The organism is Streptomyces sp. NPDC031445 (assembly GCF_055581365.1).
Window position 1 is genome coordinate 1,298,271 of record NZ_JBVIJO010000001.1, and the last position, 200,604, is coordinate 1,498,874.

General features: G+C 74.6%; 147 protein-coding genes and 5 pseudogenes (1 of these 152 cut by a window edge). 80 read left to right on the top strand and 72 right to left on the bottom strand.

The genetic code is table 11. The annotated features are described in order from the left end of the window. Nucleotides 1-74: the final stretch of a molybdopterin-dependent oxidoreductase gene (locus ACZ5DC_RS05510; RefSeq protein WP_468649620.1), read on the top strand. Its footprint begins 1,192 nt before the window's first position; the window shows 74 of its 1,266 coding nt (coding positions 1,193-1,266); its start codon lies off the left edge, out of view; its stop codon occupies nucleotides 72-74. Nucleotides 75-387: 313 nt separating this feature from the next. On the opposite strand, the gene ACZ5DC_RS05515 is transcribed toward ACZ5DC_RS05510, so the two are convergent. From ACZ5DC_RS05515 to ACZ5DC_RS05525, 3 genes are read right to left on the bottom strand one after another with little or no spacing between them, the layout of a single operon-like run. Then, nucleotides 388-1,197: a class I SAM-dependent methyltransferase gene (locus tag ACZ5DC_RS05515; RefSeq protein WP_468649622.1), complete on the bottom strand. Its 810-nt coding sequence runs from the start codon at nucleotides 1,195-1,197 to the stop codon at nucleotides 388-390. Next, nucleotides 1,194-1,826: a TIGR04282 family arsenosugar biosynthesis glycosyltransferase gene (locus tag ACZ5DC_RS05520; protein ID WP_468649623.1), complete on the bottom strand. Its 633-nt coding sequence runs from the start codon at nucleotides 1,824-1,826 to the stop codon at nucleotides 1,194-1,196. Before ACZ5DC_RS05520 ends, ACZ5DC_RS05515 begins: the two co-directional genes overlap by 4 nt. After that, nucleotides 1,823-2,527, bottom strand: coding sequence for a glycosyltransferase family 2 protein (locus ACZ5DC_RS05525; RefSeq protein ID WP_468649625.1), 705 nt, complete (start codon nucleotides 2,525-2,527; stop codon nucleotides 1,823-1,825). The genes ACZ5DC_RS05520 and ACZ5DC_RS05525 overlap by 4 nt, the downstream gene beginning before the upstream one ends. Before the next feature lie 124 nt (nucleotides 2,528-2,651). Between ACZ5DC_RS05525 and ACZ5DC_RS05530 the strand changes: the two genes are divergently transcribed. Next, nucleotides 2,652-3,434, top strand: a complete 783-nt coding sequence (locus ACZ5DC_RS05530) for a response regulator transcription factor (protein ID WP_468649627.1) — start codon at nucleotides 2,652-2,654, stop codon at nucleotides 3,432-3,434. Nucleotide 3,435: 1 nt separating this feature from the next. Then, nucleotides 3,436-4,545: a sensor histidine kinase gene (locus ACZ5DC_RS05535; RefSeq protein WP_468649629.1), complete on the top strand. Its 1,110-nt coding sequence runs from the start codon at nucleotides 3,436-3,438 to the stop codon at nucleotides 4,543-4,545. 21 nt (nucleotides 4,546-4,566) lie between these two features. Here ACZ5DC_RS05535 and ACZ5DC_RS05540 read toward each other — a convergent pair whose 3' ends face one another. From ACZ5DC_RS05540 to ACZ5DC_RS05560, 5 genes are all read right to left on the bottom strand, one after another. Continuing rightward, complete coding sequence (locus ACZ5DC_RS05540; protein ID WP_468649631.1) at nucleotides 4,567-5,556, bottom strand: NAD-dependent epimerase/dehydratase family protein; 990 nt, start codon at nucleotides 5,554-5,556, stop codon at nucleotides 4,567-4,569. A gap of 98 nt (nucleotides 5,557-5,654) precedes the next feature. Further along, entirely contained in the window at nucleotides 5,655-7,052 is a 1,398-nt protein-coding gene (locus ACZ5DC_RS05545) for a GH1 family beta-glucosidase (protein WP_468649633.1), read from the bottom strand. Between the two features lie 32 nt (nucleotides 7,053-7,084). Continuing rightward, nucleotides 7,085-7,912 carry a carbohydrate ABC transporter permease gene (locus ACZ5DC_RS05550; RefSeq protein WP_356343181.1) on the bottom strand — a complete coding sequence of 276 codons (828 nt, stop codon included), beginning with the start codon at nucleotides 7,910-7,912 and terminating at the stop codon, nucleotides 7,085-7,087. Between the two features lie 5 nt (nucleotides 7,913-7,917). Further along, entirely contained in the window at nucleotides 7,918-8,871 is a 954-nt protein-coding gene (locus ACZ5DC_RS05555; protein WP_366748939.1) for a carbohydrate ABC transporter permease, read from the bottom strand. Nucleotides 8,872-8,882: 11 nt separating this feature from the next. Beyond that, the gene (locus ACZ5DC_RS05560) at nucleotides 8,883-10,157 is read right to left on the bottom strand and encodes an ABC transporter substrate-binding protein (RefSeq protein ID WP_468649636.1); all 1,275 of its coding nucleotides are present in this window, start codon (nucleotides 10,155-10,157) and stop codon (nucleotides 8,883-8,885) included. Between the two features lie 279 nt (nucleotides 10,158-10,436). On the opposite strand from ACZ5DC_RS05560, the gene yicI reads away from it, so the two are divergent. The 8 genes and pseudogenes from yicI to ACZ5DC_RS05600 all read left to right on the top strand — a co-directional run bounded on the left by yicI (nucleotide 10,437) and on the right by ACZ5DC_RS05600 (nucleotide 23,315). Next, complete coding sequence (gene yicI / locus ACZ5DC_RS05565; protein WP_468649638.1) at nucleotides 10,437-12,707, top strand: alpha-xylosidase; 2,271 nt, start codon at nucleotides 10,437-10,439, stop codon at nucleotides 12,705-12,707. An 81-nt stretch (nucleotides 12,708-12,788) separates the two neighbouring features. Then, nucleotides 12,789-13,606, top strand: a pseudogene (locus ACZ5DC_RS05570) (MMPL family transporter); the annotation flags it as partial. A 450-nt stretch (nucleotides 13,607-14,056) separates the two neighbouring features. Then, the gene (locus ACZ5DC_RS05575) at nucleotides 14,057-15,331 is read left to right on the top strand and encodes a hypothetical protein (protein WP_468649640.1); all 1,275 of its coding nucleotides are present in this window, start codon (nucleotides 14,057-14,059) and stop codon (nucleotides 15,329-15,331) included. A gap of 24 nt (nucleotides 15,332-15,355) precedes the next feature. Beyond that, nucleotides 15,356-16,789, top strand: a complete 1,434-nt coding sequence (locus ACZ5DC_RS05580; RefSeq protein WP_468649642.1) for a Dyp-type peroxidase — start codon at nucleotides 15,356-15,358, stop codon at nucleotides 16,787-16,789. Next, the gene (locus ACZ5DC_RS05585; RefSeq protein ID WP_468649644.1) at nucleotides 16,786-17,949 is read left to right on the top strand and encodes a catalase family protein; all 1,164 of its coding nucleotides are present in this window, start codon (nucleotides 16,786-16,788) and stop codon (nucleotides 17,947-17,949) included. Before ACZ5DC_RS05580 ends, ACZ5DC_RS05585 begins: the two co-directional genes overlap by 4 nt. A gap of 110 nt (nucleotides 17,950-18,059) precedes the next feature. Beyond that, the gene (locus ACZ5DC_RS05590; protein WP_468649646.1) at nucleotides 18,060-18,449 is read left to right on the top strand and encodes a hypothetical protein; all 390 of its coding nucleotides are present in this window, start codon (nucleotides 18,060-18,062) and stop codon (nucleotides 18,447-18,449) included. 55 nt (nucleotides 18,450-18,504) lie between these two features. Beyond that, nucleotides 18,505-20,319: a peroxidase family protein gene (locus ACZ5DC_RS05595; RefSeq protein WP_468649648.1), complete on the top strand. Its 1,815-nt coding sequence runs from the start codon at nucleotides 18,505-18,507 to the stop codon at nucleotides 20,317-20,319. Then, on the top strand, nucleotides 20,316-23,315 hold the full coding sequence (locus tag ACZ5DC_RS05600; RefSeq protein WP_468649650.1) for a hypothetical protein: 3,000 nt from the start codon (nucleotides 20,316-20,318) through the stop codon (nucleotides 23,313-23,315). The genes ACZ5DC_RS05595 and ACZ5DC_RS05600 overlap by 4 nt, the downstream gene beginning before the upstream one ends. Before the next feature lie 121 nt (nucleotides 23,316-23,436). Here the strand turns inward: ACZ5DC_RS05600 and ACZ5DC_RS05605 are convergent, their stop codons facing one another. The 6 genes from ACZ5DC_RS05605 to ACZ5DC_RS05630 form a co-directional block, all read right to left on the bottom strand. Next, nucleotides 23,437-24,651, bottom strand: a complete 1,215-nt coding sequence (locus ACZ5DC_RS05605) for an alkaline phosphatase (RefSeq protein WP_468649652.1) — start codon at nucleotides 24,649-24,651, stop codon at nucleotides 23,437-23,439. Between the two features lie 240 nt (nucleotides 24,652-24,891). Next, nucleotides 24,892-25,737 carry an alpha/beta hydrolase gene (locus ACZ5DC_RS05610; protein WP_468649654.1) on the bottom strand — a complete coding sequence of 282 codons (846 nt, stop codon included), beginning with the start codon at nucleotides 25,735-25,737 and terminating at the stop codon, nucleotides 24,892-24,894. A 279-nt stretch (nucleotides 25,738-26,016) separates the two neighbouring features. Then, on the bottom strand, nucleotides 26,017-26,358 hold the full coding sequence (locus ACZ5DC_RS05615) for a hypothetical protein (RefSeq protein ID WP_468649656.1): 342 nt from the start codon (nucleotides 26,356-26,358) through the stop codon (nucleotides 26,017-26,019). Beyond that, nucleotides 26,355-27,017: an RNA polymerase sigma factor gene (locus tag ACZ5DC_RS05620; protein ID WP_468649658.1), complete on the bottom strand. Its 663-nt coding sequence runs from the start codon at nucleotides 27,015-27,017 to the stop codon at nucleotides 26,355-26,357. Before ACZ5DC_RS05620 ends, ACZ5DC_RS05615 begins: the two co-directional genes overlap by 4 nt. Before the next feature lie 63 nt (nucleotides 27,018-27,080). Beyond that, nucleotides 27,081-27,554 (bottom strand): hypothetical protein, encoded by a 474-nt coding sequence (locus tag ACZ5DC_RS05625; protein ID WP_468649660.1) that lies wholly within the window; start codon nucleotides 27,552-27,554, stop codon nucleotides 27,081-27,083. 147 nt (nucleotides 27,555-27,701) lie between these two features. Further along, entirely contained in the window at nucleotides 27,702-28,397 is a 696-nt protein-coding gene (locus ACZ5DC_RS05630) for a type 1 glutamine amidotransferase domain-containing protein (RefSeq protein ID WP_468649662.1), read from the bottom strand. A gap of 140 nt (nucleotides 28,398-28,537) precedes the next feature. Between ACZ5DC_RS05630 and ACZ5DC_RS05635 the strand changes: the two genes are divergently transcribed. Further along, a complete protein-coding gene (locus tag ACZ5DC_RS05635; RefSeq protein WP_468649945.1) occupies nucleotides 28,538-29,590 on the top strand; it encodes a LysR family transcriptional regulator in 1,053 nt (350 codons plus the stop codon). 327 nt (nucleotides 29,591-29,917) lie between these two features. Here the strand turns inward: ACZ5DC_RS05635 and ACZ5DC_RS05640 are convergent, their stop codons facing one another. From ACZ5DC_RS05640 to ACZ5DC_RS05650, 3 genes are all read right to left on the bottom strand, one after another. Then, nucleotides 29,918-30,892 (bottom strand): D-cysteine desulfhydrase family protein, encoded by a 975-nt coding sequence (locus ACZ5DC_RS05640; protein ID WP_468649663.1) that lies wholly within the window; start codon nucleotides 30,890-30,892, stop codon nucleotides 29,918-29,920. Between the two features lie 121 nt (nucleotides 30,893-31,013). Then, nucleotides 31,014-32,366: a vWA domain-containing protein gene (locus ACZ5DC_RS05645; protein WP_468649665.1), complete on the bottom strand. Its 1,353-nt coding sequence runs from the start codon at nucleotides 32,364-32,366 to the stop codon at nucleotides 31,014-31,016. Beyond that, nucleotides 32,363-33,220 (bottom strand): AAA family ATPase, encoded by an 858-nt coding sequence (locus ACZ5DC_RS05650; RefSeq protein ID WP_468649667.1) that lies wholly within the window; start codon nucleotides 33,218-33,220, stop codon nucleotides 32,363-32,365. Before ACZ5DC_RS05650 ends, ACZ5DC_RS05645 begins: the two co-directional genes overlap by 4 nt. Before the next feature lie 136 nt (nucleotides 33,221-33,356). Here ACZ5DC_RS05650 and ACZ5DC_RS05655 point away from each other — a divergent pair, with 136 nt between their 5' ends. From ACZ5DC_RS05655 to ACZ5DC_RS05670, 4 genes are all read left to right on the top strand, one after another. Further along, a complete protein-coding gene (locus ACZ5DC_RS05655; protein WP_468649669.1) occupies nucleotides 33,357-33,929 on the top strand; it encodes a TetR/AcrR family transcriptional regulator in 573 nt (190 codons plus the stop codon). Nucleotides 33,930-34,193: 264 nt separating this feature from the next. Beyond that, entirely contained in the window at nucleotides 34,194-34,874 is a 681-nt protein-coding gene (locus tag ACZ5DC_RS05660) for an ABC transporter permease (protein WP_468649671.1), read from the top strand. Further along, nucleotides 34,871-35,542, top strand: coding sequence for an ABC transporter permease (locus ACZ5DC_RS05665; RefSeq protein WP_468649673.1), 672 nt, complete (start codon nucleotides 34,871-34,873; stop codon nucleotides 35,540-35,542). Before ACZ5DC_RS05660 ends, ACZ5DC_RS05665 begins: the two co-directional genes overlap by 4 nt. Then, a complete protein-coding gene (locus ACZ5DC_RS05670) occupies nucleotides 35,539-36,486 on the top strand; it encodes an ABC transporter substrate-binding protein (protein WP_468649675.1) in 948 nt (315 codons plus the stop codon). The genes ACZ5DC_RS05665 and ACZ5DC_RS05670 overlap by 4 nt, the downstream gene beginning before the upstream one ends. Nucleotides 36,487-36,492: 6 nt before the next feature. Here the strand turns inward: ACZ5DC_RS05670 and ACZ5DC_RS05675 are convergent, their stop codons facing one another. The 7 genes from ACZ5DC_RS05675 to rhaI form a co-directional block, all read right to left on the bottom strand. Continuing rightward, nucleotides 36,493-37,647: an ABC transporter ATP-binding protein gene (locus ACZ5DC_RS05675; protein ID WP_468649677.1), complete on the bottom strand. Its 1,155-nt coding sequence runs from the start codon at nucleotides 37,645-37,647 to the stop codon at nucleotides 36,493-36,495. A gap of 73 nt (nucleotides 37,648-37,720) precedes the next feature. Beyond that, entirely contained in the window at nucleotides 37,721-38,362 is a 642-nt protein-coding gene (locus tag ACZ5DC_RS05680) for a LutC/YkgG family protein (RefSeq protein ID WP_468649679.1), read from the bottom strand. Next, nucleotides 38,359-39,837 carry a LutB/LldF family L-lactate oxidation iron-sulfur protein gene (locus tag ACZ5DC_RS05685; RefSeq protein WP_468649681.1) on the bottom strand — a complete coding sequence of 493 codons (1,479 nt, stop codon included), beginning with the start codon at nucleotides 39,835-39,837 and terminating at the stop codon, nucleotides 38,359-38,361. The genes ACZ5DC_RS05680 and ACZ5DC_RS05685 overlap by 4 nt, the downstream gene beginning before the upstream one ends. Next, a complete protein-coding gene (locus ACZ5DC_RS05690; protein ID WP_468649683.1) occupies nucleotides 39,834-40,589 on the bottom strand; it encodes a (Fe-S)-binding protein in 756 nt (251 codons plus the stop codon). Before ACZ5DC_RS05690 ends, ACZ5DC_RS05685 begins: the two co-directional genes overlap by 4 nt. Before the next feature lie 72 nt (nucleotides 40,590-40,661). Continuing rightward, nucleotides 40,662-42,125, bottom strand: coding sequence for a rhamnulokinase (locus tag ACZ5DC_RS05695; protein WP_468649685.1), 1,464 nt, complete (start codon nucleotides 42,123-42,125; stop codon nucleotides 40,662-40,664). Beyond that, nucleotides 42,122-44,161 carry a bifunctional aldolase/short-chain dehydrogenase gene (locus ACZ5DC_RS05700; protein WP_468649686.1) on the bottom strand — a complete coding sequence of 680 codons (2,040 nt, stop codon included), beginning with the start codon at nucleotides 44,159-44,161 and terminating at the stop codon, nucleotides 42,122-42,124. The genes ACZ5DC_RS05695 and ACZ5DC_RS05700 overlap by 4 nt, the downstream gene beginning before the upstream one ends. A gap of 132 nt (nucleotides 44,162-44,293) precedes the next feature. After that, entirely contained in the window at nucleotides 44,294-45,454 is a 1,161-nt protein-coding gene (gene rhaI / locus ACZ5DC_RS05705; RefSeq protein WP_468649688.1) for an L-rhamnose isomerase, read from the bottom strand. Between the two features lie 305 nt (nucleotides 45,455-45,759). On the opposite strand from rhaI, the gene ACZ5DC_RS05710 reads away from it, so the two are divergent. From ACZ5DC_RS05710 to ACZ5DC_RS05755, 10 genes are all read left to right on the top strand, one after another. Next, nucleotides 45,760-47,277 (top strand): sugar ABC transporter ATP-binding protein, encoded by a 1,518-nt coding sequence (locus tag ACZ5DC_RS05710; RefSeq protein ID WP_468649690.1) that lies wholly within the window; start codon nucleotides 45,760-45,762, stop codon nucleotides 47,275-47,277. After that, a complete protein-coding gene (locus tag ACZ5DC_RS05715; RefSeq protein WP_468649692.1) occupies nucleotides 47,274-48,341 on the top strand; it encodes an ABC transporter permease in 1,068 nt (355 codons plus the stop codon). Before ACZ5DC_RS05710 ends, ACZ5DC_RS05715 begins: the two co-directional genes overlap by 4 nt. Next, entirely contained in the window at nucleotides 48,334-49,308 is a 975-nt protein-coding gene (locus ACZ5DC_RS05720; RefSeq protein ID WP_468649695.1) for an ABC transporter permease, read from the top strand. Before ACZ5DC_RS05715 ends, ACZ5DC_RS05720 begins: the two co-directional genes overlap by 8 nt. Before the next feature lie 123 nt (nucleotides 49,309-49,431). Then, the gene (rhaS, locus tag ACZ5DC_RS05725; RefSeq protein WP_468649697.1) at nucleotides 49,432-50,511 is read left to right on the top strand and encodes a rhamnose ABC transporter substrate-binding protein; all 1,080 of its coding nucleotides are present in this window, start codon (nucleotides 49,432-49,434) and stop codon (nucleotides 50,509-50,511) included. An 18-nt stretch (nucleotides 50,512-50,529) separates the two neighbouring features. Then, nucleotides 50,530-50,850 carry an L-rhamnose mutarotase gene (locus tag ACZ5DC_RS05730; protein WP_468649699.1) on the top strand — a complete coding sequence of 107 codons (321 nt, stop codon included), beginning with the start codon at nucleotides 50,530-50,532 and terminating at the stop codon, nucleotides 50,848-50,850. Nucleotides 50,851-50,866: 16 nt separating this feature from the next. Further along, complete coding sequence (locus ACZ5DC_RS05735; protein ID WP_468649701.1) at nucleotides 50,867-51,694, top strand: hypothetical protein; 828 nt, start codon at nucleotides 50,867-50,869, stop codon at nucleotides 51,692-51,694. Nucleotides 51,695-51,748: 54 nt separating this feature from the next. Then, nucleotides 51,749-52,786: a LacI family DNA-binding transcriptional regulator gene (locus ACZ5DC_RS05740; protein ID WP_366748903.1), complete on the top strand. Its 1,038-nt coding sequence runs from the start codon at nucleotides 51,749-51,751 to the stop codon at nucleotides 52,784-52,786. A 149-nt stretch (nucleotides 52,787-52,935) separates the two neighbouring features. Beyond that, nucleotides 52,936-54,237: an alpha/beta fold hydrolase gene (locus ACZ5DC_RS05745; protein ID WP_468649703.1), complete on the top strand. Its 1,302-nt coding sequence runs from the start codon at nucleotides 52,936-52,938 to the stop codon at nucleotides 54,235-54,237. Nucleotides 54,238-54,679: 442 nt separating this feature from the next. Beyond that, nucleotides 54,680-54,994: a hypothetical protein gene (locus ACZ5DC_RS05750; protein ID WP_468649705.1), complete on the top strand. Its 315-nt coding sequence runs from the start codon at nucleotides 54,680-54,682 to the stop codon at nucleotides 54,992-54,994. 92 nt (nucleotides 54,995-55,086) lie between these two features. Next, nucleotides 55,087-55,941, top strand: coding sequence for a pentapeptide repeat-containing protein (locus ACZ5DC_RS05755; protein ID WP_468649707.1), 855 nt, complete (start codon nucleotides 55,087-55,089; stop codon nucleotides 55,939-55,941). Here the strand turns inward: ACZ5DC_RS05755 and ACZ5DC_RS05760 are convergent. After that, the gene (locus ACZ5DC_RS05760; RefSeq protein ID WP_468649709.1) at nucleotides 55,903-57,516 is read right to left on the bottom strand and encodes a cytochrome P450; all 1,614 of its coding nucleotides are present in this window, start codon (nucleotides 57,514-57,516) and stop codon (nucleotides 55,903-55,905) included. The genes ACZ5DC_RS05755 and ACZ5DC_RS05760 overlap by 39 nt on opposite strands. A 120-nt stretch (nucleotides 57,517-57,636) precedes the next feature. Here ACZ5DC_RS05760 and ACZ5DC_RS05765 point away from each other — a divergent pair, with 120 nt between their 5' ends. Together ACZ5DC_RS05765 and ACZ5DC_RS05770 are read left to right on the top strand one after the other, a co-directional pair. After that, nucleotides 57,637-58,245 carry a TetR/AcrR family transcriptional regulator gene (locus ACZ5DC_RS05765; protein ID WP_468649711.1) on the top strand — a complete coding sequence of 203 codons (609 nt, stop codon included), beginning with the start codon at nucleotides 57,637-57,639 and terminating at the stop codon, nucleotides 58,243-58,245. A 115-nt stretch (nucleotides 58,246-58,360) separates the two neighbouring features. Then, nucleotides 58,361-59,086 carry a DUF2470 domain-containing protein gene (locus ACZ5DC_RS05770; RefSeq protein ID WP_468649713.1) on the top strand — a complete coding sequence of 242 codons (726 nt, stop codon included), beginning with the start codon at nucleotides 58,361-58,363 and terminating at the stop codon, nucleotides 59,084-59,086. On the opposite strand, the gene ACZ5DC_RS05775 is transcribed toward ACZ5DC_RS05770, so the two are convergent. The 4 genes from ACZ5DC_RS05775 to ACZ5DC_RS05790 all read right to left on the bottom strand — a co-directional run bounded on the left by ACZ5DC_RS05775 (nucleotide 59,054) and on the right by ACZ5DC_RS05790 (nucleotide 63,427). Then, nucleotides 59,054-60,181 carry a lactonase family protein gene (locus ACZ5DC_RS05775; RefSeq protein WP_468649947.1) on the bottom strand — a complete coding sequence of 376 codons (1,128 nt, stop codon included), beginning with the start codon at nucleotides 60,179-60,181 and terminating at the stop codon, nucleotides 59,054-59,056. The genes ACZ5DC_RS05770 and ACZ5DC_RS05775 overlap by 33 nt on opposite strands. Nucleotides 60,182-60,403: 222 nt before the next feature. Then, nucleotides 60,404-61,489 (bottom strand): hypothetical protein, encoded by a 1,086-nt coding sequence (locus ACZ5DC_RS05780; protein WP_468649715.1) that lies wholly within the window; start codon nucleotides 61,487-61,489, stop codon nucleotides 60,404-60,406. Between the two features lie 112 nt (nucleotides 61,490-61,601). Then, entirely contained in the window at nucleotides 61,602-62,852 is a 1,251-nt protein-coding gene (locus tag ACZ5DC_RS05785; protein ID WP_468649717.1) for an FUSC family protein, read from the bottom strand. Between the two features lie 80 nt (nucleotides 62,853-62,932). Then, nucleotides 62,933-63,427, bottom strand: a complete 495-nt coding sequence (locus ACZ5DC_RS05790) for an FBP domain-containing protein (RefSeq protein ID WP_468649719.1) — start codon at nucleotides 63,425-63,427, stop codon at nucleotides 62,933-62,935. 99 nt (nucleotides 63,428-63,526) lie between these two features. Between ACZ5DC_RS05790 and ACZ5DC_RS05795 the strand changes: the two genes are divergently transcribed. The 3 genes and pseudogenes from ACZ5DC_RS05795 (at nucleotide 63,527) to ACZ5DC_RS05805 (ending at nucleotide 66,336) form a co-directional block, all read left to right on the top strand. Beyond that, nucleotides 63,527-64,420, top strand: coding sequence for a DUF3626 domain-containing protein (locus tag ACZ5DC_RS05795; protein ID WP_468649721.1), 894 nt, complete (start codon nucleotides 63,527-63,529; stop codon nucleotides 64,418-64,420). Between the two features lie 51 nt (nucleotides 64,421-64,471). Further along, a pseudogene (locus ACZ5DC_RS05800) lies at nucleotides 64,472-64,687 on the top strand (hypothetical protein); the annotation flags it as partial. A gap of 359 nt (nucleotides 64,688-65,046) precedes the next feature. Continuing rightward, complete coding sequence (locus tag ACZ5DC_RS05805; protein ID WP_468649722.1) at nucleotides 65,047-66,336, top strand: ROK family protein; 1,290 nt, start codon at nucleotides 65,047-65,049, stop codon at nucleotides 66,334-66,336. 109 nt (nucleotides 66,337-66,445) lie between these two features. On the opposite strand, the gene ACZ5DC_RS05810 is transcribed toward ACZ5DC_RS05805, so the two are convergent. The 4 genes from ACZ5DC_RS05810 to ACZ5DC_RS05825 form a co-directional block, all read right to left on the bottom strand. Further along, a complete protein-coding gene (locus ACZ5DC_RS05810; RefSeq protein WP_468649724.1) occupies nucleotides 66,446-66,685 on the bottom strand; it encodes a hypothetical protein in 240 nt (79 codons plus the stop codon). Between the two features lie 45 nt (nucleotides 66,686-66,730). Continuing rightward, nucleotides 66,731-67,762, bottom strand: coding sequence for an SDR family oxidoreductase (locus ACZ5DC_RS05815; protein WP_468649726.1), 1,032 nt, complete (start codon nucleotides 67,760-67,762; stop codon nucleotides 66,731-66,733). Nucleotides 67,763-68,094: 332 nt separating this feature from the next. Next, the gene (locus tag ACZ5DC_RS05820; RefSeq protein WP_468649728.1) at nucleotides 68,095-68,751 is read right to left on the bottom strand and encodes an HAD family hydrolase; all 657 of its coding nucleotides are present in this window, start codon (nucleotides 68,749-68,751) and stop codon (nucleotides 68,095-68,097) included. A 55-nt stretch (nucleotides 68,752-68,806) separates the two neighbouring features. Continuing rightward, entirely contained in the window at nucleotides 68,807-69,874 is a 1,068-nt protein-coding gene (locus tag ACZ5DC_RS05825; RefSeq protein ID WP_468649730.1) for a PHP domain-containing protein, read from the bottom strand. Nucleotides 69,875-70,040: 166 nt separating this feature from the next. Between ACZ5DC_RS05825 and ACZ5DC_RS05830 the strand changes: the two genes are divergently transcribed. The 3 genes and pseudogenes from ACZ5DC_RS05830 to ACZ5DC_RS05840 all read left to right on the top strand — a co-directional run bounded on the left by ACZ5DC_RS05830 (nucleotide 70,041) and on the right by ACZ5DC_RS05840 (nucleotide 72,110). Continuing rightward, entirely contained in the window at nucleotides 70,041-70,844 is an 804-nt protein-coding gene (locus ACZ5DC_RS05830; RefSeq protein WP_468649732.1) for an SDR family oxidoreductase, read from the top strand. 33 nt (nucleotides 70,845-70,877) lie between these two features. Further along, a pseudogene (locus ACZ5DC_RS05835) lies at nucleotides 70,878-71,868 on the top strand (DNA topoisomerase IB). After that, complete coding sequence (locus tag ACZ5DC_RS05840; RefSeq protein WP_468649734.1) at nucleotides 71,865-72,110, top strand: hypothetical protein; 246 nt, start codon at nucleotides 71,865-71,867, stop codon at nucleotides 72,108-72,110. Before ACZ5DC_RS05835 ends, ACZ5DC_RS05840 begins: the two are co-directional and overlap by 4 nt. Before the next feature lie 18 nt (nucleotides 72,111-72,128). Here the strand turns inward: ACZ5DC_RS05840 and ACZ5DC_RS05845 are convergent, their stop codons facing one another. Both ACZ5DC_RS05845 and ACZ5DC_RS05850 read right to left on the bottom strand, forming a co-directional pair. Beyond that, complete coding sequence (locus ACZ5DC_RS05845) at nucleotides 72,129-73,361, bottom strand: ricin-type beta-trefoil lectin domain protein (protein WP_468649736.1); 1,233 nt, start codon at nucleotides 73,359-73,361, stop codon at nucleotides 72,129-72,131. Between the two features lie 134 nt (nucleotides 73,362-73,495). Next, nucleotides 73,496-74,164 carry a VanZ family protein gene (locus ACZ5DC_RS05850; protein WP_468649738.1) on the bottom strand — a complete coding sequence of 223 codons (669 nt, stop codon included), beginning with the start codon at nucleotides 74,162-74,164 and terminating at the stop codon, nucleotides 73,496-73,498. A 231-nt stretch (nucleotides 74,165-74,395) separates the two neighbouring features. On the opposite strand from ACZ5DC_RS05850, the gene ACZ5DC_RS05855 reads away from it, so the two are divergent. From ACZ5DC_RS05855 to ACZ5DC_RS05880, 6 genes are all read left to right on the top strand, one after another. Next, nucleotides 74,396-74,590 (top strand): hypothetical protein, encoded by a 195-nt coding sequence (locus tag ACZ5DC_RS05855; RefSeq protein ID WP_468649740.1) that lies wholly within the window; start codon nucleotides 74,396-74,398, stop codon nucleotides 74,588-74,590. Then, a complete protein-coding gene (locus ACZ5DC_RS05860) occupies nucleotides 74,587-75,039 on the top strand; it encodes a monovalent cation/H+ antiporter complex subunit F (protein WP_468649742.1) in 453 nt (150 codons plus the stop codon). Before ACZ5DC_RS05855 ends, ACZ5DC_RS05860 begins: the two co-directional genes overlap by 4 nt. 81 nt (nucleotides 75,040-75,120) lie before the next feature. Next, nucleotides 75,121-75,381 carry a Na(+)/H(+) antiporter subunit B gene (locus ACZ5DC_RS05865; protein ID WP_468649744.1) on the top strand — a complete coding sequence of 87 codons (261 nt, stop codon included), beginning with the start codon at nucleotides 75,121-75,123 and terminating at the stop codon, nucleotides 75,379-75,381. Continuing rightward, nucleotides 75,378-76,124: an MnhB domain-containing protein gene (locus ACZ5DC_RS05870; RefSeq protein ID WP_468649746.1), complete on the top strand. Its 747-nt coding sequence runs from the start codon at nucleotides 75,378-75,380 to the stop codon at nucleotides 76,122-76,124. Before ACZ5DC_RS05865 ends, ACZ5DC_RS05870 begins: the two co-directional genes overlap by 4 nt. Further along, nucleotides 76,124-76,471: a sodium:proton antiporter gene (locus ACZ5DC_RS05875; protein WP_366748878.1), complete on the top strand. Its 348-nt coding sequence runs from the start codon at nucleotides 76,124-76,126 to the stop codon at nucleotides 76,469-76,471. Before ACZ5DC_RS05870 ends, ACZ5DC_RS05875 begins: the two co-directional genes overlap by 1 nt. Continuing rightward, nucleotides 76,471-78,240, top strand: coding sequence for a complex I subunit 5 family protein (locus tag ACZ5DC_RS05880; protein WP_468649748.1), 1,770 nt, complete (start codon nucleotides 76,471-76,473; stop codon nucleotides 78,238-78,240). The genes ACZ5DC_RS05875 and ACZ5DC_RS05880 overlap by 1 nt, the downstream gene beginning before the upstream one ends. On the opposite strand, the gene ACZ5DC_RS05885 is transcribed toward ACZ5DC_RS05880, so the two are convergent. The 3 genes from ACZ5DC_RS05885 to ACZ5DC_RS05895 all read right to left on the bottom strand — a co-directional run bounded on the left by ACZ5DC_RS05885 (nucleotide 78,241) and on the right by ACZ5DC_RS05895 (nucleotide 80,538). After that, nucleotides 78,241-78,891, bottom strand: coding sequence for a DUF4230 domain-containing protein (locus ACZ5DC_RS05885; protein WP_468649750.1), 651 nt, complete (start codon nucleotides 78,889-78,891; stop codon nucleotides 78,241-78,243). Nucleotides 78,892-79,078: 187 nt separating this feature from the next. After that, nucleotides 79,079-79,459 carry an anti-sigma factor antagonist gene (locus tag ACZ5DC_RS05890; RefSeq protein WP_468649752.1) on the bottom strand — a complete coding sequence of 127 codons (381 nt, stop codon included), beginning with the start codon at nucleotides 79,457-79,459 and terminating at the stop codon, nucleotides 79,079-79,081. 128 nt (nucleotides 79,460-79,587) lie between these two features. Continuing rightward, entirely contained in the window at nucleotides 79,588-80,538 is a 951-nt protein-coding gene (locus ACZ5DC_RS05895; RefSeq protein WP_468649754.1) for an NADP-dependent oxidoreductase, read from the bottom strand. A gap of 71 nt (nucleotides 80,539-80,609) precedes the next feature. On the opposite strand from ACZ5DC_RS05895, the gene ACZ5DC_RS05900 reads away from it, so the two are divergent. The 4 genes from ACZ5DC_RS05900 to ACZ5DC_RS05915 all read left to right on the top strand — a co-directional run bounded on the left by ACZ5DC_RS05900 (nucleotide 80,610) and on the right by ACZ5DC_RS05915 (nucleotide 83,518). Continuing rightward, a complete protein-coding gene (locus ACZ5DC_RS05900; protein ID WP_468649756.1) occupies nucleotides 80,610-81,566 on the top strand; it encodes a GlxA family transcriptional regulator in 957 nt (318 codons plus the stop codon). Nucleotides 81,567-81,626: 60 nt separating this feature from the next. After that, nucleotides 81,627-82,481, top strand: a complete 855-nt coding sequence (locus ACZ5DC_RS05905) for a hypothetical protein (protein ID WP_468649758.1) — start codon at nucleotides 81,627-81,629, stop codon at nucleotides 82,479-82,481. 127 nt (nucleotides 82,482-82,608) lie between these two features. Further along, nucleotides 82,609-83,073 carry a pyridoxamine 5'-phosphate oxidase family protein gene (locus ACZ5DC_RS05910; protein WP_468649760.1) on the top strand — a complete coding sequence of 155 codons (465 nt, stop codon included), beginning with the start codon at nucleotides 82,609-82,611 and terminating at the stop codon, nucleotides 83,071-83,073. A 52-nt stretch (nucleotides 83,074-83,125) separates the two neighbouring features. Further along, nucleotides 83,126-83,518, top strand: coding sequence for a VOC family protein (locus ACZ5DC_RS05915; RefSeq protein WP_468649762.1), 393 nt, complete (start codon nucleotides 83,126-83,128; stop codon nucleotides 83,516-83,518). A gap of 108 nt (nucleotides 83,519-83,626) precedes the next feature. Here the strand turns inward: ACZ5DC_RS05915 and ACZ5DC_RS05920 are convergent, their stop codons facing one another. Both ACZ5DC_RS05920 and ACZ5DC_RS05925 read right to left on the bottom strand, forming a co-directional pair. Further along, the gene (locus ACZ5DC_RS05920; protein WP_366748870.1) at nucleotides 83,627-83,929 is read right to left on the bottom strand and encodes a DUF4235 domain-containing protein; all 303 of its coding nucleotides are present in this window, start codon (nucleotides 83,927-83,929) and stop codon (nucleotides 83,627-83,629) included. A 28-nt stretch (nucleotides 83,930-83,957) separates the two neighbouring features. Continuing rightward, nucleotides 83,958-84,974, bottom strand: coding sequence for a glutathione S-transferase family protein (locus ACZ5DC_RS05925; protein WP_468649764.1), 1,017 nt, complete (start codon nucleotides 84,972-84,974; stop codon nucleotides 83,958-83,960). A 965-nt stretch (nucleotides 84,975-85,939) separates the two neighbouring features. On the opposite strand from ACZ5DC_RS05925, the gene ACZ5DC_RS05930 reads away from it, so the two are divergent. After that, the gene (locus ACZ5DC_RS05930) at nucleotides 85,940-86,866 is read left to right on the top strand and encodes a cation diffusion facilitator family transporter (protein ID WP_468649949.1); all 927 of its coding nucleotides are present in this window, start codon (nucleotides 85,940-85,942) and stop codon (nucleotides 86,864-86,866) included. An 81-nt stretch (nucleotides 86,867-86,947) separates the two neighbouring features. On the opposite strand, the gene ACZ5DC_RS05935 is transcribed toward ACZ5DC_RS05930, so the two are convergent. Continuing rightward, a complete protein-coding gene (locus ACZ5DC_RS05935; RefSeq protein ID WP_468649766.1) occupies nucleotides 86,948-87,397 on the bottom strand; it encodes a nitroreductase family deazaflavin-dependent oxidoreductase in 450 nt (149 codons plus the stop codon). A 230-nt stretch (nucleotides 87,398-87,627) separates the two neighbouring features. Between ACZ5DC_RS05935 and ACZ5DC_RS05940 the strand changes: the two genes are divergently transcribed. The 3 genes from ACZ5DC_RS05940 (at nucleotide 87,628) to ACZ5DC_RS05950 (ending at nucleotide 89,729) form a co-directional block, all read left to right on the top strand. Then, nucleotides 87,628-88,086, top strand: a complete 459-nt coding sequence (locus ACZ5DC_RS05940) for a nuclear transport factor 2 family protein (protein ID WP_468649768.1) — start codon at nucleotides 87,628-87,630, stop codon at nucleotides 88,084-88,086. Between the two features lie 200 nt (nucleotides 88,087-88,286). Continuing rightward, nucleotides 88,287-89,516, top strand: coding sequence for a cytochrome P450 (locus ACZ5DC_RS05945; RefSeq protein WP_468649770.1), 1,230 nt, complete (start codon nucleotides 88,287-88,289; stop codon nucleotides 89,514-89,516). Nucleotides 89,517-89,528: 12 nt separating this feature from the next. After that, nucleotides 89,529-89,729, top strand: coding sequence for a ferredoxin (locus tag ACZ5DC_RS05950; protein WP_468649772.1), 201 nt, complete (start codon nucleotides 89,529-89,531; stop codon nucleotides 89,727-89,729). A 65-nt stretch (nucleotides 89,730-89,794) separates the two neighbouring features. Here the strand turns inward: ACZ5DC_RS05950 and ACZ5DC_RS05955 are convergent, their stop codons facing one another. Then, on the bottom strand, nucleotides 89,795-90,646 hold the full coding sequence (locus ACZ5DC_RS05955; protein ID WP_468649775.1) for an endo alpha-1,4 polygalactosaminidase: 852 nt from the start codon (nucleotides 90,644-90,646) through the stop codon (nucleotides 89,795-89,797). 139 nt (nucleotides 90,647-90,785) lie between these two features. Here ACZ5DC_RS05955 and ACZ5DC_RS05960 point away from each other — a divergent pair, with 139 nt between their 5' ends. Beyond that, entirely contained in the window at nucleotides 90,786-91,754 is a 969-nt protein-coding gene (locus ACZ5DC_RS05960; RefSeq protein ID WP_468649777.1) for an aldo/keto reductase, read from the top strand. A gap of 226 nt (nucleotides 91,755-91,980) precedes the next feature. Beyond that, a complete protein-coding gene (locus ACZ5DC_RS05965) occupies nucleotides 91,981-93,990 on the top strand; it encodes an RICIN domain-containing protein (protein WP_468649779.1) in 2,010 nt (669 codons plus the stop codon). 35 nt (nucleotides 93,991-94,025) lie between these two features. On the opposite strand, the gene ACZ5DC_RS05970 is transcribed toward ACZ5DC_RS05965, so the two are convergent. From ACZ5DC_RS05970 to ACZ5DC_RS05990, 5 genes are all read right to left on the bottom strand, one after another. Further along, nucleotides 94,026-94,511 (bottom strand): universal stress protein, encoded by a 486-nt coding sequence (locus ACZ5DC_RS05970; RefSeq protein ID WP_468649780.1) that lies wholly within the window; start codon nucleotides 94,509-94,511, stop codon nucleotides 94,026-94,028. Nucleotides 94,512-94,536: 25 nt separating this feature from the next. Next, nucleotides 94,537-95,790: an SLC13 family permease gene (locus ACZ5DC_RS05975; RefSeq protein ID WP_468649951.1), complete on the bottom strand. Its 1,254-nt coding sequence runs from the start codon at nucleotides 95,788-95,790 to the stop codon at nucleotides 94,537-94,539. A 63-nt stretch (nucleotides 95,791-95,853) separates the two neighbouring features. Beyond that, entirely contained in the window at nucleotides 95,854-97,095 is a 1,242-nt protein-coding gene (locus tag ACZ5DC_RS05980; protein WP_468649781.1) for a polysaccharide deacetylase family protein, read from the bottom strand. 219 nt (nucleotides 97,096-97,314) lie between these two features. Beyond that, a complete protein-coding gene (locus ACZ5DC_RS05985) occupies nucleotides 97,315-98,028 on the bottom strand; it encodes a DUF4232 domain-containing protein (protein ID WP_468649782.1) in 714 nt (237 codons plus the stop codon). 163 nt (nucleotides 98,029-98,191) lie between these two features. Further along, nucleotides 98,192-99,583, bottom strand: coding sequence for a serine/threonine-protein kinase (locus tag ACZ5DC_RS05990; RefSeq protein ID WP_468649783.1), 1,392 nt, complete (start codon nucleotides 99,581-99,583; stop codon nucleotides 98,192-98,194). A 47-nt stretch (nucleotides 99,584-99,630) separates the two neighbouring features. Here ACZ5DC_RS05990 and ACZ5DC_RS05995 point away from each other — a divergent pair, with 47 nt between their 5' ends. Beyond that, entirely contained in the window at nucleotides 99,631-100,179 is a 549-nt protein-coding gene (locus ACZ5DC_RS05995) for an RNA polymerase sigma factor (RefSeq protein WP_468649784.1), read from the top strand. Nucleotides 100,180-100,194: 15 nt separating this feature from the next. On the opposite strand, the gene ACZ5DC_RS06000 is transcribed toward ACZ5DC_RS05995, so the two are convergent. Continuing rightward, nucleotides 100,195-102,576 carry a SpoIIE family protein phosphatase gene (locus ACZ5DC_RS06000; protein WP_468649786.1) on the bottom strand — a complete coding sequence of 794 codons (2,382 nt, stop codon included), beginning with the start codon at nucleotides 102,574-102,576 and terminating at the stop codon, nucleotides 100,195-100,197. Nucleotides 102,577-102,852: 276 nt separating this feature from the next. Here ACZ5DC_RS06000 and ACZ5DC_RS06005 point away from each other — a divergent pair, with 276 nt between their 5' ends. Beyond that, complete coding sequence (locus tag ACZ5DC_RS06005) at nucleotides 102,853-105,948, top strand: glycoside hydrolase family 2 TIM barrel-domain containing protein (RefSeq protein ID WP_468649787.1); 3,096 nt, start codon at nucleotides 102,853-102,855, stop codon at nucleotides 105,946-105,948. A 266-nt stretch (nucleotides 105,949-106,214) separates the two neighbouring features. Here ACZ5DC_RS06005 and ACZ5DC_RS06010 read toward each other — a convergent pair whose 3' ends face one another. Next, nucleotides 106,215-106,937, bottom strand: a complete 723-nt coding sequence (locus tag ACZ5DC_RS06010) for a 2OG-Fe(II) oxygenase (RefSeq protein WP_468649789.1) — start codon at nucleotides 106,935-106,937, stop codon at nucleotides 106,215-106,217. Between the two features lie 11 nt (nucleotides 106,938-106,948). Beyond that, nucleotides 106,949-107,461 (bottom strand): methylated-DNA--[protein]-cysteine S-methyltransferase, encoded by a 513-nt coding sequence (locus ACZ5DC_RS06015; RefSeq protein ID WP_468649791.1) that lies wholly within the window; start codon nucleotides 107,459-107,461, stop codon nucleotides 106,949-106,951. Between the two features lie 180 nt (nucleotides 107,462-107,641). Here ACZ5DC_RS06015 and ACZ5DC_RS06020 point away from each other — a divergent pair, with 180 nt between their 5' ends. The 3 genes from ACZ5DC_RS06020 (at nucleotide 107,642) to ACZ5DC_RS06030 (ending at nucleotide 110,142) form a co-directional block, all read left to right on the top strand. Continuing rightward, nucleotides 107,642-107,881 carry a hypothetical protein gene (locus ACZ5DC_RS06020; protein WP_366748853.1) on the top strand — a complete coding sequence of 80 codons (240 nt, stop codon included), beginning with the start codon at nucleotides 107,642-107,644 and terminating at the stop codon, nucleotides 107,879-107,881. Between the two features lie 3 nt (nucleotides 107,882-107,884). After that, on the top strand, nucleotides 107,885-108,262 hold the full coding sequence (locus ACZ5DC_RS06025; protein WP_468649793.1) for a toxin Doc: 378 nt from the start codon (nucleotides 107,885-107,887) through the stop codon (nucleotides 108,260-108,262). 335 nt (nucleotides 108,263-108,597) lie between these two features. Continuing rightward, complete coding sequence (locus ACZ5DC_RS06030) at nucleotides 108,598-110,142, top strand: RICIN domain-containing protein (RefSeq protein ID WP_468649795.1); 1,545 nt, start codon at nucleotides 108,598-108,600, stop codon at nucleotides 110,140-110,142. Between the two features lie 468 nt (nucleotides 110,143-110,610). On the opposite strand, the gene ACZ5DC_RS06035 is transcribed toward ACZ5DC_RS06030, so the two are convergent. Beyond that, on the bottom strand, nucleotides 110,611-111,789 hold the full coding sequence (locus tag ACZ5DC_RS06035; protein WP_468649797.1) for a lactate 2-monooxygenase: 1,179 nt from the start codon (nucleotides 111,787-111,789) through the stop codon (nucleotides 110,611-110,613). Between the two features lie 82 nt (nucleotides 111,790-111,871). Beyond that, nucleotides 111,872-113,473, bottom strand: a complete 1,602-nt coding sequence (locus tag ACZ5DC_RS06040) for a purine-cytosine permease family protein (RefSeq protein ID WP_468649799.1) — start codon at nucleotides 113,471-113,473, stop codon at nucleotides 111,872-111,874. A 453-nt stretch (nucleotides 113,474-113,926) separates the two neighbouring features. Here ACZ5DC_RS06040 and ACZ5DC_RS06045 point away from each other — a divergent pair, with 453 nt between their 5' ends. Further along, on the top strand, nucleotides 113,927-114,361 hold the full coding sequence (locus ACZ5DC_RS06045) for a subtilase-type protease inhibitor (protein ID WP_468649801.1): 435 nt from the start codon (nucleotides 113,927-113,929) through the stop codon (nucleotides 114,359-114,361). Between the two features lie 209 nt (nucleotides 114,362-114,570). On the opposite strand, the gene ACZ5DC_RS06050 is transcribed toward ACZ5DC_RS06045, so the two are convergent. The 5 genes from ACZ5DC_RS06050 to ACZ5DC_RS06070 form a co-directional block, all read right to left on the bottom strand. Then, nucleotides 114,571-114,756, bottom strand: coding sequence for a CDGSH iron-sulfur domain-containing protein (locus ACZ5DC_RS06050; protein WP_468649953.1), 186 nt, complete (start codon nucleotides 114,754-114,756; stop codon nucleotides 114,571-114,573). Nucleotides 114,757-114,856: 100 nt separating this feature from the next. Beyond that, nucleotides 114,857-115,501, bottom strand: a complete 645-nt coding sequence (locus tag ACZ5DC_RS06055; RefSeq protein ID WP_468649955.1) for a HemK2/MTQ2 family protein methyltransferase — start codon at nucleotides 115,499-115,501, stop codon at nucleotides 114,857-114,859. A gap of 30 nt (nucleotides 115,502-115,531) precedes the next feature. Next, nucleotides 115,532-116,593 (bottom strand): iron-containing redox enzyme family protein, encoded by a 1,062-nt coding sequence (locus tag ACZ5DC_RS06060; protein ID WP_468649803.1) that lies wholly within the window; start codon nucleotides 116,591-116,593, stop codon nucleotides 115,532-115,534. A 112-nt stretch (nucleotides 116,594-116,705) separates the two neighbouring features. After that, nucleotides 116,706-116,882 carry a hypothetical protein gene (locus ACZ5DC_RS06065; protein WP_468649805.1) on the bottom strand — a complete coding sequence of 59 codons (177 nt, stop codon included), beginning with the start codon at nucleotides 116,880-116,882 and terminating at the stop codon, nucleotides 116,706-116,708. Between the two features lie 136 nt (nucleotides 116,883-117,018). Then, nucleotides 117,019-118,524 (bottom strand): MFS transporter, encoded by a 1,506-nt coding sequence (locus tag ACZ5DC_RS06070; protein ID WP_468649807.1) that lies wholly within the window; start codon nucleotides 118,522-118,524, stop codon nucleotides 117,019-117,021. 257 nt (nucleotides 118,525-118,781) lie between these two features. Between ACZ5DC_RS06070 and ACZ5DC_RS06075 the strand changes: the two genes are divergently transcribed. Genes ACZ5DC_RS06075 through ACZ5DC_RS06085 form a run of 3 tightly spaced genes read left to right on the top strand, consistent with a single transcriptional unit; the run spans nucleotide 118,782 to nucleotide 121,347 of the window. Then, nucleotides 118,782-119,621 carry an SDR family NAD(P)-dependent oxidoreductase gene (locus ACZ5DC_RS06075; protein ID WP_468649809.1) on the top strand — a complete coding sequence of 280 codons (840 nt, stop codon included), beginning with the start codon at nucleotides 118,782-118,784 and terminating at the stop codon, nucleotides 119,619-119,621. Nucleotides 119,622-119,627: 6 nt separating this feature from the next. Beyond that, a complete protein-coding gene (locus ACZ5DC_RS06080) occupies nucleotides 119,628-120,554 on the top strand; it encodes a DMT family transporter (RefSeq protein ID WP_468649811.1) in 927 nt (308 codons plus the stop codon). Nucleotides 120,555-120,561: 7 nt separating this feature from the next. Then, on the top strand, nucleotides 120,562-121,347 hold the full coding sequence (locus ACZ5DC_RS06085; RefSeq protein WP_468649813.1) for a polysaccharide deacetylase family protein: 786 nt from the start codon (nucleotides 120,562-120,564) through the stop codon (nucleotides 121,345-121,347). Nucleotides 121,348-121,467: 120 nt separating this feature from the next. Here ACZ5DC_RS06085 and ACZ5DC_RS06090 read toward each other — a convergent pair whose 3' ends face one another. Next, nucleotides 121,468-122,586, bottom strand: coding sequence for an MGDG synthase family glycosyltransferase (locus ACZ5DC_RS06090; protein ID WP_468649815.1), 1,119 nt, complete (start codon nucleotides 122,584-122,586; stop codon nucleotides 121,468-121,470). Between the two features lie 190 nt (nucleotides 122,587-122,776). Here ACZ5DC_RS06090 and ACZ5DC_RS06095 point away from each other — a divergent pair, with 190 nt between their 5' ends. Beyond that, nucleotides 122,777-123,604, top strand: coding sequence for a ribonuclease BN (locus tag ACZ5DC_RS06095; RefSeq protein ID WP_468649817.1), 828 nt, complete (start codon nucleotides 122,777-122,779; stop codon nucleotides 123,602-123,604). On the opposite strand, the gene ACZ5DC_RS06100 is transcribed toward ACZ5DC_RS06095, so the two are convergent. The 5 genes from ACZ5DC_RS06100 to ACZ5DC_RS06120 all read right to left on the bottom strand — a co-directional run bounded on the left by ACZ5DC_RS06100 (nucleotide 123,601) and on the right by ACZ5DC_RS06120 (nucleotide 130,649). Continuing rightward, nucleotides 123,601-126,417, bottom strand: a complete 2,817-nt coding sequence (locus tag ACZ5DC_RS06100) for an NHLP bacteriocin export ABC transporter permease/ATPase subunit (RefSeq protein ID WP_468649819.1) — start codon at nucleotides 126,415-126,417, stop codon at nucleotides 123,601-123,603. The genes ACZ5DC_RS06095 and ACZ5DC_RS06100 overlap by 4 nt on opposite strands. Nucleotide 126,418: 1 nt before the next feature. Further along, complete coding sequence (locus ACZ5DC_RS06105) at nucleotides 126,419-128,641, bottom strand: NHLP family bacteriocin export ABC transporter peptidase/permease/ATPase subunit (RefSeq protein WP_468649821.1); 2,223 nt, start codon at nucleotides 128,639-128,641, stop codon at nucleotides 126,419-126,421. Continuing rightward, nucleotides 128,638-129,444 (bottom strand): hypothetical protein, encoded by an 807-nt coding sequence (locus tag ACZ5DC_RS06110; RefSeq protein WP_468649823.1) that lies wholly within the window; start codon nucleotides 129,442-129,444, stop codon nucleotides 128,638-128,640. The genes ACZ5DC_RS06105 and ACZ5DC_RS06110 overlap by 4 nt, the downstream gene beginning before the upstream one ends. A gap of 102 nt (nucleotides 129,445-129,546) precedes the next feature. Next, nucleotides 129,547-129,765: a hypothetical protein gene (locus ACZ5DC_RS06115; RefSeq protein ID WP_014676668.1), complete on the bottom strand. Its 219-nt coding sequence runs from the start codon at nucleotides 129,763-129,765 to the stop codon at nucleotides 129,547-129,549. Nucleotides 129,766-130,235: 470 nt separating this feature from the next. After that, nucleotides 130,236-130,649 (bottom strand): PaaI family thioesterase, encoded by a 414-nt coding sequence (locus ACZ5DC_RS06120; RefSeq protein ID WP_468649825.1) that lies wholly within the window; start codon nucleotides 130,647-130,649, stop codon nucleotides 130,236-130,238. Nucleotides 130,650-130,852: 203 nt separating this feature from the next. Here ACZ5DC_RS06120 and ACZ5DC_RS06125 point away from each other — a divergent pair, with 203 nt between their 5' ends. Then, nucleotides 130,853-132,160 (top strand): S1 family peptidase, encoded by a 1,308-nt coding sequence (locus tag ACZ5DC_RS06125; protein ID WP_468649957.1) that lies wholly within the window; start codon nucleotides 130,853-130,855, stop codon nucleotides 132,158-132,160. A gap of 76 nt (nucleotides 132,161-132,236) precedes the next feature. Here ACZ5DC_RS06125 and ACZ5DC_RS06130 read toward each other — a convergent pair whose 3' ends face one another. Next, nucleotides 132,237-134,375 carry a SpoIIE family protein phosphatase gene (locus tag ACZ5DC_RS06130; RefSeq protein WP_468649827.1) on the bottom strand — a complete coding sequence of 713 codons (2,139 nt, stop codon included), beginning with the start codon at nucleotides 134,373-134,375 and terminating at the stop codon, nucleotides 132,237-132,239. A 1,400-nt stretch (nucleotides 134,376-135,775) separates the two neighbouring features. Here ACZ5DC_RS06130 and ACZ5DC_RS06135 point away from each other — a divergent pair. From ACZ5DC_RS06135 to ACZ5DC_RS06185, 11 genes and pseudogenes are all read left to right on the top strand, one after another. After that, entirely contained in the window at nucleotides 135,776-136,984 is a 1,209-nt protein-coding gene (locus ACZ5DC_RS06135) for a cytochrome P450 (RefSeq protein WP_468649829.1), read from the top strand. Between the two features lie 102 nt (nucleotides 136,985-137,086). After that, the gene (locus ACZ5DC_RS06140; protein WP_468649831.1) at nucleotides 137,087-138,439 is read left to right on the top strand and encodes a serine hydrolase domain-containing protein; all 1,353 of its coding nucleotides are present in this window, start codon (nucleotides 137,087-137,089) and stop codon (nucleotides 138,437-138,439) included. Nucleotides 138,440-138,832: 393 nt separating this feature from the next. Next, entirely contained in the window at nucleotides 138,833-157,501 is an 18,669-nt protein-coding gene (locus ACZ5DC_RS06145) for a non-ribosomal peptide synthetase (RefSeq protein ID WP_468649833.1), read from the top strand. Nucleotides 157,502-157,514: 13 nt separating this feature from the next. Then, on the top strand, nucleotides 157,515-177,437 hold the full coding sequence (locus tag ACZ5DC_RS06150; RefSeq protein WP_468649835.1) for a non-ribosomal peptide synthase/polyketide synthase: 19,923 nt from the start codon (nucleotides 157,515-157,517) through the stop codon (nucleotides 177,435-177,437). Continuing rightward, on the top strand, nucleotides 177,434-177,772 hold the full coding sequence (locus tag ACZ5DC_RS06155) for an MbtH family protein (RefSeq protein WP_468649837.1): 339 nt from the start codon (nucleotides 177,434-177,436) through the stop codon (nucleotides 177,770-177,772). The genes ACZ5DC_RS06150 and ACZ5DC_RS06155 overlap by 4 nt, the downstream gene beginning before the upstream one ends. A gap of 139 nt (nucleotides 177,773-177,911) precedes the next feature. Further along, nucleotides 177,912-178,487 (top strand): GNAT family N-acetyltransferase, encoded by a 576-nt coding sequence (locus ACZ5DC_RS06160; RefSeq protein WP_468649839.1) that lies wholly within the window; start codon nucleotides 177,912-177,914, stop codon nucleotides 178,485-178,487. 224 nt (nucleotides 178,488-178,711) lie between these two features. Next, a complete protein-coding gene (locus ACZ5DC_RS06165) occupies nucleotides 178,712-181,159 on the top strand; it encodes a SpoIIE family protein phosphatase (RefSeq protein WP_468649841.1) in 2,448 nt (815 codons plus the stop codon). 81 nt (nucleotides 181,160-181,240) lie between these two features. Beyond that, on the top strand, nucleotides 181,241-181,513 hold the full coding sequence (locus tag ACZ5DC_RS06170; protein ID WP_366748829.1) for a hypothetical protein: 273 nt from the start codon (nucleotides 181,241-181,243) through the stop codon (nucleotides 181,511-181,513). A gap of 248 nt (nucleotides 181,514-181,761) precedes the next feature. Then, a complete protein-coding gene (locus ACZ5DC_RS06175) occupies nucleotides 181,762-182,130 on the top strand; it encodes a DUF6479 family protein (protein ID WP_468649843.1) in 369 nt (122 codons plus the stop codon). A 125-nt stretch (nucleotides 182,131-182,255) separates the two neighbouring features. Continuing rightward, nucleotides 182,256-182,441 carry a hypothetical protein gene (locus tag ACZ5DC_RS06180; RefSeq protein ID WP_468649845.1) on the top strand — a complete coding sequence of 62 codons (186 nt, stop codon included), beginning with the start codon at nucleotides 182,256-182,258 and terminating at the stop codon, nucleotides 182,439-182,441. A 104-nt stretch (nucleotides 182,442-182,545) separates the two neighbouring features. Beyond that, nucleotides 182,546-182,846: pseudogene (locus tag ACZ5DC_RS06185) on the top strand (dTDP-glucose 4,6-dehydratase); the annotation flags it as partial. A gap of 39 nt (nucleotides 182,847-182,885) precedes the next feature. On the opposite strand, the gene ACZ5DC_RS06190 reads toward ACZ5DC_RS06185, so the two are convergent. Genes ACZ5DC_RS06190 through ACZ5DC_RS06200 form a run of 3 tightly spaced genes read right to left on the bottom strand, consistent with a single transcriptional unit; the run spans nucleotide 182,886 to nucleotide 185,306 of the window. Then, nucleotides 182,886-183,470: a hydrolase gene (locus tag ACZ5DC_RS06190; protein WP_366748826.1), complete on the bottom strand. Its 585-nt coding sequence runs from the start codon at nucleotides 183,468-183,470 to the stop codon at nucleotides 182,886-182,888. A gap of 7 nt (nucleotides 183,471-183,477) precedes the next feature. Beyond that, on the bottom strand, nucleotides 183,478-184,872 hold the full coding sequence (locus tag ACZ5DC_RS06195) for an MFS transporter (protein WP_468649848.1): 1,395 nt from the start codon (nucleotides 184,870-184,872) through the stop codon (nucleotides 183,478-183,480). Next, entirely contained in the window at nucleotides 184,869-185,306 is a 438-nt protein-coding gene (locus ACZ5DC_RS06200; protein ID WP_366762792.1) for a MarR family winged helix-turn-helix transcriptional regulator, read from the bottom strand. The genes ACZ5DC_RS06195 and ACZ5DC_RS06200 overlap by 4 nt, the downstream gene beginning before the upstream one ends. A gap of 145 nt (nucleotides 185,307-185,451) precedes the next feature. Here ACZ5DC_RS06200 and ACZ5DC_RS06205 point away from each other — a divergent pair, with 145 nt between their 5' ends. The 4 genes from ACZ5DC_RS06205 to ACZ5DC_RS06220 all read left to right on the top strand — a co-directional run bounded on the left by ACZ5DC_RS06205 (nucleotide 185,452) and on the right by ACZ5DC_RS06220 (nucleotide 190,917). Then, nucleotides 185,452-188,487, top strand: a complete 3,036-nt coding sequence (locus tag ACZ5DC_RS06205) for an FAD-binding and (Fe-S)-binding domain-containing protein (RefSeq protein WP_468649850.1) — start codon at nucleotides 185,452-185,454, stop codon at nucleotides 188,485-188,487. Between the two features lie 172 nt (nucleotides 188,488-188,659). Continuing rightward, nucleotides 188,660-189,670 carry an SDR family oxidoreductase gene (locus tag ACZ5DC_RS06210; protein ID WP_366748822.1) on the top strand — a complete coding sequence of 337 codons (1,011 nt, stop codon included), beginning with the start codon at nucleotides 188,660-188,662 and terminating at the stop codon, nucleotides 189,668-189,670. Between the two features lie 9 nt (nucleotides 189,671-189,679). Next, on the top strand, nucleotides 189,680-190,180 hold the full coding sequence (locus ACZ5DC_RS06215; protein ID WP_468649852.1) for a metallophosphoesterase family protein: 501 nt from the start codon (nucleotides 189,680-189,682) through the stop codon (nucleotides 190,178-190,180). A 140-nt stretch (nucleotides 190,181-190,320) separates the two neighbouring features. Continuing rightward, nucleotides 190,321-190,917: a GNAT family N-acetyltransferase gene (locus tag ACZ5DC_RS06220; RefSeq protein ID WP_468649854.1), complete on the top strand. Its 597-nt coding sequence runs from the start codon at nucleotides 190,321-190,323 to the stop codon at nucleotides 190,915-190,917. Nucleotides 190,918-191,371: 454 nt separating this feature from the next. On the opposite strand, the gene ACZ5DC_RS06225 is transcribed toward ACZ5DC_RS06220, so the two are convergent. Then, entirely contained in the window at nucleotides 191,372-192,478 is a 1,107-nt protein-coding gene (locus ACZ5DC_RS06225) for an XdhC family protein (RefSeq protein ID WP_366748819.1), read from the bottom strand. Nucleotides 192,479-192,660: 182 nt separating this feature from the next. On the opposite strand from ACZ5DC_RS06225, the pseudogene ACZ5DC_RS06230 reads away from it, so the two are divergent. Further along, nucleotides 192,661-194,714: pseudogene (locus ACZ5DC_RS06230) on the top strand (GTP-binding protein). Between the two features lie 31 nt (nucleotides 194,715-194,745). Beyond that, entirely contained in the window at nucleotides 194,746-194,928 is a 183-nt protein-coding gene (locus tag ACZ5DC_RS06235; RefSeq protein ID WP_468649857.1) for a hypothetical protein, read from the top strand. A gap of 36 nt (nucleotides 194,929-194,964) precedes the next feature. Here ACZ5DC_RS06235 and ACZ5DC_RS06240 read toward each other — a convergent pair whose 3' ends face one another. Further along, nucleotides 194,965-196,218: a YncE family protein gene (locus ACZ5DC_RS06240; RefSeq protein ID WP_468649859.1), complete on the bottom strand. Its 1,254-nt coding sequence runs from the start codon at nucleotides 196,216-196,218 to the stop codon at nucleotides 194,965-194,967. A gap of 140 nt (nucleotides 196,219-196,358) precedes the next feature. On the opposite strand from ACZ5DC_RS06240, the gene ACZ5DC_RS06245 reads away from it, so the two are divergent. Together ACZ5DC_RS06245 and ACZ5DC_RS06250 are read left to right on the top strand one after the other, a co-directional pair. After that, entirely contained in the window at nucleotides 196,359-197,021 is a 663-nt protein-coding gene (locus ACZ5DC_RS06245; protein WP_468649861.1) for a TetR/AcrR family transcriptional regulator, read from the top strand. 125 nt (nucleotides 197,022-197,146) lie between these two features. Continuing rightward, on the top strand, nucleotides 197,147-198,169 hold the full coding sequence (locus tag ACZ5DC_RS06250) for an alcohol dehydrogenase (RefSeq protein ID WP_468649863.1): 1,023 nt from the start codon (nucleotides 197,147-197,149) through the stop codon (nucleotides 198,167-198,169). An 18-nt stretch (nucleotides 198,170-198,187) separates the two neighbouring features. On the opposite strand, the gene ACZ5DC_RS06255 is transcribed toward ACZ5DC_RS06250, so the two are convergent. From ACZ5DC_RS06255 to ACZ5DC_RS06265, 3 genes are all read right to left on the bottom strand, one after another. After that, complete coding sequence (locus tag ACZ5DC_RS06255; protein ID WP_468649959.1) at nucleotides 198,188-199,417, bottom strand: glycosyltransferase; 1,230 nt, start codon at nucleotides 199,415-199,417, stop codon at nucleotides 198,188-198,190. Nucleotides 199,418-199,564: 147 nt separating this feature from the next. Next, nucleotides 199,565-199,903 carry a hypothetical protein gene (locus ACZ5DC_RS06260; protein ID WP_468649865.1) on the bottom strand — a complete coding sequence of 113 codons (339 nt, stop codon included), beginning with the start codon at nucleotides 199,901-199,903 and terminating at the stop codon, nucleotides 199,565-199,567. Continuing rightward, nucleotides 199,900-200,604, bottom strand: a 705-nt coding sequence (locus ACZ5DC_RS06265; RefSeq protein WP_468649867.1) for a cytochrome c oxidase subunit I, incomplete at its 5' end; no start/stop codon positions are given. The genes ACZ5DC_RS06265 and ACZ5DC_RS06260, both read right to left, overlap by 4 nt.

Consider the following 200,604-nt stretch of genomic DNA (forward strand, 5'->3'; position numbering starts at 1 on the left):
GGATCATCGTGCCCGCGGCGCCCGGGGTGCTGAACACCAAGTGGGTGGCCCGGCTGACCTTCGGAGAGCTGTGATGCGCCCGCGCCCGACCCTCGGCAGCCCCTTGCAGATCCTGCTGCTGGCCTGCTCGTTCGCGCTCGCCGGCTATGCCGGCGTACGGCTGTTCGCGGGCGACTGGCAGGCCGTCGCCGTATGGCTGGTCGGCGCGGCCCTGCTGCACGATCTCGTGCTGCTGCCGCTGTACGCGGTCGCGGACCGGGCGGTCGTCCGCGCCCTCGGCGCCACCGGGCGGCGGGAGGGGACCATGTACGTCCGGGTCCCGGCCGCGCTGTCCGGACTGCTGCTGCTCGTGTGGTTCCCGCTGATCACCGGCATGGTGGACCGGCCCTACCGGTCCGCCACCGGCCTGTCGGCCGACGGGTTCCTCGCCCGCTGGCTGCTGATCAGCGCGGTGCTGTTCGCCGGTTCGGCGCTGCTGCTCGCGCTGCGGGGACCGCGGCTGCGCAGGGCGGCGAAACGGCGCGGGCCGGAAGTCCACTGACCGACGGTCCGCCAGCCCGCCCGGCCCGCGTACCGCAGCAGGGCCGGCGTACCGAGCCGCGCCCACGGAAAGGCACCGTCGCCGCGGGCCCCCACGCCGCGGCCGTCCGTCTCCGGGCCGATGGCGCCCGTCTCCGCGCCGGTGCCGTCGACGAGGCGTACCTCGGACCGTTCGTCGACGTCCACCGCGGCCGTCTCGGCGATCAGCAGGCCGCCGGGCCGCAGCAGCCGGGCCACCCGGTCCAGCAGGGCGCGCGGGTCGCCCCCGATGCCGACGTTGCCGTCCATGAGCAGCACGGTGCCCCAGCGCCCCTCGCCGGGCAGCGGCTCGAACACCGAGCGCCGCAGCGCCTGGCCGCCGAGCCGCACGGTGTGGTGGACGGCGGCCTCGCTGACGTCGATGCCGAGGACGGTACGGCCCCGGGCGGCGAGCTCCGCCACCAGCCGCCCCGGTCCGCAGCCGATGTCGAGCACGGCGCCCTCGCACCGGTCCAGCACCGCCCGGTCGACCGGGTCCGCCCGCGCGCACCAGCGTTCGACCTCCAGCGGCAGCAGCCAGCCGTCGGTCCGGCGCAGGAACAGCGGGCCGCGCCCGGTGCGCAGGGCGGCGGCGTAGGGACCGGCCCCGCCCCAGGGGACGGCCGGCGGGGTGCTCATCGCCCGGCCCCGGGCCCGGCGGTGTGCGCGGTGCACCGGGCCAGCCGGGCGGCGAACCGGCCGTGCGGCGCCCGGGCGGCGACCGCCACCGCGTCGGCGGCCGTGTCCACGTCCCGCAGCCGGGGCAGTGCGCGCACCCGCAGCCCCGCGGCCACCAGCCGCCGCCGCTGGACGGCACCCGTCCACGGCGTCGACATGGGCACGCCCCGCAGCAGGGCCGGGTCGGGCTCGGCCAGTCCCAGCGCCCAGAAGCCGCCGTCCTCCGCGGGACCGAAGCACGCGTCGTACCCCGCGAAATCCACGGTGAGCAGCTCCGGAGTCACCTGCGGGGTGTCCATGCCGATGAGCAGGGCGGGACCGGCGCACCGCGCGAACGCGTCGGCCAGCCGCAGGTCGAGCCCGCCCGCGCACTGCGGTACGACGTCGAAGCCGGGCGGCAGCCAGGGGCCGGGGCTCCCGTCCAGCACCAGGACGCGCCGGGTCGCGGGGGCCGCCGCGACGGCCCGCAGGGTGTCGGCGAGCGCGGCCTCGGCGAGCGCCGCCGCCTCCGCCGGGCTGAACGGCGGGGTGAGCCGCGTCTTGACGCGCCCCGGCAGCGGTTCCTTGGCGATCACGAGCAGCGTGGTCACGGTGCGGTCCTCCCGCCGGCCGGCGGCTCGGCCAGGACGCGGCTCATGTCCCGCACCGCCTGCCAGGTGCCGCGCCAGGTGCCCGTGACCTTGGAGGCGCCGACGCGCGGCAGGTACGGCACGTCGTGCTCGGCGATCCGCCAGCCCGCGTCGGCCGCGCGCACCACCATCTGGAGCGGATAGCCGCTGCGCCGGTCGCTCAGGCCGAGCGCGAGCAGCGGCTCCCGGCGGGCGGCGCGCAGCGGGCCGAGGTCGTGCAGCCGCAGCCCGGTGCGGCGGCGCAGCAGCCGCGCGAGCGCGAAGTTGCCGGCCCGGGCGTGCGCGGGCCAGGCGCGCGGGGTCCGCGCCCGCCGCCGGCCCAGGACCAGGTCGGCCCGGCCGTCGAGGACGTCCCGGACGAAGGGCACGAGATGCCCGGGGTCGAAGGAGGCGTCGCAGTCGCAGAAGCAGACGACGTCGGCGGTGGCGGCGGTCAGCCCGGCGTGGCAGGCGGCGCCGAAACCGCGCCGCGACTCGTGCACGACGGTCGCGCCGAGGGCGCGCGCGATGTCCGCCGAGCCGTCGGTGGAGCCGTTGTCGACCACGAGGGCGCGCCAGCCCGCCGGGATCCTCGCGAGCACCCAGGGCAGGGCCTCCGCCTCGTCCAGGCAGGGCAGCACCACGTCCACGCTCGCCGCCGGTGAGGGTGATGAGGGGGTCACGCCGTTCACCCTACGAATGCGAACCGGGCATATCGGGCCGACGCTGCTTACGAAACGCGGACGTCCGGGCCGGGACCGGGCCAGGGGCGCGACGCCCGCCGCGGCCCGGTGCCAGGCTGGAGGCATGCAGCAGCCGCACCTGCCCGCCGGGCGCCCGGCCATGGACGGGACCGCACCCGGCCCCGCCGCACCGGACCCCGTGTCCGTCCCCGGCACCGCCCGGATCCTGGTCGTGGACGACGACGCGACCGTCGCCGAGATCGTCGCCGGATACCTCGGCCGCGCCGGCTACGTGGTCGACCGCGCCGCCGACGGCCCGGCCGCCCTCACCCGTGCCGCCGCGCACTGGCCGGACCTGGTGGTGCTGGACCTGATGCTGCCCGGCATGGACGGACTGGAGGTGTGCCGGCGGCTGCGCGCACGGGCCCCCGTCCCCGTCGTCATGCTCACCGCCCGCGGTGACGAGGACGACCGCGTCACGGGCCTGGAGGTCGGCGCCGACGACTACGTGACCAAGCCGTTCAGCCCCCGCGAACTGGTCCTCAGGGTCCGGTCGGTGCTCCGCCGCGCGCTGCCCGGCACGGGCGCAGGTCCGCTGGCCGCGGCCGGTGTCACCGTCGACCCGGCCGCCCGCCGCGCCACCCGGAACGGCAGCGAACTCGCGCTCACCCTGCGGGAGTTCGACCTCCTCGCCTTCTTCCTGCGGCACCCCGGCAGGGCCTACAGCCGGGAGGACCTGATGCGCGAGGTGTGGGGCTGGGACTTCGGCGACCTGTCCACGGTGACCGTCCACATCCGCCGGCTGCGCGGCAAGGTCGAGGACGACCCCGCCCGGCCGCGCCTGATCCAGACCGTGTGGGGCGTCGGCTACCGCTTCGAGCCGGGCGGCGCGGAAGGAGAGGGCTGACGTGCGCGACACCGTCCTCATCGCCCTGCTCGCCTTCGGCGGGGCCGCCGTCACGGGCCTGGCCGGGGCCGCCGCGCTGCGCATGCTGCGGCGCCGCTCGCTGACCGTGTCCCTCGCCGTGATCGCGGCGGTCGGCGTGGGCGGCGTGCTGGCCGGCACCCTCGCCGTCGCCCGGGCGATGTTCCTGTCCCCCCACGACCTGAGCGTGGTCACGATGGTCGTCGCCATGGCGGCGGTGGTCTCCCTGGCGACCGCGCTGGTACTGGGCCGCTGGGTCGTCGCCCGCAGCCATGAACTCGCCATGGCGGCACGCTCGTTCGGCGAGGCCGGCGACTTCGCCGCCCCCGAGGGCCCGGCCACCGCCGAACTGGCCGGACTGAGCCGCGAACTGGCGGCCACCAGCGCGAGACTCGCCGAGTCCCGGGAACGGGAGCGCCTGCTGGAGACCTCGCGCCGGGAACTCGTCGCCTGGATCTCCCACGACCTGCGCACCCCGCTCGCCGGTCTGCGCGCCATGTCGGAGGCCCTGGAGGACGGCGTCGCCGACGACCCCGGCCGCTATCTGAAGCAGATCCGCACCGAGGTCGAACGCCTCAACGACATGGTCGGCGACCTCTTCGAACTCTCCCGCATCCACGCCGGCACGCTCCCGCTGAGCCCGGCCCGGATCTCGCTGCACGACCTCGTCGGCGACGCCCTCGCGGGAGCCGACCCGCTCGCCCGCGCCCACGGCGTACGGCTGGTCGGCGACCGGGTGGAGCCGGTCCCGGTCGAGGTCGACGCCAAGGAGATGAGCCGCGTCCTGGGCAACCTGCTGGTCAACGCCATCCGCCGGACGCCCGCCGACGGCACCGTCGCCGTCGCAGCCGGGCGCTCGCCCGACGGTGTGGTGCTCTCCGTGACGGACGGCTGCGGCGGCATCCCGGAGGAGGATCTGCCCCGTGTGTTCGACACCGGCTGGCGCGGCACCCACGCCCGCACCCCGCCGGCCGGCGCGGGTCTGGGCCTCGCCATCGTGCGCGGCATCGTGGAGGCCCACCGGGGCCGGGCCACCGTACGGAACATCCCCGGCGGCTGCCGCTTCGAGGTCACGCTCCCGGCGGCCCCCTGAAGAGGGCCCCCTTCGGGCCCGTCACCGCGAGGCCGCGAACTCGCGCATGCCCTCCTCGAAGCCGACCTGCGGCTTCCAGCCCAGTTCGGCCCGCAGCCGGGAGGAGTCGGCGGTGATGTGCCGTACGTCGCCCAGCCGGTACTCGCCGGTGACGACCGGTGCGGGACCGCCGTGGGCGCCGGCCAGCGCGCGGGCCATCTCCCCGACGGTGTGCGGCTCGCCGCTGCCGGTGTTGTACGCGGTCAGCGCACCCGGCGCGGACCCCGCCTCCAGCGCCACCACGTTGGCCGCGGCCACGTCCCGCACATGCACGAAGTCCCGGCGCTGCCGCCCGTCCTCGAAGACGCGGGGCGCCTCGCCCCGGGCGAGCGCGGACCGGAAGAAGGAGGCGACGCCGGCGTACGGGGTGTCGCGGGGCATCCGGGGTCCGTACACGTTGTGGTAGCGCAGCGACACGGCCCAGCCGCCGGTCGACCGGGCCCAGGCGGCGGCCAGGTGCTCCTGCGCCAGCTTGGTCGTGGCGTACACGTTGCGCGGGTCGGCCGGCGCGTCCTCACCGACCAGCCCGGGCGTCAGCTCCGCGCCGCACACCGGGCAGCGCGGCTCGAACCGGCCCGCGTCCAGATCGGCGACGGCCCGCGGGCCCGGCCGTACGACCCCGTCGCGCGGGCACACGTACCGTCCCTCGCCGTACACGACCATCGACCCGGCCAGCACCAGGCGCCGTACCCCGGCCCCGGCCATGGCCGCGAGGAGTACGGCGGTGCCCAGGTCGTTGCGGGAGACGTACTCCGCGGCGTCCGCGAACCCCGTTCCGAGCCCGACCATCGCGGCCTGGTGGCAGACGGCGTCCACACCGGCCACGGCCCGCGCGACCGCCACCGGATCACGCACGTCGGCGGCCGGGTCCGTGCGCACGTCGAACACGACCGCCTCGTGCCCGCGCGCCGCGAGCGCCGCGCACACATGTGACCCGATGAACCCGGCGCCGCCGGTGACCAGTACCCGCATGCCCTCACGCTAGGCCCGCGCCCGCACCGGGCCGGGAGGCCGCGCCCGCACGTCACGACTCCGTAAGACGGGCGCGGCGCATCCGCCGGGAACCCGCGTCAGCCCCGCTGCGCGGCGATCATCGCCTTGTACCAGTGGTAGCTGTCCTTCGGCGTGCGTCGCTGGGTGTCGTAGTCGACCCGGACGATCCCGAAGCGCTTGTCGTAGCCGAGGGCCCACTCGAAGTTGTCCAGCAGCGACCAGACGTAGTAACCCCGGACGTCGACGCCGGCGTCCATCGCGGCGCGCAGCGCGGTGAGGTGGTCGCGCAGGTAGGCCACCCGGTCGGTGTCGTGCACCGCGCCGTCCGCGGAGAGCGTGTCGTCCTCCGCCGAGCCGTTCTCCGTGATGTGGACCGGCGGCAGCGCGTCCCCGTACCGCTCCTTGAGCTGGACCAGCAGGTCGGTGAAGGAGCCGGGGTCCACCGGCCAGCCCATCGCCGTGTGCCGCACGTCCGGCAGCCCGGCCTCCGTGTAGCGGTTGTCCGTGGCCACCCGCCGGGCCGGGTCGGCCTCGCGGTGCGGGGCGTCGGCGACCACGATGGGCCGGTAGTAGTTGACGCCGAGGAAGTCCAGCGGGCGCGAGATCAGTTCCAGGTCGCCGTCCCGCCGGAAGTCGGCCCCGGTGATCAGCTCGCCCCAGGTCTCCTCCTCGGTGGCCGGGTAGCGGCCCGCGAGGATCGGCTCGGTCCACACCAGGTTGTGCTGGGTGTCGGCGCGGACCACGGCCGCGCGGTCGGCGGGGGAGTCGCCGGCCGGCAGGCTGCGGTCGAGGTTGAGGGTGATGCCGACCTCGCGCACCCCGGCCGCCCGCAGCGCCCCGACCGCCAGGCCGTGGCCGACCAGCAGGTGGTGGGCGGCGGCCAGCGCGCCCCGGCCCTCCCGGGCGCCGGGCGCGTGCCGGCCCACGGAGTAGCCGAGGAAGGCGCTGCACCACGGCTCGTTGAGCGTGATCCAGCGCGGCACCCGGTCGCCCAGGTGCCCGGCCACGACGGCCGTGTACTCGGCGAACCGCTCCGCCGTCTCCCGCACCCGCCAGCCGCCCCGGTCCTCGAGGGCCTGCGGCAGGTCCCAGTGGTAGAGGGTGGCGGCCGGTTCGATGCCGGCGGCGAGCAGCTCGTCGACGAGCCGGGAGTAGAAGTCCAGCCCCTTCGGGTTCACCGGGCCGGTGCCGTCGGGCACGATCCGCGGCCAGGCGACGGAGAAGCGGTACGAGTCCACACCCAGGTCGCGCAGCAGCGCCACGTCCTCCCGGTAGCGGTGGTAGTGGTCGCAGGCCACGTCTCCGGTGTCGCCGTTGGCCGTCCGGCCCGGCGTGTGGCTGTAGGTGTCCCAGATCGACGGCCCGCGGCCGTCCTCCCGGGCCGCGCCCTCGATCTGGTACGAGGCGGTCGCGGCGCCGAAGACGAAGCCGGGCGGGAACCCGGGGAAGCCGGTGGCGTCGGGGGAGTCAGTCATGGAGGCCGTTTCCAGGGGTGCGCAGGGACGGGTCACTTGACGGAGCCGCCGGTGATGCCGGCGGCGATGTACTTCTGGGCGAGCACGAGCAGGATCGCCGCCGGCACCGCGGACAGCACGGAGGCGGCCATCACCGAGCCCCAGTCGCCGACGTGGGCCCCGATGTACTGGTAGATGCCCAGCGTGACCGGCTTGACGTCGTCGGTCGTGTTCAGCGTGAGCGCGAACATGAAGTCGCTCCACGAGAAGAGGAAGGCGAACAGCCCCGACGTGATCAGCGAGTTGCGGCTCATCGGCAGGACGACCCGCAGGAACGTCCGCACCGGCCCGGCACCGTCCATCTGCGCGGCCTCGATCACCTCGCCCGGGATCGACACCATGAAGGACCGCATCAGCACGATCGAGAACGGGATGCCGAGCGAGGCGTCCGCCAGCATCAGGCCGAAGTAGGAGTTGACCAGGCCGAGGTCGACGTACGAGTTGTAGAGCGCGTTGGCGATGACGATGCCCGGCACCATCTGGGTGATCAGCGTGCCGAAGACGATCGTCCGGGAGCCGCGCAGGCCGAACCGGGCCAGCCCGTAGGCCGCCGGGGCGGAGACCGCGAGGCAGATGACGACCGCACCGAGCGAGACGACCAGCGAGGTCAGCAGGTGACCGCCCTGGTCGTCCAGGGCCTTGGAGAAGCCGGACAGGTCCAGGCTGCCGGGCACCGGGTCGACCTGGAGCAGACCCGAGGCGGGCTGCAGGGCGGTGTTGAGCATCCAGTACAGCGGGAACAGCATCACGCACAGGATGAGCACACCGGCGATGGTGGAACCCCAGCGGCGCCCGGATGTCGTGGGCGTGCGAGCGGCCATGGACGTCACTTCCCCTCGGTGCGGTTGGCCCGCAGGTAGAACACCGCGAAGACCGCGGAGACAAGGATGAGTACGTTGCCGACGACCGCGCCCGCGCCGAAGTCCAGCCGTACGAAGGAGTTCTGGTAGGTCAGCGTGCCCAGGGTCTGGGTGGCGTCGGCCGGGCCGCCGTCGGTGAGCGCGAGGATCAGGTCGAGGATCTTCACCGTCGACATGAAGCCGAGCACGAGGACGACCGTGATCACCGGCTTGAGCTGCGGAAGGGTGATGGAGCGGAAGGTCCGCCAGGCCGAGGCGCCGTCCAGGGCGGCCGCCTCGTACAGCTCCTTGGGGATCTCCTGGAGACCGCCGTAGAGGATGACCATGTTGAACGGGATGCCGATCCAGATGTTGACCAGGATCACCGACAGCAGGGCCATGCCGGGGCTGGTCAGCCATGGGGTGTGACCGCCGAGGCCGAGCGTGTCCAGGAACGAGTTCAGGACGCCCGTGTCCTGGTCGAGGATGCGGCGCCACACGATGCCGGACACCACCATGGGCACCAGCCAGGGCAGCAGGATCAGCGACCGCAGGACACCGTTCAGCGGGAAGCGGCGGCTGAAGAACACCGCGAGCGCGAGCCCGATGCAGAACTGGCCGAGCAGCGACCCGGCGGTGAAGACCAGGGTGTGCCACAGCGCCTTGCCGAACAGCGGGTCCCGGAACACGTTCGACCAGTTGTCGGCGCCGTTGAAGGGCGCGTCGCCGGTGAAGAACGTCTTCGGCGTGAAGTGCTGGAAGCTCATCACGACGTTGCGGACCAGCGGGTAGCCGAAGAACAGCAGCATGAAGACGACCGCGGGGGCGACGAACCCCCACTGGGCCAGTCTGCGGCGGCGGCGCAGCCGGGCCGGGTCCGGCGCGGTGGCCGTCCGGGACGCCGTCCCGGGCGCCTGGGCGGTGACGATGGACGTGGTCATGGTGGCTTACCTCAGTTCCCGCTCGTGGCCCGCTGCTGGGCGCGCTTCAGGGCGGCCTCGCTGGACTGGCCGGTCAGGGCGGACTGGAAGGCGCTCTGGAGGGCGAGCGACACGCTCGGCCAGCCGGCGCCGAGCTTGGCGGTGCGGGACCGGGCGGCGGCGACCTGGTCGGCCAGCGCGTCCAGTTCGGGCACCCGCTTGCGCCACACGGCGGCGGCCTTGGCGTTGGCCGGGACCATCCAGCTGTTGAGCGCGTAGGTCAGCTGCTCCTTCTGACTGGCCAGACAGGCGACGATCCGGCCCGCCCGCTTCTCCCGCGCCTTGTCACCGGTGTCGGGCACGGTGAGCACGGCACCGCCGAGCGGGCCGACGGAGGCCGCGCCCGGCCGGGGGACCGGGATCTTCGCGATGCCCCAGTGCAGCGACTTCTTGGTGTCGAGCGTCTCGACCTGCCAGGGGCCGTTGATCATCATCGCCGCGTTGCCGGCCATGAACTGGTCGTTGACGTCCGCCTGTGTCCAGCTGACCGTCGACTTCGACAGCGAGCCGTCCGCCAGCAGGGTCTTCCAGTAGTCGAGCGCGCCGGCGACCTGCGGGCTGTCCAGCTTCGTCTCGTCGCCGCCGTTGGACCACATGAACGGCGTGAACTGGAAGACGCCGTCCTCCGCGCCGCCCGCGCTGAGCGCCAGTCCGTACCGCTTGCCGCCGGTGAGCTTCTTCGCGGCCTCGCGCAGCTCGTCCCAGGTGGTGGGGACCCGCACGCCGGCCCGGTCGAGGACGTCCTTGTTGTAGAACAGCGCCAGGGTGTTCACCGACCGGGCCGCGCCGTAGTACGTGCCCTTGTACGAGCCGAAGTTCACGATGCCCTGGGGGATGTCCCGGGTGCTCAGTCCGAGCGTCCTGAGGTCGACCAGGCCGCCCGCCTCGGCGAACGTCGGCATCTCGGAGGCGTCGAACTGGACGATGTCGGGCAGCGACTTCGAGGACGCCATGCGCAGTGCCTTCGTCATCACCTGCGCGGCCGGGACGCTCTGCTGCTCGATGGTGACGCCGAGCTGCTTGCCGCAGCGGCCCATCGCCTCGGCGTCCCAGCGGTGGTAGGTCTCGTCGGTCGACGAGTTCATCACGGTGAAGACGTCGCCGTCACGCTGCTGACCGCATCCGGTCAGGGCCGCCCCGGCGACCAGGACCGACACGGCGGTGAGTGGTGCCACGGCCCTGCGGGAGCGTCCCCGGCGCCGGGCGACCGGGGACCTCTCAGGAATGCGATTGAAGCGCTTCGACATGCTGCGGCCCTTGCTGTCGTGTGCCCGGCTTCGTCGCCGGGTCTTTTGTTTGGCCTGATGACTAATACGTCAATCCCGTGTGTCACGCTAGACCCCCACGCGTGTTCGTCCAGCTACGCAGCGTGGTCGCACTCGATTACCCGAGGGAGAAACTCCAGGTCACAGGGGTGATTGCGGCGCGCGGCACGCCCGATGACGATTTCTTCTGTGTACGATCAACCCGCCGGGCGACAGCCTCCGCCGTCCCCGCCGAACAGCCCCGCTCCCCCGAGGAAGACCATGAAGTTCACCAACGGGTTCTGGCGCATCCGCGACGGTGTGCAGGTCGCGTACGCCACCGAGGCGCGTGACGTGCGCGTCGAATCGAAGCGCTTCACCGCCTATGCCTCCGTGCAGAAGGTGACGCGCAGAGGGGACACGCTCAACGCGCCGCTCCTCACCGTCGACTGCTTCTCGCCCGCCGAGGGCGTCATCGGCGTGCGGGTCACCCACCACGCCGGCAAACGCCGTCCAGGACCGGACTTCGCCCTCGCGGCCGAGCCCGGCGGGGCGGGCGAGGTCCGCCGGGACGGCGCCGTCACCGAGCTGACCAGCGGCCCGCTGACCCTGCGCCTGGACCGGGCCGCCCCGTGGTCGCTGACCTTCCACGACGCGGACGGGCGGGAGCTGACCCGGGCGGGCCGCAAGGGCACCGCGTTCGCCACCACCGACGACGGCGCCCACCACGTCCTCACCCAGCTCGCACTCGGCGTCGGCGAGCAGATCTACGGCCTCGGCGAGCGCTTCACGCCGTTCGTCAAGAACGGCCAGGTGATCGACATCTGGCAGGCCGACGGCGGCACCAGCAGCGAGCAGGCCTACAAGAACATCCCCTTCTACCTCTCCTCACGCGGCTACGGCGTCTTCGTCAACCACCCCGGCGCGGTCTCCTTCGAGGTCGGCTCCGAGGCCGTCGGACAGGTGCAGTTCAGCGTCGAGGACCAGACGCTGGAGTACTACGTCGTCGCCGGCCCCACCCCCAAGGACGTCCTCACCCGCTACACCGCCCTCACCGGCCGCCCGGCGCTGCCGCCCGCCTGGTCCTTCGGCCTGTGGCTGACCACGTCCTTCACCACCGACTACGACGAGCAGACGGTGACGTCCTTCGTGGACGGCATGGCCGAGCGCGGCATCCCGCTGTCCGTCTTCCACTTCGACTGCTTCTGGATGCGCGAGTACCAGTGGTGCGACTTCGAGTGGGACCCCGAGGTCTTCCCCGACCCCGAGGGGATGCTCGCCCGGCTCAAGGCCAGGGGCCTGAAGATCAGCGCCTGGATCAACCCGTACATCGCGCAGAAGTCCCCGCTGTTCGAGGAGGCCGCCGCGCTCGGCCACCTGGTGCGCCGGCCGGACGGCGACGTGTGGCAGTGGGACCTGTGGCAGGCCGGCATGGGCCTGGTCGACTTCACCAGCCCCGACGCCCGCGCCTGGTTCCAGTCCAAGCTGAAGCCGCTGCTGGACCAGGGCGTGGACTGCTTCAAGACGGACTTCGGCGAGCGCGTCCCCACCGACGTCGTCTGGCACGACGGCTCCGACCCGGAGCGGATGCACAACTACTACACCCACCTGTACAACCGGACCGTGTTCGAACTCCTGGAGAAGGAGCGCGGACAGGGCGAGGCCGTGCTCTTCGCGCGCTCCGCGACGGCGGGCGGCCAGCAGTACCCCGTGCACTGGGGCGGCGACTGCTGGTCGTCCTTCGAGGCCATGTCCGAGTCGCTCCGGGGCGGCCTGTCGCTGTCGCTGAGCGGTTTCGGGTTCTGGAGCCACGACATCGGAGGTTTCGAGGGCACCCCCGACCCGGCGGTCTTCAAGCGCTGGCTGGCCTTCGGCCTGCTGTCCTCCCACAGCCGGCTGCACGGATCGTCGTCCTACCGGGTGCCGTGGGCGTTCGGTGAGGAGGCCGTCGACGTCGCCCGGCGGTTCACCCTGCTCAAGCACCGCCTCATGCCCTACCTGTACGGCGCCTCCGCCGAGGCCCACCGCACCGGTGTCCCCGTGATGCGGCCGATGGTCCTGGAGTTCCCGCACGAGCCGGCCTGCCGCCCGCTCGACCGCCAGTACATGCTGGGCGCCGACCTCCTGGTCGCCCCGGTGTTCAGCGAGGACGGCGAGGTGGAGGTCTACCTCCCCGAGGGCACCTGGACCCACCTCCTCAGCGGCGAGCGGGTCACCGGCCCGGTGTGGCGCACCGAACGGCACGGCTACGACAGCCTCCCGCTCTACGTCCGCGAGGGCGCCGTACTGCCGCTGGCCACCGACGACCAGCGCCCCGACGGCGACTGGCTCGACGACCTGGTCCTGCTGGTCCACCCGTCGGACGCGCAGACGTACACCCGCCAGGTGAGCGTCCCCGACCTGACGGGGGCGCCGGCCGCGGTGTTCCACGTCCGCCGCGACGGCGACCTGCTGCGCGTCACCGTGGACGGCACCGACCGCCCCTTCACCGTGCGCGTCGCCGGCGCGGCGAGCGCCACCGGCACGGGGGAGGTGACGGTCCCGCTGCGCTGAGCGGCGCGCCACGGGCACATCCACGGCGGCGGTGACGCGAGGCTGGAGCGGTACCCGATTCCGACCGGAAGTCACCGACTCGTGGCTACCCTCCTCTGCCGGCTGGGCCGTGCCGCCTCCGTCAGGGACAGCGGCACGTCCTTCATGCCGGGGATCGGGGTGCGGAAGGCGTTCGACCTGACGCGTTCGTGACCGAGGCCGGCCGGGGCGCGCAGGTCGCGAGTGCGGGGAGCGGGGACGCCACGACGGCGTACGCGACCGTCACCTGCACGGTGCCGGCCGGCGAGCTCACCGGCGCCGGGAGGACGGCCCTGCGGCACGCCGTCGACCGGGCACGCGACAGCGGCGTGACGGTCGAGGCAGGCGGCAGCGCGCCGGCCACCCGGCCGTCCGCGGGCGGAGCCTCCGGGACGATCGGCATGGCCGTCGCCGCCGTGGCGCTGGTGGCGCCCTTCGGCTCGCTGGCGGCCGCCGGCCTCCCGCTGCTCACGGCCGTCGCCGGGGGTGGGCGTCGGCATGGCCGCCGGCACGGCGCTGGCGCTCTCCAGCACGTTCGGCCTGTCGGAGACGTCCGGGACGCCGGCGTCCGTGCCCGGCCCCGCGGTCGGCATCGACTACGCGCTGTTCGCCGTCTCCCGCTGCCGCGAGGGGCGGGCCGAGGGGCACGCCCCGCAGGAGGCGGCGGGGCTCGCCGCCGGTACCGCGGGGTCGGCCGTCGTCTCCGCCGGCCTCACGGTCGCCACAGCCCTGGCCGGCCTGTCGGCGAGCGGTGCACGCTGCTGACGAGGACGGACCCGTGCGCCGCGGGCGCGGCCGTCACCGGCGTCCTGGTCGCCCTGACCCTCGTCCCGGTCCTCCTGGGGTTCTGGCAGCGCGCGGTCCCCTCCCGCCGGGCCCGCGGGGCGGCCGTGCCGGGCGCCGCCGCGTCAACCGCCCAGGTCCCCGGCGCGGATTGACCGGCCGTTACGAGAGGACGGGCCCGTCGTCCCGGTCGGTTCCAGGTTCTTCGCGAACCGTTCCGTCTTTTGTTGACCATTCAGCCAGGTGCCGGACCGGCCGTCGGGATGCCGGGGACGGACGGGTGGAAATAGGATGGGCGTAGCGACGGTGCACGGAATCGCGCGTCCACGGCAGTGGGCCGGAGGCGCACGATGAGCGACCCCGTCGACATCGACGCCGACCGGCCCTTCCGTCCCGTGGGGACCCGAGCTGCTCGCGCGAGCGCACCCGCACCGTCCCTTGCTGCCCGCGCGAGGTCTGCCGGGGACGACGCGAACTCCCCGGTTCCGGCCCGGCGTTCCGGGACGCGCGGACCCGAAGGTCCCGAGCGGAGGCGGAGGTGCTTGAAGATGCCGTATCAGACGGCGGTCACCGTCCGGGCCGCCCTGCCGCCGGACCGGGTCGCCGAGGTGCGGAACCTGCTGCACGAGGCCGGGCGGAAGACCACGGCCGGCGAGCTGTTCCCCTTCGCCGAGATACCGGGCGTGCACTTCGCGCGCGTCGTCCTCGTGCCCGGCGGACCCGGCGGCGCCACGGCGGACATGCCGCCCAGCGTCGTCTACATGAGCGAGGTGGACGGGCCCGCGGAGGCGCACCTCGCCGATCTCGTCCGCACGGCGCGCGACGGCCTGGACCGGGTGTTCGGGCACTGCGCCGGATATCCGGCAGGCGGCTTTCCGGACACCGCGCGGACCGAATGGCTGCGTGCCCACGCGGTGCCCTGCGCCGCGTTCTACGTCAACACCGTCGGCAGGGGGCGGCAGCAGATCGCACAGGAGGCCCTGCTGCGCGAGGTGATCGAGGACTTCCTCGACCGGAACGGGCCGGCTCTGGCCGGCAGGAGCCCCGTGGAGATCAGGGCCGCCGTCCAGGAGTACGTCGCAGGCCGCGAGGACCTCGCCTGGGCGCGCACCGGGCCCCCGCCGCCCCCGCTCGGGTGGCGGCTCCGCCGGGCCGCCCACCTGGTCGGGGTTCCGCTGGCCGCCCTGGCGCTGCTGCCGCCGCTCGTGGTCGCCCTGCCGGTCTGGGCCGTCCTGCTCAGGCGGCACGAACGCCGTGACGTCCCCGACCGCGCCCGTCCGGCCCACGACCGCATCCGCGAACTCGCGGGCTGCGAGGACTTCGTGGCGCAGAACCCGTTCACCGCCGTCGGCTCGGTCAAGGCCGGCCCGTTCCGGCGGCTCACGCTCACCGCCGTCCTGTTCGCCGTGGACTACGGCGTCCGCCACCTCTTCGACCGGGGGAACCTCGCCGGGGTCAAGACCATCCACTTCGCCCGCTGGCTGTTCACCGACGGGAAACGGCGGGTGATCTTCGCCAGCGACTACGACGGCAGCCTCGAAAGCTACATGGACGACTTCATCGACAAGGTGGCCTGGGGACTCAACGCCGTCTTCAGCAACGGCCGCGGCTATCCGCGCACGCGGTGGCTCGTGCTGGACGGCGCCAGGGACGAGCAGGCCTTCAAGGACTACCTGCGGTGCCACCAGGTGCCCACGCAGGTCTGGTACTCCGCGTACGACACCTCGACCGCGCACGACCTAGAGATCAACGCCCGCATCCGGTCGGGCCTCTTCGGGCAGCTCGGCCCCGCCGAGACGGAGGCCTGGCTGGCCCTGTTCTGAAGGGCTCGAAGGAAGGGTGACACCATGACGCCGCCGCTGGAACTCGACGACATCCAGGGCCTGGTCACCCGCGGCTACCGCACCCTGGCCTCGGCCTGCTTCCTGGTGCTCGCCACCGCCGGGCCGGCGGCCGGCGCCCGTGCCGCACTGGGGCGACTGGCGCCCCGCGTGCCGAACAGCCGCTCCGATCCGGCGGACACCGCCGTCCACGTGGCCCTCACCTCGGACGGCCTGCGGCGTCTGGGACTGGACACACCGGAACGGGACGGATTCCCGTACGAGTTCGTCGCAGGCATGACCGAACCCGACCGCAGCCGCTTCCTCGGGGACGTCGGGGAGAGCGCTCCCCGGCACTGGAGGTGGGGCGGCCCGGCCGGCCCGCCGGTGCACGTCCTGGTGATGCTCTACGCGCGCGACGGGCAGCGGCTGCGGCGACTGGAGGCCGAGATCCGCAGCGAGGTCCTGGTCCCCGGCGCGTTCACCGAGACCGTACGGCTGGGCACCGCCGAGCTGGCCGACCAGGAGCCCTTCGGCTTCCGCGACGGCATCTCCCAGCCCCTTGTCGAAGGTCTGCCCAAGGCCGCGGCGGCAGCGGGCGACGGGGACACGGACCCCGGACAGCAGATCGTCCGCGCCGGGGAGTTCCTCCTCGGCTACCCCAACGAGTACGGGCTGCTGACGGACCGCCCGCTGCTGCCGCCCCGCCGCGACCCCCTCGGCCTGCTGCCCCGCGCCCCCGAGGGCGGCGCGGATCTCGGGCGCAACGGCAGCTACCTCGTCTTCCGGCAGCTCCACCAGGACGTCGAGGCCTTCCGGGACTACCTCGAAGCGGAGACACGGCGTCCCGACGGCAGCAGCGACCCCGCCGCACAGGAGGCGCTCGCCGCGCGCATGGTGGGACGCTGGCCCGGCGGCGCCCCCCTGGTCCGGGCGCCCGACCACGACGACCCCGCACTGGCCACGGACAACGGCTTCGGCTACCACGCCACGGATCCGGCCGGTCTGCGCTGCCCGCTCGGCGCCCACATCCGCCGCGCCAACCCCCGCGACTCCCTCGACCCGCGCCCCGGTTCCGCCGACTCCGTCGCCGTCGGACGCCGCCACCGGCTGCTCCGCCGCGGCCGGCCCTACGGCCCCGACGGCACGGGGGACGGCCCGGACGCACGCGGACTGCACTTCCTCGCACTGAACGCCAACATCTCCCGCCAGTTCGAGTTCATCCAGCACACCTGGCTCGACAACCCGAACTTCAACGGACTCCACGACGGCCCCGACCCGATCGTCGCGCCGCGCCAGGAACGCCGCGCGACCTTCACCGAGCAGGGCAGGCCCTTCCGCACCCGCCACGTCGGCCTCCCGCAGTTCGTCACCGTGCGGGGCGGCGCCTACTTCTTCCTGCCGGGTCTGACGGCGCTGCACTACCTCTGCACGGCCGCACCCGGGGACGGCCGGCAGTGAACGCCGGGCAGCGCCTCAACGACGCGGTCCTCGGATGCGTCCTGCTGGAGCGGCGCGTCGACCCCTACGTGCGCCCGCTGTTCGACCGGACGCTGCTGCGGCCCCTCCAGGCCGCCGTGCAGTGGTGCGTCAACGTACGCCGCCGGGACGAACACCTGGGCCTCGCCGAAGAGCGGCCCGTGCCGAACGAGGAGGCCGTCGCCGAGGCCATCGCACAGCAGATGGCCCGCTTCGTCCGGCGCCAGTACCGGCCGGGTCAGGCCCAACGGGCCGGCAACACCAAGACCCACGGGGTCGTCCACGCGGACTTCACCGTCCGCGACGACCTGCCCGCACGGCTGCGGCACGGCGTGTTCCGCACCCCCGCCACCTACCGCTCCTGGGTCCGCTTCGCCGGTCCCGGCCCCCTCGCGCCGCCCGACATCAAGGACAACGGCGTCCTCAGCATCGGCGTCAAACTCCTCGGCGTCGACGGCGAGAAGCTGCTCGACGACGAGCGGTGGACCCAGGACTTCACCGGCATCAGCGCGCCGGCCTTCACCACGCCCGACGTCGTCGAGAACCTCCGGCTGCAACGGCACGTCTTCGCGGGCACCCCGGTCCTGTACTTCCTCGACCCCCGCCACCCGCACCTCTGCGACATGATCATGCAGGGGCTCTACGCGAGGACCCAGACCAGCCCGCTGGAGGCCCGCTACTGGAGCTGCGCACCGTACCTGCTCGGGGAGGGCCAGGCCATGCAGTACTCCCTCGTGCCCCGCGAGGCGACCCGCAGCCGGGTGCCCAGCCGCCCGCCCGACGACTACCTGCGGCAGGCCCTGGCCGCCGCACTGCGGGAACGCGACGTCTGCTTCGACTTCCTCGTCCAGGTGCAGACGGACGCCCACCGCATGCCCGTCGAGAACGCGTCCGTCGTGTGGCCCGAACGCCTCTCGCCGTTCGTGCCGGTGGCCACCTTGCGCCTGCACCGGCAGGAGTGCGATCCGGCCGACCAGTTCGCCCGCGCCGACCGGCTGTCCTTCAACCCCTGGCACGCCCTGCCCGAACACCGGCCGCTGGGCAACCAGAACCGGGCCCGCCGCACGGTCTACCTGCGGCTCGCGCGGCTCAGGCAGACCATGAACGGCACGCCGCACCAGGAGCCCCGAGAGGAGGAATGACGGGCCGGCGGCCACCCGCGGCCCCGACGCGCACATCAGGACCGCTTCCCCTATCGTGGGAGACGAGGGCGCGAACATCCCCCGGATGCACGCCTGGAAGGGACGCTGAGATGGACGTGCGGACCGCCGCGCGCCGTTCTCTGGCCGTCATCCGACTGGTGAACGGCGCCGCGGCGCTGCTGACCCCGCGACTGATGGCCCGCCGTCTGGGCGCGGACCCCCGGCAGCCCGCCCTGGTCTACGTGCTCCGCATGTTCGGGGTGCGCACCGTGGTCATCGGCGCCCAACTGCTCTGCCCCGCGGGCGCGCACGACCGCGACCGCCTGCTGCGGACCGGCACGCTCATCCACGCCGCCGACGCCCTCGCGGCCGCCTGCGCCGGACGCGAGGGCCTGCTGCCGCGCCGCACGGCCACCGCGGCCACGGCGATCTCGACGGTCAACGTCGCCCTGACCCTCGTCGCCCGGGGGTGGCCGTGCCGGCTGCCGGACGTCCGCTGACGCCGCAGCCGCCGCGCCGGGCCTCCCGGGACGGGACGCCGGAAGGAATCCCCTCATGAGCACAGCACCACAAGGCCGGGCCCCCTGGTTCGTGCGGCTGCACGACCGGCTGGCGGTCGCCGTCGACCAGAGGGTCGGCTGGCAGCGCCTGCCCAAACCCATGGGTCTGCTGACCCTCGTCGGCCTGCGGGACAACCTGCGCCGCAAGAACCTCTTCGACACCGGCTCCTACCCGTCGTACGACCTGCCGGACGTCGGCCCCCCGCACGCGCGGAACGCCACGGAGCGCACGGCCGACGGGACCTACAACGACCTGAGCGACCCCCGCATGGGCATGGCCCGTTCGCGCTTCGGCCGCAACGTGCCACCGGACCGGGCCTTTCCCGAACCCGAGCCACGCCTGCTCTCCCCGAGCCCCCGCGAGGTGAGCCGGGCCCTGCTGACCCGGAACGCGTTCGTCCCGGCCGAGTCCGTCAACGCCCTGGTCGCCGCCTGGCTCCAGTTCATGGTCAGGGACTGGGTCAGCCACGGGCAGGGCACCATGGACCGCCCCTGGCACATCGAGCTGACCGACGACGACCCGTGGCCCGCACCGCCGATGCTCATCCCGCGGACCATCCCCGACCCCACCCGCCCCGACGGGACCGACGCCCTGCCGCCGACCTTCCTCAACGAGAACTCCCCCTGGTGGGACGCGTCCCAGCTGTACGGGAACAACCTGGACGAACAGCGGTCGCTGCGCACCGGCCAGGGCGGCAGGCTGCGGGTCCCCGACGGGCCGCTGTTCCCGGACGACCCGGACAAGGACCCGGCGGCGATCCCCGGCTTCTGGGTCGGACTGGCCATGATGCACCTGGTCTTCCTGCTGGAGCACAACGCGATCTGCGGGGCGTTGCACGACGCCTACCCGACCTGGTCCGACGAGGAGCTCTTCCAGCGGGCACGGCTCGTCAACGCGGCCCTCATCGCCAAGATCCACACCGTGGAGTGGACACCCGCCGTCATCAGCCACCCGACGACCGTCACCGCCCTGCACGCCAACTGGTACGGCCTGCTGGGCCGGCGCCTGCACAGGCTGCTCGGCCGGGTCAGCGGCAGCGAGGTGCTCAGCGGCATCGTGGGCGGGCGCACGGACCACTTCGGCGTCCCGTACTCGCTCACCGAGGAGTTCGTCGCCGTCTACCGCATGCACCCCCTCATCCCGGACGACTGGAGCTTCCGTTCGGCCGCCGACGACTCGCTGCTGCAGGAGGCCGGCTTCCGCGAACTGACGGGGTGGCACGCGTACGAGATCCTCGGCAAGCACACCCTGAGCGACCTGCTCTACTCCTTCGGCACCTCGCACCCGGGCCTGGTGACCCTGCACAACTACCCGCGGGCCCTCCAGGAGTTCCAGCGGCCCGACGGCAAGCTCATGGACCTCGGGGCCGTCGACATCCTGCGTTCACGCGAGGTGGGGGTGCCGCGCTACAACGAGTTCCGCCGCCAGCTCCACCTCCGCCCCGCCGAGGACTTCGACACCCTCACGGACAACCCCGTCTGGGCGGAGGAGATGCGCCGCGTCTACGGCGGGGACATCGAGCGCGTCGACCTCTCGGTGGGCCTGTTCGCCGAGTCCCGCCCCCAGGGCTTCGCGTTCAGCGACACCGCCTTCCGCGTCTTCGTCCTGATGGCCTCCCGCCGCCTCAACAGCGACCGGTTCCTCACCAGGGACTACACACCGCAGGTGTACACCCAGGCCGGTCTGGACTGGATCGAGGACAACACCATGACCAGCGTGCTGCTCCGGCACTTCCCGGGGCTGCGGGCGTCGCTGCGGTCGGTGGACAACGCCTTCGCCCCGTGGACCGCGGCCGGGGGCCCGAGGTGAGTCACGAGGTGCGGCACGAGGTGGATGCCGACGCGACGCGCGGCCCGCAGGCCCCACCGGAGGACGAGGGCCCCGGCACGCTGTCGCGCGTGCGCGGCTGTGTCCTGGCCGCCGTGGCCGTCGCCGTCGTCGGCGCGGGGCTGTGGATCCGCCACCTCGCCCCCGCCGTCGACGACGTGGGGCTGCAACTGGCCGGCACAGCGCGTGCGGCGCGCACCCTCGTCGGCGGCCGGACGGCCGACTTCCGTACGGCGCTGACGGCCGACCTCGTCCTCACGGGGGCCTACACCGCCGGCACGGTGCTCGTGTTCTGGCTGAGCGGCCGCACCATAGCGGTGCGCATGCGACACCGCTGCCTGGTCGTGTACGGGATCGGCGCGGCCGTCGCGGCGTGCGTGTGCGCCGTGACCGAGAAACTGCTGCTTCTGCACGGGCTGAACGGCGCGGACCGGGCGTTCGCCTGGGCGGCGGGCTTCGCGACGGTCAAGTGGCTGCTGCTCGTCCTCACCGTACCGGTCGCCGCCGTCCTCGTCGTGATCGTCCTCAAACGGGCCGCGCTCCACGGCCGCGCCCGGCGCCGGTTCGACAGGGAGCGCGCACGCCGCCGGACATGCGTCTGCGGGAACGGGCACCTCGGCGCCGCGGCCCGCTCCGGCCCCGACGTCGTCCCGCCCTGGCCCGTGATGGTGTGGGGCCACACGCGCTGGCCGGAGACAGCGCGCGCGGGCTCCTCACGCTCCAGCGAGGCGCGTTCCAGGCAGACACGCTGGGAGAACGGCAGCCGGGTGCCGCCCGGCCGGGAACAGGGCGGCCTCGGCTTCTGCGTCTCGGGCGGCGGCATCCGCTCGGCCTGCGTCACCCTGGGCGCGCTGCAGGCCCTGCGCCCCCAGCTGCGCCGGGCCCGGTACCTGGTGTCGGTCTCCGGGGGCGGCTACACCGCGGGTGCCCTGCAACTGGCGCTGGCCGGGACGGACCGGGGCCGGGGCGACGACCGGTACCGGACCCGTACCCGCGACGTCTTCATGCCCGGCACGCCGGAGGAGGACCACACCCGCCGGCACTCCAAGTACGTCGCGGAGGGCACCGGCCAATGGCTGGCCGCCATCGGGGCCGTCCTGCGGGGCCTGCTGGCCTCCCTGGGGCTGCTCACCGCGACCCTGCTGGTCCTGGGGCTGGCACTGAGCTGGGGCTACCACCTCGTTCCGCTGGCGGACCCGGCCCGGCTCCCGGGCTTCCGGGCGCCCGCGCTGTGGGCCGTTCTGGCGCTCCTGTGCGGCGCGGCCGTGTTCTGGTTCCTGTGGCTGGTGTCCCTGTTCCTCGCCGTCCGGTCCCTGTCGGGCGTGCTGAAGAGCGCCTCCCTCACGTTCGTGTGGGCGGGCCTGCTGCTGGCCGTCGTGGTGGTGATCCTCCCGGCGCTGGAGTGGGCGACGGCGCGTCTGTGGACGCTCCACGCCCCGGGGACCGCGGTGAGCGGCGGAGTCGTGGCGCTGCTCACCTACCTGACCGTGCTGGCCGGCACGACCTGGCGGCGCGTCGAGTGCACCGAGCGCACCGTCCGGTCCGCCAGGCGCACACGGCTGGTGCGCGCCGTGCCCGTGGTCGGCAAGTACCTGATGGTGTGGGTGGTCCTCCTCGTGGTGGCAGTGGCCTCCCTGCTCGTCCTGGGCGGGGCGATCCACACCGGGCGGACCTGGCCCGTGGCGGTCCAGATCGGCCTCCCCGTCGTCCTGTGCGCGGTCGCGCTGAGCCTCGACCAGACGTGGACGAGCCTCCACCCCTTCTACCGGGCCCGGCTGGCCACCGCCTTCGCCGTCCGCCGCGAGACCGACGAGGACGGTGAACAGCTGGCGGTCCCCTACGACTTCGACGAGGCGACCCCGCTCGCCTGCTACGGCAGGCGGCACCCCGGCTTCCCCCAGGTCGTCTTCGCGGCGGCGGCCAACCTGTCCGGCGACGACCGCACACCGCCGGGACGGCACGCGGTGTCGTTCACCCTGTCGTACGACTACGTCGGCGGTCCGGACGTCGGGTACGCCCGGACGGACGTCCTGTGGAACCGCACCGGACCCGTCATCCGCAAGGACCTGACCGTCGAGTCGGCCGTCGCCGTCTCCGGTGCGGCCTTCGCCTCGGCCATGGGGCGTCAGGCACGCGCGTTCCAGACGCTGTTCGCGCTCTCCAACGCCCGGCTCGGCACCTGGCTCCCCAACCCCGGTGTGCTGGACTCCCTCTGGGACGAGCACGCGGACTGGGGGCTGCCCCCGGTGCCCGGCATCCGCCGCCTGCCGTACCTGCTGCGGGAAGTGTCCGGCCGCTACCCGCTGGACGACCGGATGCTGCTGGTCACGGACGGCGGGCACTACGAGAACCTCGGCCTGGTCGAGCTGCTCCGGCACGGCGTCGACACCGCCGTGTGCGTGGACGCCAGTGGGGGCTCCGGGGCCTTCGCCGCCGCTCTGGGCGAGGCGATGGCGCTGGCCAAGGAGGAGCTCGGGGTCGAGATCAGGATCGCGCGCGAGGAGTGGGAGAAGCTCGTTCCCGGCAGCGCGCCTCCCCTCACACCGTGGCCGCCCCAGCCGCCGCCCCAGCCGGGCCAGCCGGCCCCGGTGCCTCCGCCGAACCCCCTGGCCGCCCTGGACCTGCGGCTCTCGGCCGACGCGGTGGTCGTGGGCGAGATCGTCTATCCGCGGCCACGGGTGGACGAACACGGCCGGAAGCTGGGGACGAAGGGGGAGCTGATCGTCGCCCGGGCCACGCTGACCCCCGACATGCCCTACGCGCTCCTCGCATACGCCCAGGCCGACCACGCGTTTCCCCACGACGGCACGAGCGACCAGTGGTTCGACAGCCGGCGCTTCGACGCCTACCAGGCACTCGGCCACTGGATCGGTGAGCGGGTCGCGCGCCTGCTCCCGGCGGAGAGCTGCCCGCCCCCGGCCGGGTACCGGGGTGACGGAAGTCCGCGCGCCCGCCGGCCGGCGGGAACCGGTGCGTGAGGGTGTCCCGGCCGCGCTGTTCGGGACGGGCCCCGGATCGCCGTCCCGCCTGACGGCTCTCGGCCGGTCCGCACAGCCCTATACGTCGGCGGGACCGGCCCCCGGCGGACTTCCGCACCGGTCAGCGGCGGGGGGCCAGGACCTGGGACAGGACGTCGTGCACGTAGGTGTTGGCGTGCTTGCCCGTGAACCGGCTCGCGAGCGGGCCGGCGGCCGTCACGGGAACGTCGACACTGGTGTGGCCGGAAGTCGTCCAGTCGATGGTGAACGTCCGGTCACTGCCGTGGATCGTGAACGGGCCGTCCTCGGCGGAGACACCGGTGCCGGACTCGTCCGCCGCGTCGTTCTCCTCGACGGCGAGGCCGCCGGTCTCGTGGTCGCCGGTGACGACGAGGAGGGTGTCCGGGTGGGTCGCCTGGTAGGCGCGGGCGACGGCGACGGCCTTCTCCAGCTGCTGCATCGACTGAAGGACGCGCGTGCCGTTGTTGCTGTGCGCGAACTCGTCGACGCCCTCTTCCTCGACCATGAGGAAGAAGCCCTTCTTGTTCTTGTCCAGCGTCTTCAGTGCCTTGCTGGTCATCGTGGCGAGGTCGACGACCGGGGCGTAGACGTCGCCCTGGCCCTCGGGGCGCTGCTGGAACATCTCCTCGTTGCCGAACAGGCCGAGCAACTTGCCGCCGGTGGCCTTGTCCAGGTCCTTCGCGCTGGTGACGTACTTGTAGCCGGAGCGCTGGGCCTTGGCGATCAGGTTGCCCTTGGTGCCGCGGCTGCCCTCGCTGGTGTCCTCGGCGGGCTTGTCGGGGAAGGCGCCCGCGGTGCCGGCCGGCAGCCACCAGTCCTCGCCGCCGCCCAGGATCACGTCCGGCTTGCTGACGTCGAGGTACTGGCGGGCGATCTCGTCCTGCTTGCCGCGGTCGGCGGTGTTGGCGAAGAAGGCCGCGGGCGAGGCGTCGGTGACCTGTGCGGTGGTGACCAGGCCGGTGGCCTTGCCCGCCGCCTTGGCCTGGGCCCCGAGCGTGGGGAGCGGGTTGCCGTCGGTGTCGACGCTGATCGCGCCGTTGTACGTCTTCTGGCCCGTGGCCCATGCGGTGGCGGCCGCCGCGGAGTCGGTGACCACCGCCTTGGGGTCGTCCGGCGTGGTGGTCAGCTGACCCGACACCGGAAGACGATCCATCGTCAGCCGGCCCTGAAGCCCGGCGAGATGCAGTCGTGCCGCCTCACGCGCGGCGGCACCCATGCCGTCGCCGTTGATGAAGATGACGTTCTTGGCGGTGGGGGCCTTCGCCGCGCTCTGCGGAGCGCTGGCGGACGCGCCCGGCGTGGGGTTGAGCACCATGGTCGCCACCACGGCCGCGGACGCCGCCGCGACAGGCGCCGCCCAACGCAGACCACGCACGTTTCTGTTCACAAAACTCTCCCATGGGGATCGCAAAGTCCTTCCTTTGCAATCTAATGGGGAGATGACCGGCCACAGCCGAACCACAAGTGACGTCTGCGCCAACAGTCCGCGTCCGTGGACGGTGTACGAGACCGGCCTTGCCGCCCTGCCCGTAGTGGGGGGGCGCCGAGCGAGGGGTCAACCCGCGGAGTGGGCCGCCGAGGTGATGACCTTGGCCACCGCGTCCGGGTGTGAGATGAGGGTGAGGTGTGACCCGCCCTTGAAGACGGTCGTCCTCGCGTGGGCGCGACGAGCCATGCGCTGTTCCGACTGCGGGGTGATGATCCGGTCGCCTGTACTGATGAAGTACCAGGACGGGATCGTCTTCCAGGCTGCGTGCTTCGACGGCGTGTCGAACGCGGCCGTCGAGGCGGCCCGCTGCGTCGCCCACAGGTTCTCGGCCTGGTTGGCGGGCAGGTCACTGGCGAAGTCCTTGACGAAGACATTTTTCTTCAGGTACAGGTTCTTCGCCCCGGACGGCGCCTGAGGGTACGCCGCGGTGTCGAACAGCGTGCCGGGCGGCGCGTTCAGCGCCGACGTGGAACCGCTCAGGGATCCGTTGGTCTCACCGACGGCGGGCGCGGCGGCGTCCACGTACACCAGCGCCTTGACGTTCTTGACCTGCGCGGCGGCGTTGGTGATGACACTGCCCCCGTAGGAGTGGCCGACGAGGACCACCGGACCCCGCACCGTCTTGAGGAAGTCGGCGATCGTCTGTGAGTCGGTGGTCAGGTCCTGCAGGGGATTGGCGACGGCACGTACCTGGTACCCCTCACCGCGGAGGATCTTGACCTCGCCGTTCCAGCTGGAGGCGTCGGCCCAGGCGCCGTGAACCAGCACGACGGTGGGTCTGGCGGCGGCCGGGGACGCGGTCGCCGGCAGGCCCGCGGCGGAGGCGTGCGCCGGGAGGAGCGCGGAGACGGCGAGCGAGACGCCGGCCGCGGCGGCCGCGTAACGGAACGAGTGCGTTCGGTGCATACCCATACCCACAGTTCTTCAGCAGGGAGGTGACCACGGCACCGGATACGGGGGGAACGACGGCCGGCTGAGCGGTGTCATCCGAGCTCCGCGGGCACCTGCGGCCACGGGCCTGGCACTGCACGGCCCACACGCCCAATGTGCCACGCGCCGCACCGCCTCGCACTCGCAGCGGCAGACCGTGACGGCCGGTCTGCCGGAAGACCGGCGTGGACGGCGGCAGTGTCCCAACGCCCCCGCCCGCCCACCGCGTTGCGTACCGCGGCCGTGTCACCCCGGGCGTACTCACGGTTGCCGGGCGCTCGGGGACGGCTGGGGCGTGGACGGGCTCACCGGACTCGGGACGGGGGTCGGCGTGCCGGCCGGCGGATGCGGGGAGCGGGCCGGTTCGACCGGGCGGGCCGGTTCGCGGCGCACCGAGAGGAACACCAGCGCGACCACGGCGGCCAGGACCAGCATCCCCACCACCGCCCGGCGCACCGGCACCCGCCGGGACCGCACCGGCCCGGCCGGCGGGCGCAGGGGGCGCAGGTCGGCCGGCCCGACGCGCTGTGCCCGCGCGGCCAGTGCGGCCCGCAACCGCTCCTCCACCGGCGTCGCCGTGCCTCCCGTACCGGACTCGTTCATCGCAGCCCCTCCAGACGCCGGCCCAGGGCGTCCAGCGCCCTGCTGGCCGTGGACTTGACGGCGCCGCGCGACAGCCCGAGCGTCGCCGCGATCTGCGCCTCGGTCAGATGCGACCAGTAGCGCAGCACCAGAACCTCCCGCTGCCGCCGGGTCAGCGTGCCCAGCGCCGCCAGCACCTCCCGGTGGTCCTCGTGCAGCAGCACGTCCTCCTCGGGAGCGGGCGCGTGTCCCTCGGGGGCGGGGGTGTGCGCACGTGCGGTCCTGCGCCGCCGCAGCACCGAGCGGGCCGCGTTGACGACGCTGGTCCGCAGGTACGCCTCCGGGTCGTCCAGCCGCGCGAGCCGGTGCCCGTGCCGCCGGAACAGCGCGGTGAACGCGTCCTGTACGACGTCCTCGGCCGTGGGCAGGTCGTCCACCAGCAGCACCGCCAGGCGCACCAGGGACAGCCTGCGGTGGTGGTAGAGCTCCTCGATGCCAGGTGGCCGCCCGGCGTCCACGGCGGTCCGGGTGCCGGTACGGGGCCCGGTGCCGGGCGCGGCAGGTGCCGTACCCGTGCGGATGCGGGCGAGGACGCGGGCCCGCAGCGCTGCCGCCGGGCGCCGCCAGGACGCGGGCCGCTCCCAGGGCAGGGCCGTCGCCGGTGGTGTCGCTGTCGTCATGGATCTCCCGGGCCCGGGTGCGGGGGAGCCGCCGCGCGGCGGCTCCCCCGCACCGGCCCTGCCTCAGTGCTGCTGCGGAACCGGCGCCGGCGTGGCGTGGCGGTGGTGCGGTACGGGCGCCGGACGCGGGTGTTCCGGAGCGGGGGCCGGGTGCCGGGGCGCGGGAGCGGCGGTGGACGGCACCGGGCTCGGCGCGGCCGGTCCGGGAACGGAGGGCACCGGGGAAGGAGTGGCCGTGGCGGGCACCGGCGAAGGCGTGGCGGGTGCCGGTACGGGGCTCGCCGTGCGTACGGGGGAGGGGACGGGGGACGGGGTTCCCGTGCGCACCGGCGACGGCAGCGGGGACGGGGTGGCGGCACTCTGGGAGCGGGCCGTGGGGTGGGCGGCGCGGTTGCCGGCCGGGGCCGGGCCGTCGCCCTGGGCCGCCTGGGCGGTCAGGGTGCCGGCGACGGCCAGGGCGGCGCCCACGGCGGAGACCCCCAGGGCGGCGCGCAGCCGGTGGGTGCGGTTCGGGCGCGGTGCACGGTGTACGGACATGTGTTCCTTCGGTCGCTCGGGGTCGGACAACTGGACGAGGTGGAGGCCTCCACCCCGACAGACGTCCGACCCCGGGCGAGGTTGCGGGTGACCTCCGGCGAATTCTCCGCGACCTGTTTCCGCGACCTGTTTCCGCGACCTGGTCCCTCAGCCCAGCCGCTTCAGCAGCTCCTCGGCGACCAGGGCCGAGGAGGCCGGGTTCTGGCCGGTGATCAGGTCGCGGTCCACCACGACGTGCGGCGCCCACGGCTCACCCGCCCGCACCTCGACCCCCGCCTCGGTCAGCCGGTCCTGGAGCAGCCACCTGGCCTGTCCGGCGAGGCCGCCCTGGGTCTCCTCCTCGTTGGTGAAGGCCGCCGCGCGGTAGCCGGCGAAGGCGTTGCCGCCGTCGGAGCGGACCGCGGCGAGCAGGGCGGCCGGACCGTGGCAGACCACGGCCAGCGGCTTGCCCGAGTCCAGGGCCGCCACCAGCAGCCGGCCCGACTCGGCGTCCACGGCCAGGTCCTCCATGGGGCCGTGCCCGCCCGGGTAGAACACGGCGGCGAAGTCGGCGAGGTCCACCTCCGCGAGCTTCACCGGCGTCCGCAGCTCGGTCATCTCCTCCAGCCCGCGGGCGATCTCCTCGGCCCTCTCCTGACCGCCGTTGACCTCGGCGGCCAGGCTCGCCTGGTCCACCGGCGGCACCACACCGCCCGGCGTGGCGACGACGACCTCGTGACCGGCGGCCTTGACGGCCCGGTAGGGGACCACGGCCTCCTCGGCCCAGAATCCGGTCGGGTGCGCGGTGCCGTCGGCGAGCGTCCAGTGATCGGCGCCGGTCATCACGAACAGGATCTTCGACATGGGGTTCTTCCTCCAGAAGGCTTGCGTCCACGGGCGGCCCGGGGCCGCGGGTGCGGCGGGCCGGGCCCGCGAGAACGAACGTAGGCGAGACGACCCATAGGCATCCAATGAAGCACCCAATGGCTGACATCGGGTTTCCTATGGCAGCGGGGGAATGCCCGGCGGCCATACTCGGATCCGTGGAGACCGCTTCCCTCGCTTCCCTCGACCTGAACCTGCTGCGCACCTTCCTCGCGGTGTACCGCTCCGGCTCCTTCACCGGCGCCGCCCGGCTGCTCGGACTGTCACAGCCCACGGTGACGACACAGATGCGCGCGCTGGAACGGCAGACCGGCCGGGAGCTGTTCGAACGCCTGCCGCGCGGGGTCACGCCGACCCCGGTGGCCGACGAGCTGGCGGCCCGGATCGCCGCGCCCCTGGACGAGTTGGCCGCCGTCGCCGGGCCGACCCCGCCGGCCGGCACCCGCGCCGATCCCGTGCATCTGGCCGGCCCGGCGGAACTCCTGTGCACCCGGGTCCTGCCGGCCCTCGCTCCGCTGATCGCCGGGGGCGTACGGCTGCGGGTGGCGACCGGGCTGACTGATCCGCTGCTGGACGAACTGCGGGCCGGCCGCCACGATCTGGTGATCGCCACCACCCGCCCGCGCGGCCGCACGGTGCACGCCGTCCCGCTCACCGACGAGGAGTTCGTACTGGTCGCGGCCCCGGTCTGGGCGGAGCGGCTGACGGGACGCGGCCCTGCGCGGGAGACCGATGCCGAGGGGGTCACCGGGCCGGAGACCGAGGGACGCGGGCCCGCCGCGCGGAGTGCCGAAGGGTTCGCGGTCGCCGCGCCGGGCTCCTTCGACCCCGCCGTGCTGCACGACGTTCCGCTCGTCACCTATGCCGAGGACCTGCCGATCGCCCGCCGGTACTGGCGGCACGTCTTCGGCCGGCGTCTGTCGCGTACCGCCGCCGTGACCGTCCCCGATCTGCGCGGGGTGCTCGCGGCCGTGGCCGCCGGCGCCGGGTTCAGCGTGCTGCCCCGCTACCTGTGCCAGGACCTCCTGGCGTCCGGCGCGCTCGTCGCGCTGCTGGAACCGGAGGACCCGCCGATCAACACCGGCTTCCTCGTCCAGCGCCCCGGTGCCTCCGACAACCCCGACGTGGCCCGGGTCCGCGCCTTCCTGCTGCGGGCGGCGCGCAGTTGGTAGCCGGTGGGCCGCCGCGGCCGGTGTCCGCGTCCCGCCTCCGCCCGGATGGCGGTGCCGGGCCGCCGGGCCGACGACGGTGCCGTGGGGTACGGCCGCCGCCGCAGCGCCGGTGCCGCCCGAGGCCGCCGGGGACGGTGGCCGGCCGCGGTCAGCGGCCGGCAGGGAGGACACCGTCATGCACAACGGGTACGTGGTGCGGGGTCGGCTGCACCTCCGCATGGACGACGGCGGTGAGAGCGAGGTCGGAGGGTTGGCCGGGCGCCGGTTTTGTCCGCTCATCCCCTCGGCCCCGCCGGGCCGCCCCGGGAGCGGTCCGGCGGGGTCGCTCTACGCGTCGAAGGACCGCGCCTGCTCCTCCGCGAAGGCGAGCGTGTCCGCGTGGCCGAACAGGCCCGGGAGGCCGCCGGTGTGGACGAAGACCGTCCGCTCGCCCGGGCGTACGGTGCCGTCGCGCACCGCCGCGTGCAGGCCGGCCAGGGCGCGGCCGGTGTAGACGGGGTCGAGGACCAGGCCCTCGGTGCGGGCGGCGAGACGGAGGGCGTCCCGTACCGGGGCGGTGAGGACCGGGTAGCCGGCGCCCACCTGGTCCCGGCGGATCCGCAGGGTGCCCGGCGTGACCGCCTCCGCCGTGAGCGGCGCGGCGAACTCCGCGACCGCCGCGGCCGGGTCGGCCAGCGCGCCCACGTCGACGCCGAGTACCGACCCGCTCCCCAGGGCCGCGACCAGCCCGGCCATCGTGCCGCCCGAGCCGAGGGCCACGACCGCCGTGCGCAGGTCCGGCAGTTGCTCGCGCAGCTCGCTGCCGCAGCGTGCGTACCCCCTGGCCCCCAGCGTGCTGGAGCCGCCGAACGGGATCAGTGCCGGGCGGGCGCCGCCGGACCGCAGACGCGCGCAGACCTCGGCCGCCGCCGCGTCCAGCCCGGCCTGGTCCACGTCGCCGGCCCAGGCGAGCCGCGCCCCGAACAGGCCGTTCAGGGTGAGGTTCCCGGAGCGGGAGGCGCCCGGGGCGCCGCGCAGGACGAGGACGACGTCCAGGCCCAGCCGGGCGCCCGCGGCGGCGGTCAGCCGGGCGTGGTTGCTCTGCGGGGCACCGGTGGTGACGAGCGTGTCCGCGCCCTCGGCGAGGGCCGCGCCCACCGTCCACTCCAGCTTGCGGATCTTGTTGCCGCCGCCGCCCAGGCCGGTCAGGTCGTCCCGCTTCACCCACAGGTCCTCCGGTCCGAGCCCGAGCGCGGCGGCGAGCCGGGGCGCCGGTTCCAGAGGGGTCGGGAAGGTGCCCAGCGGTACAGGCGGGTGGGTCATGATGGTGTCCTTGAGTCGGTGTCGGTGTCGGGGCCAGTCGATCACGGACGGACGCCCGGCGTCGTGGCCGAGGCGAGTCCGTCGCCAGGAGCAGGTCGGCCGACCGTGGGCACGTCCGCCCTCACACCGGCAGCAGGCCCGCGATCAGCGCGCTGAGCTGGGCGGCCGTGCGGCACTCGTGCATCTCCACCAGCTCGGCGTAGGCGGGCGCGGCCGAGTCGCCGGTGCCCCAGCGGTCGCGCGGCTCGGGGTTGAGCCAGTAGACGCGCCGGGCCCGCCGGGCCAGCTCGCGCACGGCGGGGAGGTTCGGGTCGCTCATGTTCGTGCGGGCGTCACCGAGGACGAACACCGTCGTACGCGGCCCCACCGCACCGCCGTACCGCTCGGCGAAATCGCCCAGCGCCACACCGTAGTCGCTGCTGCCGTGCCAGCCGGTGAGCGTGGCCTCGGCGCGGATGCGGGCGCCGAGTCCGTCGGGGTCGGCGCGGCCGTGGTCGAGCAGACCGGTGACCTCGTCGAGCCGGTTGACGAACGCGAACACGCGCACCTTGCCGAACTGGTCGTGCAGCGCCTGCACCAGGAGCATGGTGAAGTCCGAGAACCCGGACACCGAGCCCGACACGTCGCACAGCAGCACCAGTTCGGGCCGGACCGGGCGGCGCCGCCGCAGCACCGGCCGCATCGGCACGCCCCCCGTGGACAGCGAGGAGCGCAGGGTGCGGCGCAGGTCGATCGTGCCGCGCGCGGCCCGGCGGCGGCGCGCGGCCAGCCGGGTGGCCAGCTTCCGCGCCAACGGCTGGACCGCGCGGCGGAGTTCGGTCAGCTGGTCCCGGTTCGCGATCAGGAAGTCGACCCGCTCGGCGGTCGGCCGCACAGCCCGCCGGGCGATCTCGTCCCGCCCCCGCCGCTCGGCCACCCGGCGCCGGGCCTCCGCCCCCACCAGCCGCCGGAACTCCTCGATGCGGCGCCGGATCTCGTCGTCCAGCAGCCGGTCCGCGAACCCGGTGCCGCCGCCGTCCCGGCCCCGGACGTCGGCCCGCACCCGGGCCAGCAGGGTCTGGGGGCGCAGCCGGTCCAGGGTCTGGTACGCCGACCAGCCGTCCGAGCCGGGTGAACTCCCGTACCCGCCCAGGCCGTCGACCGCCTCCGCCGCCAGCCGGGCCATCATCGCCCGGTCGTCGGCGGCCAGCGCCTCGGCCAGCCGGTCGCGCAGGGTGTCCCGGTCCCGGGGGGCGTCCTCGGGACCGCCGACTCCGCGCGGGAAGTAGAGGTCGAAGACCGAGTCGAACAGGGCCCGTTGGCCCGGTCCGTGCAGCAGCGTCGCCGCCAGCCCCTCGCGCAGGCGCTCCCGGTCCGCGAGGCCCAGCGCCTCCACCGCCCGGGCCGCGTCCACGGTCTCCCCGGTGCCGATCCGCACCCCGTGCGCGCGCAGCGCCGCGGCCAGGCCGGTGATCCGGCCGGCGACGGCGGTCACAGCGCCTCCAGGTCGAGCTTGGCCGCCGCCTTCTGGATGTCGTCCTGGTGCTTGAGGATCACCCCGAGGGTGTCCCGCACGACGGTCTCGTCCAGCGTCCCGGCGCCCAGCGCGAGCAGGGTGCGGGCCCAGTCGACGGTTTCCGCGACGGACGGCGCCTTGCGCAGGTCCATCGCGCGCAGCGCGCCGACGAGCCGGACCACCGACTCGGTCAGCGCCGCGCCGAGGCCCGGCACCTTCAGCCGTACGATCCGCCGCTCCAGCTCCTCATCGGGGAAGCCGATGTGCAGGAACAGGCAGCGCCGGCGCAGCGCCTCGGACAGCTCGCGGCCGGCGTTGGAGGTGAGGACGACGAACGGGCGGCGGGTCGCGGTGACCGTGCCCAGCTCCGGGACCGTGACCTGGAAGTCGCTGAGCACCTCCAGCAGCAGCCCCTCCATCTCCACGTCGGCCTTGTCGGTCTCGTCGATGAGCAGCACGGTCGGCTCGTCGCCGCGGATGGCGGTCAGCAGCGGGCGGGGGAGCAGGAACTCCTCGGTGAAGATGTCGGTGCGGGTCTCGTCCCAGCTCTCGCCGCGGCCCGCGCTGATGCGCAGCAGCTGCTTGGCGTGGTTCCACTCGTACAGCGCCCGGGACTCGTCCACGCCCTCGTAGCACTGGAGCCGTACCAGCCGGGCTCCGGCCACCTGGGCGACGGCCTTGGCCAGCTCGGTCTTGCCGACCCCGGCGGGGCCCTCCACCAGCAGCGGCTTGCCCAGCCGGGCGGCGAGGAACACGGTCGTGGCGACGGCGGGGGAGGCGAGGTAGCCGGTCTCGGCGAGACGGGCGGAGACGTCGTCGACGGACGTGAACAACGGGGCCTCCGGCGAGGTCGGGGACGGGGTCCGTGAGGAGCGGTTGCCGCTCTCCTGTCTAAGCGCTTGTTCAGCTTGCGCGCCATGCTGTACACCGATCGGTCTCCTCCGCCCGGCGTCGCGGTAATCTCGCAGTATGACCAGCAAAGAGAAGGCGTCCCCCCGCGACCGGCTGCTCGACGCCGCCGCACGGCTCACCTACCGCGACGGCGTCTCCATCGGCATCGAGGCGCTGTGCCGGGAGGCGGGCGTCTCCAAGCGGTCGATGTACCAGCTCTTCGACAGCAAGGACGAGATGCTGGCCGCCAGCCTGGAGCGGCGGATGCCGGCGTACCAGGCCCGGCTGACCCATCCCGATCCGGCGGCCGTGACCCCGCGCGAGAGCATCCTGTACGTCTTCGAGCAGATGGAGAAGGGCTCCGTGGAACCCGAGTACCACGGCTGCCCGTACCTGGCCGTGCTGGTCGAGGTGAAGGATCCCGGGCATCCGGCGAGCGTGGTCGCCCGCGAGGCCAAGGACAGCCTGCTGAGCACCTTCCGCGAGGCCGCGCAGCGGGGTGGCGCGCGGGACCCCGAGCTGCTCGCCCGCCAGCTCCTGCTCGTCTTCGACGGCGCCAACGCCCGCGCCGGCGCCCGGGTGGAACGCCTGGACGACGGACTCGCCACGACCACGGCGACGGCCCTGCTGGACGCGGCGGGAGTCCACTGACGCGGATGCGTCCGCGGCCCCGGCCGCGGGCCACATGCCGCTCGGCTGGGGTCGGCGGGGCATAGGGGGGCCGGGTGGGGGTCGTCGCGGCGCGCCTCGGTGCCGCCGCTCGGCTGGGACGGGCAGGGCACGTACCGCCTCGCTGTGGGCGGGCGGGGCGCGAGTCCCCCTGCCGGCGCCCCCGCCGGGCCCCACGGCACTCGCCGTCCCCGTCCGGGTCACCACAACGTGCCGCAGGGCTCGTCCGTCCGGTGCAATGGAGCCGTGACCGCCCCTCCGGACGACTGCCTCGCGCGCAACGAGTGGATCTGCGGCGCCTATCTGAGCACCCGCCGCCAGATCCTGCTCGACGCGGTCGTCCAGCACCTTCGGCTGACCTTCCTGGCGGTCCTCGTCGCCCTGGTCATCGCGCTGCCGCTGGCGGTGCTGGCCCGCCGCTGGGGCTGGGCGGCCGGGCCGGTCCTGGCCATGACGACGATCCTCTACACCATCCCGTCGCTGGCCATGTTCTCCCTGCTCCTGCCCCTCTACGGCCTCTCGGCCACCCTGGTCGTCGCCGGGCTCGTGCTGTACTCGCTCACCCTGCTCGTCCGCAACATCCTCGCCGGCCTGCGCGCGGTCCCGGAGGAGACCCGGCAGGCCGCGCGGGGTCTCGGCTGCGGCCCCGTCCGCCTGCTGCTCACCGTGGAGCTGCCCCTGGCCCTGCCCGCCGCGATGGCCGGCCTGCGCATCGCGACCGTCTCGGCCGTCTCCCTGCTCACGGTCGGGGCGATCGTCGGCTTCGGCGGTCTCGGCAACCTCATCTACGCCGGCATGAACACCTACTTCAAGGCGCAGGTGCTCACCGCGTCCGTCCTGTGCGTGCTGATCGCCGTCGCCGCCGACCTGCTCCTGCTGGGCGTGCAGCGGCTGATCACCCCCTGGACGCGGGCGGCCCGCACGTGAGCACCCTCGCCGCCGCATGGGACTGGCTGGCCGACGCCGCGCACTGGCCGGGCGACGACGGCATCCGGCACCGGCTGCTCCAGCACCTCCTGCTCACCGTCGGCTGCCTGGTCCTCAGCTGTCTGATCGCGCTGCCCGTCGCGCTCGTCCTCGGCCACCTCGGCAGGGGCGGCGCGCTCGCCGTGAACCTCTCCAACGTCGGCCGGGCCGTGCCCACCTTCGCCGTGCTGGTCCTGCTGCTGCTGACCCCGGTCGGGAGGTGGGGGGACGGCCCCACGGTGGCCGCCCTCGTGCTGTTCGCCGTTCCGCCGCTGCTCACCAACGCCTACGTCGGCATGCGCGAGGTCGACCGGGACGTCGTCCAGGCCGCCCGGGGCATGGGCATGACCGGCCGGCAGCTGCTGTTCCGCGTGGAGCTGCCCCTGTCGCTCCCCCTGCTGCTGAACGGCGTGCGGATCGCCGCCGTCCAGCTCGTCGCCACCGCCACGATCGCCGCGCTCGCGGGCGGCGGCGGCCTCGGCCGGATCATCACGGCGGGCTTCAACCTCGCCAGCACGCCCCAGGTGGTGGCGGGCGCGCTGCTCGTAGCGGTGTTCGCCCTGCTCGTCGAGGGCGTCTTCGAGATCGCCGAGCGAGTGGCACCCGCATGGGTGCGGGGCGGCCGATGAGAGCCGGAGCCCGTGCCGCAGTCGCCACCGCCGCCCTCCTCGCCCTGGGGGCCTGTGCCACCGGCCCGTCCCTGGAGGACCGCGGGCAGGTCACCGCGCCGCCAGGGGACAGCCGTCACCTCACCATCGGCTCGGCCGGCTTCACCGAGAGCGATCTGCTCGCCCAGATGTACGCCCAGCTGCTCGACCAGGCCGGCTACAGGACGTCCCTGATCACGGTCGCCAACCGGGAACTGTACGAACCCGCCCTGGAGTCCGGCCAGATCGACGTCGTACCCGAGTACGCGGCGACCCTGGCCGACTGGCTGAGCGCCAAGACCCACGGCGCGGACGCGCCCCCGGCCGGCTCGCCCGACCTGGGCACCACGATGAAGGCCCTGCGCGCCCTCGCCGCACCCCGCGGCCTCACCGTCCTCCCGCCCGGCCGGGCCGTCGACCAGAACGCCTTCGCGGTGACCGCCGCCTACGCCCGCCGCCACCACCTCAGGACCCTCGGCGACCTCGGCGCCTCCGGGCTGAAGGTACGGCTCGCGGCGGGCGACGAATGCGTGCGACGGCCGTACTGCGCGCCCGGTCTGAAGAAGGTGTACGGCATCGACGTCACCGGCGTCGACCCCAAGGGCGTCGGCACCACCCAGGCCAAGCGGGCCGTGCAGGAGGGACGCGACCAGATGGTGCTGACCACCACCACCGACGCCACCCTCGACGCCTTCGGCCTGGTCCTGCTCGCCGACGACAGGCGACTGCAGAACGCCGACTACGTCGTCCCCGTCGTCAACCGCGCCCGCGCGGGCGGCCCCGGCGTGGCGAAGGCGCTCGGCAGGCTGAACGACGTGCTCACCACCGCCGACCTGGCCGCCATGAACCGGCAGGTCGACAGCTGGCGGCGGCTGCCCGCCGACGTGGCCCGCGCCTACCTGAAGGACAAGGGCCTACTGAGGTGACCCGGGTCAGGCGTCCGCCACCGAGTCGAACGGCACCTGCCCCCGCGTCACCCCGCGCGCGTCGGCGTCCACCGAGCGGCGCAGCGCCTCGTGCAGCCTCGCCGGGGTCAGCACACCGAGGAACCGGTCCCCGTCCAGCACGGCGACCCACCCGGCGTCGTGCTGGAGCATCACCCCGAACGCCTGCTTCAGCGGTGCGCCGACCGGCACCCAGGCGGTCATGCGGTGGGCGAGGTCCCCGACCGTGCCGCCCGCCGGCAGTTCGTCGACGCCGACCCAGCCGTGCAGGTCACCGCTCGCGTCCAGGACCACCGCCCAGCGGGCGCCCGCGGACCGCAGCCGCTCCAGGGCCCGCGCGGCCGGCTCGTCCGGGCGGGCGACGGGCGGCTGCTCCAGGTCGTCCGGCTCGATCGCGGTGACCGACAGCCGCTTCAGCCCGCGGTCGGCGCCCACGAAGGAGGCGACGTACGGCGTCGCGGGCGTCCCGAGCACCGTGCCCGGCGTGTCGAACTGCTCGATGCGGCCCTGCCCGTACACGGCGATCCGGTCGCCGAGCCGGACGGCCTCCTCGATGTCGTGCGTGACCAGCAGCACCGTCTTGCGCACCGCCGCCTGCATGCGGAGGAACTCGTCCTGCAACTGCTCCCGCACCACCGGGTCGACCGCGCCGAACGGCTCGTCCATCAGCAGCACCGGCGGGTCCGCGGCCAGCGCCCGCGCCACACCGACCCGCTGCCGCTGACCGCCGGACAGCTGCTGCGGGTAGCGCGGCCCGTAGGTCTTCGGATCCAGCCCCACCAGGTCCAGCAGCTCGGCCGCCCGGGCCCGTGCCCTCGACCGCTTCCAGCCGAGCAGCGCGGGCACGGTCGCGGTGTTGTCGAGGACGGTGCGGTGCGGGAAGAGGCCCACCTGCTGGATGACGTACCCGATCCGGCGGCGCAGCCGGACCGGGTCGACGGCCGCGACGTCCTCGCCGCCGACGAGGATCCGGCCCGAGGTCGGCTCGATGAGCCGGTTCACCATCATCATGGTCGTCGTCTTGCCGCACCCGGAGGGCCCGACGAGCGTGACCAGTTCCCCCTCGGCCACCTCGAAGGAGAGGCCGTCCACGGCCGTCGTACCGTCCGGATACCGCTTGGTGACCTGCTCGAACCGGATCATTCCCTCAACGTACGGCAGGACGCGGCCCGCCTCATTCCGTCGTGCCCCGACCGGCGGACGCCCGGGAGTGCGGTCAGCCGAGCAGGATCACCTCCAGGGTGCGGGGGCCGTGGACGCCCTCCACCCGGTCCAGCTCGATGTCGCTGGTGGCCGACGGGCCGGAGATCCAGGTCAACGGGCGGGCGGGATCGAGGCGTTCGAGGGCCTGGGGTACGGAGGAGACGACCTGGTCCGGGACGCGCACGACGCAGATGTGGTGGTCCGGGACGAGCGAGATGCGGCGGCGGCCCTGGTCGGGGGAGCCGTCGAGCACGATGGTGCCGGTCTCGGCGATGGCCACGGCGCATCCCGTCACCACGCTGTCCACCCGGTCCAGCCGCTGGGCGGTGTCCGCCGCCCGGTCGTGGATGCGTACGGGACCGGCGGCGGACAGCCACTCCGGCGGCAGCCCCGGAGGAACCAGCACCTCCTGGGAGCCGCGCTCGGCCAGCAGCCGCATGACCAGCAGCGGCAGCTCCTGCGCGTCGCACCGGTGCACGACGGCCCGGTAGTCCACCAGGTTCTCCGCCAGCAGCTCCACCGTCTCCTCGGTGGTCCGCCGCCCGTGCTCGCGCAGGTAGTCCCGGGGCACGGCCTGCTCGTACGGCACCTCGTCCGCGGGCACGTCCGCGAGCGCGCGCCGCACCCGGCCCAGGATCCGCTCCCTGCTGCTCACTTCGCACCGTCCTTCCCGCCGCGCGTGCGCTGCCACCAGTCCCGGAACGGTTCTGGCGGTACGGCCGGCAGGTCCCGGGTGCCGGTCCACGCCCGGCCGGGGCCGGGCAGGGTACGGGGGTGCAGCCGGCGGGTGCGGGAGGCCATCCGCTGGCCCGTGCGCAGGGCGCCGGGGTGCGTGAACGCCCAGCGTGCCGCCCGCATCGCCGCCCGTTCGGCCGCGTGTCCCTTCGCCGGCTGGAGCACCACCGTGTTGCCCTGCCGCACCGCCGGGCCGCCCTCGACCACCCGCTCCCGCAGGTGCACCAGCACCTCGGGGATGTCGATGGCGACCGGGCACACCTCGTAGCAGGCCCCGCACAGGCTCGACGCGTACGGCAGGGAGGCGTCGATCTCGCTCGCCGTGCCCCTGAGCTGGGGGCTGAGGATGGCGCCGATGGGGCCCGGGTAGACCGAGCCGTAGGCGTGCCCGCCCGCCCGCTCGTACACCGGGCACACGTTCAGGCAGGCCGAGCAGCGGATGCAGCGCAGCGCCTGGCGGCCGACCCGGTCGGCGAGGGTGTCGGTGCGGCCGTTGTCGAGCAGGACCAGGTGGAAGGCGCGCGGACCGTCGCCGTCCGTCGTGCCCGTCCACGTGCTGGTGTACGGGTTCATGCGCTCGGCGGTCGAGGAGCGGGGGAGGGTCTGGAGGAAGACCTCCAGGTCGCGCCAGGTGGGCACCACCTTCTCGATGCCGACGACCGAGATCAGCGTCTCCGGCAGGGTCAGGCACATCCGGCCGTTGCCCTCGGACTCCACGACGACCAGCGTGCCGGTCTCGGCGACCATGAAGTTGGCGCCGGAGACGCCGACCTTGGCGCGCAGGAACTTCTCCCGCAGGTGCAGCCGGGCCGCCTCGGCGAGTTCGGCGGGCGTGTCCGTCAGTCCTTCCGGTGCGGGGCGGCCCCACTCGCCCATCTCGGTGCGGAAGATGTCCCGGATCTCGCCCCGGTTGCGGTGGATGGCCGGGACCAGGATGTGCGAGGGGCGGTCCTTGCCCAACTGCACGATCAGTTCGGCGAGATCGGTCTCGTAGGCGCGGATGCCCTCGGCCTCCAGGGCTTCGTTGAGGCCGGTCTCCTGCGTGGCCATCGACTTGACCTTCACGACCTCCGACTCGCCGGTCTCCTTGACCAGCCGGGCGACGATCCGGTTGGCCTCCTCGGCGTCCGCCGCCCAGTGGACCGTGCCGCCGGCCGCGGTGACCGACTCCTCCAGCTGGACGAGGTAGCGGTCGAGGTGGCGCAGGGTGTGGTCCTTGATCCGCCGGCCCGCCTCGCGCAGCGCCGCCCAGTCGGGCAACTCGCCCACCGCCTTGGCCCGTTTGGCCCGGATGGTGTGGGTGGCGTGGCGCAGGTTGCCCCGCAGGACGGGGTTGCGGACGGCGTCGTGCGCGGCCTTCGGGAAGGCCGGCATGCCGAGATACGTTCCGCTCATACCGCCGGTTCCTCCTCCGTGCTCGCCAGGATCTCCGCGATGTGCACCGGCCGCATGCCCGTGCGCAGCCGGGTCATCGTGCCGCCGAGGTGCATCAGGCAGGAGTTGTCGGCCGCGCACAGCACCTCCGCGCCCGTCGACTCGGCGTTGCGGACCTTGTCGGCGCCCATCGCCGCCGACACGTCCGCGTTCTTCACCGCGAACGTGCCGCCGAACCCGCAGCACTCGTCCGCGCCGGGCAGCTCGAGCAGTTCCAGCCCCTTGACGGCCTGGAGCAGCCGGCGCGGCCGGTCGCCCAGCCCGAGCCCGCGCAGCCCGTGGCAGGTCGGGTGGTAGGTCACCGTGTGCGGGTAGTAGGCGCCGACGTCCGTCACCCCGAGCACGTCGACCAGGAACTCCGTCAGCTCGTACGTCTTCGGCACCACCGGCGCCAGCGTCCGCGCCAGCGTGTCCCCGCGGCCCTCGGCACGGGCCCGCTCGCCCATGCGGGGATACAGCTCCCGCACCATCGCCCCGCAGGACCCGGACGGGGTCACGATCGCCTCGTACTCCCCGAAGACATCGGAGAAATGACGGGCCATGGGCTCGGCCTCATGCCGGTAGCCGGTGTTGTAGTGGGCCTGCCCGCAGCAGGTCTGCGCCATCGGGAAGTCGACATCGACACCCAGTCTGGTCAGCAGCTTCACCACGGCCCGGCCGGTGTCCGGATACAGCGTGTCGTTGACACAGGTCAGGAACAGGGCGACACGCATCGCGGCTCCTCGGTGTCGGTCATCGGACGAGTGCAGAGTAATCGGCGGGCGGCGCCGAGGGGAGACCGCGGCTCACCGCGTGGCGAGCCGGGCCTGGGCCGCCCGCCACGGGCCGGTGTCGCCGCGGGGCGTGTACCGGGTGAGCGGCTGGGTCCGGACGAGCAGCCGGCGCAGGGCGGCGAGATCACCGGCGAGCCCGTCCGCGCGGGCCTGCACGAGGACGTTGCCCAGGGCCGCCGCCTCGGTGGCGCCGGCCACCACCGGCAGCCCGCAGGCGTCGGCCGTCAGCTGGCACAGCAGCGCGTTGCGGGTGCCGCCGCCGACCAGGTACACCACGTCCACCGGACGGTCGGCCAGCCGCTGCGCGTCCAGCACGGCCCGCCGGTGGGCGAGGGCCAGCGAGTCGAGGATGCAGCGGGTGATCTCGGCCGGGGTGCCCGGCACCGGTTGCCCCGACGCGCGGCACGCCCCGGCGATCCGCTCGGGCATCCGCCCCGGCGCCAGGAACTCCTCGTCCCCGGCGTCCACCACCGAGCGCAGCGCCGGCACGCCGGCCGCCTCCCGCAGCAGCGCCCCCAGATCCGGTTCGCCCCAGGCCCGCAGGCACTCCTGGAGCAGCCACAGCCCCATGATGTTGCGCAGATAGCGGACGGTGCCGTCGAGGCCCAGCTCATTGGTGAAGTTCGCGGCCCGGCTCTCCTCGGTGAGCACCGGAGCGGACAGCTCCAGGCCGGCCAGGGACCAGGTGCCGGTGCAGATGTAGGCGAAGCGCTCCCCGTCCGCCGGGACGGCGGCCACCGCCGACGCGGTGTCGTGCGAGCCGACGGCCGTCACCGGCACCGGACCGGTCAGGCCCGTCTCCGCCAGCACCTGTGGCCGCAGCGTCCCGGCCGGATCGCCCGGCTGCCGCAGCGGAGCGAACAGGCCGAGGTCGATCCCCAGCCGCCCGGCGACCTCGTACGACCAGTCCCGGGTCCGGGGATCGACGAGCTGGGTGGTGGAGGCGTTGGTCAGCTCGGTGCCCTGCTCGCCGGTGAGCCAGTACGTCAGCAGGTCCGGGATCAGCAGCAGCCGCCCGGCGTGGGCGAACTGCTCCGAGGCGCGGGCGGCCGCGAGCTGGTAGAGGGTGTTGAACGGCGCGTACTGGATGCCCGTCGCCGCGTACAGCTCCGCCGCCGGCACGGTCGCCCACACCTTCTCCGCGACCCCCTCGGTGCGGGCGTCGCGATAGTGCACCGGGTTGCCGAGCAGTGCCCCGTCGGCGTCCAGCAGGCCGTAGTCGACGGCCCAGCTGTCGACGCCCACGGAGGCGAGCCGTCCACCGCAGTGGGCCCCGGCCGCCCGCAGCCCGTCGAGGACACCGCCGTAGAGCGCCAGGACGTCCCAGCGCAGCCCCTCCGGCAGACGCACCGGCCGGTTGGGGAACCGGTGCGCCTCGCTCAGTTCGACCGAGTCCGCGCTCACTCGCCCCACCATCACCCGCCCGCTGGACGCGCCGAGGTCGACCGCGGCGTACGACTTCACGCCCGCGCTCATCGCAGGAACGCGGCCGCCACACCCGCGTCGACCGGGATGTGCAGCCCGGTGGTGTGGGTGAGGTCCCCGCCCGTGAGCGCGAACACCGCGTTCGCCACGTGCTCGGGCAGCACCTCGCGCTTCAGGATCGTCCGCTGCGCGTAGAACTCGCCCAGCTTCTCCTCCGGCACCCCGTACACAGCGGCCCGCTGCGCTCCCCAGCCGCCGGCGAAGATCCCGGACCCGCGCACCACACCGTCCGGGTTGACGCCGTTCACCCTGATCCCGTGCTCGCCCAGCTCGGCGGCCAGCAGCCGTACCTGGTGGGCCTGGTCGGCCTTGGTGGCCGAGTAGGCGATGTTGTTAGGCCCGGCGAAGACGGCGTTCTTGGAGGCGATGTAGACGATGTCGCCGCCCAGCCCCTGCGCGGTCATCACCCGTGCCGCTTCCCGCGACACGAGGAAGGACCCGCGGGCCATGATGTCGTGCTGGAGGTCCCAGTCCTCGACCGACGTCTCCAGCAGCGGCTTGGAGATGGAGATCCCGGCGTTGTTGACGACGAGGTCCACCCCGCCGAAGGCGAGGACGGCCGCCTTGAACGCGGCGGCGATCCGCTCCTCGTCGGTGACGTCCACGGTGACGGCGACGGCCTTGTCCGGCCCGCCCAGCTCCTCGGCGACGGCCACGGCGTTCTCGCCGTTCAGATCGGCGACGACGACGCACGCCCCCTCCGCCACCAGCCGGTGCGCGATGGCCCGCCCGATGCCGCTGCCGGCCCCCGTCACCAGCGCGACCCGGGTGGCGAGCGGCTTGGGCTTCGGCATCCGCTGGAGCTTGGCCTCCTCCAGCGCCCAGTACTCGATCCGGAACTTCTCGGCCTCCTCGATCGGCGCGTACGCCGACACCGCCTCGGCCCCGCGCATGACGTTGATGGCGTTGACGTAGAACTCGCCCGCCACCCGGGCGGTCTGCTTGTCCTTGCCGAAGCTGAACATGCCGACGCCCGGGACGAGCACCACGGCGGGGTCGGCGCCGCGCATGGCGGGGGAGCCGGGCAGGGCGTGCCGCCGGTAGTAGGCGGCGTACTCCTCGCGGTAGGCCGCGTGCAGCTCCCGCAGCCGGGCGACGGCGTCCTCCAGCGGCGCGGCCGGCGGCAGGTCCAGCACCAGCGGCCGGACCTTGGTGCGCAGGAAGTGGTCGGGGCAGGAGGTGCCGAGGGCGGCCAGCCGGGGGTGCTCGGCGCGCGCCAGGAAGTCGAGGACGACCTCGGAGTCGGTGAAGTGCCCGACCTGCGGCCGGTCCTGGGACGCCAGACCCCGGACGTACGGCGCGAGCGCGGCGGCCCGCTCCCCGCGCTCGGCCTCGGGCAGGGGCTCGTACCCCGCGACGACCGGCCCGAAGGGCTCCGCCTTCCCCTTCTCGGCGAGGAACGCCTCGGCGGTCCGGATGATGTGCAGCGAGTTCCGCTCGCACTCCTCGGACGTCGAGCCCCACGCGGTGATCCCGTGCCCGCCGAGCACGCACCCGACGGCCCGCGGGTTGGCCTCCTTGACGGCGGCGATGTCCAGCCCGAGCTGGAACCCGGGCCGCCGCCACGGCACCCACACCACGCTGTCCCCGAAGCACTCGGCGGTCAGCTTCTCCCCGTCGGCGGCGCACGCCAGCGCGATCCCCGAGTCGGGGTGCAGGTGGTCCACGTGCCGGGCGTCGACCAGACCGTGCATGGCGGTGTCGATGGAGGGCGCGGCCCCGCCCCTGCCGTGCAGGCAGTAGTCGAACGCGCCGACCATCTCGTCCTCGCGCTCGACACCGGGGTACACGTCCACGAGGGCGCGCAGCCGGTCCAGGCGCAGCACGGCCAGCCCCGGTGCGGTGAGCGTGCCGAGGTCGCCCCCGGAGCCCTTCACCCACATCAGCTCCACCTCGCCCCCGGTGACGGGATCGGTGGCGGTGCCTTTCGCCGACGCGTTGCCGCCGGCGTAGTTGGTGTTCCGGGGATCGGAGCCGAGCCGGTGGGAGCGATCGAGGAGGGCGTCGACTTCGGGGTGGGTGGTCATGACTACCGGTTCCTTCCGGGAGGGGGGACGTGGTGAAGGGGTGCGGGGCCGTGTCGGTACGCGGCTCCGCCGCGTGGGCGCGACGGGCCGGGACGGACCCGCACCCCGCGACGGCGCTTCAGGGGCAGACGCTCACGCCCCCCAGCCGGCCTGCTCGCCCCCGACCCGCTCGGCGACGATCCGCTCGGCCCACCCGGACCGGGCGTACGCGCCCATCGGGTCGGGGTCCAGCCCCAGCTCCTGGCGGACCTCGCCGAGGAGTCCGCGCACATCGGTGTTGTACGCGTCCATCAGCACGGCGTTGGCCCCCAGCACGTCACCGGAGGACTGCGCCTCGGCCAGTGCCGCCCGGTCGACCAGCAGCGCCTTCGCCGTGGCCTCCTGCACGTTCATGACCGACCGGATGATCGCCGGGATCTTCGCCTCGATGTTGTGGCACTGGTCGAGCATGAACGCGACGTCGGCGGTGAACCCTCCGCCCCGGATCACCTCGTACATGATCCGGAACAGCTGGAAGGGGTCGGCCGCACCCACCATCAGGTCGTCGTCGGCGTAGAAGCGCGAGTTGAAGTCGAACCCGCCGAGCTTGCCCTCCCGCAGCAGCAGCGCCACGATGAACTCGATGTTGGTCCCCGGCGCGTGGTGCCCGGTGTCGACGACCACCTGGGCCTTGTCGCCGAGCTTCAGGCAGTGCGCGTAGGCGGTGCCCCAGTCCGGCACGTCCGTCGTGTAGAACGCCGGCTCGAAGAGCTTGTACTCCAGCAGCATCCGCTGCCCGTCGCCCAGCCGCGCGTACACCTCGGCCAGCCCCTCGGCCAGGCGGTCCTGCCGGGCCCGTACGTCGTCCTGCCCGGGGTAGTTGGTCCCGTCGGCGAACCACAGCTTCAGGTCCCGTGACCCGGTGGCGTCCATGATGTCGACGCACCGCAGCAGGTGGTCGACGGCCTTGCGCCGCACCGCCGCGTCCGGGTGGCAGATGCTGCCCAGCTTGTAGTCGTCGTCCTGGAAGGTGTTGGAGTTGACCGCGCCCAGCCGCACCCCCCGCTCCTCGGCGTACTTCGCGAGCGCCGCGTAGTCCTCCACGGTGTCCCACGGGATGTGCAGGGCGACCGTCGGCGCGACCCCGGTGAAGGCGTGCACCTGCGCGGCGTCCTCCAGCTTCTCCCAGGGCGTGCGCGGCACACCGGCCTGGGCGAACACCTTGAACCGGGTGCCCGAGTTCCCGTACGCCCACGACGGCGTCTCGACGGCCTGGGTCTTGAGCGCGGCCTTCACCGCGGCGAGGTCGGTCACTTGGGGGCTCCTGTGGTGTCGGGGGGACGACTGAGCGGATGTCGGACGGAACGACCGAGCATGCGAACGCGTTTGTGAAACGATTCAGAACGGCAAGCTAGGTGCCGCCCGTGAGGGTGTCAAGGACTCCGGCGCACCCCGTCTTCCGTGATCGGGCCGTGACCTTTGGCTATCGCAAGTTTTTCGACACGGACCCATTGACGTGACATGACTGTGGTGCCTACGGTCCCCGCAATCCACTTGAAACCTTTCACGACACCGTGGCGGCCTCGCGGCCCCTTCGCCGGTGTCGTCGAGGAGCCCCCATGACCCACCCGCCTGACACGGGACCGGCCCCGGTGCTGGCACTGAAGGGCGTCTCGAAGTCCTTCGGCGCCGTACGCGCCCTGAGGGACGTCTCCCTGGAGCTGCTGCCCGGCGAGGTGCACGCCCTCGCCGGTGAGAACGGCGCGGGCAAGTCGACGCTGATCAAGACCCTCGCCGGAGTGCACCGGCCGGACGCCGGTCAGGTGCTGCTCGACGGCGAGCCCGTCGTCTTCCACGGCCCCGGCGACGCCCGCGACGCCGGCATCGCCGTGATCTACCAGGAACCCACCCTCTTCCCCGACCTGTCGATCGCCGAGAACATCTTCATGGGCCGCCGTCCCCGGCGCGCCCTCGGCCGGATCGACCACAAGGCCACCCACGCGGCCACGGCGGCCCTGATGCGGCGGCTCGGCGTCGGCCTCGACCCCGACCGGCCGGCCCGCGGCCTGTCCATCGCCGACCAGCAGATCGTGGAGATCGCCAAGGCGCTCTCCTTCGACGCCCGGGTCCTGATCATGGACGAGCCCACCGCCGCGCTGACCGGCAGCGAGGTGGCCCGCCTCTTCGGTGTGGTCCGCACCCTGCGCGAACAGGGCGCGGCCGTGCTGTTCATCTCGCACCGGCTGGAGGAGATCTTCGAGATCTGCCAGCAGGTCACCACGCTGCGGGACGGCGCCTGGATCGCCAGCGAGCCGCTCGCCGGCATGAGCGAGGACGACCTGGTGCGCCGCATGGTCGGCCGCGACCTGGCCGAGCTGTACCCGAAACAGCAGGTCCGGGCCGGCGAGGTCGTGCTCAGCGTGCGGCGGCTGACCCGCGAGGGCGTCTTCACCGACGTCTCCTTCGAGGTCCGGCGCGGTGAGATCGTCGGCCTCGCCGGGCTGGTCGGGGCCGGCCGCACCGAGGTCGCCCGGGCCGTGTTCGGCGTCGACCGCTGGGACGCGGGCGAGGTCGAGGTCGGCGGGCGCCGGCTGACGAACGGCGCCCCGTCCGCCGCGATGGCGGCCGGACTCGCCCTCGTGCCGGAGGACCGGCGGGCCCAGGGACTGGTGATGGACATGTCCATCGAGCGGAACATCGGCCTGACCGGACTCCGTACGACCGCCCGGGCCGGGCTGGTGAACCGGACCGCCGAACGCAGCAGGTCGCTGGACTGGGCCGTGAAGCTCCAGGTGAAGTACGCCCGGATCGCGGACGCCGTCTCCACCCTCTCCGGCGGCAACCAGCAGAAGGTCGTCCTCGCCAAGTGGCTCGCCACCGGCCCCCAGGTGCTCATCGTGGACGAGCCGACCCGGGGCATCGACGTCGGCACCAAGGCCGAGGTGCATCGGCTGCTCAGCGAGCTGGCCGCCGACGGCGTCGCCGTCCTGATGATCTCCTCCGACCTGCCCGAGATCCTCGGCATGGCCGACCGCGTCCTGGTGATGCACGAGGGCCGGATCACCGCCGAGATACCCCGCGCCGACGCCACCGAGGAGACCGTGATGGCCGCAGCCACCGGGAGGGCCGCCGCATGACGGTCACCACCGACGAGACCCCCGTCGCCGGGGCGCCCCGCTCCGGCGGCACCCGGCTGGTCGACCGGGTCTTCAAGATGCGCGAACTCGCCATCCTCGCCGTCTTCCTGGTGATGATCGCCGTCACCCAGGCCGGCAACAGCGAGTTCCTGTCCGAGCAGGGCATCAAGGACCTGCTCCTGAACGCGACGATCCTGGTGCTGGTCGCCACCGGCCAGTCACTGGTCGTCCTCAGCCGCAACGTCGACCTGTCCGTCGGCTCCACGCTCGGCATCAGCGCCTTCGCCGCCGGAACCTACCTCCAGGGCGGCGGCAACGCGGTCGTCGCGATCCTCCTCGCCGTCCTGCTCGGCATCGGCCTCGGGCTGCTCAACGGCCTCCTCGTCAGCCTCGGCCAGGTCCCCGCCCTCGTCGTCACCCTCGGCACCCTGTACGTCATCCGGGGCGTCGACTCCATCTGGGTCGGCTCCCGCCAGATCACCGCGGCCGACCTGCCCGGCGGCTTCGTCGACTTCGGCTCCGGCGGCGTCTCCGCGATCCCCTGGCTCGCCGTGATCGCGCTGGTGGTGCTGGTGGCGACGGGCTACTACCTCAAGCACTACGGCAGCGGGCGGGAGCTGTACGCCCTCGGCTCCAACCCGGAGGCCGCCCGGCTGGCCGGCATCCCGGTCCGCAAGCGCATCCTCGCCGCGTACACCTTCTGCGGAGCGCTCGCCGGACTCGCCGGCGCCATGTACCTGGCCCGGTTCGGCAACGTCGACTCCGGCACCGGCAACGGCTACGAACTCACCGTCGTCAGCGCCGTGGTGGTCGGCGGCATCGCCTTCACCGGCGGCTCCGGCAGCGTCTACGGCGCCGCCCTCGGCGCCCTGCTGCTCACCTCGATCAACAGTGTGCTCCCCGCGCTCGGCGTCAGCTCCGTGTGGGTGCTCGCCATCAACGGCGTCCTGCTGCTGCTCGCCATCGCCGTCGACCGGGTCGTGGCGCTGCGCGTGGCCGCCGCCCTGAAGAAGAAGTCGGCCCCCAGGAGGTCCGCCATGGCGAAGGAGAACGCCGGTGCCTGAGTCGCTCACCCGCGCGGTCCGCTGGGACACGGTCGTCGGCGCGCTGCTCATCGTCCTGTTGCTGCTGTCGTTCGGCTTCGTCGACGGCTTCGGCAACGCCCTCAACCTGTCGTTCCTCATCGGCAACACGCTGCCGATCGCGCTGATCGCCCTGCCGATGACCCTGCTGGTCGTCGCCGGCGAGATCGACCTGTCCGTCGCGTCCACGGCCGGGCTGTCCGGCGCGGTGATGGGCAGGCTGTGGAACGAGGGCATGGCCATCGAGACGATCATCCCGCTGTGCCTGCTGCTCGGGGTGGCGTGCGGACTGGTCAACGGCCTGCTGGTGACCCGGCTCGGGCTGCCGTCGCTGGCGGTCACCATCGGCACGCTGGCCGCCTACCGGGGTATCGCCCAGATCGTGCTGGGCTCCGACGCGGTGACCGACTTCCCCTCGCAGTACCTGGACTTCGCCGCCGGCCGCATCGGCGACTCCTTCCTACCGCGGGCCTTCCTGCCCTTCCTGGTACTGCTCGCCGTCGCCGTGGTGCTGCTGCACGCCACACCGTTCGGCCGGTCGCTGTTCGCGATCGGAGCGGGCGAGGAGGCGGCCCGGTTCGCCGGGATCCGGGTGAAGCGGACCAAGCTCCTGCTGTTCGTCGCCACGGGAGCCATGTCGGCGCTGACCGGCGTCTTCTGGGCGCTGCACTACGCCAGCGCCCGGTACGACAACGCCACCGGGCTCGAACTGTCCGTCGTCGCCGCCGTGCTGCTGGGCGGGATCGACTTCGACGGGGGCAGGGGCACGATCGGCGGTGCCGTCGCCGGTGTCTTCCTGCTCGGCGCGTCGCAGAACGTGATGAGCCTGCTGAACGTCTCCGCCCAGTCGCAGATCGTCGTCACCGGCGTGCTGCTCGTGGTGTCCGTGCTGGGCCCCCGGGTCGCGCGGCAGATCTCCCTCGCCCGGGCGGCCGGTTCCACCGGATAGGCCGTCCGCCGGCCGCGGGCCGTCCGCGGCCGGCCGCGCCCACGCGGCGGAGCCGCACCTCCACCCAACCCCGCGCCCCCCGAGGGGCGCACCACCCACTCCTTACGACAAGGGGCCCATCCGATGCTCAAGCCGACCCTCCGCCGCACCTGCGCCGCCCTCGCCGCCGGCACCTCGCTCGCCCTCGCGCTCACCGCGTGCGGCGGAACCACCAAGAAGGACGTCAAGGACGACAACGCGTCGGCCGCCTCGGCCGGCAAGGCCGACCCGAACGCCGCCACCAAGAAGGGGCTGACCGTCGGCTTCCTGCCCAAGCAGGTCAACAACCCCTACTTCACCACCGCCGACAAGGGAGGCGAGAAGGCGGTCGCCGAACTCGGCTCCACGTACAAGGAGGTGGGGCCCAGCAGCGCCACCGACACCGCAGGGCAGGTGAGTTACGTCAACACGCTCACCCAGCAGCGGGTGAACGCCATGGCGGTGTCCGCGCAGGACCCGGGGGCCCTGTGCACCGCGCTGAAGCAGGCCATGAGCAACGGCATCAAGGTCGTCACCTACGACTCCGACACCAGCCCGGGCTGCCGCAACGCCTTCGTCTCGCAGGCCAGCGCCGAGGACCTGGGCCGTACCGAGGTGCAGCTGCTCGCCGAGCAGATCGGGTACAAGGGCGAGATCGCGATCCTGTCGGCCGCGCAGACCGCGACCAACCAGAACACCTGGATCGGCTACATGAAGGACGAGCTGAAGGACCCCAAGTACAAGGACATCAAGCTCGTCAAGATCGCCTACGGCAACGACGACGCCCAGCAGTCCTTCCAGCAGACCCAGGGCCTGCTCCAGGAACACCCGAACCTCAAGGGGATCGTCTCCCCGACCACCGTCGGCATCAAGGCGGCGGCCCAGTACCTGTCGGGCTCCAAGTACAAGGGCAAGGTCAAGCTGACCGGGCTCGGCACCCCCAACGACATGCGCAAGTACGTCAAGAACGGCACCGTCGACGCCTTCGAGCTGTGGGACCCGGCCAAGCTCGGCGACCTGGCCGCCCGGACCGCGGTCGCGCTCGCCTCGGGGCAGATCACCGGCAAGGAGGGCGAGACCTTCAAGGCCGGCGCCACGACGTACACCGTCGGCAAGGACGGCGTGATCAACCTGGGCAAGCCGACCGTGTTCGACGCCAAGAACATCGACCGGTTCGACTTCTGAGACGACGGGGGCCAGTCGATGCAGCGCGTGTGCTTCCTGCTGAAGGTCAGGGCGGACCGGATCGACGAGTACCGTGAGCGGCACGCGGCCGTCTGGCCGGAGATGCTCGACGCCCTGAAGGCGACCGGCTGGCACAACTACTCGTTGTTCCTGCGTGACGACGGCCTGCTCGTCGGCTATCTGGAGACCGACGACTTCGCCGCCGCCCAGGCCGGCATGGCCGCCACCGACGTCAACGCGCGCTGGCAGAAGGAGATGGCACCGTTCTTCGAGTCCCTGGACGGTGCCCGGCCCGACGAGGCCATGCGACCGCTCACCGAAGTGTTCCACCTCGCATGACGCGGGAACCGCGCGGATGAGACCCTGCGCCACCCGGCACGGCGCCATACAACAGGACGCCCGCGCCGTCCCCCACGGCGGCCCGGTCGACACCGGCTCGTTCCAGAAGAACGGCCTGCCGACCTGCCCGGTCCACCGCTCCACCGCCCGCCACACGACGGGACGCGGCGCGCTCGTGGCCCGCCGGGCCCACGACGGCTTCTTCCACGCCGAGTTCGCCGCCGGGCCGCTGGACCACCCCGCGCCCACGGCCTGGACCGGGTACGCCTCCGGGGCCGCGGGGACGGACCTCGGCGGGCCGGCGCCCGCCCCGCGGTTCACCTGCCCGCGGTGCGTCACCACGCCCGGGGACCGGCTCCGGCCCGGCCGCAGCTTCCGTGTCACCGGCGGCATCGGCCGCAACTACAGCGCCGGCTACGGCGGTTCGGGGTGGACGGAGCCGGGGGAGGGGACCGGCGCCCACACCGCCGGGCACGGCGCCGGCACCGCCCCGTTCACCGGCTCGGCGGGCGCCCGCACACCGCCGTCGGCCGCGTCCCGGACCGCTCCGGACGGCGCGGCACGCACGACGGCGCCGGCCGGAGCGCGCACGGACGCGCCTTCCACCTGTGCGAGACTGCCTCCGCCGGCCGGCGGACGACCGGGACCCCCGTCCCGCTCCGCTCCGGTCAGCGCACCAAGTTCGTCCTCGACCGGTACGACAACGCCTGCGCCGTTCTCCCGTTCGACCGGTCGCCACAGGCCCGCGGGCCCGGACGACGTCCTGTCGTTCCCGTACCCGGAGAAGTCCGCCGGCACGACGCCCCCGGCGTCGCACGTGACCGGCTTCGCCCGGCCGGCGTGACGGTAATGTGAAGGTCGTCCCGCCGCATCCCCGTTCCCTGGAGGTCCAAGCCCGATGGCCCAGTCGGTGGGTATCAAGGACGTCGCCCGCGCCGCCGGAGTCTCGGTGGGCACGGTGTCCAACGTCATCAACCGCCCGGACACCGTCGCCGGCGAGACCCGTGCGCGCGTGCTGTCCGCGATCGACCGGCTCGGCTACGTCCGCAGCGAGTCGGCGCGCCAGCTGCGGGCGGGCCGCAGCCGGATCATGGGGCTGCTCGTACTCGACATGGGCAACCCGTTCTTCGTGGACGTGGCGCGTGGCGCCGAGCGCGCGGCCCGCGACGCCGGGCTCGGCGTGATGGTCTGCAACAGCGCGCAGGACGCCGCCGAGGAGGCCGAGTACCTGTCGCTCTTCGCCGAACAGCGGGTGCGGGGCGTGCTGCTCACCCCGGCCGACGCCACCGGCCGCAACATCGCGGCCTTCCGCCGGCACGGCATCCCGTTCGTGCTGGTCGACCGGGTCGCCGAGGGCACCACCGAGTGCTCGGTCTCGGTGGACGACATCGCGGGCGGCGCGCTGGCCGTCCGCCATCTGGTGGACGCCGGGCACCGTTCGATCGCCTACGTCAGCGGGCCGCCCGGGCTCAACCAGGTCCGCGACCGGCGCACCGGCGCGCTGAACGCCCTCGCCGAGGCCGGGCTCGGCCCCGAGGCGCTGCGCGAACTGCCCACCGAGCGGCTCGACGTGGCCGCCGGCCGGGACGCGGGCGCCCGGCTGCTGGGCCTCGCGGACCGGCCCACCGCCGTGTTCTGCGCCAACGACCTGCTCGCCCTCGGCGTGCTCCAGGCGATGTACGCGGCGGGCGTGACCGTCCCGGACGACCTGGCGATCGTCGGCTACGACGACATCGAGTTCGCCGCCGCGGCCGCCGTACCCCTCACCTCGGTGCGGCAGCCCGCCGTCACGATGGGCGCCCTCGCCGCCGGACTGCTGCTGGAGGAGACCGAGCAGGGCGAGGGCGACGGCAAGGGGAAACGGGCGCACGAGCACCGGCGGGTCGTGCTCCAGCCGGAGCTGGTGGTGCGCCGCTCCAGCCTCGCCGCACGCTGAGCCCCGCGGTGCGCCCGCCGCGCCCGGGCCCGCGCCGACCAGAGGCGCTGACCGGAAGTTCAGTAACAATCCATGATCCCGGGGCTCGGCCCGCACCGGCTCATGTGCTCAACTGGGAGACGTCCAGCCCGTCCGTCCCAGGAGACCCGTTGAGCCCCAGTTACCGCCAGCCCGGCGTCGTGCTCACCGACCACCACTTCACCGTCCCCCTCGACCACGCCGACCCGGGCGGCGAGACCATCGAGCTGTACGCCCGTGAGGCGGTGGCGAGCGACAAGGCCGGGCAGGACCTGCCCTGGCTGGTGTACCTGCAAGGCGGCCCCGGCTTCGGGGCGAATCGTTTCGTCGGACGTCAGGCCTGGCTCGACCGGGCCTTGGACGAGTACCGCGTCCTGCTCCTCGACCAGCGCGGCACCGGCCGCTCCACGCCCGCCACCCGGCAGACGCTCCCGCTGCGCGGCGGCCCCGCCGCTCAGGCCGACTACCTCACCCACTTCCGCGCCGACTCCATCGTCCGGGACTGCGAGGCCATCCGCCCCCGGCTCACCGGCGGCGCCCCGTGGACCGTGCTCGGCCAGAGCTTCGGCGGCTTCTGCACGGTGTCGTACCTCTCCCTCGCCCCCGAGGGCATCGCCACCGCGATCATCACCGGCGGCCTGCCCTCCCTGCACGCCCACGCCGACGACGTCTACCGGGCCGCCTACCCGCGCATGGAGCGCAAGGTCGCCGCGCACTACGCCCGCTACCCGCAGGACGTGGAGCGGGCCCGCCGGATCGCCGACCACCTCCTCACCCACGACGTGGTCCTGCCGAACGGCTACCGCTTCACCGTCGAGGCCTTCCAGTCCCTGGGGCAGATGCTCGGCACGAGCGACGGCAGCCACCGGCTGCACCACCTCCTGGAGGACGCCTTCGTGGTGACCCCGGCCGGCCTCGAACTGTCCGACGCCTTCCAAGAACAGGTCCAGTCCCTGCTGTCGTACGCCTCCCACCCCCTCTACGCCCTCGTCCACGAGTCGATCTACGGCCAGGACGCGCGCCCCACCGCCTGGTCGGCCGAGCGCGTCCGTGCCGAGTTCCCGCAGTTCGACGCGGCCAAGACGCTCACCGGCGACGGTCCCGTCCTGTTCACCGGGGAGACCGTCCACCCCTGGGTGTTCGACGCCGACCCGGCCCTGCGCCCCCTGCGCGAGACGGCCGGACTGCTCGCCGCCCGCACCGACTGGCGCCCCCTCTACGACCCCGCACGGCTCGCCGCCAACGAGGTCCCGGTCGCCGCGGCCGTCTACCACGACGACCTGTACGTCGACGCCGGCCACTCCCTGGAGACGGCCGGCGCGATCCGGGGCCTGCGCGCCTGGGTCACCAACGAGTACGAGCACGACGGCCTGCGCACGGGCGCGCCCCGCGTCCTGGACCGGCTGCTGGCGCTCGTGCGCGACGAGGTATGAGGGCGGTAAGCGGATGTTCATGCCGTAGCCAGAAGGACACCCAGCGTAATTGAAACGATTTAAATCGGTGGCCTGTATCACAAAAGCGCTGGGAACGATATTGCGACAGCTTCTTTGATCAAGGGAAGGCGCAGGTGGGCGGGGTGACGAAGGCGGTCTGCCCGGCTTTGTTTCCCCGGCTCACATGGTGAGATGAGCGCGGTGTAAGTCGATCCATTGCTGTACATAGGAATCCACTAGGCGGCGCTGAGCCCTGGAGACCCAAAAGGCCGACGGCTCCCTGCGCCAACAGGAAGCCGCCGTATGGGATTTGACAGCGCTACCGAAAGGTGGTCGACCATCAACACCAACACCTTGCCACGCGGTGACGCCGAAGCCACTGGCATAGACCAGTGTGCTGGTGCGTACGTAGTGTGCCACGGCCTCGCAGCCGGGAGCCACCGTGTGTAACACGTTCACCGACCGACAGGTCGACTTCTGGCTCGACGATCTGAACCAGTTACAGCGTCGGGACGAGCGGATCCTGTTCGGTTCCGCGATCGCCACGTGGATTATCGCGATCGCATGTTACTGCGGGGTTGCGTATTGCGGCATCACCGGGAAACCCGCGGCGACAGCTGCGTGTGTGTTCTTCGGAACCTTGATCGGCGGCTGGGGCCTCGTCCTCTTCAAAAAGGCCAAAAGGATTCGCCACCACCGCCGTGTCCGTAACCGGCAGGTCGGGCAGCAGCGCAGGCAGCCCCCGGCCGCGACCTGAGCCGGCTCGCTGACGACCCGGAGCCGCTCATGCCGGAAGACCCCGGCCATGAGCGGCTTCGCCCCGCTGTGCGGGTCATTAGGCTGGACCCCATGCCGGATCAGATAGCCGACCCCTCCGACCTGCGCGCCGACTGCGCCCGGTGCTTCGGGCTGTGCTGTGTCGCCCTGCCCTTCGCCCGCTCGGCCGACTTCGCGCTGGACAAGCCCGCGGGCAAGCCGTGCCCGAACCTCCAGGGCGACCACCGCTGCGGCATCCACGCCGATCTGCGCCGGAAGGGCTTCACCGGCTGCACGGTCTACGACTGCTTCGGCGCCGGCCAGAAGGTCTCGCAGGTCACCTTCGGCGGGCAGGACTGGCGTACGGCATCCCAGGAGCACGCGCGCCGGATGTTCGACGTCTTCCCGGTCGTACGGCAACTGCACGAACTGCTGTGGTACCTGACCGAGGCGCTGGGCCTGCCCGCCGCCCGGCCCGTCCACCCCGAACTGCGCCGGGCGCTGGAGAAGACCGAGGGGCTGACCCGGCGGACCTTCGAGGAGCTGGCCGCGCTGGACGTGGCCGCGCACCGGCAGGAGGTCAACGTGCTCCTGCTGCGTACCAGCGAACTGGTCCGCGCCGACGCCGGCGGCAAGGGCAAGGGCAAGGGGAAGGGCCGGGGCAAGGACCGCAGGGGCGCGGACCTCATGGGCGCCCGCCTCAGAGGCGCCGATCTGCGCGGAGTGAGCCTGCGCGGCGCCTATCTCATCGCCGCCGACCTCACCGGTGCCGACCTGCGCGGCGCGGATCTGATCGGGGCCGACCTGCGCGATGCCGACCTGACCGACGCGGACCTCACCGGCGCCTTCTTCCTCACTCAGCCGCAGGTCAACGCCGCGCGGGGCAGTGCGGGGACGCGTCTGCCGGCTTCAGTGGGCCGGCCGGTGCACTGGGCAGCGGCTCGCTGACGGGGGTGCGGCGGGTTCGGCGGGGTGGTGCCGGCTGTCCTCCGCGGCCGTGTTCTGGGCGGGTGGCGTCCAGGTCGGCCCGCCCCGGGTCCCTTCGGGGCGCTGCTCGCCGGTCTCCGTGGGAGCCGGCCGTCGCTCCAGGCGCAGCCGTAGCCCTTCCGGCATCAGGGTGAGCCGTTCGGCCACGCTGAGCCGGTAGCCCGGGTCGGCCGACAACTCGTAGCGGCGCAGCAGCAGGCCGAGCACGAGGGTCGCCTCGTGGAGGGCGAACTGGCGGCCGATGCAGGCCCGTGCGCCGGTGCCGAACGGCTTGAAGGTGTGCGGTGGCCGGGCACGGACGGCCGCCGGGGTGAAGCGGTCGGGGTCGAACCGTTCGGCGTCCTCGCCCCACACCTCCGGTTCGCGGTGCAGCATCGGCGTCAGCACCAGGGCCCACGCGCCCCGGCGCATCGGATGGTCCCCGGCGAGGACGGTGTCCCGCCGGGCCTCGCGGGCGAAGGCGGGCGCGGTCGGCCACAGCCGCAGCGACTCGTCCAGCACCCGGCGGACGTAGCGCAGCTTGGCGACCTGGTCGTAGCCGGGCCGCGGGGTGTCGCCCCAGACCTGGTCGACCTCGGCGCGGGCCCGGGCGGCGACGGCGGGGTGCAGGGCGAGGTAGTGGAGGGCGAAGGAGAGCGCGCCGGAGGTGGTCTCGTGGCCCGCCACCAGGAAGGTGATCACCTGCTTGCGGACGTTCTCCGGCGACAGCTTCTCCCCGGTCTCCGGGTGCGCCGTCGCCAGCATGCGGTCCAGCAGGTCTCCCTCGCCGTCACCGCCGGACCGGCGCCGGGCGGCGACCAGGCCGTCGACCGTGCGGTTGAGGTGGGCCATGTCGGCCGCGTTGCGCCGGGCGGCGGCGCGCAGCAGCAGCGGGGCCAGCGGCCCCGGCACGCTGTTCAGCCGCTGCGCGTAGGTCAGCGTCCCGACCATCGCCGTGACGAAGGGGTGTGGCCGGTTCCGCTCGAAGGAGCCGAAGTCGTGCCCGAAACCGGTCCGGGCGATCGTCTCCAGGGTCAGCCGGGTCATGTCGCCCGGCACGTCCACCGTGCGCCCGGCCGCCAGGTGGCGGTCCCAGTGATCGGTGAGCCGCTCGGCGACCGCCAGCATCATCCCGTGGTAGCCCTCCATGGCCTCCCGGCTTAACCCGGGCGCCAGGACGTCGTGCGCGAGCTGCCAGTTGGGCTCGTGGTTGTAGGCGGTGAACAGGCCGTCGCCGGCCACCGGCCGCAGATTGGCGACGCCGAGGCCGACGTGCTTGGCGAACCGGGACTCGTCGGCGAGGTCGGCGACCAGCCGCGCCCCCCACACGAACACGAACTCCTTGCCGAACGCCCGCCGCCGGAAGATCGGCCCCAGCTCGCGCGCGTAGCGCATCGAGTCCTGCAACGGCCGGTGCCGGTCGGCGCCGAGCACATCGCCGAGCAGCGGCAGCCGGTGCGGCGGACGGGGGATGCGGCGCAGCTCCGGCCAGCCCTGTTCGGCGCTGCGGAAACCCCTGGGCAGCCCGGTCTCCATGGTCTCCGTCGTCGCCGCCATGACGCGATCTCCCTTGATCCAGCGGGTGGTTGAGCAGTGGCGCGCGTGTGTTGTACGTGGGTTCAATAACGTGTTCCAGTGTGGTGCGCTTGTTGAACCGGCGTCAAGTAAAGTGACGCCATGCCCGCGAACCAGGGGGAGCGCGCCCGGCGCAGACTCAGCACCGGCGAACGCCGTGAGCAACTGCTGTCGGTCGGCGCGAAGCTGTTCTCGGAGAGCCCCTACGACGACGTGTGGATCGAGCAGGTCGCCGAGATCGCCGGGGTCTCGCGGGGGCTGCTCTACCACTACTTCCCGACCAAGCGGGACTTCTTCGCCGCCGTCGTGGAGCGGGAGAGCGCGCGCATGCTGCGCATGACGGCGGCCGAGCCCGGGGTGCCGGTGCGCGAGCAGCTCACCGCCGGCCTCGACACCTACCTCGGCTACGTCCAGGCGCACGCCCACGGCTTCCGCGCCTTCCACCGTGCCGACGCGGCCGGCGACCAGGCCGTGCGCCGGGTCTACCAGCGGGCGCTGGCCGCCCAGGAGGAGCAGATCCTGGCCGCGCTCGCCGCCGACCCCGAGTTCGGGCCCGCCGTCGAGGCCGCCCCGCAGGTGCGTCTGGCGGTACGCGGCTGGCTCGCCTTCACCACCGCCGTCTGTCTGGAATGGCTGCGTGGGGAGGGGGAGTTGAGCCGCGAGCAGGTGCGCGACCTGTGCGCCCGCGCCCTGCTGGGCGTCCTCGCCTAGGCGCCACTCGGCCCGGAATGACCCCCTCCGCCGATGCGGAGCAGTGGCGTACGCGTGGTTGGCGTGCGCCCCGATCTCCGCTAGGTTAGGCAAGGCTTACCTAAAGGAGGTCCGCATGGGTGACACGCGGGACTGGACGGCCGCCCCCGGCGCGGCGGAACGGGCACGCTCGGTACTGGCCACCGCCTGGTCGTGCGCGGTGACCGCGGACGGCGCGCGCGAGGAGTACGCCGGCGCGCACACCGTGACCGGGGACGGCACGGTACGGCTGGCGGTGCCCGACGACAGCGCCCTGTTCGGGGCGGTGCTGTGCGCCCCGCGCCAGGAACCCTCCGCCCTGCTGGAGTTCGCCGACGTGGCGCCCGTGCCGGTGCGCCACCGCATCCGCGCCCGGCTCTTCCTGTCCGGCTGGTTCGCCCCGTCCGAGGGCACCCTCCTGTTCCGGCCCACCCGCGTGGTGCTGCGCGAGTCCGCCGGGGCCGTGGTGGTCGACCGGGACGAGTTCGGCGCCGCCAGGCCCGACCCGCTGGCCGCAGCCGAGGCCCGGTTGCTCACCCACCTCGCCGACGCCCACCCCGACGCCGTCGAGCGGCTCACCCGCCTGGTGCGGCCCGAGAGCCTGCTCGCCGCGACCCGGGTGGCACCGCTCGCCGTCGACCGGCACGGACTCACCCTGCGCATCGAACGCCTCCGCGCCCACGGCGACGTCCGACTGCCCTTCCACACCCCCGCCGACGACGTCACCCAGCTCACCGAGCGCGTGCACGCCCTGCTCGCCCAGGCCAGTGCCGCCGCCTGCCCCCGGGCGCTACAGCGGCAGCGCGCAGACGGCGACGGGTGACGCGAACGGCTCACCGGTCAGCCGCAGTCGGCCGCTGTCCGCGTCGACGTGGAAGACGGTCACCGTGCCCGAGCGCTGGTTCGCCGCGAACAGCAGCCGGCCGTCGGGCGAGAACGCGATCTGCCGGGGGAAGTCCCCGCCCGCCGGCACGGTGCCGAGCAGCCGCAGCCGGGCCCCGCCGTCCTCGACGGCGTACCGCGCGAGGCTGTTGTCGCCCCGGTTGGCGAGGAACGCGTACCGGCCGTTCGCCGTCACCAGCACCTGCGCCGGATAGTTGGTGCCGCCGCCGGACCCCGTCGACTGCGGTTCGCCGATCGTCAGGCGCCCGCTTCCCGGCTCGTACGCGCACACGGCCACGGTGTCGTCCACCTCGTTGGCCAGGTAGGCGTACCGGCCGCCCGGGTGGAAGGTCAGGTGGCGCGGCCCCGCGCCGGGCCGGGTGCGCGCCCGCGCCACCTCCGTGAGCGTGCCCCTCACCTGGTCCAGGCGGTAGGTGTAGACGGTGTCGGTGCCCAGGTCCACGGCGAGGACGTGCCCGCGGTCCGGACTGGTGAGGAACTGGTGGGCGTGCGGCCCCTGCTGGCCGGGGCCGGGCGGCGGAGAGCTGTGCGTGACCAGGGCGGTGCGCTCACCCAGCGCGCCGGAGGCGCCGATCGGGTGCACGGCGACGCTGCCCGAACCGTAGTTCGCGCTGAGCAGCCAGCGCCCGGAGGGATGCACCGACAGGTGGCACGGGCCCGCGCCGCCGGTGCTCCGGGTGCCGAGGACGCGCCGGTCCGCGAGGCGCACGGCCGTCACCCCGCCGTCCTCCCGCTCGTCCACCGCGTACAGCGTGCGGCCGTCCGGGTGCACGGCGAGATACGACGGGTCGGGGACCCCGGTGAGCGTGCCCGCCCCGGTGATCCGGCCCGACTCCGGGTCGTACGACGCCAGGCCGATGCCGGTGCCGCCGCCCTCGACGGAGGTGTAGGTGCCCACGTACAGCGGGCGCGGCCCGGACGGCTTCCGGGGCGGCGGGGCGGCCTCCGGCTTGTCCCGCCCGGCCGGCGGGGCCGCCGGGGACGGCACCATCACGACCGCCGCCGTACCGGCCACGGCGCCCACGAACCGGCGTCTGGTCCAGCCCCCCTGCCCCCGCTCCGGGTCCCGGTCCCGCCGGGGGCGGGAGGATGCTCCTCCCGCCGTCTGTGCCTGCGTGCCCATGCCGCTACCCCAGGTCGTCGGTCGTCCCCTTCATGACAGCCACCTTGGCCCGCGCACGTCACCGGGGGCAAGCCGGCCGGCAGCCGTCACGCGGCACGCGACGCCGGCGCTGCCTTACCAGTCCCCGTCCGCCACCGGCTTGCCCGGCACGTCCTTCAGGGGGGTCACCTGGCCGGGGGACGGTGCCTGCCACGGCTCCAGGTCGTCCCCGAGCCACTCGCCGACCGGCTCGACCGCCTCCAGGGCGTCCGTGGGCGCGAGGTCCTCGGCATCCGCGTCGTAGTAGTCGTACCAGGGCAGGCCCGCCCGGGTGTACGCCGCCCGGTCCACCGGTGACGGCGGCGGTGCCTCGCCGGTGATCCGGCGCCACTCCGGGGGCGTGACCAGGTGGACGAACACCCGCCCCGCGGGCTGCTCGGACCAGTCGTCCAGCGGCCGGTCGTCCCGGTACACCTCCTGCCGCATCGAGCCGCCGACGCCGAGGCCCATGGCCGTGGCGCGTGGCGGGGGAGCGGCGGCCGGGGCGGGCGGGCCGCCGAAGGCCAGGGCGGGCCCCCCGGCCCAGGGCGGTGATCCGGGGGGCCCGCCCGGAGCCGGGGCGGACATGGGCAGGGCCGCGCCGTAACCGCCGCGCGCGCCGGCCAGGCGCCGCTGCCGCTCCCGCTCCCGGCGCCGCCACCCGGCGAGGGCGTCCTCCTTCAGCGGGAACGACTGGAGCTGGACGCCGCCCCACACCTCCTCGCCGGTGACCTGCCCCTCCACGGTCGCGCCCAGCCCCAGCGGTACGGCCACGAACTGGCGGACCGTGCCCTTGCCGGAGTTGATGCCGTCCAGCCAGGGCTGGCGGGGCAGCACCACGTAGTTCTGCGGACGCCGGGACAGCCGGTCGCGCCAGGGCTCACCGGAGACCGCGCACACCTTGCCCACACCGACCTGGAGCGCGGCCGGCTCCGGCGCGGCGAAACTCAGCCACATCGCCTCGCGCAGGTACACCGGGAGCATGACGCCGCCGCGCGCCCGCATCCACTCGGGCACCCGGCCGGCGTGGTCGGCCACCCGCCGGACCGGGAACTCGCCCAGCCCCGGCGGCAGCGGATGCGTACCGCTCTCGGGCAGGCGCAGCGTGCGGACGAACCGCACCGCCACCCCGCCGGGCAACCGCAGCGTGTTGCCGTCGATCCGCACTCCGTCAGCGGTCATCCGTGCGCTCCGTCTCCTCCGGCGCCGTCACCGGCCGGCCGGACACCCCGTCTCCTGCGACGCCGCACACCCCCGCGCTCGGCCGCGGCGCCGGACCGCCCCCGCGGCCTCCTCACCGATCACGCGCACCGAACCCCGCGCGGTTCCGCCACAGCTCCTCCTGGACCCCGAGGCGGTCGCGCAGCCAGGCGATCCGGGGCAGCTTGGCCCGCTGTCCGCGCGAGACCCGGTCCAGCTCCTCCAGCAGGCGGCCGGTGCGGTGCTCGGTGTTCAGCTCGTCGATGATCCTGGTCGTCTCGGTCAGGACGGCCCCGAGCAGCTGCCAGTGCGCCCAGTCCTTGCGGATCTCCTCCTGGAGCAGCTCGGCCAGCCGGTCCCGGGTGCCGGCCGCCGTGTGCAGCTCGGCCGACAGCCGTGCCTCCGCCGACTCGGCGTTCTCGCTCAGATGGGTCGTCACCAGCACCGCGAAGCTGACCACCGCGTCGGCGATCTCCGACAGCAGCTGCTCCACGGTCGCCCCCACCCGGGGCGGGAACAGTTCCTGCGACCCACGGGCCTTCGCCAGGTCCGTGAACGAGCGGGCCAGCACCCGCAGCACCACCGTGCAGATCTCCAGGGTGTCCAGGCCCGTGCGCAGCACGACCCGGTGCAGCAGCCCCTCCTTCACGCGTGGATTGAGCCGCAGACTGTCCTCCGCCTGCCGCAGTGCCGCGTCCACCCGCACGATGTCGTGGTCCAGCCGGCGCGCCTCGTGCAGCCGCTCGGCCGCCCGCTCCCAGGGGATCCGGCCCCCGGCCTCCTCGCCCATCCGCAGCATCAGCTGGCGCACCCGGCGGGCCAGGTCCTCGATGGACCGGCCGGCCTCGTCCACCCACACCGGGGGTGGCAGCAGCAGGTTGCAGGCGGTGCCGACGACCGCGCCGATCAGCGTCTCGACGATCCGCGCCCAGGCGGTGAACCCGACCGTGGTGACCCCGAGCACCAGCATGGCGCTGATCGCCACCTCGGCCACGTACTCGTCGACGCGCACCAGGTGGCCCACGGCCAGCGCGGCGACGATCAGCAGGGCCAGGCTCCACCAGGTCAGTCCCACCAGCACGCTGAAGGCGATGGCGACCAGGACGCCGGCGACCACCGAGTTGACCCGGCGGATGCCGTTGGTGAGCGTGGCGTAGAAGGTCACCTGGACGACCAGCAGCGCGGTGAGCGGCGCGGTGAGCGGGGCCGGCTCGGGGCTCAGCCGGAGAGCGATGACGTAGGCGATGGTCGCGGCCGTGGCCGACCGCAGTGTCTGGACGACCACCGGCTCCCGGCGGCGCTTCGCCAGTCGCAGTAGTCCCGTGGTCAACTTTCGTTCGCGCATCCCTTGGCCTGTTCCCGTTCATCGGGTGCGTCGAACGTAGCTGTTTGCGGACTGGTTCCGCCTGATTTGCGCCAGGGCGTTTACGCGTACAGCTTGTCGATGAAGGCGGTGAGATTGCCCGTCGTGCGCGCGATCTGCTCCTGCAGCGTCAGGCTCTCCTCGAACCGGGCGCCGGACTCGGGGACCTTCCTTCCGCGCACGTACAGGGAACAGGCCAGGTCGGTGCACATGTACAGCCCGACCGAGTTGCCGTCACGGCCGGCCGCCCCCGCCTTCCGCGCGGTCATCAGCGACACCCCGCCGCCGGGATGCGTGGTCAGGCACACCGAACACATGCTCCGGTGCAGGAAGCCGCGCTGCGAGGGCGGGAAACGAAGGGCCACGCCGACGAGCCGGTCGTCCCGCTCCATGACCAGATAGCTGCGGTCGGGAGCGCCCGGATCGCGCCAGCCGAGGAAGTCGAGCTGGTCCCAGGGGCGGTCACCGAGATCGCGTGGGACGGCCAGCCGCTTGGCCTCGCCCTTGGAGCAGTTGATAAACGAGTTGCGGATGTCCTGCTCGGTAAGCGATCTCATCGAGGGTCCCTTCCAGTGTTCCGGTGTCCCGGTCGCACGGTCGCAACCTAGGGTGTCTAGGCTGACGGCTATCCTATTTAGCCACAGGGGGGTAGGCCAATGGATTTCCGGTGGAGGCCGCCCGGGCTGCCGCGGCGTGCCCGGAGAGCGCTGGACCACGTCACCGGCACCGCGTCCGGTCCGCCGCTCGACCCGGACCTGCGGATCACGCTCAACTTCCACCCCGACCGGGCCTCCGGCGGACTGCCGATCCTGGAGTCGCTGGCCCGGGACGGCGCCTATCACTCGCAGTTCGTCACCGGCACCAGCAACGGCGGGCTCACCGCCCACCCGGGCGGCGACCGCACGTTCTGGGAGAGCCGGATGTTCGGCGGCGCCTACGACGACGCCGACCCGGCCGAGCGCCCGGTGTACGGCGCGCTCGACTTCCGGCGCCAGGTGGTCGGCGCGGCCCCCCGCTTCGGCTCCTCGCATCTCAGGCTCCGCGGAGCGGTCCTGGCCCGGGCCACCTTCTGCTACCCGGACAGCTCGACCGGGCCCGGCGACTTCGGCGTGGCCGGCGCCATGCCGCTGATCGCCCTCGCCGAGGCCGACCGGCAGGACGCCCTCAACGACTACGTCGAGGCCCATGTGCACGGGGGTGTGCTGCTCGAACGGGACGTGGAGGCGCTGGTCCTGGACGCGAGCTACCGGGGGACACCGGTGGAGACGGCCGCCCGGCGCCTGCCCTTCCCGGTCGCCTGGCACCCCGGCTACCGCCTCACCGTCACCGAGCTGCGCCGGCACGCCGACTACCGCGGCCCGGAGTACGCCGACCTCGGCGCGCGCATCGCCGAGCGCGGCCTCATCACCCCCCGCGTCATCGGGGACGCGGCCCGCAGCGGCCGGTACGACCTCCAGTCCCTCAAGATGGTCTGGCACACCCTGGCCCGCTTCGGCTCCCCGGAGGGCGCGGGAACGGCGAGAACGCCCCCGCCGGAGCGCAGCCGCTGAGGTTCCCGGGGGGCGGGGGTTTTGGCGGGTGTGGGTTCGGCGGGCCCTCAGGTCGAGTCGCGGGAGCGGCCGACCAGCCGCCAGGCCGCCCTCCTCGCCGCCGCCAGCCCGTGCCCGCCCGAGCGCGCCGCCCTGCCCGGCGACGACCCGCGCACCCCGGTGGAACTGGCCGAGGACCACCCCGCCCTGCACGGTGCCCTGGACTGGCCGCTGCTGCTCGACCTGTTGACCCCGCCGCGGCCCGCGTTCAGCGCCGCATCGCCGCCGAGGCCGGTGAAGTCCGGGAACTGCTGGACGCCGGCGCCCGGATGGCTCCCGGCGTCCGCGCGGCCTTCCGTACCCTGTACCAGCCCGGCCGGATGGGGGTACGCCCGCTCGGCGGCGGCGCCCGCGGCACCGTCGCCTTCGGCCGCTCGGAGCGGCTGCGGCTCGCGCTGCGCCGCGCCTGTCCCCACCCGATCACGCTGGTCGAGACGGTCCCCCGTCCCGGAACGCGTCGCTGCACTGGACGAGATCAAATGTCTCCGCCTTAGCTCATAGCGTGAACTAAGGGTTGGGGAAATGTCGCGCCCCGGCTGTCCGAAGGGGTATGTTGCAGGTCGGGCAGGGTTCGTGAAGGGAGCCACATGGCGGCGCGCAACGGGCGCACGGTACGCGACCTGAGACGAGGCAACCGGACGGCGGTGCTCCAGAGGCTGTACTTCGACGGCCCGCTCAGCCGGTTCGAGCTGGGCCCGGCCACCGGACTCAGCTCCGGCTCGGTCAGCAACGTGGTCGCGGACCTGATCGCCGACGGGCTGGTCGAGGAGGCCGGCAGCGTCGACTCCGACGGCGGCAGGCCGCGCACGCTGCTGCGCGTCGCCCCGCACAGCGGCCAGATGATCGGCGTGGACGTCGGCGAGACCCGCGTCCGGGTCGAGCTGTTCGACCTGGCCCTCACCGAACTGGCCCGCGTCGAACGCCCGTTGACCCCCCAGGGCTACGACGTCGACGTCATCACCGGCCACATCCGCGACGGCGTCGCCGAGGTCCTCACCGCCGAACAGGCCGTCCCCGACCGGCTGCTCGGTGTCGGCGTCGGCGTCCCCGGGATCGTGGAGCACACCCCGGACCGGGGCGCCGTCGTGCACGGGCAGACCATCGGCTGGGACGCCGTCCCGCTGGAGCAACTGCTCCGTTCGGCCTCCGGGCTCCCCGACGGGGTGCCGTACTTCATCGACAACGGGGCCAAGACGCTCGGCCAGGCAGAGATGTGGTTCGGCGCGGGACGCGGCGCCCGCAACGCCGTCGTCGTGCTCTTCGGCTCCGGCGTCGGCGCCTGCCTGGTCACCCCCGAGGTCGAGCACGGGCGGGCCGTGGAGTGGGGCCACCTGACGGTACGGGTGCGCGGGCGCCGCTGCCGCTGCGGGGCGCCCGGCTGCCTCGAGGCCTACGCGGGCGCCGAGTCGCTGCTGGCCCGCTGGCGCGAGGAGGGCGGCCGGCCGCCCGAGGACACCGACGAGGAGACCGCGCTCACCGCGATGCTCGCCGCCGCGTACCCGTCCGAGGGCGGTACCGCCGACCCGGTCGCGCTGGCCGTCCTGGAGGAGACCGCCGAGTACCTAGGCGCCGGCCTGTCCGATCTGATCAACCTCTTCCAGCCCGAGCGGATCCTCATCGGCGGCTGGGCCGGGCTCCAGCTCGGCACGCGGTTCCTGCCCGCCGTACGCCGGCACGCGGCCACGTACGCGCTGCGGCACCCGGCCGACAAGGTGACGATCGACCTCGGCCGGCTCGGCCCGGACGCGGTCACCGTCGGCGCCGCGATCCTGCCGCTCGCCGACTTCTTCGCCAGCGGCGGCCGCCGTCCCGAACCGGCCACCGAGGACCGCCTGCCCGCCTGGCGAACCGCCCTCCAGGAACGCGCCCCGCACTGAGAGGCCGCCGGTCCGGGTCCTGGCCGGCGTGTCTCTAGGGAGCCGACGGCCGCAGGACCCGGAGCCGGCAGAGAGCGCCGCCCCGAGTATCGGGCGCGTGGCCTCGCGGTCAGTCCGACGGCTCCTCCGGTGTCGGGTGCTCCGACTGTGCCGTGTCCGGCCGGGACCCGCCCCGGGGGCCGGTGCCGGCCTCGTCCGTGTCCGGGGCGACGTCCTGGTCCGGCTCCTCGCCGGCCGCGCGCCTCGTGGACACGTCCCAGGGGTCGTCCTCGGGCCGGGCCTGCTGGTCGGGCATGTCCCGGGGCACCGGCCGTTGCTCCGCCCCGGACCCGGGTTTGCGCACCGTCATGGTCTTCTCCGCTCCTCGTCGGCTCGTTCGGTGCTCCCCACGCGCTCAGCCGACCTTGCGCCCGCGCATCGGCTCGGTCTCCATCCCGCCGCCCTTGCGCAGGCCGTCCAGGAACTCCTGGATCACCTCGGTCGCCGTGTGCCGGGGCTCCCAGCCCAGCTCGGCGCGCGCCCGCGCGCAGTCCATCAGCGGCAGCCGCAGCACGGCGTCGAAGAGGTGCGGCGAGGCGGGCAGCAGGTGCAGCCCCCAGGCGGCGGCGATGGCCGTGCGGGCCGCCGTACGCGGCAGCCGTACCGCCCGGGAGCCGAGCAGTTCGGCGAGCACCCCGGCGTCCAGCGCGGGATCGGCGGCCAGGTTGAAGGCGCCCCGGGCGCTGTCCGAGCGCACCGCGAGCCGGTAGGCCTCGGCGGCGTCGTCCGTGTGCAGCGCCTGGACCCGCAGACCGGGGATGTCCGGCAGGAACGGCAGCAGGTCCGGCCGGGCCAGCGAACCGGGCAGGAACCGCCCGCCGAAGATCCGCCGCTGCTCGCTCGCCGACTCCCACTTGAACAGGAACGCCGGGCGCATCCGGACCACCCGCACCTCGGGGTGGTCGCGCTCGAACACGTCCAGCGTGCGCTCCAGGTAGGCCTTCTCCCGGCAGTACGCGGCGTCCGGCCAGCCGTGCGTCGGCCAGGACTCGTCCACCGGGCGGTCCTTCGGTCCCGGCGAGTACGCCCCGACGGAGGAGGCGTGCACCAGCACCGGCACCCGGGCCGCGGCGACGGCCTCGAACACCCGGATGCTGCCGAGCACGTTGGTCCGCCAGGTGGTGGCCGGATCGTGCGTCGGCTGGAAGGCCCAGGCCAGGTGGATCACGGCGTCGGCACCCTCGAACCGCTCGGCGAGGTTCGCCTGGTCCCCGGCGATGTCGACGGCGGACCACTCGGTCTTCGGTGGCGACCACTGGGGCGTCCGCCGGGCCAGCCCGCGCACGGACTTGATGTCCGGGTCCTCGGAGAGCAGGCGCACCACGCTCGTCCCGACATTGCCGGTGGCGCCCGTCACGACGACCCTGCTGCCCGCTGAGCTGCTCACCTTCGGCTCCTCTCGTCGGCGCGGCGGCGGCTGCGACGAGCGGCCGGGTACCCGGCCGCCGCGTCCGCACACGCGGCACGGGGGGCATGAGGAAGCCCCGGCCGTGACGGGGGAATCACGACCGGGGCGGTCAGGTGGTGGGGGCGGATGGCGGTCGCCTCTCGGCGAGACGCTCCACAGGGCTTCAGCCGAACGATCGTCCCTGTGGGCAAAAGGTGAGGCCCGGGGACACTGTCCCATCCGCACCCACGGCTTGTTCAACGGGCAACCACACTCAGGTGTTCCGGCCCCCTACGTGACGTGCGTCACCGGAGGGACGGCGGGGGGACGGCTCACTCCAGCGGGCTCCCGGCCAGCCGCGCCAGCAGGTCCGCGGGGTCCGCGTACACCGCCTCCGCCCCCGCCTCCTCCAGGTCGGCCCGGGGGATCCCGCCGCACAGCACGCCCAGACAGCGCACCCCGGCCTTGCTGCCCGCCCGCATGTCCCACACGGTGTCCCCGACGAACACCGCCCGCGAGGCCGGCACCCCGGCCAGCTCCAGCGCGTGCTGCACGGGCTCCGGGGCGGGTTTGCCCTCCTGGACGTCGTCCGCGCTCGCCGTGGCCGTGATGGCGTCGTCCGCGCCGATCGCCCGGCGCAGCGCACCCAGCTCCGCACCGCTCGCCGACGTGGCGAGGACGACCGTCCAGCCGTCCCCGTGCAGCCGCCGCAGCAGCTCGCCGGCCCCCGGCAGGGCGGGGAGCCGGTCGAAGTACTGGCCGTACAGCGCCGTGTGCGCGGCGCTCAGTTCCGCGTCCTGGTCCCGGTCCCGGTCGTCGCCGAGGAGATGGGCGACGAGGTCGGTGGAACCGAGGCCGACGGCCCGGTGCACGGCGTGCATGGGCACCTCGTGGCCCGCCTGCCGGAACGCCTCCCACCAGGTCACGACGTGCAGGTGATTGGTGTCGACGAGGGTTCCGTCGACGTCGAACACGGCGGCGCGGTCCATTCCAGGTCCTCTCCGTCAGCCCCGGGTCCTGCCTGCCGGCCCCGGGTCCTCGCTGTCAGCTCTGGGAGCGGGTACCACGCCCGGAACCCGCCACGCGTGCCGGCAGCCGTCCCTCGCGCGTCCAGCCCAGCAGCTCGTCGGCCGGCCAGGTGGTCACGACGCGCTCGGGCGGCACCCCGCACTCCTCGGCGCGGGCGCAGCCGAGGATCTGCCAGTCCAGCTGGCCGGGCGCGTGCGCGTCGGTGTCCACCGAGAACAGCACCCCCGCCTCGACCGCCCGGCGCAGCAGCCGCCGGGGCGGATCCAGCCGTTCCGGGCGGCTGTTGATCTCCACGGCGGTCCCCGACTCGGCGCACGCGGCGAACACCTCGTCCGCGTCGAACTGCGACTCGGGCCGTCCCCGGCCCGTGACCAGACGCCCGGTGCAGTGCCCGAGGACGTCGGCGTGCGGATCGCGCACCGCGGCGACCATCCTCCGGGTCATGGACCGGGCGTCCATCCGCAGCTTGGAGTGGACCGACACCACGACCACGTCCAGCCGCTCCAGCAGCTCCGGCTCCTGGTCCAGCGAGCCGTCGTCCAGGATGTCGCACTCGATGCCGGTCAGCAGCCGGAACGGCGCCCAGCGCGTATTCAGCTCCGCGACCACCGCCAGCTGCTCGCGCAGCCGCTCGGGCGAGAGCCCACGGGCCACGGTCAGCCGCGGCGAGTGGTCGGTGAGCACGGTCCACTCGTGCCCCAGCCCGGCCGCCGCCCGCCCCATCTCCTCGATGGGGCTGCCGCCGTCGGACCAGTCCGAGTGCGTGTGGCAGTCCCCGCGGATCAGCGCCCGCAGCCCGGCCCCCGGACCCCCGGCGCCGGCCGGCTCCGCGGCCTCCTCCTCCAGCTTGCGCAGGTACCCGGGCACCTCACCGCCCAGCGCCTCCCGCACCACCTGCGCGGTCTTCGGCCCGACCCCCTTCAGCGACTCCAGCGTCCCGGCGGCCGCCCGCTCGGCCACCTCGCCCTCGGGCAGCGCGCCCAGCGTCCGGGCGGCGGTGCGGAAGGCCCGTACCCGGTAGGTGGGCGCGAGCGCCCGCTCCAGGAGGAACGCGATCCGGTCGAGGGCGGCGACGGGGTCCATGAGAACCAAGGGTGCACCAGGCGCCCCGGAGCGGCGCGGGGAACCGCGCGCCCGGCCGCGGGCCGCCCGCGGGCCCTTGCCGTCCCGGCGGTGGCGGGTCCGTTTGTGCCCACCGCCCCCGGGTACTGCGTGACCGTCCACGTGACCCACCGTGAGGAGGCTCGTCATGTCCGTACCGGATGCGCAGCGAACGGCCGTGGTGACCGGCGCGGACAGCGGCATCGGCCGGGCCACCGCCGTACGGCTGGCCGAGGCGGGTCTGGACGTCGGCATCACCTGGCACACGGACGAGAAGGGCGCCGAGCGGACGGCGCAGGAGGTCCGCGCGCACGGCCGCCGCGCCGCCGTGAGCCGGCTGGACCTGACCAGGCTGCCCGAGGCCGCCGACGCCGTGGACGAGCTGTGCGCGGAGCTCGGCCGGATCGACGTGCTCGTCAACAACGCCGGCACCGGCACGATGACCCCCTACCTCGACCTGACGCTCGCGGATGTGCGCCAGGTCCTGGACGTCGACCTCGTCGGCCCCTTCCTGCTCGGGCAGCGGGCCGCGCGGCGGATGATCCGGCAGGGCGACGGCGGCCGGATCGTGAACGTCACCTCCGTGCACGAGCACCAGCCGCGGGTCGGCGCGGCCCCCTACTGCGCGGCCAAGGGCGGGCTGGGCCTGCTCACCCAGGTGATGGCCCTGGAGCTGGCCGAGTACGGCATCACCGTGAACGCGGTCGCGCCGGGGGAGATCGCCACCCCGATGACCGGCCAGGAGGACACCGACGTGCGCGCCGAGCGCCGTCCCGGCGTGCCGCTCGGCCGGCCCGGCGACGCCCGCGAGGTCGCCGCCGTGATCGCGTTCCTCGCGAGCCCGGACGCCTCCTACGTCACCGGCGCGTCGTGGAGCGTCGACGGCGGCATGCTGCGCATGGGCCCGCAGGCCGGTTCCCATCTGACCAGCGACGACTGGCGGCGGCCCTGAGGAGGCGGGGACGCGACGAGAGGGGAGAGCGCGGTGAGGCTGCGAACCAGTTCGTCCGACGGCCCCGGCTGCCGGCGCGTCCGCTGCGGCCGGGGCTTCCGCTACCTCGACAGCGCCGGCGAGCGGCTGACCGATCCCGGGCAGCTCGCCCGCATCCGCGCCCTGACCGTCCCGCCCGCCTGGCGCGACGTGTGGATATGCCCCTGGCCCAACGGCCACCTCCAGGCCGTCGGCACCGACGACGCCGGGCGCCGGCAGTACCCGTACCACGAGCGGTCCGGGCCGAACAGGACAAGGCCAAGCACGGGCTCAGCCGGCCGAGGGTCACCGCCTGCGCGGTCCGCCTGCTCGACCTCGGCTTCTTCCGCATCGGCAGCGACCGGCACACCCGCACCAGCGAGACCTACGGCCTGACGACCATGCTCCGCGAGCACGTCGGCTGCGCAGCGGCGAGATCACCTTCGGCTACCCGGCCAAGGGCGGTACCGAGATGGTCCGCGCCCTCGTCGACGACCAGGTGCACGCGGTCGCCCGGTCCCTGCTGCGCCGCCCGCGCGGCGGCGACCGCTTCCTCGCCTACTGGGACCGCGGCGCCTGGCACGACCTGCACGGCGACGACCTCAACGAGGCCCTGCGCCGGCTGTCCGGCACCGACGTCACCGCCAAGGACTTCCGTACCTGGCACGCCACCGTGCTGGCAGCCGTGGCGGTCTCCGTGACCACGCCGGGCGCCCGGGCGACCGAGGCCGCCCGGCGCCGGCAGATCGCCCGGACGGTGCGCGAGGTCAGCCACTACCTGGGCAACACGCCCGCGGTGTGCCGGGCGTCGTACATCGACCCGAAGGTCTTCGAGCTGTTCGAGCAGGGCGTGACCGTCGCCCCCGTGCTCACCCGGCTGGGCGAACACGGGGAGTCCGGGCGTCCGGCCACGCAGGGAGCCGTCGAGACGGCCGTACTGGATCTCCTCGCGGGCTCCGGTGGACGACCCGTCGGCGCGGGTTGCGTTCTACCCTCGATTGCATGACCGAACAAGCAGCTCCCTACATCTCCCGCCCGCGGATCCTGGTCCTCGGTGTGTGCCCGGGCCGGCACGGCGAACCGCCCTTCCGGATCATGGAGATCGACGGTGAGGTGGTCGGTGAGGCCAGGACCGTCACGGACGTGCTGGAGACGGCCGCCTCCTACGGCATCCCCATCCACGACCTGGACGACCCGGACGCGGTCCGCTGGGTGGGCGGCGACAAGTACACCTGGACGCTGCACTGACCCGTCGGCGGGGCAGGCTCAGCCGACCGTCCACTTCTGGTTGGCGCCGCCCGTGCAGGTCCAGATCTGCAGCCGGGTCCCGTTGGCCGAGTTGTTCCCGGTCACGTCCAGGCACTTGTTCGCCTGCGGGTTGACGATGTCGCGGGCCGCCGGCAGGGCCCACTTCTGGGCGGCGCTGCCGTTGCAGTCCCACAGCTGGACGGGCGTGCCGTCGGCGGTGCCGCCGCCGCTGACGTCCAGGCACTTGCCGAGCGCGCGGAGCGTGCCGTCCGAGCCCACCGTCCACGCCTGGGCGGCCGAGCCGTTGCAGTCGTAGAGCTGCACCGGGGTGCCGTTCGCGGTGTTCGCGCCGGCCACGTCCACGCACTTGCCCGCCAGACCTCGGATCGGGACGCCGGCGGCGCTGTCGCTCGTCGTCACCGAAACCGAGTCCACCACCAGCGTCTGCGGGAACTGCGTGGAGCCGTCGGGGTCGCCCGGCCAGTAGCCGCCGACCGCGAGGTTCAGGATCAGGAAGAACGGCTTGTTGAACACCCAGGTCTTCCCGCCCAGGTCGGCCGGGGTGCGCCGCTGGTAGACGTTGCCGTCCACCGACCAGGTGATCGAGTCGGGCGCCCAGTCGACGGCGAAGGTGTGGAAGGCGTCCGCGAAGGCCTGCCCGTTCGGCAGCGAGTAGGGGGCGCCTATGCCGCCCGAGCCGGAGTAGCCGGGGCCGTGGATGGTGCCGTGCACGGTGGAGGGTTCGAAGCCGACGTTCTCCATCACGTCGATCTCGCCGGAGTCCGGCCAGTTCACCGGCGTGCCGAGCATCCAGAACGCGGGCCACATGCCCTGGCCGCGCGGGATCTTCATCCGCGCCTCCACGTGGCCGTACTGGGCGTTGAACTTCCCGGCGGTGTTCAGCCGGGCCGAGGTGTACTGGCAGCTGCCGTACCAGCACTGGTAGCCGGCCGGGTTCTCCTTGCGGGCCGTGATCACCAGGTGGCCCTGGCCGTCCAGGGCCGCGTTCTTCGTGCCCGAGGTGTAGTACTGCCGCTCGTGATTGTTGACGTTGTCGCCGGTCTCCAGCGTCCACTTCGAGGAGTCGACCGCGGCGCCCGCGGGCCCGTCGAAGGTGTCGGAGAAGGTGGTGACGGCCGCCGCCGCGGGGGCGGTGGTGCCGGCCTGGGCCGGGCCGACGGCGGCCGAGCCGATCAGTGCCGCGGACAGGGCGGCGAGGAGACATCTGCGGAGCAGGCGTGGGGAGGCCATGGCTCTCCGTTCATGTGGGGGTGTGAGCGGTGCGCCTCTTGATTTAAGGAGTGAGATAAGGGCCCGTCAATACTCTGGTACGGACCTGCTGCTGACGGCTCGCCACCCACCCGGCACCTGCCCGCCGCCGACGCTCAGCCGGCGGAGGGCTCGCGCACGCGCCGGTGCACGCCCCGGCCCAGCCGCCGCCCCAGCAGCAGCCAGCCCAGCAGCGCCCCGGTCGTGTTGAGGATGACGTCGTCGATGTCGAAGGCCCGCCCGGTGACCAGCGCCCCCTGGACCAGCTCCACCATCAGCATCACGAGGGCCGTCAGCCCGAGCACCTGGAGCACACCCCGGGCGCGCGGCGCGAGGACCGGCACCAGCACCCCGAACGGCACGCCGAGCAGCACGTTCCCGCCGAGCTGGCGGAGCGCGTCCCGCATCGACGCGTCCTCCAGGTAGGCCCTGAGCGAGCGGCCCGGGTGCAGGTTGCTGTGCGTCAGCGGCACCGACGCGGGCGACGGCTGGAGCGTGATGCGGGCCAGGGCGACGGCGAACGCGACCATGCACGCGAAGGCGATGAGGATCGCCAGCAGCCGGACGGGCAGCGGCCACACGTGCCGGGGGCGGCCCTCCGCGGCCGGCTGCCGGTCGGCGGCGGATCCCGGGCGCGGCCTGCCGGCCGGCCACCACCTCCGGGCGGAGCGGGGACGGACCTCGTCGGCCGGCTGCTGCTCCCGGGCGGGGCGGACCTCCTCGGCCGGCTGCTGTTTCCGGGGGGCGCGCAGGATGCCCGGCAGGCGCTGCACGGTACGGGCCATGTGGTCCTCCACTCGTCAACTTCCGCGTCGTGAACGTCGATTACCCGCACCGCGGCCCGGGATGCCCGCGGCCCGGCCCCTCCCAGGGATTCCGTTCACGCCTGAGGGGCACTCCGGGCGCGGGCCCGCGTGCCGCCGCTCCCGCCCGGCTCCGGTGGTGCTTGGATGCCCCCAGCGGCAGCACGGACACATCGCCGCACATCCGAGCAGAGCGGACCGAGGAGGTGCCGCATGACCCGTCGTACGGCACCCCGCGCCGTCCTCCTCGCCGCCGGTGAACTCCTCGCCTGGTGGGCGGCGCTCGCACTGCTGTGGCTGGTGCTGATCAGCACGGTCGACACCCTGGAGCGGATCGTCGGCGCGAGCTGCGCCGCCGTGGGCGCGGTCCTCGCCCGGGCCGGGCGGCGGGCGGTGACGTGGCGGTGAACGGCTGGATCCTCGCGGCGACCGTCGAGCTGGGCGGGGGAGGCGCGGCCGCCCTGTGGGGCGTGACCACCGGCCCGCCGGCCCGCCGGGTCGTCGCCCAGAACATGACCACCTCCGCCGTCTGCCCGGCCCTGCTGCTCCTCGCCCAGGGCTACGGCCGCCCCGCCTACCTCGACCTCGCCCTGCTGCTGGCCCTGCTCGGACCGGTCGGCACCCTCGTCTTCGCCCGGCTGCTCTCCGACGACCTGGCCGGTCAACGGCCGAGCGCGTGGCCGCTGACCTGGGCGGCGGCGGGCCTGGCAGCGGCGGTCGTGCTCGCCCTGTGCGTGGCCGGCACTCCGGGCCGGGCGACGGTGAAGCTCCTGGTGATCGGCGCCCTGCTGATCAGCGGCAACCTGGTCGCCTCCCGCGCCCTGGCGGGCGGATTCCGGGGGGTGCGGGGTGGCTGACGGGACGCCGGGTGCGGCCGGTGGCCGGTACGCCCCCTGCGGCGGGCGCGCGCCGGCCCGTACGGAGAAGGCGGGTGCCGTGTGTCCGACGCCCTGATCGTCGTCGCCCTGCTGCTCGTGGCGGGTTCCGCCACCGCGGCCGTGGCCCAGCGCGACCCCGCCCGCCAGGCGCTCGTGCTGTCCTTCCTCGGCGTGCTGCTGGCCGCGCTGTTCACCGTGCTCCAGGCCCCGGACGTCGGCCTGTCCCAGCTCGCCGTCGGCTCCGTCCTCACCCCGCTGCTGATCATGCTGTCGGTGCGCAAGGTCAGACGCCGGGGCCGCTCCAAGGAGGGCGTCGAGTGAACCGGCTGCGGCTGTGGCTGCTGGCCGTCGGCGGCACGGGCCTGGCCGCCCTGCTCGCCGCCGCCTGCCTCGATCTGCCCGGCTTCGGCGGGTCCCGCCACCCGTACGGCGACCGCGCCGTCCACGCCTCCCTCTCCCGGCACACCGCCAACACCATCGCCTCCGTCAACTTCGACCAGCGGGCCTACGACACCCTCGGCGAGATGAGCATCCTGTTCGCCGCCGTCCTCGGCTGCGTGGTGCTGCTGCGCGAGGCCCGCGACGAGCACCGGGCGCGGCCCGAACCCACCGAGGTGGCCCGTCCGGTCCGCCGCTACGCCCTGCTCGTGCTGCCCGTCGCCCTGGTCACCGGCCTGTACGTCATCGCCCACGGCCAGCTCAGTCCCGGCGGCGGCTTCCAGGGCGGGGTCGTCGCCGCGACCGCCCTGCACCTGCTCTACCTCGGCGCCGACTACCACGCGCTGGAACGCGTCCGCCCGCTCGGCGTCTACGAGACCACCGACGCGCTCGCCGTCTCCTCCTACCTCGTGCTCGGCGCCGCCGGAGTCCTGGCCGGCACCGCGTTCCTGGCCAACACCCTGCTGCCGTACGGCACGTTCAACACGCTGTCGTCCGGCGGCGCGGTACCCCTGCTGAACGCGGCCGTCGGCATGGAGGTGGCGAGCGCGGTCGTCGTCCTGCTCGCCCACTTCCTCGACCAGGCCGTGGAGATCGAGGAAGAGCCCGGGAGGGGAACCCCGTGATGCACGTCCTTCCGTACCTGGTCGGCGCCTACGTCTTCCTGACGGGCTGCTACGGCCTCGCCACCAGCCGGAACCTCATCCACGCCGTCGGCTGCCTCGCGGTCTGCCAGTGCGCCACCTACGTCCTGCTGCTGGCGGTCGGCTACCGCGACGGCGGCACCGCGCCCGTGTTCTCCGACCTGAAGCCCGGCTCCCGGCCGGTGGTCGACCCGGTGGTGCAGGCGCTCACCCTCACCGACATCGTCGTAGGCGCCACCGTCACCGCGCTGCTGCTCGCCCTCGTCCTGCAGATCGCCAAACGGCACGGCACGGTCGACCCCGACGAACTGCGGGAGCTGCGCGGCTGATGCACCACCTGATCCCGCTGCTCGCCGCCGTCCCGCTGCTCGGCGCGGCCCTGCTCGTGGCCACGGGCCGCCACCTGCCCCGGATCGCCGCCGAGATCACCGGATTCGTCTTCTCCGGCGGCACGGCCGCCCTCGCGCTCGTGCTGCTGCTGAACTCGGCGCCGCCGATGACCGAGTGGGTCGGCGGCTGGCTGCCCGTCGACGGCGAGAGCGTCGGCATCCTGGTGGTCGGGGACGGCCCGGCGCTCGGCATGGCGGCGCTGGCCTCACTGCTCACCCTGGCCGCGCTCGCCTACTCCTGGCGCTACTTCGACGAGCCCCCGCGCGACCGCACCGGCTCCTTCACCGCGCTGATGCTGGTCTTCCAGGGCGCCATGTGCGGCTTCGCCGTCGCCGGCGACCTGTTCAACGCGTTCGTGTTCTTCGAGCTGATGAGCGTGGTCGCCTATGCCCTGACCGGCTACCGCATCGACGAGGCCAAGGCGGTGCAGGGCGCCCTGGCCTTCGGGATCGTCAACTCCCTCGGCGCGTACGCGATGCTGACGGGCATCGCCCTGCTGTACGCCCGTACCGGCGAGCTGGCCATGGTGAAGATCGGCCGCGGGCTCGACGCCGCCGCCGGGCAGGGCGGCCCGGACGCGCTGGTCCTCGCCTCCTTCGTGCTGGTGCTGACCGGGCTGCTGGTGAAGGCGGCGGCCGTGCCGTTCCACTTCTGGCTCCCGGACGCGCACGCCGTCGCCCCCACCCCGGTCTGCATGCTCCTGTCCGGCGTCATGGTGGAACTCGGCGCCTACGGCGCGTGGCGGGTGTACGGCACCGTCTTCGCCGGACCCGGCGGCATCCCCGCCGCCGACCTGACCCGCGCCCTGGTCGCCCTCGGCACCCTCACGGCCGTGACCGGCGCCGTCATGTGCTGGTACCAGCGGCACATCAAACGGCTCCTGGCCTGTTCCACCGTCGCCCACACCGGCCTGTTCCTCGTCGGCCTGGGCGTCCTCACCCCCGGCGGCGACGACGGGGCCGCCCTGTACCTCCTCGGCCACGCCGGCGTGAAGGCCGCGCTGTTCGCCTGCGCGGGCGTCCTGCTGGACCGGTTCGGCAGCGTCGACGAGCACGCGCTGCACGGCCGGGCCCGGGGACGACTGCGCGCCATCGGCGTGATGTTCGCCGTCGGCGCCCTCGGCCTGGCCGGCCTGCCGCCGTTCGGTACGGCGCTGGGCAAGTCGATCACCGAGGAGGCGGTCGGCGGCCCGCTCACCGTGGTGTACGTGGCCGCTTCCGCGATCACCGCCGGCGCGGTCCTGCGGGTCACCGCCCGCGTCTTCCTGGGCCTCGGACCACGCCCCCGGGACGCCGCGTACGAGACCAGCGGCTCCGGCGAGGAACCCGAGACGTCCGGCCCGCTGCGTCGCGTTCCGGACACCATGACCACCGTGCCCGCCGTGCTGCTCGCCGCCGCCCTCGCCGTCGGGGTGGCCCCCGGCTTCGGGGCCGTGGTCGCCCGCTCCGTCAACGAGGCCGGCTCGGGCGGCGCGTACGCCCCGGCGCACTGGACCCTGACCGGCGTCCTGCTGGGCGTGGCCTCCACCGTGCTGGCCGTGGCCCTGGCCGGCCTCGCCGTCACCCGCCCGGGCCGGGTGGCCGCGCCCGGCTGGGCCACCCCCCTCAGGCGCCTGCAGTCCGGGCACGTCGGCGACTACGTGGCCTGGCTGCTGGTGGGCGCGACCCTGCTGGGGGCGCTGGCCCTGCCGGGCATCCTGGGTTCCTGATCAGGTTCCGTACGTGACGCGCACCTCCGTGAAGCCGAGGGAGCGCAGCAGGCCCTGGAGCATACCGGTGGTGTTGTGCTCGGCCCGCGCGGTCAGCCCGCTGGTGCGCGCCGCGTCACCGATGTGCCGGACGGCGAGTTTCTGCACGGCCTGCTCGCTGTTGGGGTTGTCGGAGAACAGGTCACCGAGCCGGTCCAGCAGCCCGCGCTGCTTGGACACGGCGTAGGAGTGGTCGGGGTCGAGGGCCGGTTTGCCGAGCCGCGCGTGCGGCAGCCGGATGGTGGCGGACGTACGGTCGTCATTGACCGTCACGTCCTTCCCGCCGACCCGGCCCAGGTCGACGTAGGCGTCCACGGTGCCCGCGCCGACGTACAGGGTGCGGGTGCCGCGGATCGCGTCGGGCAGGAACTTCGCGTCCTTGTCCAGGTCCACGACGACCTGGAAGTTGCCCGACGCGGCGTCGTAACGGCTCATGTCCTGGATGGACTTGAGCAAGGCCGGGCCGGAGCGGTCGTGGGTCTCGGTGCCGAACAGGTCCTTGATGCCGGGCAGTACGGCCAGCCGGATGCCGGCGAACAGTACGGCGAGCACCAGCACGAGCGCCGCCACGGCCTTCGCCCACCCCGGCAGGCGTCTCACGGAAGTCGTCATCGCGACGGTCCTCCTTCCTGTTGACCGCATGCCCGCCAACAGCCGGAGCAGACCGGCGCGTCGGCCGAATCGTGCGCATGGCGTAGGCGCGGCGGTCAGCGCCGGGGCGACCGCGCCGCGGAGGCGGGGGCGGGGAACCGGCCGCCCGCCGCCCCGGCCGGACTCGGCGGCCGGCGGCAGGCCGGTGTCACAGCGAGCCGGACGCGGCCCCGGAGCGGGCCAGGGCCGCGTCCAGGCTCGGGTGCGCGGGCAGCAGCCGGGTCAGACCGGTGACCCGGAACACGCGCAGCGTCAACGGGTGCGTGCACACGAGGTGCAGCCGCCCGCCGCGCTCCAGCACTCGGGCGCGCGCCCGGTACAGCAGCCGCAGCCCCGAGCAGTCGAAGAACTCCACGGGCCGTAGGTCGATCACGACCCGGGCCCCGGGCCGGTCGGTGGCCCGGTCGACGAACGGGGCGATCTCCGTCGCCGAGACGATGTCGATCTCACCGCGGAACTCCAGCACCGTGTGCCCGCGGTACGCGTACACGCCCAGTTGCCGGGGGAGAGGCACGGGTTCGTGTCGCACCTCGCCACCACCTCCCACCCGCGCCCGGACGTCGTTTCCCGATCGTCAAGTTACCCTCGATGGAAGGAATTTGAGCATGTTCGATTGACATATGTCTTCGAGTTTGCGGCGTGTCGGCGCGCCGCACCTCAGTCCACCAGCAGCACCAGCTTCCCCGTCGTGCGCCCGGTCTCGCCCAGCTCGTGCGCCTTCGCCGCGTCGGCCAGCGGGAACGTCCCGGCGATCGTCGCCTTCAGCCGGCCGGACTCCGCCAGCTCCGCGACCGCCCGCATCCCGGCCCGGTCGGCGTCGACCAGCATCCGCACCGCCCGCACCCCGAGCCGCTCGGCCTCCTCGTGGAACTCCGCGGAGCCCACCGGCACGATCGACACCACGACACCGCCCGGCCGCAGCACCCGCAGCGAGCGCACGGAGGTCTCGCCGCCGAGGGTGTCCAGGACGACGTCGACGTCCCGCACCGCCTCCGTGACGTCCGTCGTGTGGTAGTCGACCGGCTCGTCCACACCGATCTCGCGCAGGAAGTCGTGCTTGCCCGCGCTCGCCGTCCCGATCACGTGGGCCCCGCGCGCCTTGGCGATCTGCACGGCCACATGGCCGACGCCGCCGGCCGCCGCGTGGATCAGCACCCGCTGACCCGGCCCGACGTCCGCGTGCTCGGTCAGCGCCTGCCAGGCGGTCAGGGACACCAGCGGCAGCGCGCCCGCCCGCACGTGGTCGAGGGAGGCCGGCTTGTGCACCAGGGCCCGGGCCGGGACCGTGACGTACTCGGCGTGCGAGCCGTGGCCGAAGGGGTAGGGCGCCATGCCGAAGACCTCGTCGCCGGGCCGGAACGCGGCCACGCCGATCCCCGTCTCCGCGACCTCGCCGGAGACGTCCCAGCCGAGGACGAACGGGGGCCGGCCCAGGAACCCGCCGGTGGCCCGGTGCTTCCAGTCGGTGGGGTTCACCCCGGCGGCCCGCACCCGGACCAGCACCTCGTTCGGACGCGGCTTCGGCCGCTCGACCCGCACTTCCCTCAGGACCTCGGGACCGCCGAGGACGTCCTGGCTGATGGCTCGCATCGTGTTCACATCGCTCATGGTCACCCAGCCTGCCCAAGTCCGCCCGGCCGGGAAATGGCATGAATGCCAACCTTCGATAGGATCATGCCATGCGTGGCACACCGAGTCCCGAGCGCGTGGTCGTCCTGGCCCTCGACGGCGTCTACCCCTTCGAGCTGGGCATCCCCAGCCGCATCTTCGGCGCGGCCGACGGCCACTACGAGGTGTTCACCTGCTCGGTCGACGGCCGCCCGGTGCGCACCAACGCCGACTTCACCATCGGTGTCGCCCACGGCCCCGAGATCCTTCGGACGGCCGGCACGGTGGTCGTCGCCTCCATGGCGCCCGCCCACATCCCCACCGAGCTGCCGGCGGAGGTCGCCGCCGCACTCGGCCTCATCCGCCCGGACGCCCGCATCGTCTCCATCTGCACGGCCGCCTTCGTCCTCGCCGAGGCCGGACTGCTCGACGGCCGCCGGGCGACCACCCACTGGCAGGTGGCCGGCCCGTTCCGCCGCCGCTACCCCCAGGTGGACCTCGACCCGGACGTCCTCTTCGTCGACGACGGCCGCATCCTCACCTCCGCGGGCGCCGCCTCCGGCGTCGACGTCTGCCTGCACATCGTCCGCGCCGACCACGGCAGCGAACTGGCGAACGCCGTCGCCCGCCGCTGTGTCGTCCCCCCGTTCCGGGACGGCGGGCAGGCCCAGTACATCGAGCAGCCGGTCCCCGAGAACGGCGCCGCCGGCACGGCCGCGACCCGTGCCTGGGCGCTGGAACGGCTCGACCAACCGCTCACCCTCGCCGACCTCGCCGGGCACGCCCGGATGAGCCTGCGCACCTTCGCCCGCCGCTTCGGCGACGAGGTCGGCCTCAGCCCCGGCCGCTGGCTGATCCAGCAGCGGGTGACCCGAGCCCGGCACCTGCTGGAGGCCAGCGACCTGCCGGTGGACCGGATCGCCGCCGAGGTGGGCTTCGCCACCGGCGCCTCGCTGCGCCAGCACCTGCACGCGGCGATCGGGGTGTCCCCGCAGGCCTACCGCAGGACCTTCCAGCGGGCCCGCTGAACGTTCCGTCCGGCTCCGGCGTCGAAGGACCGCACAGAGCACGGGAGAACAGGGGCGGCAATGCGCGCAGGGCTCGTGGCGACGGCGGTACTGACGGCCGTGACGGTGGGGACGGTGGCGGGGTGTGACGACGGGCCCCGGCCCGGCCTGGTGGTGCGGGGCAGCCCCCCGGCGACCCCCTACAGCGGTCCGCTCTCCATCCCCACCAGGCAACTCGACGAGAGCACACCCCGGGCGCTGCGCCTGGCCTCCGGGGCGGCCGGCCGGGCACTGGAGTGCGACGGGCAGATCTTCGAGGGCGACGGACCCGACGGGTGGAGCGGGTCCGACGGCGGGGACACCCCGCAGGAGGGGCTGGCCCTGTACTTCCGCATGGTCCAGCCCGAAGTGCCCGACCACGGATACCGCGTGGAACGCGAGGAGGCGGACCGGGTCCTGTACTCCTACGACGTGGACGGCCGCACCAAAGTGGCGGTCGTGGTGGCCAGGGACCAGAAGGGGCGGCCCGGCTGGGGCCCGGAGACGTACGCCTCCTGCGACCCGGCCGAACTCCCCGAGAGCTTCACCGCCACCACGGACTGGCAGATCTGGACCGACCGCGCGGGCCGCAGGGTGCCGGTGTCCCGGCTGCACGGCTCGCCGGGGCCGGAGCACTGCGGCTGGCAGTCCGCCGACTTCCTCACCCTGGACGGCCGGACCTACGCACGCGACCCCGAGGGCGTGCTGGGCCGGGACGGACTGCTCCGGGCGCCCTACCGCGCGAAGGTCCCCATGCCCGCCGACGCCCGGGACACCGGGTACCACTTCCGCGACCGGCGGCTGTGGCTGACGGCGGACGAGGACACGGCGTACGTCCGCACGGGCCACGGGGTGGAGGCGTGGCCGCGGGTGAAGCAGGGCGTGGGGTGCGACTGACCGGCCGGGAACGGCCGACCCGCCGATCCGCTCCGGCCCGCCCGGACACGCCCCGGGCGACTCCGTGCGGGGACCGGGGCCCACGGCCACACTGATCGGGACCATCACGCCGAGGAGGCCGTACGCCATGACCCCGCCCCCCGCCCGCACCGCCGGACAGCGCAAGAAGGACACCCTGCACCGACTGGAGCACGACGTGGACGCCTGGGTCGCCACCGCCGGCCCCGACGGTGCGGCGCCGTACCTCGTGCCGCTGTCGTTCGTGTGGGACGGCAGCTGCCTGCTGATCGCCACCCCGGCGGACAGCCCCACCGGCCGCAACCTCGTGGCCACCGGCCGCGCCCGCCTCGGCATCGGCCCCACCCGGGACGTCGTCCTGGTCGACGGCGGCGTCCGCGCGGTGACACCCGAGGACCTGCCCGAGGAGGACGCCGAGGTCTTCGCCGGGAAGACCGGGTTCGACCCGCGCCGACTGGCCGCCCGCTACCTGTACTTCAGGGTCTTCCCGGAGCGGATCCAGGCCTGGCGTGAGGAGAACGAGCTGCGCGGGCGGGAGTTGATGCGCGACGGACAGTGGCTGCCCGCCGACTGAATCCGGGGGCCGGGGATATCCGCTGGGAAGAGGACACTTCCCGGGAGGACCCATGACACTGGTGAAAGCGGGCGTGGTCGTGCTGGACTGCGCCGAGCCCGAGAAACTCGCCGAGTTCTACCGTGAGTTGCTGGAGGGGGAGCGGGTCAGCGCGTCCGCCAACCTCGTGGAGATCAGGGGCGCCGACGGCGTGCGGCTGGCCTTCCGGCGCGACGTCAACGCGACGCCGCCCAGCTGGCCGCGCCCGGAGAACTCCCTCCAGGCCCATCTGGACTTCCTCGTCGAGGACTTGGACGAGGCCGAGCGACGCGTGGTGGGACTCGGCGGCCGCCCGATCGAGACGAGGGACGCGGCGGGCCCGTACGAGGAACGGGGCTACGCCGACCCGGCCGGCCACTCCTTCACCCTGCGCCTGGTGCCGCCGACGGCGCCGAAGCAGGGCTGACCGAGGCGAAGCGGGGCGGACCGGCCGCGGTGGCGCCGGGGCAGGGGTGCGCCCCGGCGCCGCGGCCGTGGCCGGCCGGGACGCCGGGGCGGGGGTGGGCCGGTCCGGTCAGTCCCGGCCGCCCTTGTCGGTCGCCGGCCACACGCCTGTCGTCCGGGCGATGGCCTTCGCGCCGGTGCGGTCCACGGCGCTGCGCACCACCGCGAAGATGGCGCCCTGGACCGCGGCGGCCAGCAGGATCTCGCCCCAGCCGCGGTCCTGGTCCAGGGCGTCGGGGGCGTCCTCCTCGTGCCGGATCGCCATCCACGCCTTGCGGAAGGCCATACCGGCCAGCGCGCCGCCCGCCCAGCTGAGTACGAATCCCACCGGCTGATAGGCGAGAGGGAGCTTCTTCTTCTTGTTCTTGGCCATGTGTGACTACTTCCTCGTCATCCGGCCCTCATGCGGGCCGACCCTGCGGGGCCACCCGTTCGCCCGGGGGCACCGGACCCGGCGGTGTGCCGTCACCGAACGGCCGGCCGCCCAGCTCGGCGCGGCCGTGCGGGCTCAGCCAGCCGCCGAGGTCCGGGCCGAGCGGCACGATGCCGGTCGGGTTGATACCGGTGTGCACCCGGTAGTAGTGCCGCTTGATGTGGTCGAAGTCCACGGTGTCACCGAAGCCCGGCGTCTGGAACAGGTCCCTCGCGTACGCCCACAGCACCGGGTGCTCCACCAGCTTCCAGCGGTTGCACTTGAAGTGGCCGTGGTAGACCGCGTCGAACCGCACCAGCGTGGTGAACAGCCGGATGTCCGCTTCCGTGAGGGTGTCACCGACCAGATACCGCTGTCCGGACAGCCGCTCGCCGAGCAGTTCCAGCCGCCGGAACACCGCCGTGCACGCCTCCTCGTACTCCTTCTGGTGCGTGGCGAACCCGGCCCGGTACACCCCGTTGTTCACGTCCTCGTAGACCTCGGCCATCACCTCGTCGATCTCGTCGCGCCGGCCGGCCGGGTACAGGTCCGGCGCGCCCGCGCGGTGCAGGGCCGTCCACTCGGTGGCCAGGTCCAGGGTGATGCGCTGGTAGTCGTTGGTGACCAGCCGCCCGCTGGGGACGTCCACGAGCGCGGGCACGCTCACCCCGCCGGGGTAGCCGGTCTCGCGCTTGTCGTAGGCCTCGCTGAGGAACCGGATGCCGAGCACCGGGTCCCGGCCGTCCGGGTCCAGGGTGAACCGCCAGCTGCGGTCGTCCTGGACCGGATCGGTGACCGCCATCGAGAGCGCGTCCTCCAGACCCAGCAGCCGGCGCGAGATCACCGCGCGGCTCGCCCACGGACAGGCGCGGGAGACCACCAGCCGGTAGCGGCCCGCCTCGACCGGCCAGCCGTCCCGGCCGTCGGCGGTGATCCGGTCCTGGAAGTGGCTCCTGGACCGGCTGAAGGTCCGGTGTCCGTAGGCACGGTTGCCGTCGCCGCTCATGTCTCCTCCTCGCCGAACGGGTGGTCCTGGCCACCGCGTTCCCCGTTTCAGCCGACCGGCACGGTGTGAGCGGCCCGGTCGGGGGCAACCGGCGAGAGATGAGCGGGACATCCTCGGAACACGAGCCGGCCGCACGAACGGCCGAGGACGACAGAACACACCCGTCCGACACCCCGGACCGCACCCCGACACGGGCGCAGCCCCCGGACGGCGTACCGACACGGGCCCCGGCCCCGGACGGCAGCTCGGCGCGGGCGGAGGCCCCGGACGGCGTGCCAGTACGGGCTGAGGCTCGGGACGGCGTACCGGCACGGGCTGAGGCTCCGGACGGCGGCCCGGCGCGGGCGGAGGCCACGGACGGCGTGCCAGTACGGGCTGAGGCTCGGGACGGCGTACCGGCACGGGCTGAGGCTCCGGACGGCGGCCCGGCGCGGGCGGAGGCCCCGGACGGCGTGCCAGTACGGGCTGAGGCTCGGGACGGCGGCCCGGCGCGGGCGCAGGCCCCGGACGGCAGCTCGGCGCGGGCGCAGGCCCCGGACGGCGTGCCAGTACGGGCGGAGGCTCGGGACGGCAGCGCGGCGCGGGTGCGGACATCGGATCGCGCGCCAGCGCTGGGGCAGTCCCCGGACGGAGTACCGGCGCGGGCCCCGGCCCCGGACGGCGCGCCGCAACGGGAGCAAGCCCCGGATGGCATACCGGCACGGGCTGAGGCTCCGGACGGCACCCCGGCGCGGGCGGAGGCGGACGGCAGCCCGGCGCGGGCGGAGGCCGGAGGTGGCGCGCGGCGGCGGGTACACGCCGCGGGCCGCGCCACGGAACCCGCGGACCGCGCCACCGACCGGACGGCATCGCCGTCCCACGCGTCGCACGCGGAAGCGTCGGCGGCGCACGCCCAGGACGGCGAGCCCGGTGCCGCGCACGATGACGACGGGCGGGCCGGTGCCAAGGGCGACCGGCACACCAGGATCACCGTCCTCGTGGCGCTCGCCGCCAATCTGGTGATCGCCGTCGCCAAGGCGGTGGGCGGCGTCCTCGCGGGCTCGCCCGCGCTGCTGTCGGAGGCCGCGCACTCGGTCGCGGACAGCCTCAACGAGGTCTTCCTGCTGGCCGCCCTGCGCCGCAGCCGCCGCCCCGCCGACGCCCGGCACCCCTTCGGCTACGGCAAGGAGCGCTTCTTCTGGTCCCTGCTGGCCGCCGTGGGCATCTTCGTCATGGGCGGCTGCTTCTCCTTCTTCCAGGGCGTCGAGGCGCTGCGCAACGGCGCCGAGGAGAAGTTCAGCGGCTATGTGGCGGGCCTGATCGTGCTGGGCGTGGCCCTGCTCGCCGAGGGCCTGTCACTGCTGCGGGCCCTGCACCAGGTGCGGCGGCAGGGCGGCGGCCTCGGCGCGCTGCGCGACCCGGCGCTGCGCACGGTGGTCGCCGAGGACGGCACGGCGGTGCTCGGCGTGACCCTCGCCATGATCGGCATGGCGCTGCACATGGTGACCGGGCAGGTCGTCTGGGAGGCGTCCGCCTCGCTGGCGATCGGCGTGCTCCTCGTCTACGTCGCCTACCGGCTCGGCCGGGACGCCCGCGCCCAGCTGATCGGGGAGGCCGCCGACCCGGAGCTGAGCGGCAGGATCCGCGCGCTGCTGCGGGCGCAGCCGGAGATCGACAGTGTGGAGGCGCTGTTCACGATGAAGATGGGCCTCGACTCCACGCTGGTCGCCGCCCGCGTCGACCTGGCGCCTGGCATGGACAGCGAGCGCGTCGAGGAGGTCGCCGTGCGCATCAAGAGGTCCCTCGCCCGGACGTTCCCCGAGGCCGACCAGATCTTCTTCGACGTGACCGACCGGCCGGCGGGCGAGGCACGAGAGAGCCCCGCCGCGACGGGGGAACGCGGCGGGGCCTGACGCACGAGTGCCCGTCGTGAGGCCGGTTCACACCTCCCCGGAACAGATTTTTCTGAATCCGGGGGGGGTTCCCGGCCTGAATCAGCTCTCGTCGAGCGGCTCCAGCACGAAGACCGGGATGTCCCGGGACGTCTTCGTCTGGTACTCCGCGTACGCCGGGTACGCGGCCACCGCGCGCTCCCACCACTCGGTCTTCTCGGCCCCGGTGACCTCCCGGGCCCGCATGTCCCGCTTGACCGGGCCGTCCTGCAACTCGACGTGCGGGTCGGACTTCACGTTGAAGTACCAGACCGGATGCTTGGGCGCGCCGCCGAGGGAAGCGACCGCCGCGTACCTGCCCTCGTGCTCCACCCGCATCAGGGGCGTCTTGCGGATCTTCCCGCTCTTCGCGCCCCGCGTGGTCAGCACGATCACCGGCAGCCCGGTGTCGAGCAGCGTCGTCCCCTTCGTCCCGCCCGAGCTCTCGTACAACTCGACCTGCTCGCGCACCCACTGCGTCGGGCTGGGCTCGTACTCGCCCTCAAGAGGCATGGGATTCCGTTCCCTTCGTCGGTCCAAACGGCTGCCTGCCACCGGGACAACGCCGGTGACGCCGCGAATCATCCGTACCGCGCTCCGACTGCGCCGACGGGGTGACCGCCGCTCCCCGCTGATCACCTCTGCGGCCGCGGTGATGACCTCCGAGGTCATCGCGCCGCGCCGCCGCGCACGGCACAGTGGTCCGCGTCCCGATCAGTGCCCACCCCGGGAGGGAACCACCCATGTCCGCAGACCGCACCGCCGCGACCCGCGCCGTCGTCCTGGAACTGCTCGACAGGATCGGCCAGGGCGATCCGGAGCGGATCGCCGAGCTGTACGCGGAGGGCTGCGACTGGCGGCTGGACTGGCCCGAGGAGGAGCACGGCCGCGCCGACACCCCGTGGATCCGGCACCGCTCCACCCGCGCCGACGCCGCCGCCCACTACCGTGAGCTGGCCGCGCACCACGTGCCCGAGGGGGCCGGCACCACGATCGAGCGCGTCCTGGCCGACGGCGAGGTCGCGGTCGTGCTCGGCGTCATCCGGCAGACCGCCGCCCCGACGGGACGCGCCTACGCCGCCCGGTTCGCCCTGCACCTCACCGTCCGCGAGGGCCTGGTCGTACGGCACCACGTGTACGAGGACAGCCTCGCCGTCGCCCGTGCCTTCGCCCCCGCGGAGCGCGACGTCCGGGTGCCGTGACGAGGCGCGGCGAGGCGGACACCGGCCGCGGCACCCGTGCGGCGCGCGTGGCCGTGGCCGGTTTCCGCCGGTCGGACCCCGGGTACTTCGGCCAGATGACGAAGGTCACCCATGTGGCCGAACTTGGCGTCGACCCATAGGTGCCTGGGGCATCTAATGAAGATCGGCACGACGCACCTCTTCGTCTGCGAGGTCTTTCCATGACGGAACTGACGGACATCACCGGCCCGGCTGCCCCGCCCGCCCCCGTCGCCTTCCCCCAGGACCGCACCTGTCCCTACCATCCGCCCACCGGCTACGGCCCGCTGCGCGACGGGCACCCCCTGTCCCGCGTCACCCTCTACGACGGCCGCGAGGTCTGGCTGGTCACCGGCTACTCCACCGCCCGCGCCCTGCTCGCCGACCCCCGCCTGTCCACCGAGCGCCGCCGCCCCGGCTTTCCCGTGCCCACGCCCCGCTTCGAGGCCGGCCGCGACCGCAGGGTAGCCCTGCTCGGGGTGGACGACCCCGAGCACCACCGGCAGCGGCGGATGCTGATCCCGTCGTTCACCGTCAAACGCGCGGCGGCGCTGCGCCCCTGGATCCAGGGAATCGTGGACGAACTGCTGGACACGATGATCGCCCAGGGCCCGCCCGCCGAGCTGGTCTCCGCCTTCGCGCTGCCCGTGCCGTCGATGGTGATCTGCGGCCTGCTCGGCGTGCCGTACGCCGACCACGAGTTCTTCGAGGAGCAGTCCCGCCGGCTGCTGCGCGGTCCGACGGCCGCCGACACGGTTGAGGCCCGCAACCGGCTGGAGGACTACCTCGGCGGACTGATCGACGCCAAGGCGGGGGAGGCCGAGCCCGGCGACGGCATCCTCGACGAGCTGGTCCACGACCGGCTGCGCACGGGGGAGCTGGACCGCGCCGACGTCCTGTCGCTGGCCATGATCCTGCTGGTCGCCGGCCACGAGACCACCGCCAACATGATCTCCCTCGGCACCTACACCCTGCTCCGGCACCCCGGCCGGCTGGCCGAGCTGCGCGCCGACCCGGCGCTGCTGCCCGCCGTCGTGGAGGAGCTGATGCGGATGCTGTCCATCGCGGAGGGGCTCCAGCGGGTGGCGCTGGAGGACATCGAGATCGACGGCACCACGATCCGGGCCGGTGACGGCGTGCTCTTCGGGACGTCCGTGATCAACCGTGACACGTCCGTGTACGACGACCCCGACGCCCTGGACTTCCACCGTTCCGACCGCCACCACGTCGCCTTCGGTTTCGGCATCCACCAGTGCCTGGGCCAGAACCTGGCCCGCGCGGAACTGGAGATCGCCCTCGGCAGCCTGTTCACCCGGCTGCCGGAGCTGCGGCTGGCCGCGCCGGCGCAGGAGATTCCCTTCAAACCCGGCGACACGATCCAAGGAATGCTGGAACTCCCCGTGACCTGGTAAGAGGCTCTGCTCATGCACATCGACATCGACAAGGACGTCTGTATCGGCGCCGGGCAGTGCGCGCTGGCCGCGCCGGGCGTCTTCACCCAGGACGACGACGGCTACAGCACACTCGTGCCCGGACACGAGGACGGCGGCGGCGACCCCATGGTCCGGGCGGCGGCCCGCGCCTGCCCGGTCAGCGCGATCACCGTCCGGGACGGCACCGGCTGACGACCGCCCGGCGGTACGGCGCCCGGACCGACGGGCCGCCGTACCGCCGGACGGCCACCGCCGCGTCAGCGCACCTCGCGGACGTACCCCGCGCTGCCCGGCGTGGACACGTCCCGGTCCCGGCGGACGATGCTCAGCCGATTGCCCCAGCGGGCGCGGGCCGCGCGCAGCCCGGCGTCGGTGTACTCGATGTCCACCACCCGGTCGTCGAACGCCTTCGCGTACACCTCGCACTCGTCGTACTGCCCGCACTCCTCCGTCACCGCGAAGTCCAGACCGGCCCGCGCGCGCCGGCCGGCCAGCTCCGCGGTGTTCTTCTGCCCGACGGCCAGCCGCCGGGTGTGCGCGTGCCGGGACAGCAGGCGCATGAAGGCCGTCGCGTCGGACGCGGTGAGCAGCCCGCGGGAGCGGGTGTAGCTGTCGTAGTTGTCGGGCTCGACGGCGTCGAAGCCCTTGTCCGCGCAGCCGTCGATCCAGTCGTCCACCCGCCGTGCGACCCGCTCCCGCTTGGCCGGGGTGCCGATGTCGAGCAGCGGCTCGTTCCAGTCCTCGTCGACGACGACCCGGCCCCGCGCGTCGCGCAGCAGCAGGTCGGCCGGCCAGGAGGAGCGCTCGGCGGGCTGGGCCTGGAAGGCGTTGACGTAGCAGATGTTGTACAGGCCCCGCGCGGGGGAGTCCGACCGGTCGCGGCTGACGATCCGCACGCCCGCGGGCGGGGGATAGGCACCGCCGATCTGGTAGTCGAACCCGGCGTGCCGCGGGGGCAGCCGCAGCGTGGTGCGGGGCGCCCCGTCCCCCTCCCGCTGCTCGCCGGAGGCGCACCCGGACAGCGCCGTCACCGCGACGACCAGGGCCGCCGCCAGGGCGCCCAGGGCCGTGCGCGCACCCGTGGCGCCGTGAACACGTGTCGGGGGCACGTCCGCTCCGTCCTGCCCGCGCCGGGCGGCGCGGACGTGAAAAGATCACATCGCCCGTACGCTCCGGACGTCAAGTCGGCCCCGGCCGCAGGCCGTAGGCTCGGCCGTGACCATCGTCCCGAAGGCAGGAGCAGCAACGATGCAGTACGTGAAGCTCGGTTCCACCGGCCTGGACGTCTCGCGGATCTGTCTGGGCTGCATGACCTACGGAGTGCCGGACCGCGGCACGCACGAGTGGACCCTGGACGAGGAGGCGTCCCGCCCGCTGATCCGGCAGGCGCTGGAGGCGGGCGTCACCTTCTTCGACACCGCGAACGTCTACTCCGACGGCACCAGCGAGGAGATCGTCGGCAAGGCGCTGCGGGACTTCGCCCACCGCGACGAGATCGTGCTCGCCACCAAGGTGCACGGCCGGATGCGGCCGGGTCCCAACGGGGCCGGCCTGTCCCGCAAGGCCATCATGAGCGAGATCGACCACAGCCTGCGCCGCCTCGGCACCGACTACGTCGACCTGTACCAGATCCACCGCTACGACCACGCGACCCCCGTCGAGGAGACGATGGAGGCGCTGCACGACCTGGTGAAGGCGGGCAAGGTCCGCTACATCGGGGCGAGTTCGATGTACGCGTGGGAGTTCTCCAAGGCGCAGTACACCGCCGAGCGGCACGGCTGGACCAAGTTCGTGTCCATGCAGAACCACTACAACCTGCTCTACCGCGAGGAGGAGCGGGAGATGCTGCCCCTCTGCGCCGACCAGGGCGTCGGCGTGCTGCCGTGGAGCCCGCTCGCCCGTGGCCGGCTCACCCGTGACTGGGGGGCGGTGACCGAGCGCAGCGAGCACGACGAGTTCGGCAGCCGGCTCTATCTGCAGAGCGACCACGCGATCGTCGAGGCCGTCACCCGGATCGCCGGCGAACGGGGCGTACCGCGCGCCCAGGTGGCCCTCGCCTGGCTGCTGCACCAGGACACCGTGGCGGCACCGATCGTCGGCGCAGCCAAGCCGCACCACATCGAGGACGCGGTGGCCGCCGTCGAACTGAAGCTCAGCGAGAAGGAGATCGAGGAACTGGAGCGGCCGTACACGCCGCACGAGATCAGCGGCCACTGACCGGCCGGTGCGGTGCGGTCCGGGGCCTGCCGGGCGGGTGATCAGCGGTAAAGGGAGGAAATGGCGGCCCTTGACGAAATGTCAACAGAGGAAAAGCCGGGTGGGAAATCCCGAGAATCGGGAGATCGCTTGTTCCGGTGTCTCCGGCTGTGCGAAAGTGCCGCCTCAGGCGGACGTCGAGCTGCCATGACCTCGCCGTACCGTCTGGTACGGACTATTTCCGGTAATGCCCTGGAGGAATTCGGCCGTGACCGACGCAGGCCTGTCGGACGAGCAGCTCAGCGCCGAACTCAGAAAGTGGACGGGAGCGTCGCCCGCCCCGCACCCCGTCGGTGAACTCCTCGACCGGCACTGGGCGGCGGCCTTCGCCTACGCCCGGCTGTGCACCGACGGACCGCGTGCCGCCGGCATGCTCACCACCGCCGCCTTCACCCGGCTCTTCGGCGCCTCCCTCCGGCAGTCCGGCCCGACCGCCGCCTGGCGGCCCCAGGTCCTGGTCGCCGTCCGCCGGATCGCGGCCGAGTGGGACACCGACGACCGCCGGGAGCTGCTGCACCCGGCCCTGCGCTCCGGGCACGGCACCGGCGAGACGGCCTCGGCCCGGCTGCTGCCGCCCCCCGGCCGGCGGCTGCTGTCCCGCGCGTTCCAGCGGGTCCCCGAGACCTCCCGCGCCCTGCTGTGGCACACCGAGGCCGAGGCCGAACCGCTGGCCGTGCCCGCCGCGCTGCTCGGCCTGGACGAGGACGGCGCCCGCGTCGAACTGCGCCGGGCCCGCGAGCGGTTGCGGGAGGAATGCCTCCAGGCGCACCGCGAACTCGCGCCCGAGGACGACTGCCAGCGCTATGTGCGCATGCTCGACGTGACCTTCCGGCGCGGCGGCACCGACATCGACCCCGACCTGCGACAGCACCTGGCCGGCTGCTCCCACTGCGCCCGGACCGCCGACCAGCTCGCCCGCTTCGACGACGGACTGGCCCTCGCACTCGCCGAGGCGGTCCTTGGCTGGGGAGCCTCCGGCTACCTGGAGTCCCGGGCGGCGGACACGCAGGAGCCGCCGGCCCCGGCCGCCGTCACCGTCGCGCCCGCGCGCCCCCGGGCCGGGGAGGACTTCGCCCGGGCCGGCTCCGCCGCACCGGGCGGGGGGCCCGCCCCCGGCCGCCCGGCCCACCGCCGCGCGTCGTCCGACCGCCGCCCGGGAGGAGCACGGTCCACCATTGCCGAGGGCACGGACGACACCGGCGCGGGGGTCCCGGGTGCGGGCGGCGCCCGGCGGTCGGCGGGGCGTGGTGCGTCGCGTGTGCGGCGGGGACGGGAAGCCTCCTCCGCTGTGGTCGACGGCACCGGGTACGGCGAACCGGGCGCGCGGGACGCGGGCCGTGATGCGTTCCCCGTCCGCCGCCTAGGCCGAGCCTCCTCGGCCGCCGCCGAAGGCGTCGAGCGCCTGGTGGCCGCCGTCTCCGGCGCGCGCGGCGCCCGGCGCCGCACGCCCGCCGGCCCCGTCACCGCCCCCGGCACGGACGGCTCCGGACCCGTCTCCCGCCGTTCCGTCCAGCGCGCCGCCCGCCGGGCCCGGCGCCGGAACCTCGCGCTGGCCGTCCTCACCGTCAGCGGTCTGGTCGTCGTACCCCTGGCGCTGTGGTCGGCGCTCGGCTCCGACGACGTGCCGGCGTCCGGTGCCGCCGGGGCGCCCTCCCGCGCGCCGGGCGGGGACGCCGCCTCCCCGGGCCCCTCCTGGGCCGGCCGGCACACCCAGGGCCAGGGCGCCCTGCGGGGCCGGCTGCGCAACCTCGCCTCCGGCCTGTGCGTCGGAGTCGTCGGCGACAAGGCCGTCCGGGGCGCCGAGACGGAACTCGCCGACTGCTCCGCCGCCCCGGCCCAGCAGTGGACGTACGAGAGCGACGGTCTGCTGCGCAGCGCCGCCGCCCGCGACCTGTGCCTGGACTCCCGCCTCGGCTACTCCGTGCGCCTCGCCCCGTGCACGGCCACCGGCGAGGCCGCCCGCGACCTCCACTACGACTTCACCGCCCACGGAGCCCTGGTACCGCGCTCCGGCCAGGAGCTGGCCCTCACCCCGGCCGCCACCGACGGCTCCGGCGCCCTCGTGCTCAAGACCCGCGTCGCGGGCACCGCCCAGCGCTGGGCCATCGACACCGCCCACCCGGACCTGCGGATGGAGAACGTCGACTGGGACGGCGGCAGGACGCCGGTCCCGACCCGGACGCCGCACCGGCCGTGACGGCGGGCGGCCCGCGGGACGCCACCGCGGCTGACTCACGGGTGGTGCGGCGGCGGTGGCGGGATCGTGTCCAGGCGCGGGGCCGGTTCCGGCCAGACCAGCAGGACCGGGCAGGGCGCGTGGTCGACGGCGAAGCGGACGGCGGGGCCGAGGCTCCGCGGACCCAGCCGGGAGCGGTCCCCGTCCCGCGCCAGCACGAGCAGCCCGGCACCCTCGGCGGCGGCCACGACCTCCCGTTCGACCCGGCCCGACCGCTCCTCGCGCACGCAGGGCCGGCCCAGCCGTTCGGCCGCCGCGCCGAGCAGGGCGGTCGCCGACGTGCCGCCGAGCGCTTCGAGGCGGTCGCCCGGGTCGTGGCCGCGCCGCCCGAGCAGTCCGGCGAAGGCCCCGTGCGCCACCGCCGGCACGTCCGGTCCGCTCACATGGAGCAGCACCACCTCGGCGTCCCGCGGCGCGTGGGCGCGCACCGCGTCCACGCAGGCGGGCCAGGTGCCTTCCACGAGCCAGGCGATCACGCGCATTCGGCCTCCTGTCGCTCACTGCCCCTCACATGATGCGCAGCGACCCCCACAGTGCCACCACCGCCACGGCGAGGGAGGAGGGCACGGCGAGCAGTCCGAGCCGGGTGAACTCCCGCAGGTCCACGTCGTGCTCGTGCTGGTGGACGATCCGCCGCCACAGCAGCGTCGCCAGCGACCCGGCGTAGGTGAGGTTGGGGCCGATGTTCACGCCGAGCAGCACGGCCAGGACGGCCCCCGGTCCGGTGGGCGCCGCCAGGGGCAGCAGGACCAGCACGGCGGGCAGGTTGTTGATCAGGTTGGCCAGCAGGGCGGCCAGCGCGGCGATCCCGAGCAGCGCGGGCAGATCGGTGCCGCCCGGCAGCACCCGCCCGAGCACGTCCGCGAGCCCGTTGTCGACCACCGCCCGCACCACGATGCCCAGCGCCAGCACGAACGCGAGGAAGGCCGGGGCCGCCGCCCGTACGACGGTCAGCGGACCCGCCTTCCGGCGCACCAGCGCACGCCCGGCCAGCACCAGCGCGCCCGCCGCGGCCACCCACGCGGGCTCCACGCCGAACGCCGAGGCCACCACGAACCCGGCCAGCGTGCAGCCCACGGTCACCAGCGCGAACAGGGGCAGCTCGGGCGGCTCACCGGTGTCCCGGTCCGCCGGGGCCGCCGCCGCCAGGTCCCGGGCGAAGAACCGCCGGAACACCAGGTACTCGGCGCCGATCGCGGCCAGCCACGGCAGCGCCATCAGCGCCGCGAACCGGGTGAAGCTCAGCCCGCTCGCCGCGAACGCCAGCAGGTTCGTCAGGTTGGACACCGGCAGCAGCAGTGACGCCGTGTTCGACAGGTGCGTACAGGCGTAGACGTGCGGCTTGGGCCGGACGCCGGTCCGCGCGGCCGTGGCGAAGACCACCGGCGTGAGCAGCACGATCGTCGCGTCCAGGCTGAGGACGGCGGTGATGAGCGAGGCCAGTGCGAACACCGCCGTCAGCAGCCGCACCGGACGGCCCGCCGCCCACCGCGCCGTCCAGGCCCCGCACGCCTGGAACAGCCCCTCCACGTCACAGAAGTGGGCGAGCACCAGGACGGCCGCCAGGAACCCGACCACCGGGCCGAGCCGCTCCGCCTCGGCCCGCGCGTGGCCGAGGGAGATCGCGCCGGTCGCGACGGCGATGCCGGCGGCGGGCACGGCCATGACCGCCTCCGGCCAGCCGAAGGGCCGCACGACGGCCCAGGCCAGCACGGCGACCAGCAGGACGGCGGACAACGCCTCGGCGAGCGCGGTGTTCAGGGCGGGTCCTTCCGGAGTGGTTGTGCGGGTGCCCGCCCATGAAAACAGATGTTCCTGAGCCGGTTACGACGCCCCGGCGCCCGCCGCGCCCAGGAACTCCGCCCAGCCGCCCTGCGGGGACTGTCCGGGCGCCAGCGTGCGCAGCTTGCGCAGCACCGCCGGGTCCTGCGCCTCCAGCCAGGCCACGAGCTGTCTGAAGGACACGAACCGCACGTCGTCGTAGGCGGCCATCCTCCCGATCGCCTCCTCGACGGCGTCCATGTAGATGCCGCCGTTCCAGCGTTCGAAGTGGTTGCCGACGAACAGGGGCGCGCGGTTGGACTCGTAGGCCCGCCGGAAACCGGCCAGGTAGGTGTCGCGGGCCTGGACGCGCCAGGTGTCGTACCGCGCGCGGTCGCCGAGCGGGTTGCCGCCGGACTGGTTGAACATCATGTTGTAGTCCATCGAGAGGACCTGGAAGGAGTGGCCGGCGAACGGTATGGACTGGAGCGGGAAGTCCCAGAGTCTGCCGCCCTGCACCTTGCCCGGCCAGACCTGGAGGCCGCCGGGGGAGCTGGCGTCGTACTTCCAGCCGAGCGCGGCGGCGGTGGGCAGCAGCCGGGCCTGGCCCTCCAGACAGGGGGTGCGGCCACCGATCAGCTCCTTGCGGTAGTCGAAGGGCAGGGGCTGGAGGTCGGTGAACCCGGTGTTGGTCTTCCACTTCGTCACGAAGTCCACCGCCTGGTCGATCTCGCTGCGCCACTCGGCCGGGGACCAGTTGCGCACACCGGTCGCGCCGCAGAAGTGCCCGTTGAAGTGGGTGCCGATCTCGTGTCCCTCCAGCCAGGCCGCGCGCACCTGCTGGAGCGTGGCGTGGATGTGCCGGTCGGCGAGGTAGCCGATCGCGGAGGCGCCGACCGGGTGCTGCGGCGGCCGGTACAGGTGCTTCTTGGACTCGGGCAGCGTGTAGATGCCGCTGAGGAAGAACGTCATCGCGGCGCCGTGGTCGGCGGCCACCTTGCGGAACCGGGAGAACAGCTTGTTGCTCAGCTCGCCCGCGCCGTCCCACGAGAACACCACGAACTGCGGGGGCCGCCGGCCCGGACGCAGCCGCTCCGGCTTCGGCTGGTGCGGCTGGGCGCCGGTGTCGGCGGTGGAGCCGTCGCCGATCGGCTTCACCGGCCGGGCCTGCGCGGTGCCCTTCCCGTCCGCCGGGTCCGGTCCGCCGGTCCTGATGCCGGTGCCGGAGGAGCAGGCGGCCAGTGTGCCGAGGGCGCCCGCCGCCGCCCCCGCCGTCAGCACCCGCCTGCGTGAGATCCCGCTCATCTTCTCCCCGATTCCCTGGTCGGACCCCTGGTGGGGGCCACTTCGCTGTGCGGTCGACCGGGTTCGATGACCGGGGGACGGGAAAAGATCGCGGCCCACGGCGGCTGTTGCCGTCCTGTGACAGTCGTGGCGCCGGCATGACGAACGAGGCCGCGCCGGCGTGACGGACCCCGCCGCCCCGGGGGAGTGACAGCGGGGTCCGCGCGGGGGGACGCCGGGTCAGGAGGGCCCGGCGCCGGGGCTGAACACCGTCAGACGGACGGTCGAGGAGTTCCCGGAGACCGGTACCGGCCCGCCCTTCCAGGCCACCTTCAACTGGTCCCGCTCGTCCGGCGGGGTCACCAGCAGCGTGGCCGGCGTGGCCGTCTTCGCCCCGCTGACCCCCGGGTTGGAGAAGGTCAGCCCCGCCCAGGCGCTCTGTCCGGGCCTGAGCCTGACGGTCACCGGGGTGCCCGGGGACCGCTGCGGGTCCGGACCGAGCCGGCCGCCGGAGCCGCCCACGAAGGCCGTGCCCGGATAGCCGTGCAGGGTGCAGGTCCGGGCGGAGGTGTTGGTGAGGACCACGGGGAAGTTCTCCTGGCCGGCGCCCGGGTCGTTGCGGCCCACGGAGGCGCGCAGCTCGGAGGTGTGGCAGCGGGTGGTCGCCGCGGCCGGGGTGGTCGTGGCCGCGCTGCCGCCCGGGGACGCCGTCGTCCGGGGGGCGTCCGGCGAGCCGGTGGCGGTGCCGGTGGCGGAGGAGGCGGTGGCGGGCGGCGCCGGGCTCGTCGTGCCGTCCGTCGCGGGGGCGGCCGTACCCGGGACGGTGGCCGGGGCCTCGCCGTGCGCGTTCGTGCCGTCGCCGCAGGCGGTCAGCAGTCCCAGCACGGCGGCCGTGCCCACGAGCAGGGCCCCGCGCCGCGCGGACCGGGGGACGGGCCGGGGGGTGTACACCATGTCGCTCAACACTCCTGGAGGTCACGGCACGCGACGGGAACGCGTGCCTGCGGCGCCGGGTGCGCCGTCCTCTCCGTCCGATGCACGGACCGCCGGAAAAGTTCGGGACGCGCCGGGTTCTGTCGGGTTCTCTTCCCCGCTCCGCCCCCCGGAAGCCCCCTGTTCAGGCCACCCGCAGCGAACGGAGCACACCGTCGGTCCCGTCGCCGTCGCCCCGCTCGCGCACCTGTACGTACACCTGCGGCCGCGCCGCCCCGCCCGCCGGGACCAGCGCGGACTCGGTGATCGAGCCGCCGTCCGGGCAGCGCCGCCAGGCCCGGACCAGCCCGTGCCAGTCGGTGTCCGTCAAGCTGTGGGCGCCCGCGTAGCGGCAGCCGGGATGCGCGAGCGCCCTCACCTTCTCGGTGACGTCGCCGTGCCCGCCGGCCCCGACGAACACCCCGTTCACGGCCGCCTTCGGATCGGACCAGCGGGACAGGTCGTCGGCCACCACGAGACCCGGTTCGTGCCCCGCCGCCAGCCCGAGCGCGTGCGGGTCCCAGCCGGAGTCGCGCAGCTCGCGACCCCAGCCGGCGGGCACCTTGAGGGTCACCCGCCCGGTGGCGTCCGCGACACGCACCCCGTCGTCCGTGCCGCCGTCCCGGTGCAGCGCCACGGTCACCGTCGCCGCGGCGGCGGTGGCGGCGAGGAGCGCGGCCACGGCCAGCGTCACGGTGCTGAGCCGGCCGCGCACCCTGTCCAGGGGCCGCGCGGACCGCCCCGACGGACCCGCGGCCAGCCGGTCCAGCTCCCCGGCGAACGCCAGCGCGCCCGGCCAGCGCCGCGCCCGGTTCGGCTCCAGCGCGCGCAGCAGCACCCGCTCCACGTCCGCGCCGAGGTCCGGCCGCAGCCGCCGGGGCGGAACCACCTTCCCCGGTGGGCCCGGCACGGTCCCGGTGAGCAGTTCGTAGCCGACCGCGCCCAGGCTGTAGACGTCGGCCCGCTCGTCGATGCCCTCGCCGGGCTCGGCCTGCTCCGGCGGCTGGTAGCCCGCCGAACCGGCCGCCAGGGTCAGCACCGACGCCTGCGCGAGGCTCTTGGCCAGCCCCAGGTCGGCCAGCAGCACCCGCCGGGTGCCGTCCGGGGCGGTGTGCAGCAGCACGTTGGTCGGCTTGATGTCGCGGTGGACTATGCCCGCCTCGTGCAGCGCGGCGGCACCGCGCGCCGCCTCGGCGGTCAGCGCGAGCGCCTCCCGCACCGGCAGCGGGCCGCCGGCCGGCAGATCGGCGAGGGTCCCCCCGGCGGCGTACTCCATCACGAAGTACGGCCTGCCGTCCGGGAGTTCACCGATGTCGTAGACCTGCACCACCCGGCTCGACCCGGCCCGGCGCAGCAGCCGCGCCTCGGACAGGAAGCGCTCCCTGATGTCGAGCCGGTGCGACCAGTTCTCGGCGAGGACCTTGACCGCCACCGGGGCCTGGAGCTCGGGGTCGTGCGCGAGCCACACCGTGGCGAAGGCGCCGCTGCCCAGCGGCCGTTCGAGGCGGTGGCGGCCGATCCGCTCCAGGGGGTGCATACGACTATCATGCCTGGCCTGGGATCGACGTGGAGGGGAGCCCGTCCGTGCAGGACCAGGCGCCGACGGAAGACCTCGCCCGGCGCGCCGCCGCCGGCGACAGCGAGGCCCTGGACCGGCTGCTGAGCGGGATCCGGCCCGAGGTGGTGCGCCGCTGCGCGCGCTTCCTGCCCTGCCGGGAGGACGCCGAGGAGGCGGCGCAGGACGTGCTGCTCCAGGTCGCCCGGCACATCACCGGCTTCCAGGGCCGCAGCCGCTTCGGCACCTGGCTGTACACCGTCGTCGCCAACTGCTGCCGGCAGAAGTACCGGGAGCTGAAGCGGCGGGCCGCCGAACAGCCCGCGGCCATCGAGCCCGCACACGCCGTCGACCCGCGCACCACCAGCGTCATCGCCGGCTCCCGGGTGGACCTGCTGGAGGCCCTGGACCGGCTGGAGCGCGAGCATCCGCACCTGGTGGCGCCGCTGGTCTACCGGGACATCTGCCAGCTGGACTACGCCGAGGCCGCCGAGCGCGCGGGCATCCCGCTCGGCACCCTCAAGTCCCGCCTGCACGAGGCCCGCAAGCAGGTGCGGCCGTGGCTGGCCGCCTCCTGAGGAACGTCCCCGCGCCTACTGGTCCTCCTCGTACAGCGGCAGCTCGGCCCAGATCGTCTTGCCCTCCGGGGTGTGCCGGCTGCCCCAGCGCTGGGTGAGCTGGGCGACCAGCAGCAGTCCCCGGCCGCCCTCGTCGAACGTCTTCGCCCGGCGCAGGTGCGGCGCGGTGTGGCTGGTGTCGGAGACCTCGCAGATCAGCGTGGTCGTGTCGTGGATCAGCCGGAGCCGGATCGGCCGCGCCCCGTACCGGATGGCGTTGGTGACCAGCTCGCTGACCACCAGCTCCGCCGTGAACGTCGCCTCGCTCAGCGACCAGGCGTCCAGCTGGTCCACGACCTGCTTGCGGATCGGCGCGACCAGCGCCGGGTCGGCGGGGATGTCCCAGGTCGCCACCTGCGAGGCGGGCAGGCCCCGGGTGCGGGCCAGCAGCAGCGCCACGTCGTCCGGTGCGGCCCCGCCCGGCAGCAGGGCGCGCAGCACGCAGTCGCACGCCTCGTCCAGGGAGGCCGCGTCCTGCCCCAGCGCCCGGTACAGCAGTTCGCGGCTGGCGTCCGGGTCCCGCTCCCGGGACTGCACCAGGCCGTCCGTGTACAGGGCGAGGACGGTGCCCTCGGGCAGGTCCACCTCGGTGGACTCGAACGGCAGCCCGCCGAGGCCCAGCGGGGGACCGGCGGGCAGGTCGAGCAGCTGCGGCCGGCCGCCCGGCCGCAGCAGCACGGGCGGCGGGTGCCCGGCGCGGGCCAGCGCGCAGCGGCGGGACACCGGGTCGTAGACGGCGTACAGGCAGGTCGCGCCGACCTCGCCCGGGCTGCCCTCCGCGCCGGCCTCCTCCGACAGCCGCAGCACCAGGTCGTCCAGGTGGGTGAGCAGCTCGTCCGGGGCCAGGTCGATGTCGGCGAGGGTGCGCACGGCGGTGCGGAGCCGGCCCATGGTGGCCGAGGCCTGGATGCCGTGTCCGACGACGTCCCCGACGACCATGGCGACCCGCATCCCGGACAGCGGGATCACGTCGAACCAGTCCCCGCCGACGCCGGCGCGCGCCGCCGGCAGATAGCGGGAGGACGCCTCCAGCGCGGCCGTACGCGGCAGCGAGCGGGGCAGCAGGCTGCGCTGGAGTGCGAGCGCCGTCTCCCGCTCGCGCGAGTAGCGCCGGGCGTTGTCGATGGAGACGGCCGCGCGCGCGGTGATCTCCTCGGCCAGCAGCACGTCGTCCGCGGTGAAGGGGTCGGGGCTGCGGTGCCGGGTGAGCACCGCGACCCCGAGGGTGAGCCCGCGTGCCTGGATCGGCACCGACATCGAGGAGTGGATGCGGAACCGCCGCACCCGCTCGCCGCGCTCCGGGTGCCAGGTCAGCCACCGGTCCATGTCACCGGCGGACACGCTGGCGGTGATCGTGCGGCCCGCGGTCAGCGAGTCGGCCTGCGGGGAGAGGGCCGGGTACTCCTCCGTCGTCCCGGGCCGGACCACCACCTCCGGCAGGCCCGGCAGCACCGACTGGTGGGCGGCGCGGCGCAGCCGCACCGGCGCGGTGATGCGGGCCGGGGGCTCACCGCCGTACTCCTGCGGGTCCAGCAGATCGACGGTGACGAAGTCGGCGAGCGCGGGCACGCACACGTCGGCCAGCTCCTGCGCGGTACGGGTGACGTCGAGCGTGGTCCCGATGCGCACGCCGGCCTCGTTGAGCAGTTGCAGCCGCTGCCGGGCGCGGTGGTTGTCGGTGATGTCGTGCGCGGCCAGGCACACGCCCCGGACCCGGCCGGCCGGGTCCCGGACCGGCGCCATGCTGGCGAGCCAGGCGTGGGCCCGGTCCTCGCCGCCGGTCCGCATGAAGGTCTGCACCTCCAGGGGCCGGCCCGAGGTCAGCACCCGGAGCATGTCCTCCTCCAGCTCCTCGCTCTGCGGTCCGCCGCCAATCTCGGCGAGCCGCAGCCCCCGTACCCGCTCCTCGGGCAGCCCGACGACGTCGGCCATCGCCTCGTTCATCCGGCGCAGCCGCAGCCGGTCGTCGTACACGGCGACCGGGCACGGCGACTGGATCAGGCCCGCCCCGGTGAGCGGGTCGTCCCCGCCGGGCGGACCGGTGCCGGGGAGCGGGGTGACCACGAGCCAGCCACCCGGGTGCTCGTCGTGCGGCGGGCGGTGGTGGGCGAGCAGCCAGACGGGGACGGTACGGCCGTCCCGGTGGCGCAATCCGACCATTCCCGCCCAGCGGGGGCCCGTGGGCGGCACCGGGGTGCCGGCGCCGGCCAGCAGCTCGGCGGCGGGGCGGCCCAGGACGGCGCCGGCCGGGTGGCCGAGCAGGCGGCGGGCGCCCTCGTTCCACTCCACCAGCGTTCCGTCGGGGCCGATGACAGCCCGGGCCGTCGCCGCATCGTCGAACGGATAGACCCGGCTCATCGTCGCCGCTCCCAAGCGCACACTCACAGTGAACAGGTGGCACCACTCGCGTACCAGCCTAGTGCTTCGTGCCCGCCCATGAGCGCCGATCCGGGCCGCCGGGCCGACCCGTCGAACACACCGGGGGGACGGTCAAGGGGGACATCCGGCCGATGAGTCGTCGACGGTAGTCCTGCGGTTCCGGACCCTTGACGATCGAGTGTGGCAGAGCGTCAGAATCTGTTTGTTCGCGATCAGTTGTGAGTAGTTCTGGGCCCTGATGAGGGAGAGCCGCCCATGTCGGTCACACGCAGATCGGTCCTGGCCGCCGCCACGGCGGCGCCCGCGGCCGGGACGCTCCTGAACCTCTCCGCGGCTCCGGCCGCCCTCGCCGCCGGCGCGCACGCCGCCGGGGAACGCCGCACCGTACCCCTCACGGACGGCTGGCGTTTCGCCCTGGCCGACCCGGACGGCGTCACCGACCCCGCCGGCGCCTACGCCCGGGCCGCCGAGCCGGGCTACGACGACTCGGCCTGGCGCCGGGTCGCCGTACCCCACGACTGGAGCATCGAGCAGACCCCCACGACCGACCACGGCACCACCAGCGGCACCGGCTTCCTCCCGGGCGGGCTCGGCTGGTACCGGCTCGCCTTCACCCTCCCGCGCGACTGCGCCGGCAAGCGGATCTCGGTCGAGTTCGACGGCGTCTACATGGACGCCCGCGTCTACTGCAACGGCACCGAGGTGGGCCACCACCCCTACGGCTACACCGGTTTCGCCTTCGACCTCACCGACCTCGTCCACACCGACGGCACCACCGCCGACGTGCTCGCGGTCGAGGTCCTCAACCAACTGCCCAGCAGCCGCTGGTACTCCGGCAGCGGAATCTACCGCGAAGCCCGGCTGGTCGTCACCGAGCCGGTGCACGTGGCCCGCTGGGGCACGTACGTCACCACGCCGGAGGTCTCCGCCGACCGGGCGCTGGTCAGGGTGCGGACCACCGTGCGGAACGCCTCCGGCGCCGGCGCGGACGTGGAGGTACGCTCCCGCGTCGTCGCCCCGGACGGCCGGACCGTCGCCCGCGCGGCCACCACCGCCGCCGTCCCGGACGAGGCCACCGAGACCCACGAACTGACCGTCCCCCACCCCCTCTTGTGGGACTTCGCGACCCCGGAGCACCGCTACACCCTGCACACCGAGCTGCGCGTCGGGGGCCGCACCACCGACACCCACCGCACGCCCTTCGGCATCCGCACCTTCCGCTTCGACCCCGACGAGGGCTTCTCCCTCAACGGCGCGTACACCAAGGTCAAGGGCGTCGACCTGCACCACGACCAGGGCGCGCTCGGCGCCGCGATCAGCGTCGACGCCGTGCGCCGGCAGATGCGGATCATGAAGTCGATGGGCGTCAACGCCTTCCGCACCTCCCACAACCCGCCCTCGCCGCAGATGATCCAGGTCTGCGAGGAACTGGGCATCGTGATGATGGTGGAGGCCTTCGACTGCTGGCGCACCGGCAAGACGACGTACGACTACGGCCGGTTCTTCGACGAGTGGTGCGAACGGGACGCCACCGAGATGGTCCTGGCCGCCCGCAACTCGCCCGCCGTGGTGCTGTGGTCCATCGGCAACGAGATCCCCGACTCGACCTCCACCGCCGGACTCGCCATGGCGGACCGGATCATCGCCGCCGTCAGGGCCGCCGACGACACCCGGCCGCTCGTCATCGGCTCCGACAAGTACCGGCGCGTGCCGGCCAAGGGCTCGGCGGCCGACCTGATGCTCGCCAAACTGGACGGCCTGGGCCTCAACTACAACACGGCCAAGTCGGTGGACGCCCTGCACGCGGCCTACCCGCACCTGTTCCTCTTCGAGTCCGAGTCCTCCTCGGAGACCTCGACCCGCGGCACCTACCAGGAACCGGAGCACCTGAACACGGGGGAGAACCACACGCCCGGCGGGCGGGAGGTCTCCTCGTACGACAACAACCTCGCCTCCTGGACGATGAGCGGCGAGTACGGGCACAAGAAGGACCGCGACCGGAAGTGGTTCGCGGGCCAGTTCCTGTGGTCCGGCATCGACTACATCGGCGAACCGACGCCGTACGACGTCTTCCCGGTCAAGGCCTCCTTCTTCGGCGCAGTCGACACCGCCGGCTTCCCCAAGGACATGTACCACCTCTTCAGGAGCCAGTGGACGGACGAACCGATGGTCCACCTGCTGCCGATGACCTGGAACCACGAGGAGGGCGACACCGTCGAGGTCTGGGCGTACGCCAACGTGCCCGCCGTCGAGCTCTTCCTCAACGGGGAGTCCCTGGGCGTGCGGGAGTTCGACGCCAAGCGGACGGCCGACGGCCGCGCCTATCTGGAGACCACCGAACCCACCGGTGACGACAAGACCTTCACCGACGGCCCCTACCCGGGCAGTTACACCAGCCCCAACGGCAGCGCGGGCAAGCTGCACCTGACCTGGCAGGTGCCGTACCGGCCGGGCGAGCTGAAGGCGGTGGCCCGGCGCGACGGCAAGGCCGTCGCCACCGACGTGCTGCGCACGGCCGGCGCCCCGCACGCCGTACGGCTCACCGCCGACCGCGCGTCCCTCGCCGCCGACGGCCGTTCGCTGGCCTTCGTCACCGCCGAGATCGTCGACGCCCGCGGTGTGGTCGTGCCCGACGCGGACCACCTCATCGCCTTCGACGTCACCGGCGGCTCCCTGGCCGGTGTCGACAACGGCCGCGAGGAGAGCGCCGAGCGCTACCAGGCGAGCACCCGCACCGCCTTCCACGGCAAGGCCCTCGCGATCGTCCGCTCCGGCACCAGGCCCGGCACCCTCAAGGTCACCGCCCGGGTGGACGGCCTGCGCGCGGACACGGTCCGCCTGGTCACAAGCCCGGCCCGCTCGGCCGCGACGACCCCACCCGCCGGCTTCCGGCCCGGCCACCCGGCGCCGCCCGGCTACCCGCACGCGGACGCCGGTTACTCCGGCCGTCCGGACACCCTGCCCGCCGCCATGCTGGACGGCGACCCGGCCACCGGCTGGTCCAACGCCTTCGTCAAGGCGGCCACCGCGCTGCTGCCCGCGTTCGGCGGGGCCCGGCCGAGGGACTGGGTGTCGCTCGACTTCGGGCGCACCCGGACCGTCGACCGGGTGGCGGTCTCCTTCACCGTCGACACCGGCCACACCCTGCCCGCGCGGGCCGAGGCGGCGGTGTGGGACGGCCACGCCTGGGTCCCGGTGACCGGCATGAAGACGGAGTGGGCCACCGCCTCCGACAGCCCGACGGTCATCACCTTCGACGCGGCCCGCGGCTCCCGGCTGCGCCTGACGCTCACGAGCGCGTACCCGGGACAGCCGAAGGGAGCGGTGCGGATCAGCCGGCTGGAGGTGTGACGGTACGGCGTGCGCACCGCGCTCCCGCCGCTGGGCCGGGGCCGCGGTGGCCGGCCGGCCAGCACCTCGTGACCGCTGCCGGGCGCGGAGTGGGTCAGCGGACGGGTGTGTGCCGGTGGGGCTCAGCCGGCCGGCGCTGTGACCACGCGGCAGCACCTCGTGCCGCCGCGTGGTGCGGTGCCGTCGGGGCCGAGGCGGGGCGGGGCGCCGTGCCGCCGGGGCCGGGCGGCTGGGAGTGCGGCGGCGCGGGCACCGCCCGGGGGCGGTCAGGCGGCGTCGTGGAAGACCAGGCCCAGGGTGCGTCGCCGTCCCGACCGCACCGTGCTCACCCCGTGCCGCGTCGCCCCGGCCGACCAGCCGCGGCGGGTGCGCACGGGGCGGTCCCGGGTGGTGAACACCAGCCCGTGCCCCTGCCGCAGGACGCTCGCCGTGCCCCGCGACTGGGCGCGCGGGCGCTGCTCGACCAGCAGGAACTCGCCGCCGGTGTAGTCGGTGCCGTACGCGTCCAGCGCGATCACCACCTGGAGCGGGAAGACCAGCTCCCCGAACACGTCCCGGTGCAGCGCGTTCCAGTCGCCCGGACCGTAGCTGAGCAGGATCTGCGCCGACCGGTCCTGGCCGGCCGCGTGACAGCGCGCCAGCCACGCGCCGAGCGAGTCGGGCCAGGGCGCCGGGCGGTCCAGGCGGGCCGCCCAGTCCCGGGCGACCGGCAGCAGGCGCGGGTAGAGCGCGGCCCGCAGCGCGGCGACCGGCGCGGGCAGGTCATGCGTGAAGTAGCGGTACTCGCCGGAGCCGAACCGGTGCCGGCCCAGGTCGACCGTGGTGCGGAAGTGCTCCGGCTCGTCGTACAGCGCCGCCAGGTCCGCGCACTCGGCGGGCGTCAGGAGCGGGCCCGTGGACGCGCTGCCGTGCTCGTCCAGCTCGGCGGCGAGCGCGGCCCAGTCGGTGCGGGCCGTCCGGCGGTGGGCCTCGGCCCGGGTGAGCGTCATGGGTGCTCCCGTCACCACAGCGCCGGCCGCGGCGCGCCCTCGTGCGCCAGCAGCCACCGCTTGCGCTCGACCCCGCCCGCGTACCCGCGCAGCGAGCCGTCCGCGCCGATCACCCGGTGGCACGGGCGGACCAGCAGATGGGGGTTGGCGCCCAGGGCCCGGCCCAGCGCGCGCACTTCCGACCGCGGGACGCCGGCCCGGACGGCCAGCTCGCCGTACGTGGTCGTCGTTCCGTACGGCAGGTCGTCCAGCGCCTGCCACACGGCCCGCTGGAACGGGCTGCCCGTGGGGGAGAGCGGCAGGTCGAAGCGGGTCCGGCGGCCCGCGAAGTACGCCTCCAGCTGCCGGTGCGCCTCGGTGAACGGCCGGTCGTCGCGGTCCGCGGGCCGGACCGCCGGGGCTCCCCGCTGCCCGGGCAGCGACAGCGAGACGAGGACGAGGCGGCCGTCCGGGGACGCGGACCCGGTCAGCAGCAGGTCGCCCAGCGGGCTGGGGTGCAGGGTGTGCGCGGTGTACGTGTCCATCGGTGCTCCCACCTGTTTCCGCGGGTCGCCGGCTGCTTCCCGCGCTGTCGAGTCTGCTGCGCCACAGGCCATGTCACCGGCGGGAATCGGACATGGCCCTCGCCCCGGTCCGGTACCGCACTCCACCCTTCTTGACCTGGGCGTATTTACGCTTGAGTACCCGCGCGGTACCGTGAGGGCATGCCAGCTCTCAACGTGGAGTTCAGCGAACGGGAACTAGAGGACCTGCGGCAGATCGCCAAGGAGCGCGGTACCTCGATGAAGGCCCTCGTGCGCGAGGCCGCCGCCGCCGACATCGCGCGCCACCGGGCCCTTCAGGAGGGCGCCGAGGCGTTCCGCCGCTTCTTCGCCGGCCATGCCGAGGAGTTCGCGGCGGCCTTCCCCGACGACGAACGCCCCACCAGGGGCGCGGCCGCCTGAGCGATGCCCTCCGTCATCCATGTCGACGTCCCCTGGCTGCTCCAGCGGCACGAGGAGGTCCTGCCCGACCAGCCCGCCGTGGACGACTTCTCCGCGCTGGTCGCGGCCGTCGCCCGGCACCGGGTGGACCCGCCCCGGCTCGGTGTGGACTCCGACGCCGCCTGGCGCGCCGCCGCGCTGCTGCACACCCTCGCCGTGCTCAAGCCGCTGCCCGCGGCCAACGCCCGCTTCGCCTGCGCGACCGCGGTGGCCTACATGTTCGTCAGCGGCGTCGGCATCGACCCGCCCTACGGCGCCCTCGTCGACCTGGTCCGCGACCTGATCTCCGGCAAGACCGACGTGTACGGCGCCGCCGACCGGCTCCGCTCCTGGCAGATCTGAGGCCGCCGGGGCCCGTGCCGCCCCCGGCCGGCGGGGGAAGCCGCCGGGAGCCGCCGGCCGGGAGCGGGCCTTTCCGTGGTGGACCGGTGCCCAGTCCACCACCGGGCCGCCCGCCGCGGGAGCGTGCGCGTCCGGCGGACGCGTGCGCGCGCTTCACACGGGGCGCATGGGAAATCCGGCCGCTTTCGCTGCAACCACCGGCCGGATTCGCGATTTTGACTTTCTTTCAATAAGGCCGATGTCCTCCATGCGCCTTGTTGCCCCTGTGGCACTTGTGCAAGGGTTCAAACGCGGTGAATTTCCCGCTCGCACACGCGCCAGAAGGAATCCGCTCCGTGCTCACCCCCCACCCTCCTCGTCCTCCCTATCCGCCGTCCGGCGCCGATCCCGGGGAATCCGACGAGTTCCTCGCCGGCCCGCTGCGGGCCGGCTCCGACGCGGAGGCATCCCGGTCGGCCGCCCTGCTGATGGCCCGGCACTGGCAGCCGGCCCAGGAGTACGCGGTCATCTGCCTGGCCGCCTCCGGACCCCTCGCCCACATGGTCACCGCGACCGCCTTCCACCAGGTCCTCGGCAGGCTGGCGCTCGGCGAAGCCGCCGACGCGCTGCGGCCCCGCCTGCTGGTGGCCGTCCGTGACACGGTCCTGAACTGGTCCGGCACCGACCGGATCACCGCCGTGCTCCCCGGGCTCGGCAAACCCGCCGGGGGCCGCGGGATGCGCGCCGCGCAACCGCTCGTACCCGAGAACCGCGCCCTGTCCGACCGTTCCTTCCACGGCCTCTCCCGCCTGGAACAAGCCCTGTTGTGGCACGCCGAGGTCGAGGCCGAACCGGTGGACGTGCCCGCGGGACTGCTCGGCGTGGACCTCCGGAACGCGACCGCCGCGCTCGAACAGGCCAGGGAGAAATTCCGCGAGGGCCTGGTACGCGCCCACCGCGAACTCGCGCCCGGCAAGGAGTGCCGTTACTACAACCGCCTGCTCGACGTGCCGATCCGCCGGGGCGGCGCGCTGCTGCCCGACGTCCAGGAGCATCTGGCCGGCTGCCCCTACTGCCGGCACGCGGCCGAGCAACTCGGCCACAGCGACGCGGCGTTGGGGGTGCTGCTCGCCGAGGCCGTGCTCGGCTGGGGCGCCCGCCGCTACCTCGAATCGCGCCCCGGCCGCCGGCCCGGCCCCGCCCGCGGCGGCTCCCGGCGGGCGGGCGGACGCCGGCGCGGCGGCTCCCGGCGCGGTGCCGAGGAGGACGGAAGAGGGCTGCCGGCCCGGTTCCTCGCCGGGGTGTCCGCGTACCGCGCCCCCGGCACCGCGTGGTCGTCCAGGACGCTGCTGACCGGGGTCGGTGTGGCCTCGGCCGGGCTGCTCGCCACCGTCCTCGCGATCGGCGTATGGCCGGACGGCGACGACGGCACCGCCCCCGTCGCCACCAGCGCCACCCCCGGCGCGTCGGCCCCGTCGGGCACCCCGGGCCTGCCCGCCGCCGGCCGGCCCGGTCCGCTGCGCAACGCCGCCGGCCGGTGCCTGGACGTCAAGGGCACGCCGCAGGAGGGGGCGAGTGCGGTGCTCGCCGAGTGCTCCGGCTCGGCCACACAGCGGTGGACGTACGGCACCGACGGGCTGCTGCGCAGTGATGCCGGCACCGGTCTGTGCCTGGACTCGCACGCCGACGCCGGCGTGGTGCTCCTCGGCCGCTGCGCCGGCGCCGGGGCGGAGCGGGGCGACGACGTGCGCTACGACCTGACTCCTCAGGGCGAGCTGCTGCCGCGGTGGGACCGGACGCTCGCGCTCGCACCCGGCGGTGACCAGGCGGGGGCCGACCTCGTCGTCAAGGTCCGGGACGGGTCCCCCGGCCAGCGGTGGCTCTCCGGCGGCTCATCGTAGGGCTGCGGCAGGACGCCACGCCGGCCGCCGGTCGGCCGGTCCGTCGCGGACCGGCGGCGGCACCGGCGCGGGCGTGCGCGGTTCCGGTGGCGGGGCGTGGGCGGTTCCGGCGCTGCGGTGCTCGGGGGGGATGCGCGGGCCGCCGCGGCGACGGAGTGCGCGGCGCCGTGGGCGCTCCGGCCCAGCGGCCGGACGGCGCCCCGCGGCTGCCCGACGGCCCCGACACCCCTGGCGGTCAGGGCGGCCCGCAGGGCCCCGGCCGGTCCGGCGGGCAGGGCCGATGGGCCAGGGCTCGGTGGGCCAGGGTTCCATGGCCCGAGGTCCGGTGGCCCGAAGTCCGACGGGCCAGGGCTCGATGGCGGCCGGCCGCCCGTGCGGCGGCGGATGGGCGGCCCCGGTCGGGGCCCCGGTGGCGGAACCCTCGTCCGTGTCCCGGCCTGAGCCGCACGCCGGATGCGCCCCGCGTCCCTAACAGGCCGCGGTGCCGTCCGTTTCCAGGTCCGACCGCGTCACCGTACCCGGGCGTGCGTGGCCCGACAGGGCCAGGGTCAGGTCGAACTCCGCGAGCAGGCAGCGGATGACGTGCTCCACGCCCGCCTGGCCGTCCAGGCCCAGGCCGTAGACGTACGGACGCCCGAGCAGGACCGCACGCGCGCCCAGGGCCAGGGCCTTGAAGACGTCGTCGCCGGTGCGCACCCCGCTGTCGAACAGCACCGTCAGCCGGTCGCCCACCGCGTCCGCGATCCGGGGCAGCGCGTCGGCCGCCGCGACCGAACCGGCCACCTGCCGGCCGCCGTGGTTGGAGACCACCACGCCGTCCATCCCGGCGTCGGCGGCGAGCCGGGCGTCGTCCGGGTGCAGCACACCCTTGAGGACGATCGGCCCGTCCCAGTTCTCCCGCAGGAAGGCCAGGTCGGGCCAGGTGTGGCTGGTGTCCCCGAACAGACCGAGGAAGTGCAGCACCGCCGCGTTCGGGTCCTCGTGCACCGGCTTGGCGAGGCCCGCGCGGAACGCCGGATCGGTGAAGTAGTTGGCGGTGCCCACGCCGTGCACGAACGGCAGATAGGCCTGGTCGAGATCACGGGGCCGCCACGCGAGCAGCGGGGTGTCCAGCGTGACGACGAGCACCGAGAAGCCGGCCGCCCGGGCCCGGGCGAGGAAACTCCGGGTCACCTCGCGGTCCTTGCCCCAGTACAGCTGGAACCACCGCTCGGCGTCCCCCATCGCCTCCGCGACCTGCTCCATCGGCGTGCTCGAAGCCGACGACAGGACGTAGGGCACGCCCTGTGCGGCGGCGGCCCGGGCGGCGGCGGTCTCGGCGTCCGGGTGCATGATCGACAGCACGCCGACGGGAGCGAGGGCGAGCGGTGCGGGCAGGGTCCGCCCGAGCACCTCGGTGGTGAGGTCGCGTTCGTGCACGTCCCGCAGCATGCGCGGCACGATCCGGCGCCGGGCCAGGGCCGCCCGGTTGGCGCGGGCCGTGCCGCCGTCGCCCGCGCTGCCCGCCACGTACCCCACCGGGCCCGGGCCGAGCCGGTGTTCGGCCAGTTCCTCCAGCCGGGTCAGGTCGGTGGGGAGCCGGGGCACGGCCCCGGTCATCCCGTTCAGATAGATCTCGTACTGGAAGTCCGCCCAGTGCTGTGCCATCCGTCAACTCCCGCGCGTCGTCGGCCGCGTGCGCCCCCGACGATACCGACCGGTACGTCGGACGGAGCGCCGCGGGACCACGTCAGCCGGCCCCGCCCGCCGGCACGGGCGCCGGGGCGTCGGCGACGGCTCCCGGGCCGGTGATCGGCGGCACCGGGACCTCGACCGTACGGACCAGCCGCGCGCCCTCGGGGCCGTACGCGGCACGGGGTTCGGGGAACAGCCACAGCAGGGCCAGGAAGAGCACCGCGGCCGTGGCCAGCGACAGCGGCAGGCTGATGTCGACGCCGTGCGCCAGATCGCCCAGCGGACCCACGAACTGGCCCGGGATGTTCGTGAACAGCACACCGATGAGCGCCGACACCCACCACGCGGTCATGCCGCGCCAGTTCCAGCCGTGCGCGAACCAGTAACGGCCGCCGCGCTGACGGCGGTTGAAGACCTGGAGCGCGTCCGGGTCGTACCAGCCGCGCCGCGTCCAGAACCCCAGCGTCATCACGACCATCCAGGGCGTGGTGCAGGTGACGATCATCGTGGCGAAGGTGGAGATGGACTGCACCAGGTCCAGGCCGAACCGGCCGGCGAAGATGAACGCGATCGACAACACGCCGACCAGCAGCGTCGCCTGGACCCGCGACAGCCTCGGGAACACCGAGGAGAAGTCGAGGCCCGTGCCGTACAGCGAGGTCGTGCCCGTGGACATGCCGCCGATCAGCGCCAGCAGGCACACCGGCAGGAAGAACCAGCTCGGTGAGATCGCCAGCAGCCCGCCCACGAAGTCCGGCGCGGCCGGGTCGACGTAGTGGGGCGCCTTCGTCGCCACGATGCTGGCCGTCGCCAGACCGAACACGAACGGCAGCAGCGTCGCGAACTGGGACAGGAACGCGGCCCCGACCACCCGGCGGCGCGGGGTGGCGGCCGGGATGTAGCGCGACCAGTCGCCGAGGAACGCGCCGAAGGACACCGGGTTGGACAGCACGATCAGCGCCGCGCCGATGAAGGACGGCCAGAACATCGACCGCGTCGACGCGTCCGCCGAGGCGGTGAACACCCCGGCGTACGACGGGTCGAAGTCACCGGCGAACGCGACCGCGCCGAGCAGGAACAGCACGCTCGCCGAGGTCACCGCGATCTTGTTGACGAACAGCATGAACCGGAAGCCGTAGACGCAGACCGCGAGCACCAGACCGGCGAAGAGCGCGTACGCGACGACGTACGACAGGTCGCCGCGCTCCAGGCCGAACAGCCGGTGCGCGCCGCCGACCAGGGCGTCGCCGGAGCTCCACACCGACAGCGAGAAGAACGCGACGGCCGTCAGCAGGGACAGGAACGAACCGACCACCCGGCCGTGCACACCGAGGTGCGCCGAGGACGACACGGCGTTGTTGGTGCCGTTGACCGGGCCGAACACCGCCATCGGGCACAGGATCAGCGCGCCCGCGAGGACACCGAGCACGGTGGCCGCGAGGCCCTGCCAGAAGGAGAGCCCGAACAGGATGGGGAAGGCGCCGAGGACGCAGGTGGAGAAGGTGTTGGCGCCGCCGAAGGCGAGCCGGAACAGGTCCAGCGGGGTCGCGGTGCGGTCGGCGTCGGGGATGCGCTCCACGCCGTGGGCCTCGACCTCGGTGAGGGCGGGTCCGGACGGGGAGGCGGACGCGGCGGGCGGTGCGGGCTGGTCGGACACGGGCGCTCCAGCGGGGACGGCGGCGGGGTGCGCTGACGGTACGGCGGGCGGAACCGTGAGATCCAGAGGACGGTTCGTCCACCTTTCGCGCCGCCGATGGATGAATCGCCCATCGGCGGGGCGGCGCAGGCCCCTTCGTCTGGTGATCACTTCATGAACACGAGGAGTCATGAAGGGGCGCGGCGCGGTCGGAGCCGGAATGTTTCAGGACGATTAACGAAGGGCTGCTTTTCGGCCATCGGACCGCTCCCGCAGCGGGGGACCCGCCTGGTTCCGGGGGCGTGACGTTCGAATTCCGTGACTTCCCGCCACTGATTCAACACGAAAGGTTACTGAAACCCGTGGGTTCGATGTGAGTTTCCGCGACGGAGTCGGCAGAGTGGCGCTCGCCGCTCCGGCACCCGACCGGGCCGGAGCCGGCGACCCGACTGTTCGAGCGGAAGGATGCACACAATGCGGAACACCGCGCGCTGGGCAGCGGCCCTCGGCCTCACGGCCGCCGCCGTTTGCGGACCCCTGACCGGGGCCGCCGTCGCTGCACCGGGCGCCGCCCCGTCGTCGCTCTACGCCCCCTCGGCCCTGGTGCTCACCACCGGCCACGGCACCGACGCGGCCACGGCCACTCCGGAGCGCGCCGTCACCCTCACCTGCGCCCCCACCGCCTCCGGCACCCACCCGGCCGCCGCCCAGGCCTGCGCCGAACTGCGCCTCGCCGGCGGCGAACCGGAGGCCCTGAAGCCGGCCGGCGACGTGATGTGCACGAAGGTCTACGACCCCGTCGTCGTCACCGTCCAGGGCGTGTGGCAGGGCAAGCGCGTCTCCTACGAGCGCACCTTCGGCAACGCGTGCACGAGGGATACCGCGGGCGGCGCCGTGTTCGCCTTCTAGGACCGGGATCGCACGGGTCCCCGTGGCCACCGGATCAGGTCCGCAACTGGGGAGTGCGGCCCCCTGGAGCGGGGAACCTGCGATCTCGCGCCGGGGCCGGCGGGCGGAGTGGGGCCGCCCGCCGGGCCCGGGCACACAGCCGCTCCCCGGGCCGGTCCGTGGGGGACCGCCCGGGGAGCGGCGAAAAACAATCCGTTTCAACCAGCTGTTCACGCCTTACGCCGGTGACTTGTGTCACACCAGGGGTAGCGGCGACTGCGCCGGCAGGTACACAGAGCGACGCGGAAGCGGTCCGAGCGGACCGTGGTCCCGTCCTCCAGTTCGATCTCCACGGGCCCTTCTATGAGGAGGGGCCCGCGCCGCTGCATGGTGATCCGCCGTGCCCGGTCGGCCAAGGCCCTGGCCGCCGGACCGGCAGGGGCGGCGTCCGCCGGGGAGCCGGCGGAGCCCGCAACGGAGTCCAGGGACTCCACGGCGTCCTTGGCGTCCGCGGCGTCAGCAGGGTCGTTCGGCACGGATGACCACCAGCTCTTCCCTGTCCTCGGCCGGCGCGAGCAGCCCGCGCCGGCGCAGCCAGTCCTCCCGGGACCGCAGCACCGGGCCGAAGGCGATCCAGCGGCGCCGGACCACCGACGCCTTCAGGCCCGCCGCCCGCAGCAGCTCCAGGGTGCGGTCGGGACCGCTCAGCGCCGAGTGCACCATCAGCAGCACCCCTCCGGGGCGCAGCAGCGCCGGCGCGTCCCGGCAGATCCGGTCCAGCAGCAGCCGCCCGTCGCACCCGGCGTCCCAGGCCCGGGCCCGGCCGTGCGGCCCGCGGCCGGCGTCGGGCGCCGGAACGTAGGGCGGGTTCGCCAGGATGAGGTCGTACGTCCGGCCGCGCACCGGTGCGAAGAGGTTGCCGCGCCGGATGCGCACCGGCAGCCGCCTCAGCCACGCGTTCAGCCGGGCCGTCCACACCGCCCGCCGGGACACGTCGACCGCGGTCACGGCCGCGCCCCGGCGGGCCGCCTCCAGGGCCAGCGCCCCGCTCCCGGTGCCGACGTCCAGCACCCGTGCGCCGGGCGGCGGCGCCTCTTCGTGGAGGGCCTCGGCCAGCAGCTCCGTATCGTCCTGCGGGGCGTACACACCCGGAAGCACCATAGCGATCACGTCGCGCGGGTACCCCCGGAATCAGGATGTATGGGAAACCTCCTGTTTCAGGGGTGTCCCCACGAGGGCTCCGGGGGCCGTGCGCACGGGGGAGTCCAGGGGGGTCCGCAGGGACGACCGTCCCGCGCGCCAGGCGTCCAGCAGCCGCCGCGCCAGCCGGTCCTCCAGGTACTCGGTCGCGTCGATCCCGAAGGCGATGTCCGGCGCCAGCTCCGGTTCCTCGTCGAGCAGCCCGCCGATCACCTCGTGCCGGACGACCTGCTCGTGTACCGCGTCCGCCTCCACGTGCTCGTCGTAGAAGAACTCCGCGGCCGGCCCGGCGCCGGTGCGGCGCATCGCCTCGGCCAGCCGGCGGGAGCCGGGCGAGGAGGTGATCTCCACCTCGGCGAAGTGGCCCACCAGCGCGCCGCGCAGGTCGCGGTGCAGGCCGAACAGGGACATCAGGTTGACGACGGCCAGCATCTCGGCCGGGGCCGCGTCCAGGTGACGGCCGTACGCGGTGTCCAGGCCCAGGTCCGTCATCAGGTCGGCGAACAGGCGCGCGTGCACCCGGTCGGCCCGGCCGCCGCCGAACTCGTCGTACTCCACCGCGGCCATCGCCGCCTTGGCCCGGCCCCACAGCCGCGGCAGCACCCAGGCGTGCGGGTCGGCCTCCTTCAGGTGGTACAGCGAGCGCAGCGCCGCGTACTCCCGCAGCTGCCACAGCTCGCCCTCGGCCGACAGGAAGTGGGTGACCCCCGTGCCCTCGGCCGGCTCGACGAGGAGGGCGGCCAGCGCGTCGTCCAGGCTGTCGTGGACCGGGGTGTCGGCGCGCAGCGCGGCGCCGAAGCGGTGTTCCAGCGCGGCCCTGACGCGCAGCAGCCCGGGGTCCCACTCGGTCTCGGGCGGGACACCGGCGAAGCCGCGGTAGTGCAGCTCGTAGCAGAGGTACAGGGCGAGCTGGAGGTCGTCGCCGTACGGATCGGCGGCCCCGGCGTCCGCGGGATCGGGAAGCGGGCCCGTGCCGCGCAGGTACGCGGTGACCGCGGCGGAGAGCGGGCCCCGGGGCGGGGGCAGCAGGGGTCCTCGCACGTGGTGGTTCATGGGGACCGGGTACCCGCCGCGCGGGAAAGCACCAGTGATCGGCTGCGCTCCGGCCCGCCGTCCCGGCCCGGGTGCCGGCGGAGCGCCCCGTGGGCGCCCCGCCCTGCCGACCTCAGTCGCCCTTCGCCTGCTCCTGCGCCGTGGGGCTCGGGGTGACGGTGTCCCCGGCCTCACCCGAGGCGGACGGGTCCTCGTCGCGCTTCTCGGCGTCCTCGACCTCCCGGAGGACCTCCTCCAGGGCCGTGTCCGGCCGGTCCTCGTGGTCGTCGTGGCCGTTCCCGCCAGGCATGCCGTCTCCTTCCGTCGGCGAGGTGATCTCCTTGGCGGGTTACCCGAGCGAGGCGTCCCAAGCGTCCCCCGGACGGGTCGAGGGGCCGCCGTCTCCCTGCTGACGGCGGCCCCTCGGGTCCGTACTGCTACGGCTGTCACATGTGGACGACGGGTGCGGCGCCCGCGTCCTGGCGCGGCACCCCGCGCCGGTAGCAGAGGAAGGCGATGACCGCGCCGGCGCCGAAGAGGACCGCCGACCACCAGAAGGCGGTGGTGTAGCTCTCGATCGTGGCCTGCCCCTGCACCAGCTTGCTGGTGGCGTCCCGGCCGGCCAGGTAGTCGGTGGCCGCGCTCGCCGCGAGGGTGTTCAGCAGGGCCGTGCCGATCGAGCCGCCCACCTGCTGCATGGCGTTGACGGTCGCGGAGGCCACGCCGGCGTCCTCGGCCGCGACCCCGCCGGTGGCCAGCTGCATGGCCGTCGGCATGACGAGGCCGAGGCCCACGCCGATCACGATGAGCTGCGGGAGCACCGCGCCGAGGTAGTGGGAGCCGAGGCCGATGCCGGTCAGCCAGGCCATGCCGGCCGTGGCGACCGCGAAGCCCAGCGGGATGACGACCTTGGGGCCGGTGCGGGGCAGCAGGACCGTGGTGCCCACCTGCGCGGTCACCATCAGCGCGCCGACCATCGGCAGGAACGCCACGCCGGTCTTCGTGGGGCTGAAGCCGAGGTTGAGCTGGAGGTAGTAGGTCAGGAAGAGGAACACGCCGAACATGCCGCCGGCGGCGATCAGCACCGCGAGGAACGAGGCCGCGCGGTCGCGGTCGAGCAGGATGCGCAGCGGCAGCAGCGGGTGCGCGGTCCGGGTCTGCCACCAGGCGAAGGCCGTCAGCAGCACGCCGCCCGCGATCAGGAAGCCCCAGGTAAGCGGCGAGTCCCAGTCGTGGGTCTCGGCGTTGGAGAAGCCGTAGACCAGGGAGAACAGACCGGCGGCGACGAGGACCGTGCCCGGGACGTCGAGCTTGGCGTGCGCCGCGTCGCGGTGGTTGCCCAGCAGCAGCCAGCCGCCCGCGAAGGCGACGACCGCGATGGCCACGTTCACGTACAGCGTCCAGCGCCAGTCCAGGGCGTCGGTCAGCACACCGCCGAGCAGCAGACCGAACGCGCCGCCCGCGCCGGCGATCGCGCCGTAGACGCTGAACGCGCGTGCCCGCTCCCGGGCGTCGGTGAACGTGGTGTTGAGCAGCGAGAGCGCGGCGGGCGCGAGCAGCGCGCCGAAGACGCCCTGGAGGGCGCGGGCGACGACCAGCATGGTGAAGCCGTTCGCGGCGCCGCCGAGCGCGGAGACCGCGGCGAAGCCGACGACGCCGACGAGGAAGGCGGTCTTGCGGCCGAACATGTCGGCGATCCGGCCGCCGAGCAGCAGCAGGGAGGCGAAGGCCAGGGCGTAGGCGGTGACGATCCACTGCCGGTTGCCGTCGGAGAAGCCCAGGTCGCTCTGGGCGGACGGCAGGGCGATGTTCACGATCGTGGCGTCGAGCACCACCATCAGCTGGGCCGTCGCGATGACCGCGAGGATCCACCACCGCTTGGGCGAGGCCTCGGCGTGCTCCGGCGCCGCGGCTCCCGCACGGGAGGTCTCGGCCAGGGTCTTCTCGGGCATGCGGAACCACTCCAGGGAAGTCGTTCGGGTACGGGACGGCAGGACGGCACAGGGGTACGACGAGGCGAACAGCCCGTAAACGAAACTGTTTCGTACACCGAGAGCCTAAGTCACCCCGAGCGAAACGGCAACGTTTCTTTATGGCGGCGCACTTCGCCGTGCGCGGTGTTTCAGTGTGTGGCGCCCTGGATACACCGCGAAGGTTCGGCCCCGGAGTTCGCGAGCCCGTGCAATGCCGTCGCAGTGAGGTCGTCACCATGTCCCATGCCCCGTCCCCCGCAGGACCGTCGAACGAGACCCGGCCGCTCCGGGCCCCGGCCGGAAGGGCCAGGACCGCCCCGCGCCCCGGCCGGGGCGGTGCCGCCCTGGTGACGGGCGCCTCCTCGGGCATCGGCGCGGCCGTGGCCCGCCGGCTGGCCGCCGAGGGCGGCTGGCGGCTGGCCCTGAACGGACGCGACGTCACCCGACTGGAGCAGGTGGCCGCACAGGCCGGTGCGGTCGCACTGCCCGCCGACCTGACCCGGCCCGGCGCCGACCGCCGGCTCGCCGGCCTCGCGCTGGACCGCCTCGGACGGCTGGACCTGCTCGTCGCGGGCGCCGGCGTCGGCTGGGCCGGGGACTTCGCCGGCATGCCGGCCGCGCGGATCGACGAGATCGTGGGGGTCGACCTGCTGGCCACCGTGCACCTGGTGCGGACCGTCCTGCCGCACATGGTCGCCGCCGGATCCGGACGCGTCGTGCTGATCGGATCGCTCGCCGGCAGCGTGGGCGTGCGCGGCGAGGCCGTCTACTCCGCCGCGAAGGCCGCGCTGGCCACCTTCGCGGACTGCCTGCGCTACGAGCTCCGCGGCACCGGGGTGGGCGTCAGCCACGTCATCCCCGGCGTGGTCGCCACCCCCTTCTTCGACCGGCGGGGCACCCCGTACGCGCGGTCCTGGCCGAGGCCCGTGTCCGCCGAACGCGTGGCCGACGCGGTCTGCGCCGCCGTCCTGCACGGCCGGGACGAGGTGTACGTCCCCGGGTGGCTGCGGCTGCCCGCGCGGGTGCGTGGGGCCGCGCCCGGGGTCTACCGGCGGCTCGCCGCCCGCTTCGGGTGAGCGGTCATGATGGCGCTGACCGTCCTGCTCGCCCTGCTCGCGGCCCTGTCCAACGCGTCCGCGTCGGTGCTGCAACGCCGGGCCGCCGTGCAGGAGCAGCCGGACCAGGAGGGCGGGACCGAGTCCGTGGTCCGCCGGTTCGCCCATCTGCTGCGCAGACCCTCCTGGCTGGCGGGCGCCGGGCTGCTGGGGCTGTCCAGCCTGTTGCAGGCCGGGGCGCTGGCCGTGGGCAGCCTGTCCCTGGTCCAGCCCCTGCTCGCCGCCGAACTGCTGTTCACGCTGGCCGTGGGGAGCGTCGTCTTCCGGCGCCGCCCGCAGGCCCGCACCTGGCTCGCGTTCGTCGCCCTCGCCGGCGGACTTGCCCTGTTCCTGCTGGCGGCGGCGCCCTCCGCCGGCCGGCCCACCGCGCGGCCGGGGGACTGGCTGCTGGGCGGCGGCGGGGCGCTCGGCGTCGTCGTCCTGCTGGTCGCGGTCGCGCGCCCGGCCCGGGGCGCGTCCCGGGCCGCGCTGCTCGGCCTCGCCTCCGCCGTGTCCTTCGCCACGACCGCGGCGCTGCTGAAGGAGGCCGTGGGGCGGCTCGGGCAGGGACCCGCGCAGATGTTCGGACACTGGTCGCTGTACGCGACGGGCGCCGCCGGACTCGTCGCGTTCCTGCTGCTCCAGGGCGCGCTCGGCGCCGGCTCGCTGACGGCCTCCCAGCCCGCCCTCACCCTCGGCGACGCGCTCACCAGCGTCGTGCTCGGCTGGGTGTTGTTCGGCGAGACGATCCACCTGGGCCTCAGCCTGCTGCCGGAGGCGATCGGCGTCGCCCTCATCGGCGCGGGCAGCATCGGCCTGGTCCACTCGCCGTCCGTCGGCGGGGAGTGGGACGCCACGGACCCGGAGGAGTCCCCCGGCTCCACCACCGCTCTCCCGCGCACCCCCAGGAGGTAGGTCACCCATGTCCCTCGTGTCCGGCCGCTCCGTACGCACGGCCGCCGTGCTGCTGCCCGCCGCGGTCGCCGCGGCCCACATCGGCCCGGCGGCCACCTGGCTCCCGGGCGTACGGCTGCCGCTCTTCCCCGGGCTCGCCGGTACCGGTCCCGGCAGGCACATCGCGCTCACCTTCGACGACGGACCCGACCCGGCGTCGACCCCGCGCTTCCTCGAAGCGCTCGACGAGCTCGGGGTGCGGGCCACGTTCTTCGTCCTCGGCGAGCAGGCGGTCCGCCATCCCGCGCTGGTCCGCGAGACGGTACGGCGCGGGCACGAGCTCGGCGTGCACGGCTGGACCCACGACCGGCCCTGGTGGCCGGCGTTCGCCCGGGACGCCGAGGAGGTCGCCCGGACCGTCCGTGCGGTGCACGGCCTCACCGGACACCGCCCCCGGTGGTACCGCCCGCCGTACGGCATCCTCACCACGAGCCGCTGGCTGGCCGCCCGGCGGGCCGGACTGCGCACGGTGCTGTGGTCGGCCTGGGGCAGGGACTGGACCGCCGACGCGACAGCCGCGTCCGTACGGGCCCGGGTCGCCGCGGACCTGCGCGGCGGCGGCACCGTCCTGCTCCACGACTCCGACCGCCACGCGGCCCCCGGCTGCTGGCGGGCGACCCTGGCCGCGCTGCCGCCGGTCGTCCGGGACTGCCGGGAGGCGGGGTGGACGGTGGGACCCCTGCGCGACCACGGGACGGTTCCGGTCCCGGTCCACGGCGGGGCGCCGGTGCCGGCCGGGCTGGTGGGGGAGTGACGGAAGCTTCCGGGACGGCCGGGAGAACGGTTCGGCCGTTCCGGTGAGCCGACCGCGGGGATGCCCGGCGAGCACGGGCCGGGGTGCGGCTCCAGCCCGCGGTGTGCGTGCCGATCGCGCTCACGTACCCGTCGCCAGGTCCGTCACGCGGTCCAGCGCGTCCGTCCGGAACAGGGCGCGCCCACGGGCCACCCGGTCCGTGCGTTCCCGGGTGTGCTCCCCGAGCCGCCCGAGAGCCGCCAGCAGCGCGGGGGCGTCCGGGGCCGGTTCGGACAGGCCCAGCTCGGTCATGCGGCGCACGCCGTCCGTGCCGTGGCCGGGGAGCGGACGGTGGGCGATCACGGGCAGGCCCGCGGCGAGGGCCTGGACGGCGGTCTGGCCGGCCGCGTTGTCCACCAGGGCGTAGCACGCGCCCAGCAGACCCGGCATGTCGTCGACCCAGCCCAGGACCAGCGCCGCCGGCTCCCGGGAGACCCGGGCGCGCAGCCGCTCGTTGCGGCCGCACAGCACCACCGGCAGATAGCCGGCCGCCGCCAGCAGCCGGGCGGTCGCGGCCGGGCGGGACGCCGCGCCCCAGGCGCCGGCGGACAGCAGCACCGGGGGCCGGCCGGGCGCCCGCCGGGCGAACCGCTCCCGCCAGCGGGCCTCCCCGGCGGCCGGCGCGCGGAAGGCGGGCGCGACCACCGGGCCGGTCGTGACCACGGACACGGTCAGATGCCGGCGTACGTCCGCCGCCGCCGCGTCCGTGAGGCACAGATACCGGTCGTTGCCCGGATGCAGCCACTGCCGGTGCACCGCGAAGTCCAGCAGGAACACGGCGCTCGGCACCCGCAGCCCGCCCCGCTCCCGCAGATGCCCGGTCAGCTGCGCGGCCAGGTGGAAGACGGACACCACCACGTCGGCGCCCGTCCGGTCCACCAGTTCCGTCAGCCGGTCCCCGGCCAGCCGGGCGAGCGGCACCCCGCTGGGCCGCCGGCCGGGGCCGCCGCGCAGGAACGCGCCGTAGACCCCGCCGTACAGCCAGGGCAGGTGCCGTACCGACGCCTGGTAGCCGCGGCGCAGCCCCGTGCCCAGGCCGTACGGCAGCAGCGCCAGCACGTCGGCCACCCGGGCCTCGTGGCCCCGGCCGGCCGCCCGCCGCGCCAGCTCGGCGGCCACGGTGTCGTGACCGGCTCCCATGCTCGCGCTCAGGATCAGCATGCGCCGCCGGCCGTCCGGCGCGTCCTCGGTGGTGGGCACGGAGTCCGATTCTCCGCCGCCGTGCCGCGCAAACCGCACCGCCGGCCGTGTCGCCGGCCGGACGCTCACCCGTGCGCAGCAGCGCGCCGGGCCGGGGCCCGCCCCCCGGCTGCGAGTCGCGCGGCGCGTGCCAGGCTGGATGAATCGGCACGGGAGAGCGTGTGGTGGGCGGCGAGCGGCGGGAGGAGCCGTGAGGCGGTTGCGGCGCGGCCTGCACCGCGCGTGGCGGTGGCTGCGGGTCCAGGCCCTGATCGAGCACGGCCGGGAACTGGAGCTGATGCACCGGGCCATGGGCTTCGCCACCCTGGCGCTGGTCACGCTGGCCCCGCTGCTGATCGTGGTCGCCGCGGCCGATCCGCTGGTTCGGGGCGGCTTCGCCTCCTGGCTCACCGACGGCATGGGCCTGTCCGGCCGGTCCGCCCACGTCATCACCGACGTCATCAGCCCCCCGCGCAAGGTCATCGGCACCACCAGCGTGTGGAGCGGCGTCCTGCTCGCCGTGTTCGGCATCTCCTTCGGCGGCAGCGTGCAGAACGCCTACGAGCGGATCTGGGGACTGGCCTCCGGGCCCTGGCACCGGGTGTGGCGGCAGGCGACCTGGCTGGTGGTGCTGACGGCGTACCTCTACCAGGAGGTCGCGACGAAGTCGACGCTGTACGGGACGCAGCGGATCGCGTTCTCCGCGCTGAGCGGCGTGCTGTTCTTCTGGTGGGGGCAGCGCTTCCTGCTCGGCGGGCAGATCCACTGGCGCTCACTGCTGCCCGGCGCGCTGGCCACGGTCGTCGGCCTGGCCGGCCTGCGCGCCTTCTCCTACCTCGTCTTCACCCCGCTCATCGTCACCAACGCCCTGAGCTACGGCGCCGTCGGCACCGTGCTCGTCGTCGAGTCCTGGCTCATCGGCGTCGGCTTCGTCATCTACGGCGGTGCCCTGTTCGGCCGCTGGTTCACCGAGCACCACTGGGTGCCGTCCCACCACCACGACGAGCCGGCTCCGCCGGACGGCGAGGAGGAGTCCTAGGCCAGCTGCCGACGGACCAGTTCGTGCAGCCGGCCCCCGGTGTCCGCGAGCAGTTCGGCCGGGGTGCCCTGCTGCACGACCTTGCCGTCCTCCATCACGATCACCCGGTCGGCGTCCATGACGGTCGACAACCGGTGGGCGATGACGATCCGGGTGGCGTTCAGCTTGCGGGTGCTGTCGATGACGACGCGCTGGGTGTCGTTGTCCAGGGCGCTGGTCGCCTCGTCGAAGAAGAGGATGCGCGGGCGCCTGATGAGGGCCTGGGCGATCATCAGGCGCTGCCGCTGGCCGCCGGAGATCGCTCCGCTGCCCGCGACGATCGTGTGCAGCCCCATCGGCATCCGCTGGATGTCCTCCGCGAGCCCCGCCAGCTCGGCCGCCGCCATCGCCTCCTCCGGCGTGTACGGCTCGGTGCCGCAGATGACGTCCATGATCGAGCCGGTGAACGGCTGGGCGTGCTGGAGGACGACCCCGCACTGGCGGCGCACCGCGGACTGGTCGAGCGCCGCCAGGTCCTGCCCGTCGTACAGGACGCTGCCGGAGACCGGCCGGTCGAAGCCGATGAGCAGGCGCAGCAGCGTGGACTTGCCGCAGCCGCTCGGGCCGACGACCGCCACGAACTCGCCCGGCCGTACGGCGAAGGACACGTCGTCCAGCACGAGCGGGCCGTCGTCGGCGTACCGGAAGGACAGCCGGCGGGCCTCCACCGCGCCGGACAGCGGGCCGGGGCGGGTGCTCGCCGTACGCACCTCGGGCGTGGCCTCCAGCACCGGCTTGATCTCCTCGAACAGCGGCAGTGCCGCCACCGCCGACACGAACGCGCCGGTCAGCTGGGTGACCGAGGTCAGCACCATGGTCACCGACGTGCTGAAGGCGAGGAAGTCCGCCGCCGACATCGCCCCCCTGGCCGGGCCCGCCAGCAGCATGAACATCAGCAGGGTGCACACCGGCAGGTAGACCGCGCCGAGGACCGTGGTGAGGTTCTTGATCCGGCCGGCCTTCTGCTGGAGCTCCCGGCTGTGCGCGAACTGGCGCGCCCAGGCCGCGTAGGCGTAGTTCTCGGCCGCCGCCACCCGCAGCTTCGGCAGCCCGCGCAGGGTCTGGAACGCCTGGTTGTTCAGCTTGTTGCCGAGCACCACCAAGCGCCGCTGCCAGCGCACCTGCCACAGCCCGAGCCCGCCGAACACCGCCGCGATGACGACGAGCATCCCGATCGCGGCCGTCGCCATCGCCGGGCTGTACCAGAAGAGCAGGGCGAGGTTCATCGTGCCGACGGTCACCGACTGGGCGACGACCGGTCCGACGCCCGCCAGCAGCCGGCGGATCGTGCTGATGCCCATCGCGGCGCTGGCCAGCTCACCCGTGGAGCGCTGGGTGAAGAAGCGGGTGGGCAGCCGCAGCAGCCGGTCCCAGACGGCGGGCTGCAGCGCCGCCTCGATCCGGCCCTCGAGGCGCAGGATGGACAGGTTCTCCAGCAGCGTGAACGCCGCCGCGACCACCCCGCTCACCATGACCGCCAGGCACACCTGGACGATCAGGTCCTCCCGCGCCCTCGGCACGTACTCGCCGAGCACCTTGCCGGTGGCGATCGGCACCAGCGCGCCGATCGCCACCGTCACCAGCCCCGCGAGCAGCAGGTTCAGCAGGTCGGCGCGGGTGCCGCGCAGGCTGAACCGCAGCAGCCCGAGCGGCCCGAGCCGCTTGTCGGGCAGCGGCCGGTAGAACATCACCGCGCGCGGCTCGAACTCCTCCGCGTTCGCCTTCTCGACCGGGGTCTCGCGCCCCGTGCCGGGGTGGACGGCGACGTAGCCGCCGCGCCGCCACAGCAGCGCGACCGGTGCCCCGGACAGCGCCCGGTGGCCGACGAGCGGGCCCACGTTCTCCCGCCACCAGCGCCCCTCCAGCCGCACGGCCCGCGTGCGGACCCGGGAGGCCAGCGCCACCCGCTCCACCGGGTCCAGCCGGTCGCTTTCCGTGCCGCTCTGCGCGGGCTCGGCCAGCCGGATGCCGGCCGCCCCGGCGACCAGCTTGCAGACCGCGTAGGTGGCGTCGGCGTCGGCGGCGGTGGTACGGCGCGAGGAGCGCTTGCCGATGGAGGCCAGCAGGGTCCGGTCGGCCTGCGCGCGCACGGCCTCACCGGCCTTGATCCCGGCGGCCGTCCGCGTCTCGTGGGTGCGCTCCAGCTGCTCGATCCACCGGTCGAGCGCGGTCAGCAGCCGGTACTGCTGGTCCACCATGCTCTGCCACAGCGCCGGGTCCACCAGCAGATCGGCGGCGGCCTCCGCGCCGTACAGCGAGCCGTACTGCACGCTGCCCGGCGGAACCTGCATCCAGAACACGTCGTCGTCCGCGGGGGCCGCCGCCCGCTCCTCGGCCAGCGGGGCCTGGAAGAGGACGGACAGACCGCGGCCGACACCGAGGGCGAGCGCGTACTCCAGCGGGCTCGACGTCGGCGGCACGTACTGCGGGTTGCCGTACTCGTCGTACGACCAGGTCTGGGTCTGCGCCGGCTGGTACAGCTCGCGCAGGTTGACGCGGTGCACCACGCAGTCCCGGACCGGCCGGGCCACCAGGGTGTGCTGGGGGCCGGCGACCGGGCCGAGCAGCAGCGTGCCCGCCTCCAGCCGGCCGAGGTGGTGCCAGTGGCCCTGCTGGGCGGCGTCCACCGCGTACAGGTCCAGGGCGCCGGCCGCGACCAGCCACAGCACCTGCGGACCCTCCAGGTCCAGGCGGCCCATGCCGGCGCAGTCGAGCCGCGTGCCGAGCGAGCCGAGCGCGCCCAGGACGAGGTCGCCTTCGTGTACGGAGGTCATCTCACCGCTCCCTGACCAGCGCCGCGTACGCGCCGCCGCGCGCCACCAGCTCCCCGTGCCGCCCGCGCTCCACGACCGTGCCGTGCTGGAGGACGACGATCTCGTCGCTGTCGCGGACCGTGCTCAGCCGGTGCGCGATCACCACGCAGGCGCAGCCGCGCCGCCGCAGGTTGTCCATCACGACCTGCTCGGTCTCCGCGTCCAGCGCGCTGGTCACCTCGTCCAGCACCAGGATGCTCGGCCGGCGCACCAGCGCCCGCGCGATCTCCAGGCGCTGGCGCTGCCCGCCGGAGAAGTTCCGGCCGTCCTGCTCGACCCTGCTGTGGATGCCGCCGGGCCGGCGCATCACCACGTCGTACAGCGCCGCGTCCTGCAGCGCCTCCACCACGGCCTCGTCCGGGATCGACGGGTCCCACAGGGCCACGTTGTCGCGGACCGAGCCCTCGAAGAGGAAGACGTCCTGGTCGACGAAGGAGACGGAGGCGGCGAGCGCGCCGCGCGGGATGTCCTCCAGCCGGCGGCCGTCGATGCGGATCACCCCGTCCCACGGCGTGTACAGCCCCGAGATCAGCCGGGAGACCGTGGACTTGCCGCTGCCCGAGCCGCCCACCAGCGCCACCTGCTGTCCCGGGCCGACGGTCAGGTCGAACCCGGTCAGCAGCGGCTGGTCCAGCGGGCTGTAGCCGAAGGTGACGTTCTCCAGCTCGACGTGCCCGTGCAGCCGCCGGGTCGAGTCGCCGCCGCCGGGGCGGGAGTAGAGCGGGTCGGCCTGGAAGTTCTCCACGTCCTTCAGCCGGGCCACGTCGGCCGCGAAGTCCTGGATGCGGCCCGCCACGCCGTTGAGCCGGGTCAGCGGCGCGGTGAAGCGGGTGACCAGCGCCTGGAAGGCGACCAGCAGACCGACCGAGATGTGCCCCTCCACCGCGCGCATCCCGCCGATCCACAGGATGAGCGCGCTGTTGAAGGTGGCGAGCGTCGGCGCGACCACGCCGAGCCAGGCGCTCGGCACACCGAGCCGCTGCTGCTCCTCCAGCGTGGTGGCGTGCTGTCCGGCCCACTTGCGGAAGTAGCCGTCCTCGCCGCCGGTCGCCTTGAGCGTCTCGATCAGCTGCAGGCCGGTGTACGACGTGTTGGTCAGCCGCGCGGTGTCCGCGCGCAGCTTCGCCGTCCGGGTCGCGCGCAGCCGCACGACGAGCCGCATGGCGACCACGTTCAGCAGGGCCACGCCGATGCCGACGAAGGTCAGCTGCGGGTCGTAGGTGTAGAGCAGGACCGCGTAGAGGACGACCACGATCGCGTCGACGCCGGCCGCCGCGAGGTCCCGGGCCAGGGTCTCGGCGACCTGGTCGTTGGACTGCAGGCGCTGCACCAGGTCGGCGGGGGAGCGCTGGGCGAAGAACGTCACCGGCAGCCGCAGCAGATGGCGCAGGAAGCGGGCGCTGGAGAGGGTGGAGGAGATGATCCGGCCGTGCAGCAGGTTGGCCTGCTGGAGCCAGGTCAGCACCAGCGTGAGCAGCACACAGGCGGCCATCGAGGCGAACAGGACGCCCAGCAGCGAGGTCTGGCCGCCGATGAGGAACATGTCGATGTAGGTGCGGCTGAGCGCGGGTACGGCCGCGCCGACCGCCACCAGCAGCAGGCTGGCCAGCACGGCGGCGGGCAGCGTGCCCGCGGTGCCGCGCAGCCGGGCCGGCATCGCGCCGAGCACACCGGGTCTGCGGCCGCCCCTGGTGAAGCCCTCGCCGGGTTCCAGCACCAGCACGACACCGGTGAAGCTGCCGTCGAACTCCTCCATGGGCACGAAACGGCGGCCCTTGGCGGGGTCGTTGACGTACACCCCGCGCCGGCCGAAGCGGCGGCCCATGCCGTCGTAGACGACGTAGTGGTTGAACTCCCAGAAGAGGATGGCCGGGGCCCGCACCTCGGCGAGGGCCGCCAGGTCCATCTGCATGCCCTTGGCCGTCAGGCCGTAAGCGCGGGCCGCTTTCAGCAGGTTGGAGGCGCGGGAGCCGTCGCGGGAGACACCGCAGGCGATGCGCAGCTCCTCCAGCGGGACGTGCCGGCCGTAGTGGCCGAGCACCATCGCGAGGGAGGCGGCGCCGCACTCGACGGCCTCCATCTGGAGGACGGTGGGCGTACGGACCGTGCCGGTACGGGACGTGGGGACCGGGCGCTTGGCGGGGGCCGCGCGTCTGCGGCCTCGGGTCTCCTGGGCGGTGGTCACGGGAGCAGCCAATCGACGGGATGCTGGTCGGCGAGCCGGACGGAGCCGGTGGCGAGCGTCATGGAGTCGAGCCGGAACGGCGGTCCGTCCTTGGACGACCAGCGGTAACCGCTCCTGGTCGACGAGGACGCGGCCAGTTCCACCAGGACGGCCACCGGGCGGCCCTTGCGGGTGAACTGCTCGCCGAGCTGGCTGTCGCCGAGGAACGCGGAGATCGACTGGGCGGACTGCGCCGTGCGGTCCACCGACTTCACCTCGCCGCGCAGCACGCCGTAGCGCTGCGTCGGTACGGAGGACACGGTCAGGTCGACCGGGGCGTGCGCCGGGATGGCGGCGGCGTTCTCGGCCGGTACGTACACGGTCGCGTACAGCGGGTCGGAGGCGTGGGCGACCTTCTCGACCGCGGCGACGTCGGTGCCGGTCCGGACGATCTGGCCGAGGGTGGCGGCGAGCGTGGTGACGCGTCCGGCGGCGACCGTCCGCACCACGGTCTCGCCGTCGCCCGTACGCACCTTGAGCAGGGGCGCGTTCGCGGGCAGCCGCTGGCCCTGCCGGGCGAGGACGGCCGTCACCTGCCCGGCCACCGGGCTCTGCAGCACGTAGCTGCCCTGCCCGTGGGTGAGGACGGCGGGCGCGCTCACGGTGGAGGAGACGGAGCCGGTCACCGCCCAGACGGAGGCGGCGGCCATGACGACGAGGGTGACCCCGAGCGCGAGCCAGCCCTGCGGGCGGGCCAGCCGCACCGGGAGGTCCAGCTCCTCCGGCGACTGGAGCCTGGCGAGGGCCTGTTGGCGGAACTGCACGGAACTTCCCTCACCTGTGGGAGAGACGCGGGTGTTTCAGGGCACCGATGAGCCCCGGAGCCGTGGGACGGCTCCGGGACGTCGGTCACACCGGGGGTGCGATCAGAGACCGGCGACCAGGCCGTTGACCGGGGCGACGTTCAGGCCGGAGACGCCCTCGACGGTGCCGACGACCGTGTTGACCAGGCCGGTGACGCCCGGGGCCACCGCGTTCACGGTGCCCAGGGTGCTGTTGAGGGTGTTCACGGACAGACCGCCGGAGACGTTGTCCAGCTCGGCGTCCGAGATCTCGACGGTCTCGACCTGGGGGGTGGAGTTCATGATGGAACTTCCCTTCATATGGATATCTCACAAGGGGGGAGCGGCCCCCTCTGGGGACAGACGGACGGCCGCGGCCGCAGGCGCCGGGCACCCGTTTCCGGGAGGCCCGCCGGACCCCCGCGGTGCGATGGATCAAAGCACGCACGCGGGCCGCGCTTCCAATCAACCACGGCTCCCACCTGGGGATTTGCGGCGTGAGAGGGGTCCAACCGTGCAGGTGTGCGCACGGCATGTCGGCGACTCCTTCACATGCCGCGCGGCATCGTCGCGCCGGGCGCCTTGCCCCCCGGATCGCGAATCCGGCACTCCTCGCCAAAGACGTGCCGGGGGGCGCGCGGATGTGCAGATCTCCGTGCGGCCGTGACGCGGCTGGGTATTCGATGTGCAGATTCCCTGAAGGGTGGATTCCGCTTCACGTTCTCAGCTGAGCGTTACTGATCGGTCGCTGTCCGTGTCGGTTCGCAACCGTGTCAGCCGAGGATCGCGTAGACCGTGTTCGCCCGGGCCGCCAGCGCGCCCGAGGCGGCGTCGCTCAACATGACGTCCGCGAAGGCCATCCGGCGGCCCAGCTTGGTGAGCACCGCCTCGATCAGGACGTCCGCGCCGCTCACCGCCCGCTGGAACGAGGTCGACTGCTGCACCGTCGTCATCGGCACGAACCCGCCCCGGGCGGCCGAGACCGCGATCACCGTCGCCGTGTCGGCCGCCGCCATCAGCGCCTGTCCCGACAGCCCGCCGCCCTCCCGCGCCAGCCGGTCCGACCAGGGCAGACGCAGCACGGCCCGGTCCTCGCCCACCGCTTCGACGGTCAGGCCCAGATCGAGCACCCAGGGGGCGAAGTTGGCGGCGAGGATCTTGCCGGCATCGGCGGTGGTCATCGTCATAGGGGGATCGTTCCCGGCCGCCCGCCACGGCACGCGGAGCATGGCCGGTTCCCCGCGCCGGTGCGACCGCGCGGAAGCGGCATTGAACACACCGCGCGGCCGGTGCGTACGTACGGCCATCCAGGCGCCCCGGTACGCACCCGATACGCACTGCCCATGAGCGGCAGACCCCGTGGAGGTCGAGAAGTTTGAGTCACAAGCGAATGCCCAAGCGCAAGGCCGCGATAGCGGTGGGCGGTGTCGCGGCGCTCGGGGCGGCGGCCCTCCTGCTGCCCAACGCCAACGCCTCCCAGGACCAGGGCGACGCGACGGCGGGCGGCACGGCGGACGTGAAGACCCTGAAGGCCACGGACGCCTCGGACCTCGCCGGCCGGCTCCAGCAGGTCCTCGGCGACGCCTTCGCCGGGTCGTACTACGACAGCGGCAAGCAGCAGCTCGTCGTCAACGTCGTCAGCGGCGACGACAACGTCGTCGTGCAGGCGAAGAAGGCCGGAGCGGTGGTCCGCAAGGTCGACAACAGCGCCGCCGAACTCCAGGCCGCCGCGCGGACGCTGAAGGCCAGGGCGACCATCCCCGGCACCTCCTGGGCCGTCGACCCGCGCACCGACAAGGTCCAGGTCACCGCCGACTCCACCGTGACCGGCGCCGACTGGAACAGGCTCCGGTCGGCGGTGCGCGGCCTCGGGACCGGCATGGCGACCCTGAAGAAGTCCTCCGGCACCCTCAAGACCCTCGTCTCCGGCGGCGACGCCATCTTCTCCCAGGTGCAGGGCGGCGGCGTCCGCTGCTCCCTCGGCTTCAACGTCACCGCCTCCGACGGCAGCCCCGCCTTCCTGACGGCCGGTCACTGCGGGGTCGCCGCCAAGCAGTGGTCCGACTCCGCGACCGGGCAGCCCATCGCCACCGTCGACCAGGCGACCTTCCCCGGCGAGGGCGACTTCTCCCTCGTCAAGTACGACGACCCGAACACCCGGGCGCCCAGCGAGGTCAACGCGGGCAACGGCCAGACCGTCCAGATCAAGCAGGCCGCCGACGCCACCGTCGGTGAGACCGTGTTCCGGATGGGCTCCACCACCGGGTTGCACGACGGCCGGGTCACCGGCCTCGACGCCACCGTCAACTTCCAGAGCGAGACCGACCCGAACGGCGTCGACACCGTCACCGGCCTCATCCAGACCGACGTCTGCGCCGAGGCCGGCGACAGCGGCGGCTCCCTGTTCACCCAGGACGGCAGCGCCCTCGGTCTCACCTCCGGTGGCAGCGGCGACTGCACCAGCGGCGGCGAGACCTTCTTCCAGCCGGTGACCACCGCCCTCCAGGCCACCGGCGCGACGCTCGGCGACGGCGGCGCCGGCGGTGGCAACGGAGCGGGCGACCAGGCGGGCGCGGGTGATCAGTCCGGTGCCGGCGATCAGGCCGGTGCCGGCGGTGACCAGATCGGGGGCGGCGCCGATCCGTCCGGTGCCGGCGCGGCGGACGACGGGTCGTCGTCCCCCGCCGGCTCCCACTGACCGGTCCCGCTCCCGCCGATTGGTCCTCCCACTGACCGGTCCGGCCCTCCGGCGGGAGGGCCGGACCGGTCGCGCGTCAGCCGTCGTCGCGTGCGCGCAGCAGCAGCACCGCGACGTCGTCCATCCGCCCCCGGGCCCCCGCGCTGTGCCGGACCACCTCGTCCGCCAGGCTCTCCAGCGGCTGGTCGCCGATCTCCGCGAGCAGCCCGCCGAGGCCGACCAGCGCGTCCTCGATGTCGATGCCCGGGGACTCCACCAGGCCGTCGGTGTACAGCAGCAGCACCGAGCCGGGTACCAGGGCGACCTCGGTCGTCGGATACCGGGCCGAGGCGTCGATCCCGAGGAGCGGGCCGCCGGCCAGGTCCAGCACCCGCACCCGTCCGTCCGGCCGGCGCAGCAGCGGCGGCGGATGACCCGCCCGCGCCATGACGGCCCGCTCGCGCGCCGGGTCCAGCCGCAGATACAGACAGCTGGCGAACAGTTCGGAACCGAGGTCGATGAGCAGCCGGTTGGTGCTGCTCATCACCTCGTGCGGGGCCTGCCCCACCGTGGTGTACGCGCGGACCCCGGTGCGGATCTGGCCCATCAGGCCGGCCGCGGTCACGTTGTGCCCCTGGACGTCGCCGATCACCGCCGCCGCCAGCGGCCGGGTCGGCACCAGGTCGTAGAAGTCGCCGCCGATCTCCATGCCGTGGGTGGCGGGCAGATAGCGGGCCGCCGCCTCGATGCCGGGCGGGGGCGCCAGCGAGTGCGGCAGCAGCGCCTGTTGCAGGCCGTGCGCGAGACGGTGCTTGGCGTCGTAGAGCAGGGCCCGCTCCAGGGCCTGTGCGATCAGCCCGCCGAGCGAGGTCAGCACCGCCCGCTCGTCGGCGGGGAAGACGTGCGGCTCGCTGTAGGCCAGCACACAGGTGCCGACCGGCCGCCCGGACGCGATCAGCGGCAGGTACGCCCAGGCCGCGAAGCCGTCGGGGGTGTGGTGCCGGCTCGGATACAGCCGTTCCAGCTGCTCCCGGGAGTCGAAGAAGGCGGGCACGCCGTTGCTCAGGACGTGCGTGCCCGGGGTGCGCTCGGACAGCGGCAGCCCGTCGAACCGCTCCACGACGTGCGGGTCCCGATAGCCCCGGTGCCCCAGCACGTGCAGCCGCCCGCCCTGCGCCCGCAGCAGCGCCAGCGCCTGGCTGCCGACGGCCGGCACCACCTCGTCCCACACCAGCTGCACCACGTCCCGCACCCCGGCCGCCACGGTCAGCGCGCCCGCCAGGCTCAGCAGCTGGGAGATCGTCACGAGCCGGGACGGGCCCGGGCCCGCCCGCGGGGCCGGGCCCGTCATCTCCGCCACCGCCCGGGCACGGGTGATCCGCATGCTCAGCCCGGTCGTGCTCGGATACATCCGGAACGACAGCCACTCACCCGGCGGGCGCAGCGCCACGAACGACGTCACCTGCTGGCTCACCAGCGCCGCCCGGTAACGGTCCTCGTACATCGGGTCGTTCAGCCAGGGCACCGACACCCAGGGCACCGTGCCCAGCAGTTCCCCGGCGGGCAGGCCGAGCAGTTCGGCGGCGGCCGCGTTCAGGAAGCCGATGCGGCCGCGCAGATCCAGGGAGACCAGTCCGTACGGCAGCCGGGACACCATCCGCGCGGCCTCGACCGAGCCCAGCGTTTCCGCCACGAACGACGCCGGCGCCGCGAGCACGTCCGGCTCGTTCCCGAGGGGACGGTCCTCCCGCGCGGCCCGTTCCAGCCGCAGCGCCAGCCCTGCGCAGGCCGCCGTCAGATGCTCCCGCTCCCGGTCCGACAGCTCCGCGCGCGTGCCCGGCCAGGTCACGAACACCGCGCCGTACACCGTGCGCTCCGTCGCCACGGGCGCGGCGGCCAGCGCGAACGGGTACGGCAGCACCACCGAGATCCTCGGGTAGCTGCGGGCCATCTCCGCCTCGCCGCCCACCCACACCAGCCGTCTCCCCCGCGCCGCGTCCGCGACCGGGATCGGCGCGCTCAGCCCGACCCGCTCCCACGGTGCCGCGAAGGCGCGGGGCATGCCCGCCATGACCGCCATCTCCAGGACCGTCTCGTCGGGCCTGAGCAGGTAGACGGCGCCGGAGTGCGCCTGCACCTGCTCCAGCAGGGTGGCCAGCGCCAGCGACAGCACCGGCTGCCCGGCCGGCGCCGCGCCGGCCGCCGGTGCCCGCCCCGGCTCCGGCCCGTCGGACACGCCGACCACCTCCTCGTACGGCCGCGCGTCGCATCCCGGCCACAAGACTCCCTCGCGGCGGCGCCCCGCGCACGGTGTACGCCCACGGGGCTCCCTTCGCGCCCGCGCGTGCCGAATGGCTCCGAATACCCCGCCCGGCCGTCTCCATGCGCCGGCGCGGAAGGGGAGGGTCTGCCGCGGACGGAGGGGCGGCATCGCCGCGGACGGGAGAACGGCGGACGAGCGCGCCGCGCCGAGGGGCCGGCCGGCGTCCCGGGGCGGCGCCCGGCGGTGGGTGGGAAGCACGGGTGGCGTTCGGGCTTCTTGTGTGCGCCCCCGCCGCGCCCGGATGGCCGAAATGATGCGCATCGGCGCCGGTTCTCGGCCCCGCGCGGTGCCCGAGCGGTCGCGTGCGGGGCGGCGGGACGGGTGACCGCCGGGCGTGTCGGGGATGGGCCGGTGCGGCGCGCCGCGCGTGTCGCCGCCGTCGCCCTACGGTTCCCGCGGTTCCCGCTGGCCGAATCATCACCCCTGATCAGGGGCAGTCCGGCCACCGGGTCTCACAGAGGGGCGGCACACCGGCCCGTGTGCGGGCGCGGCCCGCGCGCCCCGGCCTCCGGCGCACGATGACAGATTTTCTGCGTGTGCTCGGTTTGCGGGGGAGACGCCGGGGCACACGCGGGGGCGACGGACCGGCCGGGGGTCTCGTGTGCGCGGAGGCCCGGAGCAGTGGCCGGGCAGTGACGCAAAAGCACCGCCAGAGTACTCTCCGTTCAACTTCAGGGGGTTGCTTGTGTGTGACTCGCCGTGAAGACTGTGGCCGAGTTCCATCGAAACGAAGGTGTCTCGGGGTACGCATCATGCCAATCGTGGGGCGGCACGCGCTGCGACTGCGTATTCTCACACCTCACAAGCCGGGAGGGTCCCGCGTGAGCCTGCGCGGGAGCTATCGCCGAGGGGGATCTGTTATGTCGGATCGGCGCGCCGCACGACAGCGCTCGCTACGGGGCCGTGGCCGGCCGCGCAGCGGCCACGTCCTACGCCGGATGTGCTGAGGACGCGCCAGATGGCCGGGGGCCGCACCGCACGGGCGGAGACCTCGTCGCCGGTGCCGGGCCTCCCCCGCACGGACTGAGGCCCATCCCACCGATCGCGGGGGCCTGGTCCCGCCGCGCGGGCTGAGACCCCGTCGCAGACGCGGAGGGTCCCCGGCCCACCCGGACACCAGTCCGACGACGGCCGATGCCGTCGCGCCCGAGGAGGACACGGGGGTCACGTTCTTCCCGTCTTCCCGTCCGGATGTCCCGCAGGCGGGGACGCAGCCGTGCCCGGAACCCGCCCGGCCCCCGGCCGGCGGCGGTCCACGGCCTTCCCCGCACGCATGACTCCTCCATGCCCGCACGCGCCAGCAAGGAGACAAGGTGATCAGCAAGCAACCGACGGGCGAACGGCTCCTCCTGGAGGAGTTACCCGACCGCTGGCGTGGCTTACGCGAGGCCGGTCCGGTGCGGTACGACGAGACGCAGGGCGTCTTGCAGGTGCTGGACCACGAGACCGTCGCCACCGTGCTCGCCGATCCGGCGACGTACTCCTCCGACATGTCCTCCCTCGCACCCACCCAGTCCGACTTCGAGACCTTCCGGCAGGGCAACTTCGTCGGCATGGACCCGCCGGAGCACCGCAAGCTCCGCGCCCTGGTGAGCCAGGCGTTCACCCCCCGGGTGGTCCAGGGGCTCGGCCCCCGCATCGAGGCCGTCACCGCCCGGCTGCTGGACGCCGTCGCCGACCGCGACCGGTTCGACCTGGTCGACGCGCTGGCCTATCCGCTGCCGATCATCGTCATCGCCGAACTGCTCGGCATCCCGGCGCAGGAACACCGCCTCTTCCAGGAGTGGGCGAGCGTGCTGTTCGGCGGCGACCAGCTCGGCGAGGCGCCCGACATGGCCGACCTGGAACGGGCACTGGAGGCCATCGCGCCCACCGTGCGCGAGATGAACGGCTACATGCTCGACCACATCCGTGCCCGCCGCGCCGACCCCGGTGACGACCTGACCAGCAGGCTCATCGCCGCCGAGGTGGACGGCGTCCGCCTCGCCGACCAGGAGATGGTCGGCTTCGTGGCCCTGCTGCTGGTCGCCGGGCACATCACCACCACCGCGCTGCTGGGCAACGCCGTCGTCACCTTCGACCGGCACCCCGGCACGAGCGCCGCGCTGCGCGCCGACCCCGCGCGGATCCCGGCCGCCGTCGAGGAGGTGCTGCGCTGGCTGCCCCCGTTCCCGGAGCTGGGCCGCCGCGTCACCCGGCCCGTGGTCCTCGGCGGCCACGAGATCGCGGCCGACACGCTGCTCATGGCCCATCTGGGCGCCGCCAACCGGGACCCCGCCCGCTTCCAGGCGCCCGACGTCTTCGACGTGACCCGGCACCCCAACCCGCATCTGACCTTCGGACACGGCATCCACTTCTGTTTCGGCGCGCCCCTGGCCCGGCTGGAGGCGCGGATCGCCCTGCGGATGTTGCATGAACGATTCCGCATGCTGGCGATCCCCTCCTACGAGGACATCGCCTACCAGAATCCGGCCGTGATCATCGGCGTGCGGCACCTGCCCGTCGAGGTCCGCAGACCGTAGCCCGAGCGCGCCCAGCGCACCGGCCGGCCCCGCCACCGCTCGGACACGGGCCCCGACCGGCACACCCGCACATGAGACCCATCCAACGGGAGTCCCCTTCTCATGCCGTACACCATCCCCACCGCTCCGGCCGCCTCCCGGACGTCGTCCCTGTTACGCCGGGAGATACAGGACCGCCTCGAAGCCCTCGCCCGTGCCCACCGGGTGCCCGGCGCCCAACTGGCCCTGGACACCGGCACGGACGTCATCTCCGTGCACACCGGTACCGCCGACGTCACGACCGGCAGTCCCCTCACCGAGGACACGGCGGTCCCGCTGGGCTCGCTCACGAAGCCCTGCACCGCGGCGCTCGTCATGCTCCTGGCCGACGACGGCGACCTGGACCTGGACGAACCCGCCGCCGCCCACCTCCCCGAGCTCGCCGCCGTACCGGAAGTGACGATTCGTCAGCTCCTGAGCCACACCGGCGGCCTGCCGACCGGACCGGACTCGGACACCGCCGCCTCGACCACCGCCCCCCGCTATCTCGCCGCCGTGTGCACCGCCCGCGACGCGCTGTTCCCGCCGGGGACCGACTTCTCCTACTCCAACGCCGGCTACGTCGCCGCCGGACGCCTGGTGGAGACGGTCACCGGCATGCCCTGGCACGAGGCGGTGAGCGCGCTGCTCCTCGAACCCCTAGGCGTCACGCCCGCGTTCGTCGGCGACCCCGCGCCCGGTCGTCCCACGGCCATCGGGCACGCCGTCAACTCCGCGACCGGGCAGACCCGTCCGGCCCGGCAGAACCTCGCGCCACTGGAGGCGCCGGCCGGAGCGCTGCTCGCGAGCGCCCGGGACCTCGTCGCGTTCGGCAACGCGCTGACCGGCCGCGCGGACCTGCTGCCGCCCGCCGTCGCCAAGGAGATGCGCCGCCCCGAGACCGCCGCCCGGCCGGGCACCCTGGCCGACGGCTGGAGCCCCGGGCTCGCCCTCTACGAGCGGGACGAGCGCGTCTGGTGCGGGCACGACGGCAACGCCCAGGGCACGTCCTGCCATCTGCGGGCCGACCCGGAGAGCGGGGTGGTGGTCGCCTTCACGGGCAACGCCGGGGGCGCCACCGCGCTGTGGCGCGACCTCACGGAGGAACTGGGCCGGCTGACCGGCGTACGGGTGCCCGCCGGCACCCCGGTCGCGGACCGGGGGCGTCCCGTCGCCCTGCCCGAGTGCGCCGGCACCTACCGCAACGGCACCACGACCTATCACATCGCGCCCGGCCCCGACGGCTCGCCCGCCCTGTCGGTGGACGGTGACCTGCCCCTGCCGCTGGTCTGCTACGCCGACCTCTCCTGCGACCTGGTCGATCCCGGCACCGGGCGCCTGGAGCCCGGGGGCCGCTTCCACCGGGATCCGGCCACCGGAAGGATCGAACGGGTGCAGATCTCCGGCCGCACGGCCCGCCGCACCGACCCTGACTGAGCACGGGTGCCCGCCGGTCAGGGGCCGTGGTGCCGGTTCCGCCGGACCGCGCCGGTGCCCTGGCCGACTGGGGCCCCCGGCCGTGAGGCGACGGTGCCGGTTCCGGTCCGGCCGCTGATCCGGTGGCCGGCTCGGGCCTGCTCCCGCCCGGTCCGGGTTCCTCCCGGTGGCCTGGGCGCCGGCCGCCGGGACCGCCCGTCGTCACCAGCTGGGCGGCGCCCCTGAGCGCGCCCTCCGCTCACCCCGGAGCACGCGACCAGCCGGCCCCGGCACGCCGTACCGCACCCCGCACCGCCCGCACCCCCGGTGTGTCACCCCGAGCCCACGCACGGCCCCCCGGTGGGGCCGGGATCGTCCGCGCCGCATCGTCCCGCTCTCCAAAGGACTTCACCCATGACGGACCTGCACGACAAGCCCGCACCGGCGTCCTCCCTGCCACCGCAGGCCGGGCCCGCCGCCGACGCCACGGAGAGCGCGGCCGCTGGGGCGTACCCGACGCTCGGCGAGCTGTTCACCGCGTGGGTGGCCCGCACCCCGGACGCCCCGGCGCTCACCGACGGCCGGCGGACCTGGAGCTACCGCGAACTGGCCGTCCGCGCCGACCGGTTGGCCGTCCACCTGGCCCGAAGAGGAGCCGGCCCCGACCGGATCGTCGCCCTGGTCCTGCCGCGCTCCATGGAGCTGATCGCGGCCGAGCTGGCCGTCGCCCGGGCGGGCGCCGCGTTCCTGCCCGTGGACCCGGCCTACCCCGCCGAGCGCCGGGCGCTGATGCTCGCCGACGCCGCGCCCGCCGTCACCCTCGACGACCCGCGCCGCGTCCGCGAGGTGCTGGACACCGGCGACAGCGGGGGACACGAGGCCGGTGCGGGAGCCCCCGCCGACGCCGACCACGCCGCCTACGTCATCTACACCTCCGGTTCCACCGGTACCCCCAAGGGCGTGACCGTCACCCACCGCGGCATCGGCGGCTTCACCGCGGCCGCCGCCGAGCGGTACGCGGTGGGCCCCGGCGACCGCGTGCTCCAGTTCTCCTCGCCGAGCTTCGACGCCTCCGTGCTGGAGCTGTTCGTCTCCGTGCTGTCCGGCGCCACCCTCGTCGTACCGCCGCACGGCCCCTGGCTCGGTGACGAACTCGCCACCGTCCTCGACGAGCACCGCATCACCCACGCCCTCATCCCGCCGGCCGCGCTGGCCACCCTCCCGGACCCCGCGCGCGGCACCGGCCGCCAGCTGCGCACGCTGATCGTCGGCGCGGAGGCCTGCCCCGCCACGCTGGTCGACCGCTGGGCCCCCGGGCGCCGCATGATCAACTCGTACGGCCCGACCGAGGCCACCATCGTCGCCACCTGGACCGGGCCGCTCACCGCCGGCCAGGGCACGCCGACGATCGGCGGCGCCCTGCCGCACACCCGGGTGCACGTCCTCGACGCCGCGCTGCGCCCCGTACCGGCCGGCGCGGACGGCGAGCTGTTCATCGGCGGCGACGCGGTGGCCCGCGGCTACCTGGGCCGTCCGGGCCTGACCGCGGCCCGGTTCGTGCCCGACCCCTTCGGCCCGCCCGGCGCCCGTCTGTACCGCACCGGGGACCGGGCGCGCTGGACCGACGACGGGGAACTGGAGTTCCTGGGCCGGCTGGACCGGCAGGTGAAGGTCCGCGGCTTCCGCATCGAACCCGGCGAGATCGAGGCGGCGTTGCGCCGCGCGGGCGCCGGGAGCGTCGGCGAGGCGGTGGTCGTGGTCCGGGAGGACGAGCCGGGCCACCGGCGCCTCGTCGGCTACGTCACCCCCGCCGGACAGGGCGCCACCGACCCCACCGCCCCCGCCCCCTCCGGCTCCGCGCGCCCCCTCGACCCGGCGGCCCTCCGCTCGGCCGTGGCCGGCGTGCTGCCCGCCCACATGGTGCCGTCCGCCGTCGTGGTGCTCGACCGGATGCCGCTCACCCCGCAGCACAAGATCGACCGGCGGGCCCTGCCCGCGCCGGGGCGGACCGTCACCGAGGACCGGGTCGCGCCGCGGTCGGCGGGCGAGCGTGCCCTCGCCCGGATCTGGGCGGAGGTGCTGGGAGTCGACGCGGTCGGGGTGACGGACGACTTCTTCGACCTGGGCGGTGAATCGATCCTCGCCGCCCGCGCGCTGACCCGGATCCGGGACGAGCTCGGTGCCCGGCTGACCGTCCGGGACGTCTTCACCGCACGGACGGTCGCCGCCCTGGCCCCCCTGCTGGGCGACCCGTCGGCCGCCGCACCGCCGGAGCCGATACCGCCGGCGCCGGGCGAGGGCACCCTGCCCCTGTCCAGCGCGCAGCGGCGGCTCTGGTACCTCGACGACCTCACCGAGGGCGGCACCGAGTACAACACCGGCGTGTCCCTGCGGCTGCGCGGGCCCCTGGACCCCGACGCGCTGGGCCGCTCCCTGCACCGCCTCGCCGCCCGCCACGCCTCCCTGCGCACCACGTTCACCACGGCCGACGGACAGGGCGCCCAGCGTGTCGCGCCGGAGCCGGACCTGCCCCTGCGCACGGCCGACCTCACCGGCGTACCCGGAGCGCGCCGTGCGGACGCGGCGGAGGCGCTGCTCACCGAGGAGCTGGGCCGCCCCTTCGACCTGGCGGCCGGCCCGCTCACCCGGGCGCTGCTCGTCCGGCTCGCCGCCGAGGACCACCTGCTGCTCCTGGCCCAGCACCACATCGTCACCGACGGCTGGTCGGTGGGCATCCTCACCCGCGAACTCGCCGCCCTCTACCACGCGGAGGTCACCGGCGAACCCGACGGCCTGCCGCGATCCACCGTGCAGTACCCGGACTTCGCCGTGTGGGAGCGGCGGCAGCGCTCCACCGGGGCCGACACGGAGGACCTGGCCTACTGGAGACGCCACCTGGCGGACATGCAGCAGCTGGAGCTGCCCACCGACCGGCCGCGTCCCGCCGTGCGCACCACCGCCGGAGCGGCCCACCGGCACCGGCTCCCCGCCGACCTGGTGAACCGGCTGCGGCAGCTGGCCGCAGGGCGCGGCACCACCGTGTTCACCCTCTTCGCGGGCGCCTCCGCGCTGCTGTTCTCCCGCTACTCGGGCCAGCGGGACGTCGCGTTCGGCACCGTCACCACCGGGCGCGGGCGGCGTGACCTGGAGGACGTGCCGGGCTTCTTCGCCAACACGGTGGTGCTGCGGGGCGAGGTCGACGAACGGGCCACCGTGGACCGGTTCGTGGAAAGCGTGCGGACGACCGTGCTGGACGCCTTCGCCCACGACGGGGTGCCGTTCGACCGGGTGGTCGAGGAGCTGGCACCGCCCCGCGACCCGAGCCGCACCCCGCTGGTGCAGGCCCTCGTCGTGCAGCAGACCGCGCTGCCCGTGCCGCCCCGGTCCGGCGGGCTGCGGCTCACCGAGCACCCGCTGCCCCGCCCCGCCGCCCGCTTCGACCTGGTCCTGGAGTTCTCACCGGAGCAGGACGGCGGCTGCGTGCTGACCGCCGAGTTCAACACGGACCTGTTCGACGCCGCCACCGTGGCCCGGCTGACCGCCCATCTGCACCGCCTGCTGGAAGGCATGGCGGACGGACCGGGCCGCACGCTCGCCGAGCTGCCCATGCTCTCGGCCGAGGAGCAGCGCACCCTCGTCGACGCCTGGAACCCGCCCGCCCACCGCTCCCGGGACACCCGCCACGGCACGCTGCCCGACCTGTTCCGCGCCCAGGCGGCCCGCACCCCCGGCCGTACCGCCGTGATCTGCGGCCCGGACCGGCTGGACTACGCCGAGGTGGCCCGGCGCGCCAACCGGCTGGCCCGGCTGCTCCTCGCGCGCGGCGCGGGCCCGGAGACCCTGGTCGCGCTGTGCCTGCCGCGCACCGCCGACCTCGTGCCCGTGCTGTGGGCCGTGCTCGCCTCCGGCGCCGGCTACCTCCCCGTCGACCCCGGCTATCCGGCCGAACGCGTCCGGCTCATGCTCGACGACGCCCGGCCCGCCCTCGTCCTCGCCACCCGGGAGACGGCCTCCGCCCTGCCCGCCGACTGCGCGTACCTGCCCCTGGAGGACTGCGCCGACCCGGCCGTGCCCGACACGGACCTCACCGACGCCGACCGGCCCCGGCCGCTGCTGCCGGACCATCCCGCGTACGTCATCTACACCTCCGGTTCCACCGGCCGCCCCAAGGGCGTCGTGGTCACCCACCGCACGGTCGCCGCGCTGGCCGCGTGGACGAAGCAGCGGTTCGGGGCCGCCGGCCTGGACCACGTGATCGCCTCCACCTCCCTCAACTTCGACGTCTCCGTCTTCGAGCTGCTGTGCCCGCTGACGGCCGGCGGCACCGTCGAGGTGGTCCCCGGCCTGCCGGCCCTCGCCGACGGCGCCGGCCCCCGGAGCGCCGGGCTGCTCAGCGGCGTGCCGTCCGTCGTCTCCCGCCTGATCGCGGGCGGGACGGCGCCCGTCGGCGCGGACACCGTCGTCCTGGCCGGTGAGGCGCTGCCCGAGCAGACGCTGCGGGACCTGCGCGCCGCCCTTCCCGAGTGCCGTGTCGCCAACCTCTACGGGCCCACCGAGGCCACCGTGTACGCCACCGCCTGGTTCGCCGGTGACCGGCTGCCCGAGCAGGCCCCGCCCATCGGCGGACCCGTGGCGCTCACCCGGGCGTACGTCCTCGACGGCTCCCTGCGCCCCCAACCGGTCGGTGTCACCGGCGAGCTGTACCTCGGGGGCGGCGGCCTGGCCCGCGGTTACCTGCACCGGCCCGGACTGACCGCCGCCCGGTTCGTCGCCGACCCGTTCGGCGCGCCGGGGGAGCGCATGTACCGCACCGGCGACCTGGCGCGCCGCCGTGCCGACGGCGCCCTGGAGTACGTCGGCCGCATCGACCAGCAGGTCAAGGTGCGCGGCTTCCGGATCGAACTGGGCGAGGTCGAGGAGGCGCTGCGCCGCTGCGCGGGCGTCACCGAGGCGGCGGCCACCGTCACCACCGACGCCGACGGCCACCGGAGGCTGGCCGGATACGTCGTCCCGGCCGCCGGGCAGCGCGTCGAACCCGAGGCCGTACGCCGGGAGCTCGGCCGTACCCTGCCCGCCTCCATGGTGCCCTCGGCCGTCGTCGTGCTCGACGCCCTGCCGCTCAACCCGAACGGCAAGCTCGACCGATCCCGCCTCCCCGACCCGGGCCCCGCCGTGCGCGCGGTACGGCACGTCACGCCCCGCACGCCCACCGAACGTACGCTCACCGCGATCTGGGCCGAGGTGCTGCGCGTGGAACGCGTCGGCGTCGACGACAACTTCTTCGAACTCGGCGGCGACTCGATCCTCAGCATCCAGGTGGTGGCCCGCGCCCGGCAGGAGGGGCTGTCGCTGACCTCCCGGGACGTCTACCGGCACCAGACCGTCGCCGCCCTCGCCCGCTGCGCGGACGCCGCCCGCCCCCGCGAGGCCGCCCCCGCCCCGGAGGCGGCCACCGGCCCGGCCCCCCTGACCCCCATCCAGCACTGGCTGTTCGAGACCGCCGCCGAACACGCCGGCCACTACGCCCAGGCGCTGTCCGTGCGCGTGCCGGACGACCTGGACCCGGCGGCGCTGGAAGACGCGCTGAACGACCTGGCCGCCCACCACGACGCCCTGCGCTCCTGCTTCGTCCCCGGCGACGGCGGACCCGGCGTCCGCTGGCACATCGAGGACCGGGCGCCCCGGATCCACCTCGCCCGCCACACCGGCCCGGACACGGACACCCCGCACTTCGGCCCCTTCGACCTCGCCCGGGGCCCGCTGCTGCGGGCCGTGCTGCACGACGACGCGACCGGCCGCCCCCGAACCCTCCACCTCGCCGTCCACCACCTGGTGGTCGACGGGGTGTCCTGGCGGGTGCTGCTGGAGGACCTGGACCGTGCCTACCGGGCCCGCCGGGCCGGCGACGACGGCGCGGCGGCGCTGCCCGCGAAGTCCTCGGCCCTGCGGGAGTGGGCCCGCCGGCTGGCCGCGCACGCGGCGGACGGCGGCTTCGACGACGAACGGGACTACTGGACCCGGGCCGTCCCGCGGACCGGTCCCGTGGCGCCGGCGAACGGCCCCGGCGCGGACGACTCCCGCGCGAACACCTACGCCTCCCAGCGCGCCGTCACCGTGCGCCTGAGCCCCGAGGACACCTCCGCCCTGCTGCGCACCCTGCCCGACACCTACCGCACCCAGGCCAACGACGTCCTGCTCGGCGCCCTCGGCCGGGCCCTGTGCGCCTGGAGCGGCCGGGACCGGGTGGTGGTCGACGTCGAGGGGCACGGCCGCGAGGAACTCTTCCCCGAACTCGACATCAGCCGCACGGTCGGCTGGTTCACCACCCGCTACCCCGTCGCGCTCGCCGTCCCCGAGCACGCCGGCTGGGACGCCGTACTCAAGGGCGTCAAGGAGCAGCTGCGCGCCGTGCCCCGGCACGGCCTGGGCCACGACGCGCTGCGCCACCTGACGGACCCCGCCACCGCCCCGCACACCCCCGAGGCGCAGATCAGCTTCAACTACCTCGGCCGGATGGGGCTGCCGGAGGACCCCGACGGCCTCTACCGGGGCACCGTGCGGCCACTGGAGCTGGACGCCGACCCGGCTGCCGAGCGCCCGCACGCCCTGGAGGTCGTCGGACAGCTCACCGGCGACACACTGGAATTCACGTGGTTCTACTCCGGACGGCTGCACCGGGAGGACACGGTCGCCGAGCTGGCGGGCCGCTTCGCCGACGCGCTCGCCGACCTGGCCCGGTACGCCGCCCGGCCCGGAGCCGCCGGGCGCACCCCGTCCGACTTCCCGCTGGCCCGGCTCGACCAGGCCGCCGTGGACCGGATCACCGGCGCGGACCCGGCGGCGGTCGCGGACGTGTACCCGCTCACGCCCACCCAGGCGGGCATGCTCTTCCACGGCCTGTCCCAGGACGACCGCGGTGTCTACTTCCAGCAGCTGACCTTCGTCCTGGACGGCGTGCCCGACCCGCGGGCCCTCGCCGCTGCCTGGCAGCACGTCACCGACCGCACCGAGGTGCTGCGCGCCGGGGTCGTCTGGCAGGACGTGCCCGAGCCGCTGCTGGTGGTGCGGCGCCACGCGGCCGTACCGGTCACCCACCTCGACTGGCGCGACCTGGCCGACGGCGAGCGCCGCGCCCGGCTGGACGACGTACTGGCCCGTGACCGCGCCGACGGCATCGACCTCGGCCGCGCCCCGCTCCAGCGGCTGCTCCTCGCCCGCCTCTCCGACACCGAGGTGCGCGTGGTGTGGTCCTTCCACCACCTGCTCCTGGACGGCTGGAGCCTGTTCCAGGTGCTGTCGGACGTCTTCGCCCACCACGCCGGCGGCGACGCCGGCGCCCTCCCGGACCGCCCGCCCCACCGCGACTACGTCGGCTGGCTGCGCGGGCGCGACCCGGGCGCCGCCGAACGGCACTGGCAGCGCCGCCTGTCCGGCCTGACCGAGGCCACCCCGCTGCCGTACGACCGTGAACCGCGCGAGGCCCACCGCGCCGAGTCCACGCACGCCGTCCGGGCGACGCTGCCCGCGGCCACCAGCCGGGCGCTGGAGGAGCTGGCCCGGACCTCCGGCCTGACCCTCAACACCCTGGTGCAGGGCGCCTGGGCGCTGCTGCTGGCCCGGCAGTCGGGCCGGGACGAGGTGGTGTTCGGCACCACCGTGTCCGGACGGCCGCCCGAGCTGCCCGGCGCCGAGGCCATGACCGGCCTGTTCATCACCACCCTGCCCAGCCGCGTCACCGTCCCGGCGACCGGCACCCTGCTCGGCTGGCTGCGCGCGCTCCAGCAGGACCAGAGCGAGGACCGGCGCTTCGACCACCTGCCGCTGACCCGGATGCGGGCGTTCACCGCACTGCCCGAGCGGGTGGGCCTGTTCGACAGCATCGTCGTCTTCGAGAACTACCCGGTGGACGACGGCCTCGCCGCCGCCCACGGACTGCGCCTGAGCGGCCTGGAGGGCATCGAGACCACCAACTACCCGCTGAGCCTCACCGCTTACCCGGGCAGCGAGCTGACCCTGCGCCTCGGCTACGACCCCGAGCTGTTCGACGAGGGAACCGCCGAGCGGATGGCCGAGTACCTGACCGCCCTGCTCGCCGGGATGCCCACCGGCTCGGCCCGTCCGCCCGCCCGGCTCCCGCTGCTCACCGCGGACCGCCGCGCACAGGTGCTGCGCGACTGGAACGACACCGCCACCGATCTGCCCGGCGCCACCGTCGCGGACCTCTTCGCCGCGCAGGTGCGCCGTACGCCCGGCGCGGTCGCCGTGGAGGCCGGCGCCGAGCGCCTGACGTACCGGGAACTGGACCAGCGGGCGGCGGAGTTGGCGGCCCGGCTGGCAGGGCTGGGGGTACGTCCGGAGTACCCGGTCGGGGTGCTCATGGACCGCCGCGTGGAGCTGATCGTCACCCAGCTGGCGCTCGTCCGCACCGGCGGGGTGTACGTGCCGCTGGACGGCCGGGCCCCCGTCGAGCGGCTGCGCCGGACGCTCACCGAGGCCGGGGCCCGGCTGCTGCTCACCGACGCCGGGTGGGAGGAGACGGCCCGGGAGGCGCTGCCCGGCGACGGCGTCCTGCGTGTGGACGACACCTCCGGCACCGACGGCCCCGCGGCCCCCGCCCACGCCGTCCACCCCGACAACGTCCAGTACCTGATGTTCACTTCGGGCTCCACCGGTACCCCCAAGGGCGTCGCGGTGCGTCAGCGGGACGTCGCCGCGCTCGCCCTGGACCGGGCGTTCGCCGGGCACGACCGGGTCCTCGTGCACTCGCCGCACGCCTTCGACGCCGCCACCTACGAGGTGTGGGTGCCGCTGCTGCGCGGCGGTACGGCCGTGCTCGCCCCGCCCACCGACCTGGACGCCGCCCTGGTCCGCCGGGCCGTCGCGGAGCAGGGCGTCACCTGCCTGTGGCTGACGGCGGGACTGTTCCGTCTGCTGGCCCAGGAGGACCCCGGCTGCCTGCGCGGAGCACGTGAGGTGTGGACGGGCGGCGAGGCCGTGCCGGGCGCGGTCGTGCGCCGGGTGCTGGACGCCTGCCCCGGACTGACCGTCGTGGACGGCTACGGCCCCACCGAGACCACCACCTTCGCCACCCGCCGCGCCTTCCGCTCCGGCGACCCGCTGCCCGCCGTGCTGCCCATCGGACGCCCGCTGGACAACACCCGCGTATACGTCCTGGACGCCGCCCTCCAGCCGCAACCGCCGGGCGTACCGGGCGAGTTGTACGTCGCGGGCGCCGGACTGGCACGGGGCTACGCGGGCCGGCCCGGGGCGACCGCCGCGCGCTATGTCGCCGACCCCTTCGGCCCGCCCGGCACCCGGATGTACCGCACCGGCGACGTCGTGCGCTGGAGCGCCGACGGCGAGCTGCACTTCGTCGGCCGCGCCGACGACCAGATCAAGATCCGCGGCTTCCGCGTCGAACCCGCCGAGATCGAGGCCCGGCTCACCGCCCACCCCGGCGTCGCGGAGGCCGTCGTCGCCCTGTACGAGGACGCCGGGCGCAAGCGGCTGGCCGCCCACCTCGTGCCGGCCGGGGGCGCCGAGGTGCCGTCCGCCGCCGAGCTGCGCGCCCACCTCGCGGCCGGACTGCCCGACTACATGCTGCCCGCCGCGTTCGTCACCGTGCCCGAGCTGCCGCTGACCGCCAACGGCAAGGTCGACCGGCGGCGGCTGCCCGCCCCCGACTGGTCGGGGGGCGGCGAGCGGGCCCACCGGGCACCGCGCACCGAGACCGAGCGCGTCCTCGCCGGGATCTGGGCCGAGCTGCTCGGCCTCGAACAGGTCGGCGTCGACGACAACTTCTTCATGCTGGGCGGCGACTCCATCCTCAGCATCCAGGTGGTCTCCCGGGCCCGGGCCGCGGGGCTCACGCTCAGCCCGCGCGATCTCTTCCGGCACCCCACGGTGGCCGAACTGGCCGCCGCCGCCGGCGGTGCCGCGCCCGCCGTCGCCGGTACCGGGCCGGTCGCCGGACCGGCGGACCTCACCCCCATCCAGCACTGGTTCCTGGACCCCCGCCCCGCGCACCCCGACTTCTTCAACCAGTCCGTCGTCATCGAGACGGCGGGCCCGGTGGACGAGGACGCCCTGCGCCGCGCCCTGACCGCGCTGTGGACCCACCACGACGCCCTGCGCGCCCGGTTCCTCCCCGACGCCGACGCCGACGGCGCCGGCCGGCGCCAGGACGTCGCCGCCGCCGACAGCCCGGTCCCCGACCTGCTCCAGGTCCACGACGCCCGCGCCGAGGAACTCGTCACGGCGGCGGCCCACGCCGGACTCCGCCTGGACACCGGCCCGCTGTTCACCGCCCGCCTCTTCACCGCCGACGGCCCCCGCCCCGCCCGGCTGCTGCTGATCGCCCACCACCTGGTGGTCGACGGGGTCTCCTGGCGGATCCTGCTGGAGGACCTGGAGACCGCCTACCGGCAGGCCGCGTCCGGACAGCCCGTACGGCTGCCCGCGCGCACCACCTCCGCACAGGAGTGGGCCCGCCGGCTGCGCGAGCACGCCGACGTCTTCGCCGCCGGGCGCGCCCACTGGGAGCAGGCCGCCCGGGCCTGCGCCGTCCCGCTGCCCGTGGACGGCGACGGCGGCACCACCACGGCCGGCACCCGGGAGGTGACCGTACGGCTGGACCGCGACCGCACCGACGCCCTCCTGCGCCGTGTCCCCGGCGTCTACCGCACCCGCGTCGACGACGTCCTGCTCACCGCGCTGGGCCGGGTCCTCGCCGACTGGACCGGACGCGACACCGTCGCCGTCGGCCTGGAGGGGCACGGCCGCGAGGACCAGCTGTTCGAGGACGTCGACCTGTCCCGCACGGTCGGCTGGTTCACCTCCCTCCACCCGGTCGCCCTCACCGTCCCGGCCGGGGACTGGGGCACCGCCCTGAAGTCGGTGAAGGAGCAGCTGCGGGCCGTGCCCGACCGGGGACTCGGCTACGGCGTCCTGCGCCACCTGGCCCGCGACGCCACGCTCACCGGCACGCCCGCGCCCGGCATCAGCTTCAACTACCTGGGGCGCTTCGACTGGTCCGCCGAGGGCGGCACCCTGATCGGGGCCGTGCCCGGCGGCCTGGGCGGCGCGGAGGCGCCCGGCACCGAGCGGCCGCACCTGCTGGACGTCGTGGCCCGGGTCGAGGACGACCGGCTGGAGATCACCTGGTACTACAGCGCGGGACGGCACCGCGAGGAGACCGTCGCCGCGCTCGCCGAGGGCATGCTGCGGGCCCTCGGTGACATCGTCGCCCACTGCGCCCGCCCCGAGGCCGGCGGCCGGACCCCGTCGGACTTCCCGCTGGCCCGCCTCGAACAGGCCGCAGTGGACCGGATCGCCGGGGACGGCCGGGACGTCGCCGACATCTACCCGCTGACGCCGATGCAGGCCGGCATGCTCTTCCACAGCCTGCTGGAGCCGGCCGCCCGGACCTACGTCAACCAGGTGCAGCTGGTGCTGTCCGGCGTCACCGACCCGCACGCGCTCGCCGAGGCGTGGCAGCACACCGCCGACGCCAACCCGGTGCTGCGCACCCGCCTGGTGTGGCAGGAGACCCCGGAACCGCTCCAGGTGGTCCGGCACCGGGCCACCGTGCCCGTCACCCACCTCGACTGGTCCGGGTGGCCCGCCGGCCGCGAGGCACGCGAGCTGGACCGGCTGCTCGCCGAGGACCGGCGGACCGGCATCGACCTGGGCACCGCGCCCCTGATGCGGCTGACGCTGATCCGGCTGGCAGCGGACCGGGTCCGCCTGCTGTGGACGTTCCACCACGTCCTGCTGGACGGCTGGAGCGCGGCCCAGGTCTTCGACGAGGTGTGCGAGCGGTACGCGGCCCTCGTCTCCGGGCGCCGCCCGCAGGTGCCCGAGCGCCGGCCCTTCGCCGACCATGTGCGCCGGCTGGCCGGGCGGGACACCGGCCCGGCCGAACAGTACTGGCGGGAGGCCCTCGCCGGGTTCCAGGCCCCCACCGAGCTGCCGCGCGACCGGCGGCCCGCCGAGGCCCACCGCGCCTCCTCCTCCGGGTCGGTGCCGATGACCCTCTCCCCGGACGTCTCGGCGCGCCTGCGGGAGACCGCCCAGCGGGCCGGGCTGACCCTCAACACGGTCCTCCAGGGCGCCTGGGCGCTGCTGCTGTCCCGCTACGGGGGCGGCGACGACGTCGTGTTCGGTACGACCGTCTCCGGGCGGCCCGCCGACCTGCCGGGCGTCACCACGATGGTCGGCCTGTTCATCAACACCCTGCCCACCCGGGCCCGCGTCGACGGGCGGCGGCCGCTGCTGGACTGGCTGCGCGACCTGCAGTCCGCCCAGTCCGAGGCCAGGCGCCACGACTTCGTCTCGCTGGCCCAGGTGCAGTCGTGGAGCGACGTGCCCGGCGGCACCGGCCTGTTCGACTCCATCGTCGTCTTCGAGAACTACCCCTTCGACGAGGGCGCGCTGGCCCGGCACGGCCTGGCCATGGAGCAGGAGCGGGACCTGGAGCCGACCAGCTACCCGCTCAGCGTGGTCGTCGAGCCCGGGGACACCCTGACCGTGCACCTGGACTACGACCCGGCCGCGTTCGACACCCTGACGGTGGAAGGGCTCGGCGAGAGCCTGCGCACCCTGCTGACCGGCATGGCCACCGACCCCGGCCGCCGCCTGGCCGACCTGCCGCTGCTGGACCCGGCCGCGGGGCGCGCGCTGGCCGGCCGGTTCGGCGGCCGGGTCGCCGAGGCACCGCCCGACACGCTGCCCGGGGCGTTCCGGCGCCAGGCCGAGCGCACCCCGAACGCCCCGGCCGTCCGCCACGGCGACACCTGCCTCACCTACCGCGAACTCGACGCGCGCTCCAGCCGGCTGGCCCGGCGGCTCATCGCCGCCGGCGCCGGACCCGAGCGCTTCGTCGCCCTGTGCCTGCCCCGCACCGCCGACCTGGTCGTGGCCCTCCTCGCCGTGCTGAAGAGCGGCGCGGCCTATCTCCCGGTCGACCCCCAGTACCCGGCCGAGCGCGTCGCGTTCCTCTTCGAGGACGTACGCCCCGACGCCGTCATCACGGCCACGCAGACCGCCGGCCGGCTGCCCGAGGGCCCGTTCACCCGCATCCTGCTGGACGCGGCCCCGGGCGCCGACGAAGTGCCGGACACCCCGGTCGGGGACGGCGAACGGCGCGGCCCGCTGCTGCCCGCACACCCCGCCTACGTCATCCACACCTCCGGTTCCACCGGCCGGCCCAAGGGCGTCGTCGTCAGCCACGCGTCCGTGCTGGCCCTGACCGACTGGGCGGCGGCCGAGTTCACCGGCCGGGGCCTGGCGCACGTGGTGGCCTCGACCTCGCTCAACTTCGACGTGTCGGTGTTCGAGATCTTCTCCCCCCTGCTGTCCGGCGGCTGCGTGGAGGTCGTCCGCGACCTGCTGGCCCTCGCCGAGCGTCCCGGACCCTGGCGGGCCGGACTGCTCAGCGCGGTGCCGTCGGCCCTGGACCGGCTGCTCGCGGAGGACGCCGTGCGGATCACCGCGGACACCGTCGTCCTCGCGGGGGAGGGGCTGCCCGCCCGGACCGTGCGCCGGGTCCGCGACGCCGTCCCCGGCAGCCAGGTGCGCAACATCTACGGCCCCACCGAGGCCACCGTCTACGCCACCGCCTTCACCTGGGACCCGGCCGACCCCGACCGCGACCCGCCGATCGGCCGGCCGCTCGGCGGGGCCCGCGCCTACGTCCTGGACGAGCGGATGCGCCCGGTACCCGTCGGCGCCCCCGGCGAACTGTTCCTGGCCGGAACCGGCGTCGCCCGCGGCTATCTGCGCCGGCCGGGCCTGACCGCGAGCCGCTTCCTGCCCGACCCGTTCGGGCCGCCCGGCAGCCGCATGTACCGCACCGGCGACCTGGTGCGCTGGACGGCCGACGGCGACCTCGTCTACCTCGGCCGCGGCGACGACCAGGTCAAGGTGCGGGGCTTCCGCATCGAACTCGGCGAGGTGGAGGCCGCGCTGGCCCGCCACCCGGCCGTGGCGGCGGCAGCGGCCCGGGTGGTGGAGGACGCCGGCCACCGCCGCCTGGTCGGTTACGCGGTGCCCCGCGAGGCGGCCCTGCCGGACCCCGCCGAACTGCGTGCCTTCCTCGCCCGCGGCCTGCCCGACCACCTGGTGCCCGCCCTCGTCGTCCCGCTGGAGCGGCTGCCCCTCGGGGCCACCGGCAAGCTCGACCGGCGGGCGCTGCCCGCGCCCGAGTGGGCCGCCACGGCCAGCGGTGAGACGGGCCGGCCGCCGCGCACCGAGGCCGAACGCGTCCTCGCGGACATCTGGTCCCAGGTGCTCGGCGTGCCCGACGTCGGCGCCGACGACAACTACTTCACGCTCGGCGGCGATTCCGTCCTCGGCATCCAGGTCGTCTCGGCGGCCCGCCGGGCCGGGCTCGTCCTGACCCCCCGGCACCTGTTCACCCACCAGACCCTCGCCGACCTGGCCGCCGTCGCCGAACGGGCGCCGGACGGGCAGCGTCCCGGCGCCGCGGCCACCGCCGAGCAGGGCCCGGTGACCGGCGACGCCCCGCTCACCCCCGTACAGCACTGGCTCCTCGGCACCCTCACCGGCGACCCCGCCCACTTCAGCCAGACGGTCGGCTTCGAGCTGGCCACGGACCCGGACGAGGACCTGCTGCGGGCCGCCCTGGCCGCCGTACTGGAGCACCACGACGCGCTGCGGCTGCGCTTCGAGCCGTGCGGCGACGGTCGCCGGCGGCAGTACGGCGCCGCGCCGGGGCAGGAGGTCCACCTGGAAGTGCACCGGGGGACCGCGCCGCAGGAGGTGGCCGACGCGCTCGGCGCCGGGTTCGACCTGGCCGGCGGGCCGCTGCTGCGGGCCGCGCTGTGCCTGCCGGACGACGGCGGCAGCCGGCCGGTGCTGCTGCTGGCCGCCCACCACCTCGTCGTGGACGCCGTGTCCTGGCGGCTGCTCCTGGAGGACCTGGAGCACGCCCACCGCGCCCTGCGGAACGGCGAGCAGCCCGGTCTCGGCGCCAAGAGCACCTCGTTCCGGGACTGGGCCCGGCGGCTCGCCGCGCACACCGAGGCGGGCGGCTTCGACGGCGAACTCGCCCACTGGCAGGGCCTGGACGCCCCCGTCGCGCTGCCCGCCGACCACCCCGGCGGCGCGAACACCGTCGCCGACGAGGACAGCGTGACCGCGGGACTCGACGCCGACGAGACACGCCGGCTGCTCCAGGACGTGCCGGAGGTGTACCGCACCCGCGTCAACGACGTCCTGCTGTGCGCGCTGGGCCGGGTCCTGGCCCGCTGGACCGGCCGGGACCGGGTGGCGGTGACCCTGGAGGGCCACGGCCGCGAGGAGCTGTTCGAGGACGCCGACCTCGCCCGGACCGTCGGCTGGTTCACCGCGATGTACCCGGTCGCCCTGGACGTGCCCCGGGACGCCGGCATGGGCACCGCGCTGAAGACCGTCAAGGAGAACCTGCGGGCCGTACCGAACGGCGGACTCGGCTACGGCGCCCTGCGCTTCCTGCACCCCACGGCCGGAGCCGGGCTGCCCGGCCTGCCGCCGGTCTGCTTCAACTACCTGGGCCGGCAGGACGGCACGCCCGCCCCCGGCGGCCTGCTGCACGCACCCCACGGCGCTCTCACCGGCGGCATGGACCGCTCGGCGGACCGGCCGTACCTCCTCGACGTCCTCGGCCGGGTCGCCGACGACCGGCTGGAGTTCACCTGGTCGTACTCGCGGGAGGTGCACCGGCGCGAGACCGTCGCCCGGCTGGCGGCCGAACTGGCCGACGAACTGCGCGCGATCGTCCGCCACTGCGCCGAACCCGGCGCCGGCGGCCGCACCCCCTCCGACTTCCCGCTCGCACCGCTGGACCAGACGGCGGTCGACCGGCTCGCCGGCAGCGGAGCCGACGTCACGGACGTGTATCCGCTCACGCCCACCCAGACCGGCATGGTGATGCACGGCCTCGACGACGCCGAACACGGCCTGTACGTCGAGCAGATCACCTTCGTGGCGGACGGCGCCCGCGACCCGGGCACCCTGGCCGCGGCCTGGCGGCACGTCGTCGAGCGCACCCCCGTGCTGCGCACGTCCGTCGCCCTGCACGGCGTCCCCGTGCCGCTCCAGGTCGTCCACCGGAGCGTGACCCTGCCGGTCACCGAACTCGACTGGAGCGGGCTCCCGGCGGACCGGCGGGACGCGGAACTGGAGCGCCTGCTCGCCGACGAGCGGGCCCGGGGCGTCGCCCTGGACCGGGCCCCGCTGCTGCGGCTCGCCCTGGTCCGGCTCGGCCCCGACGCGGTGCGCGTGGTGTGGACCTTCCACCACGTCCTGCTGGACGGCTGGAGCGTCTTCCACGTCCTGTCCGACGTCATGAACGCGCACGCCGCCCTCACCCGGGGCGAGCCGCCCCGGCTGCCCGAGCGCAGGCCGTTCGCGGACTACGCGGGCTGGCTGGCCGCCCGCGACACCGGCCCGGCGCTGGACCACTGGCGCGCTGTCCTGGCCGGCTTCGGCACGCCGACCCCGCTGCCCTACGACCGCAGGCCCGCCCCGGGCACCACGGCCCGCTCCGGGACCTGGCTGTCGCAGCGGCTCGACGCCGAACGGACCCGGCTGCTCCAGGAGTTCGCCCGCCGGCACCGGCTCACCCTCAACACCGTCGTGCAGGGCGCCTGGGCGCTGCTGCTGGCCCGGTGGAGCGGGGAACGGGAGGTGTGCTTCGGCACGACCGTCTCCGGGCGGCCCGCCGACCTGCCGGGCGCCGACGGCATCACCGGCCTGTTCATCACCACGCTGCCCGCCCGGACCGCGGTCGACGGCGCCGCCGACTGCGCCGGCTGGCTGCGCGCGGTGCAGGAGGCCCGGTCCGAGGACCGCCGCCACGACCACCTGCCCCTCAACACGCTGCACACCCTCGGTGAACTGTCCCCCGGCGAGGCGTTGTTCGACAGCCTGGTGGTCTTCGAGAACTACCCGGTCGGCGACGCGACCGCCGGTGCGCACGGGCTCGCCCTGCGCGACCTGGACGCCCGGGAGGCCACCAACTACCCGCTCACCGTGGTCGTCTCGCCCGGCGACCGGCTGGCCGTCGAACTCGGCTACGACCCCCGGTACTTCGACGCGGCCACCGCCGAGTCCCTGGCCGGACAGCTGCTGCACACCCTCCACGCCCTGGCCGCCTCGGACGGCACCGCCCGCCTGGACGACATCGACGTACTGCCGCCCGGGCAGCGCGACCGGCTGCTGCGCGGCCCGGCCCGCCCGGCGCCCGCCCCGGTGCCCGCCGCCACCCTGCCCGCGCTGGTGGAAGCCGCCGTCGACCGGTGGCCCACCGCGCCCGCGCTGGACGCGCCGGGCACCCTCCTCACCTTCGCGCAGGCCGAGGCGCGGGCCAACCGGCTCGCCCACCGGCTCATCGCCCGGGGCGCCGGCCCCGGCGACCTCGTCGCGCTGCTGCTGCCCCGCTCGGCGGACATGGTGCTGGCCCAGCTCGCCGTGACCAAGGCGGGCGCCGCGTTCCTGCCCGTCGACCCCGCCTACCCGGAGGAGCGCATCGCCCTGATGCTGCGCGACGCGGCCCCCGCCCTCACCCTGGACGCCAAGGAGGTCGCGGACCTGCTCGCCGCCCCGCCGGACGACGTGCCGGCACACCGGCCGGGCGACGCCGACCGGACCCGCCCGCTCGACCTGGACGACCCGGCCTACGTCATCTACACCTCCGGCTCCACCGGCACCCCCAAGGGCGTCGTCGTCACCCACCGCGGGCTCGCCGCGTTCTCCGCCGCCGAGGCCGCCCACTACCAGGTGAGCGCGGGGGACCGGGTGCTGGCCTTCGCCACACCGAGCTTCGACGCCTCCGTGCTGGAGCTGTGCATGTCCCTGCCGCACGGCGCCCGGCTCGTCGTCCCCCCGCCGGGACCGCTGCTCGGCGCCCAGCTGGCCGACGCTCTGCGGGCCGGACGCGTCACGCACACCCTGCTGCCCCCGGCCGCGCTCGCCACCCTGCCCGCCGGCACGCCCGGCACCCTGCCCGACCTGAAGACGCTGATCGTCGGCGCCGACGCGTGCGGGGCCGAACTCGTCGCCCGCTGGGCACCGCACCACCGCATGGTCAACTCCTACGGCCCCACCGAGGCCACGGTCGTCGCCACCTGGTCGGCGCCCCTGAAGGCGGACGGCGCCGCACCGCCCATCGGCCGCCCGCTGCCCGCCACCCGCGCCTACGTCCTCGACGCCCGGCTGCGGCCCGTCCCCGACGGCGTCACCGGTGAACTGTGGCTGTCCGGGCCGGCGCTGGCCCGCGGCTACCTCGGCCGGCCCGGGCTGACCGCCGACCGGTTCCGCGCCGACCCGTTCGGGCCGCCCGGCACCCGCATGTACCGCACCGGCGACCTCGTGCGCCGCGACAGCGCGGGCGAACTGCACTACCTGGGCCGCACCGACCACCAGCTGAAGCTGCGCGGCCACCGCATCGAGGCGGGCGAGGTCGAGGCCACCCTGGTCCGCCATCCGGGCGTGCTGGACGCCGTGGTGACCGTACGCGAGGACGAACCGGGCCTGCCCCGGCTGGTCGCCCACCTGCTCACGGCCCCGGGCGCCGAACCGCCCACCGCCGCCGCACTGCGCGAGCTGGCCGCCCGCTCCCTGCCCGCCCACATGGTGCCCTCGGCGTTCGTGGTGCTGGACCGCTTCCCGCTCACCGGGAACGGCAAGACCGACCGGGCCGCCCTGCCCGCCCCGGCGCCGGCCGAGGAGCGCGCACCGTCCGAGTACGTTGCACCGCGCACGCCCACCGAGGAGGCGCTCGCGGCTCTATGGGAGGAGGTCCTCCAGACGCCCGTGGGCGCCGAGGACGACTGGTTCGTGCTCGGCGGCGACTCCCTGCGCGCCCTGCTCGTCGCCTCCCGCGCCAACGACGCCTTCGGCGTCACGCTCACCCCCCGCGACGTCCTGGTCTCCCGCACGGTCGCCGCCCTGGCCGACCTCGTGGAGGAACAGGTGCTCAGTGAGCTGGAGGGCGCCGCGTACGGCGACGACCCCGCGGACCGCCCCTACGAAGCCGACGCCGAAGACGCCGCTGCCGGCGGCCACGACCACGAACGGTGAGGATCCGACGACCATGACGTCTTCGACCCCTTCGAACCCCTCCGGCTCCGCGCGGCCCTCCAGGCGCGACCGTGCCGAGGCGCTGCCCGAGGAGCTGCGGGAGGCGCTGCGGCGGCGGCTCGCCGGACGGGCCGGCGGCGCGGCCCCGGCCGCCCGGCAGGGCATCCCGCGCGCCGACCGGGACCGCCCGCTGCCGCTGTCGTTCGCGCAGCAGCGGCTGTGGTTCCTGGACCGGCTGCGCCCCGGCGACGCCCGCTACAACAGCGCCGTCGCCGTCCGCCTCACCGGCGCGCTGGACCACACGGCACTGGGCGGGGCGCTCGCCGCCGTCGTCGCCCGGCACGAGGCCCTGCGCACCACGTTCGAGGAGACCGACGGCCTGCCGGCGCAGCGCGTCCACCCGGCGGGCCCGGTGCCGCTGCCGGTACGCGACGCCGGTGACCTGGACGCGGACCTGCTCGCGGAATACTCCCGCCCCTTCGACCTGCGGCACGGGCCGCTGCTGCGCGCCCTGCTGCTGCGCGAGTCCGCGACCTCGCACGTCGTGCTGCTGACGGCCCATCACATCGTCACGGACGGCTGGTCGATGGGCGTGGTGCTGGACGAGCTGTGCACCGCCTACGACGCCCTCGCGCGCGGCGCCCGGCCGGACCTGCCGCCGGTGCCCGCGCAGTACCCGGACTTCGCGGTGTGGCAGCGCGAACAGCTCTCCGGGCCCCGCCTCGAACGCCATCTCGACCACTGGAGACGGCAGCTGGCGGGAGCGGTGGCACCCGAGCTGCCCCTGGACCGGCCCCGGCGCGGCGAGGAGGCGGGCGCGGGCGCCGTCCACACCTTCACCGTCCCCGCCGCCCTCACCGCGCGGCTGCGCGACCTCGCCGCGGAACAGCACAGCACCCTCCACACCGCCCTGGTCGCCGCCACCCAGGCCCTGCTGGCCCGCTGGTCCGGCCAGGACGACATCACGGTCGGCTCCCTCACCCCCGGCCGGTCCCGCACCGACCTGGAACGGACCGTCGGCTTCTTCGTGAACACCGTCGTCCTGCGCACCCCGGTGGACGCGTCCGGTTCCTTCCGCGACCTGCTCGCCAAGACGGCCGGCACGGTCAACGACGCCTTCGCCCACGGCGACACGCCGTTCGAGCGCATCGTGGAGGCGGTCGGCGCACCCCGCGAGGCGGGCCGCAACCCGCTGTTCGACGTGATGGTCCTGCTGCACCCCGACCCGCCCGCCGCGACCGCCCCGAGCGGCCTCGCCACCACCCCGGTCACCGTGCCCCGGCAGGCGGCCACCTTCGACCTGAGCATCGAGTTCGTGCCCGACGGCGCGGGCCTCGCCGGTCTGCTGGAGTACCGCACCGACCTGTTCGACCCGGCCACGGCCGAGCGGCTCGCCGGGCAGCTGCTGCGCCTGCTGGAGGGCGCGGCCGAGGCACCGGACCGCCCGGTGGGCGTCCTGCCGCTGCTGTCCGAGGACGAGACACGGCGTGTCGTCCACGACTGGAGCACCGGCCCCCGGCACCCCGTGGACGACCTCACCCACCCGGAGATCTTCGAGCGCCGGGCGGCCCGCACCCCCGGCGCCCTCGCCCTCGTCGCGGGCGGCGAACGGCTGGACTACGCCACCCTCAACGCCCGCGCCAACCGGCTCGCCCACCACCTCATCGCGCTCGGCGCCGGCCCCGAACGGCTGGTCGCGCTGCGGCTGCCGCGCACCGCCGACATGATCACCGCGATCCTCGCCGTCTGGAAGTCCGGCGCCGGCTACCTGCCACTGGACCCGGCCCTGCCCGAGGAACGCGTCCGGTACCTGCTGGACGACACCCGCCCGGCCCTGGTCCTGGACGAGGCCGCCCTGCGCGCCGTACCCGCGAGCGCCCCGGACACCGACCCCACCGACGCCGACCGGAGCGCCCCGCTGGACCCCGGGCACCTCGCGTACGTCATCCACACCTCCGGCTCCACCGGCCGCCCCAAGGGCGTCGCCGTGTCCCACCGCTCGGCGGCGCACCTGCTGGCCGCGCACCGGTCCGGGTTCGTCGCCGAAGCGGGCGGCGGCCCGCTGCGGGTCGCGCTCACCGCGTCGTTCTCCTTCGACACCTCCCTCGAAGGCGTGCTGCTGCTGGCCGACGGGCATCCGCTGCACCTGGTCGACGAGACGACCCGGATGGACCCGGCCGCCCTGGTCGCGTACGTCGTCGAGCACCGCGTCGACTTCCTCGACGTCACCCCGTCCTACCTGCGCCAGCTGCTGCCCGCCGGGCTGCTCACCGACCCCCGGCACCGCCCCCGGGTCCTCATGCTCGGCGGCGAGGCGGTCGGGCCCGCGCTCTGGCGTGAACTGGCCGCCCACCCCGACGTGACCGCCCACAACTTCTACGGCCCCACCGAGTGCACGGTCGACGCGCTGTCCTGCCGCATCGACGGCGACCGCCCCCTGGTCGGCCGCCCCCTGCCCGGGGTGCGGGCCTACGTGCTCGACGACCGGCTCCAGCCGGTGCCGCCCGGCGTCGGCGGCGAACTGTACCTCGCGGGCCCCCAGCTGGCCCGGGGCTACACCGGCCGCCCCGGCCTGACCGCCGCCCGCTTCCTCGCCGACCCCTACGGGCCGCCCGGCACCCGCATGTACCGCACCGGCGACCTGGCCCGCTGGACCCCCGACGGCCGCCTGGACTACCTCGGACGCGCCGACGACCAGGTCAAGGTGCGCGGCCACCGCATCGAGCCCGGCGAGATCGAGGCCGCCCTGCTCGCGCTGCCCGGCATCGCCGCCGCCGCGGTCGCCGCCGTACCCGACGCGCACGGCCACACCCGCCTCGCCGCCTACGTCGTCCCCGCGCCCGGCGCGCCCCGGCCCGCCCCCGCCGACCTGCGCGCGGCCCTGCGCCGGGTGCTGCCCGACGCGCTGGTGCCGTCCTCCTTCACCCCGCTGGACGCGCTGCCGCTGACCACCAGCGGCAAACTGGACCGGCGCGCCCTGCCCGAGCCCGAGACCAGCGCCGCGGAACGGGAGTTCGTCGCTCCCCGCACCCCCGCCGAGGAGACCCTGTCCGCCGTCTGGGCCGAGGTGCTCGGCGTGGACCGGGTCGGCGTCACGGACAACTTCTTCGAACTGGGCGGCGACTCCATTCTGAGCATCCAGGCCGTCTCCCGGGCCCGCGCGGCCGGCCTCAGGATCGGCTCACAGGACGTCTTCCGGCACCAGACGGTCGCCGACCTGGCCGCCGCAGCGGCCCGCCGCACCCCCGGCCCGTCCGCGCCCCGGCGCCCGCACGAGGACGGGCCCGCCCCGCTCACCCCGGTCCAGGAGTGGTTCTTCGCCACGCACGGCCCGCTGCGGCACTTCAGCATGTCGATGCTGCTCGACCTGCCCCAGGACCTCCACGAACCGGCACTGCGACGGGCGCTGGACGCCGTGGTGGACGCACACCCCGCCCTGCGCGCCCGCTTCACCCGCACCGGGGACACCTGGCGGCAGCACCCCGGCACCGGCCCGGCCACCGGACTGCTCACCCGCCACGGCCCCGGCACCCCGCCCGCCGAGGCCGCCGACGCCGCCCGCGCCGCCCTGGACCCGGCCACCGGGACCCTGCTGCGCGCGGCCCTGCTCACCGGCGGGGAGCGCCCGCGCCTGTTCCTCACCGCCCACCACCTGGCCGTCGACAGCGTCTCCTGGCGGGTGCTGCTCACCGACCTGGCACAGGCCTACCGGCAGGCCGCGGCCGGGGAGGAACCCCGGCTGGAGCCCGAGCACACCCCGTTCGCCGGCTGGGCGCGCGAGCTGGCCGAGCGGGTGCGGGCCGGTGACCTGGACGACGACCTGCCCCACTGGACGCAGGAGACCGCGCCGCCGCGCACCCCGCTCCCCGTCGACCTCCCCGGCACCCCGCTCGCCGGGTCCGTGCGCACCGTCCGCACCCGGGTGGACCGGGCCACCACCGAGGCGCTGCTGCGGCGGGTGCCGGGCGTCTACCGCACCCAGGTCAACGACGTGCTGCTGAGCGCGCTGGCCCGGGTGCTCGCCGACTGGACGGGCGAGGACCGGGTGAGCGTCGCCCTGGAGGGCCACGGCCGGGAGGAGGAGCTGGCCGAGGGCGCCGACCTGTCGCGCACGGTCGGCTGGTTCACCACCCAGTACCCGGTCACCCTGACCCCGGCGGGTCCGCGGGACTGGGGGGCCACCCTCAAGGCCGTCAAGGAGCGGCTGCGCGCCGTGCCCCGCCGCGGCCTCGGCTACCAGGCCCTGGGCCACCTCGGCTCGCCCCGGCCCGAGGCGAGAGCCCTCGGCGGACTCCCGCTGCCCCAGGTGTGCTTCACCTACCACGGCCAGTGGGAGGCGCCCGCCGGCGGGGACTTCGCACCCGTCGCCGACGTGCCCGGCCGGGACGTCGACCCCGGCGCGCCGCTGGACCACCTCCTGGACGTCTCCGCCCTGGTCGCCGACGGCGAACTGGAGATCACCTGGCACTACAGCGACCAGGTGCACCGGGCCGGCACCGTGCGGCGGCTGGCCGACGGCATGGTGCGGGCGCTCGCCGCCGTCGCCGAGCACTGCGCCCGGCCCGGCGCGGGCGGCCGCACCCCCTCCGACTTCCCGCTGGCCCGGCTGGACCAGGCCGGCGTGGACCGCGTGGCCGGCGACGGCCGGGACGTGGAGGACCTGCTGCCGCTCACCCCGCTCCAGGAGGGCATGCTCTTCCACCGGCTGGTCGGCGGACCGGACGACGTGTACCTCGACCAGGCCGCGCTCCTGCTCGAAGGGGTGAGCGACCCCGACGCCCTCGCCCTGGCCTGGCAGCGCGTGACCGACCGCACCCCCGCGCTGCGCACCTCGGTGGTGTGGGAGGACGTGCCGGTGCCGCTCCAGGTGGTGCACCGCCGCGTCACCGTGCCCGTGGAGCAGGTGGACTGGCGGGAGCTGGAGGCGGGGGAGCGGGCCGAGCGGCTGGACCGGCTGCGCGCCGACGACCTCGCGCGCGGCCTGGACCTCGGCACGGCCCCGCTGATGCGGCTCACCCTGGTCCGGCTGCCCGAAGCCCGGCTGAAGCTGCTGTGGACCTCCCACCATCTGATCCTGGACGGCTGGAGCCTCGCCCAGGTGCTCACCGACGTCTTCGAGGAGTACGCGGCGCTCACCACCGGCACCGGGCACCGGCCCCCGGTACGGCGGCCGTTCGCCGACTACGTGCGCTGGCTGGCCGGCCAGGACACCGAGGCCGCACGCGCGCACTGGCGGACCGTCCTCGCCGGATTCGCCACCCCCACCCCGCTGCCCGCCGACCGCGTCCGCCGCCCGGGCCACGAGACCCGCTCCGCGGGCGTGCACACCGCCGGGCTCTCCCAGGAGGTCTCGGCCCGGCTGGCGCGCACCGCCCGCGCGGCCGGACTCACCCTCGGCACCGTGGTGCAGGGCGCCTGGGCGCTGCTGCTGTCCCGCTACGGCGCCGAGCGGGACGTGCTGTTCGGGACCACCGTCTCCGGACGCCCCGACGACCTGCCCGGCGTCGAGTCGATGGTCGGCATGTTCATCAACACCCTGCCCACCCGCGTCCGCGTGGACGGCGGCCGTACCGCCGCCGCCTGGCTCCGGGAGCTCCAGGAGGCGCAGGCCGAGGCACGGCGGTACGCCGCGGTGTCCCTCGCCGAGCTGACCTCGCTGAGCGACGTACCCGCCGGCAGCCCCCTGTTCGACAGCATGGTGGCCTTCGAGAACTACCCCTTCGACCAGGCCCGTTCGGCCGGCACCGGGATACGCCTGGCGGACGTGTCCGCCCGCGACGCCACCAACTACGCCCTCGTGCTGCGCGCCTACCAGGGCGAGCGGTTCGGCTTCGACCTCGCCTACGACCCCGCTCTGTTCGACGCCGCGACCGTGCGTGCCCTCGCCGGCCGGCTGTGCCTGCTGCTCACCGAGCTGGCCGACGACCCGGACCGGCCCGTGCGCGCGCTCGCCTGGACGACCGCCGAGGAGCGGCGCCGGATGCTGGCCGACTGGAACGGCGCCGAGGAGGGCCGGCCCGCCGACACCCTGGACGCCCTCTTCACCGCCCAGGTTGCCCGCACCCCCCACGCGGAGGCCGTCGCCTGCGGCGACGACCGGCTCGACTACGCCACCCTGGACGAGCGCTCCGGCCGGCTCGCCCACCGGCTCGCCGAACTCGGCGCCGGGCCCGAGACGTTCGTCGCGCTCGCCCTGCCCCGCTGCACCGACCTCGTCGTGGCCGTCCTCGCCGTCCTCAAGACCGGCGCCGCCTACCTGCCCGTGGACCCCGCGCTGCCCGCCGAACGCGTCCGGGACCTGCTCGCCGACGCCGCCCCGGTGGCACTCGTGACCACCGCCGGCACCGCCGTCGACACGGCCGTGCCGGTCCTGCCGCTGGACGACCCCGGCGTCCGCGCCGACCTGGCCCGCCGCCCGGCCGCCGGCCCGGTCCGCCGCGCGCTGCCCGAGAGCCCCGCCTACGCCATCTTCACCTCCGGCTCCACCGGCCGGCCCAAGGGCGTCGTCGTCCCGCACGCCAACGTGGTCCGGCTGTTCACCCGCACCCGGCCCTGGTTCGGCTTCGGACCCGGTGACGTGTGGACCCTGTTCCACTCCTACGCCTTCGACTTCTCGGTGTGGGAGCTGTGGGGCCCGCTGCTGCACGGCGGCCGGCTCGTCATCGTCCCCGAGGACACCGCCCGCTCCCCGGAGGACTTCCTGCGCCTGCTCGCCGACGAGCGGGTCACCGTCCTCAACCAGACCCCCTCCGCCTTCTACCCGCTGATCCGCGCCGACGCCGAACTGCCGGACGTCAGCGCCCGGCTGGCGCTGCGCACGGTGGTCTTCGGCGGCGAGGCCCTGGACGTGGCCCGGCTCGGCGACTGGTACGCCCGCCACCCGGACACCGCGCCCCGCCTGGTGAACATGTACGGCATCACGGAGACGACCGTGCACGTCACCTACGCCGCGCTGGACCGCCGGGCGGCCCACGCCGGCACCGCGAGCCCCATCGGTACCGGCATCCCCGACCTGCGGCTGTACGTCCTGGACGACGCGCTGCGGCCGGTGCCGCCCGGCGCCGTCGGCGAGCTGTTCGTCGCCGGCGAGGGCCTGGCCCGCGGCTACCTCAACCGGCCCGGCCTCACCGCGGCCCGTTTCCCCGCCGACCCGTTCGGCCGGCCCGGCACCCGCATGTACCGCACCGGAGACCGGGCCCGCTGGCGGGCCGACGGCACCCTGGAGTACCTGGGCCGCGCCGACCAGCAGGTGAAGATCCGCGGCTACCGCATCGAGCCCGGCGAGATCGAGGCCGCACTGCACCGCCACCCGGGCGTGGGCGCGGCCGCCGTCGGCGTGTACGAGGACTCCGCCGGCACCCGCCGGCTGGTCGCCCACGTCGTCGGCACCGGCAGCGGCGACCGCGCCCTGCCGCCGCCGCCCGCCGCCGGACTCCGCGCGCACCTGGAGGGGTTGCTGCCCGCGCACATGGTGCCGGCCGCGTACGTGCCGATGGCCGCGCTGCCGCTCACCGCCAACGGCAAGCTCGACCGGCGCGCCCTGCCCGCGCCCGGCCCCGACGGCTTCGCCGCCGACGGCGCCCGGACCCCGCCGCGCACCCCGGCCGAGTGGCTGGTCGCCGCCGCGTGGGCGGACGTCCTGGACGCCGGGGAGGTCGGCGCCGACGACGACTTCTTCGCCCTCGGCGGCGACTCCATCCTCGCCGTCCGCGTCACCTCCCGGCTGCGCGCCGCCTTCGGCACGGACGTCTCGCCCCGGCTGCTGTTCACCCACCCCACGCTGTCCGCGCTCGCGGCGGCGCTGGGCGAGCCCCGGGAGGGGAACACCGACGACGGCATCCCGGCCACCGATCCGGACACCCCGGCCCCCCTGTCGTACGCCCAGCAACGCCTGTGGTTCCTCGACCGGTTCGAGCCGGACAGCACCGAGTACACGACCCTGTCCGTGCTGCGGCTGCGCGGCCCGCTCGACACCCCGGCGCTGCGCACCGCCCTGGACGGCCTGGTCGCCCGGCACGAGTCCCTGCGCACCACGTTCACCGAACGGGACGGCCGGGCCCGGCAGTCGGTCCACCCCGCGCACCCCGTGGACCTGCGGGTCGACGACCTCGCGGAGACCGCCGGCGCGGACGCCGGACCGCGAAGCGCCCTGGACGCCCTACTGGAGCGCGAGGCCGCCACTCCCTTCGACCTGGCCACCGGGCCGCTGTTCCGCATCCGCCTGGTCCGGTGTGCCGCCGACGAGCACGTCCTCGTCCTCGCCCTGCACCACATCGTCACGGACGGCTGGTCCGCCGGTGTACTCGCCCGTGACCTGGGCGAACTGTACGCGGCGGCCCTGGAGGACCGCCGTGCCGACCTGCCCGACCTGCCGGTCCGCTACGCCGACTACGCCTCCTGGCAGCGCGCCCGCGCCGAACGGGCCGAAGCCGAACTGGACTACTGGCGCACCGCGCTGGACGGCGTCACCCCGCTGGAGCTGCCCACCGACCGGCCGCGCCCGGCCGTCCGCACCCGCGACGGCGCCCTGGTGACCTTCACCCTGCCCGCCGCGCTCACCGAGCGGTTGCGCGAGCGGGGCCGGGAGGCCGACGCCACCCTCTACATGACACTCGTGGCCGCCTGCCAAATCCTGCTCGCCCGCTGGGCCGGCCAGGAGGACGTCACCGTCGGCACGGTCACCGCCGGCCGGGAACGGCCCGAACTGCACGACGTGGTCGGCATGTTCGTCAACACGCTGGTGCTGCGCGCCCGGGTACGCCCCGACCTGCCCTTCCGGGAGCTGCTGGCCGAGGTGCGCGACACCGTCCTGGAGGCGTTCGCCCACCAGGAGGTGCCGTTCGAGCGCGTGGTCGACGCCGTCCAGCCCGAGCGGGACACCAGCCGCACCCCGCTGTTCCAGGTCATGGTCGCCCTGCACAACCTCGGCGCCGCACCGCCCCGGCTGGCCGGCCTCGCGGTGGAGCCGGTCACCCCGCCGGTCCGCAACGCCACCTTCGACCTCGCCTTTGACTTCACAGAGACCGACGGCGGACTCACCGGCTACCTGGAGTACAACACCCAGCTCTTCGACGCCGGCACCGCCGAACGCCTGGCCGCCCGGCTGCGCGTCCTGCTGGAGGCCGCCGCCGGCGACCCGGAGCGGGCCGTGGGCCGGCTGCCGCTGATGACCGACGGCGAACGGCGCCAGGTCCTGCGGTACGGGCAGGGCGCCCGGCTGCCCGAGCCGGACACCACCTTCCCCGCCCTGTTCGAGGAGCGGGCCGCCCGCGGCCCGCACCACACCGCGCTGGTCGCCCGCGACACCACCCTGGACTTCGCCGCGCTGAACGAGCGCGCCAACCGGCTGGCCCACCACCTGATCGCCCGGGGCGCCGGCCCCGAGGACGTGGTCGCCGTACGGCTGCCGCGCACCTCCGGCCTGGTGGTGGCGGTGCTCGCGGTCCTCAAGGCGGGCGCGACCCTGCTCTGCCTGGACCCCGGACTCCCCCAGGAGCGGATGGACCTCCTGCTCGCCGACGCCCGGCCGCACACCCTGCTGACCGGCCTCGACGAGGTGCCCTGGGACCGGCTCCCCGCCCACGACCCGGCCGACGCCGACCGCGTCCGGCCGCTGCGGCCCGGGCACACCGCCTACATCGTCTACACCTCCGGCTCCACCGGCCGCCCCAAGGGCGTCGCCGTCGAGCACCGGCAGCTCGTCAACCTGTGCCACGACCACCGGGCGGGCCTGCTAGCCCCGCACACCCACGGCGGGCGGCGGCTGCGGGCCGCGCTCAGCGCCTCCTTCTCCTTCGACACCTCCTGGGAAGGTCCGCTGCTCCTCGCCCTCGGCCACGAGGTCCACCTCATCGACGAGGACGCACGCATGGACTCGCAGGCGTTCTGCGCCCAGGTCGCCGCGCAGCGCCTGGACCTGGTGAACGTCACCCCGTCCTTCCTGCGCGAACTGACCGCCGCCGGCCTGCTCGCCCCCGGCCGCCACCACCCCCGCCTGCTGCTCGTCGGCGGCGAGGCCGTCACCCCGGCCGACTGGCGCGCGCTCGTCCGGGCCGAGGAGCGGTCGGACGTGACCGTGTACAACATGTACGGCCCCACCGAGTGCACCGTCGACGCCGTCTACGGCCGCTTCGCCGACCGGCCCGACCGCCCGGTCATCGGCCGCCCCGGCGGCAACCTGCGCGCCTACGTCCTCGACGGCGCCCTGCGGCCGGTGCCGCCCGGCGTGCCCGGCGAGCTGTACCTGGCCGGCGCCCAGGTGGCCCGCGGCTATCTCAACCGGCCCGGGCTCACCGCCGGCCGCTTCCTCGCCGACCCGTTCGGGGCGCCGGGGGAGCGGATGTACCGCACCGGGGACCGGGTCCGCTGGGACCGGGACGGGCTGCTGGAGTTCCTGGGCCGGGTCGACGAACAGGTCAAGATCCGCGGGTTCCGCATCGAGCCCGGCGAGGTGGAGGCCGCCCTCCTGGCCCACCCGGACGTCGCCGACGCCGCCGTCGCCGTGCGCGACCACGCCGGCCGCCCCATGCTGGTCGGCTATGTGGTGCCCTCCGCCGGCCGGGCGCCGTCCGCCGACGACCTGCGCCTCGCCCTGCGCCGTACCCTGCCCGGCCACATGGTGCCCGCCGCGTTCGTCCCGCTGGCCCGCATCCCCCGCACCACCAGCGGCAAGACCGACCGGCGCGCCCTGCCCGCGCCGCCCGCGCAGCCCGACAGCACCACCCCGTACGTGGCCCCCCGGCCCGGCACGGAGGAGCGGCTCGCCGCGATCTGGGCCCAGGTGCTCGGCGTCGAGCGGGTCGGCGCGCGCGACAACTTCTTCGCGCTCGGCGGCGACTCCATCCTCAGCATCCAGATCGTCTCCCGCGCCCGGCAGGCCGGACTCGCCCTCACCACCAAGGACGTCTTCCGCCACCAGACGGTCGCCGAACTCGCCCTTCGCGTACGGGAGTCGGCGCCGAGTCCGGTCGCCGCCGAGGAGACCGGCGAGGCGCCGCTGACCCCGATCCAGCACTGGTACCTCGATGGCCGCGCCCCCGGGCAGCGGCTCCGGTTCACCATGACCCAGCGCCTGGAACTCGCCGCCGGCACGGACGGGCCGGCGCTGCGCACCGCCGCCGACGCCCTCGTCCACCACCACGCCGCCCTGCGCACCCGCTTCCGCCGCACCGCCGACGGCTGGCGCCAGGAGGTGCTGCCCGAGGCCCCGGACGGCGTCTTCACCCGGCACGACGCCACCGGACTGGACGGCCCGGCACTGGAGAGCGAGGTCCAGCGGCTCACGGAGGAGGCCCAGGCCGCGCTCGACCCCGTCGAGGGCCGGGTCGTCCGCGTCCTCTTCTTCGACCGGGGCCCGCGGCGGGCGGGCCAACTCGTGATCACCGCCCACCACCTGGTGATCGACGGCGTGTCCTGGCGCATCCTGCTCGCCGACCTGGAGGCCGCCCACGCGGCGGCCGCGGCCGGCCGGCCCCGCGAACTGCCCGCCACGGGCACCTCCTACGGCACCTGGGCCGCCCGGCTCGACCGGCACACCCGCTCCGGCGCCCTGGACGCGGACCTGCCGTACTGGACGCGCACCGCCGCGGCCCCGGCCGAGCTGCCCGCCGGACGGCCCGGCCCCAACACCCACCGCACCGCCGCCACCCTCACCGTCGCGCTGGACGCGGAGACGACCGACGCCCTGCTGCGCCAGGTCCCTGAGGTCTACCGCACCCAGGTCAACGACGTCCTGCTCAGCGCCCTCGGCCGCACCCTGGCCCGCTGGTGCGGGCGCGACACCGTCCTGCTCGGCGTGGAGGGACACGGCCGGGAGGACCTGTTCGCGGACGTCGACCTGGCGCGGACCGTCGGCTGGTTCACCGCCGAGTTCCCGCTCGCCCTGCGCGTCGGCCCGGACGCCGGCTGGCACGACACCCTCCGCTCGGTCAAGGAGCAGCTGCGCGCGGTACCGCTGCGCGGCCTGAGCCACGGCGCCCTGCGCCATCTCCTGCCCGGCAGCCCCCTCACCGGCGCCCCGACATCCCGGGTCGGCTTCAACTACCACGGCCAGTGGGACGCGGACGGCACCGGCGGGCTGCTGCGCGGCTCCCTGCCCCCGGCCGGCCGGGACACCGACCCCGACGAACCCCGCCCCTACCTGCTGGACGTCACCGGAGTGGTCCAGCGGGGCCGCCTCGAACTCGGCTGGACCTACCCGGCGGCCGTCTACGACGAGGCCACCGTCCGCCGGCTCGCCGACGAGACCCTCGCGGCCCTCCGGGACATCGTGGCGCACTGCGCCCGGCCCGGAAGCGGCGGCCGAACGCCCTCCGACTTCCCGCTCGCCGGCCTCGGCCAGGACCAGCTGGACCGGCTGGTCGGCACCGGCCGGCACGCCGAGGACGTCCTGCCCCTCACCCCGCTCCAGTCCGGCATGCTCTTCCACGGCCTCGTGGACACCGAGCACGCCTACTTCGACCGCACGGCCGTACGCCTGTCCGGCGTGACCGACCCGCGCGCGTTCGCCGCCGCCTGGCAGCAGGTCGCCGACCGCACCCCGGTGCTGCGCAGCAGCGTGCACTGGCAGGGCCTGCCCCACCCGGTCCAGGTGGTCCACCGGCACGCCGAGCTGCCCGTCACCCACCTCGACTGGCGGGCGCTGACCCCCGAGCGGCGCGCCGAGGCCACCGAGCGGCTGCTCGCCGAGGACCGCGCGGCCGGCATGGACCTCACCACCGCGCCGCTGACCCGCCTCACCCTGGCCGCCCTGCCCGGCGACGAGGTGCTGCTGCTCTGGTCGACGCACCACATCGTGCTGGACGGCTGGAGCACCGGGCAGCTCCTCACCGAGGTGTGCGAACGCTACGCCGCCCTCACCGGCGGCCCCGACCCGGCGCCCCCGGTACGGCGGCCCTTCGCGGACTTCCTGCACTGGCTGCGCGACCAGGACGAGCAGGCCGCCGAGCGGTACTGGGCCGACGCCCTGGCCGGGTTCACCGCCCGCACCCCGCTGCCGTACGACCGCACGCCCGCCGAGGCCCACCGCGCCCGCTCCGCCGCCGCCGTCCACCACGAACTGGACGCGCGGGTCTCGCAGCGGCTGCGGGAGGGCGCCGCCCGCGCCGGACTCACCGTCAACACCGTCGTCGAGGGCGCCTGGGCGCTGCTGCTGGCCCGCTCCAGCGGCCGGGACGACGTGGTGTTCGGCACCACGGTGTCCGGCCGCCCGGCCGAACTGCCCGGCGTCGAAGGCATGATCGGCATGTTCATCAACACCGTGCCGGCCCGTGTCCGCGTCCCCGCCGGGCCCGTGCTGCCGTGGCTGCGCGGGCTCCAGGACCGGCAGAGCGACGCCCGCCGCTTCGACTTCCTCGCCCTGCCCCGCATCCAGGGCGTCAGCGAAGTCCCGCCCGGCGAACCGCTGTTCGACAGCATGGTGGTGTTCGAGAACTACCCCGTGGACGAGTCGGCCACGGCCCGCACCGGCGTCCGTGTCGAGGAGGTGCGCGCCGACGACGCCACCACCTTCCCCTGGTGCCTCCGCGCCCACCTGGCCGAACGGCTCGCCTTCGACCTGGCCTACGACTCCGCCCTGTTCGACCCCGCGACCGCCGAGCGTGCCGCCGGCCGGCTGGCGGCCCTGCTCACCGACCTCGCCGAAGGGTTCGACACCGACCTGGCCGCCCTGGACCTCCTCACCCCGGCCGACCGCGACCTGCTGGCCGCCTGGAACACCACCGCCCGCCGGGCCGCCCCGCGCAGCCCGGTGGACCTGTTCGCCGAGCAGGCCCGCCGCACCCCGGACGCGGTCGCGGTCCGCGACGGCGCGCGTGAGCTGACGTACCGCCACCTGGCGGACTGGGCGGCCTCGCTGGCGGCCCGGCTGGTGGGCGGCGGGCTGGCGGCCGAGGACCGGGTGGCGCTGCTGATGGACCGCTCCGCCGAACTCGTCGTCGCCCAGCTCGCCGTGCTCATGGCCGGCGGCGCCTACGTCCCCGTCGACACCCGGGCGCCCGAGGAGCGCCGCCGCACTCTGCTCGCCCAGGCGGGCGCGACCGTCCGGCTCACCCCGGACGAGGTGACCGCCGCCCGCAGCGGCGCCGGCACGGAGCCGCAGCGGATACCGGCCGCCGACCCCGACCGGCTGGCGTACGTGATGTTCACCTCCGGCTCCACCGGCCGGCCCAAGGCGGTCGCCGTACGGCACCGGGACGTGGCGGCACTGGCCACCGACAGCCGCTTCGCCGGCGGCGCGTGCGCGCGGGTGCTGCTGCACTCGCCGGTGGCGTTCGACGCCGCCACCTTCGAGGTGTGGGCGCCGCTGCTGAACGGCGGCCGCGTCGTCGTGGCCCCGGCCGGCGGCGTGGACGCGGCCCTGGTGCGCCGGCTGGCCGGCGACGGCGAGCTGACGGCCCTGTGGCTGACCGCCGGACTGTTCCGGCTGCTCGCGCAGGACGCCCCCGACTGCTTCCGGGGCCTGAGGCAGGTGTGGACCGGCGGTGACGTCGTCCCCGCCCCGGCCGTGCGCCGGGTGCTGGCCGCGTGCCCCGGCCTGACCGTCGTCGACGGCTACGGTCCCACCGAGACCACCACCTTCGCGACCTCCTGCGCCCTCACCGACCCGGCGGCCGTGCCCGGCACCGTCCCCATCGGCCGGCCGCTGGACGACATGCGGGTGCACGTCCTCGACGCCCGGCTGCGGCCCGTACCGCCGGGCTGCCCCGGCGAGCTGTACGTGGCGGGCGAGGGCGTCGCCCGCGGCTACCTGGACCGCCCCGGCGACACCGCGGCCCGCTTCCTCGCCGACCCCTGCGGCCCGCCCGGCGCCCGGATGTACCGCACCGGCGACCTGGCCCGGCGACGGCCGGACGGCACCGTCGAGTTCCTGGGCCGCGCCGACGACCAGGTGAAGATCCGGGGCTTCCGGGTGGAGCCCGGCGAGGTCGAGGCCGCCCTCGCCGCCCACCCGGGCGTCGTGGACGTGGCCGTGCTGGCCCGCGAGGACCGGCCCGGCGCCAGGCGGCTCGTGGCCTACGTCGTCGGACCGGCCGGACAGGACGCCGAGGAGCTCAGGGAGTTCGCCGCCCGCACCCTGCCCGACTACCTCGTCCCCGGTTCCGTCGTCCCGCTCGCCGCCCTCCCGCTCAGCCGCAACGGCAAGGTCGACCGCGCGGCGCTGCCCGCACCCGAGGCCCTGCCGGGCCGCACCCGGGTCGAGCCCCGCACCGAGGCCGAGCGCCGCACGGCGGCCGTCTTCGGCGAGGTGCTCGGCAGCGAACCGCCCGGTGTGGAGGACGACTTCTTCCAGCTCGGCGGCGACTCCATCCTCAGCATCCGGCTCGCCTCCCGGCTCGCCGAGACCTTCGACACCGACGTCACCCCGCGCGCGGTGTTCACCCACCCCACCCCGGCGGGACTGGCCCGGCTGCTCGACGCCCGGCGGGGCACCGGCCGGTCGGCGATCGCCCCGGCCGGCCGGGACGGGGCCGCGCCGATGTCGTACGCCCAGCAACGCCTGTGGTTCCTCGAGGAGTTCGCACCCGGCGGCGCCGAGTACGTGACCGCGCTCGCCCTCCGGCTGCGCGGCGATTTGCACACCGGTGCCCTCCGCGCGGCCCTGACCGCCCTGGCGGCCCGGCACGAGTCGCTGCGCACCACCTTCGACAGCGTCGACGGGCACGGCGTCCAGCGCGTCCACCCGCCCCACGAGGTGCCGCTGCCCGTGCGCGACCTGTCACGGACCGCCGACCCCGAGTCCGCCCTGCGCGGGCTGCTCGCCGAGGAACGCTCCCGCCCCTTCGACCTGCGGCAGGGCCCGCTGCTGCGCACCGGCCTGATCCGGCTCGCCGAGAACGACCACGTGTTCACGCTCACCCTGCACCACATCGTCACCGACGGCTGGTCCACCTCCGTCCTGCTCGGCGACCTCGCCCACCTCTACCGCGCACGACTCGGCGCCGAACAGGGCGAACTGCCGGCACTGCCGGTGCAGTACGCCGACTACGCGCGCTGGCAGCGCGGCACCGGGGACACCGGCGCCGACGAGCACCTCGCCTACTGGAAGGAGCAGCTGGCGGACGCCCAGCCGCTGGAGCTGCCCACCGACCGGCCCCGGCCGCCGGTGCGCACCAGCGCCGGCGCGACCACCCGGCTGGTGGTGCCCGCCCGGACCGTCCGGCGGCTGACCCGGCTCGCCCGCGACCACGGCACCACCCTGTTCACCGCGCTCGTCGCCGCCGCCCAGGCCCACCTCGCCCGGCTCTCCGGCACCGAGGACATCACCGTGGGCACCGTCGCCTCCGGCCGCGAGCGGCCCGAGACGCAAGGTCTCGTCGGGTTCTTCGTCAACACCCTGGTGCTGCGCTCCCGGGCCGGGGCGCGGGAGCCGTTCACCGGGTTCCTCACCGCCGTACGGCAGACCGTCCTCGACGCCTTCGCCCACCAGGACGTGCCGTTCGAACGGGTCGTGGACGCGGTGGACCCGGTCCGCGACACCAGCCGCAGTCCCCTCTTCCAGGTCATGGTCGTCCTGCAGAACACCCCGTCCGCCGGTCTCGACCTGCCCGGCCTGGACGTCACCGACGTCGAACCGGAGTCGGAGCAGGCCGCGTTCGACCTCACCTGGGAGTTCGCCGAGGCCGGCGACGGAGCCCTGCACGGCCTGCTCACCTACAACACCGACCTGTTCGACCCGGCCACCGCCGACCGGATGGCCGGACAGCTCGGCACCCTGCTGCACGCCGTCGCCGAGGACCCCGGCCGTCCGCTCGGCGCCCTGCCACTGGCCTCGGGCGACGAGCTGAAGACCCTGCTGGACCAGGGCCGCGGCACCTTCCGCCCGGTGCCCGAGACGACCCTGCCCGCCCTGTTCGAGCGGCAGGCGGCCCGTACCCCGGACGCGGTCGCGCTGCTCGACGGCGACCGGGAGCTGACCTACGCGGAGGTGGACCGGGCGGCCAACCGGCTGGCCCACCGGCTCGTCCGGGACGGCGTCGGACCGGAGCGCGTGGTCGCCCTGGGCCTGCCCCGCTCGGCGGCGACGGTCGTGGCCCAGCTCGCCGTCGCCAAGGCCGGGGGCGCCTTCCTGCCCGTCGACCCCGACTACCCGCCGCAGCGCCGGGAGTTCATGATCCGGGACGCGGGCGCCCACCTGGTCCTCGCCGACCCGGCCCAGGTGTGGGCCGCCGACGGACCGGACACCGCACCCGCGGACACCGACCGCACCGCGCCCCTCAGCCCCGCACACCCCGCCTACGTCATCTACACCTCCGGCTCCACCGGCACCCCCAAGGGCGTGGTGGTCACCCACTGGGGCCTCGCCTCGTTCGCCGCGGCGGCCGCCGAGCAGTACGCGGCGGGCCCCGGCGACCGGGTCCTGCAGTTCGCCTCGCCCAGCTTCGACGCCTCCGTGCTGGAGCTGTGCGTCTCCCTGCTCAGCGGCGCCGCGCTGGTCACCGGCGAGGAGGGACCGCTGGTCGGGGAGCGGCTGGCGGAGGTGCTCGCCGAGCGCCGCGTCAGCCACGCCCTGATCCCCCCGGCGGCGCTGGCCACCGTCCCGGCGGAGACCGCCGCCGCCCTGCCCCGCCTGCGCACGCTCATCGTGGGCGCCGAGGCCTGCCCGGCCGACCTGGTCGACACCTGGGCCCCCGGCCGGCGGATGATCAACTCCTACGGGCCGACGGAGGCCACCGTCGTCGCCACCTGGACCGGCCCGCTCACGCCCGGCACCGGCGCCCCGTCCATCGGGCGCCCCGCCGGCGGCATCCGCGTCCGCGTGCTCGACGCCGCCCTGCGTCCCGTACCGCCCGGCGTGACCGGCGAGCTGTACCTCGCCGGGCCCGGGCTCGCCCGCGGCTACCTGGGCCGGCCGGGACTCACCGCCCAGCGGTTCGCCCCCGACCCCTTCGGCGCGCCGGGGGAGCGGATGTACCGCACCGGGGACCTGGTCCGCTGGACCGCCGACGGCCGGCTCCGGTTCGCCGGACGCGCCGACGACCAGGTCAAGCTGCGCGGCTTCCGCATCGAGCCCGGCGAGATCGAGAGCGCGCTGCGGCGCAGCCCGCTGGTGCGCGACGCGGTCGTGGTCGTACGCGCGGGGGAGACACCGGACGCGCCGTCCCGGCTGGTCGCCTACGTGGTTCCGGCGGAGGGGAGCGCGCTGGACGCGCCGGCCACCGGACCGGCCGAGGGCGAGCCGCCGCTGCCCGTGGGGGAGTTGCGGCTGCACCTCGCCGGGCTGCTGCCCCCGCACATGGTGCCGTCCGTCTTCGTGCCGCTGGACCGGCTGCCGCTCACCCCGAACGGCAAGACGGACCGGCGGGCCCTGCCCGCACCCGGGCCCGCGCGGCACGCGGACGGCCCGAGGACCGCGCCGCGCACCGACACCGAACGCCGGATCGCCCGCATCTGGGCCGACGTGCTGGGCATCGACGAGGTCGGCGCCGACGACAACTTCTTCGCGCTCGGCGGCGACTCCATCCTGAGCATGCAGGTCGTCTCCCGCCTGCGCCGCGACGGCCTGCACGTGGCCACACGCGACCTGTTCACGCACCAGACCGTGGCCGCACTGGCCACCGTGGTCCGCGCCGCACCCCGGCGCTCGGGGGACGGCCCCGTCACCGGCGAGGTGCCGCTCACCCCGATCCAGGAGTGGTTCCTGACCACCCCGCGCGCCGCACACCACCACTTCAACCAGTCCGCCCTGCTGGAACTCGACGGCGCCCCCGACCCGCGGGCGCTGGGCACCGCCCTGGACGCACTGCTGGAGCACCACGACGCGCTGCGCATGAGGTTCACCCGGGACGCCGACGGCTGGCACCAGTTCAACCCGCCGCCCGCCGCCGGCCCCGGCATCCTCGTCCGCCACGACCTGACCGGGCTGTCCGCCGAGGAGGCCGACGCCGCCATGGCCAAGGCCGCCGACGAACTGCACGCCGGCTTCGACCTGGCCCGCGGCCCGCACCTGCGCGCGGCCCTGTTCACCGGGGAACCCGACCGGCCCGTGTTCCTCCTGCTCGTCGCCCACCACCTGGTCGTGGACGCCGTCTCCTGGCGCATCCTGCGCGACGACCTGGAAACCGCCTACCAGCAGGCCCTCAAGGGCGGACCGGTGACACTGGGGGAGCGCGGCACCAGCTTCCGCGCGTGGTCGCGGGGACTCGCCGCGTACGTCGCCGAAGGCGGCCTCGACCACGAACTGCCGTACTGGGAAAAGGCGGTGGACACCGAGCCCGCGCCACCCGCACCGCCCGCCACCGCACCGGCCGCCACCGTGAGCGTGGAACTCGGCGAGGAGGACACCACGGCCCTGCTGCGCTCGGCACCCACCGCCTACCGCACCCGGGTCAACGACGTGCTGCTCACCGCGCTCACCCTGGCGCTGGCCCGCTGGACCGGACGCGACCGGGTCCGCCTGGACCTGGAGGGCCACGGCCGCGAGGACCTGCTGGACGGCGTCGACCTGTCCCGCACCGTCGGCTGGTTCACCACCGTGTACCCGGTCGCCGTCCAGGTGCCCGACCCCGGCGACCTCGGCCCCGACCGCGACTGGCGGTTGCTGGTGAAGTCGGTGCGCCGCCAACTGCGCGCCGTACCCGGCAACGGCATCGGCTTCGGCGCGCTGCGCACCTTCGGTCCGCCCGAGGTCCGCGAACGCCTCGGCGCCAGTGCGCACAGCCAGGTGGTGTTCAACTACCTCGGGCAGTGGGACGCCCGCCCCGAGACCGTGTCGGGCGGCCTGGTCCGCGCCGAGCACGGCTCCCTCGGGCAGGACCACGACCCCCGGGACCCCGGCTCGCACCTGCTGGAGGTGGTGGGCGCGGTGCAGCACGGCCGGCTCGCCTTCACCTGGCACCACCGGCCCGGCGTCCACGACACCGCGACCGTGCGCCGGGTGGCCGAGGAGTTCGCCGAGGCCCTGCGGCACCTCGCCCGGCACGCCAGAGGAGGCCGGTGACGCACGTCCGGCCCCGCGAGGCCCCGCACCGGCGCACCACCCCCCGGTACGGGCCGCGCGCACCCCGCGCCCCGACCGCCCGCCCCCGCACCGCCACGGCACACCCCGAACCGATCCCCGAGGAGACCGACATGGACGAGAACACCCGCTACCAGGTGCTGCGCAACGACGAGGAGCAGTACTCCCTCTGGCCCGCCGACATCGAGGTGCCCGCCGGCTGGGAGCCCGTCGGCAAGGAGGGCACCGAGGCCGAGTGCTCCGCGTACGTCGACGAGGTCTGGACCGACATGCGGCCCAAGAGCCTGCGCGAGCGCATGGAGAACGCCGGCGCCTGACGCCGCGCGTCCACCACGACCGACACGCCGGGCCGCCCCCCCCACGGGGCGGCCCGGCACCTCCCCCCACTCCTCCCCCCCCCACGCGTCGCCGGTCGCCCGGCACCCGCCGCACCGCATCACTTCCGAGGAGTCCGTCATGACGTCCGTGACCCCCGTCCTGCACACCGAACGCCTGGAGTTCCTCCCCTACCGGCCCGAACACGAGGACGCCTTCGTCGCCCTGCTGCGCGACGAGGAAGTGTGCCGCTGGATGGGCCAGGAACGCGTGCCCGAACAGCAGATCCGCGAGCTGTTCCGCGCCATCCTCACCGACGTCTACCCCCAGCGCCGCTTCGACGTGTGGGGCCTGTGGCACGCGGGCGTCTACGTCGGCCACGCCGAGGTGAAGCCGACCGGCAACGTCGACGGCCACGAACTCGTCACCGCGCTCGCCCCCGGGCACTGGGGGCGCGGGCTGGGCGGCGAGGCGGTCCGCGGGCTGCTCCGCCACGCCGCCGACAACCTCGGACTCACCGAGGCGTACGGCATGGTCGGCGCCGACAACACCGCCAGCCTGGCCATGTGCCGCCGCCTGGGCTTCCGCCACGTCCGCGACGTCGTGGGGAACGACGGCACGGTGACCAAGCTGGTGGTCATCTCCACCAAGGAGCCGGGGGAGCCGGCATCCGCCGAGGGCGCGGGCGCGGTGACCGCCGTCGAGGATCCCGTGTGAGCCCCGGCGCCACCTGACGCGCCGACGCCGCTTTCGACGGACCGCCGCCGGGAGGCCCCCCGCGTGGTGGTCCGCCGCCGGCGGCCGGTCCACGGGGCGTGCCCCCGCTCCCGATCGCCTCCGCCCGTCGGCGGTCACCCTGCGCCAGGGGGCCGGACGGCGTCCGTCCGGCGCGGTCCGCAGGGGCTGCGCAGGCGGCTCATACGCGCTGTAATGGCGACGTGGTGAGCGAAGGCGCTGCGATCAGCGGGACGAGGACGGCGCCGGAGCGTGCCGAGGCCGCCCTTGCGTCGCTGATGGCCTCGCCGGCCACCCCCGACCGGCTCCGCCGGGTGCTCGAACAGGCGCTCGTGTTCGCCGGTGCGTCCTTCGCCGGGGTGTACACGCCCGGCCACGACGCCACGGAACTCTGCCTCGCCGAGTCGGCCGGCCTGCCCCGCACCCTGTACGGCCTGCGGGACTGCTACCCGGCCGCCGGCACCTCCCCGGTCGCCGAGACGCACCGCACCGGACTCCCGCGCTGGCTCGGCCCCGCCGAACTGGCCGCCGGCCCGGACTCCCGCCGTACCCCCTCCCCGGACTTCTCCGTGGCCGTCCTGCCGCTCGGCCCGGCGGGCGGCGGCTGTCTGCTGGCCGTCGGAGAGCACCCGGGCGGTTTCGGGACCGACGACCGGACCAGCCTGGAGCTGATCGCCCGTGCCGTGGCCGTACCCGCCCCGGCCGTCGCCCGGGACACCGGCGAGCTGCCCGAGGACGCCTTCAGCCTGATCATGGACACCGGCCGGGTGAAGGTCGGCGAGGCGATCCTGCGGCTGTTCGGCATCGACCGGGAGAGCTTCGACGGCCGCGTGGAGACCCTGCTCGGCCGCGCGGTGCCGGAGGATCTGCCCGCGCTGATGTCGGTGGTCGAGGCCGACCACCTGTCCATCGGCGACCGCGAGCTGGAGTTCCGCATCCTGCAGCCCGCCGGTCCGCCCAGGTGGCTGCGGCTGCGCGGCCGGCTGCTGACCGGCGGCGAGGGCCGCTCCGCCCGGCTCGTCGGCACCGTCGCCGACGCCTCCAGCCTGCGCTCCGACGTCACTGACGTCGCCCGCGTGCAGCGCCTCGCCGCCGCCCTCGCCACCGCGGGCACCGTCAAGGACGTCGGCCAGGCCGTCGTGGCCGCCCTGCGCAAACCCCTGCGGGCCGACCGGATCGCCCTGGCCGAACTGGAGAACGACCGGCTGGTCGTCACCGTCCTCGACCCGCCCGAACCCGAGGCCTGGCCCGAGGTGTGGCGCAGCGAGTGGCGCACCGAATGGCCCGACGCGCCGGTGCGCGCCATGCCCACCCTGGCCGCCGCGCTGCGCGAGGGCCGCGCCAGGATCTGGCCCGCCGGCTCACCGCTGGAGCCCGCCCTCGCCGAGGTCGGGCCGGGCGGCCTCGCCGTCCTGCCGCTGCCCGCCGGCAGCCGCATGGCCGGCGCCTGCCTCGTCGGCTGGGACCGCCCGCACGACTTCGCCCCCGACGAACGCGCCCTGCTCACCGCCTGCGCCGGCCTGACCGGCCAGGCCCTGCTGCGCGCCCACGCCTTCGACGCCGAGCACGAACTCGTCGGCATGCTCCAGCGCACCCTGCTGCCGCGCCGGCTGCCCCGGCTGCCCGGCGTGGTCGCCGTCGCCCGCTACCTGCCCACCACGGCCGGCCTGGAGGTCGGCGGCGACTGGTACGACGTGATCCCGCTGGCCGACAACCACGTGGCCCTGGTGATCGGCGACGTCCAGGGCCACAACGCGGGCGCCGCGACCCTGATGGGCCAGATGCGCACCGCGCTGCGCGCCTACGCCGCCGAGGGCCACCCCCCGGACGTCGTCGTCTCGCACGCCAACCGGCTGCTGCTCGACATGGAGACCGACCTCTTCGCCACCTGCGCCTACGTCGACGTCGACGTGGAGCAGGGCACCGCCTGGTGTGTCCGCGCCGGGCACGTGCAACCGGTGCTGCGCCACCCGGACGGCACCGCCGAGATCGTCCGGGCGGAGGGCGGCCCGCCGCTGGGGGTGCTCGCCCAGGCCGAGTTCCCGATGACCCCGCTGCGGCTCCAGCCCGGCACCGTGATCGCGCTGACCACCGACGGCCTGGTGGAGTCCCCGGACACCGACCTCGACGCCGGCATGGACCGGCTGGCCCGCGAACTGGCCGCCGCCGACCCCGCCCACCTCGGCCTGGTCGCCGACGCCCTGCTCACCGGCGCGCACCGCGACGACGACGTGGCGCTGCTGCTCATGCGCTACGACGGACTGGCCGTACGCCCGCTCCGGGAGAGCTGGACGGTGTGGCGGGTGCCGGAGGCGGTCCGGCACGCCCGCCGCTTCACCCGGCGCACCCTGCGCGCCTGGGGCCTGCCGCAGGACACGGTCGACGCGGCCCTGCTGGTCGTGTCCGAGCTCGTCACCAACGCCCTGGTGCACACCGGCGGCCCGGTGCGACTCGACCTCAGCCTGGTCAGCCACCGGCTGCGGCTCGCCGTCGCCGACACCTCCCCGCGCAGCCCCGTCAAGCCCACCAGCATCGGCTGGGAGGCCACCGGCGGCCGGGGCATCCTGCTGGTGGAGGCGGTGTCGGCGGCCTGGGGCACGGTCCCGGTCAGCGGCGGCAAACAGGTCTGGGCGGACCTCGTACCCGGCCGCTGACCCGCCACTCGGGTACGGGTGGCGGCGGTACCGGCAGGTCGTGGCCGGCCGGCGGCCCGGACCTGCCTAGGGTCGGTTGGCGTGTCGCACACCTTCGAAGAACTGGTCGCCAAGCAGCGCGCGGCCGCCGCCGCCCACGCCCAGGTGCAGGAACTGCGGGAAACCTACGGTCCGCCGGCCGAGCGGCGGATGACCGGCGTCCAGTCGGGCACCTACGAGACCGCCCTGCGGGCCTGGCGGGACCTCGCCCGCGAAGTGCAGACGGCGGTGAGCGAGTACGCCCGGCAGACCGGCCGGCCACGGGCCGAGGTCGAGGCGGAGGTGGAACGCGCGGCGACGGAGGAAACGGACTGACCGACAGCCGGGGCTGGTGGTGACCTGCGGCCGGTTCGGCCTTGACCTGCGGTCGGGTCTCGCCTTGACCCGCGGTCGGGACTGCGGGGGCTGATCTTGGGCCTGGTCGGGACTGGTCATGATCTCTGGGCCGCACCCGCTCGCGCCCCCCGGTGGCCCGGTCCCGGCCGGACGGGCCGTCGGACCGGCGGTCCGCGCGTTCGCGTGGGTGCGCGCATCCGTCGGGCCGCGCCGGGTACCCGGCCGTCATGGACAATGCCATGTACGAAGCGGCCACGGGCGCCCAGGTCTTCGGTTACGCCCTGATCCTGATCGCCGGAGTGGCCTGCGTCGCGGGACTCATCTGGGCCTTCCGGCTGGGCTTCAAGGTGCGCGAGCGCGAGCCGGCACCGCCGCGGCCCGAGGAGCAGCCGAAGATGCCGCCGTCCGGGCCGGTGTACGAGACCCGCGAGGTCCGTGAGCCCGACGAGGTGCCCCGGGCCGCCGGCGAGGGCGAGCGCCTCACTCCCCACCAGCTCGGCAACGTCGGCACCAAGCGCGCCGACGACCAGCGCCGCCCGCGCTGGTCGCCCGGTTCCAGCGGGTCCTTCGGCGGTGGCGGGGGCGGTCGTACCTGACCCGGTGCGCGTCGCCGCCGTGTTTGCGGGCCGCCCGGCCCGGGGACCCGGCCGGGCACACAGCCCACCCCGGGCCCGGGCGGTCCGGCGAACGGCGCCCGCGGCGAGCGGGACGCGGAAGGAAGATGAACGACGTGACCGCGCATGCCAGCGAGAAACCAGCCATACCCGACGTGGAGACGGGCTGGGCCCAGGCCCGCCGCCGACGCAGCCGGGGAGTGCGCACCTGCGTGCCCGCCGTCCTGGACCGCGCCTCCGCGCAGCGGCAGGGCCCGGGCCCCGAGGACAACATCGTGCGCGGCGAGGACTGAACCCTCAAGGGGAGGAGAGCGGGCGCTCCGCGGTCATACTCCCGGTCATGAACCTGCTCGTCACCGGCGCCGCCGGCTTCATCGGCTCGCACTACGTCCGCGGCCGCGACTGGCTGCACGTCGACGACCACTGCCGCGGCATCGACCTGGTCCGCACGCAGGGCCGCCCCGGCGAGGTCCACCATCTCGGCGGCGGCACGGAGCTGACCAACAAGGAGCTGACCGGTGCACGTGCCCGACCGCAAGGGCCACGACCTGCGCTACTCGCTCGACTGGAGCAAGGCCCGCGACGCACTCGGCTACCGGCCGCGCCGCGACTTCGAAACGGGCCTCGCCGAGACGGTCGCCTGGTACCGCGCTCACCGGTCCTGGTGGGAGCCGCTCAAGCGGCGCACCGCCCGCTGAGCGGGCGACGCGCCGCGGCCCTCGCCCCCGGCCCGGCGGTCAGGCGTGGGTCTTGGCCAGCAGTTCCAGGATCTCGTCCGTCGTGCCGGACTCGCCGAGCCGCGGGAAGATGCGCTCGACGCTGTTCGCGTGCGCCTCCGCGTCCGCGTCGGCCATGGCGTCCGTGGCGAGGGTGACGTGGTAGCCGTGCGCGTAGGCGTCGCGGGCGGTGGACTCCACGCCGATGCTGGTGGCGATGCCGGTCAGCACGATCTGCGTGATGCCCCGGCGGCGGAGCTGGACGTCCAGGTCGGTGCCGTGGAAGGCGCTCCAGTTGTGCTTGGTGACACGGATGTCGCCGGGGTGTCCGGACAGGTCGTCGACGACGACGTCCCAGCCCTCCGGGAAGGCGAGCCCGCGCGGCTGGCGCTCGGTGCGGCCCGGGACGGCGTCCGCCCCGTCCGGTGCGAAGGAGACCCGCACCAGGACCACGGGCAGCCCGTGCGAGCGGAAGGCGTCGGCGAGCGCGGACGTGCGGGAGACGACCTCGGCGCCCGGGTACGGCTGGGTGGGCATGGCCACGATGCCGTTCTGGAGGTCGATCGCGACGAGGGCGGTACGGGGGTCGAGCGTGGTGAGCGACATGGGTCGGTCAGGCCTTTCGGGTGTCTCGGGTGGCCGGCCGGCCGAGGGACCGGTCGGGCAGGATCGTCGCCAGCAGCAGTGCGGAGCCGGCGAGCATGAACAGGGCCAGGCCGTGCAGCCCGGCCGTGTCGGCGCGGTGCGGGTAGAACGCCGCGGTGGCGGCGGACGCGGCCAGCGCGCCGAGGTACGTGAAGGTCCGCAGCAGCCCGGCCGCGGAGGCGATCCGCTCCGGCTCGGCCTGCCGGTACAGCGCGTTCTGCGTGGCCAGGCCGATCAGCCCCTGCGGGACGCCGAGCAGCGCACCGACCGCGAGCAGCAGCCAGAACGGGCTGCGGTCGCCGATCACGAACAGCACCGCGCAGCCCACGAGCTGGAGGACGGAAGCGGTGAGCAGTTTGGCGCGCACCGCCTCGCGGCGCCCGGTCAGCGCGGAGGCGGTGAGCGCCGCCGCCGACAGCGGCAGCAGCGCGAGCCCGGCCGTGGAGGCGCCGAGCCCGCGGCCCTGCTCCAGCCACTGCGTGTAGCCGTACATGAAGGCGTAGGCGGTGGTGTAGCCGAGCAGCTGGCGCACGTAGGTGGCGAGCAGCGGCCCGTTGCCGCCGAGGACGCGCAGGTCGATGAACGGGTCCGGCGTCCGCAGCTCGCGCAGCGCGAAGCCGGCGGCGGCCGCGGCGGACAGCACCGGCAGGTACCAGCGGCCGGTCCGCGGCTCCATCAGGAACAGCATCAGCGCGATCAGCAGGACGGCGAACAGCGCCATGCCGGGCACGTCCAGGCCGCGCCGCCGGGTCACGGACCGGGGCAGCCGCAGCGCGCCGAGCACCAGACAGGCCGCCGACAGCGGCACGTTGACGGTGAACACGGCCCGCCAGCCGCCCAGTTGGATCAGCAGCCCGCCGAGCGCGGGCCCGACGACGGCCACCGTCTGGTTGGCCACGGCGAGCGCGGTCAGCACGCCCGCCGGGCTGTCCCGCCCGGTGCGTTCCGCCTCGGCGCGGGTCAGCCGCATCGCCGCCGGGTACGCCGCCGACGTGCCGAGGCCCAGCAGTACGCGGGCCGCGATCAGCGCGCCGAGCGAGGGGGCGAGCGCGCCGAGCAGACCGGCGACGCCGACCAGGGCCGTACCGGCGAGGTAGAGCCGGCGCGGGCCGTACATGTCCACCAGGCGGCCGATGACGGGCTGGCCGACGGCGGTGGCCACGTAGAGCGCCGAGACCAGCCACACCGTCTCGGCGGGCGGCGCGCCGAACGCCACGCCGATCGGCACGAGCGTCACGGCGATCATCGAGGAGTTGACCGGGTTCAGGACCGAGCCGAGGATCATCGGCGGGACGAGCCGGCGGTCGAACCCGGCGGGGGAGGGGCCGGCGGCCCGGCTGCGGGCGGTGAGCCTCGGTATCACGGCCGGGACAGCCGTTCCATCAGCTCCAGCGCCGCGAGGACGGTCTGCCGCTCCTCCTCGGTGTAGCGGTCCTGGAAGGCGCGGGCCAGCCACTCCTCGCGTGCCTGCCGGTTGCCCTCGACGCGGGCCCGGCCGGCGTCGGTCAGGGTGACCAGCTGGCGGCGGCCGTCGTCGGGGTCCGGGGCACGGCGGACCAGCCCGTGCTGCTCCAGGGCGGCCAGCGTGGTGGCCATGGACTGCGGGCGCACCCCCTCGGCGGCGGCGAGCGCGCTCGCGGTGGCCGCGCCGTGCTTGCCGACCAGGGTGAGCGCCGACTCCTGCGACGGGCTGAGGTCGGCGTCCCGCGCCACCTCGCGGATACGGCGCCGCAGCCTGCTGAACACCACGCGCAGGTCGCGTGCGGCGCGGGCGGCGGAGTCGGAGATGTCAGCCATGCCGTCAGACTAGGACCGACAGCACAGACTGTCCAGTTGGGACTGTTCAGCTTTGCCTGTCTTTTTGTCGGGGTACCCGCCGGGCCTCGGACAGCGCGGCGGCCCGGTACCCCGCCGCGCGCACGGAGCGAATCGAGGAGCGCACATGACCCCTCCGGACACGTCCGGCCTGGAGGCGGCCCTGAGCGCCGAGGTGGACGGCGAAGTCCGCTTCGACGCGGGCAGCCGCGGCGCCTACGTCACGGACGGTTCGAACTACCGGCAGGTCCCGCTGGGCGTCGTCGTACCCCGCACCGTGGAGGCGGGCGCCCGGGCGGTCTCGGTGTGCGCGCGCTTCGACGCCCCCGTCCTCTCCCGGGGCGGCGGCACCAGCCTGGCCGGACAGTCCACCAACACCGCCGTGGTGATCGACTGGAGCAAGTACTGCACCGGTGTGCTCTCCGTCGACCCCGAACGGCGCACCTGCGTGGTGGAGCCGGGCATCGTCCTGGACGAACTCAACCGGTACCTCGCCCGCCACCAGCTCCAGTTCGGCCCCAAACCGTCCACCCACAGCCACTGCGCGATCGGCGGCATGATCGGCAACAACTCCTGCGGCGCCTCCGCGCAGGCCTACGGCAAGACCGTCGACAACGTCCGGCGCCTGGAGATCCTCACCTACGACGGACAGCGCGCCTGGGTCGGCCCCACCCCGCCCGGCGAACGCGCCCGGATCACCGCCGACGGCGGCCGGCTCGGCGAGATCTACGCCGGCCTCGAACGCCTCGCCACCGAGTACCTGGCCGACATCCGCCGCGGCTACCCCAAGATCCCCCGCCGCGTCTCCGGCTACAACCTGGACTCCCTGCTGCCCGAGAACGGCTTCGACGTCGCCAAGGCGCTCGTCGGCAGCGAGGGCACCCTGGTGACCGTCCTGCGCGCCGAACTCGACCTCGTGCCCGTGCCGCCGTACCAGTCGCTGCTCGTCCTCGGCTACGACGACATCTGCGCCGCCGGCGACGACGTCTCCCGCCTGCTGGAGCACTGCTCGCCCAGCCAGCTGGAGGCCCTGGACGGACGCATGGCCCAGCTGATGCGCGAGGAGGGCGCCTACCTGGACTCCCTCGCCATCCTTCCCGAGGGCGACAGCTGGCTGATGGTGCAGTACAGCGGCGACAGCCAGGAGGACGTCGACGAGCAGGCGCACGCGCTGCTGCGGGCCATCGGCCGCGACGAGAAGGACGCGAACGTCGCCTTCTCCGACAACCCCGAACGCGAGCAGAAGATGCTCAGGGCCCGCGAGGCGGGACTTGGCGTGACCGCGCGCCCGCCGGACGGCCGGGAGACCTGGGAAGGCTGGGAGGACTCCGCCGTACCGCCCGAACGGCTCGGCGACTACCTGCGCGACCTCAAGGACCTGTTCACCGAGTTCGACTACGGCCACCCGTCCCTGTACGGGCACTTCGGCCAGGGCTGCGTGCACACCCGCATCCCCTTCGGGCTGCGCGACGCCCAGGGCGTGGCCGGCTTCCGGCGGTTCGTGGAGCGGGCCGCCGATCTCGTCGCCTCCTACGGCGGCTCCCTCTCCGGCGAGCACGGCGACGGCCAGTCCCGGGGCGAACTGCTCACCCGGATGTTCGGCGAACGGCTCGTCACCGCGTTCGGCGAACTGAAGGCCCTCTTCGACCCCGGCAACCGGATGAACCCCGGCAAGGTCGTCCACCCCAACCCCGTCGACGGACAGCTGAGGCTCGGCCCCAGCTGGCGGCCCGCCACCCCGGAGACCCACTTCGGCTACCCCGAGGACGACCACTCCTTCGACCGCGCGGTGATGCGCTGCGTCGGCATCGGCAACTGCCGCGGCCACTCCGGCGGCGTCATGTGCCCCTCCTACCGGGCCACCAGGGAGGAGGAGCACTCCACCCGCGGCCGGGCCCGGCTGCTGTTCGAGATGCTCGACGGGCACGCCGACTCCGCCGTGAAGGACGGCTGGCGCTCCACCGCCGTACGCGACGCGCTCGACCTCTGCCTGGCCTGCAAGGGCTGCAAGTCCGACTGCCCGACCGGTGTCGACATGGCCACCCTCAAGGCCGAGTTCATGTCCCACCACTACGAGGGGCGGCTGCGCCCCATGGCCCACTACTCCATGGGCTGGCTGCCGCTCTGGGCCCGGCTGTCCCGGACCGCGCCCTCCCTGGTCAACTCCGCGCTGCACGCGCCCGGCCTCGCGGCGCTGGGCAAACGGCTCGCCGGGATCGACGAGGCCCGCCAGGCCCCGGTGTTCGCCGACCGGTCCTTCCTCCAGTGGTGGCGGGCCCGCGGCCGGGACGAGCCCGACCCGGCCGACCCGCGCACCGTCGTGCTCTGGCCCGACACCTTCAGCACCTACTTCCACCCCGCGATCGCGATCTCCGCCGTACGGGTCCTGGAGGACGCCGGCTTCCGGATCGCCGTCCCGTCCGAGCCGGTGTGCTGCGGCCTGACCTGGATCTCCACCGGACAACTGCCCACCGCCAAACGAGTGCTGCGCAACACCCTCGACGTGCTGCGCCCCTACCTGGAGGCCGGCACCCCGGTGATCGGCCTGGAGCCCTCCTGCACGGCCGTCTTCCGCGCCGACGCCCCCGAGCTGATGCCCGGCGACCAGGACGTGGAACGGCTCGCCGCCCGGACGCGCACCTTCGCCGAACAGCTCGTCCACCACGCCCCCGACGGCTGGCGGCCCCCGCGGCTCGCCCGGCAGGCGACCGTGCAGACCCACTGCCACCAGCACGCCGTCATGAAGTCCGACGCCGACCGGGAACTGATGCGCCGCGCCCACCTCGACGCCGAGGTACTCGACGAGGGCTGCTGCGGCCTCGCCGGCAACTTCGGCTTCGAGCGCGGCCACCACGAGGTGTCCATGGCTGTCGCGGAACTGGGCGTCCTGCCCGCCGTGCGCGGGGCCGCCCCGGACAGCCTGGTCCTCGCCGACGGCTTCAGCTGCCGCACCCAGATCGAGCAGGGCGGCACCGGCCGCCGCGCCCTGCACCTCGCCGAGGTCCTCGCGCTCGCCCTCGACGGCAACCTGCCCGGCGACCACCCGGAGCGGCTCGCCGACCGCCCCGCCGGACCGTCCCGAACGGCCCGCTGGGCGACGACCGCCTCCCTGGCCGCCCTCTCCCTGGGCGCCGTGGCCGGACTGCGGCGGCTGAGGAGGTGACAGGAGGTGGCAGGAGGCGACCATGAGCGGCCGGCGGGCCGTCGGGGCCCCGGACACCGCCGTCCCCGCCGTGCCCACCGGCACACCCGGTCCCGTCCCGGCCCCCGTGGAGGAACGGGCGGTGCCCCACCGGACGGACCGACAGACACCGCGTACACAGGAGGAGACGAACATGCCCCCCACCGTCGTCATCACCGGCGCCAGCGCCGGCATCGGCCGCGCCACCGCCCGCCTGTACGCCAGGCGCGGCGCCGACGTCGTCCTGGTCGCGCGCGGCGAGGGCGGCCTGGAGGCGGCGGCCGACGAGGTCGCGGCGCTCGGCGGACGGCCGCTGGTACAGCCCGCCGACGTGGCCGACCCGGCCCGCACGGAGGCCGTCGCCGAGGCCGCGGAGAAGGAGTTCGGCCCCATCGACACCTGGATCAACTGCGCCTTCGCCAGCGTGTTCGCGCCGTTCGAGGAGATCACCCCCGAGGAGTACCGGCGGATCACCGAGGTGACCTACCTCGGCTTCGTCAACGGCACCCGCTCCGCCCTGAAGCGCATGCTCCCGCGCGACCAGGGCACGATCGTGCAGGTCGGCTCCGCGCTCGGGGAACGGTCGATCCCCCTCCAGTCGGCGTACTGCGGAGCCAAGCACGCCATCAACGGCTTCACCTCCTCCCTGCGCACGGAACTGCTGCACCGCGGCAGCAACGTGCGCGTCACCGTCGCCCAGATGCCCGCCGTCAACACGCCCCAGTTCGAATGGGTCCGCTCCCGCCTCGCCAGGCACCCCATGCCGGTCCCGCCGATCTACCAGCCCGAGGTGGCCGCACGGGGCGTGCTGTACGCCGCCGACCACCCGGGCCGCAAGCAGTACTACGTCGGCGCGTCCACCGTCGCCACCATCTGGGCCAACCGGTTCGTCCCGGCGCTGCTCGACCGCTACCTGGCCCGCACCGGCTTCGACTCCCAGCTGACCGACCGCATCCCGCCCGCCGGCCTGGACAACCTCTTCGAGCCGGTGGACCGCGAACCCGCCGACGACCAGGGCGCCCACGGCTCCTTCGACGACACCGCCCACGCCCGCTCCTGGCAGGAGACGCTGGTCCGGCACCCCGCAGCCACCACCCTCGGCGCGGGCGTCGCACTGCTGGGCACCGTACGCGGCATCCGCCGCCTGACCTCCTCCTCCGCATAAGCTGGCGAGGTGCGCCTCCTGCTCATGTCCGACACGCACCTGCCCAAGCGCGCCAAGGCGCTGCCGGAGCAGCTGCTCGCCGAACTCCCGCGCGCGGACGTCGTGTTCCACGCCGGGGACTGGGTCGACACCGCCACCCTCGACCTGCTGGAGAGCCGCAGCCGCCTACTGGTCGGCGTGTACGGCAACAACGACGGCCCCGCACTGCGCGCCCGGCTCCCCGAGGTGGCCCACGCCGACCTGGGCGGCCTGCGCTTCGGGGTCGTCCACGAGACGGGCCCCGCCCAGGGCCGCGAGGCCCGCTGCGCCGCCCGCTTCCCCGACCTGGACGTCCTGGTCTTCGGGCACAGCCACATCCCCTGGGACACCACCGCCCCCGGCGGCCTGCGGCTGCTCAATCCCGGTTCCCCGACGGACCGCCGCCGCCAGCCCCACTGCACGTACCTCACGGCCACGGTCGCCGAAGGAGCCCTCACCGAGGTGACCCTGCACCGGCTGCCGCGACGGTAGCCGCCGGAAGCGGGGGCGCCGGGGGTCTGCGTGGGCGGCAGCGGTCCGGGCCCGCCGTGATCCCGGCCCGCGGCGGCGCACCGGTGGGCGTGCCCGCCGTGGCGGCCAGCGGTGATCACCCGCTGTGGCAGGATGCGTCGGTGATCTCCAGCTCAGGCATACCCGCCGTCGTGCCCCCGGGCCGCCTCGCCGAGCCCGGCCAGCCCGTACTGCCGCTGGCCGGTGGCCTTGAGCTGCGGCCCTGGCAGCCGACCGACGCCGACGCGGACGCCCTGCTCGCCGCCGGGCAGGACCCGGACATCAGCAGGTGGAACCTCTTCTCCGTCGCCGACCGCGCGGAGGCCAGGGCCCGGATCGAGCGCCTGCACGCGCGCCGGCGGGCCGAGACCGGAGTCATCTGGGCCATCGCCCCGCACGGCGGCGCACCCGTCGGCCTCGCCGGACTGAACGACGTCGACCTCGCCGCCGGAACCGCCGAAGTCCTGTACTGGGTGCTGCCCGCGGCGCGCGGAACGGGCCTCGCCGTCCGGGCGGCACGCCGGCTGAGCCGGTGGGCCCTGGACGACCTCGGTCTGCACCGCCTGATCCTGTGCCACTCCGTCGCCAACCCGGCGTCCTGCCGGGTCGCCGAGAAGGCCGGATTCGGCTACGAGGGCACCCAGCGCAGCGCCCTGCTGCACGCCGACGGCTGGCACGACCAGCACCTGCACGCGCGCGTGGCCGGGGACCCCGGCTAGGCCCGGCTAGGCCGTCACCTGAATCCCCCCGGCCGCACGCGGGCGCCCGGCGGGGATCGTCGGTGCCGGGTGGTACCCGTGGTGTCCGGCGCACTCACCGCCGGCACTCCCGCGGCGGCGACACGTCCCGCCTCTCCCGCCGGCTGCCCGTACACCGTCCTGCACGTGGTGGCCGCCGGCTCCGCCGCCCCGCGTCGGCCCTGTCGCCGGGGCGCTGTCGCCGCGACGGCGGTGAAGGGGGAGTCGCGGGGTGGCCGGCGGGGCCGGCGCTGATCCGGGTGCCAGGCCGGGCACCCCGGGCGGACGCACCCGTCGCGCGCGTCCGCCCGGCCCCGGCAGGACGTTCCCGCCGGCACCAACCGCCGGGCACGGACCGGCAGCACCGCCGGCCCCGGGACGGCCCGCCGTGTCGGCGCCCACCCGGCGCCCACCCGGCGCGCTCCGGCAGGAGCGGTCACCCCACTCCCCGGGGATGGATCGCCCCCCTCGTCCCGCTCAGCGGTGACCCGGTGCCGCCCCACCTCAGGGCCACGATCTCCGCCGCCACCGACACCGCCACCTCCTCCGGCGTGCGGGCGCCGAGGTCCAGGCCGAGCGGCGAGCGCAGGCGGGACAGTTCCCGGTCGGTGAGGCCCGACTCGATCAGGCGGCGGAGCCGGTCGTCGTGGGTGCGCCGGCTGCCCATCGCCCCGATGTACGCCGCCGGCCGCCGCAACGCCTCCAGCAGCACCGGCACGTCGAACTTCGGGTCGTGCGTGAGGACGCAGATCACCGTCCGCTCGTCGGTGTGCGTGCCGCGCAGATAACGGTGCGGCCAGTCCACGACGACCTCCGACCCCGCCGGGAACCGGCGAGGCGTGGCGAACACCGGCCGGGCGTCGCACACGGTGACCCGGTAACCGAGGAAGTCCCCGATCCGGGCCACGGCGGCGGCGTAGTCGATGGCCCCGAACACCAGCATGCGCGGCGGCGGCGCGAAGGACTGGAGGAACACCGTGACGGTGTCCTCGCGACGCTCCCCGTGCGGGCCGTAGTGCCGCAGGCCGGTCACGCCGAGGGCGAGTTCGCCGCGCGCGTCGGCGGCGACGGCCGCGTCGAGCCCCGGGGTCCCCAGGGTGCCGGCGGCCGTGCGGGGCCACACCGCGAGCGTCGACCCGCAGGGCGCCGGCCCGTCGACCACGGTGGCCACGGTGACCGGCTCACCACCCGCGACGGACGCGGCGACCGCGCCGAACGCCGGGTCCCGGGCCGGGGTCACCGGCCGTACCAGCACGGTGATCTCGCCACCGCAGGTGAGCCCGACCGCGAAGGCGTCCTCGTCGCTGTAGCCGAACGTCTCCAGCCGTGCCGCTCCGCTCTCGACGGCCTCCTGGGCCAGCTCGAACACCGCGCCCTCCACACAGCCGCCGGACACGCTGCCGACCACCTCGCCGTCCGGGCCGACCGCCATCGCGGCGCCGGGCCCGCGCGGCGCGCTGCGGCTGACCGCGACGACCGTGGCCAGCCCGAACGGCACCCGGGCGGCGTACCACCGGTCCAGCACGGCGAGAATCTCACGCATCGTCGGCTCCTCGGCTCACACCTGCCACGGCACCTGGTTGAACGTTAATCCGTTGGCGGTGAGGCCGCCGCTCTGCTGCACTGCACCGGTCGGCTTCCCGAGAGAACCAGGAGCGATCATGCGCACACCGTCCATGTCCGGCCCGGAAGGAACCGCCCACACTCTCAAGGACATGACGCTTCGTGCCATTGCTCAATCTGGGAATCCTCGCCCATGTCGACGCGGGTAAGACGAGCCTGACCGAACGGCTCCTCCACACCGCCGGAGTGATCGACGAGATCGGCAGCGTCGACGCCGGCAGCACCACCACCGACACCCTCGCGCTGGAGCGGCGGCGCGGCATCACCATCAAGTCCGCCGTCGTCTCGTTCCCGCTCGACGGCCTCACCGTCAACCTCATCGACACCCCCGGTCACCCGGACTTCATCGCCGAGGTGGAGCGGGTCTCGGCGTGCTGGACGGAGCCGTCCTGGTCGTCTCCGCCGTCGAAGGCGTCCAGGCGCAGACCCGGGTGCTGATGCGCACCCTGCGCCGGCTGCGCCTTCCGACCCTGGTCTTCGTCAACAAGATCGACCGGCGCGGCGCCCGGGACACGGCGGTGCTCCGCCAGTTGGCCCAACGGCTCGCCGTACCGCTCGTCCCCATGGGGACCGCCGCCGGACTCGGCACGCGTGCCGCCCGCTTCCAGCCCGGCCTCGGCCCGGCAGCGCTGGAGGCACTGGCGGACCAGGACGACGTCCTGCTCGCCGCCTTCCTCGACGGCGCGGCCCCCGAGGCCCGGTTGCGCGGCGCGCTCGCGGCACAGACCCGCGACGGCTCCGTCCACCCGGTGTACTTCGGCTCCGCGATCACGGGCGCGGGCGTGCCCGAGCTGGTCGAGGGCATCCAGCGGCTGCTGCCCACCGCCGCCGGCGACCCGCACGGTCCCCTCTCGGGCACCGTCTTCAAGGTGGAGCGGGGCCCGGCGGGGGAGAAGGCGGCCTATGCCCGCCTCTTCTCCGGCACCCTGCGCGTCCGCGACCGCATCCCCTTCGGCGACGGCGGCAAGGACGCGGGCGGGGAAGCGAACGGCCGCCGGGAGACCACCACCGGCCACGAAGCCCGCGCCACCGCGGGCCGCGTCACCGCGCTCTCCGTCTTCGACCACGGCACGGACATCCGCGCGGACAGCGCCGGGGCGGGGCGGATCGTCAAGGTGTGGGGCCTCGGCGGCATCCGGATCGGTGACGCGCTGGGCGCGCCGGGACGGTCGTACGAGCACCACTTCGCGCCGCCCACCCTGGAGTCGGTCGTCGTACCCGGCCCCGGCACGGACCGCCGCTCCCTGCACCTCGCGCTCACCCAGCTGGCCGAACAGGACCCGCTCATCGGCGTCCGCCACGACGGGCCGCGCGGGGAGACCTCCGTGTCCCTCTACGGCGAGGTGCAGAAGGAGGTCGTCCAGGCCACCCTTGCCGAGGAGTACGGCCTGGCCGTCACCTTCCGCGAGACGACGACCCTGTGCGTCGAGCGCCCAATCGGCACCGGGCACGCCGTCGAGTTCGAGAAGAAGGACGCCAACCCCTTCCTCGCCACGGTCGGCCTGCGCGTCGACCCCGCCCCGCCCGGCACGGGCGTGGCGTTCCGGCTGGAGGTGGAGCTGGGCTCGATGCCGTACGCCTTCTTCAAGGCGGTCGAGGACACCGTCCGGGAGACGCTCGGCCAGGGGCTGCACGGCTGGCAGGTCATCGACTGCGCGGTCACCATGACCCACTGCGGCTACTCGCCCCGGCAGAGCCACGCGCACCAGGGTTTCGACAAGAGCATGTCGAGCACGGGTCACGACTTCCGGGGCCTGACCCCGCTGGTCCTGACCGAGGCGCTGCGCCGGGCCGGCACCCTGGTGCACGAGCCGGCGCACCGCTTCCGCCTGGAGGCGCCGGCCGACACCCTCGGCGCGCTGCTGCCGGTGCTGGCCCGGCTCGGCGCCGTGCCCGAGGCCACCGGCACGCACGGGACCACGTGTGTCCTGGAGGGAACCGTGCCGGCCGCCCGGGTGCACGCGCTGGAGCAGCGGCTGCCGGGGCTGACCCGGGGCGAGGGCGAGCTGGAGACGGCCTTCGACCACTACGCGCCGGTCACCCGCGGCACGGTCCCCGAACGTCCGCGCACCGACCGCAATCCGCTGAACCGGAAGGAGTACCTGCTGAACGTGACGCGCCGGGCCGGGGAACGAGCCGACCGCCCCGGAGGCTGACCCGCAGTCGGCCCACCCGTCCCTGCCGTACGTGGCGGGACTGGCCGGCCGCGGTCAGTACGGGCTGCCGGTGCGGCGCTGCGGCGGCGGCACCGCACCCGGCCGAACCGCGCACCTGCCGGCGTCCTTCCCGGCGGCCGCCACCACGGTCGTCCCCGACCTCGGCACGGCGCCCACCCCGCCCGTGACGGCAGGGGTGTGGCCTCCGGAGTGAGTGGGGACGCCCCGGAGGCCACGGCCCGGTGGGGCGTCAGCCCCCGCTGGGGCCGGTCCAGTCGGCCTGGACGTGCCCGAGACGGACTCGCTGCGGATGGTCGCCGACCGGGACCGACGTCACCTTCCTGCCGGTGGCGAAGTCGATCGCCGTCACCTGGTCGGCGCCGCTCTCGGAGACGATGCAGTCCTTGCCGTCCCCGCTGACCGTCGCCCAGTACGGCTTGGACGCCGTGACGAGCGGACCCTCCTGGAGCGAGGCGCGGTCGACCACGGTCGCGTAGTCGTCCATGGTGCCGGCGACGCAGAGCTTGGTGCCCTCGGGGTTCATCGAGATGCCGTGGTGACGCGAGTCGTTGACCCAGGTGGTGCGGTCCTCGCTGGTCGCCGGGTTCTTCGGCAGCGTCTTCATCCGGGTGATCTTGTCCGTGGCGACGTCGTACTCCAGGAAGCCGTTGAAGAACGACACCTGGAAGTACAGCTTGGACTCGTCGGCGGAGAACACGGCCGGGCGGACCGCGTCGGAGAAGTCCTTCAGCCCGAACGCGTCCAGCCGCTGCCGCATGTCGATGACCTTGACCTGCTTGTACGTCGTCGCGTCCACGACGGTGATGTGCCGGTCGCCCTTGGTCCAGTCCCAGCCCGGGCTGTCCAGGTCGGTGTTGACGTCGCCGATGGACATGTTCCAGATGTACTTGCCGTCCTTGGTGAAGATGTTCTCGTGCGGCTTGTCACCGGTCGCGAAGGAGCCGAGCTGCTTGCCGGTGTCGATGTCCAGGACGTGCACGGTGTTCGCGGTCGAGGCGGAGACCGCCACCCGGGTGCCGTCCGGGGAGACCGCCATGTGGTCGGCGCGGTAACCGGCAACCGGGAAGCGCCAGTTGACCTTCCCGGTGGCGAGGTCCAGGGAGACGACGTCCGCGAAACTGGGCCGGGACACCACCACCGACCTGCCGTCGGGCGTGGAGTACATGTCGTCGGCGAACTGGTCGTGGCCCTCGCCGACGCTGTTGCGGATCGCCTGGAAGTAGATCCACTTGATCGGGTCCGCGTTGATCTCGGCCATCCGCGCGGCCTTGTCCGGGATGACGTTGATCCGGCCGATCTTCGCGAAGTCGCCGGAGGAGCGGATGACATCGGCCGTGCCGTCCCAGTTGTTGCCGACGAACAGCACCTCGCGCAGCCCCGCGGGGGCGGCGGAGCTTGCGGAGGCGGCGGTCGCCGGCGCGGCGACGGTCAGGACGAGGGCGGCGGTCACGGAGCACAGGTGCCTGGTTCTGGAGGCAGCCATGACGGCTCTCTTTCCTCGGGGGAATCTGAACACGGGTGCTTTCACAGTGAACTTACTGAAAAGTAAGGAAGGGACGGCCTTCTCGACAAGATGTGTGCACGACAAGATTGGGGGAGCGGCGGAAGGACCGAGGGGGACGCGTGGAAGGCAGGCTCAGGGCGCCGACGGGGCGCTACGGCGGACGGTCCGCCGAGGAACGGCAGGCCGAGCGCCGCCGCCGCTTCCTGGAGGCGGCACTGGGGCTGTTCGGCGACACCCCCGGCTACCGGGGCACCACGGTCGCCGCGCTGAGCCAGGCCGCCGGCCTGTCCACGCGCCAGTTCTACGAGGAGTTCCGCACCCTGGAGGACGTCCTCGCGGCCCTCCACCTCCAGGTCAACGGCTGGGCCGAACAGGCCGTCCTCGACGCGCTCGCCGACGCGGACGGGCTGCCGCTCGCCCGACGCGCCACCGTGCTCTTCCGGGCCTACGCCCACGGCGTCACCCGTGACCCGCGGCGCATCCGCATCGCCTTCGTGGAGATCGTCGGCGTCAGCCCCCGGCTGGAGGAGCAGCGCCTGGCCCGCCGCGCCCGCTGGATCGGCCTCATCCGCGCCGAGGCGGACGCGGCCGTCGCCCGCGGGGAGGCGGCGCCGCGCGACTACCGCCTCGCGGCCACGGCCTTCATCGGCAGCGTCAACGGCCTGCTGCACGACTGGAGCGCCGGCTGGGTGGACGCCACCCTGGACGAGGTGGTGGACGAACTGGTCCGGCTGCTGCTCGGCATGCTCCGTCCGGAGGGCTGGCGCCCCGGGAGCCCCTGAGGCGCGGGCGCCCCGGGCCGGGTGACGCAGGGGGGCGGGGGCGCGGTCCGTTCGGCGCGCGGGATCGGGCCGGAGCTGCTCTGCTGGGTCTGAGGACGCCGACGTACCCGTTCCCGGAGAGAGCCATGAGCACCTATCGAGCCGCACAGGTCACCGCTCCGAACGGCACCTTCGAGCTGGTCGAACGCGAGGGCCGGCCACCCGGGCCGGGCCAGGTCGTGATCGCCGTGGAAGCGTGCGGGGTCTGCCACAGCGACGCTCTCTTCGTGAGCGGCGGGCTACCGGGCGTGTCGTTCCCGGAGGTACCCGGGCACGAGATCGCCGGGCGCCTGGAGGAACTCGGCGAGGGCGTGCGGGAACGCGGCTGGCAGGAGGGCGACCGGGTGGCCGTCGGCTGGTTCGGCGGCAGCTGCGGGCACTGCCGGCCCTGCCGCGAGGGCGACTTCATCGTGTGCCCGAACCTGAAGGTTCCCGGCTGGGCCTACGACGGCGGCTTCGGCGAGAAGGTGATCGCCCCCGTCGACGCCCTGGCCCGGATCCCCGAAGCGCTCTCCGCGAGCGACGCCGGACCGATGGCCTGCGCGGGCGTGACCACGTACAACGGGCTGCGGCGCAGCTCGGCACGGCCCGGGGACCTGGTCGCGGTGCTCGGCATCGGCGGTCTCGGCCACCTCGGCGTGCAGTACGCGGTGGCCATGGGCTTCGAGACCGTGGCGATCGCGCGGGGCGCGGCGAAGGCCGACTTCGCGGAGCGACTGGGCGCCCACCACTACGTCGACAGCACCTCCGGCACCCCGGTCGCCGAGGCGCTCAAGTCCCTCGGCGGCGCCAAGGTCGTCCTGGCCACCGCGGGGCACTCCGAGGCCATCACGGCCACGGTGGACGGCCTGGCCCCCCGCGGCGAATTGGTGGTCATCGGCGCGGACACCGCGCCTCTCGGCATCAGCCCGGCCCAGTTGCTCATGGCCGGCCGCGTGGTGCGCGGCCACCCGTCCGGCACCTCGCGGGACGTGGAGGACACCATGGCCTTCAGCGCCCTGCACGGCATCCGCCCCCTGACCGAGAACGTGCCGCTGGACGACGCGGACGAGGCGTACCAGAAGATGCTGTCCGGCAAAGCCCGCTTCCGGATGGTGCTCACCACCTGACGGGCCGGCGCCGGCCCGTCACCAGGTCAGCCCGTCCAGCGCGGCGAGCAGGGGCGCGGCGCCGTCCTCGTCCCGGACCCGCGCGCCCAGGGCGGCGGCGCGCCGCCGGTAGGACGGGTCCCGGGTGGCCCGCAGCAGCGCCGCGGACAACGCGTCCACGGTCAGGCGGCGCAGCGGTACGACGGCCGGGGCGACGCCCAGGGCGACCAGCCGGGCCGACCAGAAGCCCGCGTCGAACTGGACCGGCACCGGCACCGCCGGCACCCCGGCGCGCAGCCCGGCCGCCGTCGTGCCCGCACCCGCGTGATGGACCACGGCGGCCATGCGGGGAAAGAGCAGCGCGTGCGGTACCTCGTCCACGGTCAGCATGTCGTCCCCGTCGGCCGCGAGTCCGCCCCAGCCGCGCTGGACCACCCCGCGCAGCCCGGCGCGGCGCAGCGCCGCCACCACCCGCGCGCTGAGCCGCCCGGGGTCCGGCACGGTGGCGCTGCCCAGCCCGACGAACACCGGCGGCGGCCCGGCGTCGAGGAACTCCAGGACCGCGTCCGGGAGTTGTGCCCGGGTGTCGTACGGCCACCAGTAACCGCCCACCTCCAGACCCGCCCGCCAGTCCCCGGGCCGGGGCACCACCAGGGGACTGAAGCCGTGGTGCACCGGCCAGAGCCGCCGCTCCCGGGCCCGCCGCGCGGCACCGGGCCGCAGCGGGGGCAGGCCGAGCCGCTCGCGCAGGGCCGGCACGGCGCCGGCGAACACGTGCTCCACGGCCAGGCCGACCCCGTGCCCGGCGAGCAGGTTGACCGGTCCGCCCCAGGAGTCGCCGCCGAGCACCGGCGGGGCGAACTCGCGCGTGGGGGCGAGGGGTTGCAGATAGACACCGAGACTCGGCACACGCAGCCCCTCCGCGATGGTGTGCCCGAGCGGGGCGAGGGAGGAGGACAGCAGCAGCACGTCGCTGTCCCGCGCGGCGTCCAGCAGGTCCTCGGTGAGCCGGCCGACGAGGCGCCGCGCCAGGTCCACCACCCGCAGCAGCTTCCCCGGGCCGCTGGCGCTGCGGTGCAGACCCCGGCCGCGCGGGGACCGCAGTTCCGCCAGCGGATCCACCGGCAGCGTGTGGAACCGCACCCCTGAGCCGGCCGCCAGCGGGGCGAAGCGGCCGTGCGTGACCAGGGTGACCTCGTGCCCGGCCAGGGCCAGCCGGTGCCCGAGCCCCGTGTAGGGGGCGGCATCGCCCCGCGATCCCGCCGTCATGATGGCAACGCGCACGACGGACAGTATGGCCGGTCGGCACGGTCGGCGGGCGCGAGGCGACCACATCGGGACCGGCGGCGGCACCCCCGGTGCGGACCCTGTGCAGGCCGCGCCGGCCGGGAGCGGACCCGCACCTGAGGGCCGGTGCTACACGGCGGCGGACACCACCAGCAGGACCGCCGCCGCGAGCAGCGCGCAGCCCAGCACGCAGCAGGCCAGCAGCCGGCGGCGCAGCGCCCGGTAGCGCGACTCGTACGTCTGCCGCAGCTCCCGCGCCCGCTCGGCCGTGCGGTGCCACGAGAGCCGGGCCAGCGCGAGGTACTCGGCCTCGAACTGCCACAGCACGTCCTCCCGTTGGCTGTCGGTGAGCCAGCCGAGCCGGGAACTGAGGCGTACGGCGGCGGTACGGCCCTCCTCCCGTGCGGCGGCCAGCAGCAGATGGCCCTCGATCTGCCGGACGAGGTCGCGCTCGTCGTGGGCCGTCATCGCGCGGTCAACTCCCGCTCCGGCGACGGGACGCCCGGGTGGTGCAGGTCGAACGCCGGGGACTCGCTGCGGATGCGCGGCAGGGTGACGAAGTTGTGCCGGGGCGGCGGGCAGGAGGTCGCCCACTCCAGCGAGCGGCCGTACCCCCACGGGTCGTCCGTGCCGACCGGCTCGCCGTACCTGGCCGTCTTCCAGACGTTGTAGAAGAACGGCAGCAAGGAGGAGCCGAGCAGGAACGAGAAGACCGAGGACACCGTGTTGAGCGTGGTGAGCCCCTCGGCCGCGAGGTAGTCCGGGATGCGCCGCTGCATGCCCTCCGCGCCCAGCCAGTGCTGGACCAGGAAGGTGCCGTGGAAGCCGGTGAACAGCGTCCAGAAGGTGATCTTGCCGAGACGCTCGTCGAGCATCTTGCCGGTCCACTTGGGCCACCAGAAGTGAAAGCCGGCGAACATCGCGAAGACGACCGTGCCGAAGACGACGTAGTGGAAGTGGGCCACCACGAAGTACGAGTCGGAGACGTGCAGGTCGATCGGCGGGGAGGCGAGCATGACCCCGGTCAGCCCGCCGAAGACGAAGGTGACGAGGAAGCCCATCACCCAGAGCATGGGTGTCTCGAAGGACAGCGAGCCCTTCCACATCGTGCCGATCCAGTTGAAGAACTTCACACCGGTCGGTACGGCGATCAGGAAGGTCATGAAGGA

Bases quoted from the DNA above. Each gene is read 5' to 3' on its own strand.
- ACZ5DC_RS05915 (WP_468649762.1), top strand. From the start codon at position 83,126: ATGACACTGGTGAAAGCGGGCGTGGTCGTGCTGGACTGCGCCGAGCCC.
- ACZ5DC_RS06255 (WP_468649959.1), bottom strand. From the start codon at position 199,417: ATGACGGCGGGATCGCGGGGCGATGCCGCCCCCTACACGGGGCTCGGG.
- ACZ5DC_RS05810 (WP_468649724.1), bottom strand. From the start codon at position 66,685: ATGACGGTGCGCAAACCCGGGTCCGGGGCGGAGCAACGGCCGGTGCCC.
- ACZ5DC_RS06210 (WP_366748822.1), top strand. From the start codon at position 188,660: ATGCCCCCCACCGTCGTCATCACCGGCGCCAGCGCCGGCATCGGCCGC.
- ACZ5DC_RS06140 (WP_468649831.1), top strand. From the start codon at position 137,087: ATGCCGTACACCATCCCCACCGCTCCGGCCGCCTCCCGGACGTCGTCC.
- ACZ5DC_RS05960 (WP_468649777.1), top strand. From the start codon at position 90,786: ATGCAGTACGTGAAGCTCGGTTCCACCGGCCTGGACGTCTCGCGGATC.
- ACZ5DC_RS05965 (WP_468649779.1), top strand. From the start codon at position 91,981: ATGCCCTGGAGGAATTCGGCCGTGACCGACGCAGGCCTGTCGGACGAG.
- ACZ5DC_RS06045 (WP_468649801.1), top strand. From the start codon at position 113,927: ATGCGGAACACCGCGCGCTGGGCAGCGGCCCTCGGCCTCACGGCCGCC.
- ACZ5DC_RS05820 (WP_468649728.1), bottom strand. From the start codon at position 68,751: ATGGACCGCGCCGCCGTGTTCGACGTCGACGGAACCCTCGTCGACACC.
- ACZ5DC_RS05740 (WP_366748903.1), top strand. From the start codon at position 51,749: ATGGCCCAGTCGGTGGGTATCAAGGACGTCGCCCGCGCCGCCGGAGTC.
- ACZ5DC_RS05755 (WP_468649707.1), top strand. From the start codon at position 55,087: ATGCCGGATCAGATAGCCGACCCCTCCGACCTGCGCGCCGACTGCGCC.
- ACZ5DC_RS05590 (WP_468649646.1), top strand. From the start codon at position 18,060: ATGGACGTGCGGACCGCCGCGCGCCGTTCTCTGGCCGTCATCCGACTG.
- ACZ5DC_RS05760 (WP_468649709.1), bottom strand. From the start codon at position 57,516: ATGGCGGCGACGACGGAGACCATGGAGACCGGGCTGCCCAGGGGTTTC.
- ACZ5DC_RS05985 (WP_468649782.1), bottom strand. From the start codon at position 98,028: ATGGTGTACACCCCCCGGCCCGTCCCCCGGTCCGCGCGGCGCGGGGCC.
- ACZ5DC_RS06250 (WP_468649863.1), top strand. From the start codon at position 197,147: ATGAGCACCTATCGAGCCGCACAGGTCACCGCTCCGAACGGCACCTTC.
- ACZ5DC_RS05845 (WP_468649736.1), bottom strand. From the start codon at position 73,361: ATGGCCTCCCCACGCCTGCTCCGCAGATGTCTCCTCGCCGCCCTGTCC.
- ACZ5DC_RS06080 (WP_468649811.1), top strand. From the start codon at position 119,628: ATGATGGCGCTGACCGTCCTGCTCGCCCTGCTCGCGGCCCTGTCCAAC.
- ACZ5DC_RS06200 (WP_366762792.1), bottom strand. From the start codon at position 185,306: ATGGCTGACATCTCCGACTCCGCCGCCCGCGCCGCACGCGACCTGCGC.
- ACZ5DC_RS06145 (WP_468649833.1), top strand. From the start codon at position 138,833: ATGACGGACCTGCACGACAAGCCCGCACCGGCGTCCTCCCTGCCACCG.
- ACZ5DC_RS05950 (WP_468649772.1), top strand. From the start codon at position 89,529: ATGCACATCGACATCGACAAGGACGTCTGTATCGGCGCCGGGCAGTGC.
- ACZ5DC_RS05690 (WP_468649683.1), bottom strand. From the start codon at position 40,589: ATGCGTGTCGCCCTGTTCCTGACCTGTGTCAACGACACGCTGTATCCG.
- ACZ5DC_RS05925 (WP_468649764.1), bottom strand. From the start codon at position 84,974: ATGAGCGGCGACGGCAACCGTGCCTACGGACACCGGACCTTCAGCCGG.
- ACZ5DC_RS05920 (WP_366748870.1), bottom strand. From the start codon at position 83,929: ATGGCCAAGAACAAGAAGAAGAAGCTCCCTCTCGCCTATCAGCCGGTG.
- ACZ5DC_RS05530 (WP_468649627.1), top strand. From the start codon at position 2,652: ATGCAGCAGCCGCACCTGCCCGCCGGGCGCCCGGCCATGGACGGGACC.
- ACZ5DC_RS05545 (WP_468649633.1), bottom strand. From the start codon at position 7,052: ATGACTGACTCCCCCGACGCCACCGGCTTCCCCGGGTTCCCGCCCGGC.
- ACZ5DC_RS05945 (WP_468649770.1), top strand. From the start codon at position 88,287: ATGACGGAACTGACGGACATCACCGGCCCGGCTGCCCCGCCCGCCCCC.
- ACZ5DC_RS05630 (WP_468649662.1), bottom strand. From the start codon at position 28,397: ATGTCGAAGATCCTGTTCGTGATGACCGGCGCCGATCACTGGACGCTC.
- ACZ5DC_RS05935 (WP_468649766.1), bottom strand. From the start codon at position 87,397: ATGCCTCTTGAGGGCGAGTACGAGCCCAGCCCGACGCAGTGGGTGCGC.
- ACZ5DC_RS05970 (WP_468649780.1), bottom strand. From the start codon at position 94,511: ATGCGCGTGATCGCCTGGCTCGTGGAAGGCACCTGGCCCGCCTGCGTG.
- ACZ5DC_RS05830 (WP_468649732.1), top strand. From the start codon at position 70,041: ATGTCCGTACCGGATGCGCAGCGAACGGCCGTGGTGACCGGCGCGGAC.
- ACZ5DC_RS05595 (WP_468649648.1), top strand. From the start codon at position 18,505: ATGAGCACAGCACCACAAGGCCGGGCCCCCTGGTTCGTGCGGCTGCAC.
- ACZ5DC_RS05685 (WP_468649681.1), bottom strand. From the start codon at position 39,837: ATGAGCGGAACGTATCTCGGCATGCCGGCCTTCCCGAAGGCCGCGCAC.
- ACZ5DC_RS05640 (WP_468649663.1), bottom strand. From the start codon at position 30,892: ATGACCCACCCGCCTGTACCGCTGGGCACCTTCCCGACCCCTCTGGAA.
- yicI (WP_468649638.1), top strand. From the start codon at position 10,437: ATGAAGTTCACCAACGGGTTCTGGCGCATCCGCGACGGTGTGCAGGTC.
- ACZ5DC_RS06115 (WP_014676668.1), bottom strand. From the start codon at position 129,765: ATGAACTCCACCCCCCAGGTCGAGACCGTCGAGATCTCGGACGCCGAG.
- rhaS (WP_468649697.1), top strand. From the start codon at position 49,432: ATGCTCAAGCCGACCCTCCGCCGCACCTGCGCCGCCCTCGCCGCCGGC.
- ACZ5DC_RS06205 (WP_468649850.1), top strand. From the start codon at position 185,452: ATGACCCCTCCGGACACGTCCGGCCTGGAGGCGGCCCTGAGCGCCGAG.
- ACZ5DC_RS06000 (WP_468649786.1), bottom strand. From the start codon at position 102,576: ATGAGCCGGGTCTATCCGTTCGACGATGCGGCGACGGCCCGGGCTGTC.
- ACZ5DC_RS05700 (WP_468649686.1), bottom strand. From the start codon at position 44,161: ATGACCACCCACCCCGAAGTCGACGCCCTCCTCGATCGCTCCCACCGG.
- ACZ5DC_RS05805 (WP_468649722.1), top strand. From the start codon at position 65,047: ATGGCGGCGCGCAACGGGCGCACGGTACGCGACCTGAGACGAGGCAAC.
- ACZ5DC_RS06005 (WP_468649787.1), top strand. From the start codon at position 102,853: ATGTCGGTCACACGCAGATCGGTCCTGGCCGCCGCCACGGCGGCGCCC.
- ACZ5DC_RS05765 (WP_468649711.1), top strand. From the start codon at position 57,637: ATGCCCGCGAACCAGGGGGAGCGCGCCCGGCGCAGACTCAGCACCGGC.
- ACZ5DC_RS05990 (WP_468649783.1), bottom strand. From the start codon at position 99,583: ATGCACCCCCTGGAGCGGATCGGCCGCCACCGCCTCGAACGGCCGCTG.
- ACZ5DC_RS05780 (WP_468649715.1), bottom strand. From the start codon at position 61,489: ATGACCGCTGACGGAGTGCGGATCGACGGCAACACGCTGCGGTTGCCC.
- ACZ5DC_RS05735 (WP_468649701.1), top strand. From the start codon at position 50,867: ATGAGACCCTGCGCCACCCGGCACGGCGCCATACAACAGGACGCCCGC.
- ACZ5DC_RS06120 (WP_468649825.1), bottom strand. From the start codon at position 130,649: ATGACGATGACCACCGCCGATGCCGGCAAGATCCTCGCCGCCAACTTC.
- ACZ5DC_RS05910 (WP_468649760.1), top strand. From the start codon at position 82,609: ATGACCCCGCCCCCCGCCCGCACCGCCGGACAGCGCAAGAAGGACACC.
- ACZ5DC_RS06125 (WP_468649957.1), top strand. From the start codon at position 130,853: ATGCCCAAGCGCAAGGCCGCGATAGCGGTGGGCGGTGTCGCGGCGCTC.
- ACZ5DC_RS05540 (WP_468649631.1), bottom strand. From the start codon at position 5,556: ATGCGGGTACTGGTCACCGGCGGCGCCGGGTTCATCGGGTCACATGTG.
- ACZ5DC_RS05710 (WP_468649690.1), top strand. From the start codon at position 45,760: ATGACCCACCCGCCTGACACGGGACCGGCCCCGGTGCTGGCACTGAAG.
- ACZ5DC_RS06015 (WP_468649791.1), bottom strand. From the start codon at position 107,461: ATGGACACGTACACCGCGCACACCCTGCACCCCAGCCCGCTGGGCGAC.
- ACZ5DC_RS05670 (WP_468649675.1), top strand. From the start codon at position 35,539: ATGAGAGCCGGAGCCCGTGCCGCAGTCGCCACCGCCGCCCTCCTCGCC.
- ACZ5DC_RS05615 (WP_468649656.1), bottom strand. From the start codon at position 26,358: ATGAACGAGTCCGGTACGGGAGGCACGGCGACGCCGGTGGAGGAGCGG.
- ACZ5DC_RS05675 (WP_468649677.1), bottom strand. From the start codon at position 37,647: ATGATCCGGTTCGAGCAGGTCACCAAGCGGTATCCGGACGGTACGACG.
- ACZ5DC_RS05515 (WP_468649622.1), bottom strand. From the start codon at position 1,197: ATGAGCACCCCGCCGGCCGTCCCCTGGGGCGGGGCCGGTCCCTACGCC.
- ACZ5DC_RS06055 (WP_468649955.1), bottom strand. From the start codon at position 115,501: ATGGTGCTTCCGGGTGTGTACGCCCCGCAGGACGATACGGAGCTGCTG.
- ACZ5DC_RS05620 (WP_468649658.1), bottom strand. From the start codon at position 27,017: ATGACGACAGCGACACCACCGGCGACGGCCCTGCCCTGGGAGCGGCCC.
- ACZ5DC_RS06100 (WP_468649819.1), bottom strand. From the start codon at position 126,417: ATGACCTCCGTACACGAAGGCGACCTCGTCCTGGGCGCGCTCGGCTCG.
- ACZ5DC_RS06260 (WP_468649865.1), bottom strand. From the start codon at position 199,903: ATGACGGCCCACGACGAGCGCGACCTCGTCCGGCAGATCGAGGGCCAT.
- ACZ5DC_RS05825 (WP_468649730.1), bottom strand. From the start codon at position 69,874: ATGGACCCCGTCGCCGCCCTCGACCGGATCGCGTTCCTCCTGGAGCGG.
- ACZ5DC_RS05980 (WP_468649781.1), bottom strand. From the start codon at position 97,095: ATGAGCGGGATCTCACGCAGGCGGGTGCTGACGGCGGGGGCGGCGGCG.
- ACZ5DC_RS05880 (WP_468649748.1), top strand. From the start codon at position 76,471: ATGCACCACCTGATCCCGCTGCTCGCCGCCGTCCCGCTGCTCGGCGCG.
- ACZ5DC_RS06010 (WP_468649789.1), bottom strand. From the start codon at position 106,937: ATGACGCTCACCCGGGCCGAGGCCCACCGCCGGACGGCCCGCACCGAC.
- ACZ5DC_RS06190 (WP_366748826.1), bottom strand. From the start codon at position 183,470: ATGTCGCTCACCACGCTCGACCCCCGTACCGCCCTCGTCGCGATCGAC.
- ACZ5DC_RS05560 (WP_468649636.1), bottom strand. From the start codon at position 10,157: ATGTCGAAGCGCTTCAATCGCATTCCTGAGAGGTCCCCGGTCGCCCGG.
- ACZ5DC_RS05625 (WP_468649660.1), bottom strand. From the start codon at position 27,554: ATGTCCGTACACCGTGCACCGCGCCCGAACCGCACCCACCGGCTGCGC.
- ACZ5DC_RS06060 (WP_468649803.1), bottom strand. From the start codon at position 116,593: ATGAACCACCACGTGCGAGGACCCCTGCTGCCCCCGCCCCGGGGCCCG.
- ACZ5DC_RS06180 (WP_468649845.1), top strand. From the start codon at position 182,256: ATGAACGACGTGACCGCGCATGCCAGCGAGAAACCAGCCATACCCGAC.
- ACZ5DC_RS05770 (WP_468649713.1), top strand. From the start codon at position 58,361: ATGGGTGACACGCGGGACTGGACGGCCGCCCCCGGCGCGGCGGAACGG.
- ACZ5DC_RS05635 (WP_468649945.1), top strand. From the start codon at position 28,538: ATGGCAGCGGGGGAATGCCCGGCGGCCATACTCGGATCCGTGGAGACC.
- ACZ5DC_RS05715 (WP_468649692.1), top strand. From the start codon at position 47,274: ATGACGGTCACCACCGACGAGACCCCCGTCGCCGGGGCGCCCCGCTCC.
- ACZ5DC_RS06075 (WP_468649809.1), top strand. From the start codon at position 118,782: ATGTCCCATGCCCCGTCCCCCGCAGGACCGTCGAACGAGACCCGGCCG.
- ACZ5DC_RS05785 (WP_468649717.1), bottom strand. From the start codon at position 62,852: ATGCGCGAACGAAAGTTGACCACGGGACTACTGCGACTGGCGAAGCGC.
- ACZ5DC_RS05885 (WP_468649750.1), bottom strand. From the start codon at position 78,891: ATGACGACTTCCGTGAGACGCCTGCCGGGGTGGGCGAAGGCCGTGGCG.
- ACZ5DC_RS06065 (WP_468649805.1), bottom strand. From the start codon at position 116,882: ATGCCTGGCGGGAACGGCCACGACGACCACGAGGACCGGCCGGACACG.
- ACZ5DC_RS05850 (WP_468649738.1), bottom strand. From the start codon at position 74,164: ATGGCCCGTACCGTGCAGCGCCTGCCGGGCATCCTGCGCGCCCCCCGG.
- ACZ5DC_RS05695 (WP_468649685.1), bottom strand. From the start codon at position 42,125: ATGAGCGCGGGCGTGAAGTCGTACGCCGCGGTCGACCTCGGCGCGTCC.
- ACZ5DC_RS05555 (WP_366748939.1), bottom strand. From the start codon at position 8,871: ATGACCACGTCCATCGTCACCGCCCAGGCGCCCGGGACGGCGTCCCGG.
- ACZ5DC_RS06175 (WP_468649843.1), top strand. From the start codon at position 181,762: ATGGACAATGCCATGTACGAAGCGGCCACGGGCGCCCAGGTCTTCGGT.
- ACZ5DC_RS05655 (WP_468649669.1), top strand. From the start codon at position 33,357: ATGACCAGCAAAGAGAAGGCGTCCCCCCGCGACCGGCTGCTCGACGCC.
- ACZ5DC_RS05730 (WP_468649699.1), top strand. From the start codon at position 50,530: ATGCAGCGCGTGTGCTTCCTGCTGAAGGTCAGGGCGGACCGGATCGAC.
- ACZ5DC_RS05605 (WP_468649652.1), bottom strand. From the start codon at position 24,651: ATGGTGCTCAACCCCACGCCGGGCGCGTCCGCCAGCGCTCCGCAGAGC.
- ACZ5DC_RS06150 (WP_468649835.1), top strand. From the start codon at position 157,515: ATGACGTCTTCGACCCCTTCGAACCCCTCCGGCTCCGCGCGGCCCTCC.
- ACZ5DC_RS05895 (WP_468649754.1), bottom strand. From the start codon at position 80,538: ATGAGCGATGTGAACACGATGCGAGCCATCAGCCAGGACGTCCTCGGC.
- ACZ5DC_RS06035 (WP_468649797.1), bottom strand. From the start codon at position 111,789: ATGGCACAGCACTGGGCGGACTTCCAGTACGAGATCTATCTGAACGGG.
- ACZ5DC_RS05855 (WP_468649740.1), top strand. From the start codon at position 74,396: ATGACCCGTCGTACGGCACCCCGCGCCGTCCTCCTCGCCGCCGGTGAA.
- ACZ5DC_RS05875 (WP_366748878.1), top strand. From the start codon at position 76,124: ATGCACGTCCTTCCGTACCTGGTCGGCGCCTACGTCTTCCTGACGGGC.
- ACZ5DC_RS05610 (WP_468649654.1), bottom strand. From the start codon at position 25,737: ATGGGTATGCACCGAACGCACTCGTTCCGTTACGCGGCCGCCGCGGCC.
- ACZ5DC_RS06240 (WP_468649859.1), bottom strand. From the start codon at position 196,218: ATGGCTGCCTCCAGAACCAGGCACCTGTGCTCCGTGACCGCCGCCCTC.
- ACZ5DC_RS05795 (WP_468649721.1), top strand. From the start codon at position 63,527: ATGGATTTCCGGTGGAGGCCGCCCGGGCTGCCGCGGCGTGCCCGGAGA.
- ACZ5DC_RS06225 (WP_366748819.1), bottom strand. From the start codon at position 192,478: ATGCGTGAGATTCTCGCCGTGCTGGACCGGTGGTACGCCGCCCGGGTG.
- ACZ5DC_RS05550 (WP_356343181.1), bottom strand. From the start codon at position 7,912: ATGGCCGCTCGCACGCCCACGACATCCGGGCGCCGCTGGGGTTCCACC.
- ACZ5DC_RS06070 (WP_468649807.1), bottom strand. From the start codon at position 118,524: ATGCCCGAGAAGACCCTGGCCGAGACCTCCCGTGCGGGAGCCGCGGCG.
- ACZ5DC_RS06085 (WP_468649813.1), top strand. From the start codon at position 120,562: ATGTCCCTCGTGTCCGGCCGCTCCGTACGCACGGCCGCCGTGCTGCTG.
- ACZ5DC_RS05790 (WP_468649719.1), bottom strand. From the start codon at position 63,427: ATGAGATCGCTTACCGAGCAGGACATCCGCAACTCGTTTATCAACTGC.
- ACZ5DC_RS05900 (WP_468649756.1), top strand. From the start codon at position 80,610: ATGCGTGGCACACCGAGTCCCGAGCGCGTGGTCGTCCTGGCCCTCGAC.
- ACZ5DC_RS06025 (WP_468649793.1), top strand. From the start codon at position 107,885: ATGCCCTCCGTCATCCATGTCGACGTCCCCTGGCTGCTCCAGCGGCAC.
- ACZ5DC_RS05905 (WP_468649758.1), top strand. From the start codon at position 81,627: ATGCGCGCAGGGCTCGTGGCGACGGCGGTACTGACGGCCGTGACGGTG.
- ACZ5DC_RS06160 (WP_468649839.1), top strand. From the start codon at position 177,912: ATGACGTCCGTGACCCCCGTCCTGCACACCGAACGCCTGGAGTTCCTC.
- ACZ5DC_RS06020 (WP_366748853.1), top strand. From the start codon at position 107,642: ATGCCAGCTCTCAACGTGGAGTTCAGCGAACGGGAACTAGAGGACCTG.
- ACZ5DC_RS05940 (WP_468649768.1), top strand. From the start codon at position 87,628: ATGTCCGCAGACCGCACCGCCGCGACCCGCGCCGTCGTCCTGGAACTG.
- ACZ5DC_RS05580 (WP_468649642.1), top strand. From the start codon at position 15,356: ATGACGCCGCCGCTGGAACTCGACGACATCCAGGGCCTGGTCACCCGC.
- ACZ5DC_RS05575 (WP_468649640.1), top strand. From the start codon at position 14,057: ATGCCGTATCAGACGGCGGTCACCGTCCGGGCCGCCCTGCCGCCGGAC.
- ACZ5DC_RS05840 (WP_468649734.1), top strand. From the start codon at position 71,865: ATGACCGAACAAGCAGCTCCCTACATCTCCCGCCCGCGGATCCTGGTC.